This window comes from Actinokineospora alba (assembly GCF_004362515.1).
In the GTDB taxonomy this organism is placed as follows: Bacteria; Actinomycetota; Actinomycetes; order Mycobacteriales; family Pseudonocardiaceae; genus Actinokineospora; species Actinokineospora alba.
In genome coordinates, this window is sequence record NZ_SNXU01000001.1 from 5535300 (window position 1) to 5765985 (window position 230686).

Here is a 230686-nt window from a genome sequence, read left to right on the forward strand (position 1 = left end):
GCCGACTACGAAGACCTCTCCCCCGCCGTGCTGATCGAATCGCCGACCATCGGCACCACCGCGCGCAGCCCCCTGCGCGTGTACGGCACGGCGAACACCTTCGAAGCTGTCTTCCAACTCCAGCTCGTCGACCCCTCGGGCCGCTCACTCACCGACCGGCGGGTAATGGCCACCTCGGGCACCGGCACCCGCGGCGCCTTCGACGTCACCCTGCGCTTCACCGTGCCCCAGTCAGGCACCGGCAAGCTGATCGCCTGGTACTCCTCGCCCAAGGACGGCAGCCGCGTCGTCGTGGCCGAGATCCCCGTGAACCTCACCCGATGAGCGCGCACCGAGGCACACGCGAATGGCGAACAACGAGATCGTGGTCGCGGTGGACGGCTCACCGCCGAGCCGGTCCGCCCTGCGCTGGGGGTGGAATCCGCGGCCACAACCGGGGCGCCTGCGCCCGCGGCGGAGGTCGGCCCGCCGCCCGGTCGTGAGGGTGCCGGCGTGACTTAGGTCGACCCGGGACGGGAACAACTGCCCTGCCACCGCCGCGCGCATGGCGGCGACGCTGTTCGCATGACTCAGGTACTCATCGCTTACGCGAGCAAAATGGGCTCCACCAAGGAAATCGCCGACGCCATCGGCGTGGAACTGCTGCGGCTGGGGGTGTCGGCGGACGTGCGCGACGTGGCCAACGTGACCACGCTCGACGGGTACGACACCGTCGTGCTGGGCAGCGCGGTCTACGCGGGCCGGTGGCGCCCGGAGGCGTCCCGCTTCGTCAAGCGGCACGCCCCAGCTCTGGCCGCCCGCCGGGTGTGGCTCTTCGAGAGCGGCTGGGTCGGCAAGCGACCCGAGACGATCACTCCGTCGCCGTTCGCCGCGAAATGGGCGGGCCGCATCGGGGCCCCGCCGCCCACCGTGTTCGGCGGGCGCCTGGACCCGAAGCTGGCCACCGGCCCGATCGACCGGCTGCTGGCCAAGCGGATGCCGGGTGACGCCCGCGACTGGGACGAGATCCTCGCCTGGACCCGCACCCTCGCCGTGGCGCTGACCGCGGACCGCGAGGAACACCGATGAGCCGCCACCGGCCCGACCCCGAGACGATGTACGGCGCGCTGGCCCTGGCCACGCGCGCCCCGTCGGTGCACAACACCCAGCCGTGGCGCTGGCTCATCGGGCGGCAGTCGCTGCACCTGATGGCCGACTGGACCCGGCAGGTGCCCGTCACCGACCCCGACGGCCACGACCTGCTGCTCAGCTGCGGCGCCACCCTGCACCACGCCAGGGTCGCGTTCGCAGCGCTGGGCTGGGCGAGCCGGGTGCACCGGATCCCCAACCCGGCTGACACCGACCACCTGGCGGCCATCGAGCTGCACCCGGCCGACCCGTCCGATGAGGACGTCGCGCTGGCGGCGGCCATCATGGGCAGGCGCACGGACCGGCGGCGGTACTCGTCGTGGCCGGTGCCCCAGGGGCATGTGGACCTGCTGGTCGAGCACGCGGCCCGGCAGGGTGTCGTCGCCGTGCCCGTCACCGACCCGATCCGCAGGCACCGACTGGCCACCGCCATGCGGCTGGCGGCTGACCTGCAGGAGAACGATCCCGCCTACAGCACGGAGATGGCTCTCTGGAGCGGGTTCGGCTTCGGTGCCACCGAAGGTGTGCTGAGCGCGAGCGCGCCCGCGGGCCGACAGCGCCACGGCGACACCCCGATGCGCACCTTCGCCTGCGGCTCGCTCCCGCAGTCCACAGTGGAGCCTTCGGCCGTCGACGGCGGGGAACTGCTCGTCCTCACCACCCCCGACGACGACCCGGTGTCCCGGCTGCGCGCCGGTGAGGCGGCCAGTGCGATGCTGCTCGCCGCCACCGATCTCGGGTTGGCGACCTGCCCGCTGTCCCAGGCCGTCGAGGTGCCCGTCGCCCGGAGCGGCGTCCATGAGAACGTGCTCGACTCCGCTGGTGTGCCCCACCTCGTGCTGCGGGTCGGCTGGGCTCCGATCGCGGCCCCCGCGCTGCCCCGCAGCAAGCGGCGGCCCGCCGAGCAGGTCACCGCGTTCCTGCCCGGCGCCGCCCCCTGCGTGCGCCGCGGATAGATCACAGGCATAGACGTGACCGGCGGGCCCAAGGGCCCGCCGGTCACGAACAAGGCTCAGACAACGTCCGCGCCACCGGACCCGTGTCCGCGGTCGGCAGGCACCCTGCCCCAGCAGAAGTAGGCGATCGGGCCGACGAAGTTCACCGCGATCGCCGCGGCCCACAGGGGCTTGCGGCCACGCACCTGCTCCGGAGTGCGGCGGGCCAGGTCGGTCCATGCGGCGGCCGCGAGCGCGAACTCGACGAGGCTCGCCGCGACGAATCCCCGCCGCTGCCCCGGCTTGAGGTCACTCCACTTCTTGCGCGTCATGTCCTTCTCCTGTCTCACAGTCCGGTGCTGACCGCGTCGTCGATCTCGTAGCGCAGGTTGCTGCGCACCCCGACGACCCCGGACACGGCCCCGGTCAGGACGCGGGCGACCTCGGCGGTGCTGCGGTGCTCCAGCGTCCCGTAGAGGGTGGCGATGCCGTCGTGGACCTTGACGGTCACGGTTCCCGGGATCAGCCACATGCCTTTGGCCAGCACCTGGCGCTCGATGTCGGCGCGGACGTCCTCGTCGTCGCGTAGGAACGTGCCGAGGACGTCGCGGCGGGAGAGCACCCCGACGACACGGCCCATGGTGTCGACGACGAACACGCGGCGCAGCCGCTTCTCGGCCATGCGACGGGCGGCCACGGTCAGCGGTTCGTCCTCACCGACCGTTACCGCGGGCGAGGTCATGATGTCGGCCGCGGTGTTGCCCTTCGACTTGAGCCACTGGGCTTTGCGATCGCGCCGGGCGTACCAAGGGGGCGGGTCGTCGGTGCCCGCGTGGTACTCGTGCTTGGCCAGCGCGTCGGCCTCGGACACGACGCCGAGCGGGCGCAACTGTTCGTCGAGCACCGGCACGGCGCTGATCGCGTTGCGCGCGAGGGTCGAGATCACGTCCTTGACCGGTGTGCCGGGGTCGACCGCGACCACTTTCTTCGTCATCACGGCCGCCACTGTCAGTTCGGGCATGTCCGCCTCCCGTGTCGTTCGGTTTCTCCCCACCAGGCAACCCCGGATCCCGAGTGGACGGCAGAGCAGCAGTTCCCGCCGACGGCGGCCGAAGGTCCCGGTTCACCAGGGCCCTCACCGCGCCGTTGGTCCCCGCCCGCCAGGACTGAAGGGCGCGGCACAAACGGGAAGATGGGATGTGGTGGCGGTCACAGCCCGACGGTCATGGTGGACAGGTACCGAAACCACGCGAAAGGAACCGACGATGTTCCAGCACCGAGTCACCACCACCACCGCCACTCGGACCCCGGCTGTCGAACCGGCGGGCCGCGTCCACGACCGCTACGCCGACCTGCGCGACCGCCGCCTCGCCGTCGCACTGTCCACTGAGGACGACACCGAGGCCGACGGCCTGAATCCGCTCGACCGGATGACCTGCTGGACCCACCGCCGCTGGCTGCACGACTGCGTGTCCTCGCCGCTGCACGTGATCCCCGTGACCGGACACCGCTGGTGCCGCGACTGCTCCCGCCCGGTCGACATCGCCATCGACGCGCTGACCGGCGACGTCCGGCTGCGCTGCCCCAAGTGCGCGCGCACCCCCGACACCGCAGCCACCCGTCAGCTGGTGCGCGCCTGCCGGGCCAGTCTCGCCGCCGCCGCCGACACCGGCGACGACCCGTGGGCCGCCATCGACTCGCTGCGCCGCAAGCCGTCCCGCCGCTGACGCGCGGCGATCGTCCCGAGGTGACGGGACCTTCGCCCCTCTGCCCACGCACCCGTCGCGCGGACCCTGGAAGACGACCCCCAGGAGGCACACCATGACCGAAGCCAAGCAGTGGCGCGTCGACATCTTCATCGACGAGCACGAGGAGCGCACCCGCGCGAAGGCACGCCTGACCACCCGGGACAACACCGCTCTCGTCGGTATCGGGCTCGCCCGGCTCGCCCCGAGCGACACGAACGTCCCGGAGATCGGTGACGAGCTCGCCACCGCCCGCGCCCTGTCCGACCTCGCGCACAAGTTGCTCGAGGCGACCGTCGCCGACATCGAGGCGGTCACCCACCGCCCCGCCGACCTGACCCGCTGACCGCGGCTCGACCGAGGAGTTCGACATGCACGGATGGGATTACGGCAATTACGGCGGCACGGGCTGGCTGGGCACGCTGATGATGATCGTCGCCATGATCGTGTTCTGGGGCGGTCTGATCACCGTCGCCGTCCTGGTCATCCGCCACTTCGGCAAGCAGCGCACCGACTCCGGCGCCCGCGCGATCCTCGACGAGCGCTTCGCCCGCGGCGAGATCGACGCCGAGGAGTACCGCGCCCGCCGATCCACCCTCACCGGCTGACCGACGTTACGGCGGACTCAACCTCCGATACCCGATCGGATCGCGGCGCGGATACCCGTCGCGGTCCGCAACTGTGTCGGCCTCACCCGCTCCGCCGTCGCCGCCGAAATGGTGGCCGTCACCGGGCTTCGCGGAGAACGTCTTGGGCGCGCGCGACCAGCCTCACCCCGCCCCGTACCCCTTCTCGATACCGCGCGCCTCTGACACAGAGTCAACCGTCACGACCTTGAGCAAGTCGCTCACCGCCTTCCATTCGGCCCGAGGATCCCTGCCAGTCGTCAGCCTGAGACCGGGCGTCCTCTGGGCGGTTTTGGTTTTGCTTCGAAGGTGACGCCTCGTTGAAGGCGGGATATCGGATATCTTGATAGTGAATAGCTGATAGTAAGATGAATGCAGTGTACGGGGGAGAGAGAAGGGCGGGTACGGGTGTGGTGCTCGAAGCCGCGGACATCACCCGTCATCTCGGGCTCACTCGCGGGGTCGTCACCGCCATCAGGCTTTGTGGTCCACCATGCGCAAATATCCGACCGAACCTGTTCTTCGCCCTCGTCGCCGCTCCCTCACACCTCGTCCGTCAACTCGGCGACGACGGAGCCACAGACACTGTCGACGTCGAAGATGTAACAACAGCGATCTCCTCGCCGACGGTTCGTGGTGGTGATCAGACCAGCGCCAATCCGTCAGCCGTCGCACGGCAGGGGGCATTTCGGATGGGTCTACGCGACCGTCTCAGGGGAGTTCGCCACGCGTTCGGCCCGAGTCCGCAATTGGGCTCGGTACGTCTCCACCCAGGGGAGGATGACCTCGAGGTCGTTGGTGAGTCCGGCTACCAGGCGGCGCTCTGGGCGATCTGCGGTGGATCAGTCGGTGATCGGGTGCGGCACCGGATCGTGGCGGTGCTCGTGCCCGAACCCACGAACGCCTACGACGCGAACGTGATCTCCGTTCATGTCGACGGACGCGTTGTCGGTTACCTGCCAAGGGATATCGCGGCTCAGTACCTCCCCGCGTTGCACGGGTTGATGAAACTGGCCGGAGGTCATGTCGCGCTCGACGGCGTGATCGTCGGCGGCGGGTACTACGAGAATGGCCCAGGCCGACTAGGTGTCTGGCTTTCGCATGACGCTGAGACCTTCGGTGGTCGGTCCGGTCGCGCCGGACAGCCCTCGAACGCCCTAGAGCCTTCGATGCGCACCGGGTTCAGCGAGGCCTGGCGAACCGACGCTGAGGACGACTCATACGACCTCTCCTGGTACAGCAGCCTGCCTGTCGGCGATAGGCAAGCGGTCGCCGCCCTGCGGGTCTTGTTGGCGGCCGAGCGCGATCCGATCGACCGGCACTTCCAGTTCGCCGAACTCGAAGCCCGGTTGTACCGATGCCGCGAGCTCTACGACACGGCGCTCGACGAGTTCGATGACGCGTGCCGTCAGCATGACGCGGAGATGGAGACGATCTGCCAGTCGTTCATGGCGAAGTGGAACAAGGTTCCGCTGCTGGAGACGTATCGGCAGATGGCGATCCGGCAGCAGAAGAACAAGGACTGGGACACCTGCCTGTGGTGGGCTGAACGCGGACTTGAGCTGTATGGGAACGACGCGGCCCGCGAGGACGCTGTCGAGGACCTCCTCAAACGGCGCAACCAGGCCCTCGCCAAGATCGAGGCACGGCAAGCGCCGAAGTGAACGACCGGCGCTGAGCCATCGGGAAGTCAGGTGGAACGGGAGCCGAGCCGAGCGGCGAGCACGGCGAGACCGGGAAGCAGTGCGACACCCGCGACGATGGCCAAGTCCGTCAAGCCCACTGGCTCCGTTCCCAGCAGCGCACGCAGGGGCGCGAGGTACACGCCACCCAGCTGCAGGAGAATCGCTCCCGCGACGGCGATGTCGAGGAAACGGGGCCGCAGACCGGTTCCCCGTGTGCGCACGGCGAGGGCGACGCCGAGTTGGGCCAGGCCCAGGGTCAGGAAGATCAGGCTCTGCCACGGACGCCCGGTGGCCGAAGCCCACACGCCGACGCCCAGGGTCACCGCGGCGATGAGGGCGCCGGTCCAGGCGATGCGCCGCCAGAGGCCGTCGCCGAGGATGAACTGCTGGGGCGGGCGTGGGCGGGCCCGCATGATGGCCGGGTCGGCGGGTTCGGCGCCCATCGCGACGCCGGGGAGGCCGTGGGTGAGCATGTTGATCCACAGGATCTGTGCCGGGAGCAGCGGCAGGGCCAGACCGAACAGCGGTCCGAGCAGCATGACCACGACCTCGGCCACTCCCCCGGCCAGCGCGTAGCGCAGGAAGGTGCGGACGTTGGCGTAGATGCGCCGTCCTTCTTCGATCGCCGCCGCCACGGTTCCCAGGTTGTCGTCGGTCAGGACCAGGTCGGCGGCCTGCCTGGCGACCTCGGTGCCCTCGCCGCCCATCGCGGTGCCGATGTCGGCGCGGCGCAGGGCGGGGGCGTCGTTGACGCCGTCGCCGGTCATGGCGACGACCTCGCCGCGGGCCTGCAGCTCGGCGACGATGTCGAGCTTCTGTTCCGGGCGTGTCCGCGCGTAGACGCCGTCGGCGTCGATGCCGACCCGTGCGGCCAGCGCGTGCGCGGTGTGCGGGTGGTCGCCGGTGATCAGCAGGAGCCGCACACCCGCCCGGCGGAACGTGGCGACCACGTCGGCGGCGGACTCGCGCGGCGGGTCGATGATCGCGACCAGCCCGACCAGCACCAGACCCTCGGCGTCGGCGCTGGGCCGCGGACCCTCCGGGTATGCCCGCTCGGCCACGGCGAGCACCCGATACCCCTTTCGCGCGAGGGACATCGCCGTCTCGCGCGCGTGGGCCGGGACCTCGCACAGCAGACCGGGGATGTCCAGCAGGACTTCCGGCGCGCCCTTGCACACGACGAGCCACCCGTCAGGCGCGCGGTGCACCGTCGTCATCCGCTTGCTGTCGTGGTCGAACGGGATCTCGGCCACCCGCGGGTACCGCTCCCCCAGCGCGGCCGAGTCGACGCCGCCCTTGGCCGCGAGCACCACCAGTGCCGCCTCCGTCGGATCGCCCACAGCCCGCCAGATTCCGCCTTCCTCGTCCGGTTGCGCGATGTCCGCGTCGTTGCACAGCGCGCCGTCGCGCAGCAGCCGGGCCAAGCCCGTGCCCGGGCTGATCTCCCCCACCGGTTCGTAGCCCGCGCCGGTCACCCCGGCCTCGCCGCACTCCGGCGTCCAGAGCCGCTCCACCAGCATCCGGCCCTCGGTGAGGGTGCCGGTCTTGTCCGCGGCCAGCACGGTGACCGACCCGAGGGTCTCCACCGCGGGCAGGGACCGCACGACCCCGCCGCGCTTGGCCATCCGGTGCGCGCCGAGCGCCAGCGCGAGGGTCACCACGGCGGGAAGCGACTCGGGCACCGCGGCGACGGCCAGGCTGATGCCGACCAACGCCATGTCGGCCAGCGATTCCCCGCGCAGCAGACCGGACACCGCGACCACGGCGGACAACGCGATCGCCGCCAGCGCCAACACCCGACCGAGGCCGGACAGCCTGCGCTGCAAGGGAGTGGGGCGTGGACGCTGCTCGCCCAGCAGGGTGGCGATCCGGCCGAGGCTGCTCCGCGCACCGGTCTGGGTGACCTCGCAGAGACCGCGGCCCCGGGTGACGACGGTCCCGGCATAGACCAGGTCCACGTCGGCGACGCCCGCCCGCTTGTCCACCGGCACGGACTCCCCCGTCAGCGCCGCCTCGTCGACCTGCAGGTGGTGTCCGTCGCGCAGGACGGCGTCGGCGGCGACGATGTCGCCCGCTTCGAGCACGAGCACGTCCCCGGGAACGACCTCCGCCGCGTGCAGGACGACGCGGTGTCCATTTCGGACCAGTCGCGCGGTCGGCGCGGACAGGTCGCGCAGGGCGGCCAGCGAGCGCTCCGCACGGAGTTCCTGTGCCACACCGACTGCGGTGTTGAGCACGACCACGAGGGCGATGACCGTGGTGTCGGTGAGGTCGCCGAGCACCATGGCGAGCGCGGCGGCGCCCAGCAGCAGCAGGATCATCGGGTCGCGCAGCTGGGCGAGGACCCTGGTCCACGGCTTGGGCCGCGCCGCCTCTGGGATCGTGTTGGCGCCCACCTCGGCGCGAGCCGCCGCCACTTGCGCGTCGGTCAGCCCGGTGGCGAGCGAGTCGGTCGGGATCGCGGTCGTCATACCGTCCACGCTGCCTTGGACCGTCGCGGGAGCAGAAGGACCTAAGGTCCCGGACAGCGCCGGTAGAAGGGCATGTCCTAGCCGACGATCGCGGTGGCGGTCTCCAGGTAGATCAGGATGGACAGCAGGTCTTGTGCCACGGTCGCCAGCGGCCCGGACCCGTACACGGGGTCCAGTCTCATCGCCGAGAACAGCCACGGCAGGACCATCGCGACGACGGTCGCCACGCCGCAAGCCGCCAAGAGCGCGAGTGCGACGGCGGTGGCGACCTCCGCGTCACCCCAGATCCAGAATGTGACCGGGCCCGCGACCGCCGCGAGCAGGAGGCCGATCAGCCCGCCGGTGATCACCTCGCGCACCGCGATGCGGCCGACCGGGACACCGACGGACAGTCCGCGGACGACGAGCGTCTCGGTCTGGGTGCCGACGGCGTCGGCGAGGTAGACCACGGCGGGGACGAAGAACGCGAGCAGGACGTTGGCCCGCAAGGCTTCCTCGAAACTCCCGACCACTCCCGCCGCCAGCATGGCCCCGGCCAGGCCGACGAACAGCCACGGGAGCCGGTGCCACAGCCGTCTGGTGACCCGCTCCTCGCTGGCCGCCTTCGCCGCGGACGCCGTGCCGAGGAAACCACCCATCCGCGCGAGGTCCTCGTCGTGCTCGGCCAGCAGCACCGCGAGCAGCCGCTGCGGCGGGATGAGACCGAGGAACCGGCCTGCGTCGTCGACGACCGCCAGTCCAGGCTCGTCGCGGTGCACGGCTGCCCACGCGGCGCGTTCCTGGTGCGTGTGCGGCGCGACCACGGGCGGGTCGGTGTCCATCACCTCGCCCATGGTCGAGCCCGGTGGCGCGGCGAGCAGGCGTTCCACCGTGGCGAGGCCGACCAGGACACCGTCGCGGCAGACCGCGATCACCGCGGCGCTGTCGAACCGGTGTCCACGCAGGGCATCCAGCATCGCGCTGACGTCGTCGTCGGGCCGGGCGATCGGCACCGAGTTCGTCGCGTGCTCGATGGCGGTGCGCAGGATCGGTTCCGGTTCGGCGGTCATGTCCTCAGTGTCGCCCGAATCCCACGCGGCATTGGTCCTGTCATCGCGCGACCGAAGTCCCTGCTGCCCCGGACGCCGATGGATGAGTGTCGGACTCAAGGAAGTCCGAACCGGAGGCTGAACATGAATTTGACTTGGCGGGACGCGACCAGTTCGCTGCTGGTCGCGGCGATCCTCGTGCCCTACGCGTGGTTCGTCGGGGGCGGTGGGGCACTGCTGGTGCGCGACGCGCGCGGCGTGGCGGCGATCGGGCTGGTGTTCGGCGTCGCGGCCTGCGTCGTGGGCGCCCGGGTGAACGGTGAGCGGATGCACGCGCTGCCGCAGGCCTTGGCGCTCGCGGCGGCGGTCTTCGGTGTGCTGACCCTGGTCATCGACACGGCCTGGTCGCTGACGTTCTTCATCGCGGCGGCGGTCATGCTCTGGGCGTTCACCATCGTCCGGCACGCCCTCGCCTACGAGGGACGCCGGCACACCGACTGGCCGCGCACCCACGAGATCACCCGACCCGGCCACACCCTGGAGCGACCATGACCGAGACCGCGATCCCCAGCACGATCCCCACGCCCGCCGTGGTGCTCCGCGGCGAGTTCGGCGCGGGAGTCGGCGACTACGCCACCGGCAAACTCACCAAAGCCCTGTCGCATGCCCACCACCGTGTCCAGCTCGTCCGGGTGACGGTGACCAGGCTCCCGGATCCGGCAGTGGCCGAACCCGTGCGGGCCACCGCCGACATCGATCTCGACGGGCGGCATGTGCACGTCCGCGCCGACGCGACCGGAGCCCGTGAGGCGATCGACCGGCTCGCCCACCGGCTCGCGCACCGGCTGTCGAACCTCTGGCACAGGCCGAGTAAACACCGGAACACGGCACGGCCTTCGTCGACGCCAGGCAGGCAGGTGGTGTCGCACGTGACCTACTCGGCGCCGGGCGTTGGCATCGAGGACGCGATCGCCGAGATGGACAGCCTGGGCTACGACTTCCATCTCTTCACCGACGCGGCCGGACAGGACTGCCTGCTGCGCAAGACCACTTCCGGCTATCTCGTCGCCGCCGTCGACGGACGGACCCCGGCCACCCCGACCGGCGTATGGGAATGCGTGGGGTCGGCCCCTCGGCTGACCGTCGAGGAGGCGCAGGTGCGCTTCGACCTGTCAGGGCAGCGGTTGCTGTTCTACGCCGACGCCGACGACAACCGGGGCCGCGTGCTCTACCGCCGCGACGATGGCGACTACGGGCTCATCCACCCCGCGCCGTGACGTCCACACCTACCCAAGGAGTGTCATGCGAAACGACTCGGCGACCCCAGTCGACACCGCGACCACGGGCGTGACCATCCCGCCCCCGTCCTATCCCGTCCAGGTCGACGGCAAGCTCGACCAGCCGCTATCGCGCTGGCTGTGGCTGGTCAAATGGCTACTGCTGGTACCGCATTATGTGGTGCTTATCCCGCTGTGGCTCGGTTTCGTCGTCGCCACGGCCATCGCGTTCTTCGGCATCCTGATCACCGGCCGCTATCCCCCGGCGCTGTTCGCCTACACCGTGGGCGTCCTGCGCTGGTCCTGGCGGGTCCACTACTACGGCTACGCCGGACTGGGCACCGACCGCTATCCGCCGTTCACCCTCGCCGACGTGCCCGACTACCCGGCCCGCCTGCGCATCGCCTACCCCGAACACCTTTCCCGCGGCCTGGTCCTGGTGAAGTGGTGGCTGCTCGCGCTGCCGCACTACCTCATCGTCGCGCTCTTCGCGGGCGGCGGACTGTGGTTCGGCGCCTCCGACAACGACGCCGGATTCGACTGGGCAGCGGGTGGCCTCGTCGGTGTCCTGGTCGTGCTGGCCGGACTCATCCTGTTGTTCAGCGGTCGCTACCCACGCGAGCTGCACGAGTTCGTCGTCGGGTTGGACCGATGGGTGCTGCGGGTCGCCGCCTACGGCGCGCTGATGACCGACCGGTACCCGCCGTTCCGCATCGACCTGGGTGCCACCGAATCAACCGCACCGGTCGGCGACACACCACCGCCGGTCCGTCCCGTGTGGACTCCCGGACGCACCGTGGCGATGGTCGCGGGCGCCCTCTTTGCGCTCGTCGCGATCGGGCCGCTGACGGCAGGCGCCGGTGTGCTCTGGCTCAACACCACCCAGCGGGACGCCTCGGGCTACGTGGCCACCTCGACGGTCGACCTGCACACCCAGGGACACGCCATCACAGAGGAGGCGGTCGCCATCCGGGACGACTTGGACTGGCTGTCCGGGGCGGTCGGCGACGTCCGACTCGTCGTCACCGCGAGCGATCCCGCCACGCCGGTGTTCGTCGGCGTCGGGCCGGAGCCCGACGTGCGGCGGTACCTCGACGGTGTTGCCCGCGCCGAAGTCGGCCAGGCCGACTCCAACGAGCTGGTCACCGTGGACGTACCGGGTGGTCCGCCGCCGACACCACCGGGCGACCAGGAATTCTGGCTCGCTTCGAGCGAGGGCGCGGGCACGCGGAACCTGGACTGGCGGCTGCACGACGGCGTGTGGACGGTCGTCGCGATGAACGCCGACGGCTCCTCCCCCGTCTCGGTCGACGTCCGAGCGGCCGCACGACTGCCCGCGCTGCCGTGGATCGGCGGCGGCCTGCTCGCCCTGAGCGGCCTGATGCTCGCCGCGGGCGCGGCCCTGCTGGCCGGGTCGATCCGCCGAGCATCCTCCGACTGACCAACGCCCCTCGAAGGCAGGACCTTCGACCGCCGATTTCGTTGCGGGACAAACCGAAACTGAGCTCAGCACCCCCAAGGAGGTCACCATGTCCATCAAGGACTCCCTGCGCACCAGCGCGAAGAAGATCCCTGTCCAGCACAACCCGAACGACACCACGGCGGCGCCGACCACGGCGGGCCGCGTCATCGCCGCGACGCGAATCGTCATGGGCCTGGTGTTCGGCTGGGCGTTCATCGACAAGCTGTTCGGCCTGGGCTACGCCACCACGAAGGGCTGGATCGACGGCGGGTCACCCACCAAGGGCTTCCTCGGCGGGATCGACCACGGACCGCTCGCCTCGATGTTCAACGGCTGGGCCGGTCAGGCCTGGGCGGACTGGCTGTTCATGGCCGGTCTGCTGGGCATCGCCGTCGCCCTGCTCGCCGGTGTGGGCCTGCGGATCGCCGCGGGCGCGGGCGGACTGCTGCTGATGTCGATGTGGGTCGCGGAATGGCCGCTCGCCCGGCACACCGACACCGGCGAGCTGACCCGCTCCACCAACCCGGTCATCGACTCGCACCTGGTCTACACCCTCGTGCTCGTCGCGCTCGCCGTGCTCTACGCGGGCGACGTGTGGGGCCTCGGCAAGCGGTGGGCCCAGACGAACATCGTGCGCCGCAACCCCTGGCTGCGCTGAGCGGCCACCGCCCAAGGCTCCGATGTGGACACCCACATCGGAGCCTTGGGTCATAAGACCACCAAGGAGACAAACGATGAAGCACCGCAAGATTCAGAACGTGATGACGACCGACGTCGCCACGGTCACCGCGGACACACCGTTCAAGGAGATCGTGTCCCTGCTGGACAGCAGGCACATCAGCGCCGTGCCGGTCGTCGACCCGGCCGGGAAGGTGCTGGGCGTGGTGTCCCATGCCGACCTGCTGGCCAGGCAGATCACCCAGGACCCGGACGAGCGCAGGTCGCTGCTGACGTGGCTCATGCCGCACGACCACGCCGAGGGCGACACCGCCGGCGAGCTGATGACCGCGCCTGCGCACACCATCACCGCCGACGACACCGTCATCCACGCCGCGAAGGAGTTGCGCCGACACGGCGTCAAACGGCTGCCGGTCGTCGACGAGGCAGGCGTGCTGGTCGGCATTGTCAGCCGAGTGGACCTGCTCAGCGTCTTCCTCCGCGACGACGACGAGATCGCGGACGAGATCGCGCACGAGGTGTTCGAACGCAACCTCGGCGTGATCCCCGGCCCGGGCACCGTGAGCATCGACGTCCAGGAGGGCGTCGTGACGTTGCGCGGGGAGATGGACCGCAAGAGCTCGATACCGGTCGCCGTGGCGCTGATCCGCCGGGTCGACGGCGTCGTGGATGTCAATCCACACGTGGCCTTCGCCTACGACGACACGCACATTCACATCCCGGAGCCCATGGCCGTGGACATCACCCACGAACCACGGGCCTGATCCCTACTCGTGCGATCGGCGCGTCCCGGCGACGGAGGCGCGCCGATCACACGACGCGCTCGCCACTCCGGGCACAGCCCTCGCCAGGACGGTCGCGACGTGCCGGTCGGTCTCGTCGTCGTACTCGTCATCGATGGTGACGACCCCGTCGGCCACCCGCACAGTCCAGCGGTCGGAGCCGCCGTAGATCTCGAGGCGGTGGCGGACATCCTTGGCGACGGCCTCGTCGTCGCGGGCGATGGTGCGCAGCAGGTCGCGGCGGGTCACGATGCCGACGACGCGTGAGCCGTCCACGATCGGCATGCTGCGGTGCCCGGCGCCGAGCAGCCCGGCGGCCACGTCGGCGACGTCGCTGCCAGGGCTCATCGAGGCGGCCGGGGTGCTCATCACCTCGCCCACCGTGTGCGCGACGCCGTGACCGGTTCCGTGGGTTTCGGGATGGATCAGCGACCGGGGGTCGCGCGGGATCCGGTCGCGCACCAGGTCAGCCTCGGTGACGACGCCGACCAACCGGTCGTCCTCGTCGACGACCGGCGCGGCGGTGAATCCGTGGGAGGCGAGCAGTGAAGCCGCCTCCTTGACCGTGGTCGAGGAGGCGACCGTGAGGACCGGGCTGCTCATGATGTCCTTGGCACGCATCGCGCGTCCTTCCGTGAATCCGAGGGGTCAGTGGCCTGCCGGGCCGAGCAGCGTCGACGCCAGTGCTCTGGCGGCCTGGCGTTCCGCGACGCTGCGGCGCGCGGGCGGGATGACCGGAGCCGGGCGGTCCGCCGGCGGGACGAGTCCTTCCGCGGCGCTCAGCCCGAGCATGTCGAGCAGCGACGCGAGGTCGGCGGCGTCGGTGGCCTGCCCGGCGAGCACGCGGGCGGCTCGGTGGCGCTTGATCGCTTCCCCATGATGTTCGCTCATCGCACAAGCCAAGCGCGAACACCCTGCCGTTCGACAGGGCGACTGGGCACGAGCGGGCAGGGACCTTCGTCCCTCCGTGCCTTTCAGCCCGCCGACACGGGACTTCACGCCCTGTGCGGGTCGACAAAGCCGTCCCAAGATTGGGTGAGACAACCGAGAGGCGGCAGGGCGATGACCACCGACAACACGTGGGCGGACAGGGAGTTCCCTGACACGGACACCCTGCGTGCGGCCCTGGAACTCGCCTGCCGCGCACCTTCTGTGCACAACTCGCAGCCGTGGTCCTGGAGGCTCGGCGAGTCCACGGTCCACCTGTTCGCCGACTGGACCAGGCACCTGCCCGCCACCGACCCGGACGGCCGCGATCTGCTGGTCAGCTGCGGCGCGGTGCTGCACCACGCGCGGGTGGCCTTCGCGGCGTTCGGGTGGCACGCGACCGTGCACCGGCTGCCCGACCCAGCCGACCCCGACCACCTGGCCGCCATCGAGTTCGCGCGCGCCGACGCGAGCCCATCGGACCTGATGCTCGCGGCGGCGATCCTGCGCCGCCGGTCCGACCGACGCGCCTACAGCGCGTCGCCGATCCCACCTGAGCAGTTGGTGGCGCTTACCAAAGCGGCGGGCGGGTGCGGGACGGTCCTCACCACCGCGTCGAGCCCCGCCGTGCGGGCCCCGCTGGTCGAGGCGATCACCCGGGCCAACGCGGCACAGAGCCGAAATCCCGGCTACGCCCACGAGATCTTCCTCTGGAGTGGCACCCACACAAGGTCCCCGGACGGAGTCCCCGCCGCCAACTCCGTGACCGCGGCGGGCTACGGCGACCTGGCGCTGCGCCAGTTCGCCACACCGTCGATCGAGGTGGCGGACCGGCCTTCAGGCGCTGGCGTCCTTCTGGTGGTGGGCACCTCCTCCGACGACACCCTGTCGCGGCTGCTCGCGGGCGAGGCGACCAGCGCGGTCCTGCTCGCCGCGACCGCCGCCCGGCTGTCGAGCTGCCCGCTGAGCCAGCCACTGGAGGTCGAGGAGACCCGCGACCTGGTACGCGACGAGGTCATCGGCGGCGCGATGGTGCCGCAGATGGTCCTGCGAGTCGGCAGGCCGCGGCCACGGGACCGGGCGCTGCCTGCCACCGGACGCCGAACGCTGGACGACGTGCTGGCGGCCCTGCCCGCCCGGATCTGACGCCGAGCCTCAAGTCACCCTGGTTTGTGTTGTGCGGCCACGCGAAGAATGTCGGTGACCGTGAGGATGCCCGCGAGTCGACCCCTGTCGGTCACTATCGCCGCGTCGACCCGCTGATTGGCCATGAGAGCAGCCGCGTGCCCCAGGGCCGCACTGATATCGACACTCGGGTAGCGCGCCGCGGCGACGATCTCGGCCACGACAGGGTGCACGCCAACTCCGGTGGACCACAGGTGCCAGAGGATCTCGGACTCGTCGACCACGCCGAGGCATTCGCCCTCCGCCACCACCGGCAGGTGGCGCACCTTCGCACGCACCATCAGCCGCAGCGCCACCTCCAGTGGGGCCTGCGGAACGATGCCGACGACATCGGTGCTCATGACCGAGCGCACGGATTCCTCGAACGGGTCGATGGTTCCCATGCCCGTGACGCTAGGAGCGGTGAGATCGAGTCGACAGAGACCTCGGACCCCGCCACGCTGGGTCCTGCACGGGGACTTTGGTCCCGAGTGATCGGGTCCCCCGCCCCCGGCACCCGCGCCGCGCCGGTCGTAGTGTCGGTGGCGCAGGACCTGAGGAGGCCAGTGATGACGATTCGGATCTTTTTGGTGGACGACCACGAGATCGTCCGCAGAGGGATCGCCGACCTGTTCGAGGACGAGCCGGACCTCGAGGTCGTCGGCCATGCCGCGTCGGTCGCCGAGGCGCTGACCCGCGTCCCTACCAGCGGCGCCGATGTCGCGGTGCTCGACGTGCGGCTGCCCGACGGCAACGGGGTCGAGCTGTGCCGGGAGCTGCGCTCACGGCTGCCCGAACTGCACTGTCTGATGCTGACCTCCTACGCCGACGACGAGGCCCTGTTCGACGCCATCCTCGCCGGCGCGTCCGGCTTCGTCCTCAAGCAGGTGCTGGGCTCGGACCTGATGGCCGCGGTGCGCACGGTGGGCTCGGGCGGGTCGCTGCTCGACCCGAGGACGACGACCGCCCTGCTCGACCGCATCCGCCGCGAACGCGCCCAGGAAGACCCGCTGGCCGGGCTGACCGAGCAGGAGCGCACGGTCTTCGACCTGATCGGCGAGGGCCTGACCAACCGGCAGATCGGCGAGCGCATGTTCCTCGCCGAGAAGACGGTCAAGAACTACGTCTCGCATCTGCTGGCCAAGCTGCAGATCCAGCGCCGAACCCAGGCCGCCGTCATGGCCACCGAACTCCGTAACAAGGACAAATAGCGTTAGCTCAGTGGGACGCGCCAGACCAAGTGGGTTCCGCCGCCCTCCGGTGTGGTCAGTTCGACCGCACCGTGGACGCGGGCGGCGCGGCGGCTGATGTTGTCCAGGCCGCTGCGCTTCACGCCCTCGGGGATCCCGGTGCCGTTATCGGTGACCTGAATGGACAGTTCGTCACCCGCGTCGATCACGACGGTGATCTCGGTGGCGCCCGAGTGGCGGACGGCGTTGCTCAGCGCCTCGCGCAGCGCCGCCTCCGCGTGCTCGGAGAGGCTCGGCGGGACCAACGTGTCCACCGCTCCGGAGATACGCACCGTCGGCGACACCGCCGATTCCGCGCTGGTCTCGGCCACGATGTCCAGCAGCCGCCTGCGCAGGCTGCCGGCGGCCTCGACCCGGCTCTCGGTGTGCAGGTCGAAGATCGACGTACGGATCTCGCGCACGGTCTGGTCGAGTTGCTCCACGGCGCGGTGCACGCGGGAGCGGACGTCCTCGTCGGTGATCCGGCGGACGGTGCCTTGCAGGCTCATCCCGGTGGCGTAGAGCCGCTGGATCACGTGGTCGTGCAGGTCCTGGCCGATCCGGTCGCGGTCGGCCAGGACGTCGAGCAACCGCTGGTTGCGCTGCTTGTCGGCGAACTCCAGTGCGACCGCGGCCTGTCCGGCGAACGAGGCCAGCAGCGGCGCTTGGTCGGCGGCGAACTGCGCGCCACTCTTGAGCCGCCCGGCAAGCAGGATGCCGCTGATCCCTGACGCATTGCGCAGCGGCACGGCCACCGCCGGGCCGAGCTTGCTCGAAATCGACCCGATGCCGTCGCCCAACTGCTGGGAGACGTCGGGCACCATGGCCGGCTCACCGGTGGCGAACACCTCGCTCACCACCGTGCTCATTCCCGACATCTCCGCGCCGAGCACAGTCTCCGTGTCGTCGCCGCTGACGGCACTGATCCGCAGCACCGAGTGGCTCGCGTCGTCGGCCAACAGGATCAGCACGACGTCGGCGTCGGCGAGTTCGACCACCCGCTCCGCGATCAGGGTCAGCGAGTCCTCCTGCGAGGCCCCCGCGAGCAAGGCGGCGTTGATCTCGCTGGTCGCGGCCAGCCACCGCTCGCGCATCCGCGACCGCTCGAACAGCCGCGCGTTCTCGATGGCGACGCCCGCCGCGCTCGCCAAGGCCTTGATCACCGTCTCGTCGTCGGAGGTGAACTCCGCGCCGCCGCGCTTCTCGGTGAGGTACAGGTTGCCGAAGGCTTCGCCGCGCACCTGGACCGGTGTACCGAGGAAGCTGTGCATCGGCGGGTGGTTGGGCGGGAAACCGACGGAGGCGGGGTGTTTGCTCAGGTCGGCGAGCCGGATCGGGACCGGGTGCTCGATGAGCAGGCCGAGCAGCCCGCGTCCCTCGGGCAGGTGCCCCATGTGCGCCCGCACGTCCGGGTGAATGCCCTCGTAGACGAACTCCGAGAGCCCCTCCTGGTCGCCCAGGACGCCCAGCGCCCCGTACTCGGCGTCGACCAGTTCGACGGCGACCTGCACGATCCGCAGCAGCGTGGAATCCAACTCGAGCCCGGCGCCGACCGCCACGACCGCGTCGAGCAGGCTCTCCAGCCGGTCGCTCGTCCGCCGCACCTCAGTCAGCCGCTCTTGGAGTTCACCGAGAAGCTCGTCAAGGCGCAACCCTGACAAGGAGACCGTCTCGCGGCCTTCCGGCTTGGGCATCGACACTCCGCTTCGTGGTCAATCCCGACATGACCACGATGCCACTGTCCAGGAAAACCGCAACGGGCGCGCCACGCGTGTCGGTCAAGCCTGTCCCGGTCCGGCGAGTCCGGCCGCCAACGGCTCTGAGTGGACCTGGCCGACCCGGATCACCACGACGGGCACCGAACTGTGCCGGAGGCAGTAGTCGATCACTGCCCGTGACCGTACCCGATCACGCGTTCCGAGGACGAGCACGGCGGCTCCGGCCGCGGCCGCGACCAGCGTGGGGCCCACCGCTCCCTCCGGGCTGTGGCACTCGACCGCCATATCGGCGCCGCGCCCGCGGGTGGCCGCCCGCAGCAGGGACTGGGACTGCGCCCGCAGGCTGCGCCGAGAAGCCCAGAAGAAATCGTGCACCGTGCCGAGGGACCACACATTGACCGCGTGGACCGCGCAGCCACGGCCCCGCGCCTCCGCGAACGCCCAGCTCAGCGCCGCCTGGCCCGCGTCGGATCCGTCGACGCCGACGACAATGGGAGTCATCGGTCAGACCTGCTCCGCCGGAACGCGCGGCCGCAGCGTCACGCCGCGCACGCCCGCCACCGTACGGGCCAGTGCCTGCACGACCCGGCGTTCCGCGTTGTCGTCGAACGGGCCGCTGATCGTGACGAGCCCGTCGGTGACCTCGGCGGTCCAGCGGGGCTGGTTGCCGCTGTAGTCGGCGAGCAGCGCGCGCAGCTGAGCGGCGATGACGTCGTCCGTACGGACCAGGATGCGCAGCAGGTCGCGGCGGGCGACGACACCGATGAGGATGTTGTTGTCGACCACCGGAACGCACCGCAGCCTGCCCGCGAGCATCCGCTCCGCGAGGTCGGCCACCTTGCTGTCCGGGTCCACCACCTCGACCGGGCTGCTCATGACCGCGCCCGCCGTTGTCGCGCCCAGTGCCGAGCCGCGCAGAGCGTCGGACTCGCCGACGATGCCGACCACCTGGGAGTCGTCGTCGACCACCGGCAGGGCCGAGAACCCGCGCTCGGTGAGCTGAGTGATCACCTCACGCAGCGGAGTGTCCGGCCGCACCGCGAGCACCGGGCGGGTCATCACGTCTCGCACCTTCATGACTTCGTTCCTTCCGGGTCGGGCCGCACGACAGCGACCGGGCATTCGGCGTGGTGCAGCAGCGCCTGGCTCGTCGAGCCGAGCCCCATGCCCAGCAGCGCGCCATGGCCTCGGGTGCCGACGACGATGAGCTGCGCGCCCTCGGCCTTGTCGAGTAGGGCGCGCACGGGCCGGTCGCGCAGCACGACCCGCTCCACGGCGACGTCGGGGTACTTCTCCTGCCAACCGGCCAGGCGCTCGTCGAGCAGCATGGTCTCGTCGACCTCGACCGCGTCCCAGTCGATCGTGCTGGGCAATGCGGTCCATGCGCCGGTGAAGGCGATGTCGAGCCAGGTGTGCACCGCGACCAGACTGGTGCGGCGGACGGAGGCCTCGTCGAAGGCGAACCTGATCGCGGCCTCGGAGGCGGGCGACCCGTCGACGCCGACGACCACCGGGCCGGTGCCGGGGGCGGCCTGCCCTGGGAATGCCCCGCGCACGACGATCACCGGGCAGTGCCCGTGGGCGGACAGGGCGATCGCGACGGAGCCGACCAGCAGGCTTTGGAACCCGCCGAGGCCGCGGCTGCCCAGGACCATCGCGTGGGCGCCCGCGGACTCCTCGATGAGCACCTCGGCCGCGAAGCCCATGCGCTGGTCGGTGACGAGTTCGACGGTGGGGGCCACGGCCCGCGCGGTGGCGGCGGCCTCGGCGAGGAGGTGCTGCCCGTTGTCGTTGAGCACGTCGATCCACATCGCCTGATCCGACATCGTGGCCGGGTGGCGGATCGGGGGCAGGACGCAGACGTGCACGAGGCGCAGCGGCAGCTTCCGCCGCAGCGCCTCGGCGGCGGCCCATTCGGTGGCGCGCAGCGCGGAGTCCGAGCCGTCGACGCCGACGACGATGGGCGGGCGGAGGTGCTGGGTGGTCATGGCGTGCCTTTCGTGCGGTGTCGGATGACGTCGGCCAGTGGACGGCGCGGGGTCGGCAGCACCTCGCCGGAGGGCAGGCCGACGCGCAGGATGGCTTGGGGGTAGCCGGGCAGGTCCATGGCCTCGATGAGGCCCGCGCGGACTTCGTGCAGGTGCAGCGGTTGGGTGAGTACGGACGCGGCGAGACCGGCGGCGGTGGCGGCCAGCCACATCTCCTGCAGCGCCATGCCCGCGTGCAGGTGGTCGCTGCGCCCGTCCCCGACCGTGAGCACGATCAGCTGCGTCTCCGCGGCGATGCGCTCGGCGAGGACGTCCTCGTCGGGGATGCGGGTCGACGGCCCGACCAGCCCGGTCCACGGCAGGCTGCCATGCGGCAGGTTGGCCTCGGGGATTCCGTCCGATGTGGACTTTCCGGCCTCGGTGGTCCACGCCGCGAGTTCGCGGAGGTAGGCGCGGTCGTGCTGCAGCGTCGTGGCCGCGTAGACGAGCCGGTGGGCCAGCGCACGGACCTCGGTGGCGTCGCGCACGAGGTGGGCGTTGAGCCCTGGCGTGGTGTTCGCGTGAACAAGTGCGGAGACCTCGTCTTTCGTCGGCATCCCCGAGAATCGGCCGCGGCAGCTGCGTCGGCGCGCGATGGCCTGGAACAGCTCCAGCTCCCGAGCGGTGGGCGCGACCCGTTCGCCCGCGCGCACCCGTGCCACCTCGTCCGGCCGGTCCGGGTCGGCGAACTCCGCCACCGTGGCCGCCCAGCCGAGCCTGCGCACCGCGAGCCGCAGATTGGTCACGGCCGCCCCGCAGGAGATCATCCGATCCCGACCGGCCCGGTCGTGGCGCGGGAGGCTGAGGTCGAAGCGCTCGAACAGCGACGCCGTCCGGCCATGGGTCTCCAGGAACCACGGCTGGGTGTTGTGCACCGACGGCGCCCGGCTGACCGCGGCCGCCATCAGAGCGACTTCGCCGACGCTCCACTCGACGGAGGGGACTGTGATGGCCACGGTCGGTCAACTCCTCTGATCAGCTCTGGTGGGCGGATATGTCAACGACACCACCGCGCGGCGTCCGGCCACGAGGGACCAAAGGGCCCGGCGAGCGGACCTGAGGTCCTCACATACGCAAGTGGCGCAGCAGCGGGTCGTAGACCGGCACCGGCGCGAGCCGGATCCGGGCGTCGACGGCGACGCAGCCGTGTTCGGTGGCGATCAGCGGGTTGACGTCGAGTTCTGCGATCTCGGGGATCGCTTGGGCAAGCCAACCGACACGTGCGACCACATCGCGGACTTCGGCCTCATCGACGTGGGAGAAAAGTGCCCGCGAGCCGCGCAGGCCGTGCAGCATCTCATCGAGGTCGGCGTCCGAGACCGGGGTCAGTCGCGCCGTGCGGTCGGCGACGGTGTCGGTGCTGGTGCCGCCGAGACCGAAGACGACCAGCGGCCCGAACATCGGGTCGCCCTTGACACCGACGAGGAGTTCGACGCCATCGGTGTCGATCATCGGCTGCACGAACACCCCGCGCAGGGCGCCGCCGAAGCGCTCGGCGAATGTCGCGTAGGCCGCGCGAACGGCGTGCTCCCCCACCGCGCCCAGCACGATGCCGCCACCGGAACTCTTGTGCAGCAGGCCATCGGCGACCGCCTTGAGAGCCACCGGCCTGCCCACCCTGCTCGCGGCCGCGACCGCGGCGTCCGGAGAGTCGACCAGGACACCCGGCGCGGTGGGGACACCGACCGCGTCGAGGACGCGCAGGCAGCGCTCCGGGTCGAGCCAGCCACCATCGGGACTCGACGCCAGGAACTCCCGGACGATCCCGGTGGCCGCGGCGGTGTCGAGCCCCTCCGGCTCACGCGGATCGGCCTCAGGCCGGTCGAGCCACTCGCGTCGTTGGACGCACCGGTTCAGCGCGCCTGCCGCGGCGACCGCGTCGCCGTAGCAGGGCACGGTGCCCAGCCGGGTGACCGCCGCCGACTGTCCCAGGTGGACAGCGAGCAGCGGCGTGCCGGCGCGGGCGGCGGCCGGTCCGCACGCGGCGATCGCCTCGATCGGGTCGCCGAGCGCGGTCGGCGCCGCGATGGCGACCACGGCGTCGATCGACGGTTCGGCCAGCAGCGACTCCACACACCGCTGGAACACCTCGGCGGAGACGACAGCGCTGGTGTCGAGCGGATTGGCGAGCGAGGCCTGGGCAGGCAGGTGCGCGCGCAAGGCCTCGGCCACCCGTGCGGGCAGCGTCGGCAGCACCAGTCCCTGACGTCCCAGGGCATCGGCGGCGATCACACCCGCCCCGCCCGCGTTACTGATCACCGCGACGCGGCGGCCGGCGGGGAGCGGCTGATCGACCAATGCCGCCAGGGTCTCGGGCAGCTCCGAGAGCCGGTCAACCGCGATGACGCCCGCCTGCCGGTAGAGCGCGTCGGCCGTCACGGCGGGCGTTGCCAGCGCGGCGGTGTGCGAACTCGCCGCGCGCTGCGCCACGGGCGTCGCGGGCGGCCGTACCGCCAGGATCGGCTTGGTCCTCGACAGCCGCCTGCACAGCGACGAGAACTTGCGCGGGTTGCCGAAGGACTCCAGGTACAGCACCGCGGCCTTGGTCTCGGGTTCCCCGGACCACCACAGCAGCAGGTCGTTTCCGCTGACGTCGTACTTGTCCCCGGTCGAGACCAGGGTGGACACACCGAGGCCGACCTGGTCGAGCGCGGAGAACAGCGCGATCGCCACTCCCCCGGACTGCGTCACCACCCCGACCGAGCCCGCCTGGACCCGGTTGCGGGCGAAGGTGGCGTTGAGCCGCACCGCCGGATCGCCGTTGTAGACGCCGATGCAGTTCGGCCCCACCAGCCGCATCCCGAACTCCCGCGCGGTCGCGCGCAGCGTCGCCGAGTCATCGGCGCTGAGGCCCGCGGTGACAACGAGCAGCGCCCGCACCCCCAGTTCGCCGCACTCGCGTGCGGTGCCGGCGACGGCCCGCGCGGGCACGCACAGCACGGCAAGATCCGGAACCACCGGCACGTCCGAGACCCGCGGGTGGCTGGGCACCCCGGCCACCTCGCGAGCGTGCGGGTTCACCGCGTACAGCGATCCCGTGTATCCGCCCTCGACGATGTTGGCGAGCAAGGCGTGACCGATGGAGTCGGGCGCGCGGCCCGCCCCGATCACCGCGACGCAGTCCGGCCGCAGCACCGCGCTCAGACTGGCCCGGTCGGCGACCTGTTCACGCCGGTGCACCGCCAGGTCGTACTCCCGCGTCGGCGCGAGCGGGATCAGCACCTCGATCTCGTCGTCGGTCCGCTGCTGCGTGCGGGGCAGCCCGAGTTCGTCGATGAGCCGCAGCATCGGCGCGTTCTCGGTGAGGATCTCGGCTTTGAGGCGGGTCAGGCCGCGTCGGCGCGCCAGGGAGACCAGTTCCTCGATCAGCAGCGTGCCGATGCCGTGCACGTGCCGCTCGTGGGCGACCACCAGCGCGAACTCCGCTGTCGTCGAATCGGATAGCGTGGCGTAGCTGGCGACGCCCAGCAGGTCCGCGCCTGCGAAGGCGCCGATCCCGGCGTTGCCGGGGTTGTCACTGGTGACGCTGTCGACGTATTGGTCGGCGTTGACCGCGCACAGGGTGAAGAAGCGCCGGTAGCGGTCCTCCGGCGGCAAATGCCGGTGCAGTTCGCGCATCGCGTCGGCGTCGGCGGGCCCGATCTCACGGAGCACGACGATCGAGCCGTCGACAAGCAGTGACCGTGCGCCTATTTCGTCCACTGTGGACATCAGTGGTCCTCCGGCGATCGCAGCACGGCGACCGGGCACGGCGCGTGGTGGATGAGGGCCTGGCTGGTCGACCCCAGGGTCAGTCCGGTGAAGCCACCGCGGCCGCGGCTGCCGATCACGAGGAGCCGTGCGCCCTGGGCATAATCCATGAGCACTTTCGCCGCGCGGCCTCGCGGCGCCACCCTGGTCACCGACACGTCGGGGTGCTTCTCCTGCCAGCCCGCGAGTCGCTGCGCGAGCAGTTCCTCGGCGTCGACGGCGGCGGTGTCGAGGTACAGGGACGCGTAGCCCTTCTCGAACACGTCGACCAGCGGCGAGTCGTGCCAGGCGTGCACGGCGACGAGGTCCGCGCCGAGAGCGGAGGCTTCCTCGAAGGCGAACGCGATCGCGGCCTCACTCACCGGCGACCCATCCACCCCCACCACGACCGGGCCCTCGTTCGGCTCCCCTCGCACCACGATGACCGGGCACTCCGTGTGCGCGGCGATCCCGACGGCGACCGAGCCCAGCAGCAGCCCGCTGAACCCGCCGAGTCCACGGGAGCCCACCACCAGCAGCGACGACTTCTTGCTCAGTGACCGCAGGTACGCCACCGTGTCGCCGCCATGCGAGGTGACCGACACGGCCACCTCGGGCGCCGCGGACTCCGCGGCGGTGCGGGCCTCGTCGAGGATCACCGCGGAGGCGTTCTTCATCGAGGCGAGGAGGTCGTGTCCGGCGATCAGCGCCTCCGGGTACCCGCTGACCGGCCAGGTGTAGACGTTGACGATGTGCAGCGGCATCTTGTGGCGGGCGGCCTCGGCGGCGGCCCAGCGGGTCGCGGCGATCGCCGAGGCCGACCCGTCGACGCCGACCAGGATGGGGCGGGTGCGGTCGTGGATGGTCACTGCGTTCCTCCATGAAGTGTCATGCCGGTGGATGTGGGTGTGTCGTCGGAGACGAAGCGGGTGACCTCGCTGACCGGTCTGCGCGGCGCCGGGGAGCCGCGATACCCGTAGCCCAGGCGCAGCACCACATGTGGGCTGCCCGCCCGCAGCAGGGCCCGCAGCGCCGCTCGGACGGCGGGCACCTCGATCGGCTGCGACAAGAACGACGAGCACAGGCCGAGATCCGCGGCGGTGAGCAGCACCCGCTGCATCGCCTTGCCCGCTTGGACGTGGTCGATCGGGGTGTCGCCGGGCGTGGTCAGCACCGCCAGCAGCGGCTGCTGCTCGAACGGGCGCTCCCGCGCGGGATCCACGTCATCGGTGAACCGGCGCAAGGTGATCAGACCGGGTGTCCGCGTCGGCGGGCCCAGCGCCCGGGTCGGCACACCGTCGACACGGTTCGCGTTGTCGTGGACCCACTCGCGCAACTCGGCCCGGTAGGCGGGGTCTTCGCTCTGCAGCGTGTCGGCGCGGCGGATCAGCGCGGCCACGGCGTCGACCTCCGGTGGCAGCTCGACGAGCCGCAACCGCGCCCCTTCCCGCTCGGCGGCGCGCAGGAGCGTGGCCTTCACCGGAGGCGACACCGGCCGTTCGAGGAACGGCCTGCGGTTGGTGTGCCTGCGCGGGATCAGCTCCGCGAGCGTCCGCTCGCTGGGGATCACGACGCGGTTGCCCGCGATCCGCACCGAGGCGAGCAGATCGGGCCGGTTCGGGTCAGGCAGCAGGTGCACCACGGCGGCACGGCCGACCGCGTTGAGCGCCAGCTGGATGTTGAACACCGCGGCGCCGCAGGAGAGCCTGGCCTCACGCCCGTCCGGATCAGCCACGGGCAGCACGCGATCGCGGTCGAGGAGCACGTCGATGCGGTCACCGTGCACCTCAAAGCGCCAGGGCTGGGTGTTGTGCGGCGAGGGCGCCCGGATCGCGGCCGCCAGCGCGGCCCGCAGCGGGCCCTCGGCGTCGAGGATGGTCATGAGTTCGCTCCGTCCGGGTGTGGGCTGTGCCAGGTCCAGTCACGGACCGCGGGGAGGTCGTCGCCGGTGCGCCGGACACACTCGGCGTGTTCGGCGAGGCGGTCGAGGATGCGCTGCCGCAGGTGTCCGAGCCTGGCCGCGAGTCTCGGGACGCGTTCCAGGGCGGCGAGGGCGAGGTGGAACCGGTCAAGATCGTTGAGCACGCACATGTCGAACGGTGTGGTCGTCGAACCGCGGTCGCGGAAGCCGTGGACGTGGAGGTTGTCGTGGTTGGGCCGGTCGTAGGTGAGCTGGTGGATCAGCCACGGGTAGCCGTGGAAGGCGAAGATCACCGGCTGGTCGGCGGTGAAGATCTCGGTGAAGTCCTGGTCGGACAGCCCGTGCGGGTGGCGGCCGGGGGTGAACAGCCGCGTCAGGTCGACCACGTTGACCACGCGGACCCGCACATCGGGGGCCAGCTCGGCCAGCACGTGCACGGCAGCGAGGGTCTCCATCGTCGGCACATCGCCCGCGCAGGCCAGCACCACGTCGGCCTCGCCGTCGCCGTCGGTACTCGCCCACTCCCACACACCGAGGCCTTGCGCGCAGTGCGCGGCTGCCTTCTCGGCGGACAGGTACTGGGGTGCGGGCTGCTTGCCCGCCACGATCACGTTGACCTGGCCGTGGGTGCGCAGGCAGTGGTCGGCGACCCAGACGAGGGTGTTCGCGTCCGGCGGCAGGTAGACCCTGGTCACCTCGGGTCGCTTGGACAGGATGTGGTCGATGAAGCCGGGGTCCTGGTGGGAGGCGCCGTTGTGGTCTTGGCGCCACACGTGCGAGGTAAGCAGGTAGTTCAGGCTCGGCACCGGCCGCCGCCACGGCACGGAGCCTGCGGTGAGCAGCCACTTCGCGTGCTGGGCGACCATGGAGTCCACCACGTGCGCGAACGCCTCGTAGGTGGAGAACAGGCCGTGCCTGCCCGTGAGCAGGTAGCCCTCGAGCCAGCCCTGGCACAGGTGCTCGGAGAGCACCTCGACGACCCGGCCGGTCGGCGAGAGGTACTGGTCGTTGTCCTGAGTGGGCAGCTGCCACCGCCTGCTGGTGACGTCGAACGCGGCGTCGAGCCGGTTGGAGGCGTGCTCGTCGGGGGCGAACAGCAGCAGGTTCGCGTTGGACTCGTTGCGCAGCAGCGCTTCCCGCAGATAGTCGCCCAGCACGCTGGTCGCCTGCGCGGTCACCTCGCCGGGGGCGGTGACGGCCACGGAGTGCGCGGCCGGGTCGGGCAGCCGCAGGTCCCGCTGCACCTGGCCGTGGGCCCGCGGGTTCGCCGACATCCGCCGCTCTCCCCCGGGCCGCCACGCGGCCAGGCTCGGCGTCGGTCCGCCGTCCGTGCCGAACAGCTCTTCGGGCCGGTAACTGACGAGCCATTGCCGCAGCATGTCCAGCCGGGCGGGGTCTTCCCGGACGTTCGTGAGCGGAACCTGGTGCGAGCGCCAGGAACCTTCGACCGCGTGTCCGTCCACATGGGACGGGCCGGTCCAGCCTTTGGGGGTGCGGAGGACGATCATCGGCCTGCCCGCTCCGTGGGCGGTCCCCCGCCGGATGCGCTCGATGCGCGCCAGGCACTCGTCGAGCGCGGCGGCGTAGGCGCGGTGCACCTGTGCGGTGTCGGCGACCTCGATGGGGTCCCAACCCTGGCTCCGGAGATACGCGGCGAGCTGCTCAGAAGGAATCCGCGACAGCACGGTCGGGTTCGCGATCTTGTAGCCGTTGAGGTGCAGGATCGGCAGCACCGCGCCGTCGCGCCACGGGTGCAGGAACCTCGGCGCCTGCCAGCTCGCGGCGAGCGGCCCGGTCTCAGCCTCCCCGTCCCCGATGAGACACGCGACGATCAGCCCGGGGTTGTCGAACGCGGCCCCGGTGGCGTGCGCCAGCGAGTACCCCAGCTCACCGCCCTCATGAATAGACCCCGGCACCTGCGGCGACGCGTGGCTGGGCACACCGCCAGGAAAGGAGAACTGGCGGAACAGCGCCGCCATCCCCGCCTCGTCCTGCCCGACCTCGGGGTAGAGCTCGGAGTACGTCCCCTCCAACCACGCCGCCGCGTTCAGCGCCGCGGCGCCGTGGCCCGGCCCGGTCACGAGCATGACCTCGAGACCGTTGCGCATGATCACCCGGTTGAGGTGGGCGTAGGTGAGCGTGATCCCCGGGACCGTTCCCCAGTGCCCCACCAGCCGCGACTTGACGTGCTCGGCCCGCAGCGGCTCACGGAGCAGGGGGTTGTCCAGCAGGTAGATCTGCCCGACCGACAGGTAGTTCGCCGCCCGCCACCACGCGTCCACCCGGCCCAGCGCCATCTCGTCGGCGTCGCTCGGCGCGGTCATCGGGAACACGGTCATGGTGGACGTCTCCTCGTTTCGGGTTCGTCCAACCATGACCGGCCGGACCCGTCCAGGGCCGCAGCCCGGAGACCTCATTCGACAGGGACCAAAGTGGTCGCCGGCAGGACCTTCGACCCGCCCCGATCGAGCCGGTTGGGCTCTTCAAAGGCTCGGTGGGATGACGCAGCCTGGGATCGAGGTGAGAGAAATGACCATCCAGGACAGGATCGACACCTACATCCCAGCGCCCCGGACGCCACCCGGGCCACCAGACTTGAGCGTGCGCGTGCGGGCAGCCCTGAACGACGTCCCCGGCGTCGACACGAGCCTCGTCCGCGCCGCCGTCGACGGCGGCGACGTGCTGCTTGTCGGCCGAGTCCAGTGGAGCAGCGAAGCCGAGAAAGTCGTCCGCCGCGTCCACCAGGTCACCGGCATCGCACGGTTGCGCAACCGCATCGGCTTCCACTACGACGACGTCGACGACAGCCGCCTACGCGGTCTGAGCCTGTTCGGCTAGGCCCTCGCCTGCTCCTCAGCGGCATCGTGATCACCGCGATCTGCGGAGGTCAATCAGACCAGGACAGGAGAGTGCAACCTGCGCGCGTCACACGCGGTGCACCTCGCAGACCAGCAGCTCAACACGCTACTCGGCACTAGCGGGGTCACGACCGAGCGGTGAATCCCCGCGTACGCTCGGCGCCGACAGACCCGGTTCCCAGGAGCTGGCTGTCGACCCGCGCCCTGGTACATGACATGTCAGTCGGATGCCGCGCACTCATCGGTAACTGTCGGGTCACGCGAGACTCCGGTACCGTCCGATGAAGGTGCGCCGGGAAGTCTGGTCGGCTTCAGGTCAGGTCTGTCCCGACGACGATGGAGCCCACCGATGTCTGTCGAGCCCCAAGTTGTGCACACGGTGACCACCGTGGTCCGCGACCACCTCACGGACCACATTCTTCTGGAGATGGCCGGAGCCATACCTTTGCCTCGCGGCACCGTCGTCGTCCTTCCGACCGGTGGCGTGGCCCGGGTCGAGGCAGTCCACCTGGTCGTTCCCGCTGCTCCGGGCGAACCCGCCAAGCTCGTTGCGTACGTCCTTCCCTGCTAGCTGTGTCACGAACGCCTTGATCAACACCCGCGGTCGTCTGCCCAACATGCTCGGGGTCGACAGGTAAGACTCAGGCGAGGACGAAGTAGCGCAGCCACAGGTACGGCGCCGCCAGCAGGATGGACAGGGCGGCGACGATGATGCCGTAGCGGGTGAACTGCCAGAAGCTGATCGGTGTGCCGTTGCGGGCGGCGAGGCCGAGCATGACGACGTTGGCGCTCGCGCCGACGGCGGTGGCGTTGCCGCCGAGGTCGGCGCCGAGGGCCAGTGACCACCACAGTGATTCGGCCTGCGGGGTGCCGCCCTGGGCGGCGACGAGGTCGCTGACGATGGGCGACATGGTGGCCACGTAGGGGATGTTGTCGACGATGGCCGACAGGACCGCGGAGATGCCGAGCAGCGCCATGACCGCGAGCAGCGGCTGCCCGCCGACGGCGTCGGCGAGTGCCTGGGACACCTTGTCGATCACCCCGGTCTTCACCAGGGCGCCGACCATGATGAACAGGCCCATGAAGAAGACCAGGGTCTCCCACTCGACGTCGGCGATCGCCTCCTCGGTGGTGATCTTGGAGATCATGACGAGCACCCCGGCGCCGAGCAGGGCCACAACCGAGGGCTCGACGTGCAGCGCGCTGTGCAGCACGAACCCGACCATCACCAGGGCCAGCACGATCATGCTCTGCCACAGCAGCTTGCTGTCGCGGATGGCGTCGCGCTCGTTGAGGGCCATGACCTCGGCGACGCGCTTCTCGTCGTACTTGAAGGCGCTGCGGAACAGCCAGCGGCATACGAGGACGAAGACCGCCATCATGAAGATCGCGAACGGCGCCATGTGGATGAGGAAGTCGTTGAACGACAGGCCCGCGCGGCTGGCGATGATGATGTTGGGCGGGTCGCCGATCAGGGTCGCCGCGCCGCCGATGTTGGACGCGAGGACCTCGGCGATCAGGAACGGGATCGGGTTGAGGTTGAGCCGGTCGCACACCAGGAACGTCACCGGTGCGATCAGCAGCACTGTGGTCACGTTGTCCAGCGCGGCCGAGGCCACAGCGGTGATGATCACGAAGAGCACCATCACCGCGAAGGGCTTGCCCTTGGCGCGTTTGGCCGCGGCGATGGCCAGATACTCGAACAGCCCGGTCTGTTTGATCACCCCGACGATGATCATCATGCCGAGCAGGAGGAACACCACGTTCCAGTCGACACCCGCGTCGAGGGAGTGGAACGCCGTCTCGCCGTTGGTCAGGCCGAGCGCGAGCATCAGCGCCGCCCCGCCGAGGGCGGCAGCGACGCGGTGGATCCGCTCGGTGGCGATCAGGACGTAGGCGCCGACGAAGACGGTGATGGAGAGGATCTGGCTGACGCTCATTCGCTGGGCCCCGGGTTGGTCTTGAGGATGACGTCGAGCAGGTGCGACGCGGTGAGCACGCCGTGGATCGTGTCGCCGTCGGCGACGAGGAGCAGCGGGCTGTGCAGCCGGGCCATCATCGCCGCGCACTCCATGACGGTGGCGTCACCGGAGACCAGCGGCAGTTCGTAGCGCTTGTCCTTGGGCGGCAACACTTCCCTGACTGTCCGTCCGGCGAGCTTGCCGACGCAGGCCTCCGCGCCGCCACGCTCGTCGTACACCCGGGCCAGCGACGGGTCCTCCTGGACGTAGCCGGGGACGATGAACCGCAACACCTGCGACCCGGGCAGCACGGTCACCGGGTGGTTGTCCGCGTCGACGACGACCACACCGGGCCTGCGCTGCTCGGCGATCAGTCGGGCGGCGCTCAACGCGTCGTCGGTCAGCTGGACCAGTGGGTATTCCTCGGCAAGATCACGTGCGCGCATGTCGGCCACCTTCGACGTAGTCGGCTATGACCGTCGTCACAGCGGGGCTAGCATGGGGTTCTGCGGGACCCGCCAGCGAGCCAGGAGCGTCGCCCATGTCCGGACTGACAGGCACCATCCTGATCATCGCGGTGTTCCTGGTCGGCGTGTTCGCCGTGCGCATGGTCGGACGGCACTGAGCGGCGCTCACGGCTTTGACGGTTCGCGAGGCTCGACCTTCGCGGTCACTGTGGGACGCGCGCTCGGCGGGTTGTCCGCCGGTGCCGGTCGCAGCGTGTCCCCTCCGCCACGTCGGCCAAAGGGTCCAGCACGATCATGAGCGTGATCTGTCACGGCGAAACTCCAGTCGACGACGAACCCGCCCACCTCCGTTGAGATGGGCATGCCGACCAGGCTTCCCGGCGCTCCAGGGTAGACGATGCCGTAAGTCGGCTCCCGACGCAAAGATGCTCGGTCTCGATGTCGAAACGCCCCGCCCTGAGCACGCACACGACGGGCACAAGGGGCCGCGACCATCTCTGTCCTATCGACACGGTCGCGACCCGCAGGGCATCAGTGGCTTCCGGCGAGTTCGTCCGGGGAGTGCGGTGGATCCGGCTTTATCTGACACGGTCCCGTTCGCACTGTCACGCCGCAAGTGCGAGGCCGCCGAGAGTGGTCGGCTGGTTTATCGGGTGTGTCGAGGGTAAACCGAGATCGCGCAGGGCGGCGATGGCTTGGTCGAAGCTGGGGAGGTCGTCGGTGCCCCGGTCACGGCAGGTTCGCCACCTGTTCGATCGTGGCGATCCGGCCCGCCACGATCAGCACGTCGCCCTGGTTGACGACGGTGTCCGCGGTGGCGTGGGTGAAGCCCTCGCCGGGTCGTTTGACGCCGACCACGGTCACGCCGTATTTGGTGCGCAGGCGGCTCTCCCCGAGTGCCCTGCCGACCGCTTCCTCCGGGGCCTGGGTTTTGGCCATGGCGTAGTCGTCCTCGAACTCGATGTAGTCGAGCTTGCGGCCGGTGACCAGGTGCGCGACCCGTTTCCCCATCTCGTGTTCGGGGAGCACGACGTGGTGGGCGCCGATGCGTTCGAGGATGCGACCGTGTCGGCGGCTGATCGCCTTGGCCCAGATGTTCGGTACGGCGAAGTGCACCAGCAGCCCAGTGGTCAGAATGCTGGCCTGCAGGTCGGTGCCGATACCGACCACCGCGCGCTGGAACTGGTGCACGTCGAGCCTGCGCAGGACGTCGGCGTCGGTGGTGTCAGCCACGACGGTGTGGGTGAGCTGGTCGGCGTGGCGCCGGACGAGCCGGGGGTCGGAGTCGATGCCGAGCACGTCGCAGCCGCGTGCGGTGAGTTCCTTTGCCAGCGAGCTGCCGAAGCGGCCGAGCCCGATCACGACCACGCGTGAGGTGTGTTTATCCGACACTGGGTCGCTCCTGGGAGATGGTGGCCGCGGGTCGCGTTCGACGACCGGTGGGGCCGAGCACGGTCGGTGGCGCCGGTCGTCCCAGGCGGATGCGCGGAGGTTCGGCAGCCGGTCGCGGGTGTGCCAGGTTCGGAACGCCTAGCCATACCTGTGCGCCGATCAGAACCGTGTGGGAGGCCATGTGGGCTCCTGGTCTCGGGTAGACAGCTCCGCCATATCGCCGACCAGGCTTCCCGGCACACCAGAGACAAGACTAGTCCGCGACCACCCCTCTTGCCGCCCGCCTCCCGGATCGACGCCCACGCACTCGGTCACCGGGCGTCGGCAAACCGCTCGACGTCGGCACGTCCGATCACCAGGATCACGTCGCCGGCAGACGGCGTTGACATCCGCGGTCCGGCGAAAGGACGCCCGCGATCATCGTGGTGCCGCGGTTCAGCGTGCGGGCGAGGTGAGATCGTCGACGCGCTCAGTCGTCGTCGGTGGCCCGTTGGGTCGCGATGGTGTCATCAACCTCATCGGGGAAATAGAGTTCCGCCCACACGGTTTTGCGGTCCTGGCGCCAGTCGACGCCCCACCGGTCGGCCAGGGCGCCGACGGTGAGCAGGCCCGATCCGCGTTGCCATTCACCGTAACCCTCGGCGTCGTGATCTTCGGCCGTGATCAGCATCGTGGAGTCGTGTGAACCGATCAGGACCACGCGCAGCACGACGGGCGGGGTGCCGTGTTGGTGGGCGTTGACGATCAGTTCCTCGGCCACCACCATGACGCGCAGGCGGTCGGCTGGATCCCATTGGTCCAGGAGGCCGTCGAGCCAGTCGCGGACGAAGTCGGCGGCTCCCTGCTCCACGGTCAGCGGGACGACTGTCACGCGGACGTCGCTGTTCTCGGGTATCACCAGTGCCTCCACGACTCCTCGATGTCGGCATCGCGGCCGCACAGGGCCGGAGTTGTGGCAGGCGGGCCTTCCTCGTCGACACCGGGCGCGGGGTCCGTTGCGGTCCGGCATCGTCTCGCCCGCCTGCCACGGCAGCGTTTCTACCGGATCAACCGCGGTGTAACGGGGATCGTCAAGGAGTCGTCAAACAGTCGTCAAGAAAGTAGGCATGTCTAGGCCCACGATCTGCTCAACGCGGCGAGTTCGGGGGCACGCCGCGACGGGACCGCTCCCATGAGCCGCGCCTGATCATCGGTGGGGCCGGTGTCACGGATCGCGATGCCGACGGTCGTTCCACGGGCGAATTCCGCGAGGTGATGGCGAATCTCCGCCGCGCTGAACACCATGGCGAAGTCGACGACGACCGGTGCGCGAACGGCGATGGCCAAAGCGAGGATCGGACCGTCCGCCGACATCACCGCCCACTGGCACTCACCGAGCAGCGGCGTCACCGGGGCCCGTCCCAGCAGCCTGCGACCACCCCGGACACCACGGAGATCGGCGTCGTCGATGACCACGGTGAGCATGTGCCCCGCGGCTGCCGCGGTCACCGCCCGCCCTCTGGCCATGACGATCTTCGGACCGACCCGGGATGCGGTCCTCCCCCGAAACCACACCATCGCGCGATGTTATGGCGGCGCGCGTTGAGATCCTGCGTCCCGTTTCTTTACGGTCGTGTGACGACGTCGACATCCGCGGGCGGGCGAGCACCCGCCCCTCGGTCGAGGGCCCCCGCCACCGTGAGCGCGGTGGTGGTCGCGCCGATGGCGAAGTCGGTGAGGGTGGCCAGGGTGGAGTCGGTGCTGAATCCGTAATCGAGAAGCAGAGGGGCCAGCACGAGCCAGCCGCCCACCGCCGTTCCCGCGGTGGTGGCCACGGTCAGGGTCACGCGACCCAGGGCGCGCAGCAGGCCCAGCGCCACCGCGACCAGTCCGACCAGGCGGTCGTTCCACACGGCGTCGAAACCGGTCGGCGCGCCGTAGTCGCCATGGGTGGAGAGCACGATCAGCCAGCAGCCCAGTGCGATGGTGACCCCGGTGACCGCTCCCGGCAGCTGTGGACCGGGAATCTCGTCGGGGCCCCCGGTCACGACGCCTCCGCCAGCGACGTCAGGCACGGCAGCGGCTCGCTGCGGGCCAGGACGATCAGGCTCAGCGCGGTCTTGGTGTCCACGCCGCCGCGCAGGCGTTGGGCTCGGCTCAGCGTGGTGATCCCGATGGTCGGGCCGTCGGCGAGCATGCCGAGTTCGGCGCGCAGTGAGCGGGCGGGCAGCACTACCCCGATCGACAGCGCCAGCGGTGTCGTCGCGGACACCGTCACGCCGAGCACCGGTCCGTCCTCGCTCAACACCGACAGCACACAGGTCCCGTCGAGCAGGGTCACCGCGGACTGGCCGTTCAGGTGGGCGAGCAGGTCACGGCCCTGCCTCGTCCTGGTCAGGTCCTGGTCGTCGACGATGAGTCCGAAGACCGGCCACAGGTCGGTGCTGCCGTCGCGGTCGGCGCGCCGTGGCCGCAGCACCATGGCCTCGCGGGCGATCATCACCTGGTTCGCCATCGTCGTCGCAAGCATGTCCGCCATGGTCGTCGCGCCGTGTTGAGGTCCTCGGGGCGGCTTCTTTGCGGTCTGATGACGACCCGCGCCCATGGGCAAGACTGCGCTCCCGGTTTGGCAGCATGACCCGGGTGGCGGTGAGACTGTTGATAGTCGAGGACGACGACCGGGTCCGGGCGTCGATGCGCCTGGCCTTGGAGGACGAGGGCTACGCCGTCAGCGAGGCGCCCGGGGCCGAGGACGCGATCGCGTCCCTGGCCCGGCATGGGGCGCCCGATGTGATGATCGTCGACCTGATGCTCGGGGGAATGGACGGGTTCAGCTGCATCCGGCATGTGCGGCAGAGCAGCGACGTGCCGATCATCGTGGTCAGCGCCCGGGTCGACACCCACGACGTGGTCGCCGCGCTGGAAGCGGGCGCGGACGACTACGTCACCAAGCCGTTCCAGATCAAGGAGATCACCGCCCGGCTGCGCGCCCTGCGGCGCCGGGCTACCGCGGTCGGCGGCCCCGGTGGGCCACGCGAAATCGTCCTCGACAGCGACCCGGACAGACCGCTGGTGTTGTCGATCGCCGCGGGCACCGTCCGCCGCGGAGACCGTCCGCTGCACCTGACCCTGACCGAGTTCCGGCTGCTGTGCGAGCTGGCGACCGAACCGGGTCGGGTGCTGAGCAGGCAGGCCCTGCTCACCCGGGTATGGGACCGCGGGTTCTTCGGCGACGAACGCATCGTCGACGTGCATGTGCGCAGGCTGCGAACCAAGATCGAACGCGACCCGTCGGACCCGCGGATCGTGACCACCGTGCGCGGCCTGGGGTACCGGCTCGATGTGGCCTGACACCCCGGCGTTGCGACTCGGCCTGCGCGGCCGGGTGATGCTGACGTTCACCCTGGGCGCGGCGCTGGTCTCGGTGCTACTCGCCGTCTCCGTGTTCACCATCAGCCGCGGCTACCTGCTCGACCAGCGCGAACGCTCCGCCGACCGGCTCGCCTCCGCCGACGCCGACGTCGTGCGGGCCAGGCTGGCCGAGCCCGGCACCAGCCCCCAGGACGCGCTCGCGGCCGTCGACCCACCCACCGGGACGCGGCTGCTGCTGTTCTCCCGAGGCTCCTGGTACACCGCGAATGGGGTCACCGAGGACGACCTGCCCCCCGACGACCTGCGCGACAGCGTCGCCGACGGGGAGCGGGCGATCGCGCCGCTGACCGTGCGCGACGTCCCCTACTTCGTCGTGGGCATCCCCCTCGACGACGGGGCGTTCTACGAGTTCTCCCCCGTGATCGAGCTGCGCTCGACCATCCAGATCCTGGGCACCGTGCTCGTCATCTGCGCTATCGCGGCCACCATCGCCGCGGCCCTGGTGGGCAGGTGGGCGAGCAGACGCGTCCTGCAGCCCCTGCGCCCGATATCGCAGACCGCGGCCAGCATCGCGGCAGGCAACCTCGACACCCGACTGCCCGGAGCGGACGATCGCGACCTCGACGTCATCGTCTCCTCGTTCAACTCGATGGTCGACTCGCTGCAACAGCGCATCGAACGCGAACGCCGCTTCGTCGGCGACGTCACCCACGAGCTGCGCACCCCGCTGACCACCCTGGTGACCAGCGTCGAGGTCATGCGCAACCACGCAGGCGAGCTGCCCGACCGCCCCCGTCAGGCCCTCGACCTCATCGTCAGCGAACTCGACCACCTGCGCGGCATGCTCGACGACCTGCTCGCCCTGGCCAGGACCGAGGCCGGGCTGCACCACGACGAGGAAGAGCCCCTCGACCTGCACGACCTGCTCACCCACGTCCTCGCGGGCAGACCCGCGGTCGCGTTGCACGCCGAGCCCGGCGTCCGGATCCGCGGCCGCAAGCTCGCCCTGGTCCGCGCCTTCACCAACCTCATCGACAACGCCGACCGCCACGGCGGCGGCCTAACCCGGGTGAGCCTGACCGCGGACACCGACACGGTCACCGTCCACCTCGACGACCGCGGCCCGGGAGTGCCCACCGCTGACCGGGCGCAGATCTTCGAGCGCTTCGCCACCGGCCACACCGCTCGCGGCGCGGCGTCCGGGACCGGTCTGGGCCTCGCGCTGGTCGCCGAGACCATGGCCGTGCACCACGGCGCCGTCGAGTGCGCCGACGCTCCCGGCGGCGGCGCCCGGTTCACCGTGACCCTCCCCCTGGCCGGGTCGTCCGAGGACGACGAGCAGGCCTTGTGAAGGGCTACCAACAGCACTGCCCCGTCGCCCGAGCCGCCGAACTGCTCACCGAACGGTGGACCCTGCTGATCGTGCGCGAGTTGCTGCACGGCGCGCAAGGCATCGACGAGATCGCCCAAGGGCTGCCCACAGCGCCGACCGCTACCGTCACGACCAGACTGCGCACCCTCGTCTCGACCGGCCTCGTCACCCCCGACCACAGCACCGCCCGAACCCGCTTCACCCTGACCGCCGCCGGGCGCGAGCTGGAATCAGTGGTCGACTTCCTCGGCGAATGGTCCCTTACCCGACTGCCACCACCGCCGATCACCGACCTCGACCCAGGACTGCTGCTCTACGACATCGCCCGCGGCGTCGACCACCCGACGCTGCCCGCCCGCCCGGTCGCCGTCCGCGTCGAGTTCGCCGCGAGCCCACCACCGACCCAATGGTGGCTCACCTTCTCCCCCACCGGCGCCACCGCCACCGACCACGACCCCGGCGTTCCCGTCGTCGCCACGATCGAATGCACCCTCACCGCGTTGAGCAACGTGTGGCTCGGGTACCACACCTGGCTGGGCGCCATGACCGACAAGACCATCCGGCTCACCGGCGACCGCCCGACGGTCCGCACCATCGTCAACTGGATCGGCACCAACCGCTACACCCCCACGGCCACCGTCCACAGTGAACGGCACCGGGAACCGCGATGACCGACACCGACGGCGTTTCCACGCTCAGCACCTGGATCGAGGCCCGACCAGACGCCGTTTTCGGGCTGAGGCACCGGATCGACCACTGGCTCGACGACCGAGGTGTGCGCGCGGGCCGCCGTCACGACATCGTGCTCGCCGCCGACGAAGCCATCACCAACGCGATAGAGCACGGGTATCCGACCACGCACCGAGTCGCCATCGCTCTCCACCTCACCGCCGACACGATCACCTTCACCGTCACCAGCATCGGCACCTGGAAGTGGCCTGACGCCGACATCGGCCGCACCCACGGCTGGGGACTGCACCTCATCGACACCTGCGCCGACCACGTCGACATCCAACAGGTGCACGACGCGGTCGTCCTCACCGCCCGCTTCGCCCGAAACCCCGCGCCCCCAACGCCTTCTACGACAACGGAAGCAAGGCCCGTGGCCGACCTCGACCCCGGCCGGTGACACCCACCCCGCGACGTCAGCGCCGGACCGGCCACAAGGTGACATCGACAGCCCCGGCATCACCCCAGGCCAGCACGTCCAACACGGCCCACGCGCCGTCGCTGGTGCTCACACAGATCGCGTCACCAGCCTTCATCATGTACCCCGACACCCGCCCGGACGTCTGCACCCGAGTACTCGCCTCACACCCACGCGGCGACGCCTGATCGAGGCTGACCAGCACCACCTTCGACCGCCCGAACGTCTTCGCGCTCTTACCGAAGAACAGATCGTGGTTCAGGTCGCCCTTGTAGTAGAACTCGAACCCGGCCCCACCCTCCGCCGTCGCGGTCCTCGTGTCCACATCGACCGCGACCCCCGGGGACAAATCCAGGCGATAGTTCGAGGGATCCCCGTACACGACAGGCCGGGGGCTCGTCGTGGCCGCCGCTGATATCGCTTCCCCGCCTGCGCCCGGAGAAGTGGGGACAGCGCTGCTCGCCGCCGGCGGGTTCTCCCCGCTCGGAGATTCGGCGCCCGAGGACAACACCCCGGTCACGACCGCGGCGGCCACCGCTCCCACCGCGCCGATCACGGCCGCGACGATCGCGCCGTTCGAGGGCCCGCTTCTGCGATTACCACGGTTCACGTTGCCGGAGCTCACCTCAGGTCGACCGCGCCTTCCCTTGGGACAGTGGACAATCCGCACTCACCACGCCATGACACTGATCGTCTGACCGGTGAACCCCGTTACAAGCTGATCATTCGTCGCCCGTGCTCCAGGTGCCGGGATAGCTCGACTGGCGTTCGTGATCGCGGCGGATGATCTCGCCGCGGACGCGGGTGAGGTAGTCGACGGCGGCCGGGTCGAGTTCGTTGTCCCGCTCGTCGATTCCCTGCCGGCGGCCTTCCGCGGTCCAGTCGAGGTCGACGAGCACGCAGTCGTGCAGGACGACCGTGGAACTGGAGCGCACGGCGAAGCGGGTGCGGGACAGGTCGCAGCCGGCGAAGCGGGTGCCCGCGAGCGCGGCGTCTTCGAAGACGGCCGCAGCGAGAGGAACGTCGACGAAGTCGGTGCCGGCGAGCCGGGCGTGGGAGAAATCGGCGCGCAGGGCTGAGCCCCCGTGGAACCGCGCTTGCGTCAGCGTGGCCCGGGTGAACCGGGCGGCAGTCAGCTCCGCCCCGTCTCCAGCCGGGCGCCAGTGAAGTCGGACGCGGTCCGCGGAATGCTCACGGATAAAGGCCATCAGGACGTCGACCACCGCACCTTGGTCGGTGGGCGACTCACGCATCACGTGCTCCAACGCGTAGAGCCCGCCGAGGCGTTCGCCGAGCTTGTCACTGGTGAGCAGAGCTACGGCCTTGCCATAGCGGTCGGTGACCTGCCCCCGCTTGTTGGCCGTATACGTCCGCGTCGTCACCACGACCCCGATCGCCGCCAACGCCCCACCGACCGACGCCAACACCAACTGGCGCGTGCTGGTCAGCGCGTTGAACCGCTCCTTGCCCCGCAGCTCACCCAGTTCCGGGCCCGCGATCAGATCCGTGAACGGCCCCAACAACCCGTACAGGGCAGCGACCGCCACCCCCACCACATCGATGACCAACAACACCCGCCGCGCGGCGACCCAAACCCGTACATGATCGCCATTGTCCCGACACACGACCACTTCGGGAGCGCGAAGGGGGGAACCGCGGCGCGGGATTGACTGCCGTGACTCGGGCTGGAGATAGGGAACGGCTCCCAGGGCGACTGGGGTCCCGCCGGGGAGCCGTTCTCCCACAGTATCGCCGACCCGACCTTTGCGTCTCGCCCCGGGTGCCGCGAGGCGGTGCGCGGCGACTGTCGATCATGCGTAGCTGAGTAGCGACCTTCTGATCCGATAAACGAAGCCGACCTACGTTGCCTGGACCACTCCCGTTGTCGCGACACCGGAACCAGGTCGACCGGGCCTAAATCGGCGGTAGGCCGTGGGTGATCTCCAAGGCGGTGGTGATCAGTGATTGGGCGCGGGTGGTGATGGCGGCGAGCAGGCCGTGCGCGTGCGGGCCCGTGGTCTCCGCGACCTCGCGCAGCGTGCGCAGGTCGCTGTCGAGGCGGTGCAGCAGGGCTGAGAGCTCGGTGCTGGGGGTGCGCAGTGCGGTGGCGATCTCGTCGAGGCTGACGCCGTGGGATTCGAGTTGGCGGATGGTGTTCACGCGCTCGACCGCGGCGGGATCGTAGAGCCTGAAGTTGCCGGGGCTGCGTCCGGCGGGTTCGAGGAGTCCGAGGTTGGTGTAGTAGTCGATGGTGCGGGTGCTGACTCCGGCTTGGGTGGCGAGTTCGCCGATGCGCAGCAGTGTGTCGGCCACGGGCAGCCTCCTCGCGCGTCGCCTGGGGTGTGTCGGCCGTCCTCAACCATACAGTGCCGCGTGCTAGTGTCGGATTTGTGTGTATTGACGCCGATGGGTGTAGTACCCGGCCGGGGCGAGCCCGGCTGATCAGGTCCACCCGCGCCTCCGCCGTGTCCGATCCTGCCCGCTTTGGCGGGTGTTCGCGGTGTTGATCGCCGCCGGGTTCGTGGTCACCCTGGTGCTGACTGCGGCGACCGGGTATTTCGTGGCCCAGGAGTTCGCCTACATGGCGGTCGATCGGGGCAGGTTGCGGCAGTTGGCCGAGACCGGTGACAAGCCCGCGGAGCGGGCGTTGCAAGTGACGCAGAAGCTGTCGTTCATGCTCTCGGGCGCCCAGTTCGGGATCACGGTGACCGCGCTACTCGTCGGCTATGTCGCCGAGCCGTTGCTGGGTACGGGGTTGGCCGATCTGCTCGGGCTCACCGGTCTCAACCGGGCCGCCGCGTTATCGCTGTCGCTGACCGTGTCGCTGGTCTTCGCCACCGTGGTGCAGATGGTGTTGGGCGAGTTGTTGCCGAAGAACCTGGCCATCGCCAAACCGGTGCCGCTCGCCCGGGCGTTGAGCGGGTCGACGTTGGTGTACCTGAAGGTCGCGGGGCCGTTGATCCGGTTGTTCGACGCGGCGGCGAACCGGTTGCTGCGCGCGGTCGGGATCGAGCCGGTGGAGGAGCTGCCGCAGGGCGCGACCCCGGAGGACCTGGAGCGCATCTTCGGCCAGGCCGGAGCCCAAGGGCACTTGGACCCGGAGATGACCCAGCTGCTGGACCGCGGTCTGGACTTTCGTGGGCTGGTCGCCGAGCAGGCGATGACCCCGCGGGTCGCGGTGCGCACCATCCACGCCGACGAACCCGCGTCCCGGGTGGTGGAGTTGCTCGACACCGGGTTCTCCCGGTTCCCAGTGGTCCGCACCGACTTGGACGACCTGGTCGGGGTGGTCGGTTTGGCCGAGGTCCTGACTGTCGAGCCCGAACAGCGCCCGCACACCCCGGTCGGGCGGATCGCCACCCCGGCGGTGATGGTCCCGGCGACGTTGCCACTGCCCGCGGTGCTGGAGCGCTTGCGCGCTGAGCACCGGCAGCTGGCGTGCGTGGTCGACGAGTTCGGCGGGTTCGCCGGGGTAGTGACGTTGGAGGACCTGGCCGAGGAGTTGGTCGGGGAGATCCACGACGAGGACGACCCGATCCAGGCCGTCATCGAACGCCGCGGTGAGGGGGCCTGGCTGGTCCCCGGTCGTGCCCGGGTGGACGAGATCGCCGACGCGACCGGGATCGCCCTGCCCGAACACGAGGACTACGACACCGTCTCCGGGCTGGTGTTGCTGCACCTCGGGCGTGTCCCGCAGGTCGGTGATGAGATCGAGCTGCTCATAACGACTCCCACGCATGAGGATGAGCCCTCGCCGCCGAGGCTGGTGAACGTGCGGGTCATGACCATCGCCCGACATGTCCCCGCGACCGTGCTGGTTTGCGCCGCACCTGACGGCGCCCAGGAGGCTGGTCGATGAGCATCGGATGGTCTTTGATCGCCTCGTTGGTGTTGTTGGTGGGCAACGCGTTCTTTGTCGCCGCCGAGTTCGCGCTGATCTCGGCGAAACGCCACCGGCTCGAAGCGTTGGCCGCGCAGGGCAGCCGCGCCGCCCGCGCCGCCGTCGCCGGGACCCGGGAACTGTCCCTGATGCTCGCCGGTGCCCAACTCGGCATCACGCTGTGCACCTTGGGTTTGGGTGCGCTGGCCGAGCCTGCGGTCGCCGCCCTGCTCGACATCCCATTACTCGCGCTCGGCCTGCCTCCTGGCGCATCCCACGCGATCGCCTTCGGGATCAGCCTGGCCCTGGTGGTCTTCCTGCACATGGTCGTCGGGGAGATGGCCCCGAAGTCCTGGGCGATCTCACACCCGGAACGCTCGGCGCTGCTGCTGGCGCTGCCGTTCCGCGGGTTCGCCCACCTGGTGCGCTGGGTGCTGGCCGGGCTCAACGGGGTGACCAACGCGCTGCTGCGCGCGGTCAAGGTCACCCCGCAGGACGAACTCGCCCAAGCCCACCGCCCCGACGACCTGCGGATGCTGGTGCGCCAGTCCGGCGAGCACGGCCTCATCGCCGAAGGCCAGCAACGCCTGCTCACCCGCATGCTGGCCGTGCAGAACACCCGGGTGGAGCAGGTGATGGTGCCCCTTGACGAGACCGTCACCGTCGCCGAGGACATCACTGCCCGGGCGATCGAGCGCCAGAGTCTGTCGACCGGCCGGTCCCGCTTTCCGGTGACCGACCACAGTGGACGATTCCTCGGGCTGGTGCACATCCGGGAAGCCATGCGGGCGACCGCCACCGGCGACGATCCAAGCGCGAGGGCGTTGATGGGCGAGGCGGTCACGCTCTCAGCGGACATGCCGGTCGCCACGGCCGTCACCGCGATGCGCGAGCGCCGCGCTCAGCTTGCCCTCGTCGCCGCGGGCACCGGAGGTGCTGTGGTGGGCATCGCCACCATGGAAGACCTCCTGGAGGAACTCATCGGCGAGTTCGACGACGAGACCGACACCCCCAGCTGAGCCCCTGACCTCACCCCCGCACCGACCGGTGCGGGGTTTGTTCACCCATTTCAGGAGGAAATGCCGATGTTCAAACGGATGCTCAGTGCCTTCGGTGTCGGAGGACCATCCGTGGACACCGTTCTCGACTCACCCCACGCCGTGCCGGGGCAGGTGATCACCGGGCAGGTCCGCATCCAGGGCGGCAGCGCCGACGCCGAGATCGGCCAGGTCGTACTCACCCTGGTCACCGCCGTGAAAACCCCGCACGGACACAACCCGCACACCGAGTTCCACCGGCTCGTCGTCGACCAGAACGTCCGGGTCACCGCGGGCCAAGCACTGAACCTGCCGTTCCGGCTGCCGCTGTCCTTCGAGAGCCCGATCACCGCGGTCGGGAACAACCCGCTGCCCGGAGTCACCGTCGGCGTCCGCACCGACCTCGTCATCGCCGGGGCCCCGGACAAGGGCGACCTCGACCCCGTCCTCGTCCACCCCCTGCCCTCCCAAGACCGCGTCCTCGACGCGTTCGGCGAACTCGGCTTCCAGTTCCGCAAAGCCGACGTCGAAGCCGGACACCTGCACGGCGTCCGCCAGGAACTGCCGTTCTTCCAGGAAGTCGAGTTCTTCCCACCCGCCCAGTTCGCCCACACCGTCAACGAGGTCGAACTGACCTTCGTCGCCGACCCGACCCACCTGCACGTCATCCTCGAAGCCGACAAGCGCGCGGGCGGATTCCACGGCGGCGGCGACACCTTCGGCCGCTTCCACGTCTCCCACCAGGAAGCCGCGGACACCAACTGGGCCGACGCCATCGGCGGCTGGCTGCAGCAGATCACCGACCGGCGACCCGCCCACAACGCCTTCGACGGCCACAACCCTGCCTTCGGGCAACACGGCCAGCACGGCTATGGGCAGCAGCGGCGCGGCCCCGGCATGGGCGCGGCCATCGGCGGCGCCGCCGCGGGTCTCGTCGGCGGCATGATCATCGGTGACATGATCGGCGACGCCTTCGAAGGCGGAGACGACGGCGCCGGCGGGGAATAGCCGCGCGGCCAAACGAGAGCACCAACGCCTTCACGGCGACAAGAGCGTCAAACCTACGTGTGGGTTCGAGTTTCGCCGTCGAACCCACACGCGGGGCCCTCGATGAACAGCGCGAACCGCCGGTTTGACGCTCGATGGCTCCGAACGAGTGAAGGTTGGGCGCAGTCCCAGCCGTCGTTGCGGACCAGGTGCTGCTGCACCCGAGACCACAGGCAGCGTCGAAGGACTGTCTGGCGCATCTCGCCAAGTCATCCAAAGTCTCAAGCTGAGCTAAACAGACGCGCCAACACGATCCACAATCGGATGGGCAACTGGCCGTGCCATTCGCTATTCGGCCAGTCGATCTTTGGAGTCGACGCCTCGGACCAAAAGGAAACTCGTGCCCGGCTCGGGCTCGAACCGAGCTTCACACTCGGCGTTCTGCATGGCGACTATGGCGATCAGTTCTGCCCGGTTCACCAACACTGTCTTGGGGGAACGCATCGCCAATCCTGGGACCGCGTAGTCTCGTCCGAACAGGGTAAGAGGGTAGTCACCGTGGGAGATCGTAATACCCGCCGCGATCTCCGGAATTTTACTCAGGAAGCTGCCAAGGTGACCGGCGCGGACTGTCGCCGTCAACGCCTGGAAACGCAGCGGCGCCGGTCGACCGGCGAGCGCGTCGGCGATGGTAAGCAACTCCTCATACTCGCTGGGCGATGGTGGTCCCGCGATCGGGATAAGCGTGCCGAGATGACTCTGCAAGACAGTGAGTGCGTCAAGGAACCGGTGGAGCGCAACTAGGACTTCGGACGGTTCTCGATCGATGCTGAAGCTGGCACGCGTGCGACAGAACAGATGCATCGTTTCGCGATCGCTGCCTTCGACGTTGACGGCAGGATCAGTGAGAAGCGCGTCTGTTCACCCGGCTGGGGTGGGATCGGGCACCTCGGTCGATATCAGGGTGACTAACGCGCACGCGGTGGTGTTCTGGCGCGTCGCCACAAGGCGTGTCGATCGTCTCGGCGCGCGCGTCGATGACGGTGTCCGCTCAGGTGCGGCAATGCTGTGTTTCGCACCGCGCGAGCAGGTTCTGCCTGCGACCATCGACGTCGCTCAGGCGCGCTCCGCTCTTACATCTCGATTCGCCCGTGATCGGGACGTGAGTCCGCCGAGCGGACCGCTCTAGCTGCGTAGACCGAGCCCCTCGTCCGACCGCCGCTCGAAGGCGGGCCAGCGGCCGCTCGGGTGAGATGTGGGCGTGCACCGCAGCGACAAAATGCCTTTTGTGGATGACGCTCGCGCGAGTCACGTGGTCCTTTATGGACAACGGACGCTTCCGCAGGAGGCCCTTGCGTGGCGGCGTGAACACGTTGCGGTACGGGCAATATCCCGGAGTGGATCAAACCAATTCGTCTCTGCTACGCTGCAGTTGTGGCACACCGTGATGTTTTCCTCACGGGAGATTGCCCGGTTTTGCGTGTTAGGGACGCCCTCTCGGACACAGTCGTTAAACACACGGGGACGGGCCGTCACATAGACGGCCCTTTCTTTTTGCTCAAATCGCAGCTCAAGGCCCATCTCCGCGTAGATGTCCGGCAGACGCTCCGGTCGGGCCGTCTCGATCTTGGTTCCGACGTCTCCGAGCTTGTCCACCAACGCGCGAACCTCCGCCTCGCTGATCGTGGGTTCGGCGGGCGTGGCCGCCAACTCGGCCTGCGCGGCCTCTCGGTCCGCCTGAGCCTCGTTGATGGCCTCGACCAGCGCAGCCGGGTCCACACCAGCCGCAATGGCCGCCGTGTGCCGCTTCAGGCGCGTCTTAGCGTCTGCCAACCGCTGCTTGGCGCTCTCGTGCTTCCCCGTCTCCACCGTCGCGTCCTGGGAGCCGATCAGCTCCGCCACCGTGCCCTCGACGTTGTCCCGACTGAACCGAGTCCCCAACCATTTGTTGAGCGCGGGCACGACGTGATCCTCACGAAGATTGACCGTCTTCGGATGGTCGGCCAGCGCCGCCGATCCGGGTGTGAGAGTTCGAGCAATGCAGCGGTAGTAAACGCCGTTTCGAATTCCCTCTGCCTGCATCTTCCGCAGACACACGCCACACCTCATCAAACCGCGGAGCAAATACGGGCGCTTACCGCCTGTGCGCGTCCGCTCCAATTTCGCGATCCCCCTCATCCCGCCCGACCCCCGCGATCGACGGATCAACTGCGCCTGTGTGAAGACCTCGACCGAAACGATCTCCGGGTGCGCCTGCTCTCGGGACCGAACAATCCGCTCCGGAGCCGAGCGGCGGAAGCGGACTACGTGCCCCGCCGCCACGTCGTCCGGGTTCACCAACGTCTCATGCTTGACCCACCGGCCGAACACCGCATAGCCCGTATAGCGCGGGTTCTCCAAGATCGCGCGAATCGTGCTCCCTTGCCAACCGTCCGCCAGTCGATGCCGATTCTGATCCGGCCGCCGCGCCGATGGGCATGGAATCCCGTCCCGATTGAGCCCCGCCGCGATCGCCCGATCACCAGCTCCATCCAGATATTCGGAGAAGATCCGCCGAACCGCCTCGGCGGATGGCTCGTCAATCGCGAGCAGCCGCAGCCTGAATCCCTCCGCCGCCTTCCTCGGATTCGGATGCGGCCCGCCGTCAACGACCACGTAGCCGTACGGCGCGCGTCCGCCCTGGTGACGCCCCTCATTGATCACCTGCGCGTCCATGGCACCGCCGTGACGAGATGCGGTGGGCGCTGGGTGGCGGCCAAGTACTGCGAGATGGCGCCGTAGGACTGGCCGAACATCCCCACCCGGCCATTGGACTTCGGTAGCGACGCGGCCCATTCGACGGCGTCGTACCCGTCTTGTGCCTCGTAGACGAACGGGTGCCACACCCCCTCGGAACCATGGCGGCCGCGAGTGTCCTGGACGACGACGAGGTACCCGTGGGAGGCGAAGTAGTGCGCCTCGTTGAAAGCTTCGGCAAGGTCGTTCTGGGTCCGGCCGTACGGCGTCCTGCGCAGCAGCGTGGGGAGTGCATCCTCGCCGTGTGGTTGGTAGATGTCGGCGTAGAGCCGCTTGCCGTCCCGGGTCAGCATGACCGCGCCACGCTCGACGGTGACGGTGAAGGGTCCGCCTTGGTCTTCGAGAGGCACAGTCTTTCCCGTCTCTCAGGTGGTTGTTGCTGGAGGGGCTCGGGTCACGCCTGCGACGTGGCGCTCCAGAGGTAGCCGTCGCCAAGGCGTCCCACCGTGCGGTCGCGCAACTCGGCGGAGAAGGCCAGCACCCCGTCCAGCGGGCGGTGGTGAATGGCGACGCGCGAGATCAGCCCGGCGTCGTCCCGCTCGAGCACGGTCACGCCTTCGAGCGAGACTCCTGAGCGGGTCCTGGCGTGCCACTCCAGGAAGGTCAACCGACCGTCTTTCGCCTCGTGCACGAACTCGAGCTGCTCGTAGATCTGGCTGGCCTCGCCCATCAGGTATGCCACGTCGTCGCGTCCGGTCACCGGTCGACGCAGCGCGGATGCGTGGAGGGCGACGTCAGGTGCGAGGGTGGCGGCGAACGCGTCGCTCTGCTTTGCGGCGAACGCCCCGGTCCACCCGTCTTCGGTGACGGTGGCGTCGGCGCGCGCGGCGGCCACGGCGCGGAGGAAGGACACCAGCTCCGCGGCCACGGTGCCCGGTGCCTCGACGTGCGGCCAGTGGCCCGCGCCGGGAATGCTGTGCTGGACCGCGTCGCCGAATCGCGCCTCGATCAGCCCGAGGATGTCCTTGTTGACGAAGGGGTCTTCCCCGCCGGAGAGCACCATGGTGGGGATCCTCGGGGGCGCCTGACCAGCGGCCGGGGCGTCGCCGGTCGTCCAGGCGTCGAACCAGCCCTCCACGCGACCCTTCGGCACGTCGACCCCGATCCGGACCAGGCGCTTGATCGCGTCGTCGTCGAGGGCGGCCGACAACTGGCTGCGCAGGGCTCGCTGGATCTCGGTGCTGCCGGCGCAGCCACGCAGTGGCCCGGCCACCTCGTCCGGCAGTGCCAGTCCTTGCAGCGGGATGGGCGTCAGGAGCACCAAGCCGGCTACGGCGTCGCCGATGTCGCGCGCGGCGAGTTCGGCGACTTGTGCGCCCATGCTGTGGCCGACAAGCACGACCCCCTCGACGTCCTCGGCCGCCAGCGCGGCCGCGGTCACCTCGGTGACGCGGTCGGCGAACGTGTCGAGGGTCAGCTCCCCCGTGTGTCGGGCAATCTCCGGGGCGATCGTGCGGATCCCCTCACCTTGCAGGGCCTCAGCGACATCTCGCCAGACCGTGGGGTCGTCGAGGTATCCGTGGATCAGGACGACAAGGGGGTTGCGCGGCTGTTCAATGGACACGGGAGCCTCCTCAAGGTGACTCAACCGTACGCCGATTGCTTATGTCACACAAGAGCTGTGGGGAGGTTCCGAAAGATCACTCCCGGTCGACGTCGACGCCCGGATGAGGCCTTTACCGCGTACGCGCCTGCCTGCCCACCGCCTGCTCGGCGGCCTGACGGCGACGCTCCCGCGAGGCGCGGAGGTTGGCCACGTTCCCGCAAGTGCGCACGTCGTGCCAGACGCCGCTGTTGTTGCGGGAGCGGTCGTAGAACGCGCCGCGACAGCGCTCGTTCTTACAGGTCTTCAGGCGCGCCCAGACCCCGGCGTCCTGGGCTCGCCGCATCTCCAGTGCCACCGGCCCGAGTAGCATCCTCCACCCGCGGCCCTTGGGTTTGAAGTGCACGATGCCGTCCAGGCCGAAGCCTGCCTCCACGGCCACTTCAAGGTTCGCCAGGCCGGCCAGCGCGTCGCCGTCGCCACCGCCCGCCGAGCCTCCCGTGCCGAAGTCGCGAGAGCACAGGGATTCGAGCAGTCCGGCACGCGCCCGACGCAGCACGGCCAGGTCGCGCTCGGAAAGCGTGTCCAGATCGACCTCATCGAGGACGGGCGCGCCCCATTGGCTTGCCCAGGTGGCCAGTGCCGAACCAATCCACTCGGTTGCCAACGCCCGATCCGCGAGCAGGTCGGGCTTGCGCGGCCAATCGGCGGACGCCGTGTTGAGGAAGTCGTGCACGAGCGCGAGCCCATCGGGCGCGACGTCGAGGCCGTATCGCGATGTCGCTGTCCAAGTCATACGACCAGCGTACGGGGATGACACTAGCTATTCCAGTTCGCCTATGTTCATGTCGATGATGGCGCCTTCTCGAGCGGCGCCTCTTCGCGACTCTCGTCGAGCCGGGACTCGCGCAGTTTGAACTTCTGGATCTTCCCTGTCGCGGTCTTCGGCAGGGCGCCGAAAACAACGCGCCGAGGCGCCTTGAACCGGGCGATGCGCTGCTTGACATGCTCGACGAGCTCCGACTCCGTGGCGGACGCACCAGGTCGCAGTTCGACGTACGCGACGACCGCCTCGCCCCATTCCGGATCCGGCAGGCCGACGACAGCCGACTCGAGGACGGCTGGGTGCGCGTCCAGGACCTGCTCCACCTCGATCGAGGTGATGTTCTCGCCACCGGAGATGATGACGTCCTTCGCGCGGTCGCGGATCTCGACGTACCCGTCGGGGTGCAGCACCCCGAGATCGCCGGTCCGGAACCATCCTTCGTCGGTCGCGGCGGCGGTGGCGGCCGGGTCGTTGTAGTAGCCGAGCATCACGTTGTTGCCGCGCAGCTGGATCTCGCCGATGGTCGTCCCGTCAGCGGGCACGTCGCGGCCGGACGCGCGGACACGCAAGGGCCGGCTGACCACATTGGCCACGCCCTGGCGGGCCTTGAGGCGGGCCCGTTCCTCCTCGGGAAGGCGGTCCCACTCCGGACGCCAGTCGCACACGGCGGCCGGCCCATAGGTCTCGGTGAGTCCGTAGACGTGGACCACCTCGATGCCCAGGGCGCCCAGGGCGCGGAGGAGCGCCGGGGAGGGCGGCGCCCCTCCGGTGGCGACGGTCACCGGCTGCTCGAGCCGTGCGGCCCCGGGGAAGGCGGCCAGTCGAGTGAGCACGGTGGGGGCCGCGCACAGATGGGTGACCCCGCCGCGCAGTGCGTCCCAGATCGCGTCGGGGTCGGGGCGGTCCAAGACGACGTGACGCCCGCCGGCGGCCGTGACGGACCACGGGAGCGTCCATCCGTTGCAGTGGAACATAGGCAGTGTCCAGAGGAACCTCGACCGAGCGGTGAGTCCCAGGTGCGAGACCATCGCCAGCGCCTGCAGATAGGCGCCCCGGTGGGAGCACATGACGCCTTTGGGTCGCCCGGTGGTGCCGCTCGTGTAATTGAGCGCCATCATCGCCATCTCGTCGGCGACCTCCTGACGCAAGGGCGCCGCGGCGGCGACCAGCCGTTCGTACTCGGTGTCGGGATCACCGGACAACAACAGTCTGGGTGGCGAAGTCAGGCCGCGGATCGCCTCTTCGGCGACGACGCGCAGCGACTGGTCGACGATGAGCACACTGGTCCCGGCGTGCTCGAGGATGTAGCGCAGTTCCGAGGCGCTCAGCCGGGTGTTGAGTGCGTTGAGCACACCACCTGCCCACGGAACGGCGAAGTGCGCCTCGAGCGCGGCCACCGAGTTGGGGGCCAGCACCGAGACCCTGCCTCCCGGCTCGAGGCCCAAGTCGGCGAACAGGCCTGCGGCCTGACCGGCCCGCCTCGCGAGCTCGCGGTAGATCAGCGTGGTCCCCGATGCCTCGACCGCGATCCGGTCTCCGTGGACGCTTGCCGACCGGGCCAGGAAGTCGGCAGGCGCGAGGGGGGTCGCGGCAAATGGAAGTGTGTCACTCATGACATATACGTACATCATATGCCTACGTCAGTCCAGTGGCGATCCGAGATTCCCGCCAAATCTCGTCGACATAAGCAAAGAGCTTTTGATACTGTCGGGTGTCGATGAGTCGCGGCGGTTCATCACTTGCCCGGCTCTGGCCGTGCTCGTCCGCACCCCACTGGGCGCCCGCCCGCTAAGGAGCCAGTCATGCCGCACCTGCACTACTCGATCGAGGACTCGGTGGCGGAGTTCGTCGTGGACAACCCGCCGCAGAACCGCATCGGTGACCAGTTCTGCGAGGAGCTGGTCGCGGCCATCGATCAGGCACATGTCGACGGAGCCCGGGCCATCCTGCTTCGATCCACCGGCGAGAACTTCAGCTACGGCGGCGACATCACACCGTGGCCGGGCATGGAAATCGCTGAGCTCCGAGGGAAGTTCGAGGGGTACATCTCCGCGTTCAACAGGCTCGAGCGGGTCTCCATGCCGGTGGTCTCCGCCGTGCGCGGGCTGTGCTCGGGCGGCGGCTTCGAACTGGCCCTGCGCACAGACATCATCTTCGCGGGCGAATCGGCGCGCTTCGCGCACTCGGAGCAGACGATCGGAATCGTCACCCTGCTCGGTGGCGTGTACCGCTTGGCCGCACGAGCCGGGCGCGCCCGCGCGCTGGAGTGGGCGATGACCTCCGAGCAGGTGAGCGCCGCACGCATGGCGGAGGTAGGCGTGGTGAACCATGTGGTGCCCGACGGCGAGGTGGAGGCGCGAGCACGGGAGCTCGCCGTTCGACTCGCCGCGGGGCCGACTCGTGCCCATGCCGCGCACAAGGCGCTGCTGCGCGCCTGGGAGTCGCTCGGCGCGCTGGGAACCGACGACGCGATGTTCGACATCGCGATGCCGTTGTTCGAGACCGAGGACGTGCGCAAGGTCCTGCCTGCCGCGGTCGAGGCCTACGTGTCGGGCGCACCTCGCCCCAAGTTCGACTTTCAGGGCCGCTGAGACGAAGCCGCCGACGCCGGGCCCGTCGATCGACCGCACCGTCGAATGACGACCGCACAGTCGAAAGGACCCGGCGTCCCCGTGCGTGCCGAGCCCGGGACCGCCCATGCGCGATGAGCCGCGCTCGGGACGGGCGGCGGGTGGTCGATCATCGGGCGGTCGTGGCGATGACGTCGAAGCCACCACCGAAGAAGCTCGGCGTGACGCACTGGTCGTCCGGCCTGCTCGCCAGCCGGGCTCGGGGTAGGGAACGCACCGATGGCCCGCTTGTGGCGGGCCATCGGGGTGCAGCCATGGCGGCGCGCTCTGATCCGTTCGCGCGGCCGAGTTGCCCGGCCCTCACCCCAGTGAGGTGAAGTCCGGGCAGCCCTCTCGTTGAGCAGGAATGCCCTAGGCGAGCGGGAGCGGGGAAGATCGCGTACAGGTCGCGTTTGGTCGGTGGCGCGTACTAACGCGACACTAGGAATCCCACTCGGGAAACAGCGTGACGGCGGCACCCCACAAGGCCCCCGGGTTGATGCGGTCCGGGTGCCGGGCGAGCATCCCGTCGTAGAACGCGTTAGCATCCGATGCGATGTCCATCAGCTCACGTGCGTCCTCGAGGTAGCGCCGCGTCTGCTCGATCTGGATCGGGTCGTCCGACGCCTCGGGTGCCTTGTGTCCGGCGATCACGGCTCGCGGCGCGAGGTCCGCGGCGAACTCGAGCGCGGCGAGCCACGACGTGATGCCCGGTATACCCCCGGACTCCGTGAGGTAGGGATGCACGCCGTTGTACACAACGTCCCCAGCGACCAGGAGCCCGATGTCGGGCACGTGCAGCATCGTCGTGTCATCGGTGTCGGTGTGGCCCACTTCGAGGGGAAGCAGCCGGGTGCCCTCAAGCTCGAAACCCTCGGGCCCGACCACCTGGACGTCGAGTTCCCCCGTCGGGAGAAGACCCGGGAAGATCTTGTCCCAGAAGCCGGCCCGGAACTCCGGCGAACCCTGGCTCTTCATCATTCGCTGGGTGGCCTCGGTCGCGTACACGGTCGCCTCGGGGAACCGCTCGACGAGGGGAACCGCCCCCAGCCAGTGGTCGGCGTGCCCGTGCGTGATGTAGATGCCTTCAAGCTCGCGGCCGCTCGATCGCACCCATTCCAGCACGGCGTGAGCCTGCGCCGTCGTCATCGGCGGATCGACGAGAACCGCGCTCCGGCTGCCCTTGATCAGGGTGCTCGCGATCGGCGACCACATCCGCGTACTGCCGTCGGGCAGGGGGCCACGGCCCGACTGGGGGATCTGCGGCTCGACGTGGACCTCGTAGTGCGGCTCGTACTTCATCGTGCGTCTCCTCCTGCGGGTGGCATGGTCAGCTGGAGCCACGAGTTGGCCCCCTGGAAGGCTGATCTCGCCTGACGGAACGCATTCAGATCGTGTCCAAGATCGGGGATGAGGATCGAGCTGAGCGATGGGGCGTCAGGGAAGTAGGGGCGTTCCTGCTCGACGACGCGCGCGTCGGTGGAACACTCGGTTCCCAGGTCCACAGGGAAGGGGACTGACTGCAGAAGATGCCGTCCAGCGTCCCGTTCAGGAGAAGCACGGGCACGTCGATCTTGAGGCGGGTCCGCAGGACCAGCGGGAGGTTGTCGATCTCCTCGAGCGTGTACGTGCCCTTGGTCGCTTCGTCGCGCTCGATGATGCGCGAGTCGACATCCGTGCCCGGCGAATAGAAGAGACTTCGATGTGTGCCGGGTCGAGGTGTCTGGTAGCCGGGATCGAGCAGGGTCCCGGCGAACTGCGCATCGAGAACCGCGGGGTACGAGCTCGCGGCGATGTTGAGCGCGGCGTCGACATTCATCTTGTGACTGAAGCCGGTGAGGATCACGGCATCGACGTCCCGGAAGCGCGACGCCTCGATCATGCTGGTGATGCTGCCGCCCGAGTGACCCACCAGCGCGATCTCGGAGAACGCGACCCGGCGTCCGCCCGGCGCTGCGACGTCACCCGCGCGCAGAGCCTGCACGACGTTGTGGAGAGCGGTCGAGTTGGACGTGATGTCAACGAAAGTGCTCAGCGGGTGGCTGCTGCGACCGCTGCCGAGCCGGTCGATCGCCACCGTCGCGTACCCGGCGCGGATGGCGTGGTACTCCCACGAATAGGTATTGACGTCAGGGTCATCGGGGTCTGCGATGTTCCAGTAGCGGTGGTCGTAGGTGATCCCGTGGACAAGCACCTGAACGCCCCGCGGAACCCTTCCCGCCGGAAGGCACAGCTTCACCAGGAGGTACTGGCGGCTCACCTCCTGATCGAACGTCGGGCCGAGGTCGCTCCCAGGCGCGACCACAATGCCCGGCTGCAGGTCGACCGGGACACGGCTGGTCTCGCACACCCGGTCGTTGTCCGGAGCTGTGGAAGCCGCGACCACGGCGGGGTCGCTCGCCGGTCCAGCGTGCGCGGGCCCCCAGGCCGCCATGGGCGCCACGCAGAGAACCACCAGCGCACTCGACATCCACGTCAAACGGGACCGCCGCCCGTGCCCTCGCCTGTTCGTCATCGAACGCACCAGTCCATCACTTCTCGACGTCAAGGAAGACCGAACCGTACGCCTTTTGTATACGTCGCACAAGAGAGTCGAGGGGCTGCGCGAGAATTCCTGCCTGCAACCTTGACGACAGAGACAAACAGCGTACCGTTCAGTCCGGCGTGGTGCCGTTCACCAAGGTGGCCCCAGCGTCACCGAAGCCCGGCTTTCCACATCCGGGGCCGCAGCGTGCGCACCGCGATCGTCGTCGCATGACGGTCGCCGAGCACGCGTCATCAGGGAAATCGGACAGCACGACACCTCTGTGGTGTCGTGAAAGCACAGAGGAACGAGGGAAACGATGCGCTCGATCAAGCACCTCGCGGTTCATTCGATCACGCTCCTCGCGGCGTTCGTCGCGCTGAGCGGTGCACTCGCCGGGGCCGCTCAGGCCGAGCCGGGGACGCATAGCAAGCTCACGCCCGTCGGCGGCGGCAGCGGCGGCGGGGCAATCGGGATCTCGCCCACCGCACACGACGTCGTCGGCGCCGACACCTTCGACGGCCAGGGGACGGTCAACGTGCACGGCCTCGCGCCTGACACGGGCTACAAGATCCTGCGCTGGGTCGACCTCAACCCGGACGGTGTCTGCACGGGCACAACGGCTTTGTCACTTCCGGGCGACCCGACACTGACGACCTCGAACGGCGGTGCGGGCGCGCTGCACTTCCAGATCAGCCGCGGCGCGCCGTTCGTCGACGGAGTGCGCTACGACGTCATCGCGCGTGTCGTCGACCTCGCCGGCAACACCGTTCTCCAAAGCGATTGCCTCACTTCCAGGGTGAAGTAGCCGGGCACCGGCCGCTCGCCCATGCCGTGACGTGGGCGGAGCAGCTGGCGATCCGAGCCGGGGCTCGAGTGGCTCACTCGATTCTCAAGGGATCCGCAGCGACGGACGAGACGGTTTGCGCAGCGTTCGGCTTCGCCGCGCACCGCGTTGCGTCATCGGCTCGAACCGGGCACCAAAGAGGGCTTGCATGCCAAGATGGCCCCGCTACAGCACCTCGTCGACATGGACGGATCTCGCTCGGGGCATGACCGGCATGTGGCTCACCGCGTATGCGCCCGAGGCGGGTCGAGCGGCTGGTGTTGTGCTGCATCGCGGCCCCCTTACCGCCGCGGCATGGGCCGAGCGCGCCGCGACGGTGCACGCCCGCAGCACCAGGGCCGTCACCGCCGACTCCTTACGCCTGGATCGACGACGCCGGCAGCGGAGCCGGCCTCCGAGGGGCCTAGCCGGGACACCTGGCTTGCAGTCGCGCTCCCGGGTTCGACAGGAACAGGATCTTCAACTTCCTTGCCACGCCAGACAGCCAGCCGTATGCCTCCTCTCGAGACGAAGGACGGTCGGTGCCCACCTGGGCCCCTCGTGCCGGAGCGCCTTCTGGAGGAGCCAGCCGCCGGGTGTCCGCCATCGCGGCCTTCGGCCGACCTACCTTCGAATGGGAACCCCAACTGCGCACCCAACTGCGACTGTCGCTCGAACCCCGGCGCCCTACAACCCGTTCTACGGCAAGGCCGGGCGATCACCTGGATCGAGGAAATGGGCAGCGTTCCGGATCGCAGTGTTCCGGTGCACCTTCACCCGTGATCGCAGGTCGATCCAGGCCGACCGCCTGCACGTGCAGGTCGATGCATTTCTCAACGAATTTCAAAATGAGGGCGTCGAGGTGCCTCCGAACGCGAATGGCCGCACTTTGTGCAATCAGTGGGTAAATGAGCAGTGGACGCTGCTGTTCTGGAGCGCATCGGGTCGCTCACCGTTATCCGTCGCCAGAAGGGCGAGTCCACCGAGATCACCCTCACCCGTATCCAACGCAACCTTGCCCTGGCCACCGACCCGAACGTGTCGTTCACGCACGTCGACCTCGGCGACCTGGGCGGCTACACGGTCGCATCAACGGCCATTGCCGCACAGAGGCTGCACGCAGCCGTCCAAGACGCCCGGCACGCCAAGCGAATGTCGGACGAATGGGCCGATTGGCACGACGCCGTCGTGTCGCTGGCAGTGCCAGCTCAAGACGAGGTGAGCGGCCGGATGTTCATGTTCCTACCCATGGGCGACAAGACGCCGTCCCCGTTCGCGGGCCACCTCAATGCCCGTTCTTCACCAAGATCGACCGAGCCAACCTCGACCCTGAGCACCCGCTCAACGGCCTGCTCCTGGATGTTGCGGCCGAAACCGCGCTCGCCGCCGCCGAAGTTCTTCGGAAGACCGGGGACGACGATGCTGCGCGTCGCTGGGTCAGTGATCTGGTCTGTTGGGGACGATCCGCACTTGGACCGGCTCGTCCAGGCGGCGCCCGCTTCGAGGGCGATCCGTTGGAGGACAGACGATTGGTGCCGGTAGAGGCGACCTCCGAAACCGGCCGAGGATGGGCCTATCACCGACGCATACTGCTGGCCTGCCCAGGGCCAGAAGGTGCTAACGGCGGCCCGAGCCGCCCAGGTCGGTACTTGCCTGCGCCAGGTGACCACCTGCCAAGCAAGCGATACCAGCGATACCAGCAGAGCGAGCGCTGACACAACGAGAGCCATAGGCACAAGCTAGCAACCCTGATGTAGCCCGCTCCTCAACGTGGTGAGTCGTGCGAGAACCAATGCCAAGTCCGGCACACGAGGCAGAGGCGGCAAACTAAAACACCCCGCTTAGAGCTGGCCGCGCACTGGGGCCGAACGCCTACGACGCGTGCCCGGGGACAGCGCTCAGGTTGACGGGGTTCTGAGGCAGGATGGCGGCGTGATGCGCCGTCCCGAGTCCGCCAAAACCGCCAGCGCCGGGGTGACCCAGGTCCGCCAGGCCGTCGAACAGCACCTGGACTGGGTGTTCCGCGAGCAGCCGGTCGAGGACTACGGCATCGACGCTCACATTGAGGCCGTCGGCGACGGCAACGTGCTGGGAAGGCTCCTGGCCTTGCAGATCAAGAGTGGCTCGAGCTACTTTCGCTCGCCCACCGATGGGGGTTGGTGGTTCCGTGCGGACAGCGACCACTTCGCATACTGGTTGGAGTACTCGCTGCCCGTCGCCGTAGTGCTGGTCGATCTGACCTCCAGACTTTGCTATTGGCAGTTGGTCACGAGGTCTGCGATCGAACGGACCCAAGGACGCACCTGGAAGCTTTACGTGCCGCGCCACCACGTCCTCGACAGTTCCGCCGTGGAACCACTTCTGGCCGCAGCCGAAGCGGGTGCCCTGAGCAGGCTCGACCGTCAGCCCGTGACCGCCCCGGTGAAAGGACTAACTGCGAACGCTCTCGAAGTCCACGCCGCCCTCCCCGGCACCGGCGCCTACGCCGAAGCGCCGCCGCACTACCTCGTCCGTACACACGATCATCAGCTCGATGAGCAGGTCCGGGAAGCCCTCGGTCCGCACGCCCGCTCAGGCATAGCGGTGCTGGTTGGGCCATCCGCTTCAGGCAAGACACGGGCCTTGTACGAGGCCCTGCACCGGCGGGTCGACGGAATGAGCCTGGCCGCGGCTGGGTGGCGAATATGGCCAGCAGTGAACCCTCTGCCCCCACGGCGGTTTCTGGACGAGTTGCCGCACGTCGGACCCAAGACGGTGGTGTGGCTGAACGAGGCCCAGCGGTACATGGTGGATCCAGAGGCCGATACCCGCGCCGAGATCGCCAACGGCCTGCGTGAACTGCTCGGCGACCAGACCCGCGGCCCCGTCCTAGTCTGGGGAACGTTGTGGCGCGAGTACTGGAACCAGCTCACCAGAAAACCGGCCGACTTGGAACCAGACGATTTCGTCGTCGCCCGTCGCCTCTTAGACGGCGCCCACATCCGCGTTCCAGACCGCTTTACCCCTTCCGACCTCGCCGCCGCACGACAGTCAGATGACAAACGTCTCGCCGAGGCCGCCACCCATTCCACAGGCGTCGGCGTCACCCAGTACCTCGCAGGAGCCGTAGATCTTGTTGAACGCCTCGACACTGCCACCGCGGCCGAACGCGCCATAATTCACGCCGCAATGGACGCTCGCCGCCTCGGCCACGACGAGATCGTCTCCGAGATCTTCCTACGAAACGCCGCCCGCTGCTACCTCACCGAAACCGATAGGCCCCCTGCCGACAGTCCCACCTGGTTCGATACTGCAGTCGCGGATCTGCTCCGATCCGGCAAGGCGAGCGGTCCCATACTCCATCAGGAGACAGGCGGCTACCGGCTTGACGACGTCCTCGACCACAAGGGCAGGCTACTTCGCCGTTCCGAGTTCCCTCCCGCAAAATTCTGGTCGGCGGTCGCCGAGAGCAACGTCCCAGCCGACAGCCGCCTCCGTATGGCGGACAGCGCCGTGTCCCGACTCCGATTGGGTATCGGACTCCGCCTCTACGAAGTGGCGGGCGGCAAGGTAGCTGGCCGGAGAATCACTGCTCTCGCCGCACATTGTGCGCGCCAAAAGGCTTTCGAGGCCGCAGAAGAACTCGTTTTCCGCGCAACCAACGCTGGCGAGACGATGGCTTTGCGTATGTGGGCGACATCGTGGGGACGGGAAGCGCTCTCTGACCAGCGTCAGATCGACTTGCTGTGGCAGGCCGTGGAACTCGGCGATCCCAAGGCGCTGGCTCCCTTGGCCTCAAGGCTCGAGCAGGCTGGAGACAAAGTAGGCGCGGAATCGGTCGCGCGGCGTGCCCTGAACTTGGGTTCACATGAAGGGTTCTCCGCTATCGTTGAATGGCGGGACCTCGATTATCCCGACGAGGCTGAACAGTTGATTTCCGCGCTCCCTCCAGGTGCGAGATCGGCGGTGTTGGCGGACTTGGTGAGTTTCAGAGAGAGTGTGGGCGATTTCGACCAAGCTGAGCAGCTAGCCCTGGCTGCAATGGAAGCAGGAGATGCCGAGGGGCTTATTACGCTCTTGGAGCTACGCGTTTCCAGCCAGGAGAAACAGGCCGAGGTGCGGCGCTTGCTGAACAGGCTCCGTCCCGATTTAGTGCGCGACCCATTGCGGTTAGCGTTGATCCACGCCCACTTGGGCAATCACGGAAAGGTGCGGTCGCTAGTGAAAAGGCGGCTCAGTGCCGAACGGGAGTTGCCCCTATTGTTCGGAGACCAGGACTACGAGCTCGACCTTCCGGCCTACACCCCGCTACTCCTAGACACACTGCACGGAATGGGCGAAACCGCGCTGGTCACAGAACTGCAAGAGCTCTGGCACCGCCAGAGGTTCTCGCCTCCGCAAGAGGAGGAACAACCAGAAGACGAGCAAGGCCCGAACGACCTGGAAGACCGGGCGGGAGACGCTTATGCCACGTTGGTGGAGTTTCATGCGACGCGCGGAGAGCTCCAGATGGCGGAAGAGTTCGCTGGGAATGCCGAAGCCCTGGGTGCCGATCACGGCTTGGTGTTCCTCATCCGAACGCTTCACGAGCGGGGCGAGCAGGCGCGGGCCGAGCAACTGGGGTTGCGGCTGGTCAACAACACCTCGGTAGGGCTGTGGGGTTTGACGGATGCAACCAACCCGGGGAGCCTCCTCGCCGAGATCCGAGGGAATAGCGATGTGGTGGTCCTAGGGCTTGAGGCGGACGGCACCACGGCTGCCCCTTGGTGGCTGCAGACGGCGGTGCCCGATGGCTCGTGGGCCGCGGGGCAGGGGTAATCCGTTGGGCAAGCCAAGAGCTAGATGCGGCGCCGGTCAGGATCGCTGCCGCCAGTTGGCCACCACGGGCGGGGTTTCGCCGCAGCCTCCTGAGCAGAGCCTGGGAGACTGCGGGCCGAGTCCAAGCACAGGCGTGTAGTTAGTGCGTAACTCGGTCCTCGGACACAACATCAACCTTCTGACCTGCGGGTTTCTTCACATGGTTTGTGACAGTTCCCTGTTTCGCCTGGTCTGTCGCGTGGGGGCTTAAATCCCTCTGGGATATGCGCACTACCTTCCCGCACGTTTGACGATCTTGCACCAAACAGCTGATGCGCTGTGCTCCCTGGAACGGGTCTTCGTGTTCCAAGACGCGGACAACCAGCCAGCCCGAGGACACGATCTGGCTGCCCTCCGCGGCGGTGACCGTCGTGGTGCCGGGTGCGTTGTCAACTCCGCGCGAGTTGGGGATCGCTCGGCTTGCGCGGTGTTGATCGCGTCGGCCATCGCGGTCCGCTCCACTCCCGCCGCGATGCGGCCTGGCTCTGGGACTTCCTCGCGCCGTCCACTCGCGCTGGGCTGGCGGCGGACCCGCTCACCCCCCAGCTGACGCGGGCCGTCCTACCCATGGTCCTGACGGCCGCCCGTCGGCGCCGCCACGTACCGTGGCGAGTGTGAGCATCCCCCTGAGCCGGCGGTTCGCCGACGCCGTTCCCGAGATGGCGATCCCCTGGGCGGCCGACGACGCGCCGTCGCCCCGGCTGCTCGTGCTCAACGACCTGCTCGCCGTCGACCTGGGGCTGGACCCGGACTGGCTGCGGAGCCCGGACGGGGTGCGGTTCCTCGTCGGCCGCCACGTCCCGGAGGGGGCGACGCCGGTCGCTCAGGCCTACGCGGGCCACCAGTTCGGCAACTACTCGCCCCGGCTCGGCGACGGGCGCGCGCTGCTGCTCGGTGAACTGGTCCACGCCGACGGCCTGCCCCGCGACCTGCACCTCAAGGGGTCCGGCCGCACCCCGTTCTCCCGGGGCGGGGACGGGTTCGCGGCGGTCGGGCCGATGCTGCGCGAGTATGTCGTCAGCGAGGCCATGCACGCCCTGGGCATCCCCACGACGCGGTCGCTCGCCGTCGTGGCGACCGGACGGGAGATCCGCCGCGAGACGGTGCTGCCCGGCGCGGTGCTCGCCAGGGTCGCCGGCAGCCACCTGCGGGTCGGCAGCTTCCAGTACGCGCGGGCCACCGACGACGTCGACTTGCTGCGTCGTCTCGCGGACCACGCGATCGCCCGGCACCACCCGGCCGCCGCCGACGCCGAGAACCCGTACCTAGCGCTGTTCGACGCGGTCGTCGCTGCTCAGTCGTCGCTGGTGGCGCGGTGGATGCTGGTCGGGTTCGTGCACGGCGTGATGAACACCGACAACGTCACGATCTCCGGCGAGACCATCGACTATGGGCCGTGCGCGTTCATGGAGGCGTACGACCCGGCCACCGTGTACAGCTCGATCGACCACGGCGGTCGCTACGCGTACGGCAACCAGCCGGGCATCACCGGATGGAACCTCGCGCGGCTCGCCGAGTCCCTGCTGCCGCTTTTTGCCGACGATGAGGACCGGGCGATCGCGCTGGCCGTCGACGCGCTCGGCGCGTTCCCCGGCCTGTACGAGAACGCGGTCACCGCCGGCACGCACGCGAAACTCGGCCTGCCCCAGGGCATCGACGCCGGCACGCTGGTCGAGGACCTGCGCACGATCCTGCGCGACAACCACGTCGACCACACCTCGTTCCACCGCCGCCTCGCCACCGGCGCCGCCCGTGACCTGGTGCTCGACCTCGCCGCGATCGACGGCTGGCTCGCGCGGTGGCGGGCGCTGTCGCCGGACACCGACGCGATGCGGCTGGTCAACCCGGCGTACGTGCCGCGCAACCACCTCGTCGAACAGGCGCTCGCCGCCGCCGTCGACGGCGACAACACCCCGCTGACGCGGCTGCTGGACGCGGTGACCGACCCGTTCACCGAGAGCGGGGACCGGGCCGAACTCGCCGAGCCTGCGCCGGCGGGTTCGGGCGCATACCGGACGTTCTGCGGTACCTGAGCCGCCATCCGGGCCGATCTTCCTGCCGAGTCGGCCGACCTGATCGCCCTCCCCGTCGCGCCCGCTCCTCGGCAGGCTGTGCTGTGGTCGGGCGACACGAAGGGGTTCAGGCGATGGAGATACCGCAGGACGCGCCGCGCTTGGACGGTGGGGCGCCTGGCGACGTGACCCCGGAGGCTCGGGTACGCGTTGTACCCCAAGGGGATCCCGACGCGGCGGCGCTGGAGGTGATCAAGCGCGTGGTGGTTGAACTGTCCACTTGGTACGGAGGCGCAAGTGACCGCACTTGCCCTGCAGTCACACCTGGCGATGATCCAGGGCAAACGTGCGGATCACGGCGCCGGCGGCCCAACTCGTGGGACCTCGCGATGATCCGCTACGTGGTCGGGGTCGAGCCGCTGGCGTCGGCGTCCGACGATGAGGTGGTCGGAGCTGGCCGGGCCGGTGATCCAGCGCTATCTGAACGGGTGAGTTGCCAGGCGCCACCGCGCCCGCTGTCGGCCCCCCGGCGGGCGCCGACAGACAACTCAGCGCACTCGGTCGGCTCCCCGCCTCGAGAGCGGGCAGCCGACCGAGTGAGGGGCGGCTACCGGCCGACCCTCCAGGTCTGCCAGCCGTTGCCGAGCCAGGTTGAGGCGCCCAGGGCTTGGCCGTTGCTCGGGTAGAGATACATGTCCCCGGAGCCGGAGATCAGGACGGCGTCCGCCTTGCCGTCGGCGGTGACGCCACGAACACTCCACTCGACATCGCCATCTCGACTCCTCCCGCCATGGCGAAACCGAGACCGACGCACACCGAGCGAACGACGCCCCGCAGCCACCGACCACCCGAACAGCCCCAAGCCAGGACAGACAGAAAGTCGAGCCAAGGCTTGGAGAGCTCGGCAGACGATCATCGACAAGCTCGGCCAATTCGCCGTCGCGGCGAAGTCCCTGGCCCGCCGGGAGGAGACCGTCCCCGCACTCAGCGGCGCGGGTGTCGCCGATGACTGACCCTGGTTTCGGTGTCAGCTGTTGCCTGTGAGTCGCAGCAGTTGGGCGCAGCCTTCGGCGAGGTCGTGGGTGGTGGTGAGCACCGTGCCGTCGGGTCGGACAACCGCCGCCCCTGCCCGCTGGAGCCAGTGGTGGAGGTCGTCGCCGGGGTGGGTCTCGATGAGGACGGCGTCCGCGGCTTCGAGGGCGGCGCGTTGGGTCGCGGTCGGAGTGGTTGTGGTGATGACCGCGAAACTGTGGGCGGCCACGTCGTCGAGTCGGCGGCCGTCGGGGAGGCAGGCGTTCGGGCAGAGAGTGCCCGCCAGGGCGCCGCGCAGCACGAGGCTGGAGCGGCGCAGGGTGGGGGTTTCGCTGCTGAGGACGCGGGCTTTGAGCCCGGGCAGGAGACGCAGCCGGGGCAGCACCAGGCGACGGAGGAAGTTGGCTGCCTCTCCGCCTTCGGTCATGGCATGGCCGACGAGTTTCGCCAGACGGATCATGGTGCGGGCATGGGGTGCTCGTTCGGCCTGGTAGGTGTCCAGTGTGGACTCCGGCAGGGCCCGCCGGAGAACACCGGCGAGTTTCCACGCGAGGTTGGCCGCGTCGCGCAGGCCGGCGCCCATGCCTTGGCCGATGAACGGGGGCGTGAGGTGGGCGGCGTCGCCGAGGAGGAACACCCGGCGGTCGCGCCAGCGGTCGGCGATGCGCGCTCGGAAGGTGTACTCGGCGCAGCGCACCAGTTCCAGGTCGTCTACCGGGATGTCCTTGGTCCACGGCTGGATCAGCGGGTGCAGCTTGATCAGCTCGCGGTAGTCCTCGGCGACCTCGTCGGGCGCGAGCCGGAACTCCCAGCGGTGGCGTCTTTTCCCGATCCGCATGTAGGTGGCGGCACGATCGCGGTCGCACACCTGGTGCACACCCTCCCACTGCCCGAGTTCGGCGTCGGTGGCCACGTCCACGACCAGCCACCGCTGGGCCAGACCCAGATCACGCATGGCGGCGCCGATCGACGCCCGCACCAAGCTGTTGGCACCGTCGCACCCGAGCACGTACTGGGCGTGGACCGACTCCGACGCGCCCGACGCGCGATCGGTGAACTCGACCCGCACCGAGTCGCTGTCCTGGACGACGGCCGTGACCTCGACGTCGCCGCGGAAGGTGACCGACGGGCGCCGGGCAAGGTTTTCGCGCAGGAGACGTTCCAGTTCCGGTTGGTCGAACATGTTGGCCTCGGGGAACCCATGTCTGCCCACGGTCGAACTGCGCCGGAACTCGGCGAGCACCCGCAGGTCGGAGTCGAGCAGCCGCAACCCATGGCAGGGCCAGGAGATGGCGGCGAACTCCTCCCCCAGCCCCATCCGGGCCAGGATGCGGTAGATCTCGTCGTCGAGGTGGACCGCCCGCGGTTGGGGGTAGACCGACTCCCACCGCTCAAGAACCAGGCACTCCACGCCCTGTTGACCGAGGAGCGCGGCCGCCGTCAGCCCGGTCGGTCCGGCACCGACGATCACCACCGGAATCATCACAGCGCGCCTGACAGGACAGTGGCGTAGCAGGCGACCAGCACGCCGCACACGACTGCGGGCGCGACCTCGCGCGCGCCGTCACCGCGCCGAAGGTGGACCGTGAGGGCGCCGCCGAGCAGGAGCAGCAGCCCGCAGGCGGCGGCGATGCCCAGCAGGGGAACGACTGGGCCGAGCGCGACACCGACGGCTCCGGCGACCTCCAGCGCGCCGACGGCCCGGTAGGCCGCCACCGAGAACCCGGCCTTGGCGGCCAACACGCGCATCGGCGCCAATGCCAGCAGCTTGGCAAGCCCGAGGCCGCCGAATGTCACGGCGATGATCGCCGCGATGACGATCATGGCCGTACCCGCACTGTGGAGCGCAGGGCATAGCGGCTCAGCACCGACTCCGCGCCGTGCCGGTCGACTTCTCCCGCGACGGTAACCATGGCGGTGATGGAGCCGTCCTCGATCACCGTGTCCACCGAAGCACCATTGAGCGCCTCGGCGAGTGCTCGGCGGGTGGCGTCGGCGCGCAACGCCAACTTGTACGGCTTGCCGACGTCGGTGACCGGGAGTGCGTCCAGCACCCAGACCGCTTTCGGCGCTGCCGCCCGCTCGGTGACCTGGTCATTCGCCCACTGGCACAACTCGTCCTCGGTGACCGCGGCGCCAGGCCGAAGGGTTACGTAGGCGACCGGGACCTCCCCCGCGTGCTCGTCCGGCTTGCCGACGGCGCTCGCCGCGGTGACCGCGGGGTGCGACAGCATGGCGTCCTCGACCATCGCCGGGTCGATGTTATGGCCGCCGCGGATGATCAGGTCTTTCGCGCGGCCCGCGAGGTGGATGAAGCCGTCCTCGTCGACGCGAGCGAGGTCGCCGGTGTTGAGCCAGCCTTCGGTGAGCGTGCCGAGTCCGTCCAGGGTGTGCCCGTGGTCGTCGCGGCCGGTGACGTAGCCGGGGAAGACCGTGGGTCCGCTGATCACCAGGACGCCGACTTCTCCTGCGGGCAGGTCCTGCCAGGTCCCGTCCTCGTGGACCCGGACAGCTTTCACCTGCTGATACGGCAGGCGCTGTCCTACCGCGCCGGGTCGTGGGGCGTCGGGAAAGCTGCGGGCGGTGGCGCAGGTGGCTTCCGTCAGGCCGTAGCCCTCGACCAGTGTTACCCCGGTGTGTGCCTGGAAGCCGTCGCGCACCGCCTCGGGCAATGGGGAGGCGCCGACCATCGCGTAGCGCAGGCCGGTGATGTCGGCGTCGACCGGCAGGTGGGTCAAGACGGCGTACACCGTGGGGACGGCGCTCATGGCGGTGACGCTGTAGTGCTCGACGATCTTCCAGAAGGTGCCGATCAACCCTGGGTCGCGGTAGCCAAGCGGCCCGGCCCACAGCACCTGCTGTCCGTTGAACAGCGGGGACAGCAGGGTGACCACCAATGCGTTGACGTGGAACAACGGCAGGGCGGCGAAGAGCACCGAGTCGGCGTCGAGCAGGGGGTTGGCGGCCAGCATCCACGCGTCGGCGACTTCGTTGGTGTGGGTGTGGGCGGCCAGTTTCGGCGCGCCCGTCGTGCCGCCGGTGTGGAAGAGCCCGGCGAGATCGGTGCTCGTGGGTGGCTTCCCGGCGAACTCCGTCGGGTCCTCCCCCGCGGCCAAGTCGTCCAGGAAGCGCGCGCCGTCGGGTAGCTCCGGCGTGTCCTCGGCATCGGTGGGTCGCAGCACGAGGAGGGTGTCAACCGGAAGCCGCCGTGCGGTGTCCCAAGTGGAGGGCGCGAGTTCGGGGCCGGCGGTGATCAGGATTCGGGCGCCGGAGCGGGCGAGCAGTTCGGTGAGGTGCTGTGGTGACAGGCTTCCGTTGAGCGGGGCGGCGATGCCCGCGAGCTGTGCCGCGAGCGTCGCCGGGACCAGTTCGGCGCAGTTGGGCGACATCAAGGCCACCGCGTCACCGCGCCGGACGCCGAGCCGGTGCAGCAGGTTGGCGTAGCGGTGCACGTCGGCGAGCAGTTCGGCGTAGGTCCGGCGCACCGGTTCGCGCCAGCGGGCGGCTTCGGGCAGGACGGTGATCGCCGTCCGGTCGGGCCACAGAGCGGCGGCTCGGGTGAGCAGTGCGTAGGTGGTCTCGGGCAGGCCGCGGTCGGCCATCGGGACGGATTCGATCGACGTCAGGTCCGCCGGGTCGGCGCAGGCGGGCCACAGCAGGTCCTCAGTGGACACGGTCATCGTGTCCACCTCACGACGGTGCGCTGGCGGCCCAGGTCGATCGCGCCGTCGTCGGTGCCGACCGTGGCCTCGATGAGGTCGCCGTCCTGGAGGTACTTGGGGTTGCGTGCCTGGCCTTTGAAGAACAGTTTCCACTTCGTGGCCGCGGGCAGCAGAGACGCGATGACCTCCACGGGCTTGGGCGGCGCGCTGAGTGCCGTGCCGACCGGGGTGCCGGTGAGCAGGAGATCGCCGGGATCGAGCCGCTGGAACCGGGTCAGCCCGCGCAGCGCTTCGACTGGTTGGTACAGCATGTCGGCGGCGGTCATGTCCTGCCGCGGCTCGCCGTTGACCCACAGGCGGAGTCGAAGGTCGGCGAATCGCTTGAGCTCGTCGGCCTCCAGGAGGACCAGCGCGGGCCCGACCGGGGTGAAGGTCGGATAGGACTTCGCCTCGTAGAACTGGGTTTTCGGCAGCTGCAGGTCACGGGCGGAGATGTCGTTGGTGATCACGACACCGGCGACGTAGTCGGCGAGCGTCTCGGGCGTGATCTCCGTGCCCACCGGCATCGGCGCGCCGAACACCAGCCCGATCTCCACTTCGTAGTCCAGCAGCCGAACGTGCTTGGGCCGGATGACGTCGTCGGAGGGGCCGCTGATCGAACCGGACGTCTTGCGGAAGAACGTCAGCGGCACTGCTGCCGGGTTCATCCCGGCATCCTTGACGTGGGAGACGAAGTTGGTCATCTGTGCGACGACCCGGCACGGCGCGGTCACCGGCGACACGAGCGCCAGCGACTCGACGGGCACCGGTTCGCCGGCCGCCTGGTCGATCGCGGACCGGTCGGCGAGCAGCTCCGCGGTGGTCTCGGCGTCGCTGTCGATCCGGACCGCGCCCGCGGGCGTGCGTACCCACCAGGCGTCGGCGGTGCGGAGGATGGAGGTGCTCATGTGGTGGCCACTTTCATCAGACCGCGCAGGCGGTTCAGGTCGAATTCGTTGTCCTCGCGCAGTGCGGTGAACACGGCTTTGAGTTCGCGCAGCGATTCCCGGCCCGGCTTGACGCCCAGGAAGTCCTTTGTGGCCGGTGGTCCCCACTGGGCCAGGCCGGACGCGGTCATCGGCGCCCAGCCAGGCTCGAGGGTGTGGTCGAACAGGTCTCCATCGCTGAAGTGCTCGACCAGGAACCCGTCGGGATCGCGCCAGTAGTCGAAGATCTGGCTGCCCTGGATGTGCCTGCCGATCCCCCACGACCGCTGGTAGCCCAGGTCGAGCAGGTGCTCGCCGCCCGCGGCCAGCGCATCGAGGTCGCCTACCTGGTAGGCCGAGTGCACGTACCGGTCGCTGGGGCCCAGCGTGATCGCCAGCGTGTGATGGTCGGTGGGCATGCTGCCCTGGTCGCAGCGGATGAAGCTCATCACCGGCCCGCGATCGCGCTGGCCCGGGTAGTACAGGAAGTCGCTGACGATCATCCCCAGGTGCTCCAGGTACCAGTCCAGCGTCCGCCGGTACCGGGTCGTCTGCAGGACGACGTGTCCAAGTCGCCGGACCTTCGCGGGCACGCGCGGCGGCCGCTGCATGGCGTTGGTCCGGGCGGCACCACGGGCGACGTTCCAGGTGAGCGGCTCCTGCGACGGCAGCGCGGGCAGCAGGTCGGTGCCCGACACGACCCGGACCCGCAGCGCGCTCGGGTCCTCCAAGTCGACCCCCACACCACCGAGGGGTTCCGGCAGCGGGGCGGCCGTCGCGCCGGTGGCCTCAGCCAGCCGCAGCACGTCCTTCGGGTCGGCGGCCTGGAACGCCGGCCCGAGGAACCGCGACCGCGTACCACGACGGATCAGCACACAGGGCGCGCCCGGGTCGGTGCCGCGCAGGTGAAGCTCGTCGGCCGTGCGCAGCGAGGTGGTGAAGCCGAAGGCGTGCGCGAACACCTCGGCCCGCCGCAGGTCAGGCTTCTCGAACTCCAGCCAGGCCTGATCACGCACCTTGACGATCGGATTCGCCGCGCGGCCGGTGTGCTCGCCGCGCCGGGCGCCGTGCTCGCTGTGCAGGCCCGAATGCGGGTCTCGGCGATTCGCCATCGAACGCTCCCTTCGCGTTTCTGACGATATCATCAGTTACGAGCGGTTCGTCAGTCAAGCATTGTTGAGGATTTCCTCATTTCTGACGGAAGCCGTAGGCTGCACGCGGAGGAGGTGACGGGCATGGCTGAGACGGCCACGAATCGCTTGGACCGGCGCAAGGCGCGCACACGCGCCGCCCTGGTCAGCGCGGCACAGGCGTTCATCGCCGCGGGCAAGACCAACGCGCCGATCCTTGAGATCACCCAGGCCGCCGACGTCGGGATGGGATCGTTCTACAACCACTTCCAGAGCAAGGAAGAGCTGTTCCAGGCCGCGGTCGAGGACGCACTCGACGCGATCGGAGCCGTCCTCGACCGAATCACCGAGGACCTCCAGGACCCCGCCCACGTCTTCGCCCAGAGCTTCCGCATCACGGGTCGCCTGCACCGCCGCAACGTCGAGCTAAGCAAGGTGTTGCTCCACACCGGAACGGCTCTGGCCGACTCCGACAAGGGCATGGTCCCTCGCGCCCGTCGCGACATCCTCGCCGCCGCGAAAGCCGGCCGATTCACCATCCGCGACGCGGACCTGACCATGGTCACCGTCCTCGGCGCCGCCCTGTGTCTCGGCCAATACCTCCACGACCACCCAAACCGCGACGACGCCGAAGCCACCGACCGGGTCACCGAGGACCTGCTCCGCATGCTCGGCCTACCCGCTGAGGAAGCTCACAACATCTGCCGACGCCAGCTGCCCGACATAGACGAGTTGCTCAACGGCACCGCATAGCGCCCGTTCAAGCGGCAGCCGACACGGGCGGCCTATTGCGGGTCGGGTCATTGCTCGACGGGCACGGCACACCCCGCTCGTTCAGCTCCCGTGCGATGGACGCGGCGCTGCGCCCCAACACCGCGTTCGGCGAAGATCCACCGCACATGCGCGGCGGTAACCGCCGCTCCATGCAGATCACCAGGCGCGCTCGGGCGATCAAGGCAACGCGCTCCACATGGCGCACATCGCCAATGTCATCGACGCGCCGGAGAGGAGACCGTCACGACGGCGGCTGGCGTGACCTACTCTTCGTCGCACTCGTTCGGCGACCGGTTGCCGAGCGTCCTCCCGTGGTCCCTGATGTCATAGATGATCGTCGAGAGCGGCCCGTAGCGCGGTTGTTTTACGATGTTGCGCGCGCCGGAATAGTAGTCCGCGGCCGATTCGAAGTTGACATACAGCGTGCCGGCCGCGTTGACGATGCCCTCGGACATGGCATGCGTATAGATGAACCGGTCACTGGCGAATCCCTCACCCCGTGTGCGGACGGTGATGCGGCTCCAGCAGTCGCGGTCCCAGCTCTGCGAAAAGACGAAGAAATTCTCCGTCACGACCAAGCCCTGCACATTGCCGGGGATCCCCCAGGAGTTCTCGGGCCGGGAGGCCGGGTCGCCAGTGTTGGGGTCCATCGGCCAGGTGTAGAGCCTGCCGTGCTCCTGGTAGGTCTTATCCTTGGTATGGGTGCCAAAGTACAGAGTGTCGCCGGAAATCGTGACAAAGGCGCCCGAGTCGTCCGGCATCTTCCAGTAGCCCCGCAGCGGCAGGTGCTCCAAATTCTTGGTGGTTCCAATATCGGACAGCCGATAAATACGCAGGTGTGCTTCACCGTCACCATCGGTGTCAACGGTGTACAACCAGTGTCGCCAAGCCACTACCCCGCCGACATGGCCGCCGCCGATCCTGACGTTCTTGAAGTAGGTGCCGTCGGCGCCGTGCACCGCAAGTCGGCTGTTCGAGGGGTTCGACGGTTCGTAGTGGGTAACGAAAAACCGGGCGGCGCCGCCATCTCCGTCCCAGTATGCGATTCCCTGCGGCACGTGGGTGGATAGAAGCTGCAGTTCGAAGTTCATGCTCGGATCGGTCAGGTCGGTGAACCGGCCGACGAATCCCTCCGCCGCCGATGCCGACTGGGTCAACCCCATCGCCAACGTCAGTGCAGCCGCTGACGCCACCGCCGCCGTGATCGTTCGCTTGAACCGCATGTCTCCGCCCCCAGCTCCCTGCCACGCCTATCGCGACCCCGACGGATCATGAGCAGGCAGCCCGGCAACGTCGGTGAGTATTCACTAAATGAGGTCTGCCCGGTGGGCGCTTCCCAGAACGAGATCGCGTTCGTCTGGTCGGAGCCGTCGGCTCGGGGTAAGCGACCTCGGCCATCTGGGTCTCAGTCGCCAGGTGCGCGGCGAACTCGTTTGGCGCGAATCGCGGCCTCCCCCGGCGACGAAGCCGATCAAAGTCCCGTGTAGACACGCCGAAGGCCTGCCCGCCCGCGGAGGAGTCCGCGGGCGGGCAGGCGTTCTTCGCGGCTACTGCATCCAGGAGCGGGCGCCGACACCTCCGTCGGCGCCGGTCCAGAACAGGTCGAGGTGATCGTCGAACCGCGACGCCGCACTCACCGCCTGGGCGTCCGCGCCGGGCACCACGAGGTAGGGCTCGCTCCACTCCCGCCCGCCCCATGACCTGGCGACGACACCGCCGTCCGGCGCCGCCCAGAACAGGTCGATGTGCTCGCGGTGGCGCGACGCGGCGGTGACGGAGTTCGACGCCGATCCGGGTCCGGCCATCGGGTAGGGGACGCCCCAGCCGGTCGCGGCCGACCAGGAGCGGGCGCCGACGCCCCCGTCCGCGCCTGCCCAGAACAAGTCGAGGTGACCGTCGAACCGCGACGCCGCGCACACCGCGGTGGCGTGGGCGTCGTTCCCCGGCACGACCAGGTAGGGCTCGCTCCACTGCCCCGCCCACGACCTGGCGACGACACCGCCGTCCGGCGCCGCCCAGAACAGGTCGAGGTGCTCGCGGTGCCGCGACGCGGCGGTCACCGAGCCCGCGGTCGAACCCGCCGGGGCCATCGAGTAGGGCTCACCCCACCCGGCGCCCGACGACCACGAGCGGGCGCCGATGCCGCCGTCTCCGGTGGTATAGAACAGATCGAGGTGATCGTCGAACCGCGACGCCGCGCACACCGCGCGGGCGTACGCGCCGGGCACGACGAGATAGGGCGCGCTCCACTGCCCGGCCCAGGCGATACCGTAAATACCGCCGTCCGGCGCCGCCCAGAACAGGTCGAGGTGCCCGCGGTGCCGCGACACGGCCGCCACCGATCCCGCGACCGAGCCCTCCTCGACCATCGCGTACGGCGCACCCCAGCCCGGTCCCCGCACGTCGAAGTAGAGGGCGTACTCGCCGACGTCGCCGCCGTCGTCGGTTCCGGTGAGAACGATCTCGTGGGTCCAGGTGATCGACCTGTGATCGTCGTTGCGGCGCAGGGTGCGGCGTCGTTCGCCCGAGGCCACCAACTCGTCGCGGGTGAGTTGGACGGCCTTGGGGGTGTACGGATCGGCGTCGAGGCCGAGGACGTCGGTGGCGAGGTCGACCAGCGCTTCGGCGAGCAGGTCGACGAGCGGCTTGGCCAGCACGCCACCCCCTCCCCCGGCGGCGGCCAGCGCCGCGGCGGCGACGACGGAGACCGCCTCGGCAGCGGCGTCCTTGTACTTCTGGATGTCGCCGCTGTCCCATTCCACCAGCGACCCGGCGAGCGCGAGGTCGATGGCCGGTCCGGAGTAGAGCAGGGTTTGCGCGGTGGCGATCCGCTCGCCGTCCGGGCCCAGCGACCAGTAGTCGGGTCCGTCGGGGAACTTGTGCGAGCTGTGGTGCCGCCCGTCTGCGGTGACCAGGTCGACGGTGCCGAAGACTTCGTCGACGGATTCCTGCTTCTGTCTGCATTCCATGCCCACCCACCAGATCTGCACGTCGTTCATGTGGTCCTCCACTCCGACAGTCATGCGGGGATTCCCGCCGCGTCCGATCGTCTGGTGGTCAGGGCAAGGCGTCACGAGTAGTGGAGTACTCGCTTTCGGGGCAAGCGGGGTGCCAAAGGCAGTAGGTGGGCACCCCGGGTTGTCCGTAGCATCCGGGCGGTGGGGCAGCACTGGCCGCTGACCGGGCGGATTGCGGAACTCGGATCCATCGACGCGGCGCTTCGTCGCGCCGACGGTCCGCGCGGGCTGGTGCTGGCGGGCGCGGCCGGAGTCGGCAAGACCCGCTTGGCGCAGGAAGCGCTCACCCTCGCCCGGAACCGCGGCACGGCCACGCGATGGGCCGCGGCCACCGCCTCCACCCGAGCCCTCCCGCTTGGCGCCTTCTCCGCCCTGCTCGGCCGGGTCGAGGGTGATCAGCGGCAGCTGCTGGCGCAGGCGACCGCCGCGCTGGTCGCCGACAAGCCGGGTGGGGTGTTGGTCGGTGTGGACGACGCGCACCTGCTCGACGCGCTCTCCGCGCAGTTCGTGCACCAGCTGGTGTTGCGGCGGGCGGCCACGGTGGTGATCACGGTGCGGTCGGGTGAGCCCGCGCCCGACGCGGTGACCGCGCTGTGGAAGGACGGCCACCTCGACCGCCACGAAGTGCGGCCGCTGTCGGAGGCCGACACCGTCGCACTGCTCGAAGCGGTGCTGCGCGGCCAGGTCGCGGACACCACGGCCGGTCAGCTGTGGCGGCTGACCGCGGGCAACGCCCTGTATCTGCGCCTGCTCGTCGAGCAGGCGCTCGACAATCGAACCCTGCGTCGCGTCGGCGGGGTGTGGCAGCTGGCGGCGAGTCCGGAGCTGTCGCCGGGCTTGGCCGAGTTGGTCGTCGCGCGGATGGGAGCGCTGCCCGCGCCGGTCCGCGACGTCGTCGACGTGCTGGCCCTGGCCGAACCGCTGGGCGTTTCCCTGCTCACCCGGCTGACCGGCGCCGAGGCCGTGGAGGACGCCGAGTCGCGGGGCCTGCTGACCGTGCGCGCCGAAGGCCGTCGACTGCAGGCCGGGTTGGCGCATCCGCTCTACGGCGAGACCCGCCGGGCCCACGTCGGGCTGCTTCGGGCCAGGCGGCTGCGCGGTCGCATCGCCACGGCCCTGGCCGAAACCGGGTCCCGGCGCGGCGACGACGCCCTGCGCCGCGCCGTGCTCGCCGTCGACTCCGACCTGCCGCCCGACGCCCAACTGCTCGCCGACGCGGCGGGGACGGCGGTCCGGCTGATGGACATCACCCTCGCCGAACGCCTTGCGCGGCAAGCAATCGATGCCGACGACGGGCCTGCCTTCGGCGCCCGCTGGTCGCTCGCCAACGCGTTGGCCTGGCAGGGCCGCGGCGAGGAGACCGAAACCGAATGGGCCCGGCTCGCCGACCTCGCCGACAACGACATCGTGCGCGCCATGGTGGCGATGCCGCGGGCGGGCAACCTCTTCTGGATCCTGCGCCGCCCCCAGGACGCCGAAGCGATCCTCGACACCGCCGCCGCCCACGTGGACGACGACGCGCGGCTGGTGATCACCGCGATCCAGTCCGCGTTCCACGCCTTCCTCGCCCGTCCGCGGCGCGCCGTGGACGACGCCACCCGCGCGCTGGCCGTGCGGGCACTGCCCGACCAAGCGGTCGTCCTCGCCACCTGGGGTCTCGCCGCGGGATTAGGCATGCTCGGCCGCGCCGACGAGCTTCCCGCCAGCACCGAGCGCGCCTACACCGCGGCCACCCGCTGCGTCGAGGGATCGCTGCTGAGCCTCGGGCTCGCCGTCCTGGAGCTCGGTGCTCTCCGGCTCGCCGGATACCTCGACGAGATGCGCCGAGTCGGGACCGACCGGCGGGAAGCGGGGACGAACGCCACCTCGGTCGCCCACGGGATGTTCCTCGAAGGCTTCGAACTCCTTGCCCGAGGCCAACTCCGCAGGTCGATCCGGCGCCTGCGCGAGGCCCGGAGCAGATACCTCGCAGGCGATGCGGGCGGCTGGGCGTTCCTCACGCTCGTGCAGCTCACCCAAGCCCTCGCCATGGCGGGCGACCCACCCGGCGCCCGTGCGGCGCTCGCCGACCTGCGCGCCGAGCTACATCCGTCCTATGTGTTCATGGACCCCGAAGTCGCGCTGGCCCAGGCCTGGGTCGCCGCCGCGGAGGGTGCGACGACCGAGGCGGCCGATCTCGCCCGACAGGCCGCCGACCTCGCCGCGCGGCGCTGCCAGCCCGGCTACGAGGTGCTCGCGCTGCACACCGCGGTGCGCTTCGGCGACCGCACGGCTGCCGCCCGACTCGCGCACCTCGCCGAGACAGTCGACGGACCGCGTGCGCCCGCCGCCGCGGCCCACGCCGCGGCCCTGGCCGACGACGACGGTGTGGCGCTGCTCGCGGCAGCACAGCGGTGGGAGCACCTGGGCGACCTGCTCGCCGCCGCCGATGCCGCGGCCCAAGCCGCCGACGCCCACACCCGGAACAACCGCCGCGGCTCCGCGACCTCCGCGGCCGCGGAGGCACACCGGCTTGCCGAAGCCTGCGAGGGCGCACGAACTCCGGCGTTGCGCTGCGCCGCCCGACCGCTGCCGCTGACCCGGCGCGAACGAGAGATCGTCACCCTCGCCGCCGACGGCCTGTCCAACCGGGAGATCGCCGACCGGCTCGTGGTCTCCGTCCGGACCGTCGAAGGCCACCTGTACCGGGCGAGTGCCAAGCTGGGCACCACCAACCGCGGCGACTTCGCCGAGTTGCTCGAGGCACACTGACCGAATAATCGGCCCTCAGGCGGAATGGTCACGACCTCGTTGGGGTGAACGTCAGGGCACTAGATCATTCGGCGCCGTACCCGCCACACCACCACACCGATCAGGACCGCCGCGACGGCGGTGAACAGGGTCGCCTCGATGAGCTGGAACGTCCAGAACCGGTCGGCCGGGTGGTAGACCCCGAACTGCTGGATGCCCCGCGCGTGCAGGAACTGGTTGAGGTTGGTGCCTGCCCGGTTGGCGGCGTCCTCCAGCTCGTAGAACTCGGTCGCGCTCAGCCTGCGCCCGGTGGCGTCCGCGTAGCCGTGTTCGATCACCCAGTCATCGAAGCCGGGCCGGTGCCCAGCCTGGTCCTTCGAGCCGCCGACGGGGACCGGCTCCGTGGTGGTGAGCGGGGTGGCGTACGCGGGACGGGCCAACAGCGCCACCAGCATCCGGGCGGCGAGGAACGCCCCGAACGCGACGCCGAACGCGGGCAGGCTGCGCCGCAGGATCGCCCCCGCGGCGGTGGCGACGCCGAACGCGAACAGCGCGTACGCCACCGGAACAAGTCCCTCCACGTCGAAGGCGTCGTACTGGAACCGCCCTTCCCACGCGTCGAATGGCTGACGGAACCAGGTGAGCACCGCGGTGAACATCCCGGTGAGCGCGACGGTGACACCGGCCAGTGCCGCGAGCTTGGCCGCCAGCCAGCGCATCCGCGGCACGGCCTGCGTCCAGGCGAGCTGCCAGGTGCCGTCCTCCAGTTCGCGCGCGAGCAGCGGCGCACCGAGGAACGCACCGATGACGACGGGGATCAGATAGAAGCCCGCCAGGAGGTTCTCGACGTACCCGTACTCCTCGTCGAGCCTGCGGAAGGAGGCCGCGCAGGCCTCGTTGACACCGGCCTCTCCCGCACACCGGGCGGGACCGCCGGGGAACAGGTCGTGGGCCTGCGTCCCGAGCACGAGCAGGGCAATGCCGAACATGCCGACAAGCAAACCCAGGACGCAGACCTCGGTCCGGTGCTGGCGCCAGATCAACCACGCCATGCCGCCACCCCCGACGTGACCGCGGCGCTCGGCTCGACCGGCCGGCGCAGGTACGCGAGCACCAGGTCCTCCAGCGCGACCGGCTGGGCCTGCCAGCCAGGCGCGGCCGGGATCGCGCCGTCGCGTACCAGCAGGGTCGTGTGCCGGTCGCTGTGGACGGCCTCCACGACGGCGCCTGCCCGGTCGAGGTCGGTGGCCGTGCGCGGGCCGACGAGCAGCCGGTGCTCGGCGAGGAGGATCTCGATGTCACCGGTGAGCGTGACCCGGCCCTGGTTGAGCACGATCAGGTGGTCGCAGACGCGCTCCAGCTCGTGCACGACGTGGGAGGAGAACAGGACGGTCACCCCGCCTTCGGCCACCGCACCCATGAGGACCTGCAGGAACTCGCGCCGGGCCAGCGGGTCGAGGCTGGCCACCGGCTCGTCGAGGACGAGCAGGTCCGGGCGCTTCGCCAGGGCCAGAGCCAACGCGACCTGGGCCTGCTGCCCGCCGGAGAGCGTGCCTGCCCTGCGGTCGAGCGGGATGCCCAGCTTCGCCAGCCTGCGCTCGGCCAGCCCCTGGTCGAACCGCAGGTTGCAGGCCCGGCCGAAGCGGAGCATCTCGGCGACGGTGAAGCGCTTGTACAGCGGGTGGTCCTGGGCCAGGAACCCGACCCGGGACAGAGTTTTCGGGGTGCTGGCGGTGACGTCGTGGCCGAGGACCTCCACCGTGCCGGTGCTCGGTGCCAGCAACCCGACGACCAGGCGCAGCAGCGTGGTCTTGCCCGCGCCGTTCGGCCCGACCAGGGCGATCACGCCGCCCGCAGGCAGGGCCAGGGTGCAGTCGCGCAGCGCCCAGCTTCTCCGGTACCGCTTGCCCACCCCGTCGGTGCGCAGCGCGAACTCGGTCGCTGTCACGCCACGTCCTCATTCCTGGTCTGCTGGTGGACGGAAGTGAAAAGCGCGTTGACCGCCTGCTCATCGAGGCCTGCCGCGTAGGCGCGGCGCAACCAGGTCACCAGGCCGCGACTCAGCGACGTGTACGTCGATGCCGACATCGCGGCCGACTGCTGTTCATTGACGAACGTGCCCTGGCCTGCCCGGCCGGTGACCAGGTTCTCCTGCTCCATCTGCCGATACGCCTTGGCGACGGTGTTCGGATTGATCGCCAGGTCCTCGACCGCCTCGCGGATGAGCGGGAGACGGTCACCGGGTTGGAGAAAGCCCAGCAGCACCGCCTGGCGGACCTGCTGGACGAGTTGCAGGTACGGCGGCACACCGGAGTGGGTGTCGAGCCGGAAGACGAACACGGCAGCCCCTTTACTGGTTTACTAGTACCCTAGTAAAGCAGCAGTCACCCGCCCGCCACCAGCACCATCTGGCTTCGAGGACAGGCCCTAGCGCCGTACGAGCACGGTGCGCGCGCTCCCGCCATCCCCCACGTAGTCATAGACCAGTTGGGCGCCGGACAGAGTGACCGTGACGCGGCCCTTGTCCGGGCAGTTCCCGTACACGTCGAACTCCTCGGTCTCCGCGAACACGAGCTTGTCCGCGCTCACCTCGACGAGGTCCAGGTTTCCCGAGCACGCCAGCTTGCCGGTCCCGGGAAGAGCGTTGAACTCGCCGTCCCGGTACTCGCTGAAGCCCTCGTTGCTCGGCGGCGGGACGGTCATGTGGTTCGACCGGCGCCGGGGCCCGGCGCGGCGCAAGGAAACCGGGCGGTCGCTGGCCCGCAGGCTGCACACACGAATCGGGCTGTGGCTGATGGTCAGCCTGCTTATGTTCGTAGTGACGGGAATCGTCCGGTCACCGCACTTCGGGTCGCGCGTCGTCTCCGTCCTTGATGGACCGACGGTGTCGACCGCGCCGATCAAGGGATCGGGCGGGTTGATCGGGGTGGACCGGGCCGTGGCGTGCGCTTCCCGCGCGGGGCTGGGCGGCCCACTGCGGATCACCATGGCTACGTCGCACGGCCGTCCCTACACCGTGGCCGAGCGAACCGTCCGCTGGCCGATTCGCGCTGATGAGGTCACCGTCGATCCGTACACCGGCCGGATCGCCGACCGAGTGCGGTTCGCTGACACTCCCCTGGTCAGCAAGGTGCTCAAGCTTGGTGTGCTCGCGCACAGCGGCCGGTTGTTCGGCCCGGTCAACCAGGCAGTGGAGCTGTTGCGGATGCTCGGCACCGTGCCCCTGATCGGCTTCGGATACCGGATGTGGTGGCAACGCGGCCCGCGCCGCGGGCCTCCGGCGCGGCGGGCGATCCTGCGCACGATCCCGTGGCCAGGTCGGCTGGTGGTGCTGGGCTCCGTGAGTGCGGTGCGCCGGCTGCTGCCCGCGTTCGGGATCAGTCTGGCGTTGTTCGTGGTCGTGGAGGCGGCGGTCAACTGGGCGAAGGAGGCACCCGCATGATCGTCGACTTGCGTCGCCTACCGATCATCAGTGACGACAGCGGGCTGCCGGCGTCTCGAGGCACAGCTTGACGGCGCACGCCTGGCGGACGGCGTCGGTCGCGGTGTCACGGACGCCTTCGCGCAGCTTGGCGTCCGTCGCGGAGACGACGGAGTAGTAGAAGCCGGAGAAGACGGCGAGGAAGCCCGCCACCCGCACGTGCTGCCACGTCATCGCCAGCGGCACGTCGCCCAATTCGAACTCGCGGATGACCCGCGGCCGCGCCGTCGTCCACGCCTCGACCGTTGCCGCGTCGACGACGAGCACGCCGAGCAGCAGGAAGAACGCGAAGACCGCGCTCGCGACGACCGAGGCGACGACGAGCTTGGACAGCGCGGCGACCAGCCGCAGCTGCAGGCGCTCGGACCGGTCGAGCACCACGGTCAGCGGCTTCCCGGCGTCCGGCACGGTGAGCCGGGAGCCGATCGAGGTGCCCGCGATGGCCGACTCGATCTCGGCGCGCGACTCGAACCGGGCCAGGGCGTCGAGGTCGAGCTGGAAGCGGCTGCCGAGGAAGTAGCCCGCCACGACAAGGAACAGCAGCAGCGCGGTGACGTAGGCGGGCGTCCCGATGCTGCCGACCGACTGCCAGACCTCGGCGGTCAGGAAGAAGAAGGTCACGACGCCGAGCATCACCGGCAGAGTGCGCGCGACGGCCACCCCGACGACGCTCGCCGCCTGGGAGAACTCGCGCAGCAGAAAGCGGGTCAGCGAGGCGAGCCCGCTACGCACGACCGCCCACGCGACAAGCAGCACCACGATCTGCACGACGACGAACCCGACGTACGTCACCATGAGCGCGACGCCCGCGCCCACGCTCAGGTTCAGCTCCGACCGGTCCTTCACCCAGTCGCTCAGCAGCACGGCCAGTGGCGGCAGCACGACGAAACCGACCACCTCGAGCACCCCGACGCGGGGAGGCAGCGCGAACGGGGCCCGCCGCCGCGACAGGTTGCCCGCCGCCCACAGGAGCAGCACCGCCGCGACGGACACCGCCAGCCCCACGGCCGTCGCCCAGTCCGGCTCCGTGAAGGCGTCCACGACCCACGGTCCGAACCACCCGACGGCGAGTGGGCCGGTCATGCGCTGGGCGACCCGCGCGTTGCGGCCGGGGGTGTCGAGCATCAGCGGGATCCCACGGCGGTGAAACCACTCGTCGATCGCCCGCTCGTCAGTCAGCTTCTGGGGCATGGGGACCGAGCCTAGGGCTCGCTCCCCCGCTCATCAGAGCCGCACCAAGGCAGCTGTCACACCCAGCCCTCCCGCCGCGGTTCGAGCGGCCACGTTGGTACAGGTCGCCCGCGACCGGGCCGGGCGGCGCCAATCCACAGCCGGTAACACCACCGCGCGTAACGCGACGCTCAGGTACCGGGTAGTCGCGTCGAAGGTCGACAGAGTCACCACGGCGCTGACGGCGGTGTCGGAGTCCAACGGCCGGATCGCGTACCAACTGCGGAGCCCGCTGACGCGGCCGTAGCAGGCTCCAGGAGCCGCCGGATCGCTCAGTAGTAGCGGCTCATGAGCGTCGTGGCCCAGGCAGGCTGGAAGACCGGATGACGTGGGGCGAATTCGGCCAGGTACGGCTTGACATCCAGGACCGGCGACCCGGCGAGCGCGTCCAGGTCCGCGACGTGCAAGTCCAAGCCGTCCACCGCGAGCAGTCGGCAGCGGGACACGCCGAGGCGGTTGGGGCGGTACGGGCCCCGGTGGGCGAACACGCCCACCGGGGCCGCGGTCGGGTTCCCTCGCGGGGGCCGGGGTTCGCCGGGCACCCTCTCCGGGTCGATCCGGTCGAAGTGGAGCACGACCTCCAAGTGGGAGAAGGCTTCCAGCCCGAGCACCGCCGACTCGCCGAAGGACGCGCCATCCAGCCGGATCACGGCTCGGACGTCGTGCCAGTCGTCTTCGATCATCTCGTGGCGGCCGCCGACGACGCGGCCGACCGGTCGCAAGGTCACGGATTTCGATGTCATGGTGGGCTCCGGGTTCAGAACGCGTAGGGACCGAAGCGGCCCCACGCGACGACAGCGGTCAGCGCGAACAGCACGGCGTTGACGGCGATGGCTGAGGGTTCTCCGCGGCGGGCGTGCGTGATGACGGCGCCGATCATGGTGAGGACCAGGCCGGTGGCGGCCAGCGGCGTGAGGACCGGCGCGATGCCCAGCGCGGCGGGCAGGATCAGGCCAAGGGCGGCCCCTAGTTCGACCACGCCGATCAGGCGGACCTGAGTGCGGCTGAAGTCGGCCACCCAGGGCATCGTGCCGCGCAGTGTGTCCTTGGACTGGAAGGCTTTCAGGGCTCCGGCCAGACCGAAGACCACGGCCAGGGTGGACTGCAGGACCCAGAGGAAGACGTTCACGTCGGTTGCTCTTTCCGTTGGCGGGTTCAGTAGCGGCCGAGAGTGCCGCGGCGTCGGGCGAGGTGTTCGAGCCTGCTGAACGCGAAGATGCCGGCGGCCGTGATGAGCAGCGGCTGGACCAGCAGCCATCCCAGCCCCCATCCGGTCGGCAGCGTCCCAAGCGAATGCCCGCCGAGCAGGATGTCCCGCATGGCCTCGATGCCCGGTGCGATGGGCACCAGCAGCCTGCTCAGCGCGGCGATCGGGTCCGGCATGGCGGTCAGCGGGACCAGCGTGCCGCCCACGATGCCGTAGGCCGCCACCGAGACCTGCGTGATGATCTCGATGCGTTTGAACACCAGGGTCAGTCCACACAGGATCATGGCCAGCCCGCAGGTGCCTATCACGATGGCCGCCAGCGGCACGATCACCTGCGCGTCGAAAGGAACCGCTCCGTCCTGGACGGTGATGGCGACGACGCCGGTGGCCAGGACCGCCAGCGCGGTGGGCAGCGCTGCGATCACGGCGGCGACCTGGCGGCCGAGGATGAGCGCGGCCGAGGGCAGCGGGGTCAGGTAGGTCTGTTCCAGCACCCCCGACTGGATGTCGCCCAGGTAGCTCCAGAACACGCGGTTGACTTGTTCGTGGATGAAGGTCAGCGCCACCATGCCGAGCAGCACTGGGAGCAGCAGCTCAGCCCGAAGCTGCCCGCGTCCCATGAACAGCACGATGAGGAGGTAGAACACGGGGAACGTGGCCAGCTGGACAAGGCTCTCACGCCATCCGGCGACGAGATTGAGCAGTCCTTTGTGGACCTCTGCGGCGAATCCGCGGGCGAACGTCATGACGGCTCCCGCAGGGCTCGGCGGTGGTTGCGGACGAACAACAGGCCGCTGATGACAGCGAGGGCGACGGTGTGGGCGATCAGCCACGGCAGGGCGCCGCCGCTCCAGACCTCAGCCAAGGTCCGCCCCTCGAACAGCGCCTGGGTGGTCGCCTCGACGCCCAGAGTGGTGGGGAGGAATCTGGCGAGCACGCCCAACCAGTCCGGATAGAACGCCAGCGGCAGGAAAGAACCGTTGAGCAGCAACACCAACGCGGTGAACAGGGACTGCAGCGCGCCGATCATCGGGGAGACCAGGGCAATCGCGGCCAGCAGGAACGTGAAGGCCAGAGCGTTGATCCCCAACAGCAGAGCGGGAACCAGCGCCGCCGACTTCACCGGGACCGCGATCCCGGCCACGAGCATCGGCACGACAGCGGCAACGGCGGCGACCGCCAAGCCGAACACCGAAGCGGTGATCAGCCTGCCCAGCATCGGCACCCACGGCGGAGCGGACGTCATCTGCGCCTGCGCGAAGGTGCCCGCGCGTTTCTCCTCGATGAGGTCGGACACCATGACGAGGGCGGCGTACTGCAGGAACCAGTAGCCGCCGATCGCGACCAGGGTCTGCGGCAGCAGGTCCTGGCGCAGTTCGCCCTGCCCCAGGACGAACTGCAGGCCGAGGTACATCGTGGTGCTGATCAGCAGCGTGATGACGTGCCCGACGGGGTGGGCGAGTTGGATCCGCAGGCCTTTGCCGATCTCCGCGCCGAGGACGTCAAGCATGGGAGACCTCGTTCACCAGCGCGAGGAACACGTCCTCGAGGTCGGGCTGGACTTGGTTCAGCGACTCCAGTACGGCCCCTTGGACACGCAGCCGCTCGACGACGTCGTAGACCTCGCGCGGGTCGGCCACCCGCACGCTGATCGTGGTGACGCCGTCGCGGGTGACGGCGTCGAACCCGGGCGGCGGCGCGCCCTCGACGCGGATCTCGTACTTGTCGCGCTCCCGGAAGCGCGCCAGCAGGTCGCGGGTGGGCAGGTCGGCCACGAGCCGCCCCTGACGCATCACGGCCACCCGGTCGCAGAGCTCCTGGGCCACGTCGAGCTGGTGGGTGGTGAGCAGGATGGTCGTCCCGCGGTCGCGGGCCAGGTCGGCGATCCAGCCCTTGACGGTGCGGGTGGCTTCGACGTCCAGGCCGAGCGTCGGCTCGTCCAGCAGCACGATCGGCGGATCGGCGATCAGGGCGGCGGCGATCGCGACCTTCTGCTGCATCCCCCGCGAGAAGCCGCCGACCTTGTCCCGGCGCCGCTCCCACAGCCCCAGATCGGTCAGCAGCTCTTCGGCCCGGTCGCGGACCCGGGCCTTGCGTAAGCCCTTGAGTCGGCCGAAGTACATCAGGTTCTGCCAGGCCGACAGGCTCCAGTAGACGTTGCGCGAGCCTTCCAGCACGGCGCCGAATTGCGCCATCGCGGCCGAGCGCTGCCGGACGACGTCGTAGCCGCCCAGCCGGACCTCGCCCGAGGTGGGAGTCAGTAACCCGGCGAGCACCTTGATAGTCGTCGTCTTGCCCGCGCCGTTGGGCCCCAGGAAGCCGAAGACCGACCCCGCCGGGATGTGCATGGACACGTCGTCGACCGCTTTGACCTGGTCGTACACCTTCGTCAACGCATCGATCTCGATCACGTCAGCTCCTCGATTCCGGGACGGTCAGTGCTCGTCGAGGACGTCGACATCGTCCACGGCGGCTTCGCCTGCGAGCGCGAACACCGCGGCGGCGGCGGCGTTGCCCGGGACGGCTTGGCGGGCCACCCGGAGGTCGTCGGCCGAGTCCCAGCGCCAGATGCCGACCCACGTGTGGTCGTCGAGCCTGCCGAGGCGGGCCTCGGTCAGACCGGGGAAGTCCGTCCTGATCGAGGCGACCAGGGCGGAGTGCCGGTCTCGGAGTCGGTCCGCGTTGGCGGGATCGACCTGGAAGCGGGTGAGGGTGATGACCGACATGGCTAGAACCAATCTCTAGAAGTCATTTCTAGTTACGCTTTCTAGGGATAGACTCCTGCCATGGCCGATGTCAAGCGAATGAGCAAACGGACCCAGAAGGCCCAGGAGACGCGGCGGCGGATCCTGGAGGCGGCGTTCGAGCTGTTCGTGCGCGACGGGTACGGCGCGACGAACCTGCAGGACGTCGCCGAGCGGGCAGGCGTCGCGTTCCAGACGATCTACTTCGTCTTCGGCAACAAACGCACCCTGCTCAAGGAGCTCGTCGACGTCACCATCGCGGGCGACGACGAGCCGATGTCCACAATGGACCGGCCCTGGTACACCGGGGCACTGGCCGCGGCCACGGCCCAGGACATGCTGCGCGCCTACATCACCGGCACGACGTCAGTCCTGGAGCGCGTCGCGCCGATCGGCAAGGTGCTGGAGGGGGCGGTGGCGAGCGACCCCGAAGTCGCCGCCCTCTGGCCATACGACATCGACCCGCGCTACATCGTCCAAGAGGCCACAGCCAAGGCGCTGGTCGACAAGCCGGGCGCACGGGCGGACATATCGGCGCAGGAAGCCGCGGACTTGCTGTACGGCCTGCTCAGCCCCCAGCTGTACCTGCTCCTCGTGGGCGAACGCGGCTGGACACGCGAGCGCTGGGAGCGATGGACGGGCGAGACGCTGCACGCTCAACTGTGCGCCGATTGAACCAACCCGCGCTGTCCCCGCGAAGTCGGGCTCCGCGGGGACAGCGCCGGCACTCAGGCGCCCATGTGTTCGCGCAGGGACCTGGGGCGCATGTCGGTCCAGACGCGGTCGACGTGGGCGCTGCACTCGTCCTTGCTGCCGGTGGTGCCTTCCGCCCGCCAGCCTGAGGGGATCTCGCGGTGGGCGGGCCACAGGGAGTACTGCTCCTCGTCGTTGATGAGGACCAGGTAGGTGATGTCGTCTCTCACTCTGGGGTTCCTTTCTTCGAGGGGTAGTGCCGAAGGGTTCGGTTCGCGGTGACGAACACCGTCACGCCCGCCATGCCCGCCGCGCACAGCAGGACGGCGTGGTCGGCGGTGACCGCCTCGACGAGGAGGCCGCCGAGCGCCGGGCCGAGCGCGCCGGCGGCGCCGACGACCACGTTCATGACGCCGCTCAACCTGCCCCGCAGGGGATCCGGGGTGAGGAGGAGTTGGTGGGTGGTGATGGTGGTGTTCGCGGTGGGCGCCAGCAGGGCCATGCCTGCGAACAGCAGTCCCATGAGGTAGCCGTTGTCGACCACGAGCGCGATCGGGGCCAGTGCGGTCAGCGCCCAGAAGACACCGACGATCGACAGGTACGGGCTCAGGGTGCGGTGCAGGTAGGGCGCGAGCAGCGAGCCCGCGACACCACCGACACCGAGCATCGCCGCCATGATCCCGATCTGAGCCGCGGGGATGTCCCGCCGGTCGGCCAGCACGATGACGATCAGGTAGTACGCGCTGAAGAACAGGTTGAGGCTCAAGGCGCACGCGGCGGTCACCCGGATCTCCGGGTGCCGCCACACCCACCGCAGGCCCTCGGCGATCTCGCGCCGCAGGTCGGGGGGCGCGCCCGTCGCCGCGGCGCGTCTCGGGAGGCGGACGAACGCGAGTGCGACGAACGCGATGACGTGGGTGACGAGGTCGAGGAGGAACGGGACCCAGCGGGCGACGGCGAACAGGACGCCGCCCAGCGCGGTGCCCGCCAGCTGCCCGACCGAGGACCGGGCGCTGTTCATCGCGATCGCGGTGGCGAGTTGGGAATCGGGAACCAGCGACGGCAGGCTGGCGTCCTCGGCGGGTTCGAACAGCGCGCGGCACGTTCCCAGGACGGCGGCGACCGCGACGAGATGCGGGATCGTCGCCACCTCCCACAGCACGACGGCGACCAGACTGGCGAGCGCGGCGGCTTGGACCGCCTCACAGACGAGCATGACGAGCTTGCGGTTCCACCGGTCGACCAGCGCTCCCGCGGGCAGTCCCGCCACGAGTTGCGCGACGGCGTCGGCGGCCAAGACCAGCCCGGAAGCCGCCGCGGACCCGGTGAGGGCGAGGACCAGCAGCGGGAAGGCGATCATGGACGCGCTGAAGCCGACTTCGGCGCAGGCCTGACCGGCCCAGAGCAGGGTGTAGTCGCGGTTGCGGGACAAGGGAACGGGTGGGGCCGACTTGGTCACGACACCACCACATGACAATCCGCGGCGCCGGGCCCAGTGCGGCTGTGCGCACTGCTTGTGCCGGACCCGGGGAAGACAGGCCTCACAAGGCCCGCCTGCAGTCGGCCGCGATCTCGCGCAGGGCGGTGGCGAAGTCGGCGGCGACCCGCTCGACGGTGCCGCGGTCGTGCCGGTCCGGCCGGAAGTAGAAGGCGAACGTCAGCGTCCCGTCGGCCGCTTCGCCGACCACGTCGAGCAGATGTCCCCCACTGTCGCCCGGATCGTGGTCCTGCCCGATGGCCGGGAGGGTGGCGTGGAACAGACTGCTCTCCTCATCTTGCGCGCGAGACTCGAACTGGCCGAGGTAGTTGAAGGACACCGCCGGAGCGGGCCCGTCAGCAGCCAAACCACCGAGGTAGCGCAAAGCGCCATAGCCGAAGCCGTTGCCCGGAATCGCGCGCAGTTGCTTGCGGACGGCGCGAATCACCGTCCGCCAGTCACCACGCGGAACGGTCAGGGCGACCGGGAACATCGTGGTGAACCAGCCGACGGTCCGGGAGAGGTCGACACCGTCGACGACGTCCTCGCGGCCGTGTCCCTCCAGGTGCACGGCGACCTCCTCACGCCCCGTCCACCTGGACAGCGACCAGGCGAGAGCGGCGAGCAACACGTCGTTGATCCGGGTGCGGTACGCGGTCGGAGCACCGCGCAGCAGGGCGTCGGTGTCCTCGGGGTCGAGGTGGACCGACACCGCCGCGGTCGGGCTGCCCGCGACCGGCTCCGGGTGGTCGACCGGCACGCCGCCCTGGCTGGACGCCGCGGTCCAGTACGGGAGCTCACCATCGAGCCCGCCCTCCGCGACGAGCGCGGTGAGCCTGGTGGACCACTCTTGGAACGAGGTGGTCTTGCCACCCAGATCGATCGGCTTGCCGTGCAGGGCCTGCTGATAGGCGGTGTCGAGGTCGTCGAGGAGGATGCGCCAGGAGACGCCGTCCACGACGAGGTGGTGGGCCACCATCAGCAGGCGCGGCCGGGATCCGTCGGCGAAGTGGAACAGGACCGCCCGCAGCAGCGGGCCTTCGCCGAGGTCGAATCCGGCGTGCACGAGGTCGGCTGCCCGTTCCAGCTTCTCCTCGTCCACAGTGGACAGGTGGTGCTCGGCGAACACGGCCGCGGGCCCGGGTTCGGCGTTGTGCTGGCGCCAGGCGCCGTCATCGTGGTGGAAGCGCAGCCGCAGGGCGTCATGGTGGATGAGGAGCGCGTCGAACGCGGCGCGCAGTGCGGGGATATCCGGTTCCGCGGTCAGCTCGGCGAAGTGGGTCTGGTTGAAGTGGTGGGGATTGCGGCTGTGGGTGTCGAAGAACCAGTGCTGGATCGGGGTGAGGGGCACGGGGCCGGTCACCGGGGTGTGGTCGGCGCGCTCCAGGACCGTGACCGCGGGGGCGAGTTCGGCGATCGTCTGGTGCAGGAACAGATCCTTGGTGGCCAGCCGCATTCCGCGCTGTCGGGCGCGCGCCACGACTTGGATGCTCAGGATCGAGTCGCCACCGAGGGTGAAGAAGTTGTCGGAGATCCCGACGTGGTCGACGCCGAGCACGTCGGCCCAGATCCGGGCGAGTGCGGCCTCGGTCGGGTTCGTGGGGGCGACGTGGGCCTCGGTGTGGATCTCCGGTTCGGGCAGGGCGCGGCGATCGACCTTTCCGTTGGGGGACAACGGGAGTGTGTCGAGAAACACGAATGCCGTCGGCACGAGGTAGTCGGGCTGGGTCGCGCTGAGGAACTCGCGCAGGCCTGCCGCGGTCGGCGGGTTCGCGGCGGCGATGTAGCCGACAAGCCGCTTGTGGCCCGCCGCGTCGGTGTGCGCGGCCGCCACCGCGTCGGTCACGTCCGGGTGGCTGCGCAGGGCCGACTCGACCTCGCCGAGTTCGATGCGGAAGCCGCGGACTTTTACCTGGTCGTCGGCGCGGCCGACGAACTCCAGGTCGCCGTCGCGGGTCCAGCGGACTAGGTCGCCGGTGCGGTAGAACCGCTCCCCCGGTTCGCCGAACGGGTTGGCAAGGAACCGCTGGGCGGTCAGGCCGGGCCGGTGCGGGTAGCCGCGGGCAAGTCCGACGCCCGCGACGTACAGCTCCCCCGCGACGCCGATGGGCACCGGTCGCAGCTCGCCGTCCAGGACATGCGCCTGGGTGTTCCGGATCGGCGCGCCGATCGGCGGGGTGCGACCCGGGATCAGTGGCGCGCTCCACGTCGCGACGACGGTGGACTCGGTGGGACCGTAGGCGTTGACCATGCGGCGGCCCGGCGCCCAGCGAGCCACCAGTTCGGCTGAGCAGGTGTCGCCGCCGACGATCAGGGTGCGCAGGTCGGGCAGGTCCGTGTGGGGGACGGTCGCGAGGGCGACCGGCGGGATGAGGGTGTGGGTGATGCGGTGGGCGCGCAAGACGTCGGCCAGGTCCTCGCCCAGCAGTGGGCCGGGTGGCGGGATCACCAGCGCGGCGCCTGCGGGCAGCGCCATGCACAGCTCGAGCATCGACGCGTCGAAACTGGGTGAGGAGAACGCGAGCACGCGGTCGCCTTCGCGGACGTCGAAGTGCTCGATCTCGGCGGCGGAGAAGCTTGCCAGGCCGGCGTGGGTGACGGCGACGCCCTTCGGGCGGCCGGTGGAGCCGGAGGTGTAGATGACGTACGCGGGGTGTTCGACCGGGAAGCGCGAATCGCGGTCGCGGCGGTGGTGGTTGTCCGCGGCGAGGTGTTGGTGGTCGGCGGGATGGTGAATGGGGTGGTAATGATCGGCAGCGCTGGTGGGGCCCGCAGGGCCGGCAAAGCCGGCAGGTCCGGCGGGGCCCGCAGGGCCGGCAAAGCCGGCAGGTCCGGCGGGGCCCGCAGGGCCGGCAAAGCCGGCAGGTCCGGCGGGGCCCGCAGGGCCGGCAAAGCCGGCGGGATCGGCAGAGCCAGCGGGGCCGCCGGGATCGGGATCGGCTGCTGCGGCGGCGGCGGCGGAATGGTGGTTGGCGAGGGGGCCGCCGCCGCAATGGTGGTTGTGCGAGTCGTGGGTGAGGGTGGTGTCGGTCAGGGGGCTGTCGATGATCAGGGTGGGCCGGGCGTCGTCGAGCATCGCTGTGATGCGGTCGGGTGGGTAGGTCGGGTCGATCGGGAGGAAGGCCGCGCCGGTCTTGGTGACGGCGAGTTCGGCGATGACCAGGTCGGGTGAGCGGCCCAGGATGATCGCGACCACGGTTTCCGGGCGGGCGCCACGGGCGGCCAGCACACCGGCCAGGTGGTTCGTTCGTGATTCCAGGCCAGCGTAGTCGATCACCACTTGGTCCGCGATGATCGCAGGGGCGTGTGGGGTGCGTATGGCTTGAGCGCGCACCAGGTCGGCCAGCGTGGTGGCCGGAACTGGGTGGGCGGTGTCGTTCCAGGTGTGCATCAGCGCTTGTTCGGCCTTGGTGACCACCGGGAGCATGCCGACCGGCGTGCGGGGATCGGCCGCCGCGGCGGCGAGGATGAGTCCCAGGGCGTCGGCGAAGCGGGTCGCGGTGTCGGGCTCGAACAGGTCGGTGTTGTAGGCGAGGGTGGCGTGCAGTGCGCCGTCGTCGGTCTCGTGGAACTCGAAGGTGACGTCGTAGCTCGCGGTCACCGACTCCGTGGCCACGTCCTCGGCGGTGAGGCCGTGGAGACCGACGGTCTCTCCGACAGCGTTCTGCAGAACCACCATGGCCTGGAACAGCGGGGTGCGACTGGTGTCCCGGTCCGGGGCCACGGCGTCGACGACGCGGTCGAACGGGACGTCCTGGTGGGTGAACGCGTCGAGGACGGTCGCGCGGACCCGACGGACAAAGTCCGCGAACGGTTCCCGCGAGTCCACTGTGGACCGAAGGACCAGGGTGTTCACGAAGAAGCCGACCAGCAGGCGCAGGTCCGGGTGTTCGCGGCCCGCGGCCACGGTGCCGACGGCGATGTCGTCCTGGCCGGTGAAGCGGTGCAACAGCACCTGGCAGGCGGCGACCAGGGACATGAACAGCGTGCCGTCCTGCCCGCGGGCCAGCGCGCGCAGCGAGTCTGCGACCTCGGCGGGGATGGCGAACTCGAGTTGCGCGCCGCTGGTCGTGTGGACCGGGGGACGCGGGTGGTCGGTCGGCAGGTCCAAGGCGGGCAGGTCGGCGAGGACGTCGCACCAGTGGGCCTGCTGGGTCGCCATGAGCCCGGTGCGGCCGCGCTGCCAGGCGGCGAAGTCGCGGTAGCGCACCGGGAGCGCGGGCAGGTCGGGCGCGGTACCGGTGACCTCGGCGCGGTACAGCTCGGCGAGGTCGGTCAGCAGGACGTTCGCCGACCAGCCGTCGGTGACGATGTGGTGCATGGTCATCGCGAGGAGGTGCTCGTCCTCGGCAATACGCACCACGGTGGTGCGCAGCAGTGGTCCTTCGCTGAGATCGAAGGGGCGCACGGGCCCGAGCGCGTCGACTACCGGTACCCGGACTTCGGTGGGCGGGTGCACGGTCTGCACGCCGGTGCCGTCCTTCTCGTGGAACGTCGTGCGCAGGGCCTCGTGGCGGGCGACCAGGGCGGTGACGGCGGCCGAGAGCGCGTCGATGTCGAGCCGCCCGCGCAGCCGCAGGGCGAGCGGGGTCACGTACTCGATGCTGTCGGGGTCGAACTGCTGGAGGAACCAGAGGCGGGCCTGGGCGAACGACAGCGGGGCGTCGCCGTTGTCGGGCAGTCTGGGGATGGGCTCGGTCGTGGCGCCGCCGAGGGCCGCGGCGAGGGCCTCGACCGTTGGGTGGGTGAACAACAGGCGGGGTGACACCTCCACGCCGAGCACCGCTCGCAGCCGGGAGACGACGCGGATGCTGAGGATGGAATCGCCGCCCAGGAGGAAGAAGTTGTCCGTGGCGCCGACCTCGGGGACGCCGAGCACCTCGGACCACACGGCCGCGACGGCACGCTCCTCGGGGGTGCGCGACGGCACGTGCCCGGCCGCGGGTGTCCACTCGGGACAGGGCAGCGCGCGGCGGTCGAGTTTGCCGTTCGGGGTGAGCGGGAAGGCGTCGAGCGTCACGAACGCGGCGGGGATCAGGTGCTCGGGCAGCGTGCGCGCGAGGGCGGCACGCGGGTCGTCGGTGTCGCCGACCAGGTAGGCCACGAGTCGTGGAGGGTCTTCCTCGCGGACGATGGCCGCGGCGGCGCTCACGCCGGGGAGTGCGGCCAGGGCGGCCTCGACTTCGCCCAGCTCGATGCGGAAGCCGCGCAGTTTGACCTGGTTGTCGGTGCGGCCGATGAACTCAAGCTCGCCTTGGGTGGTCCAGCGGACGAGGTCGCCGGTGCGGTACATGCGGTCGCCGGGCACGCCGGACGGGTCGGCCAGGAAGCGCTGGGCGGTGAGCCCGGGCCTGCGCAGGTAGCCGCGGGCCAAGCCGGCACCGGCGAGATACAGCTCGCCGCGCACGCCGGGTGGGACCGGGCGCAGGTCACGGTCGAGCACGTGGGCGCGGGTGTTCGGCAGGGGGCGGCCGATGGCGGGTGGGAGGTCCACGACGGGCGCGGCAGGCGACAGGGGTTGGGTCCAGGTGGCGACGACGGTCGACTCCGTGGGGCCGTAGGCGTTGATCATCCGGCGGCCGGGCGACCAGCGGCGGACCAGGTCGGCGGGGCACGTGTCGCCGCCGACGATGAGGGTGTGCAGGTCGGGGTAGGGGCCGTCGGGGACGGTGGCGAGGGCCACCGGGGGGATGAGGGCGTGCGTGATCGCGTGATGGGTGAGGACTTTGGCGAGGTCGTCTCCCAGGAGGGGGCCGGGTGGCGGGATGACCAGGGTGGCGCCGCTGGTGAGGGCCACGGCCCACTCCAGCACCGACGCGTCGAAGCTGGGTGAGGAGAAGGCCAGGACCCGGTCGCCGGGGTGCACGTCGAAATGGGCTTGTTCGGCGGTGGCGAAGTTCGCCAAGCCGGTGTGGGTGACCAGGACGCCCTTGGGGGTTCCGGTCGAGCCGGAGGTGTAGATCAGGTAGGCGGGTGACGCCGCGGAGAGGGCGACATCGGGGTCGGTCGAGGGAAACGCGGATGTGTCGGGCAGGGCGTCGAGGACCAGGACTGGGCACGCGTCATCGAGCATGAAGGTGATGCGGTCGGGTGGATACGCCGGGTCGACCGGGAGGTAAGCGGCGCCTGCCTTGAGGACGGCCAACTGTGCGATGACGAGGTCCGCGGAGCGGGGTATGCGCAGGGCGACGACGCTTTCCGGGGCGGCACCCTCGGAGATGAGCTGGTGGGACAGGCGGTTGGCGGCGGCGTTCACGTCGGCGTAGGTGAGGACGGTGTCGCCGTCTTCGATGGCGACCGCGTCGGGAGTGCGTCTGACGGCCGCGGTGAAGAGGTCGACGAATGCCGTGGGAGTGACCGGGCTTGCTGTGTCGTTCCAGGCCGCGAGGAGCCCCGATTCCTCTGTGGACACCCACGGGAGGTCGGCGATCCGGCGGTCGGGTGTGGCGGCGATCGCCTCGATCAACGCGGTGAGTCGCCGCGTGAGGGTGCGGGCGGTGGCGCCGTCGAACAGGCGGGGGTCGTAGCCGAGTTCCACGCGCAGTTCGGTGCCGTCGAGGTGGGCGGAGACGCTCAGCGGCAGGTTGGTGGTCTCCACGGCATCGACCGTCTCGACGGTGGGAGCACCCTCGGTCTCCGCGCCCTCCGGGAAGTTCTCGAACGCCACAACGCTGTCGAACAGCGGCTCGCCCGCGGGCACCGCGCTCCAGGACTGGACCTGGGCCAGCGACACGAAATCGAACCGGCGTGACTCGGCCCGCTCGGCTTGGAGCCCGCGCAGCCACGACAGGACGGTGTCCGTGCCGTCGACCCGGACGCGGACGGGCACGGTGTTGATGAACATCCCGACCATGAACTCCACGCCGGGCAGGTCGTCGGGCCGCCCGGACACGGTGGTGCCGAACAGGACGTCGTCCTCGCCGCTGTGCCGGGACAGCAGCAGCGCCCAAGCGCCCTGCACGACGGTGTTCACGGTGAGCCCGTGGGCGCGGGCCATCCGCTCGACCGGCCCGGCAGGCAGGCCGACCCGGAGGTGCTCGGTGGACTCGGCACGGTGGGCGTCGACGGGTCGGCGGTCGAACGGCAGCGGTGTGCGGCTGTCCACCTCGGAGAGAACCGCGCGCCAGTGTTGTTCGGCGGCGGCGGTGTCCTGGTCGGCCAACCACGCCAGGTAGTCGCGGAACGGGCGGCGCGCGGGACTCCCCTGGCCCGCGTACTCGGCGAGGACATCGGCGAAGAGCTGCGCGGTGCTCCACCCGTCCAGCAGGAGGTGGTGCGACGTCCACAGCAGGTCGACGGTGTCACCGGACACCGGGCCGATGACCACCCGCGTGAGCGGTCCGGCGGCCACGTCGATGCCCGCCGTTTCGTCCTCAGCCGTCACCGGTCGGTACTCGATGGACAGGCGCGGCTCGCGGCGGACGACCTGCAGTGGTTCGGGGACGCCCTGCCAGACGACGTCGGTGCGCAGGATCGGCGTCCGCTCGGCGACCCGCAGCCAGGCCGCGCCCAGGGCGTGCGGGTCCCGGACGCCGCGCAGCCGGAGCCGGGTCCGGTTGACGTAGGCGGATCCGCCGTCCACCAGGCTGTGGAACAGCATCCCGGCCTGCAGCGGAGTGAGCGGGTAGACGTCCTCGGCCGCGCCCAGAGCGTCCACTTGGGACTGGTCGAGTCGGGCGAGCGGAAAGTCGGACGGGGTGCGACCCCCGGCGCCAGGGTCGGCGCAGTGCGCCACGATCTCCCGCAGCGCGGCCGACATCGCCTCGGCCAGGCCGCGCACGGTGGTCTCGTCGCCCACGAACTCCCAGTCCAGCCGCAGCCTGCCCGCCGAGACCGCGGCGGTGAGGTCGAGCAGATGGCTGCGTCGGCTGTCCGAGGCGATGTCCTGACCCAGGTCGGGTGCCTTGGCGCGCAGCAGACCGGTGCCGGAGTCATCGTCCCAGCGGCCCAGGTAGTTGAAGATCACCTGCGGTTCGGGGACGGTGTCCAAGCCGCTGTCGGGGCGCAGGTAGCGCAGCGCCTCGAAGCTCAGGCCGCGGCGCGGGACGGCGCGCAGGGCCTCCTTGACCGACTTCAGCACGGTGCCCCAGTCACGGTCCGGAAGGTCGAGCGCGACCGGGAACTGGCTGGTGAACCAGCCGACCGTGCCGCCGACGTCGAGTCCGTCGAGCACGTCCTCGCGACCGTGTCCTTCCAGGGTCACCAGCGCCCGGTCGTGGCCGGTCCAGTCCGTCAGGGCGCGGCCGAGGGCGGCGAGGAGCACGTCGTTGATCTGGGTGCGGTAGACGTCGGGCACCTGGTGGAGGAGGGCATCGGTGGTGTCCTCGTCGAGGGTCACCGAGATCGTGCGGGCGGCACCCACGGAGTTCTCGGCGCTGTCGATCGGCAGCGGCGGGACGGCCGGGATCGACTGCCAGTAGGGAAGATCGTCGTCGAAACCTCCGCCGGCGACGTGCTTGGCGAGGCGCCGTGCCCACTGTCCGAAGGGGACAGCGGAGTCGAGCGGGTCGCCCGCGTAGGCGCGTTCGAGGTCGGTCAGCAGGATGCGCCAGGACACCGCGTCCACGACCAGGTGGTGCACCGCGAGGAACAGACGTGGTTCGGCGCCGGTGAACAAGACCGCGCGCAGCATCGCACCATCGGTGATCCGCAGCCCTGCCTGAGCGGCGAGGGCTTCCTCGTCCGGATCGCCCTCCGCGACGCGAAGCAGGTCACCCACCGGAGCGGGCTCCTGCTGCCACCCGTTGTCTGTCAGGTCGAACCGGGTGCGCAGGGCGTCGTGGTGCGCGACGACCGTGTCGAGCGCGCGGCGCAGCCGGTCGGCGTCGACGTCCGGGTCGAGCGAGACCGTCATCGACATGGCGAAGTGGTCGCGGTGCTCCTGGGCGCGGGTGCTGAAGAACCAGTGCTGGATCGGGGTCAGCGGCGCCGGTCCGGCTGCCTCGAACTCCGTCGTGGCAACGGAATGGTCGACGCCGACGGCCAGGTCGGCGATGTTCTGGCGGAGGAAGATGTCCTTCGAGGTCAGCCGCAGACCGGCGCGGCGGGCCTGGGACACGACCTGCATGCTCAGGATCGAGTCCCCACCCAGGGCGAAGAAGTTGTCCCGCGCGCCGACCCGCGCCACGCCCAGCACGTCGGCCCAGATCGCCGCCAACTCGGCTTCGACCCCTGGCCGCGGCGGCACGAACCCGGTCGGGTCGGGCAGTTCGGGTGCGGGCAGCGTGCGGTGGTCGAGCTTGCCGTTGGCGGTCGTCGGGAGCCGGTCCAGGCCGACGATGGCGGACGGGACCAGGTACTCGGGCAGGCTGCGGCGCAGGAACGCGGCAAGGTCGTCGGCGGTGTCGGCCACGACATAGCCGACAAGCCGCTGGTGTCCCCCGGCCGCGCGCGCGACCACGGCGGCCTCGCGGACGTCCGGGTGGCGCAGCAGGGCAGCGGTCACCTCGCCCGGCTCGACCCGGAAGCCGCGGATCTTGACCTGGTCGTCGGCGCGGCCCAGGTACTCCAGGGTGCCGTCGGCGAGCCAGCGGGCCCGGTCGCCGGTCCGGTACATCCGACCGTCGGCGAACGGGTCCGCGATGAACCGCTCGGCGGTGAGGCCGGGCCTGCCGAGGTAGCCGCGGGCGACCTGCGGACCGGCGAGGTGCAGTTCGCCGGGCACGCCGATCGGCGCGGGCCGTAAGTCGTCGTCCAGCACGTACACACGCACGGTCGACAGGGGCTTGCCGATCACCGGCCGCTCCCCCGCGACCCGGCTCCACGTCGCGTCCACGGTGACTTCGGTGGGGCCGTAGAGGTTGACCGCGGCCAGGTCCGCGTCAGCGAGCGCTCGCCACAGCTCCGGGTCGATCGCCTCGCCGCCGAGCGTGAGCGTGCGCAGGCCGGTGAGCCCGGCGTCGAGGAGCCTGCGGGCGTGCGCCGGGGTCACGTCGAGGACGTCGAGGTGCCGGTCGGCGTAGGTGACGAGGGCGTGCGGGTCGAGGCGGGTGTCGTCCTCGATGACGTGCAGTTCGTGGCCGGCGGCGAGGAACAGCAGGCCTTCGACGGCGGTGTCGAAGGAGAACACCGAGGTCTGCCCGTAGCGCAGCCGCTCCCCCGCCATCAGCTCGACGCGCTGGTGAGCGAACAGCGCGGCCAGGTTGCCGTGGTCGACTACGACGCCCTTGGGCGCGCCGGTGGAGCCCGACGTGTGGATGACGTAGGCCGGGTGGCGCGGGTGGATCACGACGCCCGGGTCGGTGTCCGGGTGTCCGTCGGTGTCCGGGATCGCGTCCAGCACCGTGATCGGGTCGGCGTCGGCAAGCAGGAAATCGATCCGCTCCCGGGGCAGTGTCGGGTCGACCGGCAGGTAGGCGGCTCCCGTTTTGAGGACGGCCATGATCGCCACTACGAGATCGGCCGAGCGCGGCAGGGTGAGCGCGATCAGGCGTTCGGGCGCCGCGCCGCGCTCGATCAGCAGGTGTGCCAGGCGATTCGCGGCGGCGTCGAGGTCGCCGAACGTGCGGGTGTCCGCACCGCAGACCACCGCGGTCGTGTCGGGCGTGGCCGCTGCCTGAGCGGCGAAGACGTGGTGCAGCGCGACCTCGTCGACGGACCGGCCGCCGCCCTGCCACCGTGCGAGCTGGGCCCGTTCATCGGCCAGGGGCAACTCTCCGATCGGCCGGTGCGGGTCGGCGGCGATCTCGGTCAGCAGGGCGGTCAGGTGGCCGACCATCCGCTCGATCGTGGTGGCGTCGAACAGGTCAGGGTTGTATTCGACCGCGCCGCGCAGCCCGTCGCCGGATTCCTGGAACTCGATGGTGAGGTCGCAGGTCGAGGTGATCACCGGGACCTGCACCTCGGTCACGACCAGGCCCGCGAGGTCCGGGATCTCGTCGGGGGTGTTCTGCAGCAGCATCATCACGTCGAACAGCGGCGAGCGGCTGGGGTCGCGCTCGGGGGCCACCGCGTCGACCACCCGCTCGAACGGGACGTCCTGGTTGGCGAACGCGTCGAGGACGGTCGCGCGGACGTCGGCGAGCAGGTCGGTGAAACTCCGCCGGGTGTCCACTGTGGAGCGCAGGACGAGGGTGTTGACGAAGAAGCCGACGATCCGCGCCAGCTCCGCGCGTTCCCGGCCGGACGCCGCGGTGCCGACCGCGAGGTCGCTCTGCCCGCTGTAGCGGGCGAACAGGACCTGGCTGGCGGCGAGCAGGGTCATGAACAGCGTGCCCTCGCCCTGCCTGAGCGCGGCGGCGGTTTCGCGGCTGAGCGTGAACTCGTGCGAGGCGCCCGCTGTCGAGCGGACCGCGGGCCGTGGCCGGTCGGTCGGCAGGCGCAGCGGCTCGACACCGGCGAGTGCGCCACGCCAGTAGTCGAGCTGCTTGTCGGTCGGCTGCTCGCGCTGCCACGCCGCGAAGTCGCTGTACCGCAACGGAAGCGGTGGCAGGTCGGCGTCCACACCAGACAGCGCGGCCTGGTAGAGGTCGGCCAAGTCCTCGGTCAGCACGGCCGTGGACCAGCCGTCGGTGATGATGTGGTGCAGGGTCAGGACGAGGACATGCTCCTCGGCGCCGAGGCGGATCAGGGTCGTGCGCAGCAACGGACCGCGGCGCAGGTCGAATGGGCGGGTGCTCTCCTCGGTCAGCACGCGGTCGGGGTCGTCGGTCTCGATCACCGTCAGCGAGGCCGGATACGGCTCGCCGACACGTGTCCCGGTGTCGTCGAAGGTGGTCCGCAGTGACTCGTGGCGGGCGATCACGCCGGTCAGCGCCGTGGTCAGCGCGGCGACGTCGAGCGGCCCGGACAGGCGCAGCGCGGTCGGGCTGACGTACTCGGTGTCGCCCGGCTCGAACTGGTCGAGGAACCACAGCCGGTCCTGCGCGAACGAGCGCGGCGCGGGCCCGTCGTGGCGGGGGATGACGCTGGTGTCCCCACCGGGGATGGCCCGGGCGAGCGCGGCGACCGTCGGATGGTCGAAGATCGCGCGCGGTGAGAGCTGGACGCCGAACGCTGCCCGCAGTCGGGACACCACGCGGATGCTGAGGATGGAGTCGCCGCCCAGGGCGAAGAAGTCGTCCTCCACCCCGACCCGCGGCACGCCGAGGACGTCCGCCCAGGCCGCGGCCACGATCCGCTCGGCCTCGGTGCGCGGGGCGACGTAGGTCGACGTAGCGGTGAAGTCGGGGGCAGGCAACGCGCGTCGGTCGAGTTTCCCGCTGGAGGTCAGGGGAAGCGCGTCCAGGGTGACGAACGCGGCGGGAACCAGGTAGTCGGGCAGCACCCGGGCCAAGTCGGCGCGCAGGTCGCCGGGCTCGCCGACGACGTAGGCGACGAGCCGGTGGCAGGCGGTGTCGGCGTGCGCGACCACGGCGGCGTCGCGGACACCCGGCTGCTCGCGCAGGACGGCGGCGACCTCGCCGGGCTCGATCCGGAAGCCGCGGACCTTGACCTGGTCGTCGACGCGGCCGAGGTAGTCGAGCCTCCCGTCGGCGGTCCACCGCACCCGGTCCCCGGTGCGGTACATCCGGCCGCCGTCGAACGGGTTGGCGATGAACCGCTCGGCGGTCAGGCCGGGCCGGTCGAGGTAGCCGCGGGCGAGCTGCGGGCCCGCGAGGTACAGCTCGCCGGGCACGCACGGCGGCCGCGGGTCCAGGTTCGCGTCGAGGACATAGGCGCGCAGGTTGCGCAGCGGCCTGCCGATGAGGGGACGTTCGGCGTCGCTCGTGCGGCAGACGGTGGCGTCGACGGAGCACTCGGTGGGGCCGTAGTAGTTGACCGCTTCGAGCCCGGGACGTGCGGCGATCTCGCGCCACAGCCACTCCGGGGTCGCCTCGCCGCCGAGCATGAGCAGCCGCAGCGGGGCGTCGAGCAGCCCGGCCGGGACCAGTTGGGCGGCGTAGGTGGGGGTCAGGTCCACGACGGTGATGGCGCGTTCGGTGAGGTAGGTGACGAGCGCGTCGGGGTCGAGCCGCAGGTCCTCGCCGATGACGTGCAGTTCGTGGCCCGCGGCGAGGAACAGCAGGCCCTCGATCGCGGTGTCGAAGGAGAACGTGGCGGTGAGCGCGAACCGGTCCCGGGCACTGCCGGGCAGGTCGATGGCGTGGTCGTGGAACAGGTTGGCCAGGCCGCCGTGATGCACGACGACGCCCTTGGGCCTGCCGGTCGAGCCGGAGGTGTAGATGACGTACGCGGCCTGCTCCGGCCGCACGGTGACACCGGGAGCGGTGTCGGGATATGCCGACGTGTCGCCGATGCGGTCGAGCACGGTGACCGGGTCGGCGTCGTGCAGCAGGAACTCGATCCGCTCGGCGGGCAGGGTCGGATCGACCGGCAGGAACGCCGCTCCTGCCTTGCCCACGGCGAGGATCGCCACGACGGTGTCCGCCGACCGCGGCAGGGTGATGGCGACGATGCGCTCCGGACCCGCGCCCTCGGCGATGAGCCGGTGCGCCAGCCGGTTGGCGGCCGCGTCGAGTTCGGCGTAGGTCAGCGTGGTGTCACCGCACACCACCGCCACAGCGTCCGGGGTGCGAGCGGCCTGGCGCTCGAACACCTCGGGGAACAGCGTGGACGGCAGCTCGCACGCGGTGTCGTTGAAGTCGACCACCACCTGCCTGCGGTCCGCAGCGGTCAGCCAGGGCAGGTCCGCGAGCGGCCGCGCGGGATCCTCGCCGATGCCGGTGATCAGCGACAGCAGCCAACCCGCGACCCGCCCGGCGGTGGTCTCGTCCAGGAGGGCGGGGTCGTAGGCGAGGTCGAGGTGGACACGGTCGTCCACGTGCGCGGACAGGGTGAGCGGCAGGTTGGTGGTGTCGACCGCGTGGACTTCGGCGACGCGGATGCCGTCGTCGCTGGAGGCGTCCTCGAACGGGTAGTTCTCGAACACCACCACGCTGTCAAACAGCGCGGCGACCGCGCTGTGAGCTTGGATCCGGTTCAGGGCAAGGAAATCGAACCGCCGGGACTCGCTCTGGGCTGCCTGCAGATCGCGCAGCCACTCCCCCGCCGGACGGCTCGGGTCGACCCGCACCCGGGTGGGGACGGTGTTGATGAACATGCCGACCATCGACTCCACACCCGCGAGTTCGGCCGGGCGACCGGAGACGGTGCTGCCGAACACGACGTCGTCCGTGCCCGCCCAGCGCGACAGCAGCAACGCCCACGCGCCCTGGACCACGGTGTTCACCGTGAGACCGGCCCGCTGGGCGGCGGCGCGGAGGCGGTCGGACGCGGCGCGGTCGAGGCCGCGGCGGACCGACGCGCTGGACTCGGTGCGGTGCGCCTGAGTGGGCGCCCGGTCGTACGGCACGGCGACGGGGGTGTCGAACCCGTCGAGGACGCCCGCCCAGTGCGCGTCGGCGGCGGCCGTGTCCTGCTCGGCCAGCCAGCGCAGGTAGTCGCGGAACGGCCTGCGCGCGGGTGCGGCGGCGGGCCTGCCGTGGGTGATGGCGCGGTAGTGGGCGCAGACCTCGGCGAACACCTGGCCGGTGCTCCAGCCGTCGAGCAGCACGTGGTGCGACGACCACACGAGGACGGCCCGGTCGTCGGTCCAGCGGGCGACGGCGACCCGCAGCAGCGGCGCGGTCCCGAGGTCGAATCCCCGCCCCCGGTCGGCAGCGAGCAGGTCGTCCAGGGCGGCCTCGCGGTCCACTTCGGACAATGCGCGCCAGTCATGGTGATCCGCGGCGATCTCGACGCGGCGGTGGACGACCTGGACTGGTTCGTCCACGCCTTCCCACACCACGCTGGTGCGCAGGATCGGGGTCCGGTCGACGACCCGCTGGAACGCCTCGGTGAGCGCGGCCGGGTCGGCGACGCCGTCGAGCACGATGCGGACCTGGTCGACGTAGCTGCCGCCGTCCGGGTCGACCAGGCTGTGGAACACCATGCCCGCCTGCAGCGGCGTGAGCGGGTAGATGTCCTCGACACCCGTGCCGGTGCCCGCGATGGCGTCCACTTGGGACTGGGTGAGCCTGGCCAGCGGGAAGTCCGAAGGGGTCCGCCCGCCCGCACCCCTCTGCGCGCAGTGGGCGACGATCTCCGCGAGGGCGCCCGCCATGGACTCGGCGAGGCTCCGCACGGTGGACTCGTCGTGCAGCGCGGGTGAGTACTGCCAGGTCAGGGCGAGTTCGCCCGCCTCGACCAGGCCGGATACGTCGAGCTGGAAGTCCCTGGTGGACGCCGGGTCGATCTCGGCGCCGGATTCGCTGTGGCGGGCGCCGATCAGGCCGGAGTGCTCGGCGGTGTCGAACTGGCCGTGGTAGTTGAAGCAGACCGCGGGCAGGGCGGTGCCGTCGAGGCCGGTTCCGGGGCGCAGGTAGCGCAGTGCCTCGTAGCTCATTCCCTTGTGCGGCACCGCCCGCAGCTGCTCCTTGACCGCTTTCAGGGTGGCGCCCCAGTCGCGGTCGGGCAGGTAGAGCGCCACGGGGAACTGGGTGGTGAACCAGCCGACTGTGCGGGACAGGTCCACGCCGTCGAGGATCTCCTCCCGGCCGTGGCCCTCCAGGGTGACGTCCACCCGGTCGCGGCCGGTCCAGTCGGCGAGTGCGCGGCCGAGGGCGCTGAGCAGCACGTCGTTGACCTGGGTGCGGTAGCGGTCGGGCACCCGGTGCAGGAGCGCGGCGGTGGTGTCGGGGTCCAGCCGGACGGTGACCGAGCGGGTGTCGCCCGCCAGGTTGGCGCCGTCGTGGTCGACGGGCAGCGGTTCCGGGGCAGGCACCGCGGCCCAGTGGGCGAGGTCGACGTCGAAGGCGCCGGTGGCGACGTGCTCGGCGAGCCGGTGGGACCACTCGGCGAACCGCGTGCCCACCGGGGCGAGCCGCACGTCCGCGCCCTGCACGCATTGCTGGTAGGCGGTGGTCAGGTCGTCGAGGAGGATGCGCCAGGAGACGCCGTCCATCACGAGGTGGTGCACGGTCAGGAAGAGTCGCGGCCGGTCCAGTCCCTCGATCAGGAGCGCCCGCACCAGTCTGCCCGCGCTGGGGTCGAGGGTCGCGCGGGCGGCGTCGGCGAGCGCCGGAATCTCGGCGGCGTCGGACACCTGGTGCCGGTGCAGGGTCACGTCGGTGTCGGCGGTGTCGGCGGATTCCTGGTGTCCCAGGCGGAATCGGCCGCGCAGGGCGTCGTGGTGTTCGACCACGGCGCCCAACGCTCGTTCGAGGGCGGCGTGGTCGGTGTCGGGGGCGAGGTCGACCAGCACGGACATGGTGAAGTACGAGGTGTCTTCGTGGGTGTCGAAGAACCAGCGCTGGATCGGAGTGAGCGGTGCCGGGCCGGTGCGTGCCGGGGCAGGTGTGGCGACGGTCGCGCGGGAGGTGACCAGGGCGAGTTCGGCGACGGTCTGGTGGGTGAACACGTCCCGTGAGGTGATCCGCAGACCCGCCTGCCGGGCCTTGGACACCAGTTGGATGCTGAGGATGGAGTCGCCGCCCAGGGCGAAGAAGTTGTCCGTGACCCCGACCCGGTCCGCGCCGAGCACGTCCGCCCAGAGGTCGGCGAGCAGCGCCTCGCTGTCGGTGCGCGGCGCGACATAGGTCCCCTCGACCTCCGCGCGCACGCTCGGCGCGGGCAGAGCGCGCCGGTCGAGCTTGCCGCCGGCGGTGACAGGCAGCGCGTCCAGCGGGACGAACGCGGCGGGCACCAGGTAGTCGGGCAGCGTGGCCTTCAGGGTGGCCCGCAGGGCGGCGGGGTCGATCGGGTCGGCCGAGACCACGTAGGCGACGAGCCTGCGGTGGCCGTCGTCCTCGCGGGCCACGACCGCGGCCTCGCGGATTCCGGGGCAGCCGAGCAGCGCGGCCTCGGCTTCGCCCGGCTCGATGCGGAAGCCGCGGATCTTCACCTGCTCGTCGGTGCGGCCCAGGTATTCCACCGTCCCCTCGGCCGTCCACCGGGCGAGGTCGCCGGTGCGGTACATCCGCCCACCGTCGAAGGGGTCGGCGATGAAACGCTCCGCGGTGAGGCCCGGCCGGTCGAGGTAGCCGCGGGCCACCTGCGCGCCGGCGAGGAACAGTTCACCGGGAACGCCGACGGGGACCGGGCGCAGGTCGTCGTCGAGGAGGTGGGCCCGCAGGTTGCGCAGCGGCCTGCCGATCACCGGGCGGTCGCCGGTCACCGGAGCCGATAGAGCGTCGACGGTGACCTCGGTGGGACCGTAGAAGTTGTACGCGGCGGTGTCGGCGGCGGCGAGGTCGCGCCACAGGTCCTCCGGGAGCGCCTCACCGCCGAGCATGAGGACGCTGGGCCGGTGCGCGCCGGTGAGCAGCCCGGCCGGGATGAGTTGGCGCAGGTAGGACGGGGTGAGGTCGAGGAAGTCGACGCGCCTGCCGATGACGTAGTCGACCAGCGCCTCCGGGTCGAGCCGGACCTCGTCGGGCAGCAGGTGCAGCTCGTGGCCGTCGGCCATGAGCACCGGGCCCTCCCACGAGGTGTCGAAGGAGAACACCGCCGACAGCGCGACCCGCAGCCTGCGCTCGCCCGCGAAGTCCGCGCGGTGGCTGTGCAGCAGGTTGACCAGGTTGCGGTGCTCGACCGTGACGCCCTTCGGGCGACCGGTGGAGCCCGACGTGTAGATCACGTACGCGGCGTTGTCCGGCCGCAGACCGGTTTCCGGGTCGGTGTCGGGTAAGCCCGCTGTCTCAAGTGGATGGTCGACGACGATGGCCGCGCCGGAGTCGGCGATGAGCTGGGCCCGCCGCTCGGCGGGCAGCGCCGGGTCGATCGCGAGGTAGACGGCGCCCGACTTGAGCACCGCCAGCTGCGCGACGACCGCCTCCACCGAGCGCGGCAGGGCCACCGCGACGACCCGCTCGGGTGCGGCGCCGTCGGCGATCAGCCGGTGCGCCAGCCGGTTGGCGCGGGCGTTCAGCTCGGCGTAGGTGAGGGACTCCTCGCCGCACACCAGCGCGGTCATCCCCGGGGTGCGGCGGGCCTGGGCCTCGAACAGCGCCGGGTAGGTCGTCGGGGGAACTTCGAGTGCGGTGTCGTTCCAGGTGTCGAGGGCGGCCTTCTCGCCGTCGGTCAGCCACGGAAGCTCCGCCAGCGGCCGGTCCGGGGCGGCGGCGATGGCGTCGAGCAGGACGAGCAGATGCCCGGCCATGCGCTCGACCGTGGCCGCGTCGAACAGGTCGGAGCTGTACTCCAGCACGCAGTCGAGGTGGTCGGCGCGCTCGGCGAACTCGACGCTGAGGTCGAAGTTGGCCGCCCAGCGGCGCAGGTCCACCTCCGCTACGGCGAGGCCGGGGAACGCGGGCAGGCCGCGCTGGGCGTTCTGCAGCAGGACGAGCACGTCGAACAGCGGGTTGCGGCTGGGGTCACGCGGGGCGCCGACGGCTTCGACGAGCCGGTCGAAGGGCACCTCGTCGTGGCTGAACGCCTCCGTCGCGGTGCTGTCGACCTCGGCGAGGAACTCGGTGAACGTCCGCGTCTGGTCCACTGTGGAGCGGAGCACGACGGTGTTGACGAAGAACCCGACGACCCGGTTCAGCTCGGCCAGGGACCGGCCCGCGGTGACCGTGCCGGTCGAGATGTCGCGTTGGCCGCTGTAGCGGGCCATCAGCACCTGACAGGCGGCCATCAGGGTGGTGAACAGCGTGGTGTCGTTGGCGCGCGCCAGGCCCGCGAGCTTGGTGGAGACGACCTTGGGCACCTGGAAGTGGTGCGCGGCGCCTGCGACGGACCGTACGGCGGGCCGCGGCCGGTCGGTGGGCAGGTCCAGTGGGGCGGCGCCGTCGAGGCGGGTGCGCCAGTAGTCGAGGTGCTCGGCCATCGCCGGGCCGGTGAGCCTGCCCCGCTGCCACACCGCGAAGTCCGCGTATCGTAGCGAAGGTCCGGATATCGCTTGCCCCGCATAGGCTTTCGCCAGGTCCTCGATGAGCACGCCCAGCGACCAGCCGTCGACGACGATGTGGTGGGAGGCGAGCAGCAGGACGTGTTCGCGCTCGTCGACTCTGACGAGCACCGCCCGCAGCAGGGGGCCTTGGCGCAGGTCGAACGGTCGGGCGAACTCGGTGCGCAGCAGGGCATCGAGTTCGCCGCGGTCGTCCCGGGCGCAGTCCACGAGCGGGACGCCGAGGGTGGCCTCCGGGTGCACGAGCTGCACCGGCCTGCCATCGACCTCGGCGAAGGTGGTCCGCAGCGACTCGTGCCGGCGCGGCAGGGTGCGCAGCGCGTCGATCAGGGCGGGCACGTCGAGGTCGCCGGTCAGCCGCAGGGCGGTTCCGCTGTTGTAGTCGTTCCCGCCGGGGCGGAACTCGCTGAGGAACCACAGCCGCTGCTGGGCCGACGACAGCGGGAACGGACCGGCGCCGGGTGCGGCGGGGATGGTGTCGGGGGCGGGGGCGGCGCGGCCTGCGAGTCTGCGGGCGAGTTCGGCGCGCAGGTGCTCGGGCAGCGCCTCGGCTCTGCTCTGCTTCGATGACGTCATTGTCAGGGGTCCTCTCGGGCTTATTCGGTGGCGTCGTCGAGCCGGGCGAGTTCTTCGAGTTCGCGCAGCACCTGGTCCTCGACCAGGGTCGCGAGCGCCCGCACGGTGCGGGCGGTGAGGACGTCGCGGGGCTTGAGGGCCACACCGAAGGCGGCGTTGGCGCGGGCGGTCACGTGCAGGCTGAGGATGGAGTCGCCGCCGAGGTCGAAGAAGCTGTCCTCGACCCCGACCCGGTCCAGGTCCAGCACCTCGGCCCAGATCTCGGCGAGCGCCTTCTCCGTCCCCGTCTCGGGCCCGGTGTCGGCGCTCACGGCGGTGAAGTCCGGGTCGGGCAGGGCGCGCCGGTCGAGCTTGCCGGACGTCGTGAGCGGCAGCCGCTCCAGCGCGACGACGGCGGAGGGCACCAGGTGTTCGGGCAGCACGCCCGCGACAGCGGCCCGGATGGCGGCGGGGTCGGCGGTCGCGGGGACGACGTAGGCGACGAGCCTGCCGTCGCGGGCGATCACCGCGGCCTCGTCGACCTCGGGCAGCGCGGACAGCGCCGACTCGACCTCGCCGGGCTCGATCCGGAAGCCGCGGATCTTGACCTGGTGGTCGGTGCGCCCCAGGTATTCCACCGCGCCGTCGCGGGTCCAGCGGACCAGGTCGCCCGTGCGGTACAGGCGCCCCGGCTCGAAGGGGTTCGCGATGAACCGCTCGGCGGTGAGGCCGGGCCGGTTCAGGTAACCCCTGGCGAGTTGGACACCCGCGAGGTGCAGCTCACCGGGCGCGCCCACCGGGACCGGGCGGAGTTCGTCGTCGAGCACGTGCAAGCGCGTGTTCCACACCGGCCTGCCGATGGGGACGGTCGGCTGACCGGGCTCGCAGTGCCAGTGGGTGACGTCGACGGACGCTTCGGTGGGCCCGTAGAGGTTGTGCAGTTCCGCCTCGCAGGCGGCGTGGAAGTCCTCGGCCAGGTCTTGCGGCAGCGCCTCCCCGCTGCACAGGACTCGGCGCAGGCTGATGCAGCCGGCGAGGTCGGCGTGGCGCAGGAACGCGCGCAGCATGGACGGGACAAAGTGGACGGTCGTCACTGACTCCGACCGAATCAGCTCGGCGAGGTAAGCCGGGTCGCGGTGCCCGTCCGGCCGGGCGACCACCAGGGTGGCGCCGACCATGAGGGGCCAGAAGAACTCCCAGACCGACACGTCGAAACTCATCGGCGTCTTCTGCAGCACCCGGTCGCCCGGCCCGAGTCGGAAGCGGTCCTGGGTCCACAGCAGCCGGTTCACGATGCCCTCGTGCGGCACCACAACACCTTTGGGCTTGCCGGTGGAGCCCGAGGTGTAGATGACGTACGCGCCGTTCGCCGGGTCGAGCTCGGGTGCGGTGGCGGGCTGGTCGGTCCCCGGAAGGTCCGTGGAATCGAGCAGCAGGACCGCGCCCGCGTCGGCCACCATGAAGTCGATCCGCTGCCGGGGCAGGTTCGGGTCGATCGGGAGGTAGGCAGCGCCGGATTTGAGCACGGCGAGCAGGGCGACGATCAGCTCGGCCGACCTGGGCAGGGCGACCGCGACGACCCGCTCCGGCCCGGCTCCCTGATCCCGCAGCCAGTTCGCGAGCCGGTCGGCGCGCGCGTGCAGTTCGGCGTAGGTCCAGCGAACGTCCTCGAACACCAAGGCTTCGCCGTCCGGGGTCTTGGCCGCCTGGTCGGAGAGCAGGGCGGTCAGGGTGGTCGCGGGGACGTCGACATCCGTCCGGTTCCACCCGTCCACCTGTTCGGGGGTGCTGAGGGCGGGCACCGCCGAGACGGGCCGGTCGGGGTCGGCGGTGAGTTCCCGCAGCAGGTGGACCAGGTGCTCGGCCAGCGCCTGGGCGGTGTCCGCGTCGAACAACCCGGGCTCGTAGCCGACCAGCAGCGACAGGCGCTCGGTCGGATAGACGGTGACGCTGAGCGGGAACGTGGTGCTCTCCACCGCGGCCAGCTCGCGCACGGGTGGGCCGCCCATCGGGTAGTTCTCGAAGATCACCGCGCTGTCGAACAGGTCGACGCCGCCGGGGACCTGGCTCCAGCCGTGCAGCTTGGTCAGCGGCGTGTGCTGGGCGGCGCGGGCCCCGGCCTGGCCGCGCTGGAGCTCCCGCAGCCAGTCGGCGACCGCCGCCGCACCGTCCACTGTGGCCACCACGGGCAGCGTGTTGACGAACATGCCGATGATCGACTCGACGTCCCGCAGGTCGGCGGGCCTGCCGGAGACCGTCGCGCCGAAGCAGACCTGGCGCTGACCGCTGTACTGGGCGAGCAACAGCGCCCACGCGCCCTGCACGACTGTGCCCGGCGTCAGCCCTTGCGCCTTGGCGAAGTCGTACAGCGCCGTGGTCTCCTGAACGGACAGGGCGACGTCGGTGCGGGCCGAGGTGGTGGGCTGGGCGACCGACGAGCGGGGGCGGTCGAAGGGCAGCGGGGTCGGCGCGGTGACCTCGGCGAGCACCGGCCGCCAGTGCTCCTCGCCGTCGTCCTGGCCCGCGATCCAGCGCGGATACTCGGCGAAGTCGGGCCGCTCGGGCAGCGGGGCGCCCGCGTGGGCGGCGGCCACGTCGGCGAGGACGCCGAACACGGACCAGCCGTCGAGCAGGACGTGGTGGAAGGTCCACAGCACCTGGACCTCGGTCGGCGAGAGCCGGGCGATGGTCAGGCGCATCAGCGGCGCACGGTCGAGATCGAACCCGGTCCTCTGGTCGGCGGCGAGCAGGGTGGCGAGGTTCGCGGCCCGGTCCTGCCCCGTCCAGTCCAGGATCGTGATGGGCACGGGCACGTGGTCGTGGACGACCAGCACAGGCTCCTCCTGCCAGAGCACTGACGAGCGCAGGATCGGCGTGCGGTCCACCACGTGCTGCCAGGCCGCGGCGAGGGCGGCCGGGTCGGGCACGTCGTCGAGGACGAAGGACGTCTGCTGGAAGTAGGCGCCGGTCCCGGACTGGGACAGGCCGTGGAACACCATGCCCGCCTGCATCGGGGTCAGCGGGAGGAGGTCGGCGACCCCGGGGACCGCCAGCCGGTCCACCGCGGCCTGGTCGAGAGCGACGAGCGGGAAGTCCGACGGGGTGCGGCCGTGGGCGTTCGCGCAGTGGCCGGTCAGGTCGCGCAGGGCGGCCAGCATCGTGTCGGCGAGGGTGGCGATGGTGTCCGCGCGGTGCAGGTTTTCGCTGAAGTACCAGGTGAAGGCGAGCCGGTCGCCCTCGATCCGGCCGACGACGTCGAGGACATGGGCGCGGGCCGCGTCCGGGTGCGCGTCGAGGTCGAGGCCGGTGGGGCCGTCGAACCGGCCGAGATAGTTGAAGCTCACGTCGGCGGCGCAGGCCAGGTCCTGGGCGCCCGCGAGATGACGGAGGGCGCCGTAGCCGATCCCGCGCCGGGGCACCGACCGCACCGTCTCCTTGACCGCTTTCAGCGCATTCCCCCAGTCCGGGCGCACCGGCAGCGCGACCGGGTAGACAGTGGTGAACCAGCCGACCGTGCGAGAGACATCGACGCCCGCGAACAGGTCTTCCCGGCCGTGGCCCTCGACGTCGACGAGCAGGCGGTCGCGGCCGGTCCACTTGCCGAGCGTCGAGGCGAGCGCGGTCAGCAGAACCTCGTCGACCCGGGTCCGGTAGGCGTCGGGCACGGTCCGGACCAAAGCGCGGGTCTCGTCCTCGGTGAGCGAGACGGTCACTTCCCGTTGTGTGGCAACGGTATTGCTGCCGTCCGTGGCACAGGGCACGCGGCCGTCGACTTGGACGGTGTGCGCCCAGTGCGCGCGCTCGTGATCGAAGCCGCCCTCGGCGGTGTGGGTGGCGAGCCGCCGCGCCCAGTCGCGGAAAGACGTGGTGCGGCCGGGCAGGCGCACGTCCAGTCCGAGGCGAGCCCGGGCGTGGGCGGTGCGCAGGTCCTCGGCGAGGACGCGCCAGGACAGGCCGTCGACCACCAGGTGGTGCGCGGCGAGCCGGACCGTGGTCTCCCCGATGGTTGTGGCGGTGAACAGCGGCCCGTGGCCGAACACCGCGCCGTCCGCGCCGACCGGGGCGTTGACCTGCTCGGTGGTGTCGGCGAACCGCATCCGCAGCGCGTCGTGGTGTTCGGTGATGGCGGCGACCGCGGCGCGCAGCGCCGCTTCGTCCACCGGTTCGCCGAGGTCCACGACGCACGACTGGTGGAACCGCTGCGGGTGCACGGTGTGCGTGTCGAGGAACCAGCGTTGGATCGGCGTGAGCGGAGCGGAGCCGGACACGGCGGCGTTGTCCGGGCGGTCCGCGAGGTCGACCGCGACGGCGTGCGGGGCGAGGGCGGCGACGGTCTGGTGGGTGAACACGTCGCGGGAAGTCACCACGACACCGGCGGCGCGGGCGGCGGCGACGACTTGGATGCTGAGGATGGAATCGCCGCCCAGGGCGAAGAAGTTGTCCCGCACGCCGACCCTGGCCGCGCCCAGGACCTTGGCGTACACCTGCGCGAGGGTCGCCTCCACGGGCGTCCGGGGTGCGAGATAGCGGGCCGGTGTGGGCCGGGCTACGCGCGGTGTCCTACCGGTGTCGGACAGGTCCACCAGTGTCTCCAGTGGACTGTCCGGCTGGTCGGCGATCGCGCGCAGCACGCGGTCGACCTCGGCGGCGATGCCCTCGATCGTGGCCAGGTCGAACAGCGCGGTGTCGTACTCGGCGGTCATGGTGAGGGCGTCGCCGCGCGGCCAGAACTCGACGGTGAGGTCGAATCGGGACGCGGGCCGGGGCAGGTCCTGCTCGGCGACCAGCAGTCCGCCCGCTTCCGTGGCGCGCAACAGCGGCTGCTGCAGGGCGACGACGGCCTGCACGAGCGGGGTGCGGCTCGCGTCGCGCTCGGGGGCGAGATGGTCCACCACCCGGTCGAAGGGCGCGTCGTCGTGGGCGAAGGCGTCCAGTGCGGTCTCGCGGACCTGGCCCAGGAACTCGCTGAACGGCGCCGACGGGTCCACAGTGGACCGAAGGACCAGGGTGTTGACGAAGAAGCCCGCCACGGTATCCAGTTCGGTGCGCGGCCTGCCCGCGCGCGCCGCGCCCACGGCGACGTCCCGGGTCCCGGCCCGCGCGGCGAGCACCAGCTGCACTGCGGCGGTGAGGGTCATGAACAGTGTCGCGTCGTGTGCGGCGCCGAGGACGGATAGGCGGCGCACGAGGTCGGCGGGCAGCTCGCGGCGCAGGACACCGCCCGAGCCGACGCGCACCGCGGGCCGCGGCCGGTCGGTGGGCAGGTCGAGCGGGACCAGGCCGTCGAGCCGCTCGCGCCAGTACGCCAGGGATTCGGTGTGGTCCGCGCGGTCGGCGGCCCAGGCGGCGAAGTCGCCATAGGTCACGGATTGGCCGGCAAGGACGGCGGGAGCGCCGCCGGTGGCCTCGCGGTAGCAGGCGAGCAGTTCGTCGATCAGCAGTGCCATCGACCAGCCGTCGGTGACGAGGTGGTGCTGGGCGAGCAGGAGGACGTGCTCGCGCGGGCCGAGGGCGAACAGGGTGGCGCGGGTGGTGGGACCGGTCCGCAGGTCGAAGGGCTCGGCCAGGTCGCGGGCGAGGTCGGCGTGGAGGTCGGTGGTGCGGACTTCCCGTAATGGCAGGGCGGGGGCGGGGGCGACGAGCTGGCATGGTTGACCGGCGATGGTGTCGATCGTGGTGCGCAGTGCGCCGTGGCGGGCGGCGAGTCGGTCGAGGGCGGTCCGCAGGGCGTGACGGTCGAGGTCGCCGGTGAGGCGGAGCGCGGCGCCGGTGTTGTTGGCGAGCCCGCCTGCGGTGATCTCGGCGAGCCATAATCGCCGCTGGGCGGGCGAGAGCGGGAGCGGCCGGTCCGACGGTGCGGGCGAGATGGGCGCGCAGTGGGCGGACGTGGCCGGGAGCAGGGCGGCGAGCGCGGCGACCGTGCGGGCGTCGAACACCGCTCGACCGGACAACTCCGCGCCGAACTCGGCGATGATTCTCGATCTCAGCCGGGACGCCAGGATGGAGTCGCCGCCCAGGGCGAAGAAGTCGTCCTCGACGCCCACCTCGGTGGCCCCGAGCACGTCGGCCCACAGACCCGCGAGCACCCGTTCCCGCTCGTCCCGCGGCGCGACATACCCCGTCGCGGCCGAGCCCACGACCGGCGCGGGCAGCGCGGCGCGGTCGAGCTTCCCGTTGGGGCTCAACGGGAACGCGTCCAGCACGACGATCGCCGCGGGCACCAGGTAGTCAGGCAGCCGGGCGGCGAGCACCGCCCGCAGGTCCGCCGGGTCGGGCCGGTCGTCGCCCGCGGGGACGACGTAGGCGACGAGCCGCTTGAGCCCGGAGTCGGTGCGCGGCACCACGACCGCCTGCCCCACCCGCGGGTCCTCGGCGAGCACGGCCTCGATCTCCCCCGGCTCGACCCGGAAGCCGCGGATCTTCACCTGGTGGTCGGCGCGCCCGACGAACTCCAAGTCGCCGCCTGCCCGCCGCCGAACGACGTCACCGGTCCGGTACCTCCGCTGTCCATCCGGGGCGGCCAGGAACCGCTGCGCGGTCAGGCCCGGCCGGTCGAGGTATCCCCTGGCCAGCCCCACGCCGGCGACATACAGCTCGCCGTGCTCGGCCGGGCGCAGGTCGTCGTCGAGCACCAGCACCTCGGTGCCCGGGATCGCGCGGCCGATGGGCGGAGCGCCCTCCCCCGGGGTCAGCGGGTCGCTCCAGGTGGAGACGACCGTGGACTCGGTGGGGCCGTAGGCGTTGACCATGCGGCGGCCCGGCGCCCAGCGGCGCACCAGGCCGGCCGTGCAGGCGTCGCCGCCCACGACCAGGGTCCGCAGGTGGGGCAGCTCCACGTCGGGCAGCGTGGCGAGCACGACCGGGGGGATCAGCGCGTGACTCACTGCGCGCGCCGCCAGCACGTCGGCGAGTTGCTCGCCCACCAGCGGCCCCGGGGGCGGCACCACCAGCGCGGCCCCACCGGCGAAGGCCATGCACAGCTCCAGGACCGAGGCGTCGAAGCTGGGTGAGGAGAACAGCAGCACCCGGTCGCCAGGGCGCACGTCGAACCGGTCGACCTCGGCGGTGGCGAAGGTGGCGAGCCCGCGATGGGTGACCACGACGCCCTTCGGCCTGCCGGTGGAGCCGGACGTGTAGATCACGTAAGCGGGCTGGTCCGGGTGCGGGCGCACCGGCACGGCGGCGGTATCGCCCGCGTCGGCCACCCACGCGGGGTCGTCGACCACGAGCAGCGGCCGCGCGTCGTCGACCATGGCCCGGATCCGGTCGGCCGGGTAGTCCGGGTCGATCGGCAGGTAGGCCGCACCCGCCTTGAGCACAGCGAGCTGCGCGACGACCATGTCGACCGACCTGGGCAGGGCGAGCGCGACCAACCGCTCCGGCCCGGCGCCGAGCGTGATCAGCTTGTGCGCCAGCCGGTCCGACCAGCTGTCGAGGGCGCGGTAGGTGACTGTGCGGTCCTCGGCCGAGAGCGCGGGTTCTTCGGCGTGGGCCCGGGCACTGTGGGCGAACAGGTCCAGCAGGGTGGTGTGCGCTGACATGGCTGGTCGAACCTTTCGCGGGCATGGCCGTTCCACCGAACGGCTCGGGAGGACCTCAGGCCGGGACGAGGGCGCGCTTGCGCGCGAGCCTGCCGCCGACCTGCAGCCAGGCGGGACTGCCCGAGCCGTCGGTCAGGATGCGGCCGACCTGGTCGGTCTCGCCGGTGTCGCAGTCGCGCATGGTGAACCGCAGGTCCGCGCCGAAGGTCAAGTCGGCGAAGGGCTCTTCGTCCACGGTCAGCCGGAGGCTTTCCGGTCCCCTGTGGACGATCGAGTAGACGGTGCCGCCGTTGTCGTAGTCGCCCTCGCAGCCCGGCGGGACCGGTGTCGGGTCACCGGTCTCGGGCATCGGGTCGTGGTCCTTCACCGGGACGCCGTACGCGGGCAGTTCGGCGGCCAGCGCCCGCCACAGCGCGAAACCCGAGCCCGCGTTGGCGGTCATCGCGACGACGGTGCCGGTGGACGGGTTCATCCGCAGGTGGCAGGACGTGCCGTCGCCGGTGCCGTCGTGGCCGATCGACGTGCTCGGGGCGGAGCCATAGGAGGCCAGGCCGAGACCCCACCCGTCAGCCATGCCGAACGGCTCGGCGCCGGGAACGGGGGTCTGCATGTCCTTGATGGACCCGGGATCGAGCAGCGCGCCGGGCTCGTGGCCGGTCAGGGCGCGGCCGATCAGGACCAGGTCCGCGGCACTGGCCGCGATCGCGCCCGCGGGCGCCTCGACGGCGCCGAGGGACTGCGCCACGGGGCGCACCACGCCCCGCGCCCGGTCGACGGTGTGCCCGCTGACGATCCCGCCCGTCCGGCGCGGCCCGACCACCAGGCGCGGGGTGATCCCCAGCGGGGTCAGCACGATCGCGGCGGCGGCTTCGGCCCAGCTCATGCCGGTGACGTCCTCGATGGCATGGCCGATCAGGAGGTATCCGAGGTTGGAATAGGAGAACGCGACGCCCGGCTCCGCGAGCGGGGCGAGGTCGGCGCCCTCCTCCGCTAACAGCCTGCGCAGGCTGGGCGCGGTCGCCCCGGCGCTGTCCGACGGCAGCCCGGAGGTGTGGCTGAGCAGATGGCGCAGGGTCAGCGCGTCGCCGAGGTCGGCGGGCAGGGTGTCGAGTCCGCCGACCTGCGCGGCCAGCGGCTCGTCGAGCTCGAGATCGCCGTCGACGGCCAGCGCCATGACGGTGGCGGCGGTGACGACCTTGGTGATGGAGCCCGTGGGCACCGCGGCGGCCGTGGTCATCGGTTCGGGTTCGCCGTGCCTGACGACGCCTGCTTCCCAGACCCAGGTGCGGTCCTCATGGTGGATCGCCAGTTGCACACCAGGCACGGCGTGCTCGCGGGTCAGCTCGGCCAGAAGGGCGTGAACCCTGGATCTGTGCATAGGTCCTCACAATCAGCGCCCGGTGGGCACGGTTGATTTCCGCCAGGACTCATAGCCCTCGCGGGGACTGTTTGAACGTGAGCGAGAAGCGGCGGCCGTCGTGAAACGTCCATCGACAGGAGCGACCTGTCAGCGCCTTCTCCAAATACCCGGCTGTAGCCGAAGCCAAACCATCGTGGCCTTTTCGGACTGAAGGCTACTACCGCCGAACGGTGGAACCCATCCAGCCGCCAGAACCCTGGCACGTCCGGAAAGAATCTTCTTGCGACTTCGTTCGAAAGTGTGCACAAAGCCGCAAGAACCGCAGGTCCAGGTGGAGATCGATCACAGGCAACGAGCTAATTCGAAACGCGATACTGTGATGCGTATCACACGTCAGCACATTCGTTTCCAACAGGCCCGGCATCGCCATTAGCAAAGCATCGCCGCAGGTCAAATCCATCCACAATGGACTACTCCGTCGAACGATGATCACCTACCCGAAAGTAGCTCACATAATCGAGTCAACCGTCGAGTGGAGCGTTTGTACGAATCCCTGCCCGCGAACGGAAGAATAAGATGACGATAATCCGCCGGCTCGGTCAGAACCGGTGATTCATAGGGCAACCATTTCGACCACGGACGTTCACACGAAAAGCGTAGTTCCCGCGCTTAAACGGGCGAAAGTTCCAGCACGTGCCGCGCGGACCTTCAGGTTCCGACCTCGGCCAGCGCACGCATCGCGTCGTGCTCCACCCGCGAAAGATCGCGGAGGAGTTCACCTGCTTGCTTGAGGTCGGTGCTGTCGCCGGTGTCGCCCGCGCCGGCGATCAGCTTGGCGACCTCGGTCCACATGGTGGCGGCCTCGCCATACATCGTGTGACCGGTGCGCAGTCGGCTGTCGTCGATCAGGTGAACGCATTCGCCGAGGAAATCGCGGTAGAGATTGCGGAACAGGGCCCCGCCGGTCCCTGCCTTCTCCATGAGGAGGGCGGCCAGTGGCAGGTCCCGCTGGGGGTTGTCGGTGCGTTCGAGCCACTTCTCCACCCGCCCGGCGGCCTTCTCGATTCCCCGGTATCCGAGATTCGCGATGGGCGGGTTGAGGAAGTCGACGGCGCAGGCATGGATCGCCCCGACGACAAGGTCCCGCGATGGAGCCAGTTCACTGGAGGCGGTGATCGTGAAGGAGCGGTTCCTCGCTGTCATCGGTCCACGCTCAGCCCTGGCTTTGGCGAGACTGGACAGACTGGTCGTCACCGCTCCACCCTGCTGGTCGGTGTCCACCAGGTACGCGCGGTCGTCGTCGTACCCGTACATGGCCACGACATGCCCGCCGAAATGCACCTTCGACCCGAAGTAGTCCAGGTGGTAGCTGTCGAGCTGCAACCCCACCGGTTTCCCCGCGTCGAGCTGGGCTCGGACGTCCTGCCACGCCTTGCGCGGGGACGCGGTCTCCCGCACCGCCAATCCCAACCCCAGTCGGCCGTCGAGGTTTCTGGTGAGTTGGAAGGGTTTGACCCGACCGCCAAGGAAGGGGAAATCCATCCCCTTCCCGTCCCAGTAGACAAAGGCCAGGCCGGAGCCGAGGCCGAACAGCATGGGCTCGGAGAGATCCAGTCCCTCATGCCGCAGCAGGACACCCAGCGCGGTGGTCTCGCAGTGCCGCATCCCCCGGGTGGAAGCACTTTCGATGATCACGTCGACCTCTCTTTGTCCTGTCGCCTTCCGCCTGGCAACACGAGCCTCTCAGGTCTCGTCGTCATCGCAGTCGCCGACGCCGGGACTCATTGAACCTTTCCGGCCGGGCGGGCGTGGTCATGGTTAGACCTGTCCTGTTCCGAGGTGGAGGTTCCCCATGCGTGCCTTGGCCGTTGTCTTCTCAGTCGTGCTGGCGCTTTTAGTCTCGGCCGCTCCGGCTGGGGCGGCCCGTGATCGCACCTCGCCCACGACCCCGACCAACCTGCGGGTCACGGCGTTGACGGACACGAGCGTGTCCCTGGCCTGGGACGCGGCGTCGACCAAGCAGTCGAACTGGTGGTACTGCGTGCAGCACAACTTCACCGGCTGCGTCCGCGTCGACCCGCCGAGCACGACGCACACCCGGCCGCTGCAGATTCCCGGCAAGACCTACACGTTCAGCGTCTACGCCGTGGACGTGAACGGGAACCGGTCGGGCAACAGCAACGCCGTCACGGTGTCCACGCCCGCGGACACCACGCCACCCAGCCCGGCCCCGGTCCTGAGCCTGGTCGCGGTCTACCCGACCCGGATCTCCCTGAGCTGGACCTCGTCGAAGGACAACGTCGGCCAGGTCTTCTACACCCTGACGAAGGACGGGGTCGCGATGAACCCCGGCGCCATCAACTACCGGCAGACCACCCTGCTCGACGTGGCCCCGGCGACGAGCCACACCTTCCAAGTCATCGCCACGGACACCTCCGGGAACGCGGTGCACAGCAACGTCTTGAGCGTGACGACGCCCCCGGCCACGGACACGGTGGCACCGACCGCGCCTGCGAACCTCACGTTGAACCCGAACAGCAGCTCCCCGGAGATCTGGCTGGACTGGACGACGTCGACCGACGACGCCGACCCGCCGGGCCTGATCCTGTACGACGTCTACCAGAACGGGGTGTTCGCCGAGCACGGCAGCATCGGCGCTGGTGAGACGATCGTGTACTGCGATTTCACCGGCCCCACGGAGGTCGTGGTGCGGGCAGTCGACACGTCCGGCAACGTGTCGGGTCCGAGCAACGCCATCACGTTCGACTGCTGAGGCGTGCCGCCGGGGGTGCGGGTGCCGCACCCCCGGCAGCGCGGATTCAGCGCGGTCCGTACATCCACGGGTTCTTGAGGTCGAAGAACTTCGGCGTGTCCGCCATCAGCGCCTGCATCTCGTCCATCTGCGCCTTCAGCTCCGGGGGCGCTTCCTTCTGTTCTCCCTTGCGCGCCTCGGCCTCGTTGGTGAAGAACATCTCCATCGCGTACCGGCCGTCCGGGAGGTTCGCGCCGATGGTGCCGAGCACGTCCGGGCGGAACTCGGCCCACTTGTCCGAGTTCTCCTTCGACAGCTCGTAGCCCCGTTTCGGGTCGGTCGCCCGCCCTTCCATGATCTGCACGAACTTGGCCTTCGTCGGGTCGCCGGGCAGGTCCTCCGTGACCTGGTCGCTGTCAAGGAACTCCGCGCCCTGGGGGAACAACTTCGAGGTCTCCTCCCACCAGGCGCCCTGCTCCGGCCGGTCGCTGTTCTGCCGGGCGTGCTCCGGCGTGTCGAACCGGACGAAGCACACGCAGGTGCCGTCGTCGGTCACGCCGCAGGTCGACCCCAGCCACCCCTCCGCTTGGGGAGCGAGGTCCCGCATCCACTTGTCCAACTGCTCGTGCATCCGGTTCGCATCGGACACCTTGCCCTGCACTACCTGCACAAACATGACGAGCCTCCCGATCTGCGCGGCCATCGGCCGTCGGTGGCCGGGCCTCCGCAGCCACCGACATTACGACCGCCGCGAGCCCACCGCCCGCCGATCATCAGACGTTCGACAGTCGGCGGCGCGCGCCACGTGGGGAGCGTTTCCGGGCCATGTCGTAGGACGCCTGCCCAGTTCACGTCGATGACGATCGGCTGACCGAGCCGTGGAATCGCCTCAACCCAAAGGTCGCTGACGCCACCCGGAGGGCATATAACTTCAGTGTGTACGAGTTGGAGTTGCGTCATCTCCGGATCATCATCGCCGTGGCTGATGCGGGCAGTCTGTCCAAGGCGGCGGTCGGGCTGGGCATCTCGCAGCCTGCCCTGACGGCCCAGATGCAGCGCCTGGAGGGCCGCGTCGGTGGGTTGTTGTTCGCGCGATCGGGCACCGGTGTCGCACCGACCGACCTCGGGTCCTACGTGTTGTCCGCGGCGCGCAGTGTGCTGGCCGATGTCGACGAGATGATGGCCGGGATCAGGCGGCTCACCCAGGCGGTCGCAGTGGCGGGGGCCATCCGGGTCGGCGGTCCGCCCGGGCTTGTCGTGCCGCTGTTCGTCGACTCCGTCGCCAAGCAGGTCGGAAGTGCCGAATCGACCATCGACATCGACACCCGCCCGACCGAGCTGATCCGCAAGGTGCTCGACGGCAAGCTCGACTTCATCGTCCTGGAGGAGATGCCCGGCTTCCGCACACCCCTTCCGCCGCCGCTGCGCAGCAGCTTGGTGCTCAGCGCGCCGATGTTCGTCGCGATCTCGGAGAACCACCGGCTTGCCGACGCGGTCGACATCGACTTGCGCGATCTCGCCGAGGAGAGCTGGGTGCTGCCCCCGGTCAGCGAGATCGCCGAGCAGTTGGCTCTGCAGCGGGCCTGCAGCCAGGCGGGGTTCTCCGCGACGATCAAGTATCAGGTGTCGGACTCGGTCACGACGAGGGAGTTGGTCCACCAAGGTGCGGTCACCCTCGCCAAGCCGATGGCCCGCGAAGGCAGCGGCGTGGTCATCCGCAACCTGAAAGGCACTCCCATCACCCAGGAGATCCTGCTGGTCTGGCACGAGGACAGTCCGCTCGTCGCCCTCGCCGAGCGTGCGCCCGCGTCCCTGCTGGCGGCCTACGCCCAACTCGTCGACACCAATCCGCTGTTCGCGAGATGGTGGGCCGAGCACCAGGCGCCCCCGCCCGCGGCGGATTCCGCACCCTAGAAATGCGTCCCCGGCGGACTCAGCCGCGGACGTGACTCGACCGTGTCTCGGGGCCGGGCGCGCCCGCGCCCGCCTGTCCTGAACACCGCGACGCCGCGGGAGCCGGACGGCTGGGACTCCAGCAGCACTCCAGACCCCGAAGACCCGGTCTCGTCACCCGCGGCTGATCACTCGGCGTCGACGACCCTCGCGGGCGGCGAGGCCTGAGGCTTGCGGTTCTCGACCTTGATTCCGCACTTGCCGACCAGCGCCACCCCGGCTCCGATCGTCGTCGCCACCGGCGCGGCCAGGGCGGCCACCATGCCGACGGCCAACGGCACGTCCAGGACCACGTCGTCATCACTGTCGCGGACGACCACCCGGCGGTTGATGCCCTCGTGGAACAGCCCCCGCACGGCGTCGACAACGGAATCGACGGCGGCGCGGGCCGCCTCGGGCTTGGCCTCGTTCATGAACCCTCCTTGTACTGCGGAACAGATCCCCTGACAGCTCCATGCTGCCCGTTCCGCGACGGCGCACCATCAGGGTTTCCCCCGGCATCCCCCTGATTCGCCCCGGCCGCCGGTCGGGGTGGCGGTCATGCCGGGCCGGTACTTCACCGCGGGCGCGCGCCCGGTGCTGCGGTACTCCCGGAATACCGGATCACCACCCAGGACCTGCCGTCCGAACAGATCCTTTCCGGTGTCGCCGACGGTGCGGCCGACCTGGCGCTGATCATGAGCTACCACGGGTCACGGCCACGGCAGTCGGATGAGCTGACCCGCGCGCCGGTCATCGAACGCGAGCCCGCGTTCGTCGCGCTCCGCGCGACAATGTGAACGTCCCCGACGCGGGCGCGGCCGTCGTCAGCCCGATCACGGTCAGCGGTGTCGGCGGCACGGCGCCTTCCACGCTCAAGGTCAGGCAGAGAATCCATTTCCTCACAGAGACAAGCGATACCGCCCGCGAGGTGTTCCCAGTGGGCGAACTGCCCTGGATCGCTGGAGATATCACCACCCGGTATATGGCCGGCCGCGGTCCAGAAGCACGTCATTTTCGCGCGTCGACAGATCGGACATGCCCCAGAGGGCATATAACTTGAGTGTGTACGAGTTGGAGTTGCGTCACCTCCGGATCATCATCGCCGTGGCTGATGCGGGCAGCCTGTCCAAGGCAGCGGTCGGCCTGGCATCTCGCAGCCTGCCCTGACCGCCCAGATGCAGCGCCTGGAGAGCCGCGTCGGTGGGATGTTATTCGCCCGATCGGGCACCGGTGTCACCCCGACCGACCTCGGGTCATACGTGTTGTCCACCGCGCGCAGTGTGCTGGCCGATGTCGACGAGATGATGGCGGGGATCAGGCGGCTCACCCAGGCGGTCGCGGTGAAAGGGGCCATCCGGGTCGGTGGTCCGCCTGGGCTTGTCGTGCCGCTGTTCGTCGACTCCGTCGCCAAGCATGTCGGGAGTGCCGAATCGACCATCGACATCGACACCCATCCGACCGAACTGATCCGCAAGGTGCTCGACGGCAAGCTGGACTTCATCGTTCTGGAGGAGATGCCGGGCTTCCGCACGCCCCTTCCGCCGCCGCTGCGCAGCAGCTTGGTGTTGAGCGCGCCGATGTTCGTCGCGGTCTCGGCGAACCACCGGCTTGCCGACTCGGTCGACATCGACTTGCGCGACCTCGCCGAGGAGAGCTGGGTGTTGCCTCCGGTGAGTGAGATCGCCGAGCAGTTGGCGCTGCAGCGGGCCTGCACTCAAGCGGGGTTCTCCGCGACGATCAAGTATCAGGTGTCGGACTCGGTCACGACGAGAGCCCTGGTCCACCAGGGCGCGGTCACCCTCGCCAAGCCGATGGCCCGCGAAGGCAGCGGCGTGGTCATCCGCAACCTCAAAGGCACTCCCATCACCCAGGAGATCCTGCTGGTCTGGCACCAGGACAGCCCGCTCGTCGGCGTCGCCGAACGTGCTCCCGCGTCCCTGCTGGCGGCCTACGCCCAACTCGTCGACACCAATCCGCTGTTCGCCCGGTGGTGGGCCGAGCACCAGGCAACCCCGCCCACGGCGGACACCGGGCGAGACTCGGCACCCTGACACCGGGTCCGCCCATAAGCCCTGCAGCGGCGCCACCGGCCACCGTGCGCGCTCAATCGTTGTCCGTACTCCGTGGGGTGGCGATGGTGTCGTCGGCTTCGTCGGGGTAGTGGAGCTCCGCCCAGACCGTTTTGCGGTCGTGGCGCCAGTCGACGCCCCACCGGTCGGCCAGGGCGCCGACGGTGAGCAGGCCTGCTCCCCGTTGCCATTCGCCGTAGTTCCGGGCGTCCTGGTCTTCGGCCGTGATCAGCATCGAAGAGTCGTGTGGACCGACCAGCACCACCCGCAACACCACGGGCGGGGTGCCGTGCTGGTGGGCGTTGACGATCAGTTCCTCGGCCACCACCATGGCGCGCAGGCGGTCCGCGGGGTCCCATTGGTCCAGCAGGCCGTCGAGCCAGTCGACACGATCGTCCTCACCGCCCGCTTCGCCCGAAACGCACCCACCCCAAGCGAAGCGGGCCACCGCGTGAGGTGATCGCGGGGTCGCCGAACCGCTGAGCCGTCCGGCTCGCGGGGGTCGGCGACCGTCTACTTGGGAGCAGTCAGGCCGACCCATATCTGCTTCACGGCCGGGTCCAGCCATCGACGAACCGCCTGCGGGTGAGCGACCGCTGGACCTTGCCGCTGGTCGTCTTCGGGATGCTGCGGCGCGGCACCATGTGGATCGCGACCGGTGGCACGCCGGTGCGGGCGCTGACAGCGGAAAGGATCGACGCCCGCAGGGTGTCGTGCTGCTCGGCGTCAAGCTCGGTCTCGACCACCAGGTGCAGTTCCTCGGAGTCACCGTCCTCGGCCAGGTACCCGACCGCGACGACACCGCCGAGGCGGACACCGGGCACCGTCTCAGCGGCCTGCTCGAAGTCCGACGGGAAGTAGTTCGCGCCGCGGATGATGACGAGGTCCTTGGCGCGGCCGGTGATCCGCAGACTGCCGTCGCGCAGGTAGCCGACGTCGCCGGTCTTCCACCAGCCCGCTCCGTCGAGCGCCTCGGCGGTCGCCTGCGGGAGGTCGAAATAGCCCACGGTGCGCGACGGCCCGCGGAACTGGATGTGGCCGATCCGATCCTCCCCCAGCTCGGTGCCCTGGTCGTCGACGATCCGGAGGTCCGTGCCCACCACCGGGGCACCGCAGTCGACCACCCGCAAGGCGTGGGGGCTGTCCGCCTCGACGTCGACCACCCGCGCGTCGGCCACTGCGGCCTGGCGGTCGATCGTGTCGTACCTCATCGGATCGGCGGGCGGCGTCATGGTGATGCCCAGCACCGCCTCCGCCATTCCGTAGCAGGGCACGACGACGTTCGGCCGCAGACCCCACTGGGTGAAGCGATCCGTGAAGCGCTGGATCGTGGTGGGGTTGACCGGCTCGGCCCCGCAGAAGACCACCCGCCACGACGACAGGTCGACTCCCGCCAGGTGCTCGTCCTTCACCCGGTCGGCCAGGTAGCCGTAGGCGAAGTTCGGCGCCGCGGCGGTCGTGCCGCGGAAGTGGCTCATCAGGTGCAGCCACTCCGCGGGCGCGCGCAGGAACCGCGTCGGTGGCATGACCACGCCGCCGCCGCCCGTGTAGAGCGGCAGCAGGAGGCCAGCGACGAGGCCCATGTCGTGGTAGAGCGGCAGCCAGCTCACGCCGATGTCCTCGGCCGACCAGCCGGTGGCCAGGGTGAGCTGTTCCAAGTGGGCGATCAGGTTGCCATGCGAGACCATGACGCCCTTGGGCGTGCCGGTCGACCCGGAGGTGAGCTGGATGAACGCCAGCTCGTCGGGCTCGGGCAGGTGGACGGGGTGGGGCGCGACCTGCGCGGCGGCGGCGCGCGCGACCATGGCGTCGCCGTCGATCAGGACGGTGTCGGCGAGGTCGCCGGTCGCCTCGATCATGGCCGCCGTCGTGACGACCGCGGCCGGCCGCAGGTAGCCGACGAGTTCTTTCAGCTGGCCGTCGAAGCCCGCGGCGGCGCCGAAGGTGGTCGGCAGCGCCACGGAGGCCGGGGCGGCGCCGCACACCTGGGCGCCGAAGAAGGCCGCCACGAACGGCCACCCCGCGGGCAGGCAGATCAGGATCCGGTCACCAGGACCGACACCGTGCTCGGCGAGGATCGCCGCGGCGCGGCCCGCGAGGTCGAATACGGCGTCATAGCGCCGCGATTCGGCCCGGGTGGGTTCGGGCACCATGGTCAGCTCCATGGTCGACCCGCTCTCGGCGCGCGCGACCAGTGCGTGCACGATGCTCTGGTGACGCGGGTGTAATGCGGTCATCGAATGCGCTCCTCGAATATGTCGCTGGACCCGTTGACGAACCACGGCCGCACAGTCACGTCGTCCGCGACGACGCGGGCCGGATGCAGGCCGTGCCGCGCGGCGAGTTCCTGGGCGGCGTGGACGCCTGCTACGGAAAGGCCGCCGTACGAGGGACTCGGGGTCCGCGGCTCGAAGCCGAGAAGAATCGTCTCGGCCATGCAGGAGTAGACGATCCCGGGCGGAAGGGTGATGCCCGGGAACCGCGGCGCCTGCCCGTCGGGAAGCTGGATCCGGCCACCGGACACCAGCGTCACGTTCGACAGGTTCGCCACCGCGGGGTGCACGTCGCCCGGCACCGCGAGGTCGCAGACGAGGACGTCCCGGTCGCCCGCGAGGTGGTTCGGCAGGATCACCGGATCGGCCGAGTTGGTCGCGCTGACAACGGTCGGGCAGTCCCGCAGGGCCGCCATTTCCTCGGCGATGGAGACCTCGGTCAGCTGCGACAGCCGCTCGGCGACGCGGGCCAGCCTGCGGCCGGACCCCGGCCTGCCGACCAGCACCAGCGCCTCGCAGTGCGGCGCGATGAGTTCGGCCATGACGGCGCCGATGTTGCCGAGGCCGCCGACGAGCCCGACTCTGCGCTCCCCCGGGCCGGCCTGGGCCAGCTGCCCGCGGACGAGGTCGTAGGCGCAGGCCGCTGTCAGCGAGTTGCCCGAGGTGACCCTGACTTCGTTCTCCACCACGTCGCGACCGGCGCCGGTGACGATCGAGGTGTAGCCGCCGAGGCCGATGACGTCGGCACCGAGCCAGAACCCGAGGTCGACCGCGTCGAGCACGGTGCGGCGCAGCCAGGCGCCGTGGCCCGCGCGCTGCCCCGCCACCGCTTGGGCCGCGGTGAACGGCACGGCCACCAGGTTGACCTCGACGGCGCGGCCGGTCTTGGAGACGATCCGCCGCTGGACGACCTCGAACGGACCCAGTTCGCCGCAGATCCGGTCGACAGCCGCTTCGCACTGGTCCTCGGACCAGCTCGCCAACTCCGGTGCCAGGGCGCGCAGGGAGGTCGCGGTGTCGAGGTTCGCGAGGAACACCACCCGGGGCACGTCCTCGTTGCGGCCGTCGCCGGGCCGCCGGTTCCCGCGCGGGTCCGGGACGTGCTGGCGCGGCCGCCAGGTGCCGGTGGGCGGCACGGTGAGGTGGTCGAGCAGCGTCGCGTAGTCGCCCTTGGCCAGCAAGCTCGCGGCGTCGTCGAACGCGGCGACGATCTGGTCGATGTCGGCGGACTCCAGCAGCGCCGAGGGCTGCACGCGCAGGGTTTTCGTCGCCGACAGGGTCGGGATGACGCGGACGCGGTGCCTGTGCAGCATCCTGCCCGCGATCAGGAAGCCCAGCGTCTCGGCGTCGAACACCTGCTTCAACAGCGCGGACCCAGGCTTGGGCAGCGTGAACTCGACACCGAGGAGCAGCCCGCGCCCGCGCACCTCCACGATGGCCTCGGGCCACCGCTGCGCGACCTCGGTGAGCCGCTCCCGCAGCTCAGTGCCGACGGCGGTGATCCGGTCCTGGTACCGCACGGCAAGGTCGAGACCGGCTAGGGCCACCCTGGCCGACAGGTCGTCGTCGGCGAAGGTCGAGGTGTGGTGGCGCCCGAACTCGGCGATGTAGCGGTTCTCGGCGACCAGCAGCGCCGAGATCTTGACCATGCCGCCGCCGAGGGATTTGGAGAGCAGGTAGTAGTCGGCGACCACACCGGAGGGCTCGGAGGCGAGGAACGTCCCTGTGCGGCCCATACCGCACTGGATCTCGTCGAACACCAGGGCCGCGTCGTGCCGGTCGGCGAGTTCGCGCAGCGCGGCGAGCGTCGCGGTGGGCACCTCGCGCACACCGGCCTCGCCCTGGATGGGCTCGACGAAGCACGCCGCGACCGGCGAGATGTGGCGGGCGGTCGACCGCGGCACGCCCGCGGCGTCGACGGTGACCGTGTCGAGGCGCACGCGCAGGGGGTCGAGCGCGGACACGACGGAGCGTGGAGTCCAGTCGTGCAGCCGGATCCGCTTGGGGCCGTGGACGTGCAGGTCCTTCGGCACGTTGGCGCCGTGGGTCAGCGCGCCCGCCGCGGAGGTCTTGCCGTGGAAGGAGTCCTTGAGCGAGACGAAGATCGGCTCGGCCTTGGCCAGCTCCGTCACGCACGCGATGGCCTCGGCCACCACGTCACCGCATGGCCGGCCCCGTGCGGGGCCGTCCGCGCAGGGCACGTCGTCGACACCGTCGCGCCGCAGCTTGCGCAGCGTCTGCTCGAATTCCTCCCGCAGCGCGCCGAGGCCGCGGCTGTGTTCGACCGACGCGTGCTTCACCGCGCCCTCGACGGCGTCGGCGCCGGTGCTGCCGAACGTGACCACGTAGCTCGCCCCGGTCGACGCGCCGACCATCGCCGAGAGCCGCTCGGCCAACTCCCCCGCCCACGGGCGGACACTTCCCTGCGCGTTGAACGGCAACCGCTCGTCGAGACTGCGCCGAGCGACGTCGACCAGCGTGGGGTGGTTGTGGCCGAACAGCGAGGCGCCCGCGCCGCCGACCAGATCCAGCACCCGCTCGCCGCTCGTCGTGCCGTCGGGATCGGTGGGGTGTTCCAGGGTCAGGTAGTCACCCTCGCCCGCCCGGTAGGTGACATCGAGGTTGAGGGCCCGGAAGAGTCGGGCGAGTTCGGGCCGGGTGTGCCGGGCGAAGCCGTTGGGAGCGCTCATTTCTCACGGTGTCCTTGTCCGACCGGAACCGTCAGCGCCGCGGTGACCGTGGCCACCACGTCCCGCAGGGTCCCCATCGATCCCGCTTGCTCGTCGCTGATGCTCACCCCGAACTCGTCCTCCAGCTCCACGATGAGGTCCACGGAGCGGACGGAGTCGAGTCCGTAGTCGACAAGCCGGCGGTCCGGGTCGAGTTCGGGCAGTTGCAGCCGCTGACGGAACAGCTTGTCAACGACATCGAAAATGTCGCGATCCATGGATTGCTTCCTCTCACCCGACTCCACGCACACTGCTTGGCCGCTATGGGCGCGACCGAACCCGACGGACCGCGTCATCGCCGTATCGCCACGGCGAGCGAGCGACGCGGCTCGGACCGGACCCACACCGGCACGGCCACACCTCGGTGGGACGCGACGAGCGTCCCGTCTACCTGGTCGAGCTCGATCCGCCAGAACAAGAACTGATCCGGCCCGCCAAGGCCGCCCCCGCCGCCGAGAGAGCAGAGAGCCTTGAAGGCCGCTTCCTTCGCCGAGAACAGGTCCCGCGCGCTGTACGCCCCGTCGGGCCGCAGCAGCGCGGCGCGCTCCCGGTCGCGCAGGACGAACCTGGCGACGCGCGGACTGATCACGGCGTCCTCGATGTCGACGCCCACCGCCTCGGCACCCGGGACGACCACCGCCACGGCAACGCTGTCCGTATGGGCGATGGCCCCGGCGAATCCCTGGGGAAACCTCGGCCTCCCATCGGGTTCACGTGGCACGACCAAGTCGGTGGACCCGGCCTCGGCCAGTGCCGCCGCGGCCGCGGCCCGCCCGGCCGCGGACTGCTCGGCGCGGCCGCGCGGTGTCCGCACCGGGTGCCACTTGACGTGCGCACCCTCCGCGACCGCGGCCGGGACCAGCTGCTCGAGCGACACGGCCGACCCCTATGCGGGCAGGGACGCGACGTGCCCGGCCAGGGAGCTGATCGACCGCAGGGCCTCGGGAGCGACATCGTCCTGCCACTCGAAGCCGAACTCGTCCTCCATGGCCACCAGCAGGCTCACCAGCGCGGTCGACGAGACCCCGCCCTGGCGCAGCGACACGGTGTCCGACAGGTCGGTGACGAAGCTGTCGGGGCCGAGCATGTCGACCAGGAGAGCGCGAATACGCGCCTTCGCCTCGACCACCGAATCGGACTCGGCCACTGGATCAGGCACCGGCTTCCGCTTCCGCGACGAACTTGCGGACGATCGCCTGGAAGCCCATCGCGTCGTCGAGGAAGGGCAGGTGACCCGCGCCGGGCATGATCTCGTAGCTGCCCTTGGGGAAGTGCTCGGCCAGTTCCCTGGCCCCCGTGTTGCTCAGCAGGATGTCGTCGTCGCCGATGACGACCAGGGTCGGGCACTGGATCTGCTTGAGCAGCTCGGGGCTGGTCTCGCCGGTCAGCGCCAGGTTGAGGCCGTTGGCGAGGTCTTCCTTGGTGGACAGCGCGAGGAAGCTCTCCCGCAGGCCCAGGAAGCCGGGTGTGCCGAGCTCCTCGTTCATGTCCGCGCCGAACACCTCGGGGTAGAGGTGGTTGTACAGGGCGGCCATCCCGTGGTTCTCCAGGGTGAGCAGCCACGCGCGCTGGATCTGGCGGTGCCTGCGCATGCCCTTGGGACCCAGCGCGGGCCCGGCGAGCACGATGCCGGAGACCCGGTCGGGGTAGGCCAGCGCGATGTCGCGGGCGAGGACGGTGGAGATCGAGGTGGAGACCAGGTAGGTCTTCTCCACCTCCAGGGCGTCGAGCAGGGCGATGGCGTCGGCGGCGTGCTGCGCCCAGGACGGGTAGGTCGCCGGGTGGGTGGACTGCCCGTGGCCCGCGAGGTCGTAGCTGATGACCCGGTGGTCATTGGCGAGGTCGTCGGTGAGGACACGCCACGTCGGGGTGGTCATGAAGAAGTTGTTGAGGGTGGTGACGACCGGGCCGTCGCCCGTCGACTCGTAGTAGAGCTCGACGCCGTCGCGGACGCGGACCTTGAGGGTGTCCTCGCGGTACTTCAGGTCGAGCCGTTCGAGCACGTCAGAAGCTGACATCAGCTTTCCTTTCCGGTTTCGGCGACCGCATGGCCCCGCAGGACACGGTCGAACGCGGCGACGATCTCAGCCGCCGAGGGTGCACGGGTGATCGCGTCGCAGGACAGGCCGCAGTACATGGCCATCTCCTCGACGCGTCCGGTGGTCGAGTCGGTCGGCACCGCGGCGCTGAACCGCGGCACCAGGAACAACTTGCCTTCGATGGTCGTTCGACCGATGAAGTTCTTGGCCTGCCCCGGGTTCTCGGTGACCGCGGTCGACAGCACCCGGTGCCGCCGGTTGGGCCAGCCGATCTCGTAGACACCGGTGATCACGGTGTCGGCCCCGGAGGCGCCGATCACCGCTTCCTTGAAGTACGGGTGGGCAGCCGACTCCCGCGCGACGACGAACGCCGTGCCGAGCAGCACTCCGTCGGCGCCCGCGGCCAGCGCGACGGCGGCGTCGTCGGGAGACCCGATCCCGCCCGCGGCGACAACGCATGCGTCGGGCAGTCGGTCGCGCAGCCGCGCCACGAGCTCGTCGCGCGGGTCGTGGCCGAGGAGGTGTCCGCCCGCCTCGATCCCCTGGGCGACCACGACGGCACCGCGCTCGGCGGCGCGCACGCCGTCCTCGACGGCGCCGACCTGGACCACCAGGCGCCTGCCCGAGGCGGCCACGCGGTCGAACACCGCGTCCTCGGGCAGGCCGAACAGCGAGACGTACACCGACTCCGGGGTCTCCCCCAGCAGCTGCTCGAGCTGCTCGGTGAGCTCGCGGGCGCCGACGACCTCGGGGATGAAGTTCACCCCGACCGGCTTGTCCGTGCCCGCGGCCAGCCGCTTCAGCATGGTGGTGAGGTGCTCGCCGACCAGCTTGTAGCCGCCGACGCAGCCCGCCGCACCCGCGTTCGACACCGCGGCCGCGAGTTCCGGGCCGGAGACCCCGCCCATTCCCGCCAGCAGCACTCCCACCTCGACGCCGAGCGCCTCGGCCGCGGTGGTGCGCATCAGCCCAGCGCCTCGACGGCGGCCAGCGCGGCGACGGCGCCGCCGAACCGGTCGGTCAGGGTGTGGATCCACCGCTCCAAGCCGAAAGCCAGGCAGCTGGTGTGCGCCGTCTCCTCGCCGACCTGGATCGAGCAGCGCTCGCCGAAGAAGTTCCGGTGGTAGTTGACCGAGCCGATCGCCAGGCCGTCGACCACGAACTCTTCCTTGACCGGGAACAGCTTCTGCATCTTCGCCTTGCCGCTGTTCTTGTCGAAGAACGGGTCGGTGGCGACCTCGATGTCGTACTCGATGCCCAGCTCGACCAGCAGCGCGATCACGGCGTCCTTGGCGCGCGCCAGGTGCGCCTTTGCCGCGTCCTCCGGCCCGACGCACACGATCTCGCGCATCGAGAAGCCCAGCAGCCGCCGCAGACCGCTGTAGTGGTCCTCGTTGCGGAAGCAGGTTCCGACGGTCGTGCGCAGGACACCCTCGGCGGGCAGCACCGAGCCCGCGAGGTCGACGTAGATCGAGTAGCAGGCCGCGGAGGGCAGCGCGAACGCGGTCGGTTCCATCACTTCCGGGACCACGTGCTGCAGTGGCCGCTCGGCGTCGGCCAGCGAGGCGCCCAGCCGTGCCGGGTCGAGCCGCACCGCGGCCAGGCCCAGGTGCGGGAAGTTGTCGTAGTAGTCGAACTTGTCCAGGTCCGAGCACCGGATCAGGTGCGGGTACCGGAACTCCTGCGCATTCCACCCGTCGGCGAGCCGCAGGAACACCGCCTCGATCGCGCGCAGCAGCCGCAGCTGGTCGCCGTCGAGAACGCTCAAACCGTTGTCGGTCGCCGTGGTCATCGCACCGCCTCCTGCGTGAAGAACCGGGCCTCGATCGCCTTCAAGGTCCGGAAGTCGTCCAAGTCGAGGTCCTCGGGGTCGATCGAATCGCCGGTGAGTTCCTCCAGCAGGAAGATGAACTCGACGAAGGCCAGCGAGTTGATGGCCCGGCTGTCGATCAGGTCCAGGTCGTCGGACACCGTGTCCATTGTGGAGTTGCGCTCCAGGATGAACTCCCGGACCGCCCGCAGCTGGTCGGTCATCGCTTGACCAGTTCCCGGCCGACGCCCACCTTGGACAGGAACTTCCTGGTGCGCTTGAGGACCTGCTCGTGCGCCGCCTGCCGCGCCGGGTGTTCGAGCGCGCGCCTGCGCAGCGCCAGCGCGTCCGGAATGCCCGCGTCGCGGTACGCCGCCGGGTTGTACAGGGTGCCGATGCTGTAGCTCAGGTAGCTCTCGAGGTACTCCGCGACCAGCGGCACCTCGTTCGGGTCGCGCTTGGCCACCTGCTCCAGCAGGTTCACGAAGATCATGCGGCCGAAGGCGACGTGCCTGCTCTCGTCCTGGTGGTGCACCCGGTTGATCTCGCGGGCGATGACCGGCAGGTCCATGTCCGTGGCCATGTGCGCGTTGTAGTGGTCGACGATCTCCTCGAAGATCAGGATGCGCGCGAACACGATCAGCTCGCGGGCCACCGCCGACAGGTGCTCGACCGAGTCCGCTCGCAGCGACGGCTGCGCCGGGTAGAGCTTGCCGCCGTAGCGCAGGCAGAACTGCGCGAAGAACCACATGTGCTCGTTCTCCTCACCGATGAAGTGGTGGAGGAACTCCGAGACACCGGCGTAAGTGCGGTCATGGATACGCATGACCACCTCGCTCAACAGCTCACGGATGCCGTGGATGTTGAGGCTGAAGAAGTTGATCGCCTCGTACCTGGTCAAGGCGAGCTGCTGCTCGCGGGTGAGCTCGTCCCACATGGGGGTGCCCGCCAGCGTGGTGAGGCTCTCACTCATCCATGGCTTGTCCGGCTCGATGGCCTCGGGCCAGTCGAACATCGTGTACGGGTTGTAGTAACCCGACTCGGCCATCAGCTCCAGCCGGTCCAGCGCCAGGGCGATCGGCTCGATCTCACGTACTGCCATCTCTACTCTTTCCCTACGGAGTGGCTCGACATTGCAGCGTCACCGCGTCGATCGGATATCCGCACGCACCTGGACCGGCACCGGCGAACCGCAGTCGTGGTAGCCGAAGGAGGCGTTGCCGGAGGCGGTGGAGGGGATCACCTTGTTGTAGGTCGATCCCTGGCACAGGTCCTGGAAGTCGCCGGTGTCCGACGACAGCCGGGCGGCCAGCTGGGCCTTGGCGATGTCGACGGTCTTCACCGAGCCGTCGTCATCGGTGACCTCGACGCAGGCGTGCGGCAGGTCGAGAGCCCCGCCCAGCACGCCGCAGAACCAGCCGCGCTTGGCCTCGGCCGCGTAGCCCGCAGCCCGGAACTGTTGCGCGAGAAGCAAACTGGCAGCGATGCAGCTGGTCGCGCCCAGCTTGTGCACCAGCTCCTGGTCGGCCTGCATGGCGATCGGGACCATCTGCCACCGGTAACCCGCGTCCAGGTAGTCCCGCACCAGGCTCCGCAGCCGCGGCGCGACCAGCGGCGTGCGGGCGCCGGTGGTGGTGACGGTGGCCGAGTACTCGCCGGAGGACGCCGCGCTGGGCTCGATGACCTGGTGCACCACGACGCGCCCGCCGAAGCGCTCCACGTCGGGCGCCTCCAGCCGCCACGGCGCCTCGCCGCGGCAGTCCACACAGTCCATCCGGACCCGGAAGTCCCAGGTCTTGTCGCGCAACAGGTCGTCCATCGACTTGGTGGCGAACCGGAACAGCATGCGGAAGGCGAGTTCGGGCTGGGTGTTCCCCTTGCCGGAGTACATGCCGAGGTTGTAGAGGTCGTTGACGTCGAAGTGACGGACCCCGGCACGGTCCTCGAACGGCAGGCCCGCGTCGACCAGGCGGTCGAGTTCGGTCTGGTCGCAGCGCAGCATCTCCCGCGCCGCAGTGTCCGGCTGGGTTTTGTGGGAGTACTCCGCGGGAACGAACTCGATGGACTCCGCCACCTTTTCCCAATGCGTGCTCGCGGATGCGGCTTGCAACGACACAGTCCATCTCCCTGAGCAGAACGAAAGCCGACGATCACGAATTCGGGCACCTGCGGCCACTGGTCCGGTTGATTACGAGACATTCCGCATCCCAGATGACACGGACCAACCGAACGATATCGACCGTACCAGCCGGACACGACGCGGCAACAGATTAGTTTCACATGGACACCCATGTGTTCCACATATGCAAATCGGAAAAACGATTCTGCACGAGTCCTAATGGAATGAATCCGTCCAGAGACCGTGTCCGGACAATGTTCGCCGACCGGACCGAAACCAGCCACGCGACAAACTCGGGGCGTTCAGTCCTCGTCGACGGCGCGCCCGCGGCCGTCGACCACATGGGGCACGCGATGGGACCCGATGCGCTCCCGGGCGGCCCATTTGGTCGCCTCCACCGTGCTCCGGGCCAGACCGATGGCGTCATGCAGGAGTTCGGTGTGCGAGTGGTCGCCGTCCACACTGTCCTGCTGAGTCCGCAACAGGGCGGCCGCGCAGGTCAGGGCGTCGCACGCGGCGCTGACCTCGGGAACGCGCCACCCGCGCGAGCCGCGTAGTTCCACGGCGAGATTTTCGAGCAGTTCGACGGCCGACGCGAAGTCCGCCGCCGCCTCGTGGGCAGTGCTCATGGGCCGGACCTCAACACCTTCCTGGCAGGAGCTGGGACGCCGCGCGGCGCGGCGTCCCAGCGTTCCGGTCACGTGGTCACGCGGTCTTGGCGACCTTGGTGACGAGGTGGTTGCCGAGCAGCAGGTAGTCGATCTCGGTGCCGAGGAAGCAGTTCACCGCGTCGGCCGGGGCACAGACGATCGGCTCCCCCGCGACGTTGAACGAGGTGTTGATCAGGCAGGGCACGCCGGTCAGCGAGGTGAACTGGCGCAGCAGGGCGGCCAGCCGCGGGGTCTCCTCGTCGGTGAGGGTCTGGATCCGCGAGGTGCCGTCGACGTGGACCGCGCCCTGGATCTTCTCGCGGTATTCCTCCTTCACCGGGAACACGAAGGTCATGTGGGGCGAGGACTTCTTCTTGCCCAGCTCGAAGACCTTCGCCGCGTCCGACTCCAGTACCAGCGGCGCGAACGGTCGGAACGGCTCCCGGTGCTTGACGCGCAGGTTGATGACGTCCTTGATGTCCGAGAAGCTCGGGTTCGCCAGGATGCTGCGGTGACCGAGCGCGCGGGGACCGTGCTCCATGCGGCCCTCGAAGTAGCCGACGATGACCTTCTCGGTCAGCAGCTTCGCCACCCGGTCGACGACCTCGTCGTCGGTCAGCTTGGTCCACTCGACCTTGCCGGTGAACTCCCGCAGGGTCGCCTCGATGGCTTCCTCGTCGTACTCGGGGCCGAGGTACGGGGTGACCGACTCGGGTGCCTTGACCTTGCCCTCGGCCGCGGGGTCGTTGACCCAGGCGTAGACGGCGGCGCCGATGGCGATGCCGGTGTCGCTCGCGCCGAAGCTGACCGACATGTCCTCGAAGCGCGACTCTTCGAGCAGCGGGGTGTTGTTCAGGCAGTTGAGCGCCACGCCGCCCTCGAACAGCAGGTGCGGCAGGTCGGTCTTCGACTCGAGCGCGCGCAACTGGTGGTTGGTGACGGCCAGCAGCATCTCCTGCGCGGCGGCGGACACCGTCGACTGGTATTCCAGGGTGTCCTGGAACGGGCCGAAGTGCTCCTCGAACAACGGCTCGAAGCTACGGGGGTTCTCCAGGTCGTGCTGCTGGCACAGGGTGTAGCGGCCGCTGTCTTCCAGCTTGACGATGTGCTCGAGGAACGGGTTGGGCGAGGGCGCCTTGCCGTAGCCCGCCATGCCCATGACCTTGTACTCGTCGTTGTTCGGCACGAAGCCCAGGAAGCGGGTGATCGCGGAGAACAGCATGCCGATCGAGTCGTGCGCGGTGACCATCTGGTCGTCGAACAGCTTGATCTTGCCGTCGCGGATCTCGCCGACCACCGACGAGAACAGCTCGGCCCGGCCGTCGCTGATGAGGAACGCCGCGTCCGTCATGCCCGCGAAGTACCAGCCGGTGGTCGCGTGGGCCAGGTGATGGGGGACGAAGACGACCTTCTCGCGGTCCGGGGTGAAGCCGGTGCGGGCGGCGAAGTCGGCGAGGATCGCCTCTTGGCCGAGGACGTGCACGAACAGCTGGCCGATCTTGTTCAGCCTGCCCAGCTTGTCCAGGGGGGCCAGTGGCTGCATCGCGAGGTCGAACAGGGCGGCGTTGAAGACGATCTCGTTGAAGCTCCACGGGATCGCGATCAGGTCGATGTCCTCGAACTTCACGCCCGCGTGGTCGAGCACCCACTTCACCGAGTTGATCGGGAAGTCGGAGGTCTTCTTCTCCCGGTTGAGGCGCTCTTCCTCCACCGCGGCGACGAGCTCACCGTCGATCAGCAGCGACGCTCCCGCGTCGTGGCCGAGACCGTAGTGCTTCTCCTTGCCGACCGCGTCATAGTGCTCGGCGAAGACCTCAGCGCTGCGGGAGAAACCGTTGCACCCCAAAACAATCATGACCAATGTTCCTTCTCTGTCGCACTGGGTCGCGGGCACCGGAGACGGCACGGAAAGCGCCGTGCGGCAAGGAGCGACGAATTCATCGCGAAGATATGACTTCAGCGCACGTCAAATGGAGCGGCACACTCGATTCTCATTCCAGACCAGGCTACCAGCACAAAACTCGCGCCAGCAACGTGAGAACCACACTATTGCTGATGCAGTCCTCACGGCCGGCCGAGTTCGTAACCGTACACCGAGGCTGAAACATATATTTATGGATACGCGAACAAAATCCCTTTCTGACCCAATCCGCAAGGGGCCGTCATGCCTTTGGACCGCATCCTCCGCAACCTGATCACCTGGCAGCGCGCCGACGGCCCGCCGACGCCGCTGCGCGAACTGTCCATTGAGGACGCTCGCGCGCGGTACCTGGCGAACGCGGTCCGGCCGCGCCGGGGCGGCGGCCCCGCCGACACGGTCACCACCGCCGACCATACGATCGACACGGCGGACGGTTCGTCGATCCGGGCGAGGGTGTACCGCCCGGACACCGAGCCGACCATGTCGATCACCTTCCTGCACGGCGGCGGCTGGGTCGTCGGCGACCTCGACAGCCACGACTGGGCCGTGCGCGCCCTGGCCGCGGCGCTGGGTGCGGTCGTGATCTCCGCGGACTACCGGCGTGCGCCGGAGTTTCCATACCCGGTCCCGCTCCACGACGCGATCGCCGCCGCACGGTGGACCGCCCGGGAGTTCCCGGGTCTCCCGCACGTCCTCGCGGGCGACAGCGCGGGCGCGCACCTGTCGGTCGGTGTGGCGCTCGACGCGCGCGACAACGGCGGCCCCCGATTCGCGGCGATGCTGCTGCTCTACCCGCCGACGGACCCGAGCCTGCGGCTGGCCGCGGCGTGCGAGTACCCCGAGGGGTACTTGCTGTCCGTCGACGACATGGCCCACCACTACGACCTCTACGTTCCCGACCCGGCCAGGCGCGGCGACCCCGCGGTCGACCTCCTGAACGCGGACCTGCGCGACCTGCCTCCCGCGGTGGTGGCCACGGCGGAGTTCGACCCGTTGCGTGACGAAGGAATCGCCTTCGCCGAGCGGTTGGCCGCCGCGGGCGTGCCCGCCAGGCAGGTGCCCGGCCCGGGACTGGTGCACGGCTACTTCCTGATGCAGGACCTCGTGCCCGCCGCGGCGAAGTGCGCCAATGGCGTACTCGACGAGCTGGCCGCGATGCTGGCCGCGCCGCGCGACGCCGTGGCCGCCGGGCGAGTCGACCCGGTCCCGGGCCACTGACCCGCGAACCCGGGGGGCGCTCCGGCTGGAACGCCCCCCGGTTCGGGTGGCCGTCACACGCCCGCAGGTTCCCGGCGCCGCGCCTGAAGCGCTTCCACCACCCAGGGTTCGTAGTCGGCGTAGACGGCTGTCAGCTCGTCGGCCAGGAGCATTCTGCGCATCGTCGCCCGCTGGATCTTGCCGCTCGTGGTCCGGCGCACCACCGCCCGCCGCAGCAGGCCGATGCCGTCGACCGGGACGCCGAACTCGCCGACGACCGTCGCGCGGATCTGCTCCGCGAGGACGCGCAGGCGGTCGGCGGTCGGCCGCCCGCTGATCTCATGGGTGACGATCAGGGCGTCCGTCGCGGCGTCGGCCTCGCCGAGCGGCACGCTGAACACGGCGCCGACCGAGCCGAGTTCGGGGTGGCGCGCCCGCAGTGTCCGCTCGATGTCCTGGGGAGAGAACTTGCGCCCGGCCACGGTCACCAGTTCGACGCAGCGGCCGGTCACGTAGACCTCGCCGTCGTGCACGGTGCCGAGGTCGCCGGTGCGCAGGTAGCCGTCCGTCGTCCAGGCGAACGCGTTGGCCGTGTTGTCGTTCCAGTACCCGGTGGCGAGGCTGCCGCCGCGCAGGCAGATCTCGCCGATCGACCCGGGCGGCAGTGGCTCGGCGGTCGTCGGGTCGATGATCACGACGTCGAAGGTGTGCGGTGTCCCGCAGCTGACCATCCCGACCCCACCGTCGGCACCGTCGGCGGCGACGAAGCGCTGCTGCTCGAGCAGCTCGGAGTCCACTGTGGTCACCTTGGGCGGGCGGAACGCGTCGCCCGAGACGTAGACCGTGGCTTCGGCCATGCCGTAGCACGTGGTCAGCACGTCCTCGCGCAGCCCGGCGGGCGCGAAGCGCTCGATGAATCCGTCGAGCGTGGCGGGCCGCACAGGTTCCGCGCCGATCGCCGAGAACCGCCACCTGGACAGGTCCAGTTCGGCGAGCTGGTCATCGGTGATCCGGTCGCGAACCAGGTCGTAGGCGAAGCTGGGTCCCGCGGACGAGTGGATGCCGTACTTGTCGATCAGCCGCAGCCACTGGTGCGGGCGCTTGAGGAACGACGCGGGGCGCATCAGCACGCAGCAGGTGCCGACAAGCAGGGCGGGAACGAGCTGACCGAGCAAACCCATGTCGTGGTAGAGCGGCAGCCACCCACCCAGCCGCGTCTCGCGGGTCAGCCTGCACATGACGCGCTGGTTTTCCACGTTGTGCAGGAGGTTGCCGTGGCTGAGCATCGCGCCCTTCGGCGCGCCGGTGGTGCCCGAGGTGTACTGCAGCATCGCGAGCGCCGACCGGTCGAGTTCCTGCGGCTGCCACGCGCCCGGGTCCGGCAGGTCGACGCCGTCGGTCGCGACCACCGGTGTCGTGAGGCCCTCGGCATCGGCCCAGTCCGCGACGGCCGCGAGGTTCTCGGAGTCGGTGAGGATGGCGCACACGCCCGCGTTCTCCGCGATGCCCTGCACCCGCGACCGCTCCTCGCGATAGCGGCCGGGCAGCGGGGCGGGCACGGCGGCCATTCCCGCGTAGAGGCAGCCGACCAAGGCTGCGACGAAATCGACCCCGGTCGGATAAAGCAGCAGGAGCCGCTCCCCCACCGGGTACCTCGCGCGCAGCCACGCGCCGACCTTCCTCGCCTCGGCGTCGAGTCGGGCATATGTCCACCGGGTGTCGTCGTCGGCGTCCACGTCGGGCACGACGATCACCGCCAGGTCGTCAGGTGCCGCGCGAACGTGATCTCGAATCACCGCGGCGACGCTTGAGGCGTTCTGTAAATCGACCATGGAGCTGGTTTCTCCTTCTGCCGCGCGCAGGGCTGGGCGACTCCGCGAGAAGCAACGGTCAGGCACTTCCGGGATCGCTCCATTGACAGATGGCGCGAACGGGTTGGGTACGCCATTGGATCCGCCCACCAGATCAGGGAGCGGCGGAGAGCAGGTCAATCCTCGCGTTCCAAAGCCGCGCAGGGGATATGCATTGGAGGCTAGCACGAACGTGCTTAACCATCCTCAAGCCGATCGACAAAGGTGCGAATCGCGCGGAGGCGCATTAGGAACGCATCGGTAACAATTACCGACGCAGCAGGCCGGGTGGAACGTGGACATAGACCACCCGCCGAACGCAAGCAGTTGATATCGAAGTCTCAACACGCGGGCAGAAGTTGCGAAACCGATCGCGCTCGCGATAGCGTGAGACATAGCCAATACTCGACATCTGAGAAATCCGTGGGGATGAGCCCATGGCGCATCCCCGCACCTGCGGGCCACCGTCCGTGCACCGTCCGGCAACTGGTCAAGGGATTCGCTGCCCGCACGCGCGGGCAGCGAATCCCTGAAACCACACCGTGCGGTGCACGATCGGGAAATCAGCGACCGGGAGGTCGACGCCAGGTCATGCCCGGCGGCAATGCGTATTCAGCGAATAGCAAGCTCAGATCCAATACGAAGCCCTGGCGATCCGCAGCGCGTCTATACGGTTGCGGGCGCCCAGCTTCGCCACCACCGACGAAAGGTAATTGCGGACCGTCCCCTCGGACAGGTGCAAGCGCGCCGCTATCTCGACCACGGCGTCGCCTCGGGCCACATATTCGAGTACGGACAGTTCCCTGAGCGTCAGTGGACAGTTCTCATTGCCGAGCGCGGCGACGGTGAGTTCCGCGTCGAAAACCCGTTCGCCCTGGTGCACCCGGTGGATCGCGTCGAAAAACCGGCGGGGCGGCGCGCTGCGTCGCACCATCCCGTTGACCCCACCGGTGAAGGCCTGGCGCACGACCGACCGGGTGAACGCGGTCGCCAGCAGCAAACTGCGACACCCGGGCAGTGCCGCGACCTTCTCGGCGACGGCCATGACGCCGTCGTCCGCGCCTTCAAAGCTGACTATCACGACGTCCGGCCGATGTAACTCGGCGAGTTCCAGGGCGTCGACACTGGTGTCGGACGACCCTACGACGTGGACCTCATCGCTTTGCTCGAGCAAGGCGGTCAGCGCGAAACGAGAAAGATGCACGTCGTCGGACACCATAACATTGATCCCCATCATTTTCTCCCCTGTTACGATCCCACTATTGCTCGGCACCACTCTGGGAACCGGATTCAACCGTCCGATTCCACCGAGCCCAGTCGTGCATTCATGGCCGATTTCGGCCAATCAGGCGCCGTGGCGAAACAGCAGGAAGTAGCCCCTGGTGCATAACGGTTACCACATACGATTCAACCGACTCCGACGTTCGAGTATTCCTCTCCCCTGGGCCTGATGGCGGACGGCAACCAGCCGGTCCATCAGGCGCGCTTCCCTGTGGTGACCCCTACCCCAGTCGCGTGAGCACTCTCGAAGTGGGAGGCCGATGGGCTGCCGAGAAAATGGACATTTCGGCGAAAACAGTCGCCGAAGTCAATACACCTCGGATACGCTCCGTGCGAACGCGCACGTGTCATCAACCCTCACCCCCACGAACTCCATCATGCCAAAAAGTGTGCACCACTACCACAACAACGTAGTGACAGATCACCACGACATAATGCGATGGACACGGTCTGTGCATTCGGCACCCGCGGGCGTGAGGAACAAAGCCTTCGACCGGCGGATCGACAACGGAACGCAGGTCGGCATCAGGGCCGACCTGCGTTCCAGCTCCGTTCGCATTCCGCGAACCTGCGGATAAAGGAAGCGGTCGCCGGCTGAGCCGGGGGGGACGGCTCAACCAGCGACCTGATAAGTCGGGGCGACCCATTGTCGCCTCGACACGATCTCAAGTGGCCGACGATTCCACAATGGACGCGGCGGGCCTGCGCTTATTCCGCGGCGGCCGCCTTGGCGGGTTCCGGGCGGACCGCGGGAATCACGAACAGGGCGATGACCGACGCGGCCACCAGGAGGATGGCGCCGAGGGTCATTCCCCACGCGTACCCGTCGGTCAGTGCCGCCGGGGTGGGGTCCGGGCCGGTGCGAACCTGGGCGGCGGTGCCCAGGGCCGCCAAGCCGAGCGAGGCCCCGATCTGCCTGCTGCTGCTCAGCAGCCCGGACGCGGCACCCGTCTCGGCGGGGTCGACGCCCACCGTGGCGGTGGACACCGTCGGGCCAAGGCAGAGGCCGAAGCCGATGGCGGTGACGATCGACGGACCGAACGCGTCGGTGAAGAACGAGCCGTTCGAGTCGATCATGCCGAACCAGAAGAACCCGATGGCGGTCACCAGACCGCCGACGACGATCAGCGTGCGCGCCGGGACCGTCAGGCCGAGCTTGATGGCGATGACCGAGCCGATGACCACGCCGATGGCCAGCGGCAGGAACTCGACGCCGGTCAGGGCCGGGCTGGTGTCCAGAACCCGTTGCAGGTAAAGCGAGACGAAGTAGAACGAGGAGGCCATCGTGGCCCCGAAGACCAGGTTGAAGATGTTGGCACCCGCCACCGAACGGTTCGACAGCATGCCAAGGCGGATCAGCGGGTCACGGCGGGTGGTCTTCTCGACGTAGACGAACGCGACGAGCATGGCGGCCGCGATCCCCAACGTGGTCAGCGTGGTCGACGAGCCCCAGCCATGCTGCTCGGTGCGCACGACGCCGAACACGAGCAGGCTCATGCCCGCGGTGGCCAGCGCGGCGCCCAGGATGTCCGGGCGGCCGTCGCGGGCGGTCGGCGGGGTGCTGTGCACGCGCAAGGCCATGAACAGGGCGATAGCGGCCATGGGCACGCTGATGAACATGACCCAGCGCCAACCCGCGTACTGCGTGAGCACACCGCCGATCAGCACGCCGAGCGCGCCACCGGCGGCGTTCATCGCGCTCCAGATGCCGAAGGCCTTCACCCGCTCCTTGCCCGCGGGGAAGGTCGCGCTCAGCAGGGCCAGCGCGGCGGGCGCCAGCGCGGCGGCGCCGACGCCCTGCGCGGCCCGCGCTGCGACCAGGTGCTCCGGCGCCTGCGCGAACCCGCCCACGAGTGAGGCGATGGCGAACAGCGCGAGACCGAAGACCAGGATCTGCTTGCGCCCGAAGAGGTCGGCGAGCTTGCCGCCCAGCAGCAGGAGTCCACCGAAGGTGAGGGCGTACGCGTGGATTACCCACGTCAGGCCCACCGCGCTGAAGCCCAGGCCGGTGGCGATCTCCGGGAGGCCGACGTTCACGACCGAGAGGTCGAGCGACACCATGAACTGCACGACCGCCACCACGGCCAGGATGAGTCCCGGCTTGACGGCCTGCTGGACGTTCGATGCTTCCTTTGTTGATTCCGTGTTCGTCAACGCAACCCAGTCCTCTGCGCAGTACTCCGGTCAACGGACTTTGCGAGCATGTTCCGAAACTATCACCACGCCCGACGGGCTGTCGAGCGGGCATGGGGGTTTTGCGGGCCACCAGGCGGAAATAGATGATGGGTTGGTGCCAAGTCCCAACGCGAAGGCCGGCCGCACCGGCAGACCGCCCGTCACCTCCCGCGCGGAGATCCTGACCGCCGCGCGCAAGCTGATCGACCGCCACGGCTGGGAGAAGGTGACCATCCGCGCACTGGCCGGTGAGCTCGGCATCGGGGGGACGACGCTGTACCGCCACGTCAAGGACAAGGAAGACCTGCTCCTGCTGTTGATGTCCGAGTACGCGGCCCAGCTGCCGCAACCGACGCTGCCCAGCGACCCCCGGGAACGGATCATCGCCGCGGCCATCACGATCCGCGACGCCCTGACGGCGTGGCCGTGGTCCGCGGATGTGCTGACAACGGACGGATTCATCGGCAGACTGGGCGATTCCGCGCTGTGGCTGGTCGAGGCCATCGTGGCGGGCGCCATCGACCACGGCTGCTCGCCGGAGCGGGCGGTCCACATCTTCCGCGACCTCTGGTATTACACCGTCGGCGAGGTTTTGGTCCGCGCTCACTCCTCACGCGGGCACGAAGACGTCAAACGGCCCGCGTTCGCCGACCCGGGACTGGTCGACCTCGACCCGTCCCGAACGCCGCACCTGGCCGACATCGGCGGCCGATGGGCGGTCCTCGCGGCGCAGGACACGTACTCCCAGGGCGTGCGCGCCTTCGTCGACGGACTGCTCGCGCAAGCCACCGCCGACGCCCCTGACAGCAAACGGCGCTGAACGGCACTGGACGGACCGGTGCCCGGCCCGCAACCCAGGCCGGACACCGTCCGCGCGTCGTTTCCCGATCAGTCCAGGTCGAGTTCGGGTGAGTGCAGGTCCAGCCAGGCGGCGACGTCGAGCACCCGCTCCAGTCCGCCGCGCACCGCGAGCGACATCCCGGCCGGGTCCGTCTCCGCGGTCTGCTTGGCCCACCCGCTGTCGATGATCGCGAACAGCGGCGCGCCCGGGTCGGCGAGCAGTTCCTTCACCTGCTCCTGCAGTCGCGCCGCGTAGCCGGGGTTCTGCGGCGACGGGTACGGGCTCTTGACCCGGTCGACCACCGATCGCGGCAACACGGGCGCGGCGGCGTGCCGCAGCAGGCTCTTCTCCCTGCCGTCAAAGGTCTTCATCGCCCACGGCGTGTTGTAGACGTACTCGACTAGCTCGTGGTTGCAGAACGGGACGCGCACCTCGAGCCCGACCGCCATGGACAGTCGGTCCTTGCGGTCGAGCAGCGACCGCACGAACCGGGTCAGGTGCAGGTGGCAAGTGATCCGCATGAGCCGGTCGAACTCGGACTCGCCGTCGAGCAGTTCGACCTCGGCGACCGCGGCGGAGTACTGGTCGGCGGTGTAGGTGCCCACGTCCAACCGTTCGCGCAGTCCCGGTTCGACGTGGTCGGTGCGGCCCGCGAGGCTCAGCGGCGGGATGACCGTCATCCACGGGAAGGTGCCGGACCGCAGCACCTGCTCGTGGAAGAACCACGGGTATCCGCCGAACACCTCATCGGCCGACTCACCCGACAGCGCCACCGTCGAGTGCTCGCGGATCGCTTTGAAGAGCAGGTACAGCGAGTTGTCGAGGTCGCCGAACCCGTTGGGGATGTCGCGGGCCGCAACCGCCGCGCGCCGCACCGCGGGGTCGGAGAGGTCGGCCGGGTCGAGCATCACGTTGTGGTGCTCGGAGTTCACGTGCTGCGCCACATCGCGGACGAACGGCGAGTCGGGCGTATCGCGCATCTCGTCGGGGACGAAGTTCTCCTCCTGGCCGATGAAGTCGACCGAGAACGACCGCACCCGCTCGCCTTTGACGGCCATCCGGTCGGCGGCGAGCGCGGTGATCGCGCTGGAGTCGAGCCCGCCGGAGAGCAGCACGCAACGGGGCACGTCGGAGATCATCTGCCGTTCGACGACGCCGGTGAGAAGCATACGCACGCGGGCGACGGTGTCCTCGCGGCTGTCGGTGTGCTCCTGCGCGCGCAGCCGCCAGTAGGTGCGTTCCCGCACCCCGCCGCGGTCCACGGTGATCAGGGTGCCGGGGAGCATCTCCCGCATCCCCTTGAACAGCGCCCAGCCCGGCGCCTTGGTCTGCGCGAACAGCTCCCGAAGGCCGTCGGTGTCGACTGCCTTGCGCACCCGCGGGTTGGCCAGGATCGCCTTCGGCTCGGAGCCGAACAGCACGCCGTCGGGGGTCGGGTAGTAGAACAGCGGCTTGACGCCCATGCGGTCGCGGACCAGGACCAGCTTCTGGTCGCGCCCGTCCCAGATCGCGAAGGCGTACATGCCGTCGAGGTGGTCGACGACGCTCTCGCCCCACTGCAGGTAGGCGCGCAGGACGACCTCGGTGTCGCTGTCGGTCCGGAACGTGTGCCCCTTGCCCTTGAGGCGCTCGCGCAGCTCCTGGAAGTTGTAGGCCTCACCGGAGTAGACCAGGACGACGTCGCCCGCCGGGGTGGTGACGGTCATCGGCTGCGCGCCGCCCGGCAGGTCGATGACCGAGAGCCGGCGGTGGCCGAGTCCGACGTGGGTGCGCAGGTAGGTGCCGCGCGCATCCGGGCCGCGACACGACATCGTCTCGGTCATCGCATCGAGCGCGTCGCCTTGGCGCGTCAGGTCGGCGTCGAACGCCACCCAGCCCGCGATCCCGCACATACGCACAACCCCATTCCCCGTAAATGGATTAACAATGCAGTCAAATGGCGCATTTACTGCCGTCGTCATACTATCCAGCGCCACCTCTGGGGGACAATATTCGTTCCACCCATGTCCGCGTGGGTTTCTCACATCGATAACGGCCCCATGCCGCCTACCTGGGCAAACAGGTTCAGTTCGTCCATTTTGCACGTTGTCGCGAAAGTCGCACCGTTTATCGGTAAAAACGCGAGCATATTTATCCGACGCGCGGTTGAATGCCGGTCACGAGAGCTGGCGCAGGCGCAGTTCCTGGTCCGCGGCGAGGTCGAGCAAGTCGGCGTCGTGGCTGATGAGCACGACGACCGCGCCGCCGGTGGCGACATCGCGCATCGTCCGCGTCATCGACCGCAGGTGGCGGCGGTCGACTCCGGAGCTGGGCTCGTCGAAGATGACGACCCGGCGCCCGCTCAGCCGGGCCGTGGCGACGACGAGGCGCTGCTGCTGTCCCCCTGACAGCGCCAGCGGGTGCCGGTCTCCGCAGTGGTCGAGGTCGAGGTCGGCGAGCACCCTCGCGGCGTGGTCGGCCTGTTCGGGGGTCATGCCGAGGCGCAGTTCGGCGTCCACGCTGTCGGTGAACAACTGCCGCTGCACGTCCTGCATGACGATCGCGGTCTCCCGCTGGCGTTGCGCGCGCGAGCGGGGACGGCCGTCGAGCAGCACTTGGCCGCGGTGGCGCTGCAGGCCCGCGAGAATCCGGGCCAGGGTGCTTTTGCCCGCGCCGTTGGGGCCGGTGACCGCGGTGATCCGGCCCGCGGGCAGGTGCGCCTCCTCGAGGTCGAGGACGCGGCGGCCGCGGAAGCCGCACTGAACGCCGCGCAGCACGAGGCCCGAGCCTGCCACCGCGGACACGTCGGTCGGTTCGGGGTCGGCGGTGTCGACGCTGGGGCCGTGCGCCGCCGCCGTCGCGACCGCGACCCGCACCGGGGCCGCAAGGCCGCGCAGGCCTTCCGCGCGCATCGTCTCGTCGGTCAGCTTCGCGATCTCCGGCCGAGTCCACTGCCTGGTGACCCGGCCACCGTGCAGGATGACGATCCGGTCGGCGAGGTCACGCAGATAGTGCAGGCGGTGTTCGGCGATGACCAGGGTCATCCCCAGGTCCCGCAGGTGCCGCAGGACCCTGGTGAAATCGTCGACAGCCCGCGCGGACAGGTTGGAAGTCGGTTCGTCGAAAAGCAGGATGGGCGGATCGTGCGTGATCGCCGCCGCGCACGCCACCCGCTGCTGCTGGCCGCCCGACAGCTCCCGCAGCCTGCCGGTGAGCTCGTCGAGCCCGAAGTCGGCGGACACCTCGGCCACCCGTTCGCGGATCCGCTCGGACGGGGCACCGAAGTTCTCCAGCGCGAACGCGAGTTCGGTGTCGACGGCGTCGGTGAAGAACTGGCGGCGGGGATGCTGCAGCACGGTCCCGGTCACCCGTCCGACCTGCGCGAGGTCGGTGATCGTCGCCCCGTCGACGCGGACCTCACCCTCCAGCTTTCCCTCGTGGAACAAGGGAATCAGGCCGTTCATCAGACGCAGCGCGGAGCTCTTGCCCGATCCGCTCGGCCCGCACAGGACCACGGTCTCACCGCGCCCGACGCGCAGGTCGAGCCCATCGAGCGCGGCGGCGTCACCGCCCTGGTAGGTCCACCGGACGCCCGACAACTCGATCACAGCGCGCCTTTCCACAGCATGGTGGCCGCGACCAGCACCGCGACCAAGGCCACGACAGCCAAGTCGACGCGGCCGAATCGCGGTGGGTGCATGGCCGTCGGGTGCCGCCGCGCACCCAGGCCGCGCAGCAGCGCCGACGCGGACAGGTCCTCGGCCGAGCGCAGGCTCGACGCGATCAGGGGCACCGTGAAGTGCTCGATCGCCCGGAGGGGATGGCGCAGCATCCCCCCGATGCCACCGAGTCCACGCAGCCGCATGGCGTCCCACACCGCCGCTGTCTCGGCGATGATGGTCGGCATGAACCGCAGGAGCACCGCGCCGGACACGGTGAACGCCGACGGCACCCGCGCCGCCCGCAACGCGGCGGTGAGCCTCGTCGGCGAGACGGTGCGGGCCAGGTGCGCGGCGATACCGCCGATGGCGATCAGGCGCAGCGCGAACCCGGCCGTGATGGCCACGATGCCCAGGATCGGCCAGGGAGCCACCAGCGGAAGCAGGTAGTTCGCCGCGGCGGCCACGAGGGCGGCCACCGGGATCACAACCGCCCGCCGCCACGCCCGCTCGGTCACCGCGAGCAGCACACCGACCACCAGCGCCGCGGGCACGAACCACAGCCCTCCGGGCGCCATGATGGTGATGCTCGCGGCCAGCAGCAGCGCGACCGCGGTGCGCGGGTCCATGGACCAGCGCCCGGGTGTCCCGGCCGCCGCGGGCAGCCCGACCTGGTGCGGCGCGGCCTGCTCCGTGTGCGGCCGGGCCACCGTCACGCGATTCCCGCTTTGCGGAAGTGCTTGTCCAGCAGCCGCAGGCCCAATGCGCCGCCGATCAATCCGAAGAAGAACGTCGACAGGTCGAACGCGGCCAGCACCACCGGCGACAGGAACGCGTCCAGCGCGTCGCGGTACTCCTGGCCCATCGACTGCATGTACTCGCCGGACAGGTAGTCCTCACGCGCGTAGAACATCGGCAGGAACAGCCCGGCGAACCACATGCTGAACACCGCGTAGGCGGCCACGCCGAGCTTGCGCGACCGGTACCGGCCCAGCCACAGCAGCGCTTCGGCGATCAGCGCCAGCACCACGCCGAGGACTATGGCGACCGCCGGGCTGCCGATCAGGAGCATGAACGCGTTGACGATGACCGTGAACACGGTCACCATGCCCGCGTGCTTCACCCTGGTGAGGAACAGCATGAACGGCACGCCGCCCGCGATGATGCTGACCACGATCGAGACAAGTGTCGCGAGTGGACCGATGAACTCGAGCGCGTTGAGCACACCCACCGTCACGAGGTAGAGCGCGGCGAAGATCCCGATGTTGATCAGGTCGCGGGGGCTCATCTTGACATCGAGGCGTGGCCGGGCGGTGGATTCAATGGTCACGGTGTGGCTGCTCTCGTCTGGTGTGTGGGAGCTCGGAGTGGGGAAGGATCAGGTCAGGGCGCCGACGGCCACGGCACCGCCGCCGCGCCTGCCGCCGCGGCGCGCGCGTGGGCCGTCACCAGGTCGATCACCTGGTCGCGGTGGTGGTCGAGATAGAAGTGCCCGCCCTCGAAGACGGTGACGTCGAACGAGCCGTCGGTGGCGTCGGCCCAGCCGTGGGCCTCCTGCTCGTCGATCTCGACGTCCCGGTCGCCGTAGAACACCGACACCGCGGCGTCCAGGCGCGCCCCGGGTGCCATCGTGTAGGTCTCGCTCAGGCGGTAGTCGTTCCTGATGATCGGCAGGAACGTCTTGATCAGCGCTTCGTTGTCCAGCACGTCGAGGTTCGTCGCCTCGGTGCGACGCAGTTCCTCGATCAGCTCGTCGTCGTCGCCGAGGTGCACGGTCCCCGGCCGGGCGAGTGCCGGGGCGGGATGCCCCGACACCACCAGGCGGGCGGGGGCGACTCCCATGACCGTCATGCGGCGCGCGATCTCGAACGCGGTGAGCGCGCCCATGCTGTGTCCGAACAGGACTGTCGGCAGCGGCCGCTCGAACGGCAGGTCACCGGCCAGCACCGCGGCCAGCTCCCGGATGGTCGACGGCGGCGGCTCGTGGAAGCGGTCCTCGCGGCCCGGGTACTGCACGGCCACGAACTCGAGGTCCCACGGCACCGCCGCGGCCCAGGGCTTGTAGTAGCTCGCGCTGCCGCCGCCGTGCGGGAACAACACCACTCGCGCCCGCGCGTAGGGGCGGGCCGCGAGCGGGCGAAACGCGCCCGCCCGTCCCTCCCACGCCGCAGAACCGCTGGTCATGGCGCTCACCCGCTCGCTGTGGCAGCCGTGGAGATGTTCCAGAAGTCCGCGTAGCGGCCGCCCTGCAGCAGCAGTTCGTCGTGGCTGCCTTCCTCCACGATCTTGCCGCCGTCGAGGAACACGACGCGGTCGGCACGGCGCACCGTGCGCATGCGGTGGGCGACGGTCACGACGGTGCGTCCCGCCATCAGCCGCTCGATTCCCTCGTGCACGGCCGCCTCGTTGACCGGGTCCAGCGACGAGGTCACCTCGTCGAGCAAGACGATCGGCGCGTCCTTGAGCAGGGCGCGGGCGATCGAGACGCGCTGGCGTTCGCCACCGGAGAGCCGGGCGCCGCCCTCGCCGACGTCGGCCGCCCACCCGTCGGGCAGCCGGTCGATCACCTCGTCGAGCCGGGCCGCGCTCGCCGCCGCCCGCACTTCGGCGTCCGTGGCGTCCGGACGGCCGAGCCGCACGTTCTGCTCGATGGTGCCGTCGAAGAGGTAGACGTCCTGGAACACGATGGCGATCCGCGACATCAGGTCTTCGGTGTCCATCGAGCGCACGTCCACCCCGCCGATGCGCACCGCGCCCGCGTCGACGTCGTAGAAGCGCGCCAGGAGCTGGAGCAGCGTGCTCTTGCCCGCGCCCGACGGGCCGACGACCGCCAGCCGCTGCCCCACCGGGACGGTCAGCGAGACGTCGTCGAAGACCAGGCGGTCGCCGTGCTTGAAGGTGACGGAGTCGAACTCGACCCCGTGGCTTTCCGGACGCACCGGCTCGGCCGGTTCCGGCAGCGGCGCGGTGCGCAGCACGGTGTCGAGGCGGTCCAGTTCGACTCGTGCGCCGCGCAGCTTGCCGCCGATGTCCGACAGCGATAGCAGCGGGTCGGCGCAGCGGGCGGCCAGCACCAGGATGCTCAGGAGTTCGGCGACACCGATGTCGCCGCCGAGCCCGAGGTACGTGCCCAGGACCATGATGAGGGTGAAGACGACCTGGACCGTGACGGTCAGGCTGACCGCGCCCGGCAGCACCGCGCCGACAGTGCGGCGGGAGGTGCGCTCCACGTCCTGGAGCGCGTTGTCCAGCAGCCCGAAGCGCTCACCGGTCCGACCGCCCGCGCGCAGCACCGGCTGCGCCTGGATGAACTCGATCACCCGGCCCGCGGCCTCGTTGTCCCGCTCGTGGCGCTCGGCGTCGACAGCGGCCGACGAGCGCGCGGTCCACTTCTGGATCACCGCGACGACCGGCGCCGCGGCCAGCGCGGCCAGCCCCAGCCGCCAGTCATAGGCGATCATCACGGCGACGATCGTCAGCGGGGTCACCAGGGCCGAGATGAACGGCGCCAACAGGTGCGCGGCGACCCCCAGGGCGGCGAGCAGTCCCTTGCTGGCCATCGTGGACACGTCGCCGACCCGGGTGGAGTCGTACCAGCCCAGGGGCAGGCGGGCCAGGTGGTCACCGAGCTTGTAGTACATGCCGCGCAGCATTGAGGTGCCGACTCGCATGCCCGACACGTCGCTGAGGTAGCGCAGCACCGCGTAGACCGCGACCGCTCCCCCGAAGCCGAGCAGGTAGGGCCAGGCTTCCGCGGGGTCGCTCCCGAACAGCTTGTGCAGCACGGGAACCAGCAGCGCGTAGAGCAGGCCCTCGACGATCGCGGTGACCGTCATCAAGGCGACCGTGCGGCGCATCGGTTTGGCGTACTCGTTTCCCAGTACGCGCAGCAGCAGACCGATCATCGGGTTTCCTCTCCTCGCACCGCGGCGGCGCTGGTGTCGACCTCGGCGATGGCCGTCTGCTGTGCCTGCCAGAACGCCGCGAACTTCCCGCCGCGGGCCAGCAGCTCGTCGGGCTTGCCGCGCTCGACGATGGCGCCGTCCTCGAGCATCACCACGGTGTCGGCGTGGGCGATGGTCTCGAGCCGGTGCGCGATGACCAGCACGGTCCGGTCGGTGCCCCGCGCGGTCAGCGCCTGGCGCACCGCGTGTTCGGTCTGCGGGTCGATGAAGGCGGTCGCCTCGTCGAGGACCAGGACGGGCGCGTCGGCGAGCAGCGCACGGGCGATCGAGATGCGCTGCGCCTCACCGCCGGACAGCTTGACGTCCTCACCGATGATCGAGTCGTAGCCGTGCGGCAGTTCGAGCGTCCGGTCGTGGATGTTGGCCAGCCTGGCGACCCGCACGATGTCGTCGTGTTCGGCTTTGGGCACCGCGAGGGCGATGTTCTCCGCGACCGAGGCCCGCAGCAGGCGGACGTCCTGGAAGACGAACGAGACCGTGCCGTAGAGCTCGCGGGCGCCGAGCTCGCGCAGGTCGACCCCGCCGAGCACGACGGAGCCGTGGGTCGGGTCGAAGAACCGCGGCAGCAGCTGGACCAGCGTGGACTTGCCGCTGCCCGACGGACCGACGAGCGCGGTGACCGTGCCCGGTTCCAGGGTCAGGTTGATTCCCCGCAGCACCTCCTGGTCGTCGTCGTAGCCGAACCGGACGTCCTTCAGCTCCACCCGGTGCCCCCGCGGAACTGCCGGGTTCTCCGGCTCCGGCAGCGGTTCGACGTCGAGCACCTCCTTGATGCGCCCGACCGCGCGGCCCGCGGCCTGCATGTCGTCGAAGCCGTGGCCGAGTGCCGCGATCGGCGCGGTCAGGCCGAGGCCGAGCAGCAGGAACGGCAGCAGGTCGGCCGGGGCCATATCGCCACCCGTGATCAGCGAGGTGCCACCGATCAGCACTATCAGCAGCACGAACGGCGGCGAGAGCCACAGCTGCATCGCGGCGGCGACCACGGACATGCCGCGGACCCACTTGGAGAAGATGTCGACGAAGTCGTCGGCGGCCCGCAGGAACTTCTGGTGGGCGCGCTCGGCCCCGCCGAACGCCTTCACCACGGAGATGCCCTGCACGAATTCGACGACGGAGCTGGCGATGCGGCCCATCGCCGCGTCGAAATCCTTCTGCTCCTGCGTGCGGGCGGGCAGCATGAAGAACGGGACCATCAGCATCGCGAGCAGCACGGGGATCAGCGTGATCAGCGTGAGCCGCCAGTCGATCGAGAGCAGGTAGATCAGCGACGCCAGCGGCACCACGAACGCCGCGACGAGCTCGCCGGGCGCGTGGGCGATGAACGGGTGGACGGCGGAGACGTCGTCACCCACGACTTTCGCCAGCTCGCCGCTGCGGCGGCGGGAGAACCAGCCGATCGGGACGCGGCCCAACTGGGCGGCCAGCATCCGGCGGAAGCCCAGCTGCACCGCGCCGTCGACGTAGTGGCCGAGCCCGAACGACGCGGAGGTGAACACCAGGCGGATCAGCAGGCCGACCACGCCGATGATCACGGCGGTCCAGATGTGGTCATGGTCCACCGGCCCCGAGGCCAGCAGGCCGCGCCCGATCTCGACCACCGCGAGCAGCGGCGCGAGGCCGGCGAGCGCGCCGATGACCTGCAGGGCGACGACGAGGGCGAACTTGCCCGCGAACGGGCGAAGCAGGGCACCCACCCGCACCCCCGGGGCCGGCGCGGAATCGACCTCCGGTGGCGGGGCGGCCTGCTCCCTTGCGTCGACGCGGTCGGTCACATTCATCGCTCTCCCACTCGATTTCGATACTCCGACGATCTTGAACCTATCGGCCCTGGACCCGGCGCGATACCACAATGCGTCGCGTTCCACCAGATCCGGTGTACGCGCGTGGACGTACGCGGGTACGCCACCGGACCTACAAGTCGGCGACGGTCAGCGGGTCGCCCGCGTCCGGGGTGGCCGCGTGGGGGTAGCCGATCGCCTCGGTCAGGTCCTTCCAGGCGTGCGCGACCGCCAGAGCGCGCCTGCCGCGCCGCAGCGGGTCCGCGCCCGCCTCGACCCGCCCGCGCAGGTCGTCCATCGCGGTCACCACACCGCCACTCCACAGCTCGTCCACCGCCGTCGCCCAGGTCGGCGACTCGGCCGGGCCGAGGTAGTCGGCGGTTCGGCCGCCGAAGTCGTCCGCCCATGACCCGTCCTGCGCCGCGACCGGGAGGAACCGGCCCATCTCGTCGGACCGCACGCGCAGCACCGGGCTCCAGATCACCGGTCCGTGGGTGTTGGCCAGCATCAGGTTGCCCGCGTCGGTGCCGATGGTGATCCGGTGCAGGAACAGGCTGGTGCTGTCGTCGCCTGCCTGCATCCGGTTCTCCACGCGCAGGGTCAGCGGCACCCCGCCGACCTGGCCGTGCGCGCAGGCCAGAGGCAGGCCCGCGCCCTGCGGCACCGGGGCCAGCGACCACGGCTTGAGCCCGTCGAAGACCTCGGCGAGGATGTCGATCAGGTCGTAGGAGACCTGGATCGCGCACATCGCGTCGACGAACACCGCTTTGCGCAGGGTCACCAGCTTCCGCGCGGCGGCGGTGAACCGGCGGACCGGTTCCAGATGTGGGTAGAAGGTGTTCACCAGGTACTGCGACCCGGTGCGCCGCGCCACCTTCAGGCAGTCCGCCAGCTCGGTCGGGTGCACCGGATGCTCTTGCAGCACATGGATTCCACGTTCGAGCAGGGCCTTGGCCAGGTCGGCGCCGGACCCGCCGCCCACCGCGGTCGACACGACGACGCAGGCGGCGTCGATGTCGTCCGGCAGGCTGTCGACCGAGGGATACAGCGGGACTCCGTAGTCCCGCGCGAGTGCCGTGGACCGGGCGCTGCCCCTGGCCACGATGCCCGCGAGTTCGTAGTCCTCGGCGCGGGCCAGGGCGGAGAGGTAGACCTGGCCGAAGCGCGTGCCGCACACGACGACGCGCATCGGCCGGGGTGGCTGGGTCATCATCGGCCCGTCGGCGCCGTCGAGATCGCGGCCACCGTGCCTGCCACGTTGGGCCGCCGCAGGCAGGTGTCGTGGTCACCGGGGACGTCCACGACAGTCAGGTCGCCCAGGCACACCTCACTCCAGAGACCCTCAGTGTCCTTTTCGGACTCGGTGGGGCGAAGCAAGGTGATGTCGTCGGCGTAGGGCGCGGGGTCGTAGCACGCCACCGCCTCAGCGGTGTGCGAGAGCACCGACCCGCTCTCCCCCGGCTGCCGGCTGACGCTTCCGGACAGGATGGTCAGCCGTGCCGTCGCGTCGGCCTCGCCGAGCGCCCTGGCCAGTTCCAGCGCGATCGGGCCGCCGAGGCCGTAGCCGATGACCTCCACCTCGCCGAACCCCGCGGCCAGCACCTCGCGCGCGTACCCACCGGCCAGCGTCTCGATGAGTATCGCCGCGGCGATACCGAGGTAGTGGTCGGCGTCGGGCGCGGTGAGACCCAGCAGCGGCCCGGTGCCGGTGAGGCCCTCGATCAGTTCCTCGTAGGCGGCAAGGGTTCCCGTGCCGTCGTGCACGAGCAGGCGAACCGGGCCGGTCCCCGCCATCGCGAGCGGGACGAGCGCCTCCCGACGCACCTCCGGGCCGGGCGCCGCCGCCGGTTCCGCCGCGGAGCCGGACTGCAGCCACTTGCCCAGCCCGGAGACCGTCGGCGTGTCCAGCAGGGCACGCAGCAACACGTCGAAGGCGATATGCGCCGCGGCGGGGATGCGCTCGCGCACCTGCCCGACGAACTGCGCGGCGAGCAGCGAGTTTCCGCCCACGTCGAAGAATCCCGTGGTGCGGCTCGGAACCGGCCCGCCGAGCACGTCCGCCCAGAGCCGCGCGAGGTCCTGCTCGACACCGGGGTGCGGCGGCTCGGCGGGTTCCCCGGTCGACACGGTCGGCGCCGCCATGGAGTCGAGCAGCCGCTTGCGGTCGACCTTTCCGTTCGCGGTGAGCGGCAGGCCCTCGACCACCTGCACCCGCGCGGGAACCATGTGACCGGGCAGGCGCCGCGCCACCCAGCCGACCAGTTCCAGCGGGTCGACCGGTTCGCCCGGCCGCGCGGGGATCACGAACGAGACCAGCGCCCGCTCGAACGCCTCCCGGCCCGCCGCCAGCACCACGCAGGTGCCCACATCCGGGTGCTCGCCGAGCACCGCCTCGATCTCGCCGAGTTCGATCCGGTGGCCGCGGATCTTGACCTGCTGGTCGGCGCGGCCGAGGAACTCGATCTCGCCGTTGGGCAGGTACCGGCCGAGGTCGCCGGTGCGGTAGAGCCGCTCCCCGGTGTCCGGGTGCGCGAAGAAGCGTTCGGCGCTGCGCGCGGCGTCGTTGAGGTACCCGTCGGCCAGCCCGGCGCCCGCGATGTAGAGGTCACCGGGGACCAGCTCCGGCCGGTCGCGCAGCGCGGAGTCGAGCACGTGGAAGCGCTGGTTCGCCAGCGGCAGGCCGTAGGGGATGCTGCGCCAGTGCGGCTCGACGGTCGTGATCCGGTGGTAGTTCGACCAGATCGCCGCCTCCGTGGCGCCGCCGAGACTGATCAGCTCGGCCCCCGGCGCATGCCGTCCGGCGTGGGCGGGCAGCGACAGCGGGATCCAGTCGCCGGACAGCAGGGCCAGCCGCAGCGTGGGCAGCGCGGTGGGCTCGACGTCGAGGTAGTGCATCAGCATCTGCAACTGCGCGGGCACCGAGTTCCACAGCGTCACACCGTGCTCGGCGACCACCGCCGCCCAGTGCGACGGGTCGCCGCGCCGGGTCGCGTCGGGCAGCACGAGCGTGGCGCCGAGGGCGGTCGGGCCGAACAGGTCGTAGACGGACAGGTCGAAGCTCAGCGCCGCCAGGCCCAGCACCCGGTCCGCCGCGCCGACGCCGAAGCGCACGTTGATGTCGTGCACGGTGTTCGCCGCGGCCTCGTGGCTGATCATCACGCCCTTGGGGGTGCCGGTCGAGCCCGAGGTGTGCATGACGTAGGCGAGTTCGCTCGGGGCCACCCGGGGCGGCTCGGGCAGGTCGGCGACCGGGATCGGCCGCACGTCGGTGACGTCGACCGCGTGGGTGCCCGGTGGCAGCGCGTCGGCTGCCGCGGTGTCTGTGGCTCCTTCGACGAGGACGAACTTCGCCCCCGCGGCGGTCAGGATGCCGTCGCGGCGCACCCGGGGCTGGGCCAGGTCGACCGGGACGTACACGCCGCCCGCGAGCAGCACGCCGAGGACGCCGACAGTCTGGGCGCGCGACTTGTCGATCAGGACTCCGACGAAGTCCCCCGGCGCGCACCCGGCGGCGCGCAGCCGCTGCGCCACCGCGGCTGCCTTGCCCAGCCACTCGCCGTAGGTCATCGACCCGGTCGCGTCGATCACCGCGACCCGGTCGGGGAATTCGCGGCCGTAGGCCATGAGCGGCTCGTGCAGCAGGCCGCCGGGGGTGGGCGCCTCGGTCGCGTTCGCCTCGGCCCGACGGGCCCGCTGCGACTCGGGCAGGGACTGCGGGTCGACGGCCGACCACGTCGCGTCCGAGGCGGCCAGTCCGTGCAGGAGCGCGACGAACGCGGCGAACATGTCGTCGACCAGGCCGTCGGGGAAGATCCCCTCGCGCACGTCCCAGTTCATGTCGAGGCCGCCGAGCTGGTCACCCACCTGGCAGTCGATCCACACCTGCGGGGTCTGGCTGATCCCGTTCACCGGGCGCGCCTTGCGACCCGCCGCCGAGGCCAGCTCGCCGCCGACGCCGATGCTGCCGGTGAACACCACGGGCAGCGCGGCGCCCGCGTCGCGGCCACGGCGCTTGGTGAGTTCGCGGAGCACCTCCACTCCGCTGAACAGCCGGTGGTCGAGGTCGTCGAAAACGCGTTCGCCGATGGCGCGGGCGCGGTCGGCGAAACTCGCCCTGCCCTCAAGGTCGACGGCGAGCAGGCTCAGCGAGGTGAAGTCGCCGAGCATCCGGTCGACCCGCGGGTGCAACGGCATGCGGTTGAGCACGGGCAAACCGAGGCAGAAGCGCTCGACCCCGCTCCACCGGCCGATCGTCTCGGCGAACGCCGCCAGCACCGCGTTCGCGGGGGTGATCCCGTGGCTTCCCGCGCGCGCCTTCAGCGCCCGCCACACCCGACTGTCCACTGTGGTGCTCAGCCTGCGGAACAGCGGGGGCGCCGTCGCTGGGTCGTGGTCGTCGCGGGTGGGCAGTGCGGGCGCGCCGGGCAGTTCGTCCAGGCGCCCCATCCAGTACTCGCGGTCGCGGGTGTACCGCTGGGTGTCGCGCAGCCGTTTCTCCGCCAGGACGTAGTCGCGGAACGTCGCGTCGAGCGCGGGCAGCTCGCAGTCGGGCCGCTGGTAGCGGCGGTCCAATTCGGACAGCAGCAGCCGAATGCTGATCCAGTCCATGGCCATGAAGTCCACCGAGACGTGCAGCACGCAGCGGTCGTCGGCGCGGGTCAGGCGCAGTTCGTACATCGGGCGCACGCCCGCGGGGTGCACCTTGTGGGAGATCTCGTCCCGCACGGCGCTGATCCCCCGCCGCACCGCCTCCGCCGACGCGCCGCGCAGGTCCGCGACCGGGACGCGGGTGTCGGCGAGTTCAGGCAGGACGCGCTGGGTGCCGTCCTCGCCGATGACCAGCCGCAGCGTGTCGTGCCTGAGCACCAGGCTGTCCCACGCGCGCTGCAACCGCTCGGGGTCCAGGTCGGCCGGGTACTCGAACTCCTCGTAGAGGTGGCAGGACACGCCGCCGTACGCGAACGCGCCGTTGCGGCCGAACAGGTACGCGGACTGGACATCGGTCAGCGGGAACGACTCCAGCCGCCCCTCGGGGTCGTCCCGCCACAGCGACTCCCCCGCGGCGGTTCGCACGCTCGGCGGGCCCTCGGGCAGCACGGTGAGCAGGTCGGCCTTGAACGTGCGCAACTTCGCCTTGCGCTCGTCGGTCATGGCGCCGCGGGGAGCGCGGAACCGCAGCCGCTCCTCCTCGCGCCACAGTTCGATCCCGGCCGCCCCGAGTTCCTCGATCAGCTCGGCCGCGGTCATAGCGAACCCTCCTCGAGGTCCTCGGCGCCGGACCCGTCGATCAACGCGCCCAGGCCCGCGACCGTCGGCGTGCGCATGACCTCGCGCATCGGCACGTCGACGCCGTGTTCGCCCCGCACCTCGGCGACGAAGCGGGTGGCGAGCAGGCTGTCGCCGCCGAGCCGGAAGAAGTTCTCGTCGCGGCCGACCGAGTCGAGCCCCAGCAGCTTCATCCACAGCTGGGCGACGAACTCCTCGGTCGTGCCGCGCGGCGGGTCGCCCACGTCACGCGGCCGGTCGACGGACTGTTCGAGCGCGGTGACGATCCGCCTGCGGTCGACTTTGCCGTTCGCGCTGAGCGGGAGCACCGGCAGGACCGCGAGGTGTGCTGGCACCATGTGCTCGGGCAGGCGGTCGGCGGCCCACCGGCGAAGGGCGTCCATGTCGACGCCGCGCGCCGACTCCGGCCGGTCCGCGGTGAGCAGGATCTCGCCGGTGCTCTCCGCGCGCAGCACCTGGATGTCGCCGAATCCGGCGTCAGCGAGGGCCTGGGTCCAGCGCTGCGGGCCGTGTAGCCAGCCCGTGGTGTGCGCGCCGTCGTCGAACCGGCCCGCTCGCGCCTCCAGCGGCAGCGCGGTGATCAGCGCCAGCGGCGTCGGGTGGGCGCGTTCGAGCAGGTAGAGCCTGCCGCCAGGGGCGAGCAGGACCGCCATCGTGGCCGCGGCCACGTCCGGGTCGGGCAGCCGGTGCAGCACGTTGTCGGCGACGACGGCGGCGAAGGCGTGGACGTGCTGCTCGGCGATCGCATCGGGGCCCTGCACCGACACCCGCGTGCGGTGCCCCTGCTCGGCCAGCGTCATCTCGGCCCTGGCCAGCGCGGGCGCCGAGGAGCCGAACAGGGTGTACTCGACGGCGTCGGAGGCTAGTTCGGTGAGCACTCGCGCGGCGCCGTCGCCGCCCGCCACCGCCCACTGCGCCACGGCGCCGGAGCGGCCGCGCAGGTCCGCGCCGATGGCCTTGCGGCAGTCGGCCGTCGCGGGCATCAGGTCGTTGAGCGCTTCCGGGGCCAGCACCGGGTCGTCGAGCAGGGCGGTGGCGTCGGCGCGGCCCGAGAGGATCCCGGTGAAGAGCGGCGCCGCCCACTCCAGGGCGGTCGCGACGGCCGCAAACCGGGTGCCGACGGCGGATTCGCGCACCTGCTTGATCCACGCCTGGTCCGTGACCTCGGCCCACCGGGGCCCCGGCTCGCAGCCCGCGCCCGTGCGGCGCACCACCGCACGCTGGGCGAGGTAGTCGAGCCAGATCTCCACGACAGGACGCTGTTGCGCGCAGATCGGCAGCGCGGCGGCCACCCCGTCGACCAGCGGCGCGACGACGTCGGCGAGCAGCGCCTCCACCAGCTGGTGCTCCAGTGGGTTCGCCTCGGCGTCCGCGGCGGGCGGCAGGAAATCGCCGCCCGCGGCGGCTGGGCGGTCGACGCCTTGCGGGCCGCGCTCCCCCGCCGTCGAACGCTCGGTCACGGCTGCGACGACCCCGCGGCCGCCCTCGGTGACCACCACCGCGACAGCCTGGGCCACCTCGGCGTCGGCCTGTAGGCACGCCTCGATCTCGCCGAGTTCCACCCGGAAGCCGTTGATCTTGACCTGGTGGTCGAGGCGGCCAAGGAACTCGAGGTTGCCGTCGGGCCAGTAGCGGCCGAGGTCGCCGGTGCGGTACCAGCGCTCGCCGTCGACGACCGGGAACCGCGCGGCGGTCAGCTCGGCGTCGCCTCGGTAGCCGAGCGCGACACCCGCGCCGCCGATCCACAACTCGCCGGGCACCCAGTCGGGGCAGTCGCGACCGCGGCCGTCCACGACGCGGAACTTCTGGTTCTTCAGCGGCTTGCCGTACGGGATCGACCGCCAGCCTTCCTCGACCGCGGCGACCTCGAACGAGTTCGACCAGATCGCGGCCTCGGTGGCACCGCCCGCGGCGACGAACCGGCACCGGCCGCCGGTCGCCTCGGCCAGCCGCGCGGGCAGGTCGAGCCCGATCCAGTCACCGGAGAGCAGTGCCACGCGCATCGACTCGGGCAGCGACTTGTCCTGCGCCGCGATCAGCACCATGTCGAGCAGCGCGGGAACGGTGTTCCAGATGGTCACCGAATGCCGGTGGCACAGCGCCAGCCATTCGGCGGCGTCGCGCCTACCGGTCTCGGAGACCAGCACGGCCGCGCCGCCCGCCGCGAGTGGGCCGAAGATGTCGTACACGGACAGGTCGAAGTCGAGGGCGGACACCGCCAGCACCCGGTCGTTCGCCTCGACCCCGAACCGCTCGTTGAGGTCCTCGACGGTGTTGACACTGGCGCGGTGGCTCAGCTCCACGCCCTTGGGCAGGCCGGTGGAGCCGGAGGTGAAGATCACGTACGCCAGATCGTCCGGCTCGGCGGGCACCGGAGCGCTCAGCGGCTCCTCGGTCAGCGCGGCCTCGATCGTGAGCACCTCGACGCCGGGGTCGGCCGAGTTCAGCTGCCCGGTGCCGTCGAGGATCACCTTGGCGCCGCCCAACTCCAGGATGCGCGCGCGCCGCTCGGCGGGCTGGTCCATGCCGATCGGGAGGTACGCCGCACCCGCGGCGAGCACACCGAGGACCGCCGCGATCTGCTGGTCGCCCTTCGGCGCGACCACAGCGACGGACGAGCCGCGGCCGACACCGCGCCGCGACAAGGCGCCCGCGACGGCCAGCGCCCGCCGAGCCAGTTCGTCGTGCGCCAGCGACTCGTCCTCACCCCACAGCAACGCGGGCAGGCCCGCCCGCGCGGCGGCGTGCTTGAAGAACGCGGTGTGCAGCAGGTTGTCGGTCAGCTCGCGGGTGTCGGAATTGACCTTGGCGCGCACCGCACGCTGCGCGGCGGGCAGTTGGAGTTCCGGCCAGGTGTCCCACCGGCCGACCAGCAGCGAACGCACGAGCGCCTCGTAGGCCGCGATCATCGTGTCGAGCACGCCCGCGGGGAAGAGTTCCTCGACCGCGTCCCACACCAGGCGCACGTTGTTGTCGCAGGTGCGGTAGATCTGCTGGTCGAGCCAGATCTGCGGGGTCTGCGAGATCATCCACGAGACATCGCCGAAGCGGTTGGCCCACTCGTCGGGGATCAGCGGGGCCGACAGGTCGTAGGAGAACACGACCGGTGCGGTGCGGGGCGCGTCGACGTCGGCGCGGGCCAGGTCGCGCAGCACGTCGACACCGGTGTAGGCGGCGTGCCCGATGTCGGTGTGCAACTGCCGCTGCAGGACCCGCGCGCAGTCGGCGAAGCTGTCGCCCGCCAGGTCGACCTCCACCAGCACCAGCCCGGAGAAGTCGCCGATCAGGCTGCCGATCTCCGGGTGCGCGGCGAGGTCGCGGTCGAACAGCGGCAGGCTGAGCAGGAAGTGCTCGTCCCCGCTCCACCGGGACAGGATCAGCGAGTACGCGGTGGCCAGCACCGCGGCCGGGGTCAGGCCCGCCTCGCCGCAGCGGCGCTCGAGCGCGACCCACTCCTCCGCGCTCAACTCCCAGTGCCTGCGGACGAATTTGTGCTTGGTGACGGTCTCCGGGTCGACCGCGAGCGGCAGCTTCGGACCGCCGGGCAGCGTCGGCACGCGCCGCTGCCAGTACGGGCGCGCCCGCTCGCGGTCGGACTCGCGGACCGCGGCCTGGTCGGCCTGGTACTGGCCGAAGGTGTAGGTGAGCTCGGGCAGGCCGTGGGGGTCGTCGTACAACGCGACCAGCTCGACCAGGATCACCCGGAAGCTGGCCAGGTCGGCGGCGACGAGGTCGATGTTGAGGTGCAGCCGGTCGACCCCGCCGGGCAGCCGCGACAGCGAGACGTCGATGACCTCGCCCTGGTCGACGTGCAGCCACCGGTGGGAAAGCTTGTCGCGCAACGCGAGCGCGGACGCCTCGGCGCGATCGGGGGTCTGGTCGCGCCAGTCGTTGACGGTCAGACCCGGCCACGGCGACTCGGGCAGGACGTGGTGCATCGCGTCCTCGCTGAACCGCGCCCGCAGCATTGGGTGGCGCTCGATGAGCGCCCGCACGGCGGCCTCCAGGCGCTGGGGCTCCAGCTCCGGCACGTCGAACTCGAGGTAGTTGTGGCAGCCGATCCCGCCGAGCGCCTGGTGGTCGGCGCGGCCGAACAAGTAGGCCTGCTGCACCGGAGTCAGCGGGAACGTGCTCAGCGGAGCGCTCGCGACGGCGGGTTCGGCGGGCTCGGGTTCGGGCGCTGCGGATTCGGTGGTGATCGCGAACTCGGCCCAAGCCGACAGCCGGGGGTCGGCGGACAGCCGCGCGAAGGTGACCTCGGAGCCCGCGCCGTTGAGCCGCTGGGTCAGCCGCATCAGGTCCATCGACTGCAGACCGAGTTCGAAGAGGTTGGTCTCGTCGTCCTCCGGGGTCAGCTCGATGCCGAGGACACCGGACACCGTCTCGCGCAGTGCGTCGAGATCAGTCGCGGCGCTCATGCCCGCCGATCCCGTTTCGTGGTTCTCCGGTGACATTTCCGAGCTCCCTTGCGCGCTGTCCATCGATGACCCTGCGGTGAACGTCTGTTGTGGACCCCTGAGGCTCCTCGAGGTCGTGCGGGGCGTGCCGCTTCGCCCCGCGCCCCAGGAGCTCGGCGGTCGCGTCGCCGAGCGCCGTGCCCGGCCGACCGAGGTCGTAGGCCAGGTCGAAGTGGTTGCGCGACGGGGCGACCAGCTCGGTGACGTCGCCACCGAGCGCACGCACGGCCTCGACGAACTCCCGCTGCTGTCTGCCGAATTCCTCGGTCTCGCTCTCCCCGCGCGCCACCACGAGCGGCGGCAGCGCCGGACCGAGGTGGTGCATCGGGCTGCACGCGCGCGCGGTGGCGGTGTCCAGTCCGAGTGGCGCGTTGACGTAGGTGCGCGACACCGGTTCGAGGTCGTACACCCCGCTGAGCAGGATCGCGCCCGACACCGCGTCCACGGCCCGCGTCCCGGTCCGCGCCCAGCCCGCCTCGTCGAGCAGCGCCATGGCGATCAGGTGCGCACCCGCCGAGCAGCCCGCCAGGTACACCGATCCGGGCTTGCCGGGCAGCTCATCGAGGTTGGCGCAGATCCAGCGGATGCCGTCCGCCGCCATGGCGATGATCTCGGGCAGGGTGTACGCCGGGGCCAGGCCGTACCCGAGCGCCGCGACCGACACCCCGGCGGGCACCAGGTCGGGCGCCATGAACGCCGACTCGCTCCGGCTGACCTCCTGCCAGTACCCGCCGTGGACGAACACCAGCAGCGGCCCACCCGGCTCCGTGGCGGGGAACAGGTCGAACAGCTCTTCCGGCCTCTGTCCATATCGGACACCGACCTCGACGTCGAGCCGCTCCCGCGCCGCGGCGCTCCGCCGCGCGTACTCGGTCATGTACGCGGTGACGTCGGGGACGCACGAGCTCGGCGAGTACTGGACGTCCAGGGTTTCCTGGTCGTACGAAAGGTAGATCGTCACGTGACCTTCCATCGGCCGGTCGTGGGCCGGGGGCCGGATCCGGCGGCTGCGATCCGGCCCCGGCGAACACACGCGGGGCTACTTGGCGTTGGCGCGCATGGCGGCGAAGAACTCGTTCTGGCTCGGCAGTTCCTGAACCAGCTTGTCCGCCTTGAGCCGAATGCGGTCGAACTCGACCTGCGCGGCGGTCGGGTCGGCCAGGTCCAGCGCCGGAGAGTGCTTGACCTCGATGCCGCCCGCGCCGAGCAGGATGCAGTTGTAGGAGTATGGCGGCAGACCGTGGTAGTACGGGTAGACCGACTCCGAGTCCGGCACCTTGTGCTTCCAGATCTCGATGCGCTCGGCGAGCGCGTCCGGGATCTTGCGGGTCTTGGTGTCCTTCCAGTACTGGTTGTCGGCCCGCTTCGCGCCGACGTAGTGCAGACACAGGAACTCGCGGACACCCTCCATCACGTGCTCGATCGAGCGGTTGAACGCGTCGCGGCGCACGTCGTCGTCGCGACCGCCCGGGAAGTACCGGACGATCTGCTCGATGGCGTGGTGGATGAAGAAGATGCCGGTCGACTCCAGGGGCTCGACGAAGCCCGCGGCCAGGCCGATCCCGACGACGTTCTTCACCCAGGAGCGCTCACTGCGGCCGATGCGCATCTTGATGTGGTTGGCCGGGATGTCCGCGGCCTCGGGGCCGACGAACTCGCGCAGGGTCTTCTCGGCGTCCTCGGCCGAGAGGTACTCGTCGGCGTAGACGTAGCCGGTGCCGATGCGGCTGATCAGCGGGATCGTCCAGATCCAGCCCGCGTCCTGGGCGGTCGCAGTGGTGCACGGGCGGATCGCCTTGCGCTCCATGTCCATCGGGACCTGCAGGGCGACCGCGCTGTTGTTGGGCAGGGTGTCCTGGAAGGACACGAACGGCTCGCCGAGGGCCTGCTTCAGCAGCAGCGCGCGGAAGCCGGTGCAGTCGATGTAGAGGTCGCCGGACAGCCGCCCGTTCTCGGCGGTGTCCACGTGCGAGACGAAGCCCTGCTCGTCGAGCGCGACATCGACGACGTTGTCGGTGATGTGCTTGACGCCGCGGTCGGTGCCGTACTTCGTCAAGAACTTCGCCAGCAGGTGGGCCTCGAAGTGGTACGCGTACGGGAACTGCGCGCCCTGGTACTCGGCGATGTTCGACCGCGCCGACTGGCCGCCGCCGACATTCTCGAACACGCCCTGGGCCAGCGGCGTGCCGTCCGCGTAGCGGGGTGAGCGCTCGGCGTCGCACAGCGCGGCCATGACGAAGCAGTCGCGGTCGAACCGGCTCGACTGCGGCATCCGCAGCCACCAGTCGCTCAACGGGAAGCCGTCGACCGACCCGAGCTGCTCGAACGGGTGGTAGAAGTGGTGACCGGGTTCGCGCCAGTCCTCGAACCGCACCCCGAGCTTGTAGGTGGCGTTGCAGGCGGGCATCCAGTCCGACTCCTCCAGCCGGAGGAACTCGAAGAAGTGCCGGATGTCGCTGAAGGTCGCCTCACCGACCCCGATGGAGCCGATGTGGGCCGACTCCACGACGGTGACGTCGATCCGGTCGCCGAAGGCGGCCTTGAGGTAGGCGGCGGTCATCCAGCCTGCCGTGCCGCCACCGACGATGACGACGCTCTTGGTCTTGCCCGGGTCGGTCAGGTTGGCGGCAGCGCCACTTTTCGTCATTGCTGCGTTTCTCCTTAAACAGGTGCTCGCTTGGTGTGTTTGGTGAGCGCTTGGTGTGTGGTGAGGCGAGTCAGGCCCAGCCGCCGTCGCCCCGCACCGGGTCCTCGCCATCGCCGCTCTCGTGCTGCGGGAAGACCTCGGGGAACAACGTTCGTCTGGTCGATCGCCACAGGTACGCGGCGCCCGATGAGCCTGCCGTGCCCTGCGCACCGCCAAGGAGCTTTTCCGCCAGCTCGGCGTGCAGCGCCCGCCACGCCCGCACCGAGTCGTCGAGGTTCGACAACGCGGTGTGCACCCGCTCGACGAGGAAACCGGGTTCCACCGCGTCGGCGCCCACCCGCGCCCGGTACTCGACGAAGGCGCCGCCCAGGGACTTCTCATCCAGCCGCGCCACCAGCCTGGCCCGCTCACCGTCGTTGAGCCCCGAGATGTTCAGGAAACGGGGATCCCTTGCGCCGCAGAGGAATTCGATCTCGCGGTACTGGGCGGACTGGAATCCGCTGGAGGTCCCGAGCGTCGCCCGGATCTCGTCGAAGGACTGCGGGGTCAGGGTCATCAGCACGGCGAAGTGCTCGGCGACGACCCGCATCAGGTGGGGCAGCCGGTCGAGCAGCGCGACCGCGACGAGCCCGTCGTCGCGGGTGAGCGCGTCGCGTGCCTGCTCGAGGTGGCGCAGCACCACGGCGAACCAGATCTCACAGGACTGGTGCGCCGCGAAGAACAGCGTGCGGTCCGGCGTGTCGTGCACGCAGGCCAGTTCGAGGAACTCGTCGAGGTGGAGGATTTCCCCGTAGGCCGGAAGATGGCCTGTGGGTACCGGCTTGGTCATCGCGTAAGTCCCTTCTCACCAGCCGTCGCGGCACGGATGGGCGCTCAGCTGCCCTGCGGCTGCGTCAGGCTCGAGCGCAGCGCGTTCTTGTCGACCTTTCCGACCGGTGTGCGCGGGAGATCGGGCATGATGATCAACTCGTCCGGCAGCTTGTACGACGCTAGGCCGCGTCCGCGGATGTGCTCCCGGATCGTCCGCAGCGTCGGCGGCGGGCCGGTGTCGGCGTCGACGGCGAGCACCACGAAGACGCAGAGGCGCTCGTCGCGCCGCTCGTCGGGGACGCCGACCACGGCGGTGTCGCGGATCTGGGAGTGGGTCAGCACGTGGCTCTCCACTTCCTCGGCGGAGACCTTCTCCCCGAGGTGGTGGATGATGTCCTTGAGCCTGCCCTCGATGACGAGGTTGCCGTCGTCGGTCAGCTTGGCCAGGTCACCCGAGCGGTAGAAGCCATCCGGGGTGAACGAACGGCGGTTGACCTCGGGCGCGGCGAAGTAGCCGCGGATCGTGTACGGGCCGCGGGTCAGCAGCTCCCCGGTCACACCCGTGGGGACGTCGTTGCCCTCGGCGTCGACGACGCGGATCTCGTCGTCGGGGCAGATCGGCCTGCCCTCACAGGTGTAGACCAGCTCGATCGGGTCGCTGAGGCGGGTGGAGGTGATCAGGCCCTCGCCGATGCCGTAGACGTTCATCAGCCGGCAGCCCAGGCTCGTGCGGACCCGCTGGACCGCTGTGGCGCTGAACTTCGAGCTGCCGACCTGGATCACCATCGCGGTCATGTCGACAGGCATGGTCTGGGCGGCTTCAGCCCACAGCAGCGCCAAAGCGGGCACCAGCGCGGTGTGGGTGACGCCCTCGTTCGTGATCAGCGGGAACACCAGCTCCGGGCTGGGATTGCCCGCGAGCACGGCCTTCCCGCCGACAACCAGCGCGCCGAGCGCACCAGGGCAGCCGAGCGCGGCGTTGTGCGGGACGGGGTTCGCGGCGAGGTAGACGCTGTCCTCGGTGAACTCGACCACCGCCGCGCAGGCGAACATGTTGTAGGCGTAGTCGTCGTGGGTCCTGGGGATCAGCTTCGGCACGCCGGTGGTCCCGCCCGACAGCAGCAGCAGCGCCACTTCGGCGGCGTCGACCGGCGGCAGGTCATTGAGTTCGGACTTGGCCAGGTCGGCGAGGGCGGTGAACTCGGCGGCGTCACCGACGATCACGACGTGCTTGAGCTGCGGCGCGTCGGCCTGGACCTCGCGGGCCAGCGCGCGAAAGTCAAAGCCCTGAAACCGGTCGGGGCCGACGTAGCCCACGGCGCCCGAGGCGATCGCGAGCTGGGTGATCTCGTCGCGGCGGTGGCCGGGCAGGGCCATCACGGGAATCGCGCCGAGCCGGAACAGACCGACCATCGTGGTGAGGAACTCGATGACATTGGGCAGGTGCAGCATGACCCGGTCGCCCGGGCCCACGCCGAGCCCGGCCAGGCCGGCGGCGATCCGGTCGGCCTCGTCGAGGAGCTGGGTGTAGGTGACCCGACGGGTCGCGTCGACCGCGGCGATCTTGTCAGGATGGCGTTGGGCGCTCTCGGCGACGAGCTGCCCGATGGCGACGCCCTTCCAGTAGCCCGCGCCGCGGTAGCGCTCGGCGAGATCGGGTGGCCACGGCACGAACCCGTCCAGCATGTGTCCTCCTCGGTTGCGACACCCCCAGACTCGGTCAGACCGCCCCGAGGCCGCACCGAGCCCCGACAGAGCTTTGAAAGTTTGCGGCGAGTGGCCCAGGGCCGTCGTGACCCTCGTTCGTGTGAACCGCGCACGCACACGTGACCGAGGCTGGGTACGGGCCATCACCAGTCGGGAGGACCCAGCCGTTCGGCTTCTCTGTTTCCCGCATTCCGGTGGGTCGGCGGTGACCTTCCGCGGCTGGGCGGCGGCGCTGCCCGAGGACATCGGACTCTTCGCGGTGCAGTACCCCGGCCACGGGGACCGGATCGCCGAAGACCCCGCGGGCGGTGTCGCCGAAATGGCTTCCGGTGTCGCGGCGGAACTCCGCACGCTCGGCCCGGCGGACTGGGCGCTGTTCGGCCACAGCTTTGGTTCCCTGGTCGCCTACGAGACGGCGCGGGTATTGCAGGACGATGGCAGGTCGGCGCGGGCGCTGTTCGTCTCGGGCGCGCGCGCACCCCGGCACGCGGGCGGCGGGACCACCCACCACGGCTCCGACGACGACCTCTGGTCGGCCGTGCGTGAACTCGGGGGGATCGAGCCGGAGCTCGCTGACGACCCCGACCTGCGTGAGCTGCTGCTGCCGGTGTTGCGGTCGGACATCGCCCTGCACGAGACCTACGCGCCCGATCCGGACGCGCTGCCGCTGACGGTCCCGGTCCGCGCCTACCACTTCACCGAGGACCCGTTGGTCGACGCCGAGGCGGTGGCGAGGTGGGCGTCGGTGGCCCGCGGCGAGTTCAGCACGCGGTCGTGGCCGGGCGGCCACTTCGCGTTCGCCGAGAATCCGACGGAGCTGATCGCCGACATCTCCGAGATGACCGTTCGCCTCGCTTCCCGCGCCGACAACGCCAAGCACGCCGAGCACGCCGAGCACGCCGAGCACGCCGAGCACGCCAACAACACCGCGGCGGCGCGATGAGCCTCGCCGGGAAGTCGGTCGTGGTCACCGGCGCGGCCACCGGCATCGGCCGGGGCATCGCCGAGTGCCTGCTGAAGTCGGGCGCCCTCGTCACCGTCGTCGGTCGCCGCGAGGAGCCGCTGCGCGAACTGGCGGACCGCTACGGCGACGCCGTCGCGGTCGCTGCGCGCGATGTCCGCGCCGCTGGTGCGGCCGAGCAGATCGTCGCGACGGCGACCGACCGCTTCGGTGTGCTCGACGCGGTGGTGAACAACGCGGGCATGGCCCGCTTCGGCAAGCTCGACGTGGCCGACCCCGAGGACCTCGACGCGATGTTCGCCGTCAACGTCCGCGCGCCCGCCGAGCTGATCAGGTGCGCGCTGCCCGAGCTTCGGGCCCGCAACGGCAGCGTCGTCAACATCTCCTCGGTCGGCGGTGTGCTGTCCATGCCGGGCCGGGCCTACTACGGCGCGACCAAGGCGGCCCTCAACAGCCTCACCCGCTCACTGGCGCGCGAACTCGCGCCGGACGTCCGGGTGAACGCGATCCTCCCCGGGCCGGTGGACACCCCGATGTGGACGGCGACCGGCCTCGACGGCGCGGGCATCGACCGGCTGCGGGTGGAGCTGGTCGCGTCGACGCCCATGGGCCGCTTCGGCGAGGAGGCGGAGATCGGCCGCTGGGTCGGGCTGCTGCTCGACCCGGAACTGTCGGGCTGGGTCACCGGCGCGCTGATCCCCATCGACGGTGGCCGCACCGCATGACGAATCCCAAGCAGCCCTGCACGCAATCAGCCCTACCGGATCAGAAGGTGGTACCAGCGTGAGTCCAGACATCCTGTCCGCCGCGGGATCGATCCCCTCGTCGTGCCTGCACGGCATCTTCCGGGCGGCCGAGGCGCGGGAGCGGCAGACCGGCGAGGAGGTCGTCAAGCTGCACGTCGGCGAGCCGTACTACACCCCGACCGAAGACGTGGCCGATGCGTTCGTCGCCGCGGTCCGGCGGGGCGATACCCGCTACATGGGCATCGAAGGTCTCGTCGACCTGCGCGAGGCCATCGTCGAGAAGCTGCGCGACGACAACGGCATCGACACCGCGGCCTCACGGGTCCTGGTCACGCCGGGGTCCTGCCAGGGGTTGTTCTCGCTGCTGAAGACGCTCGCCGAACCCGGCGCCGAGATCCTGCTGCCGGAACTGCACTGGCCGGTGCACCTGCAGCAGGCCCTGCTCGCGGGCTTTCGGCCGGTGCTTTACCCACTCGGCAAGGACTTCCGGCCCGACCCCGAGGTGATCGCCGCCGCCGCGACCCCGCGCACCAAGGTGCTGCTGATCAACTCCCCCGCCAACCCGACGGGCGTCGTGCTCGACGCCGACGAGATCGGCGCCCTGCTCGCGCTGGCTCGCGGCCGCGGTTGGCACGTCATCAGCGACGAGGCCTACGAGCACTTCTGCTACGAGCGCGAGCACCTGTCGGTGGCCTCCCTCGAACGCGACCTGCCCGTCGATGAGCGCATCGTGCACAGCGTGTTCACCTTCTCGAAGAGCTTCGCCATGACCGGCTACCGCCTCGGCTACGTCGCGCTGGCCGACGACCGGGCCGCCGACGTGATGAAGGTCGTGCAGGAGGCCAACATCATCGGCACCTCGACCCCGGTGCAGCACGCGGGCATCGCCGCGCTGAAGAGCCGGGCCGACGCCGCGGCGACCAACCGCAAGGCGGTGCAGCGCAACCGGGACGTCGCGCTGCCCGCGCTCGCCGAGGCCGGGTTGCTGCGGGAGCTGCCCGCCGGTGGGTGGTACGCGATGCTGGACGTGGGCAAGACCGGGCTGGACGCGGAGACCTTCGCGATGCGCCTGCTGGAGAGCAAAGGCGTCGCCGTGGTGCCCGGCAACGGTTTCGCGATGCGCCCGACGCTCGACGACCAGGGCCGGATCGTCTCCCACGACTACGCGCCCTGGGCCAGGAGCCTGATCCGGATCGCCTTCTGCGTCGACCCCACGCAGCTCGAGACCGGGGTTCGGCTGCTGCTCGATTTCGTGGACGAATGCGTCTGACCGGCGGCCCGAAGAGGAGATGCAGACCATGCCGGATCCGGTGACCGCCACGGCCCCGTACACCCACGTCGACCCGGCGCAGTTCCGGTCCCTCATGACCACGCATCCGGCCGCGGTGGCCATCGTGACCACCTCCGGGCCGGACGGCGAGCCGTGGGGAATGACCTGCTCGTCAGTGTGCAGCGTGTCGCTGAAGCCGCCGACCCTGCTGGCGTGCCTGCGCGCGGAGAGCCCGACCCTGGCGGCGCTGCTCGAACGGACCGTGTTCGCGGTGAACCTGCTGCACGACCGGGCCGAACGGGCGGCGACGCTGTTCGCCTCCGGCGACGCGGACCGGTTCGACAAGATCACCTGGGTCCGGGACCCGGATACCGGTGTGCCGCAACTGGTCGAGGACGCCCACACGGTCGCGGCCTGCCTGGTCAGCGGCACGCTGTCGGTCGGAGACCACGTGGTGGTCTTCGGCGACGTCGTCGGCGTGACCACGCACGCCGACGACGAGCCAAGCCCACTGCTGTACGGGATGCGCCGGTACTGGTCGCTTAATGGCCCGAACCCGCCCGGCGCGGACACCGACCGAAAGTAGCGACCGGCCGAGTCCGACAACCCCCGCGTCCCCCCGAAACCGTTGGAGCGAAACATGACCGCCGACCTGACCGACACCCGGGACGGCGCGCGCCTGCCGGGTCCGAAGTCCCGTGTCCCCGACTGCCCGCTGGGGCGGGCCGTCGAGACGATCGGACACTGGTGGACGCTCGAGATCGCGCACGAGGTCTTCGACGGCCACACCCGGTTCACGGCGATCCAGCGCAACCTCACCACCGCACCCGACGTGCTGCGGGAGCGGCTCGGCGATCTTGTGGCCAAGGGCCTGCTGGAGGTCGTGGACACCGGCGCCGACGACACCGAATACCGGCTGACCGACCTCGGCCGTGCGCTGCGCCCGGTGCTGCTGGTCATGGCCGCGTTCGGGAACCACCGGCTGGCCGAGCAGGACCGTGCTGTCGTCCTGGTCGACGCCGAGTCGGGGGCGCCGGTGAACCCGGTCGTGGTGGACCAGGTCACCGGCGCGCCGGTGGACGCACCCGGCTTCGTCTTCGCCCAGGGTCCGCTGGCGGGCGAGGTGATCAGGGCGCGGTACCCGCGGATCCCGCGACTGGGGTGACACCCCCGCGGGTCAGTCGTGGTGGCCCGAGTGCCCACCGCCGAACGGGGAGACGACGCCGTCGTAGCGCAGGCGCAGCATCATGCCCTGGTCGACGTGCGGGAGGTTGTGGCAGTGGTTCATCCAGATGCCGGGGTTGCCGGCCTTGAACGCGACCTCCCACACCTCGCCCGGGCGCACGTCGAAGGTGTCGACCCACAGCGGGCTGCCCGACGCCGGGACACCGTCCCTGGACAGGACCAGCACGGGGTGGCCGTGCAGGTGCCAGGGATGGGTCTCCAGGCTCCGGTTCACCACGGTGAACCGCACGGTGTCGCCCTCGGCGACGAGCTGGTCCGGGATCGACGGGTGCCCTAGGCCGTTGACGGTCTGCGCGTAGGACGGCGAGCCGTCGACCATGGCCAGCCCTCGGCCCAACACCAGGGTGAAGTTCCGGTTCGCGGTCTCGTGGCGCAGGGCGACCGGGGCGGGTGTGCCGTATGCCAGCAGGTCGAGTTCCGGCCACGCCCGGGTGTCGGGCCCGGCGGCGGTGTCGTCGCGCCTGCCGCCCCTGGGCGACACCCACACCGTGGCCTTGCCCTCGTCGAGGCTGAGCACCACCGGCTCGGCAGGCATGGTGAACACGACGTCGTAGCGGCCGCCCGCGACCAGCCGCAGTATCTGCTCGCTGATCTCACCCGGCCCGTTGAGGTCGCGGCCGTCGACGGCGACGAGCGTGAACGGGGTGCCCGAGAGCGCGAACCGGTGCGGGTCGGAGTCGGTGTTGATCAGCCGCAGCCGGACCTTCGTGCCCGGCGCGGCGACGTGCTCGCCGCCGCCGGAGATCACGGTGGCACCATCGTCGAAGGTGTGCACGGCCAGCGGAAGATCTAGCGCCCCTCGGTCGTCCTCTTCGCGGGGCTTCACGATCAGGGTGCCGTAGAGGCCCCGGCGCACGTTGACGTGCGACGAGTGATGGGTGTGGTACCAGTAGGTCCCCACTTGGTCGGCGCGGAACCGGTAGACGAATTCGCCGCCGGGCCTGACCGTGTCCTGGGTGAGCCCTTCCGCGCCGTCCTGGGAGCACGGCACGTCGTAGCCATGCCAGTGCAGGGTCACGCCGTCGTCGATGTCCTGGTTGCGCAGCCTGACCTCGATGACGTCGCCCTGGGTCGCCGTGATCGGCGGGCCGGGCAGGGTGCCGTCGAAGGTGAGCGCGTCGATCTCGCGGCCGGATTCCAGTTTCACCATGGCCTTGCGCGCGGTCACGAGCTGGGTCCGCACGACACCACCGGGCGCCGGGTCTTGCAGGCCGCGCAGGTCGGCGATCGAGATGGTCGGCACCGAGGCCGGGCCGGGCCCGCCGCCCTGGGTCGTGCTCGCGCCGGAGGTCAGCGCCAAGCCGATCCCGGTGCCTGCGGCGCCGACCGCGACGACGCCTCCCGCGACGCCGAGGAACCGGCGTCGGTTGAGCTCCGCCGCGGTGGGTGCCCGCTCCTCGCTCTCGGGCTTGTTCTCCTCCGGGTTCGTCAGCACGCGCGCGGTCAGCATCGTGGCCGCGACGAGCGCCGCGACGGCGATCAGCGCGGTCGGGAGAGTCAGGGGGTAGCCGATGACGAACGCCACCACGAACGAGACCAGTGCCGCGAACGCGGCGGCGAACAGTGCGACGACCCCCGCGGTGGTGTCACCGGATCGAGTGGTTTCCCGCGACCGGGCGACGGCCCGCAGCCGGGGCCCGGCGAGCACCGCGGCCGCTACCGCCGCGACACCGAGAATCGGCAGCCCGAACAGCACCTTCTCCTCGACGAACCACCAGCCGCGGCCGGCCAGCGGCACGATCGCGACCATTCTGACCGCGGTCACGACCAACGCGACCACCAGCAAGAGGAAGGCGGGCTTGGACCGCGTCGCCGCGGTACCCGCGGCGGCGAACCACGCGATCACGGTGAGCACCGCGATCGCGTGGTCCAGGATGAGCAGGGTGCCGGTCGTCATGACGGGACAGCAGCCGGTTCCGCCGCCTTCCAGGCGGCCTGCCGGAACGTCCGCATCAGCGTGACGGTGATGCCCAAGATGATCACCCCGTTCACCGCGTGCAGACCGAAAATGTAGTTGCCCACGTCGGATCCGCCGTCGGCTATCGACTTCGAGACCTCGCGGATCAGGGACTGGGCGAGCACCAGCACGGCGAGCAGACCCGACATTCCGATCACCTTGCCGGGGAAGCGGGCGATGGCCGCGCCGATGGCGAGCAGGACCGCGCTGAGCAGGATGCCGTTGCCGAGGCCGCGGTGGAGCGCGAAGGACTCCTCCTTGGGCGCGCTGTCGAACGCGCCGGTGGCCGCTAGGTAGAACTGGACGAGGATGGCCGCGAGAAGCACGGTGGCCAGGATGCTGACTGCCTTCTTCATGCCGCGATCTTCTCGATACCGGAGGGTGTTCCGCCTCCGGTGTGGAGATGGAGTGGCTACGCCACCGTGCGTACGGGCCGAGGCTGCCGCTACGCCCGTCGTCGTACCGGAACGCGCCTGCGAACGGGAGCCCGGGCAACCGGGGATACCCTACGATCATGGTATGGATCCGCGGATGATGTCGCGACAGATCTCCGCGTGGTTGTCGCGGCGGCCTGCCTGGTTCCTTGACGTCGTGCTGGCGCTGTTTGTCACCGCCGTCCAACTCCAGAGCGCCGGCTACGCGATGGGCGCCGAACCGGTGTCCCGCCCGGTCAGCGACCTCGCCAACACCGGTTACGTCCTGCTCGCCATCAGCGGGCTCTCGGTGGCCGCCCGCCGCCGCCTGCCGGTCACGGTGTTCGCGATCACGTCGTTGGCCAGCCTGGTCTACTTCGCCCTCGGCTACCCCGACCGACTGGCCTGCCTTGCGCTGTTCATCGCCATCTACACCCTTGCCGCCCACGGCGGACGCAGGTCGCTGCTGATCGCGGGCGTCGGCACCGGGGTGACCTCCCTCGGCTGGCTCATCGCCGCGGCGGACATCAATCCACCCGCCGCGATCGGCTGGGTGTTCTTCCGCATCGGCGCGGCCGTGATCAGCATGACGCTCGGGGTGTCGATCCACTCCCGCCGGGTCATCGCGGCCGACGCGCAGCGGCGGGCGGAACTCGCCGAGCGGTCCCGCGAGGAGGAGGCCAGGGCGCGGGTCAACGCCGAGCGGCTGCGGATCGCCCGCGAGGTCCACGACACCGTCGCCAGCGCGATCGCCATCATCAACGTGCAGGCCGGGGTGACCGCCCACGTTCTCGACAAGCGGCCCGAACAGGCCCGCGAGGCGCTGAGCACCATCGAGGAGACCAGTTCACGGGCGCTGCGGGAGATGCGCGCCATCCTCGGGGTGCTGCGCGACGGCGACGACCGCGAGCCCTACCCCGGCCTCGACCAGATCCACGAGCTGACCACCAAGGCCCGCGACGCCGGGCTCGAGATCGCCCTGCGGCAGACCGAGCCGGAGACACCGCTGCCCAGCGCGGTCGGCAGCGCCGCCTACCGCATCGTCCAGGAGTCGATCACCAACGTGATCCGCCACGTCGGCCCGACCAAGGTCACGGTCGCGCTCGAACCGGGGGTCGACGCACTGCGGATCCGGGTCACCGACGACGGCGGCCGCGGCCCGCGCGTCGCCTCGGCCGTGGACGCGCCCACCTCGGGCCGCGGCATCGTCGGGATGCGGGAACGCTGCAGGTTGCTCGGCGGCGAGCTGGACGCGAAGTCCCGTCCAGGCGGCGGTTTCGAGGTCACCGCCCGGCTTCCCTTGGCCCCGGTCGGGTCCCGCCTGTGAACTCGAGTTCGCCGATCAAGGTGGTGCTGGCCGACGACGAACGGCTGGTGCGGTCCGGGTTCAAGGTGCTGCTGGACCTCGAGGACGACATCACCGTGGTCGGGGAGGCCACCAACGGCGCGGAGGCCGTGGAGCTGGCTCGCGCCACCCGCCCGGACGTCGTGCTCATGGACATCCGCATGCCGCGCCTCGACGGCATCCGCGCCACGGGGGAGATCGCTGAGACGGCCGGGCTGGAACAGGTCAAGGTCCTGATCCTGACCACGTACGACACCGACGAGAACGTGTTCGAGGCGCTGCAGGCCGGGGCGAGCGGCTTCCTCCTGAAGGACGCGGGCCCCGCCGAGCTGCTGCACGCCATCCGGGTGATCGCCGCGGGCGACGCGCTGCTCGCTCCCCGGATCACCCGGCGGCTGATCAGCCAGTTCACCGTCCAGCGGCGCGCCGCGAAGTCCGGGGCGGACCGGCTCGCGGTGCTGACCGACCGGGAACGCGAGGTGCTCGCCCTGGTCGGGCAGGGCATGAGCAACCACGAGATCGGCGCCACGCTCTTCCTCAGTCCGGCGACCGCCCGAACGCACGTCAGCCGCATCATGGGCAAGCTCGGCGGGCGGGACCGGGCGCAGCTGGTCGCGATCGCCTACCAGACCGGACTGAGCCACTTCAACGACTAGCGGGCCCGCCCGTCGAGTCGGCGGGGCCATCCGGGAAAGGAACCCGGAAGAGTTTGTTTGGCCCACCCTCGGTGGCTGCGACGATCGGCCAATGACTCACCCGGCTCTCGGCGTTCGTGCCCTGGACCTGGCCGCCCCGGCCACCTTCGTCGAGAACGACGTCCACGAGTTCTGGCGCGCCGTGCGCGCGGACAGTCCCGTGTTCTGGCATGAGCCGATGGGCCGGAACCCGGGTTTCTGGGTGGTTTCCCGCCATCAGGACATCCAGTCCCTGCTGCACCACGAGGCGCTGAGTTCCGCGCGGGGCAACGTTCTCGACGTCGTGCTGCGCGGCGACGACTCCGCGGGCGGGAGCATGGTGGCGGTGACCGACCCGCCGCGGCACCGCCCGCTGCGCAACCTGATCTGGAGCGCGTTCACCCCCCGCGTTCTCGGGTCCGTGGTCGAGAAGGTCCGGGAGCGCACCGGCGCCTTGATCACCAAGGTCGTCGAGCTGGACACCTTCGACTTCGCCACCGAGGTCGCCGAGCAGGTGCCGATGACCACGATCTGCGACCTGCTGTCCATCCCTGCCGCCGACCGCGCCGATCTGTTGCGGTGGAACAAGATGGCGCTGTCGTCCGACCACGCGGACAGCGACGAGTTCGAGGCGCTGGGCGCCCGCAATGAGATCGTCCTCTACTTCATGGAGCTGGCCGCGCTGCGCCGGGCGAGCCCGGGCGACGACGTCATCAGCACCCTCGCGGCCGCGCGGGTCGAAGGCGAACTCCTGACCGAGGCCGAGCTCGCGGTCAACTGCTACAGCCTGATCCTCGGCGGCGACGAGACCTCCCGAGTGTCGGCGATCAGCGCCGTGCTCGCCCTGATGGAGAACCCGGACCAGTGGGACGCGCTGCGCGACGGGACCGTGTCCTTCGAGTCGGCCGTGGAAGAGGTGCTGCGCTGGTCGTCGCCCGCGATGCATCTGGCCCGAACAGCCAAGGCGGACTTCACCATCGATGGCCACGAGGTCCGCGAGGGCGACATCGTCACCCTGTGGACCATCTCGGGCAACAACGACGAGGCGGTCTTCGATGAGCCACGCCGGTTCACCCTGTCGCGCTCGCCCAACAAGCACCTCTCGTTCGGCCACGGGCCCCACTTCTGCCTGGGCGCCTACCTCGGGCGCGCGGAGCTGAGCGCGCTGCTGCGGGCCCTGGTCGCCAAGGTCGGCCGGATGGAGCCGCGCGGCGCGCCCCGGCCGATCTACTCGAACTTCCTCAACGGCTACAAGAGTTTGCCGGTCCGTTTCCAGGGTCGCTGATCCGACCGGCGCGAACCTGCCGGTCGACCGGACACAGCCTGGGCGGATGCACCATCCATTACCAAGGGGGGCCATGAAAAAGAATGTCTGTGTGATCGGCGCGGGACCGTCCGGCCTGGTCGCGATCAAGGAACTGTTGGACGAAGGCCATTCGGTGACCTGTTTCGAACAGGCCTGCGAGCCCGGCGGCGTGTTCCGCGAGAACATCGGCAGCGACGAGGCGGGGGCCTACGAGTCGACGATGCTGACCATCTCGAACTACATGATGACGTTCTCCAGCTCCCCGCCGCCTGCGCACGAGCCCCGCCAGTTCTGGTCGGCGGCAAGGTATCGGCGGTACCTGCTGGACTTCGCCGAGAGGTTCGACCTCGGCCGCACCATCCGGTACCAGACCGAAGTTCTGGGCATCGCGAAGAACAAGACGGGCGGCTACACCGTCGACGTCGCCTCCGCCGACGACCCGCGGGGCGTGGTCGCGCACCAGTTCGACGCGGTCGCCATTTCCACGGGCACGCACCGCGTCCCGAACTACGTCGACCTGCCCGGCCAGGAGGAGTTCGAGGGCGAGATCCTCCACTCGGCCCACTACCGCAACAACACCCCTTTCGAGGGCAGGAAGGTGCTCTGCGTCGGCATCGGCGAGACGGCGGCCGACGTCGTCGACGAGATCGCCCGCGTCGCGGCGAGCTGCACGCTGTCGGTGCGCCGCTTCCAGCCCGTTGTGGAGCGCTACCCCGGCGGCGGCCCGCACACCAACGACGCCTTCACCTCGCAGTTGCTGCGCTCGGTGCCGCTGGCGATCGCCAACCCGGTGATGCGGTTCGGCAACAAGCGCAACCGGACGAAGGCCGACAACCCCGTCAGCCGGGCGGTGGCCGAGTGGAACTCGAAGAATCCCGCCTTCTTCAACCACTTCCTGACCAAGAACGAAGGCTTCATCCACCGGATCGTCGACGGCAAGCTGACCGTGAACGCCTCGGGCATCGAACGACTGGGCAAGGACTACGTCCAGTTCAAGGACGGCACCCGCCGACCCATCGACACCATCATGCTGAACACCGGATACCGCGAGGACTTCAACATCCTCAAGGACATCGACGCGAGCGACGTGCGCACGATGTACAAGCACATGATCCACCCGGACCTCGGCGCGGGCGTGGTGTTCATCGGCTGGGCTCGGCCCGCCGCGGGCGGGGTGCCCGCCTGCTCGGAGATGCAGGCCCGCTACTTCGCCCTGCTGCTCAGCGGCAAGCGGGAGCTGCCGGACCGCTACCAGCTGAGGAAGCTGATCGACCGGCAGTCGTCCTTCGAGAACACCGTGTTCCACGGCAACCCGAACCTGCGCACCCTGGTGCACTACAACCACTACATGCTCGACTTCGCGAAAGTGCTCGGGTGCTCGCCATGGCGTGCCGCCGCCTTCAAGAACCCCCGCCTGGTCTACCGCCTGTTCGCGGGTTCCCAGATGCCCACCGTGTTCCGCCTGTTCGGCCCGCACGCCGACTTCGACGCCGCGCGGCGCTCGATCATGAGCGTGCCGGTGGCGTTCAAGCCGCGGATGGTGATCGGCGTACTGGCCGTCATCGCGGTGTCCCGGGCACTGATCGCCCTGCGCCTGATGAAGCCGGACCCCGTCTACGGCGGCTGATCGGCGCGGCCCGTGCCCCGCGCCCGGTGATCCGGGTGCGGGGCCCGGGCCTGTGACCAAGCGCCCGACGGCCTATCCCTGGCCCTGCTTGGCGTCCTGCATGACCCTGGCCAGGTCGGCCAGGCTTTCCGCCTCGAACAGCGACCGCATCGGCACGACCACCCCGTGCTCCTTGCGCATGCGGCCCGCCAGCTTCGCGGCCAGCACCGAGTGGCCCCCGAGGTCGAAGAAATTGTCCCGCGGGGTCGCCGACGCGATGTTCAGCGTGTCCATCACCATGGCGATGAGGAGCTGCTCGAAGGAACCGTCCGCGGGCGCCGCCGCCCCGCTCCTGACCGGCGTCGCCCGCTCGGTCAACGCCGAGCGGTCGATCTTGCCGTTGAGCAGGGTCGGGAACTCGTCCACCACGACGATCGACGGAACCATGTGCTCGGGCAAGGCCTGGCGGGCGTGCTCGCGCAGGTCTGCCACCAAGGCATCCGCGTCAGTCGTCTCGTGCCGGGCCGTGGGTTTGACGTAGGCGACGATGTACTCGGTCGAGGCGTCCTGCCCACCGACCACCGCCGCGACGAGTTCCACGGCGGGGTGGCTCTCCAGCCGCGTCTCGATCTCGCCGAGTTCGACCCGGAAACCGCGCACCTTGACCTGGTTGTCGACGCGGCCGGTGAAGTAGAGCTCGCCGTCGGCGTCGCGCCTTCCCTTGTCGCCCGACCGGTACATCCGGCTGCCCGGCGGCCCGAACGGGTTCGCGACGAAGCGGCTCGCGGTGAGGCTCGGCCGGTTGAGGTAGCCGCGGGCCAACCCGCTGCCCGCCAGATAGAACTCGCCTTCCTGGCCCTCGCCGCATTCGCCGAGCTTCTCGTCGAGAACGTGGACCGCCGCTCCGTCCCAGGGCGTCCCGATCGTGACCTCCTCCTGGACGCCCTCGATCGGGCCGCCGATGGAGGCGCCGACAGTCACCTCGGTCGGGCCGTAGCCGTTGAGCAGCCGCCTGCCCTTGGACCATTCCGCGGCCAGCGACCTGGTGCACACGTCGCCGGTGGAGGTGATCGTCCCGTCGACCAGGAGACCTTCGCTCTCGGTGATCCCGAGCGCCACCGGCGGAAGCACGGCGTGCTTGACGTCGTGGCGCAGCATCGTCTCGCGCAGCGCCTCCCCCGGCAGCAGCTCGTGCTGCTCGGCCATGGCGAGGGTGCCGCCCTGCAGCAGGGCCAGGGCGAAGTCCCAGAACCACGCGTCGAAGCTGAACGACGCCCACTGCAGCACCCGCTCACCGGCACCGATCCCGTAGCGCTTCGCCTGGGTCGAGACCAGGTCGGCGACACCGTCGTGGGTCAGCGCGACGCCCTTGGGCACGCCGGTCGAGCCGGAGGTGTAGATGACGTACATCAGGTGGTCGCGGGACAGCGGCGCGCGGCGTTCGGCGTCGGTGACATCGCCGTCCCGCTCCCCCGCCACGGCGGCGTCGAGCGCCGGGTCGTCCACCACCAGCTCGGGCACGTCGAGGTCGAGCGAGGTGACGAGATCCGTGCGCAGCAGCAGGATCGGCTTGGCGTCGACGACCATGTGGGTGAGCCGGTCGGCCGGGTAGGTCGGGTCCAGCGGCAGGTACGCCCCACCTGCCTTCAGCACGGCCAGAACCGCCACAATCAGCCGGGTCGAGCGGGGAACCGCGATCGCGACCAGCGCGTCCGGCCCGACGCCCGCGGCGATCAGCCGCCGGGCGAGCCGGTTCGCGCGCGCGTTGAGTTCCGTGTAGCTGACGGCGGTGTCACCGAAGACGACCGCCGTGGTGTCGCCGGACCTGGCGACTATGGACTCGAAAATTTCAGGCACCGTTCGCAAATCGCCCGCCTCCGACTGTGCATGCGTCATGATCATTTGGATTCCGACTGTGAAAGATCTCTTTCAGCCGCGGCCCGGCCGGCCGAGAAGTCCGCGACACTGGAACCGTCCGGTGGCAGCTACAAGGGTTCGACGACAAACCCCCGACCCCACACGTTGCGCACCCCGAGCCCGACGAGCTGCAGCCTGCGCCGCAGTCGCATGACGTGCAGGTCGAGCGCGTTGCTCGACGAGCTGGCACCGGACTGTTCGAGGATCTCCCGCAGCTCGTCGCGGTATACGAGCCTGCAGAAGCGGGAGATCAGCGGGGCCAACATCTCGCACTGGGTCAGGGACAAGGTGACCGACGCGTCCCTGAAGTAGAGGATGCCCGCGGGGTCGAGCACCGGCTTGGTGTTGAGCACCGCCCGCGCCGCGAGTTGGCGGACCCTGGCCTGCAGGTCCTGCGGCACGATGGGCGGGCGCACCCAGTCCTCGTTGGGACTCAGGTCCTCCGGCGGTGGCGCGCCGTGCTCGACGATGAGCAGGCACAGGTGACGCAACGCGGTGCATTCCTCGCGGAGATCGCTCTCCGCGGGCCAGCGGACGAATTTGACGCGGTTCTTGACATCCAGCTTCACAGGACCCCCCGGAACTCCGTGCGTTGTCGCTGTCAATTGCCTTGTGGCTGTTGAGAAGCGGGCATCTCATGGCGGTGTCGGGACGCCAGGTCCCGTGCACACAGGTGATCCGCCCAGTTCGCCCGCGCGGGCCGCTCGCCGACATCGTCAGTCCCTGACGGTGTCGCCCTTCCTCGCGGTGCGCGTCCTCGGCGCGGCGAGGGTGTCGTCCGGTGCCCGGTTCAGCGACCGGCGCACCAGGGGCCCGGTCAGTGCCGTGGTGATCACCGCGACCATGACCATGATCGTGTAGGCGAGTTGGTTGATCAGGTCGGCTTCGTAGCCGATGGTCAGCACCACGACCTCCGTCACCCCGCGGCAGTTCATCAGGACGCCGAAGCACCACGCCTCCCGGGCGGGCAGGCCGGCCAGCCGCACCGCGCCGCCCGCGCCGATCACCTTGGTCGCCACCGCGGCGACGAGGACCGCGGCGAGCACCAGCCAGGCTGTCGGGTCCGTGCCCAGGAGCCCGACCGACATCTTGAGTCCGACCCCGGCGAAGAAGAGGGGCAGCAGGATGATCAGCGTGAAGCCCTCCAGCTTGCGGCCGATCTCCTCCACGGCGGGTGAATCCCTCGGCACCGCGACGCCGAACAGGAACGCGCCCACCACCGCGTGCAGCTGGATGGTCTGGGTCAGCACGGAATAGCCGATCGCCCCCGCGACCAACACGATCGTCAGGAACGGGCTCGACCCGAGGCGTCGCACGAGCATCGCCAGCAGCGGCCGCACGCACAGCGCGGTCACGAGCACCAGCACGAACGCGAGCACCAGGATCTCGACGCCGTGCCCGCCGCTGCCCGACCCGGCCAGCAGGAAAGCCAGCCCGACCCAGAGCACGCCGTCACCGATGGCCGCGGCCGAGATCGAGAGCACGCCGATGCTGGACTTCTCCAGTTTCAGGTCGGTGAGGATGCGCGCCAGCACGGGCAGCGCCGTCACCGCCATGGCCAGTCCGACGAACAGCATCGCCTGCAGCGGGGTAGCCTTGTCGCCGGCGAGCAGGTCGCCGGTCACGTACACGATCCCCATGCCCGCCAGCAGGGGCAGGGCCATGCCGCCGAACACCGACCCCGCGACCATGCCCTTGCGGGCGATCCGGTCCGTGCGCAACTCGCAGCCCAGCAGGAAAACGAAGATGACCAGCCCCAGCTGCGCGGCCTTGTCGAGCTGTTCGACCACCGGCTGCTGGAACAGGAACGCGCTGCCTTGCGGCCAGGTCAGGCCCAGCAGCGAGGGACCGAGCAGAAGGCCGCCGACCATCTCGCCGAGCACCGGCGGCTGGCCGACCCGGCGGGCGAGCGCCGCCAGCAGCTGGCAGGTGACCAGGATGACGGCGACCGCGATGAGGAAGTGGGTGACCGCGTCGACGGCATGGGAGCCGAACACGCCCCACAGCGGCGTCGACGCCCCCAGGGCGGCGAGCCCCGCGATCACTCCGAGCACCGTGCGCGCGCGGCCGGACGGCGGCCTGTCCACCGTGCGGCCCGCGCCGGGTAACCGCGGCTGCTTGGCCTGCTCGACCAGCAGTTCGTTGCGCGCGCTCATGCCGGCGACCTGCCTGCCTGCCCGGCCATCGCGTCCCGCAGGCTCTTGGGCCGCTGGTCGGTCCAGGTCTGGTCGATGTAGTCGGCGATCTCCCGGGCCGATGCCGGGCCGTGCGCGACCCGCCAGCCCTGCGGGACAGTCAGGTCGGCGGGCCAGAGCGAGTACTGCTCCTCGTCGTTGACCAGTGCCAGACAGTCCCGGCTGTCGTCCTCGAACGGATTGGACATGCGCTTCTACCTTTTCCTGTTTGTTTGCTTAGGATCCGGAAAGCACGCGGACGGAATCGCCGACGCTGACCTATTCCCGCTCCCCCGCCACGGCCGCATTCATGTCGATCCTTTGCATATCCATCGACCGCGCAGCGGCGATCCGCGTCGACGATATCGACCGTACCAGCGCCACCCACCCGGACAACAGATTAGGTTCACATACCTGGCCATGCGTTTCACATATCGTGGACGGAGCAATAAATACCGTACCGCCGCCGCGACTCAGCGCGTCGCCGCGAACCGGAATGGAGAATTAATACCGTTATTCCCGCAGGGATTCGGGCACCGACGGCTCGTAATCGACATACCACGCGTTCAGGGCGCGCTCCAGGAACAATCTCCGCATCGCCGTGCGCTGGATCTTGCCCGCCGCGGTGCGCGGAATGCCGTTGCGCCGGTAGAAGGCCACGACCGAGGGGCGGACCCTGAACTCGTCGGCGACATCCGCCTTGATCCGGGACGACAGCTCACGGAGGCACTCGTCGCCGCGCCGACCGGTGATCTCGTGGGTGGCGACCAGCATCGGGTCGGTCCCGGTCTCGGCGTCCGAGACGGTGAACACCGCGCCGATCAGGGCGGTCTCGGTGTATCCCGACCGCATCCGCCCTTCGACCTCCTGGGGTGTGAACATCCGCCCCTCCAGTCGCAGCATCTCGTCCACCCGCCCGACGACGTACAGCTCGCCCTCGTGCAGGGTGCCGAGGTCGCCGCTGCGGATGAAGCCGGCGGGGGTGAAGGTGCTGGCGGTCGCGGCGCCGTCGCGCCAGTAGCCGCGGGCGGCGCTCGGACCGCGCAACCAGATCTCGCCCAGGGCACCGGGGGGCGACACCTCCCCTGTTCGCGGGTCGGCGACGCGGATCTCGAAATCGCTCGGCGTCCCCGAACTCAGCAGGTCGACACCCGACGCCGCGGGGACGAACCGGCCGTGTTCCAGTTCGTGGGGGTCGACCTTGGTGATCACGGCGGAGCGGAACGCGTCACCCGCCACGAAGGCTGTCGCCTCCGCCAAGCCGTAGCACGGGCTCAGCACGTCGGCCCGGAGCCCGGCCGGTGCGAACCGCTTGACGAAGGCGTCCACTGTGGACGCGTGGAGCGGCTCGGCGCCGATGGCGGCGAACCGCCACCGCGACAGGTCAAGGCAGGCCACCTCGTCGTCGGTGACCCGCCCGAGGCAGATCTCGAAGGCGAAGCCGGGCGCGGCGGTGGCGGTGAGGTCGAACTTGTCGATCATCCGCAGCCACTGGTACGGCCGCTTCAAGAACGCCGAGGGGCGCATCACCACGGCGGTGGCGCCGACCACGAGGGCAGGCAGCAACTGGCCCAGGAGGCCCATTGCGTGGTGGTGCGGCAGCCAGCCGCCCACCCGCCAACCGGGGGCCAGACCGGAGGCGGCGCACTGGTTCTCCACGTTGCGCAGGATGTTGTCGTGGGTGAGCGCCACTCCCTTGGGTGCCCCGGTGGCGCCCGAGGTGTAATTGATCATCGCGAGGGTCTCGCGGTCGGCCTCCACGGGTGTCCACGAGCTTGCGTCGGCGAGTTCGCCAGAGTTCGTGGCGAGCACGGGAATGTCTGCGTGCCCCTCCTCCTTGGCCCACTCGGTCACCGCGGCCAGGTTGTCGAGGTCGGTCAGGATCGCCGAAATCCCGGCGTTCGCCGCGATGGCGCGCAGGCGCGCTCGCTCCTGCCGATACCGGCCGGGCAGCGGTGCGGGCACCGCGACCGTCCCGGCGTACAGGCAGCCGACGAGGGCGGCGGCGAAGTCGAGTCCGGTCGGGTACAGGAGCAGGACGCGCTCACCCACGGGGACGCGGGCGCTCAGCCAGGCGGCGGACTTCCTCGCCTCGGTGTCCAACCGGGCGTAGGACCACTGGCGCGCACCGTCGGCCGCTTCCACATCGTCGACGAAGACCACCGCAGTGCGCTCCGGCGCCAAACGAATGTTTTCCCGAAGCACCGCGGCGACGCTCGCGGCGGAGCCCAATTCGACCACGAACCCTCGTCTCCCAGGCCTAGTCCATCAATCGAAAGATTGTCCCAGAATCACAAGAACAAGCTTTACGCCCTATGTGCGCAAATGCCGTGAATACGCGCGGACATAATCCCAGTGCCGCTTGATTCGATTCGACGCTAGCACGGGCAGGGGGCGGTGACCCGCCGGTCGACCACAGTGGTGAGGATCGCCCGGGCGGGTATTAGGAACTCATCAGTCGGGGGTTTCAGCCACAGATTTCGCTGGGACAAAAGGAGACACACGGAACATGACCCCATTTCACGTCGCGGTGGGGACACGCTCACGGCTGAGGAGGCGCGCGCCGACCCTGTGCCGGGCGCCGGCGGTCGACGGGCCGGTTGACGACGAGATCGTGGACCGGTTCGTCCTCCCGCTGCGCCGCGCATCTCGGCCGCGCTTCTGTTCGCCGGGAGTTTCGTGCCCCGCACCATGTTCGAGGAGGCGCGGCAGGTCACCATTCCGCTGCAGGTCCTGCTGCACTGGGACGACGAGGGAACGACCGGCAACTGGCCCTGTTCTCGATGCCTTGGACGCCAAGAGAAGACGCTGCAGGCCAACCTGGGCGGGCACACAGGCGTGCCGCGGTTCGAGGGGTTCTTCGCCCGGCACCTGAAGTGAGGCAGCCGGATATTTGTCGGAACGGCGGCGCACAGCTCGGCTCAGTGCCCGGTCGCAGGATCAGGCCCGGGTTCGCTGACGGGCGGCGAGACGCGCTGCGAGCCACAGCGGGAGTGCCGCGGCGATGCCGGTGAGCACGAGCAGGGTGACGGACAGCGTGCTCGCGTAGCCGAGTTCGCCGTATTCGAACGCCCGGCGGTAGATCAGCAGCGGTGCGGTAAGGGTGGCGTTTACCGGGCCGCCGTCGGTCACCAGCATCGCGGGCACGAACGCGTTCTGCACGACGACCACGATGTCGCGGACCGCGAGGACCAGCACGATGGGTGCCATGAGCGGCAGCGTCACCCGGGTCATCGCGAACCAGGCGGAACCGCCTTCGACCTCGATGGCCTCGTAGAGCCGGCTGGGGATCGCCGCCCGCGCGGCCAGGGCGACGATGAACGCCTCCCCCACCTGGAAGGCCATGACCAGCACCAAACCCGCGCGTGCGCCCCACGGCGTCGTGAGAAACCCCGGGTCCGGCACGCCGAGCGCGCCGAGAACCGCGGGCAGCGGGCCGTAAAGCGGGTTGAGTATCCACAACCACAGCAACGCCCACGCCGCGTCCGGGATCGCGGACGGCAGGTACGCGGCGGCCCGGCCGATAGCGGTCCGGGCACCCCGGGGCTTTGCCAGCAGCAGTGCCGCGCCGACCGCGAGGAACAGCCGCAGCGGCACGACAATCACAGCGATGACCGCACTGACGCCGACGGCGTCCCAGAACGCGCTGTCACCCGCCAGGCGGACAACGTTGTCGGCGCCGGTGAACTCCGGGGCCCGGAAACCGAAGTAGTCGGTGAAGGCGAGCCCCGCGGCCATGGCGAGAGGGACGAGGACGAGCAGAAGCGACCCGATGAGATAGGGGACGGCGAGAGGCCATCGTCGGAGGCCCGCGCCCACGCCCCGCACGCGGGACAAGACAGTCGGGACGGCTCCCGTGCCCGTCCCGACGACGCCCTCCACGTGCCGCTTCACCGGCACGCACCGGTGCTGCGTGGGCGGCGGGCGGGTGTGTCGTTGTCGTGATCCGCGCGCTTCGGGGAGAGGGAACGGGGTGACCCACCACCAGACCGACGCCCGGATGCGCGCAGGCCCCGGGCAAACAAGTCCCGCCCGAACCCGACGCCCAGCTCGACGCCGTGATCCACGCACCTCAGTGAAAAGAAGCCGGGCGACCCGCCACCAGCCCAACGCCCAGAGGCATGCAGCACCCCAGCGAACGAGTCCCGACCGAACCCAACTCCCAGCTCGATCCCGTGATCAACGCACTTTGGGGAGAGGGAACGGGGTGACCCACCACCAACCCGACGCCCGGATGCGCGCAGGCCCCCACCAAACAAGTCGCAGCCGGACTCCACACTCAGCTCAACGCCGTGATCAACGTACTTCGGCGCGAAGGAACGGGGTGACCCACCACCAGCCCAACGCTTGGAGGCGCGCATGCCCCGGGCAAACAAGTCGCAGCCGGACCCACCACTCAGCTCGGCGCCGTGAGCCGCGCGCTTCAGTGGAAAGCAGTTGGGCGACCCACCACCAGCCCAACGCTTGGAGGCGCCCAAGCCCCCACCAAACAAGTCGCAGCCGGACCCGACGTTCGGTTCGATGCCCTGGCGCGCGCCGCGAGGTGGGCCGCCAGCGGCTCGGCACCGTGGCAGGCGCGGCATGGCGTCAAGAGCGGCACGCCTCGGTGCGGTGGTGTGGGCTGAACCAGCTCCGGTCCAGTGCCTGCCGGTCATCGGCGTTCGCCTGTCGTGGCGTCGAAGTGGTGTTCGTCCTCCGGCCGCCACGCCACCGTGACTCGGTCCCCGACCGTCGGGGCGTCGGTCCACGGCAGGCGGGCGAGCAGGTCGGTGTTCGCGTCGTCGGGCAGCACTCGCACGAGGCACTCCTCCCCCGCGGGCTCCACCTCGACCACCGAACCCGCGCGGCCGCTTGCCTCGGCCGGACGCACCCGCACCCGCTCGGGGCGCAGCCCCATGACCGTTCCCTCGCCGATTGGCAGGAGGTTCATCGGCAGCGGGCCGAAGCCGCGGGCCACCGCCATCGTCGCGGGGCGCGCGTAGACCTCGGCGGGGGTGTCGCACTGCAGGACCCGGCCCGCGTCCATGACGGCGACCCGGTCGCCCATCGCCATGGCTTCCACCTGGTCGTGGGTGACGTGCACCATCGGCACGCCCAGTGACCGTTGCACCGTCCGGATCTCACCGCGCATTCGCAGCCGGAGCTCCGCGTCCACTGACGCCAGTGGTTCGTCGAGCAGGCACACCGCCGGCGTGCGGATCATGACCCGGGCGAGTGCCACCCGCTGCCGCTCCCCACCGCTGAGTTCGCCAGGCATCCGACCCAGGAGGTGGTCGACGGCGAGCGTCTCGGCCACTGAGCGGACTCGGGCCTCGACGGCGCGGCGGTTGGCGCCGCGGGCGCGTTCGCCGATGCCGATGTTCGCGGCGACGCTCAGGTGGGGGAACAGCGCGGCCTCTTGGAACACCATCGCGACATCCCGCCTGCCGGGTGGCACGGAGGTGACATCGCGGTCGCCGATCAGGACCTGCCCGGCGTCGAGCGGCTCCAGGCCCGCGACGGCGCGCAGGAGGGTCGACTTGCCCGACCCCGACGGCCCGACGATGACGAGAAGCTCACCGTCCTTCGCTTCGAGGTCGATGCCGTCGAGGGCGGTCACCCGCGCCCCGCGGGCGTGGAAAACCTTGTGGGCGCCGAGTATCCGCAGGCTCATCGGCGCCGCAGGAGGGGGTCGGCCTGCTTCTGGATCTCGGCGAGGACCTCGTCGAGCGGGACCCCGTCCTCGAAGGCCCGCTGCAGCTGGGTGCCGATCACGTCCTCCACCTCCGGCCACGACGGCGTCACCGGCGTGTGCCGCAGGTGCGCGATGGCGTCGAGGAACACCTGCGACGACGCGGGCGGCCGGGCGGGGCTGAGGAACGCGGGCGAGGTCGCGACCGAGCGCAGCGACGGCACCGTGCGCCCGCCCAGGGCGGTGACCGTCTGGCCCTGCTGACCCACGGCGTAGGCGATGAACTTCGCCGCCGCCTTGGTGTTCTTCGAACTGCTCGCGACGCAGTAGGCGTCGGAGTGCAGGACCGACGCGGGCGTGCCCATGACCGGCAGGGCGGCGACGTCGAAGTCGAGGCCGCGCTGCTCGCGCAGGGCGGGCACCTCGACCCGGGAGCTCATGAACATCGCCAGTTTCCCGGTCATGAACTGCTCTTCCAGCCCCTGCGACGCGAGCTGGTCCTTGCTCGGGGTCGCGCCGGTGGCGATGAGGTCCACGACGGCCTGCAGCGCCGCGCGGGCGCCGGGCTCGTGCAGGGTCGTGCGGGTCGGGGCCTTCCCGTCGTCGACGATGGCGCCCCCCTTGCTCCAGATGAACGGCGCCATGCGTGTGATCGAGGGATCGATGCCGACGCCCTTGACGCCGTCGGCCGTCAGCGCCTGCGCCGTCCGTACGAACTCGTCCCAGCTCCAGCCCGCCTTCGGCGCGGGGAGTCCCGCCTTCGCGAACAGCGCGCGGTTCCAGTAGACGACGAGCGAGGAGATGTTCTGCGGCATGCATTGCAGCGCGCCGTCATAGGTGAACGCGCTCAGCGGCTGCTCGTAGTAGTCCGCAGTGTCCAGCCCCTCCTGCTTGAGCAGTGGCCCGATGGGACGCACGGCTCCGCGCTGGACGAACGGCGCGTACTCGCGGTAGTTGATGAGGAAGACGTCCGGCGCGTCCCCCGACGCGAACGCGGTGGACAGCCGGGTGAGGTGGTCCTTGCGGCCCACCGTGACGAGCTCGATCTCACCGCCGCCCGCCGCCTGGTACGCCGTGGCGAGGCTCCGGTACACGGCGGCCTCCTCCGGATCGGCCTTGAGCTGCACGGTGATCCGCGCCGTCGCGCTCCCGGCCGCCGCGTCCTCGCCCGGCGCACTGGCGCACGCGCTCACGGCGGCCAACCCCAGCAGCACCGCGAGCAGTCGCCGGGCGCTCATGACCGCTCCACCGACGCGAAGAACGACCGCTGACCGATGGCGAACGCGAGCAGCGCGGGCGCCGTCACGATGACCGCACCGGCAAGGTAGATCGGGTACAGAGCAGCCTCCATCTCGCTGAGACGTCGCAGCCCCAGGGCCACCGGCCAGTTTCCCGGCGACGACACCAAGGTCAGCGGATCCATGAACGTCGACCAATAGTACAAAGTGGACAGTGCGGCGACGGCCACCGCCGCCGGGCGGCCCAGCGGCAGCGCGACCCGACGCCACACCGCGTACGGGCTCAGCCCCTCGAGTGTGGCCGCCTCGAGCAGCGACACCGGGATACGCGAGTAAGCGAGCGCGAACAGCAGCACATAGAACGGTGTCGTGCCCGCGAGCGCGAGCAGCGCCACCGTGAGCGGCGTGTCCGCGAGGCCGACGCCGCGCAGCAGCACGACCCGCGGCACCCAGAGCGCGGCCGCGGGCACGAGCAGCATGAACACCGACACGCCGATGAGCCCGCGCCGGAGCCTGCCGCGGGCGGTGACGATCGCGAGCCCGGCCATCGAGGTGACGACGACGGTGACCGGGACCGCGACGACGACGAGCAGCAGGGAGTTCAGCAGCAGCCAGGCAAGCGGCATGAACCGCGGCACGGCCAGGTAGTTCGACCACTCCGCGGGGTCGGGCCACAGGTCGAGCCCGTCCGGAGGCGGCTGCAGCGGCCGCTGCAGCGACCCCAGCACCATGACCACGAGCGGCGCCAGGAATACCAGGGACAGCGCGATCACCCCGACGGTCCACCAAGTGGTGGACCGCCGGGGTGACCGGTTCTCGCGGTGTGTTCTCAAACCTGCCTACTCAGGACCGACAGTCCTCAGGAGGCGTCGGCGAGCGAGGTCGTCCAGATGCTGCGACCGTAGGTCGCCGCGTAGAGCGTCTCGCTGCCCGCGGGCAGGTCGATGTCGTTGACCGGAACCAGCGGGAGGTTCGCCCCGACCTTGACCCACGTGCGGCCGAGGTTGGTCGTGCGGAACACGCCGACGTCGGTGGCGATGAAGAGCCAGGACTTCTTCGACGGGTGCCGGATGACGTCGTTGATCGGCGCCTGCGGGACACCCCGGCCGACGATGTCGTTCCAGGTCCGGCCGCCGTCGGTGGTCATGACGAGGTGCGGGTACGGGTTGCCGGAACGCCAGCCGGAGAAGCTGGCCCACGCCACCTTCGGGTCCTGCGGGTCGACGGTCACGCGGGTGACCCAGCGGCCCGGGAAGACCGGACTGGTGATCTTCTCCCAGGTCACCTGGTCGGGGGCGGCCATCGCGTTGCGGCTGACCCACATCAGGCCGCTGTCGGTGCCCGCGTAGACGAGGTTCGGGTCAGCCGTCGTCGTGCCGAGCGCCGTCACGGTGCCGAAACCGGGAGCGCGGGGCTCCGTGCCCTCGGTCAGGTCCGGGCTGATCCGCTCCCACACGCGCTGACCGGCGTCGGTGTTGATCCGGCTGACGTACTCGCTGCCGCCGAACATGACGCGCGGGTCGGCGCCGAACTCGAGCGGGGCCACCCAGTTCTTGCGTGCGCCCGGGATCGTCATGACGAACTGCGCGCCGTCGACGAAGCCGCGGCAGCCGCCGTTCTGGAAGCACCCGTAGTACTTGCGGTCGTTCGTCGGGTCGATGCGGTTCATCATCCCGTCGCCGCCGACGAAGTTGAACCAGTCGCCGTTGACCGTGTTGTCGCCCGCCCAGGACTTCAGCGAGCCGTTGTCCTGGGAGCCCGCGTTGAGCCGCTTGCCGTCCTGGACCGAGACGTCCATCGCGTAGAACTGGGTCACGGGCAGGCGCGGGGTCTTGGACCACAGACCGCGCGCGGCGCCGTTCTGGGTCGACCAGTAGAAGCCGCCGTCGTTGCCGAGGAACACCTTGCCCGGGGTGAACGGGTCCCACTCGAGGCCGTGCTGGTCGGCGTGCGGGGTCTGCGACGTCGTCCAGGTGAGGCCGCCGTCGAGGCTCTCGGCGAGGCTGACACCGGCGACGAACACGTGCCGCGGGTCGGTCGGGTCGACGTAGACGCGGCCGAACCACCAGGCGAACCCGCCGCTGATGCTCTGCAGGGTGCCGCCGGAGGTGGGGCCGACCGGGACCCAGGTGGCGCCCGCGTCGGTGCTGGTGAAGAAGCCGTTGAAGTTGCCGCCGGCGGTGCTGGAGATCAGGTACGCGCGGTTGGGGTCGCTGTCGCTGAAGTCGACGCCCATGCGGCCGACGTAGGTCGCGGTCACCGGCTGGCCCACGATGTCCACGCTCTGCGGCAGCGGCGCCTGGTGGACGTTGGTCCACGTGCGGCCGCCGTCGGTGGAGCGGTAGACGTAGGAGTGCTTGCCGTAGATGCGCGACTTCTCGTCACGGATCTTGTCCCACGTCGTGGCGAGCATGATGTCGGGGTTCGACTTGTTGACCGTCACGTCGATCGCGCCGGTGGAGGCGCTGGCCGGGACGATGACGCGGGTCCAGCTGGTCCCGCCGTTCTCGGTCATGAACAGGCCGCGGGTCGGCGCCGTGTCGTGCAGCGCGCCCATGACGGCGACGAACACGCGGTTGTCGTCACGCGGGTCGATGACGATCTGGCCGACCGTGTCGCCGTCCTTGAGGCCCATGTTGACCCAGGTGGCGCCGTCGTCGGTCGACTTGTAGACACCCTTGCCGTAGTACGACGAGCCGCCGCCGTGGTCGGGCTCGCCGGTGCCCGCCCAGACGGTTCCCTTGGAGTCGACCGCGACCGCGCCCATCGACTGGGGCAGCAGGTCGTCCCACGCGGTCGTGAAGGTCGCGCCGCCGTCGGCCGTGCGCCAGAGGCCGCCGGTGCCGGTGGCGATGTAGGCGACGTCCTTGGTGGTGGGGTCGGCCGCGATGTCCCGGATTCGGCCACCGATGTTGCTCGGCCCGAGCCCGGTCCACACCTGGTCGGTGCTCGGCGAGCCCATGGCCGCCTCGCCCATCTGCTTGGACTGCGCGATCGCCTCGTTGACGGCGGCGTCCGGGATGGAGCCGTCGGCGTTGGCGCGCTGCAGGTACATCCACTCCTCGGCGCCGACCGGGTCGGCCGTGGCGGAGTGGTCTTGCTCCGGGCTCTCGGACCTGGGGACCGAGACGGCACTGGCGCCCAACAGCGCCGTGAGGGCCGTCGCGGCCAAGATCGGGACGTGGAGCTTTCTGGGTAAGGCCACGCATGCCTCCAGGGGTCAAGTGGGGCGCCCTCGCGCCCACTCCGCCGCGCCGATCACCGCTCCCGCGGCTTCTGGCCGCGGAGGTGTATGGCGTGGCGGAGGTCACCGTACACCGAGAAGGTCGGATGATAGGCCCGCGATTTGCGAGTTTTGCCTAGAGTGGCCGGCATGGTGCGCGCGCGGGGACTGATGTGGACGGTGGCGATCGTCGCGGCCGGGTGTTCGGCCGGCCCCGGAGGCGACGCGGGCTGTCCCGCCCCGACCCCGGCTCCCCCGGCGGAGACCGCGCTCATGCCCGCCGGGCTGTCCTTCGAGCGGGTCGGCACGGTCACCCACGTCGTGAGCACGCAGGGGCACGTCACGGTGCGGGCGGTCACGACCAAGCCCATCGACGAGGTCACCGTGCTGATCCAGGACGCGGTGACCGCCGCGGGCTACCGGCCGGCGGGGATGGACAACGAGGGGTTCGAGGCGGAGGTCTTCTTCACCTCCGGCTCCTACGCGGCGGGACAGGCCCTGGTGCGACGCGGCGACTGCGAGGGTCAGTGGGACATCGACCTCGTCCTCATCGACCCCGACTCAACGCCCCCGCCGACGACGACGTAGTGGTCCACGGGCCCGAACTGGGTCCGAGGCTATGGTCAAGGTGAGAGCTGACACCGAGTGGAGGGAGCGGCCGATGACCGGCACCCAGGGTGATGACTCCGAGGTGGTGGACGCCGAGGTCGTCGAGGAGCCGGCCGCTCCCCCGGTCGTGCTGCCCGCGGACTACTCCGAGAGCGGGGTTCCCAGCTTCGACTACGTGCGCGACCGGATCGAGGCCCGGGTGCACACCTCCGGCGGCTCGGTCGAACTGGCGAACGCCGGGCCCGAGGCGAAGTCCCTCGACGAGCAGCAGGCCGAGCGCGAGGAAGCGGGCCGGGCGAAGCTGGCCGAGATCCGGCGCTCGATGGGCCTGGACTGAGCGGGGTCCCGACCCTCGATCTCTGACGGCGATGCCGTCAGGGTCCGGTGGTGTGCGAGATGCGCACGGGGCCGTTCTCGCGCATGCGCACCCATTCGGTGTGGAAGCGGCTGCCTGGCGCCACTTCCGCCCGTCGGTGCGGTTCGGTTCGCAGGTCGATCGGGCACGGCAGCACGGTCGCCGGTCGAGGTGTCGGTGTGGGGGCGGCGCGAATGTGGGCGGCCAAGGCCAGCGCCGCCGGTTTGGGCTGGTGGTCGACGGTGAACAGGCCCAGGTCGTACTCGCGTTCGGGGAAGTCCAGCAGCCCGCGGTCGATATCGTGCGACGACCACCAGGTGACGCCCCACAGCGCGGGATGGTCCGCGACACCGGTCAGGGTTCGTTCGACGAACTCGGCGGCGGCGTCAGCCGGGATGTCCGGCCGTGGCGCGCCGATCTCCTGCAGCCACACCCCGCGGCCCGGGGCCAGGCAGGCCGCCAGGTCGACCAGGTATTCCGCGAGCGACACCGTGGCCGGGCCCAGCGGGCCATCGATGCGTGAGGTGCCGTTGAACACCCACGAGTGCACCGTCGTCAGGTCGCCCAAGTCCACCGCGTCGGCCGGGTGGAACGGGTGGTCGGCGGCGTACCAGGCGTCGTCGTAGACCGAGTGCAGGCAGAGGACGTCGGGGGCGGCACCGCGGACGACGTCGAGCAGGTCGGCCGCCCACTGCCGCGACTCCGCCGGGGTGGTGGGGTTCGCGGGCCACAGGTTGTTGACCTCGTTGCCGAGGGTGATCGCGAAGACGTTCGGCCGCGTCGCCACCGCCTTGGCGACGTGCGCGGCGTAGGCGGCGATGCCGTCGCGGACACCCGCGTCGGTGAACACGCTGGCCTGGTGCCAGGTGAGCACCCAGGACGGCAGGAAGTCGAAGCTCGACAGGTGGCCCTGCAGCAGGTCGACCGCGACGCCGAGGCCGAACTCCGCGGCGACGTCGACGGTGGTGAGCAGGTCGTCGACCGCGCGCTCGCGGATCAGGCCGCGGTTGGGCTGGATCCACGGCCACACCGGGAACACCCGCACGTGGTCGAGGCCGAGCCCGGCCAGGTCGGCGAAGTCGCGGCGGACCGCGTCGGCGGAGAAGTCGAGCCAGCTGTAGAACCAGCCGGTGGAGGGAACGTAGTTCGCGCCGTAGCGGGGACGGTCCTTGGTCACCCGGCCTACGCTAAACCGATTTAGGTGCCGTTGCCAAGAGGGCCGTGCTCTCCCGCACGGTGAGGCTGGGCGTGTCGGTCTGGATGTCGCGCGGGGCGTTCGGGTCGGCCATGACGTCGAGCAGCGCCGACGCCGCGCGCATCCCGAAGGCGTAGGTGTCGCGCGAGAGCGCGGTGATCGCCGGGTGGGTGAGCCGGGTGAGCACCGAGTCGTCGAACGAGGCGATCGACAGCCCGCCCGGGACGGCCACCCCCATCTCCATCGCCACGCCGAGGCCCGCCACGGCCATCAGGTCGCTGTCGTAGATGATCGCGGTCGGCCGCTGCTTGTTGCTCAGAAGCGTGCGCGTGGTGCGCGCGCCCTCCGTGTCGCTGAAGTCGGTGTGCAGCGAGACCGCTTGGGCCAGGCCGAGTCTGCCCGCCGCGTCGCGCAGCGCCCGGGCGCGGCGCTGGGTGTGCCGGAACTCGGGTTTGCCCGCGACGTGCGCGATCCGGGTGTGGCCCAGCGCGGCGAGGTAGTCGACCAGCGTCATCATCGCCGCCCGGTCGTCGGCCCACACGCTGCACAGACTCCCCGTCTTGGCCGGTCCGCCGACCACGACCGCGGGCATCCCCAGTTCCTCCACGACGGCCAGCCGCGGATCCCTGGTCTGCAGATCGACCAGGACCAGCCCGTCGACCCGCTGCTCCGACGCCCACCGCCGGTAGATCTCGATCTCGGCGCCGACGTCCTCGACGATGAGCAGCTGCAGCGCGATCGAGTCGGCCGACAGGCGCGCCTGCAGCCCGGAGAGCAGCTGCCCGAAGAACGGCTCGACGCCCAGCGTCCTGGCGGGCCGCGCGATGACCAGCCCGACCGTGTCGGCCCGGGCCCCGCCCAGTGCCCTGGCGACGCTGTGCGGGCGCCAGTTCAGCTCGTCGGCGATCCGCAGGATGCGCGCGCGGGTCTCCTCGCTCACCCCGGGCCTTCCGTTGAGCGCGAAGGAAACCGCGCCCTTGGACACCCCCGCGCGGCTGGCGATGTCGGCGATGGTCGGACGGGTCATGGCGCCCCTGTTCCTCACGTTCGGCCCTTGACAGCCGATTCTATCCGGCGGGATAGTCCGGCACTAGACCGGTTTATCTCGGCGTCGCACGGAGATCATGGGAGAACGGTATGCGCGCAAGGCTGGGCGGGATCGCGGCGTTATCGGCCGCGGTGGTGATGCTGGCGGGCTGCGGCATCGGCGGTGACGACGGCGCGGCCGCCACCGGGGATACCGGCGGCGAGGTCAAGGGCGAGGTGAGCCTGCAGACCTGGGCGCTCAAGCCCAAGTTCACCGGGTACGTCGAAGGCGTGATCGACGCGTTCGAGAAGAAGTACCCGGGCACCACCGTGAAGTGGCTCGACCAGCCGGGTGACGGCTATTCCGCGAAGGTGCTCACCCAGGCCGCCGCGGGCGACCTGCCCGATGTGGTCAACCTCCCGCCCGACTTCGCCCTCCCGTTGGTGAAGCAGAACCTCCTGCTCGATGTGGCCAAGGCCGACGACAAGCTCAAGTCCGACTACGTCGCGGGCGGCGTGTCCGCCTACGAGTTCGCCGGGCACCAGGGCGCCTACGGCTATCCGTGGTACCTCAACACCGACGTCCACTACTGGAACTCCGAACTGCTCGCAGGCAACGGCCTCGACCCGAAGCGCCTTCCCTCCACTTTGGACGAGCTGATCGCCCAGGCCAGGGTGATGAAGGAGAAGTCCGGCGGCCAGATGTACCTGATGAGCCGCAAGCCCGGGCTCGGCGACCTGGTCAACGCGGGCGTCAAGCTGCTCTCCGACGACGGCACCCGCTTCACCTTCAACACCCCCGAGGCCGCCGCGGTGCTCGACAAGTACCGGGCCGCCTTCGCCGAAGGTCTGCTGCCGCGCGACGTGCTGACCGACAAGTACCTCGGCAACAGCGAGCTGTTCAAGAAGCAGCAGGTCGCCTGGACCACCGGCGGCGGCAACTCGATCAACGACTACAAGCGGGACAACCCGACGCTGGCCCCCAAGATCGTCGCCTCGCCCGCGTTCGGCACTCCCCCGCTGTACGTGCAGGGTTTGTCGGTGTCGCGCACGAGCAAGAACCTGCCCGCCGCGCTGGCCCTGGCCAGGTTCGTGACCAGCCCCGAGAACCAGGCCGCGTTCGCCGAACTGGTGCCCGGCATCTTCCCGAGCACCACCGCCTCGGCCGCCGACCCGCGATTCAGCCAGAGCGACGGGACCAACGCCGGTGACGCCAAGGTGATCGCGTTCCAGGCGCTGGCCAAGGCCAAGCTGCTGCAGCCGCCGCTGGTCACCGAGGCGATGGGCGACTACATCAAGCAGCAGTTCTCACTGGCGATCAGCGGTGAGATCCCGGCCAAGGAGGCACTCGACCGGTCCGTCAAGAAGTGCGACGAGCTGCTCAAGAGCTGACCCGGCGGCTGTGGCGGGCGGGCAGGTCCCGGCCCGTCCGCCCCAGCAAGGAGACCCTGATGAGAAACCAGCGCTGGTTCACGCCCTGGCTGCTCGTGCTTCCCGCGGTCGTGTGGCTGCTGGTGTTCAACCTCTGGCCGTCGGTCAACACCGTCGTCCTGTCTTTCACCAACGCCAAACCGCTCGGCGGCGGCAAGTTCGTCGGCACCGACAACTTCGTCCGCGCGCTCGACGACGACCAACTGGTCGACGCCTTGCTCAACAGCATCCTCTACATGCTGGTGTGTCTGCCGCTGCTGACGTTCCTGCCCCTGCTGCTCGCCGTGCTGGTGCAGAAGAAACTGCCCGGCATCACCTTCTTCCGGACGTCGTTCTACACCCCGGTCATCGCCTCGGCCGTAGTCGTGGCGCTGATCTGGACCTGGCTGTTGGAGGACCGCGGCCTGGTCAACGGCTTCGCCCAGCAGCTCGGGCTGGTCGACGGGCCGATCGGCTTCCTCAACGACCGCTGGCTGCTGATCTTCAGCGCCATCGGGCTGACCGTGTGGAAGGGCCTCGGCTACTACATGATCATCTACCTGTCCGCGCTCGGCAATGTCGGCCGCGAGCTGTACGAGGCCGCCGCGGTCGACGGGGCCGGGCCGGTGCGCCGCTTCTGGTCGATCACCGTGCCCGGGGTGCGCAACACGATGCTGCTGATCAGCGTGCTGATCACGGTCTCGGCGCTGCGGGTGTTCTCCGAGCTGTACATCCTCACCAACGGCACTGGCGGGCCGGGCGGGCGGGACATGTCGGTGGTCATGCTGATCCAGATGTACGGCCGCGGGTTCAACGGCCACCTGGGCTACGCCTCGGCGCTGAGCATCCTGCTGTTCTTCATCACCATCGGCCCGATGCTGCTCCTGTTGCGGCTCAACCGAAAGGGAGCCGACGCATGAGCCGTCAGGCGGTCGGCTTCAACGGCATGTCCCGTCGTGAGAAGGCCGTGCGCTACGTGCTGCTCGCGCTGGTCCTGCCGATCACCGTCGGCCCGTTCCTGTGGCAGCTCAGCACCTCGTTCAAGGGCGCCGGGGAGGACATCTACTCGACCACCCCGAGTTTCCTGCCCGAGCAGCCGACGTGGGGCAACTACGTCGAGGTGGCGAACACCATCCCCGTGTGGGACTACATCGGCAACTCGCTGATCGTGGCGCTGCTGACCATCGCGGGCAACGCGATCGGCGCGACGCTGGCGGGCTACGCGCTGGCCCGGCTGGCATTCCGCGGCGGCAAGCTCGTGCTCGGGCTCATCCTGGCCACGCTGGTGCTGCCGGGCGAGGTCACGATCATCTCCCAGTACGTCACCGTCCGGGAGATGGGCCTGGCCGACACGCTGGTCGGGGTGGCCCTGCCCGGTGCGATCGGCATGCTCAACGTGCTGCTCATGCGCGCTGCGTTCCAGGCCATCCCGAAGGAGATCGACGAGGCCGCGATCGTCGACGGCGCCAACGCGTGGCAGCGGCTGGTCCACATCGGACTCCCCAGTGTGCGCGGCATGCTGAGCGTCGTGGTGATCTTCGCGTTCATCGGCGCGTGGGACGACTTCCTGTGGCCCCTCATCGTGCTCACCGACCCGGACAACTACACCCTCACGGTGGGCCTGCAGTACCTGAACAGCGCGTTCACGGCGAACCCCCGGGTGGTCGCCGCGGGCACGATGATCGCGTTCATCCCGATCGTCATCGTTTTCGCTTCCCTGCAGAGGTTCTTCTTCCGTGGCGTCGAGGAGGGCGCCATCAAGGGTTAGCAGTGTCGCTCAACCTGATTCGGAGGTCCTTGTGAAATCGACGATTGCCCGGCTCTTAGCCTTGACTCTCGCCTTGCCCCTGGTCGCGGCGGTCCCCCTGCCCGCCGCGGCGGAGCAGGCGGCGGCGTCCAAGCGCACTGTCGTGTACTACCAGACGCAGTACCACAACAACACCTATGTCTCGCCGAAACCGTTGGTGGACAACAACACCGGCGTGACCGATGTGCTCGTGGCCGCGCTGCACCTCAACGGTGACGGCACCGTGCACCTCAACGACCACCCGCCTGGCGACCCCCGCTACACCCAGATGTGGACCGACCTGGCCGCGATGCAGGCCAGGGGCGTGCACGTGTCGATGATGGTCGGCGGCGCCGCGCAGGGCACGTTCCAGCGGCTCGACACCGAGTTCGACACCTACTACCCGCGGCTGAAGAACGTCATCACCACCTACGACCTCGACGGTGTCGACCTCGATGTCGAGGAGAACATGTCGCTGGCGGGCATCGAGCGGGTGATCGACGCGCTGACCGCCGACTTCGGCGACGGCTTCATCATCACCCTGGCCCCGGTCGCGTCGGCGCTGTCCGGCGGCGGCAACCTGTCGGGCTTCAACTACGAGTCGCTGCACCGCGACCGCGGCAGCAAGATCGACTGGTACAACGCCCAGTTCTACTGCGGCTGGGGATCGCTGTCGAACACCAGCGGCTACGACGCGATCATCAACCGGGGCGTGTTCCCCGCGGACAAGGTCGTCACCAGCTCGCTGACCCACTCGTCGCTGTGCGGGGGCTACGTCGAGGTCACCACGACGTTGAAGACCACGGTGAACGCGCTGGTCCAGAAGTACCCGACGTTCGGCGGCGTGGCGGGCTGGGAGTACTTCATCTCCAACCCCGGTGGGACGGCGCGGCCGTGGGAATGGGCGGGGCTGATCACGTCGTACATGACCGCGACCCCGAGCGCGAACCTCGCCTTGAACAAGCCCGCGACCGGATCGGCTTCGTGCAACAGCGCGGAGAGCCCGGCCAAGGCGGTCAACGGCAGCGTGTCGGGCGGCAACAGCGACAAGTTCTGCTCGCTGGCCTCGTCGAAGTGGCTGCGGGTCGACCTCGGGGCGAGCAAGTCGATCGGCAAATTCATCGTCCGACACGCGGGCGCGGGCGGTGAGTCGGCGAGCTACAACACGCGGGCGTTCCAGCTCCAGACCTCCGGTGACGGGTCGACGTGGACGACGCGGGTCACGGTCACCGGCAACACGGCGAACGCGACGACACACCAGATAACCCCGGTCACCGCGCGGTACGTTCGGCTGGTCGTCACCACACCGACCCAGGCCGGCGACCCGGCGGCCCGGATCTACGAGTTCGAGACCTACGCCTAGTTCGTGGGGGGCGGTGATCCGGCCGAGTCGACCGGATCACCGCCCGCTGACCTGTTCGCCCCAACCCGGGAGACCTGCCATGCACGACGATCATTCGCTGGTCGAGTCCCGCCTCAAGCGGGTGCTCGACGAGCGGATCCGCCCCGCCGTCTACCCCGAGTCCACACCGCTGACCGTGTCGGTCTGGACCGCCCCGGGCGAGCCGGTGCCAGTGGCCGAGGGGATCGCCGCGCCGCGCACGCCGATCGAGGTCGGGGCTCGGTGGGGAGCGCCGTGGGGCACGAGCTGGTTCACCGTCACCGGCACGGTCCCCGCCGAGTGGGCGGGCCGGACCGTCGAGGCGCTGCTCGACCTCGGCTTCGACGAGAACATGCCGGGTTTCCAGTGCGAAGGGCTCATCTACCGCCCGGACGGGACACCGGTCAAGGGCCTCAACCCGCGCAACCAGTGGGTGCGGATCGGGTCCCCCGCAGCCGGCGGCGAGGAGGTCGTCCTGCACGTCGAGGCCGCGTCGAACCCCGTGATCCTCGACTACCACCCGTTCCTGCCCACCGACCTCGGCGACCTCGAGACGGCGGGGACCGAGCCGCAGTACAAGCTCGCCCGGATGGACCTCGCCGTGTTCGACGAGACGGTGTGGCACCTGATCCAGGATCTCGAGGTCCTCGGCGAGCTGATGGCGGAACTCCCGGTGGAGGGCGCGCGCCGCTGGAACATCCTGCGCGCGGTGGAACGGGCCTTGGACGCGATCGATCTGCAGGACGTGAACGGCACCGCGGCCGCGGCCCGCGACCGGCTGACCGACGTGCTGGCGTCGCCCGCCGAGCCGTCCGCGCACCGCCTCAGCGCCGTTGGGCACGCGCACATCGATTCGGCGTGGCTGTGGCCGCTGCGGGAGACCGTCCGCAAGGTGGCGCGCACGACCGCCAACATGACCGCGCTGCTGCGCGACGAGTCCGACTTCATCTACACCATGTCCCAGGCCCAGCAGTACGCGTGGATCAAGGAGCACCGGCCCGAGGTCTACGCGCTGGTCCAGAAGGCGGTCGCGGAGGGCAGGTTCGTCCCGGCGGGCGGCATGTGGGTCGAGGCGGACACGAACATGCCGGGGTCGGAGGCGATGGCCCGCCAGTTCGTGCACGGGAAGCGGTTCTTCATCGAGGAGTTCGGGGTCGAGAACGACGAGGCCTGGCTGCCGGACACCTTCGGCTTCGCCGCGGGCCTGCCGCAGATCATCAAGGCCGCGGGCTCGAAATGGCTGCTCACGCAGAAGATCTCGTGGAGTCAGATCAACAAGTTCCCGCACCACACGTTCCTGTGGGAGGGCATCAACGGCACCCGGATCTTCACCCACTTCCCGCCCGTGGACACCTACAACTGCTCGATGCTGGGTCGCGAGATCGCCCACGCGGCACGCAACTTCAAGGACAAGGGTGTGGCCCGGCACTCGCTGGCGCCCACCGGGTGGGGCGACGGCGGCGGCGGGACCACGCGGGAGATGATCGCCAAGGCCTCCCGGATGCGTGATCTCGAGGGTTCGGCCATGGTCGAGTGGCGCACACCCGCGGAGTTCTTCGCCTTGGCCGAGGCCGAGTATCCGAACCCGCCGGTCTGGGTCGGTGAGCTGTACCTGGAGCTGCATCGCGCGACGCTGACGAGCCAGGCCAAGACCAAGCAGGGCAACCGGCGCAGCGAGCACCTGCTGTACGAGGCGGAGCTGTGGGCGGCCACGGCGGCGGTCCGCCACGACGCGCCGTACCCGCACGAGCAGCTGGACCGGATCTGGAAAACCGTGCTGCTGCACCAGTTCCACGACATCCTGCCCGGCTCGTCCATCGCCTGGGTGCACCGCGAGGCGGAGCAGACCTACGCCCGGGTCGCCGAGGAACTCAACGGCATCATCACCGCCGCCCAACGCGCCCTCGCCGGCCCGTCGGATGGCGGCGAGGTGGCGTTCAACGCCGCCCCGCACCAGCGCGGGCAGACCCCCGCGGGCGGCGCGGCGCTCATCGAGCCCGGCGCAGGTGGGTGCTCGGTGGGTCCGCGGCCCGAGGGTGGCTACCGGCTCGACAACGGCCTGCTGCGCGTGGACGTCGACGAGCGCGGCCTGATCGTCTCGGCTTACGACCTGGCCGCGCGGCGGGAGACCGTCGCCCCTGGGCAGGCCGCCAACCTGCTGCAGCTGCACAGCGACTTCCCGAACATGTGGGACGCCTGGGACGTCGACCAGTTCTACCGCAACACGGTCACCGACCTCACGGACGTCGATGTCGTGGCCGTGATCGATGAGGGTGCCGACACGGTGGCGGTGCGGGTCGTGCGGTCGTTCGGCTCCTCCACAGTCACCCAGCTCATCAGGCTCACGGCAGGCGTCAAGCGGCTCGACCTCGACACCGAGGTCGACTGGCGGGAGACGGAGAAGTTCCTCAAGGCGGCCTTCCCCCTCGACCTCCACGCCGACCGGTACGCCGCCGAGACCCAGTTCGGGCACCTGTACCGGCCCACGCACACCAACACGAGCTGGGAAGCGGCCAAGTTCGAGGCGTGCAACCACCGGTTCGTGCACTTCGAGGAACCGGGCTGGGGCGTGGCACTGGTCAACGACTCCACCTACGGTCACGACGTCACCCGCACGGTGCGACCCGACGCCGGGACGACCACCACCGTGCGCGCGTCGCTGCTGCGCGCGCCGCGGTTCCCCGACCCGCACACCGACCAGGGCGTGCACCGCTTCCGCCACGCGCTCATCCCCGGCGCGACCATCGGCGACGCGGTCCGGGAGGGCTACCGCGTCAACGTTCCCGAGCGGCGCGTGCCGGGCAGCGCCGACGTGGCGCCGCTGGTCACTGTGGACAATGAAGCGGTCGTCCTGAGCGCGGTCAAGCTCGCCGACGACGCGTCCGGCGACGTGGTAGTCCGCTGTTACGAGTCACTCGGCGGGCGGGCGGAGGTCCGCCTCGAGGCCGGCTTCGCCGTCGCGGGCGCCCACCGGTGCGACCTGCTCGAACGACCGCTCGACGGGCAGGCGTGCGAACTGGACGGCGACGTCGTCGAGTTGCGGCTGCGGCCGTTCGAGATCGTCACCCTGCGGCTGGCCCGTGCCTAGCGCGGGCGTCGACCACTACGTCAGGCGCCCAGGATCTCCCTGAGCGCGCGGCCCGCGGCGGCCACGTCGTCGAGGCTGGTGTAGTAGTGCACCGACAGCCGGACAGCGGTGTCGATACCGCGCTCGGCCATGAAGATCGGCGTGTGGTCGCCCCGGATCTTCCACCCGTTGATCCCCCGGGCGCCGAGTTCGTCGCGGATCTGCTCGGCGGGGATGCTCGCGTGCCGGAACGAGACGATGCCGGAGTGCCGGGTGCCCGGCTCGATCAGCTCGACGGGCAGTTCGGCCAGGGTGGAGCGCAGCGCCTGGAACACCTCGTGCTGGGCGAAGGCGTCGACCGAGTCGAAGTGGATGAGGGCGGCGTTGAATCCGAGCACCGCGGCTGTGGTGCGCTCGGCCAGTTCGAGCCCGCGGGCGCTGGTGTCCTCCACGACGTACTCGGTCGGCGAGACCACTCGGGCCACGTGCAGGTCGTGGGTGTCGGTGATGAGCGTGGCCCTCAGTTCGGGAGCCACATAGGCGAAGCCGGTGCCGCGCGGGCCGCGCAGGAACTTGCGGCCCGCGCCGCTGAGCAGGTGGCAGCCGATCTCGGCGACGTCGACGTTGACCTGGCCGATCGCCTGGCAGGCGTCGACGGCGTAGAACGCGCGGTAGGGCGCGAGGATCCGGCCGATCTCGGCGACCGGGTTGACGATGCCGCAGCCCGACGGGATGTAGGTGAGGGAGACGAACGCGACGTCGTCGCTGATGTTCGCCGCGATCCACTCCAGGTCCAGGTCACCGGTGCCGGTGGTCGGGATGGTCTCGATGACGCACCCGGTGCGGTCGCGCAGCGCCAGCAGCGAGATCAGGTTGCCCGCGTACTCATACGGCGTCACCCAGACCTTCTCGCCCGCCTTGAGGTCGAGCCTGCACACCACAGCGCACCACGCGCGGGTGGCGCTGTCGAAGAACGCGATGTCCTCGACCGGCGCGTTGACCAGCGCGGCGATCCGCTCGTAGACCTCCTGCTGGAGGATCTTGTCGTAGTGCAGCTCGGTCTCGTAGGCGCCGTGTTCGACCTCGCGGCGCACGCACTCGATCATGGCGGTGGCGACCGACTCGGGCATCAGGCCCGCGCCCGCGGTGTTCAGGTGGATCATCGAGAGCCTTTCCCGGGGCTGGGTGTGCCCCTAGGTGTCCGACGCCGAGGGTTTCGGCGGCTGTTCGGTGCTAGTAGTCCGCGCCGAAGACGACCCGGTCCGGGTCGGCAAGGTCGGCCAGCGCGGTGATCACGTTGAGCGGGCGTTCCGCGAGGCGGTGCAGCAGGTGCAGCCACCAGTTCTCGCCGTAGGTCAGGTAGACGCGGCAAGTGTGGCCCGCTTCGTGGTGCGCGCGCAGCAGTTCGGGGCGGACGCCGTGCAACATCTCGATCTCGGCGGCCCCCGCCAGCACCCCGGCCTTGGCGGCCCGGTTGAGCAGGGCCGCGTTCTGGGTGGCGAGCGCGACGCGGGCGCCCGCGTCGATGGCTTGCTGGGCCAGGTCGAGGTAGCGCGTGTGGAGGTCGGTGCCACGCCCCAGCGCGATGTCGGCGGGTTCGACGTAGACGCCCTTGACCAGTCGGATCTTCGCGCCGGTGGCCAGGATGGCGGGCAGGTCGTCGACGGTGCGGTGCAGGTAGGCCTGAACGGTGATGCCGACGTTGGTGTGGTGCTCGGCGAGTTTGGTGAACACGCCGAGGACGTCGTCGACGAACTCGGAGCGTTCCATGCTGATCACGACGTCGCTGCCGTGCGCGGCGGCGGCGGTGAGGACGCGGGCGGTGTTCTCCAACGCGAGTTCCGTGGAGAGCAGCAGCCCGACGGCGGACAGGTCGAAGCCGAGTTGCAGGGGCATCGTCGAGCGCCGCAGCAGGTCGAGGTAGCCGGTGACGACATCCTCGACCTCACCCGGGTCGTTGATCTCCTCGCCGACCGCCTCGACCGACACCTGGTAGTCCTTGGCCCGCAGGGTGGCGGCGCAGTCGAGCACCTCGTCGGCGTTCGCCGCGGCGACGTAGCGGCGGGCGGCGGGGGCGAGCAGGGTGCGCAGCAGCGAGTCGGGTTCGGCGAACGCCGTGCGGCAGGCGGGATCGGCCGCCAAGGTGCGCAACGCGCGGGCCCCGAGGACTGGTATGCCTGCTGGGTTTACTGTGGACTGAGACATCAAGCCGCCTTCCGATCGTCGATCACATCGAACCCGTCGATCACCTCGGACTCCCGCGCCTCCGCCTCGGCGGTGATCATCATCAGGGTGGCGAAGCTCGGGCCCGTCCCCGGTACGCCGCCCGCCTGCCGCCACTCCCGGTACTTCGCGGCGTAGCTGATCACCGTCTCCTTGCCCCGCCGCGACGCGGGGACGCTGAACACCCCGGCCCACATGCCGTCCCACCGCGCGTAGGCGGGGTCGCCGAGCAGCACCTCGTGCGCCCGGCGCAGGTTCCAGAACGGCACCCCGGTGTTGAGGTGGTGCACCAGGTGGAAGCGGTCGTTGTGCCTGCTCAGCAGGAATCGCTCCCAGAGCCTGCCGTGCCGGTTGCGGGTCAGCAGCACCCGCTTGGACTCGCCCTCGGGCAGCGGGTAGTGCTCGGCCAGTTCCGAGAGCCAGCCGATCGCGACGTTGACCGTGCACAGCGGGACGAACCAGAACAGCAGCAGCTCCGGCAGCGCGCCGAACCAGGCGCACAGGCCGATGATCAGCGCCCACTGGGCGAGCAGGATCAGCCGCTCGATCTTGAGCGGCACCGGGGTGGACACCTGGGGCACCGACGAGTCCGACCAGAACCGGTCACGGAACAGGTAGCCCAGGTAGGAGAAGGTGCGCAGGCCGATGGCGGAGAGGAACACCTCGCGCACCACGAACGCCCGACTCGACTTGCTCTCGTCGTAGAGCCCGCACTCGATGTGGAAGCGGTAGTCCGGGTCGTTCTCGGGGTCGCCCAGATTGCGGTGGTGCAGCCCGACATGGGTGTTGCGGTAGGGGCCCTGCAGGTGGAACACCAGGTATCCACTCAGGACAGTGCCACCGATCACGTTCAGGATCGGGTTGCGCGCGAACGTCTTGTGCGACGACTCGTGCAGCAGGTGAGCCAGGAACCGGTGCGTCGACCCGATCGCGAGCAGCGCCACCGGGTAGAACCAGTAGGACACTCCGACGCACAGAGTCACGGCCGCCGCGACCAGCGTGAACTCGAACAACACGGCGAGCAGCCCGTGGTAGTTGTCCAGCTTGCACAGCTTCTTCAATCCACGGCGGACGTTCGGCTCCAACCGGTCGAAGCTGAGTTGTAGCACGGAGTCCAGACCCTTAGGTCCCGTGGAGATCTCCCGTAACGGCATTCTCGGCTCCTTCCGATCGCGTGCGCCGCCGCGGCGGCCACGCGCTCATAAGTCTTCGGCGGGCGCGAACCCGAGGGCTCGGCCGTAGAGGTGCATCTCCGCCCGCAGACAGCGGGCGATGGTGTCGGCGCGGCGGAAGCCGTGTCCTTCGCCTTCGAAGGTCAGGTATTCGTGCTCGACTGCGCGGGCCGAGTCACTGCTTCCGGCGAGCCCGGCCAGCAGCCGTTCGGCCTGCGCGGGCGGGCACACCGTGTCGTCGAGCCCTTGGAACAGCACGAAAGGGGCGGTGATGCGGTCGACATGGTGCACCGGTGAGCGGTCGCGGTACACCGCGCGCCGGTCGGGCCACGGGCCCACAAGCCCGTCGAGGTAGCGGGACTCGAAATCGTGGGTGCCGCGGGTGCGCCAGCCCTCGAGGTCGAGCACCGGGTAGTAGATGGCGGCCGCGCGGTACAGGGTTGGCTCGGTGGTCAGCGACACCGCCGCGGTCCACCCGCCCGCGCTGCCGCCGCGGATGGCGATCCGGTTCGCCGCGGCGACCCCATCTGCGACGAGAGCACGGGCGACGGTCGCGCAGTCGGCGACGTCGACCACGCCCCAGGTGCCGCGCAGCCCCTCACGGTAGGCGCGGCCGAAGCCGGTGGACCCCCGGTACTGCACGTCGACCACGCCGATGCCGCGGCTGGTGAAGTAGGTGATCTCCTGGTTGCGGATCCGGTGGCTGCGGCTGGTCGGCCCGCCGTGCACGAACACCACATAGGGCGGCAGTTCCCCCGCGGGCGCGACGAAGTCGGGGTTCGTCGGCGGGTAGACGTGCGAATGCACGTCGGAGCCATCGGGCCCGCGGTCGGTCCGGTGCGTGGGGACCGCGGTGAACTCGTCGTGGGACCCGGTCGGCGGGCGCAGCACCTTGGTGGTGCCCTCGGCGAGATCGACCAGGACGACCGCCCGCCGGTGCCGCGGACCCGCCGCCACCACGGCGACTCGGGTGCCATCGGTGGCCGGGTAGGCCCACTCGGTGTACGGCGAGGCGATGTCGCGCAGCGACCCGTCCGCGCCCAGCACACCGAGATCGCGGCCGCTCGTGCCGTGAATGACCGCGACCGTGCCGTCGGCCAGGGGCAGCGACCACCGCAGTCCGATCCGCCACAGCGCTTCGCCGAACTCCTCGGGCCGCGAGCACAGTGAACGGCTCTCCGTGCCGGGTCCGATGTGGACGGTCTGCAGGTTCCACCAGCCGTCGGGATCACTGAGCGCGTAAAGGGTTCCGCCACCGGTGCCCCAGTCCACCTGGGTCACCGACTCGCGCTCGCCACCGAGCACCTGCCGGGGCTCGCCGAGCGTCCCGTCAGGCCTGATGTCGGCGACCATCAGCGCGGTGCCGTCCCACGGCATCGCCGGGTGGTCCCAGCCGAGCCAGGCGACCCGGTCGCCGCCGGGCTCCACCTTCGGCCCGGTCATGAAGTCGTGGGTCGCGGCGAGGACCCGCACGGCGTCGGGGTCCGCGGCCGCGGACCCGTCGAGCGGCAGCGCCACCAGGTGCCGGATGACCTTGGTGCTCTCCGGGTCGAACACCGTCTCCCGCAGGCACCACACCTCCGCGCCGCGAACGGCGAAGTCCGCGTAGCGCAGGGAGATCTCGTCGCTCTCGGGGCTCAGCGGCTCCGGTTCGGCGCCGGGCCGCCAGCGGTACACGCGCTGGTCGGCGTAGTGGGTGAACACGATCCCGTCGCCGGTCGGGCCCCAGGGCCTGCCGCCGTACTCGATCACCCGGCTGCGCACGTCCCAGCCGGGCAGCGCGTCGACGACGCCCGCGCCGGTGTGGCGCATGAGCGCGTTGCGCCCGCCGTCCTCCGGGCGGACCTCGGTCCACCACACCTCGTCGCCGACGAAGCCCACCCATTCCAGCAGCGCCTCCCCCGCCGCGACGCTGTCGGCGTCGACGGGAGAGGGCCACGTGCCGTACGGGGCCGTGCTGCGGACATGGTCCATCGGTCCGGTGTTCCTTTTCGGTGTCGGCAAAGCCGCCCGCCGGTGGTGCGGGCTGGATCAGGGGGCGCGGCGCGGTCAGTAGGCGATGCGCGGCACGCCAGGTTTCGAGCTGTCGAGCCGGTAGGACATGACCGACTCGTCGCCGGTGAGCCAGAAGTGCCCGTCGAGGTCGGTCCACTCGCACAGGCCCGCGAGCTGCGCGGCGTAGGCGATGGCACGCGGCGGCTCCAGGAAGCAGCCGAGCATCCGGGTCGCGCCCCGCGCGCCCAGGTCGGTGAGGACCCGTCGGCCGGGCAGGAGCCCGCCCAACCGCATGAGCTTGGTGTTCGCGCCGTCCGCGACCGCCACGGCGGCCTCGACGTCGGCGACGGTGTTGACACCCTCGTCCAGGATCACCGCGGTGCCGGGGAGCGCGGCGCGGACCTCGGCGAGCAGGTCACGGTCGTGGACCGGGTCCTCCAGCACGGCGGGGGCGATCTCGGCGACCAGCTCGCGCAGCCGCGCCCAGTCCGCCGGTCCCCAGCCGCGGTTGACGTCGAGGATGACCGGGCCGGGCACGCCGACCAGGCCGCGCAGCACCTCGTCGTCGTCCGGACCGCCGAGTTTGATCTTGACCGGCCGGACGCCCGCCGGGATGTCCTCGCCGATGGGGACGGTGTGCAGCAGCCGCACCTCCCCCGGCTCGGGCAGGTCGAGCAGCCGCCACACCGGCACGCCCGCGCGGCGGGCGGCCCGGTCGAGGAACGCCATCTCGACCAGCATCCTGGCCGGTCCGGACACCGACTCGCCCGCGTCGAGTAGCGCGGTGAAGAGCCGGTCGGGCCGCAGCGGCCCGCGCTCGGACACGGCGGCCGCCATCGCCGACGCCTCCTCGGCGATCACCCTGGCGTCCTGGCCGTAGCCGAAGTCGGCGGCGATCTCGCCGTCGCCGGTGTGCCCGTCGCCGGTGTCGCCCACGGTGAGCCGGATGATGTCGACCGTCTCGATGGTCATGTGCGAGATCTCGAAGGAGCGCGGCAGCCGCAGCGGCTCCACGGCGACCGTGATGGCGCCGTCGGCCAGGGAAGTGCTCGTCATGCCTGGTCCCTCCGTTGCGCGGTGACCGGTGGGGCCACGGTGAACTCGACCGAGGCCGCCAGCTCCGCGGCCAGGGCGCGCGCGGCGGCCGGGGTGTCGGCGCCGACGACGATCGCGCCGACCCGGTCCTCCCCGTCGCGGAATTCGTTGATCACGTCGCCCTCGCCGACGGCGAGTTCCGCGTAGACCACCGCGGGGTGGGCCCGGACCTCGTCCCAGCCGGTGATGCCGAGCACGCGGCCCGGCGGCGGGGCGAAGTAGCGGGACGCCGCCGCGCGTACCGGGGTGCGCGGGCCGGGGCCGGCGGTGCCGAGGGCGTCGTCGTAGACCAGGCCGTAGAGCTCGATCCCGGGAATGGCGTGTTCGAGCATGCGGTGGATCCAGCCGCCGCCGACGCGCACGTGCACCTCGCCGATGACCACGCCGCGCGTGGTCAGCCACAGCTCGACGTGGAAGAGCCCGAAGCGCAGCTCCAGCGCCTTCAACGCCTCGAGCACCTCCCGCTCCACGCGTGCGCTGTCGTCCTCGGGGAGGTCGGCGGGCAGGACGTGGCCGATCTCCACGAAGTGCGGCGGCGGCAGCTTCTCCTTGGCGGTGATGGCCAGCACGGTGGGCAGGCCGCCGAGGAACACGCCCTCGACACTGAACTCGGGGCCCTCGACGAACTCCTCGATCAGGAACTCCGCCGGGTTCGGCTGCGCGGCCACCGCGGCCGCCAGCTCGTCCATTGTGGACACCTTGCGGACGCCTTCGCTGCCCGACCCGTCGCGTGGCTTGACCACCCACGGCCCGGTGGTGCCGCGGGCGAACTCCTCGGCGTCGGCCAATGCCGTACACAGGCGCACCGCGGGCTGGGCGAAACCGGCCGCGGTGAGCGCGGCCCGGCACGCGTCCTTGGTCCGGATCCTCCGCACCGCGTGCGGGGAGTTGCCCGGCAGCCCAAGCACCTCGGCCGCCTCGGCGACCGCGACCTGGGCCATCTCCCGCACACCGAAGACGAGGGCGAACCCTCCTGCCTGTTCGCGGGCCCACCGCGCGACCGCGCCGGGGTCCACGTGGTCCACACAGGACGCTCCGTCCGCGGCCGCCGCGACCGACGGGGTGGCCGCCAGGGTGGCCTCCTGGTTGGTGACGTGCGTGCTGAGGCCGCGGTCGTTCGCCTGACGCAGCGCCGCGATCGCGACGTCCACGCTCAGCGACATGTCACCCGCCCCGCCGACCAGCAGCAGGCGACCCGCTTCGCTTTCAGTGGTCATGCTCGAGTTCTCCGTGCTCATGCGGGATCAGCCGGTATACGCGGTCTTTGAGTTCCTGCACGCGCTCGTAGTCGCGCTCCAGTCGCTCAGCCGATTCATGCCCCAGGTGCACCGCCAGGGTGCTGGTGTAGAGGTCGACCGTCGGTTTGATCCGCCCGCCCGGCTTGAGCTTGACCCGCAGGTGAAGCACCGATGGTAGGGAGTTGATCTCCGCGACGACGTCCTCATCGATGCTCTCGATGACTCCGTCAAGCTCGGTCGGGGTGATCACCATGCACCCGTGCAGCAACCGCTCGTAGGTGCGGTTCGCATAGCGCTCAAGGAATTCCGTCGGGCGCACGGCCGCCAGCGCGGTGAGGTCCGCCTGGTTCGCGCCGAGGCACGCGTCGTTGTACGCGGGCACGACACCGCCGGTCATCCGGGCGCCGACCTCGACAAGAGTGGGGCCCTGCGCGGTGAGGATCACCTCGGCATGCGTGGGACCGTGGTCGATCCCGAGCGCGTCGAGCGCCGCGGACGTATACGCGATCAGCTCCGCGACCTGCGGCGACGCCGGGTCCTGGATGTCGTCGCGGTCATAGATGTTGTGCACGCCCACGAGTCGCTTGCGGTACTTCCAGACCGCGCTCGTGTAGCGCCGACCACCCAGGGACACCATGTCCACTGAGTACTCGTCACCGGCCAGATAGGACTGGACGAGCACTTCGCGGTTGGCGTCCTCGAAAATGGTCGCCGAGCCCAGCACCTGTTCCGCGGCCTTGCGAACCTGTTGCGGCGAGGTGCAGATGGCGACGCCGTCGGTGGCCGCCGACGCGAGCGGCTTGACCACGACCGGGTAGTCCGCGCGGCGCTCGGCCCAGGCCACGATCTCCTCGGCGTCGTCGCTCTTGAACTGGTCGGCGCACCGAACGCCCGCCCGGCGCAGGGCCTCGATCATCTCGTACTTGTCGCGCCGGGCCTTGGATCCCGCGCTCGCGTTGCCGGGCAGGCCGAGCAGCTCGTTGAGCCGGTCGGTCCACTCGACACCGGGCTCCTGGCCGGTGACGACCGCCACCGGGGAGTACTTGGCGAGTTCGGCCGCGGCCTCCTCCGGTGTCGCGCGGGCGATGTTGGCCCGGTACGCGGTCAGATCCGGCAGCATCATCGAGGTCATCAGCTCGAGGCTGCTCTGCACGTGCACCACGTCCGCACCCGCCCGCGCGAACGCGGGGGGCAGGTGGTTGCCCGAGGTGTACCCGTCGACGATCACGGCGACGGGGCGCGGTTGTTCAGACATGTTCCTACCCAGGGGTTCGTTGGGCTGCGCGGGCAAAACGCGTCATTCGACCTTCGTCATGGTCAAGTGGATGCGCGTGTCGCCACCGGCGTTGTACGCCGAGTGGTGCAGCTTGGTGTTGAGGATGTGGATGCGGCCGTCGGTCGGCACGTGGTAGGTGTGCCCGGTCCGCAGCAGCAGCCTGCAGTCCTCATTGGTCGTGATGGCCATGTGCGCGACGCGGGAGGCGTCGGTGTGCATGTGGTAGATCTCCGACGGGTGCAGCGCGACCAGGCGCATGCGGCCGATCTGGAACGGCAGGCTCTGGTAGATCTCGTAGAAGTAGGTGTCCTTCAGCTCTTCGTTGAAGAAGGCGAAGTCGGCCTCCTCGAAGTTCTTCGCACCGGTCACCTGGTTGAACTGGCCGTTTCCCGCGTCGTGCCACGGGTCCTCGGCGTTCGCGCGGTGGGTCAGGCCGAGCTTGCGCAGCCGGTGGTCGGGGTTCGCCGGGTCGGTGACCGGCACCCGCTCGACGACCTGCTGGTAGGCCTTGAGGATTTCCTCGTGCTCGAACTGGAGACCGGGCACCAGTTCGACCATCTCGATGTTCACGGATTCGATAACGGACTGGGACAAGATCCACCCCTCGGGTTCGGTTGTGCTGTGCGGAGATCACAGGTGTGCGGGACGCCACCTGTGCAGTGACCAGTCGACGAGCGGCTTGCAGGCCGCCCCGACCAGGAGGAATCCGGCCGCGATCGCCAGCCACGCGGGCGTGCCGTAGGTGAGCGCGAGACCGAGGACGGCGGGGGCCAGCGCTTCGGCGACCCCACCGCCGAGGCCGAACACACCCGAGTACTGGCCCTGCGCGTGTGGTGCGGCCAAACCGAACGAGTACTCCATCGACGCGGCCGAGTGCCACAGCTCGCCGATCGTGTAGACCGCCATCGACGCGAGCAGCAGGGCGATCGCGATGCCCGCGGGCTGGTCGCCCGCGGCCGCCATGATCACCATGCCCACGGCTACGGCCAGCCCGGCCCACCGCATACGGCGACCCGCTGTCACGTGGTCGGACACATTACGGCTGACCACCACCTGGAGGGTGATGACCATGACGGTGTTGAGCGCGAGCGCCACCGACACCATCCACCTCGGCGCGGCGGTGTGGTCGACGATCCACAGTGGCATCAGGAAGGTCGGCACGGCGAAGTGCAGCGACATCATGGAGTTCAGCACGGTCGCGGTGAGATACGGGCGGTCGCGCAGCGCCTCCCACCGGCCGACGACCACCGGCGCGGCGACCGGGGCGAGCCGGGGCAGGCGGGTGAGCATGATCGCGCCGCCGACGAAGGCCAGCACGCGGCCGCCGATCAGCGCCAGGTAGGCGCTTTCGGTGTCGAGCTGGATCGCGATGCCCGCGGCCAGCGACCCGAGAGCCAGCGCGAGGTTGACCACCGAGCGCAGATACGCCCGGAACTTCGCCGGATTGTCCCCGCCGAAGCCGCGGATGAGCGGGGCCTTGCTCGACTTGTCGGCGGCGAACACCAGTCCGACCAGGATCGAGACGAGGATGTAGGGCCCCAGGGTGGTGACGAACATGTAGCAGGTCATGGCGGCCGCGCCCGCGACCATGACCACGATCTGCGTCTCGCGGGCGCCGAAGCGGTCGGCGATCCGGCCCGCGAGCACGCCCGCGACCAAGCCGACCATGGCCCCGATGAACAGCCCCAGTGCGACCTGCGCCATCGGCAGCCCGACGATGCGGGTGAAGTAGAGGGCGCTGCCCGCCATGAACATGCCGCTGCCGAGCGCGTTGACGAACGACGCCACCGCGAGCGCCCGCTGCGGCGGGGTCTCCGGCAGGAGCCTGGCCACCGGTCCGGGCTTGGCCGGAGCCTCGGTCAGCGCCATAGCTGGTCCTTGTAGTCCTCGTCGGGCCAGATCTCGCGCTGCCAGGCGCGCAGCTCGCGCATCGGCCCGCCGGACGGCGCGATGAGCAGCCGCTCGTCGAACCACACGCGCAGTTCGTCGAACCGGCGCAGCATCGCCTCCTCCGACTCCGCGGAGACCAGGACCTGGGCGATGCGGGCGTTGGTGCTGCCGACCCCGGCGGCGATCTGGCCGCCGAAGGCGAACTCGACGCGCACGTACTCGACCCCGGGCAGTTCCCGCATCGCCGCGGGCGACGGACAGCTGAACAGAGTGCCCGGCCTGCCCATCAGGTAGGTGCCGCCGATGGTCCCCGATCGGATCTGGATGTCGAGGTCGGGCTTGCGGCCCAGCGCGCCCAGCAACGCGGCCTCGCCGAGGTGGACGTTGAACTTGGCCTGGACTTCCTCGTGCACCAGGGCGCCGCCACGGCGGGCGGCGCACTCGCCGAAGGTCAGCGTGCCCAACTCGGCGTCGTAGAAGAACTCCATGTGGAACACGCCGTCGCGCAGCCCCAGCGCCTTCAGGGCGCGCCGGACGACGGGTTCGCCGAGTTCGTAGGCCCAGGATTCGGTGTCCGGGTCGAACCGGCGCAGCCAGAGCGGCAGCGCCTGGTCGACTGTGGACAGACAGGGCAGGCCGTAGCGCCCCAGCGCGCAGAACATGACCTCGCCGTCGTAGACGATGCCGTCGGCGACCCATTCCTCGCCGCCGTCGACGAACTCCTCCAAGGCGAACGTGCGCTGCGCGGTGCGCTCCGCGCGGTACTTGTCGCTGAGGTCGCGCAGCTGCTGAAGCGAGGTGACCACCGTGGTCATGGCCGTGGCCGCGCCCGCGATGGGTTTGAGGACCGCGCGCTCATAGGGCAGCGCATCGATCCCACTCACGTCATGGATGTCGTCGATGACGGTGGTTCGCGCAGCGGGGATGCCGACCTCGCGCACCCGCTGCTTCTGCAGGGTCTTGTCGCGGAAACGCACCGCGGTGACCGGGTCGATCGCCCGCGCCCCAAGGTGTTCGGCGAGCACCCCGGCGGTCACCATCGCCCACTCGTCGCTGGTCTGCACGGCGTCGAACCGGCGGTCGCCGAGTCCGGCGCGGTGCAGCGCGCTCAGCACGGACTCCGGGCTCGACACCTGGTCGACGCGCAGCACGGTCATCCCGTCGGGGACCAACTGCAGCCCGTAGTCGTGCGCGCCCGCGCCCCACGCCACCACGGCTTCGACGTCATGGCGTTCGCATGCCTCCAAGACGTACTTGTCCACGCCGAGTATCAACACCAGCGGTCTGGGTTCAGAGGTCATCTGGTCCATCGCATTCGGGTATGACCGGGCCGAGGCCCGAACAGCGGACAAGTGGTGGAACATCGAAACGAAGAGTGACAGTCACGCGACAAGGGTGTCTTCCTCAATGCTGCCTATAGGTTCAGCTACCCCCCGCACCCATGATTTCGTCACGAGCGCTGATTGAAGCCACCGCATGAACCGCATTGGCGGATAAGCTCGCGACTCGCGGAGCCGCTGTTTCCCGCGTCGAGGAATGTCACCGAAAGGCGATGACGAGATGACCGGTGTTTCCCACCAGCCCACAGCCGTGATCGTCGACGGTTACTCGACGGGTAACTTCCTGCCTGCCGCGTTCGCCAGGATCGGCGTGCGCGTGGTGCACGTGCGCAGCTCGGCGGAGCTCATGGCGTCCATGGTCGCGCCGGAGATGGCCGACTACGACGCCGAGTTCGTCTGCCCCGACGCCGAGGCGTTCGACCGCACCTGCGCCCAGTTGGCCGAGCTGAACCCGGTCGCGGTCCTCACCGGCCAGGAGCCGGGGGTCCCGCTCGCCGACGCGCTGAGCGAGCGGCTGGGGTTGGCCACCAACGGGTCGGCGCTGTCGCGGGCACGGCGCGACAAGTACACGATGATCGAGACGCTGCGCACGGCCGGCATCCACTGCGCCGACCAGATTCTCGCCAGGAGCGCCGCGGAGGCCGTCGCGTGGGCCGAGGAGCGCGGCGAGTACCCGGTCGTGGTCAAGCCGCTGAGCTCGGCGTCGTCGGACTGTGTCAGCGTGTGCCGCGACGCGGGCGAGGTGGCCGCGGGCGCGGCGGCGGTGCTCGCCGCGGTCGACATCTTCGACCGGCCCAACACCGAGGTCCTGGTGCAGTCGTTCCTCTCGGGCACCGAGTACATCGTGGACACCGTCGCGGTGGCGGGCAGGCGCTACGTGTGCGGCGTCTGGGCGTACGACAAGACCACCACGGCGGCGGGCAAGCGGACCTACGACCGCGACATCCTGCTCGACTCGGCCGAGTCGCCGGTGCCCGAGCTGGTCGCCTACCTCGACACGGTCCTCGCCGCGCTGGGCATCGTCCACGGGCCCGCGCACGCCGAGGTGATCATCACCCCCGACGGCCCGGCGCTGGTGGAGATCGGCGCCCGGCTCAACGGCAACATGAACCCGGGTTTCCACGACGCGTGCCTCGGCGCGAACCAGGCCGACCTGATCGCCTTGGCGTACGCGCGTCCCGACGAGTTCCTCGAGCGCTACGCCGACCGCGTCTACACCCGGCGTCAGCCCGCGATCGTGCACAGCACCACCACCGACCTCGACGGCATCGTCAGCGAGGTCGACCAGGCCGCCGTCGCCGCGATCAGTGAGCTGCCGAGCGTGCACCTGGTCGGGGTGAAGCTGGCCCCGGGCAACCGGATCCGGCCGACCGAGGACCTGCTCACCAGCCCGCTGCGGATCTTCATGACCGCACCGGACCCCGTCGAGCTCGACCTGGACTACAAGACGATCCAGACGCTCAAGGACCAGGTGTACCGAATCGGATAGCTCGAATTTGTCATCTGTCCGCAATTCACATGATCGTGACGCGCTGTCCTGTCCGGTTTTTGTGAAGATGCTTGACCTGGTCATTCGAACACAGAACACTCCGCGCCACCCCAAGCCGACCTTGTGCGCACAACGGAGTGATGGATGACTGAGGCGGAATCGAATCGCCGGACGTTTCTCAATCGGATGGGACTGTTCGGTGTGTTGGCGGGCGCCGCGGTCGCGTTGCCGGTCTCCGCGTACGCGGGTCCGTCCGGCACCACGACCCTGCCGAGCCTGGTTCTCGACCTCCTTCGCCCGGCGCTGAACACCGTGTCCCGGCAGACCTACAACGCGCTGACCGTGTTCGCCGTGCCCGGGCCGGACGAGTACTCGAAGCGGCAGGGCACACCACGCTCCGAGCCGGGTGCCATCGAGGCCCGCGCGACCGACTTCATGCTCCACGCGCTCGACAATTTCGTGCCGTTCCCCGACGAGTTGGCCCGGCCGATCGCGGGCACGCTGGCGGCGGGCCTCGGCGGGGTGCCGATCACTTTGTCCGGCGGGCTGCTCGGCCTCGATCTGTCCGCTGTGGACTCACTCGGCGGCGCGGTGGACGCGCTGCTGGACAACGACGAGGTGCTGCCGCTGTCGATGGTGATCGCCTTGTTGTTGAACTCCCTTGCCCTGCGGGTGAATCCGCTGTCGGCGACCGGCGTGCTGCAGTCGCCTTTCGCGAGGTTGAGCTATGCCGAGAAGGCCAAGGCGTTCAGCCTGCTCGAGGGTGGCGACTCCGGGCTGGTCGGCGCGGCCGACGGCGACGTGCCGGAGCCCCTGCGGGACTCGGTGTCCGGGCTCGGCAGGTTCCTCGGCGGCTCGCTGATCACCTTCAGCACCTTCAGCACCTACTCGGAGTGGGCGGTGTTCTCGCCGAGCACCCGCTCGCTCACCGGCGTCCCGGTCGGCTGGAAGATCAGTGATTACGACGCTGGCGTGCTCGACGGCTGGGACGACCTGCGCGGCTACTACCAGAACCGCAAGGCGGTGTCGGCCTGATGCGCGACGTCATCGTCATCGGCGCGGGCGGCTGCGGGCCGGTCGTCGCGAAAGAACTGGCCGCGCACGGGCTCGACGTGCTGCTGATCGAAGGCGGTCCGCGACACGCGAACCCGCGCAAGGAATGGAGCCTGCTGGAGAACGACGCGGCGCACATCCTCAACGGGTATCTCCGCGTCGGGCCGGAGGACCGGTCGAAGCCCGCCTGGTATCGCGAACTGCCGCAGAATTCCTTCCTCTGGCAGGTCTCCGGGGTCGGCGGCACGACCCAGCACTATTTCGGGAACTGTCCGCGGGCGTATCCCGGTGTGTTCCGCGGATACACCGGCGCCGACAAGGCGAATTACGACGTCGATTATCTGTTCCCCTTCGGTTACAGCGACTTGGTGCCGTACTACGAGTGGGTCGAAGCGACCCTGCCCGTGTCCACCGCGCCGATGGGAACCAAGGAGACCGTGTACTTCCGGGGCTGCGAGACCCTGGGTATCCCGGTGCAGACGACCAAGACCACGAAGGGCGCCTCCTACCGGCCGCAGGAGAACGCGATCCTGCCGCCGGGTGGCCACGCGGGTCTGACCACCGACCGGTCGAAGCTGGTCTTCCCGCTGTCGACCGGGTGCACGTTCTGCGGTCACTGCATCCAGGGCTGCATGCAGCCGATCAGTGTGCCGCGCAACCTGACCGCTCGACGGTCCACCGACAACAGCTACGTGCCGATGGCGCTCACCGCGAACGCGTGGTCGGCCCCCGGCAAGGCGGTCACGCTGGTCACCGACGCGATGGTCACGAAGATCCACACCGGTCAGGTGGACGGACGCCTGTCGGCCACCGGCGTCACCTGGCGAGACAACGAGACCGGGGAACAGCACCGTGAGGACGCCCGCGTGGTGGTCCTGTCCGGGGGCGCCGTGGAAAGCCCGCGGTTGTGGCTCAACAGCGGGCTGCCCAACCCCAACGACTGGGTCGGGCGCGGATTCACCGACCACTACCTCGACCTCGTGTGCGGTGTGTTCGACGACGAGGTCGGCAACTCCAAAGGCCCGCACTCCTCGGCGCGCTGCGACTTCCCGGGGTACGGCGCACTGCAGAACGTCGGCATCGGCCCGGCCATCCAGGCACTCGCCATGACGTTCAGCGACAGCGGTATCCGCGGTCAGTACACCAACGGGCGCGGGTCGACGGGCAGCTGGGACGGCCCCACCGGCAGGCTGGCCGCGAACGAACTCAAGGACACGCTGCTGCACGGCGTGGACCGGATCCTCAACGTCGTGACCCTCACCGACGACGATGTGATGCCCGACAACCGGATCACCCTGTCGGCGATGCCCGCCGATGAGAACGGTCCGGCGCCGAAGGTGCGGATGGACCAACGCGGCCGGTCGGCGCGCAGTGTGCGCAACCGGGAGTTCCTGGCCCGCAAGGCGGTGGACCTGCTGCGCGGGGCGGGGGCGAAGAAGGTGTACCGGATGGATCTGGCGCCGCTGATGATGCATGTCCACTCGACGATGCGCATGGGCGTCTCCGAGACTGACTCGGTGTTGGACGCGAACGCGGAGTCTCGGGCGGTGAAGCGGTTGTTTGTCGCGGACAACTCGGCGCTGCCGAACAGCATTGGGGGGCCGAATCCGACGCTGACCAGTCAGGCGTTGGCTACTCGGACGGCGGAGAAGATCTTCCAGGGTTACTTCGGTGGGGATCCTTGGGTGGCTTCTGGGGCGCCGGTGGTTTCGACGGATCAGCGGATTACTCGGCGGATGGGCGAGTTGGGGCTCTGACGCCGGCGGGTTTGGGTGCTGGGTGCCTGTTTGGGTGGTTCGCCTTGATTCGGGGACCCCGGAGAAGGACCTGCGCGGGTAAAGCGGGCAGGATAGGGAAACTGCCCCGCGCCGCGAAAGTTTAGGTCCTTCTCCCCCCGAATCAAGGCGAACCACCCAAACAGGCCGTTGTGTTGGGCCCGTTGCGTTTCGGGGTGGTTGGTGGCATGCAGGTCGCTTAGGCAGCCCGTTCTGTTTTGCCCCTTGCGATACCGCTGATCGGAGCGGCCTGTGCTCCTATTGAGGCTAAGCGACCTCGATGGTGACTCTGGGCGGTGCGGGGCGTCCCACCGGGCACGGGTCGGACTTGCAGGGGGCCGCGGGGCGGGGATCTTCGGTGTAGAGGCTGGTTTTGCCGGTTCCGGTGGCTTGGAAGACCAGTTTCCCGTCCTCGCGGGACTCGGCCAGTGTCAGCACAGCCGTGTCGGGGTGCTGGCCTACCTCGCGGGTGCGTTGCACGACCACAGTGTCGCCGACCTTCATTTTCACGGTGCCGGTCTTCCCGAGGTGCAGCACGATCTGTTCGCCTTGGGGCAGCTGGTATCCGTGAGTCTGCGGCTCAGCCGACGTCGTCGTGGGTTGGGTCGTGGTCCGGGCCGGGGTGGGCTCGCCGGGCTGGGTGGTGGCGCACGCGGTGAGCGTGAGCAGGCACAGCAGGGCGCCGGTCAGGCGGGTCCGAGGACGACCCATGGCCGCTTCCCCTCCTCCGTCAGCACCGCGGAGATCAGCACATCCCGCTCCCCCACCCGGAAAGGCACACCCTTGACCGCGTGGACGACCGTGGCGGGCTCTTCCCCATGCCAGCAGCGGAGTTCGACCTGATCGCCGTCGATGGCAGCGACGGCGTAGTTGACGCCGTCGGGGTCGGTGGCGACACCGCCCTGGGGGATCAGCAGGCCCTGGGGTGCGCCCACGTGCTTGGTGTAGTCGTCCATCACTTCCCCACCGTCATGTACGTCGTGTGCTCGCGCAGGTCGTTGAGCGGCATCGCGATGTGCTCACTGCCCCACGGGTTGCGCAGGTGCGCGGTCGGCGGGTTGGTGCTCCAGTCGACGCGGTCGAGGGAGTACACGTGGTTGTTGACCAGGTTGGTGCCGTTGGGGTCCTTGTAGGGCTGTTCCCCGAGGATGGTGACGGTGACCGGTTTGCCGTCGCGTTCCAGCTGGCGCAGTTGGTCGTCGGTGACGTTGGGGCTGTCGACCTTCTCGGGGCGCTCGCCGGTGAGCCGGGCCATGTCCTCCTCGGGGAACCCGCCGTTGAGGCCGGGGTAGCCGCGGTTCTCGTTCTGCCCGTGGCCGCTCTCGATGGACGGCTGCTGCGACAGTTCGGCGTTGGTCTGCGCGAGGGCCTTCTCGTAGAGCTGCACCCAGTTGGCCTGGTTGCCGTCATACGTCGACTGCCAGCCGGAGCCGTTGCGCTGCACCGGGGTGTCGGGGGTGACGACGACGGGCACCGGTGTGCCGTCGTTGCGGTACAGGGTCACCGTGTAGGTGCCGTTGGGGTTGAGCTGGATGTTGTCGGCGAGCTGCTGCCTGCCCTCCGGCGTGCTGGCCAGGGAGTACAGGGTGGCCTGCAGGTGGCAGTCGCCGAGGCCGCGCTGCTGCACGTCGTTGGGGTCGATGGTGTCGGCGGTGACCGGTTTGCCCGCGTCGGGCAGCGGCTGCCAGCTCAGGTTGGTGCCGTCGGGGCGCAGGTCGTCGCCGAGTTGCGGGATGTCGCCGTAGGGGTCCGGGTGCCAGTAGTCCTCGGGGAGCTGGTCGGCGAGCCCGTTGAGGGTGTCGAGGTCGACCTTGCCCGCGAGCTTGTTGTAGAACTCGCGCTGCGCGGCGGTGTCCTCGGGGCCGCCGCCGAAGGGCATCCAGTCGACGGCCATCGCGTTGTGCAGGTCGTCGGTGTCGAGGTGGTCGAGCAGGTAGTCGAGTTCGGCGGCGGTGAGGTCGTCGGCGGCCTGCAGCAGCAGCAACCGGCGGGCGAGGTCGCTGTCGGCGTTGTTGAACTTGTCGGCGAACTCGCGGGCGCGTTCGCTGTCGCCGGTCTTGTTCAGCGTCTCGTTCACTTCGCCGGAGAGGGCCTCGACGGCGGCGCGCTGGGTGGGGTCGGCGATCTTGGAGGCGTCCGGGCCGCGCGGCGGGCGAACGCCGAGAAGGGTTTCCTCCTGGGCTTTGAGGAGGTCGGTGAGCAGCTTCAACGCCTCTTCGCGCTGTCCGCGCACCCGGCCGAGCGCGCCCATGGCCTGCCCGCGCATCATGGCGACCTGGGTGACCTCGAAGAAGTCGAGGTCGTCGTTGTTGGGCCCGTTCATCTTGTCGACGGCGGCTTGGAACCGGTTGAGCTCGTCGGCGGTCTCGGTGGCCGGGTTCCGCAGTGCCTCAAGGGTTCCCGCCGCGCCCGTGGTGGCGTGGTGGCTGTCCTCGGCGATGGCCATGGTCTTGAGGACGGTGCCGCGCAGTTCGCTCAGGTAGGCGCGATACGCCTCGGCGGCGGGGCCTTCCCAGGGGACGCGTTCGAGTTGCTCGATGACGTTGGTGATGCCGTCGGCGCTGGCGGCGATCGCGCCGAACCCGTTCGCGGCCTGTTCGCCGCCCGCGGGGTCGGAGATCAGGACGAGGTCCCACGTCCAGGGGCCGGGGGTGGTCATGATCCGGTCCTCGCGGTGAGGCTGTGGGTGTTGGACTGCTCGGTCTTCTCCAGCAGGTCCGCGGACCGGCCGAGCGCGTCGATCACGTCGTTGGTGAGCGCGGACAGCTCGGCTATGGCTTCCTGCAGCCGCTCGGCCATCGTGTTCATCGTCGGCGTGGCGCCTTCGTGGCGGATCAGCGCGGACCCAGCTTTCACCTCGGCCTCGCCGGTCGTGGCGGGCGGCACGGCGGCCAACGCCTTGCGGGCATGGCCGGCGATCCGGCGCACCCCGTCGATGTCCATCTGGGCGACCACGCGCTACCCCCGGGTTGAAGACCTGTTTCGCTTTCCGACGCACGTCCGGGCCGTTTCGTTCCGGCCGCGCGCGGGCTGATCATAGGCAGCCGCGGCTACCCCAGCGCGGCGGACAGCTCCGCGGCGATTCCCTGCAGCGCGGGGACCACTTCGCCGTAGCGGGCCTCGCTGACCCGGGCGGCCGGGCCGGAGATGGAGATCGCGGTCATCGTCGGCGCGTTGGGAACGGCGACGGCGATGCAGCGCACCCCGAGTTCCTGTTCGCCGTCGTCGACGGCGTAGCCCTGCTCGCGCACCGCGGCGAGTTGTTCGATGAACGCGGCGGGCGTGGTGATCGTGTGCTCGGTGTGTGCGGGCATCCCCGTGCGGCGCAGCAGGTCGGTGACCTGACGCTCGGGCAGCTGGGCGAGCAGGACTTTGCCCACGGCGGTGGAGTGCGGCAGCACGCGCCTGCCGACCTCGGTGAACATCCGCATCGAGTGCTTCGACGGGATCTGCGCGACGTAGACGATCTCGTCGCCGTCGAGCATGGCCATGTTCGCGGTCTCGCCGATCTCGTCGACCAGCCGGGACAGGTGGGGCCGGGCCCAGACGCCGACCAGCTTGCCCGCGGTCTCGCCGAGCCGGATCAGCCGGGGCCCGAGCGCGTACTGCCGGGACTGCTCCTGGCGCACGTATCCGCGGTTGACCATGGTCCGCACCAGCCGGTAGATCGTCGGCATCGGCAGGCCCGAGAGCTTGGCCAGCTCGCTGAGCGGCACTTCGCGGCCCGCGTCCGCCATGTGTTCGAGCAGGTCAAAGGCACGTTCGAGCGACTGCACGCCGCCCGACGGCTTATCGGTGTCTGAGGATGCCACGGAAGCATCATTCCATGATGCGAAACTTCTGGCGATTTCGTATGGCGAAAGTTATTGTTCGAGATACGAAACGCCGACCCCGAAGGACTGACGTGACTGACATCCGGATCAACGGCGCCCCCGTGGAACGCGGCGACGAAATCCTGACCCCGGCGGCGCTTGAGTTCGTCGCCGAGCTGCAGCGGCGCTTCGGCGGCACCCGGGACGCGCTGGTGGCCGCGCGCGCCGCGCGCCGGTCCGAGGTCGCCCGCACCGGCAGGCTCGACTTCCTCGACACCACAAGGGACATCCGTGAGAGCGACTGGACCGTCGCGACGGCCCCCGCGGACCTGACCGACCGGCGGGTGGAGATCACCGGCCCGGCCGAGGCGAAGATGGCGATCAACGCGCTGAACTCCGGCGCCCGGGTCTGGCTCGCCGACCTGGAGGACGCGAGCACCCCGCACTGGGCCAATGTGGTCTCCGCCCAGGTCACCCTGGCCGACGCGGTGCGCGAGCAGCTGACGTACACCGCGCCGGACGGCACCGAGTACCGGCTGCGGGAGGACACCCGGCTCGCGACGATCGTGATGCGCCCGCGCGGCTGGCACCTGCCCGAGCGACACGTCGTGGTCGACGGGCGGCCGGCGGTGGCGGCGCTGGTCGACTTCGGTCTGTACTTCTTCCACAACGCGCGCGAGCTGATCGAGCGCGGCGGCGGCCCGTACTTCTACCTGCCGAAAATGGAGAGCCACCTCGAGGCCCGGCTGTGGAACGACGTCTTCAACCACGCCCAGGACGCGCTCGGCATCCCGCGCGGCAGCGTCCGCGCGACGGTGTTGATCGAGACGATCCCGGCGGCGTTCGAGATGGACGAGATCCTCTACGAGCTGCGCGAGCACGCCTCGGGCCTTAACGCGGGCCGTTGGGACTACCTGTTCAGCGTGATCAAGTACTTCCGGGACGTCGGCCCCGACTTCGTGCTGCCCGACCGCAACGGTGTCGGGATGGCGTCGCCGTTCATGCGCGCCTACACCGACCTGCTGGTCCGCACATGTCACCGGCGCGGCGCGTTCGCGATGGGCGGGATGTCGGCGTTCATCCCGTCGCGCCGCGACCCGGAGCTGACCCAGGTGGCGCTGGCCAAGGTCCGCGCGGACAAGGAACGTGAGGCCCACGGCGGGTTCGACGGGTCCTGGGTGGCCCACCCTGATCTGGTTCCGGTGTGCCGCGAGGTGTTCGACGGCGTCCTCGGCGAGCGGCCCAACCAGCTCGACCGCACCCGTGACGACGTGTCGGTGACCGCCGAACAGCTCCTGGACGTGGCGAGCACACCGGGCGAGCCCACGGCGGAAGGGTTGCGCGGCAACGTGGCCGTGGCGCTGCGCTACCTGGAGGCATGGTTGCGCGGCAGTGGCGCGGTGGCGATCTTCAACCTGATGGAGGACGCGGCGACCGCGGAGATCGCGCGTTCGCAGATCTGGCAGTGGTTGCGCAACGACGTCAAACTCGCCGACTCCGGCGAACTGGTGACCGCGGAGCTGGTGCGGCGGATCGAGGACGAGGAACTGGAGACTCTGCGCGAAGCCCTTGGGGCGGAACAGTTCGAGGCGGGTCGGTTCGGCGACGCGCGGGCCCTGTTCGAGCGGGTCGCGCTGTCCGACGACTTCGTCGACTTCCTGACCCTGCCCGCCTACGACCTGATCGACTGACCATGGACGAGCTGCTGAGCGAACTGGACACCCTGCTTGCCCCGGTCGACGCGGACCTGCTCCGGCGGTATCCCGGCGACAGCCACACCCGACAGCCGGTGCACACCGTGTACGTGCCCGCCGACCGGTTCCACGCCGACCTGTGCCCCGAGTGGGGCGCGGAGGCGACGCGGGCGCTGGCCGAGCACCCCCTCGATCTCGACGACGAGGTGCGCGCCCGCGTTGTCGACAAGCTGGATCGCGAGCCGATCGAGGACCTGCGCGTCGACTTCGAGGACGGCTACGGCAACCGCCCCGACTCCGAGGAGGACGCCGCGACCCGCGCGGCCGCGGAGGTGATGGCGCGGGGTCACCTGCCGCCGTTCGTCGGGATCCGGTTCAAGAGCCTGGAGGCCGCGACCCGGCGGCGCGGTGTGCGCACCCTCGACCTGTTCCTGGGCACCATGCTGGACGCCGGTCCCCTGCCCGAGGGCTTTGTGGTGACCCTGCCGAAGGTCACCGCGGTCGAGCAGGTCGCGGCCATGACCGTCGTGTGCGAACGGCTCGAAGTGGCCCATGGGCTGCCACCAGGGCGGTTGCGCTTCGAGATCCAGGTGGAGACACCGCAGGCGATCCTCGGGCCGGACGGCACGGCGGCGGTCGCCCGGATGATCGACGCGGCAGGCGGGCGCTGCACGGGCTTGCACTACGGCACCTACGACTACAGCGCGGCCCTGGGCATCTCCGCCGCCTACCAGAGCATGGAACACCCCGCGGCCGACCACGCCAAAGCGGTCATGCAGCTCGCCGCCGCGGGCACCGGGGTCCGACTCTCCGACGGGTCCACCAACGTCCTGCCGGTCGGCGAGAGCACCCCGGACGCGTGGCGGCTGCACGCCCGGCTGGTGCGCCGGTCGTTGGAGCGCGGCTTCTACCAAGGCTGGGACCTACATCCCGCGCAATTGGTGACCCGGTACGCCGCCACCTACGGCTTCTTCCGCGAGGGCCTTCCCGCCGCCGCCGAGCGGCTGCGGGACTACGTGGAACAGACCGGTGGCGGGGTGCTCGACGAGCCCGCCACCGCCCAGGCGCTCGCCGCGTTCGTCGTGCGCGGCCTGAACTGCGGCGCCACCGACGACACCGAGGTCGCCGAGCTCACCGGGCTCGACCGCGCGACCCTCGACAGCTTCGCCTGCCGCCGAGTCGGCTGATCCCAAGCATGCAGGGGCCTTGATTCTCGACGCCCTGACTCGTACTGTCGTTTTCACACAGCAAAACATTTATTCCACAATACGAAATCCCGGAGGTCGCAGTGGGTCACTCGCTCCGCTTCGAGGTGAACTGCTCGATCCTGTTCACCGACCTGCCCCTGTTGGAGCGACCGCGGGCGGCCAAGGACGCCGGCTTCGACGCCGTCGAGTTCTGGTGGCCGTTCGCCGAGGCCGTCCCCGCCGACCGCGAGGTCGACGCGTTCGTCGCCGCCCTGGAAGACGCCGACGTGCAGTTGGTCGGGCTGAACTTCTTCGCGGGCGACATGCCCGGCGGCGACCGGGGCCTGGTGTCCTGGGTCGGCCGCGAGCAGGAGTTCCGCGACAACGTCGCCCTGGTCACCGAGATCGGCGTCCGCACCGGCTGCCGGGCGTTCAACGCCCTGTACGGCAACCGGATCGCCGAGGTCGACCCCGCCGCCCAAGACGACTTGGGCGCGGAGAACCTGGCGCACGCCGCCGAGTCCGCCGCCCGCATCGGCGGCACGGTTCTCATCGAGGCGGTCAGCGGCCCGCAGCCCTACCCGCTGCGCACCGCGGCCGACGCCTTCGCGGTGATCGACCGGGTCGGCGCACCGAACGTGCGGTTCCTGGCCGACCTGTTCCACCTGTCTGTCAATGGAGATGACCTGGACAAGGTCATCGACGAGTACGCCGACCGCACCGCGCACGTCCAGATCGCCGACGCCCCCGGCAGGCACGAACCGGGCTCCGGCGACCTCGCCATCGACGCCGCCCTGGCGCGGCTGGAGCGGGCGGGCTACCGCGGGTGGGTCGGCCTGGAATACGTCCCGAGCACCACGACCGTCGAGAGCTTCGCGTGGCTGCCACGCGAGCGCCGGTCAAGCAAGTAGAGGAGAACGAACATGACCACGATCGGATTCATCGGACTCGGGATCATGGGTGGCCCGATGGCCGCCAACCTGGTGAAAGCCGGGTACGACGTCGTCGGGTGCAACCTGACCCAGCCGCCGGTCGACCGGCTCGTCGCCGCCGGTGGGCGCGCGGCGAGCGGCATCGCCGAGGCCACCCGCGACGCCGACATCGTGATCACGATGGTCCCCGACTCCCCCGACGTCGAGGACGCGGTCCTCGGTGACGACGGTGTGCTGGCCAACGCCAAGCCCGGGCTGCTGCTCATCGACTGCAGCTCGATCCGCCCGGCCACCAGCCGCGCGGTCGCCGAAGCCGCTGTCGCGCAAGGGGTCCGCGTGTTGGACGCCCCGGTCAGCGGCGGCGAGCAGGGCGCGATCGACGCCACCCTGTCGATCATGGTGGGTGGCGAGGCCTCCGACTTCGAGACCGCGAAGCCCATCCTCGACGCGGTCGGCAAGACCGTCGTCCACGTCGGACCGCACGGCGCCGGGCAGACGGTGAAGGCGGCCAACCAGCTCATCGTCGCCGGGACCATCGAACTCGTCGCCGAGGCGATCGTGTTCCTCGAGGCGCACGGCGTCGACATGGACGCCGCGATCAAGGTCCTCGCCGGCGGGCTCGCGGGCAACGCGATCCTCGACCGCAAGGCCGCGAACATGCTCAAGCGCGACTTCACCCCCGGTTTCCGCCTTTCCCTGCACCACAAGGATCTCGGCATCGTGCAGGCCGCGGCCCGCGACGCCGGTGTGGCGATCCCGCTGGGCGCGGTCGTCTCGCAGCTTGTCGCGTCGATGGTGGCGCGTGGTGATGGCTCCCTGGACCACTCCGGGTTGCTCAAGCTCGTCCAAGAACTGTCCGGCCGCTGAGTAGGGAAGACACATGCCACGCATGACCGCCGCGCGCGCCGCGGTCGAGATCCTCAAGCGCGAGGGCGTCACGCACGCCTTCGGGCTGCCCGGCGCCGCCATCAACCCGTTCTACGCCGCGCTGCGTGCCAGTGGCGGTATCGACCATGTCCTGGCCCGCCATGTCGAGGGCGCCTCGCACATGGCCGAGGGCTACACCCGGGCCAAGCCCGGCAACATCGGCGTCTGCGTCGGGACTTCAGGCCCCGCGGGGACCGACATGATCACCGGCCTGTACTCCGCGGCCGCCGACTCCATCCCGATCCTGTGCATCACCGGGCAGGCCCCGGTGGCCCGGCTGCACAAGGAGGACTTCCAAGCCGTCGACATCACCTCGATCGCCAAGCCGGTCACCAAGATGGCGATGACCGTGCTGGAGGCCGCGCAGGTGCCGGGCGCGTTCCAGCAGGCGTTCCACGTGATGCGTTCGGGTCGCCCCGGCCCGGTGCTGCTGGACCTGCCGATCGACGTGCAGCTCACCGAGATCGAGTTCGACCCCGACACCTACGAGCCGCTGCCGGTCTACAAGCCTGCCGCCACGCGCGCGCAAATCGAGAAGGCGCTCGACCTGCTCGCCGAGGCTCAGCGCCCGCTGATCGTCGCGGGCGGCGGGATCATCAACGCCGACGCCGCCGACCTGCTCGTCGAGTTCGCCGAGCTGACCGGTGTCCCCGTTGTGCCGACGCTCATGGGCTGGGGCGCGATCGCCGACGACCACCCGCTGATGGCCGGGATGGTCGGCCTGCAGACCGCGCACCGCTACGGCAACGCCACCATGCTCGAGTCGGATTTCGTGTTGGGCATCGGCAACCGGTGGGCCAACCGGCACACCGGTGGCCTCGACACCTATCGGCAGGGCCGCAAGTTCGTCCACGTCGACATCGAGCCCACCCAGATCGGGCGCGTGTTCGCCCCCGACTACGGGATCGCGTCCGACGCGAAGGCAGCGCTGGAGCTGTTCGTCGAGATCGCCCGCGAGCGCACCCTCCCGGACCGCAGCGAGTGGGCCGAGTCGTGCCAGGCGCGGAAGCGGACGCTGCAGCGGCGCACGGACTTCGACAACACCCCGATCAAGCCGCAACGGGTGTACCAGGAGATGAACCGCGCGTTCGGCCCCGACACCCGCTACGTCACCACGATCGGGCTCTCGCAGATCGCGGCGGCCCAGTTCCTGCACGTGTACCGGCCGCGGCACTGGATCAACTGCGGCCAGGCGGGCCCCCTGGGTTGGACGCTGCCGGCGGCGATCGGCGCTTCGGTCGCGGACCCGGACACCCCGGTGGTCGCCCTGTCGGGTGACTACGACTTCCAGTTCATGATCGAGGAGCTGGCGGTCGGCGCGCAGTTCGCCATCCCGTACATCCACGTGGTCGTGAACAACGCCTACCTGGGGCTGATCCGGCAGGCGCAGCGCGGGTTCGACATGGACTTCTGCGTGCAGCTGTCCTTCGAGAACATCAACTCCCCGGAGCTGGGCGCCTACGGCGTCGACCACCTCAAGGTCGCCGAGGGCCTGGGCTGCAAGGCGATCCGGGTGACCGACCCGGACGACCTGCTCTCGGCGTTCGAGAAGGCCAAGTCGATGATGGCCGAGTTCCGGGTGCCCGTGGTCGTGGAGGTCATCCTGGAGCGGGTCACGAACATCTCGATGGGCACGGAGATCGACAACGTGGTCGAGTTCGAGGAACTCGCCACCCGACCGGAGCACGCGCCGACCGCCGT

The 230686-nt window shown here is 70.1% G+C and carries 182 protein-coding genes and 1 pseudogene (2 of these 183 only partly in view); 63 read left to right on the plus strand and 120 right to left on the minus strand.

The features are described 5' to 3' along the window. The 3 genes from C8E96_RS25415 to C8E96_RS25425 form a co-directional block, all read left to right on the plus strand. Window positions 1-324, plus strand: the end of a protein-coding gene (locus tag C8E96_RS25415; RefSeq protein ID WP_091369143.1) for a GerMN domain-containing protein. It extends 591 nt beyond the left edge of the window; 324 of the gene's 915 nt are visible here — the last part of the coding sequence; its start codon lies off the left edge, out of view; its stop codon occupies window positions 322-324. 240 nt (window positions 325-564) lie between these two features. After that, complete coding sequence (locus C8E96_RS25420) at window positions 565-1068, plus strand: flavodoxin domain-containing protein (RefSeq protein ID WP_091369146.1); 504 nt, start codon at window positions 565-567, stop codon at window positions 1066-1068. Further along, window positions 1065-2084, plus strand: coding sequence for an Acg family FMN-binding oxidoreductase (locus tag C8E96_RS25425; RefSeq protein WP_091369149.1), 1020 nt, complete (start codon window positions 1065-1067; stop codon window positions 2082-2084). Before C8E96_RS25420 ends, C8E96_RS25425 begins: the two co-directional genes overlap by 4 nt. 56 nt (window positions 2085-2140) lie before the next feature. Here C8E96_RS25425 and C8E96_RS25430 read toward each other — a convergent pair whose 3' ends face one another. After that, window positions 2141-2395 carry a PLD nuclease N-terminal domain-containing protein gene (locus C8E96_RS25430; RefSeq protein ID WP_091369153.1) on the minus strand — a complete coding sequence of 85 codons (255 nt, stop codon included), beginning with the start codon at window positions 2393-2395 and terminating at the stop codon, window positions 2141-2143. 14 nt (window positions 2396-2409) lie between these two features. Further along, window positions 2410-3084, minus strand: coding sequence for a CBS domain-containing protein (locus C8E96_RS25435; RefSeq protein WP_091369156.1), 675 nt, complete (start codon window positions 3082-3084; stop codon window positions 2410-2412). A gap of 244 nt (window positions 3085-3328) precedes the next feature. Here C8E96_RS25435 and C8E96_RS25440 point away from each other — a divergent pair, with 244 nt between their 5' ends. From C8E96_RS25440 to C8E96_RS25455, 4 genes are all read left to right on the plus strand, one after another. After that, entirely contained in the window at window positions 3329-3790 is a 462-nt protein-coding gene (locus C8E96_RS25440) for a hypothetical protein (RefSeq protein WP_228769610.1), read from the plus strand. Between the two features lie 94 nt (window positions 3791-3884). Then, on the plus strand, window positions 3885-4154 hold the full coding sequence (locus C8E96_RS25445; RefSeq protein WP_091369160.1) for a DUF1876 domain-containing protein: 270 nt from the start codon (window positions 3885-3887) through the stop codon (window positions 4152-4154). 25 nt (window positions 4155-4179) lie between these two features. Further along, window positions 4180-4416: an SHOCT domain-containing protein gene (locus C8E96_RS25450; RefSeq protein WP_091369165.1), complete on the plus strand. Its 237-nt coding sequence runs from the start codon at window positions 4180-4182 to the stop codon at window positions 4414-4416. Between the two features lie 875 nt (window positions 4417-5291). Next, entirely contained in the window at window positions 5292-6098 is an 807-nt protein-coding gene (locus C8E96_RS25455; RefSeq protein WP_091369170.1) for an HIRAN domain-containing protein, read from the plus strand. Between the two features lie 26 nt (window positions 6099-6124). On the opposite strand, the gene C8E96_RS25460 is transcribed toward C8E96_RS25455, so the two are convergent. Further along, window positions 6125-8590 carry a cation-translocating P-type ATPase gene (locus C8E96_RS25460; RefSeq protein WP_091369174.1) on the minus strand — a complete coding sequence of 822 codons (2466 nt, stop codon included), beginning with the start codon at window positions 8588-8590 and terminating at the stop codon, window positions 6125-6127. 77 nt (window positions 8591-8667) lie between these two features. Then, window positions 8668-9639 (minus strand): magnesium transporter, encoded by a 972-nt coding sequence (locus C8E96_RS25465; protein ID WP_091369179.1) that lies wholly within the window; start codon window positions 9637-9639, stop codon window positions 8668-8670. Between the two features lie 123 nt (window positions 9640-9762). Here C8E96_RS25465 and C8E96_RS25470 point away from each other — a divergent pair, with 123 nt between their 5' ends. The 5 genes from C8E96_RS25470 (at window position 9763) to C8E96_RS25490 (ending at window position 13799) form a co-directional block, all read left to right on the plus strand. After that, on the plus strand, window positions 9763-10170 hold the full coding sequence (locus tag C8E96_RS25470; protein ID WP_133794774.1) for a hypothetical protein: 408 nt from the start codon (window positions 9763-9765) through the stop codon (window positions 10168-10170). Further along, window positions 10167-10895 (plus strand): sigma 54 modulation/S30EA ribosomal C-terminal domain-containing protein, encoded by a 729-nt coding sequence (locus tag C8E96_RS25475; RefSeq protein ID WP_091369187.1) that lies wholly within the window; start codon window positions 10167-10169, stop codon window positions 10893-10895. Before C8E96_RS25470 ends, C8E96_RS25475 begins: the two co-directional genes overlap by 4 nt. A gap of 25 nt (window positions 10896-10920) precedes the next feature. Then, complete coding sequence (locus tag C8E96_RS25480; protein WP_091369191.1) at window positions 10921-12336, plus strand: DUF4389 domain-containing protein; 1416 nt, start codon at window positions 10921-10923, stop codon at window positions 12334-12336. 88 nt (window positions 12337-12424) lie between these two features. Further along, a complete protein-coding gene (locus C8E96_RS25485) occupies window positions 12425-13015 on the plus strand; it encodes a hypothetical protein (protein ID WP_091369194.1) in 591 nt (196 codons plus the stop codon). A 76-nt stretch (window positions 13016-13091) separates the two neighbouring features. Then, the gene (locus C8E96_RS25490; RefSeq protein ID WP_166658117.1) at window positions 13092-13799 is read left to right on the plus strand and encodes a CBS domain-containing protein; all 708 of its coding nucleotides are present in this window, start codon (window positions 13092-13094) and stop codon (window positions 13797-13799) included. A gap of 3 nt (window positions 13800-13802) precedes the next feature. Here the strand turns inward: C8E96_RS25490 and C8E96_RS25495 are convergent, their stop codons facing one another. After that, window positions 13803-14438 (minus strand): CBS domain-containing protein, encoded by a 636-nt coding sequence (locus C8E96_RS25495; protein ID WP_091369201.1) that lies wholly within the window; start codon window positions 14436-14438, stop codon window positions 13803-13805. A gap of 27 nt (window positions 14439-14465) precedes the next feature. Further along, complete coding sequence (locus C8E96_RS25500; protein ID WP_091369204.1) at window positions 14466-14708, minus strand: hypothetical protein; 243 nt, start codon at window positions 14706-14708, stop codon at window positions 14466-14468. 171 nt (window positions 14709-14879) lie between these two features. On the opposite strand from C8E96_RS25500, the gene C8E96_RS25505 reads away from it, so the two are divergent. Beyond that, window positions 14880-15890, plus strand: a complete 1011-nt coding sequence (locus tag C8E96_RS25505; RefSeq protein WP_091369208.1) for an Acg family FMN-binding oxidoreductase — start codon at window positions 14880-14882, stop codon at window positions 15888-15890. Between the two features lie 14 nt (window positions 15891-15904). On the opposite strand, the gene C8E96_RS33545 is transcribed toward C8E96_RS25505, so the two are convergent. Then, entirely contained in the window at window positions 15905-16312 is a 408-nt protein-coding gene (locus tag C8E96_RS33545; RefSeq protein WP_166658118.1) for a CBS domain-containing protein, read from the minus strand. A 165-nt stretch (window positions 16313-16477) separates the two neighbouring features. On the opposite strand from C8E96_RS33545, the gene C8E96_RS25515 reads away from it, so the two are divergent. After that, window positions 16478-17119: a response regulator gene (locus C8E96_RS25515; RefSeq protein ID WP_091369216.1), complete on the plus strand. Its 642-nt coding sequence runs from the start codon at window positions 16478-16480 to the stop codon at window positions 17117-17119. A gap of 2 nt (window positions 17120-17121) precedes the next feature. Here C8E96_RS25515 and C8E96_RS25520 read toward each other — a convergent pair whose 3' ends face one another. The 9 genes from C8E96_RS25520 to C8E96_RS25560 all read right to left on the minus strand — a co-directional run bounded on the left by C8E96_RS25520 (window position 17122) and on the right by C8E96_RS25560 (window position 28871). Continuing rightward, complete coding sequence (locus C8E96_RS25520) at window positions 17122-18831, minus strand: sensor histidine kinase (RefSeq protein WP_091370128.1); 1710 nt, start codon at window positions 18829-18831, stop codon at window positions 17122-17124. A gap of 84 nt (window positions 18832-18915) precedes the next feature. Further along, a complete protein-coding gene (locus tag C8E96_RS25525) occupies window positions 18916-19356 on the minus strand; it encodes a universal stress protein (RefSeq protein WP_091369219.1) in 441 nt (146 codons plus the stop codon). Between the two features lie 3 nt (window positions 19357-19359). Beyond that, on the minus strand, window positions 19360-19932 hold the full coding sequence (locus C8E96_RS25530; RefSeq protein WP_091369223.1) for a CBS domain-containing protein: 573 nt from the start codon (window positions 19930-19932) through the stop codon (window positions 19360-19362). Beyond that, entirely contained in the window at window positions 19929-20843 is a 915-nt protein-coding gene (locus C8E96_RS25535; protein WP_091369226.1) for a universal stress protein, read from the minus strand. Before C8E96_RS25535 ends, C8E96_RS25530 begins: the two co-directional genes overlap by 4 nt. Then, window positions 20840-21838 carry an Acg family FMN-binding oxidoreductase gene (locus C8E96_RS25540; RefSeq protein ID WP_228769611.1) on the minus strand — a complete coding sequence of 333 codons (999 nt, stop codon included), beginning with the start codon at window positions 21836-21838 and terminating at the stop codon, window positions 20840-20842. The genes C8E96_RS25535 and C8E96_RS25540 overlap by 4 nt, the downstream gene beginning before the upstream one ends. A 109-nt stretch (window positions 21839-21947) precedes the next feature. Next, window positions 21948-24593, minus strand: coding sequence for a bifunctional acetate--CoA ligase family protein/GNAT family N-acetyltransferase (locus tag C8E96_RS25545; protein ID WP_091369228.1), 2646 nt, complete (start codon window positions 24591-24593; stop codon window positions 21948-21950). Beyond that, the gene (locus C8E96_RS25550; protein ID WP_228769612.1) at window positions 24593-25480 is read right to left on the minus strand and encodes a universal stress protein; all 888 of its coding nucleotides are present in this window, start codon (window positions 25478-25480) and stop codon (window positions 24593-24595) included. Before C8E96_RS25550 ends, C8E96_RS25545 begins: the two co-directional genes overlap by 1 nt. Next, complete coding sequence (locus C8E96_RS25555; RefSeq protein ID WP_091369231.1) at window positions 25477-26493, minus strand: Acg family FMN-binding oxidoreductase; 1017 nt, start codon at window positions 26491-26493, stop codon at window positions 25477-25479. The genes C8E96_RS25550 and C8E96_RS25555 overlap by 4 nt, the downstream gene beginning before the upstream one ends. Further along, window positions 26490-28871 carry a phosphoketolase family protein gene (locus C8E96_RS25560; RefSeq protein ID WP_091369235.1) on the minus strand — a complete coding sequence of 794 codons (2382 nt, stop codon included), beginning with the start codon at window positions 28869-28871 and terminating at the stop codon, window positions 26490-26492. The genes C8E96_RS25555 and C8E96_RS25560 overlap by 4 nt, the downstream gene beginning before the upstream one ends. Before the next feature lie 190 nt (window positions 28872-29061). Here C8E96_RS25560 and C8E96_RS33550 point away from each other — a divergent pair, with 190 nt between their 5' ends. Together C8E96_RS33550 and C8E96_RS25570 are read left to right on the plus strand one after the other, a co-directional pair. After that, window positions 29062-29370 (plus strand): BON domain-containing protein, encoded by a 309-nt coding sequence (locus C8E96_RS33550; RefSeq protein WP_166658119.1) that lies wholly within the window; start codon window positions 29062-29064, stop codon window positions 29368-29370. 369 nt (window positions 29371-29739) lie between these two features. Then, window positions 29740-29961 carry a hypothetical protein gene (locus C8E96_RS25570; RefSeq protein ID WP_091369244.1) on the plus strand — a complete coding sequence of 74 codons (222 nt, stop codon included), beginning with the start codon at window positions 29740-29742 and terminating at the stop codon, window positions 29959-29961. Between the two features lie 70 nt (window positions 29962-30031). On the opposite strand, the gene C8E96_RS25575 is transcribed toward C8E96_RS25570, so the two are convergent. The 7 genes from C8E96_RS25575 to C8E96_RS25605 all read right to left on the minus strand — a co-directional run bounded on the left by C8E96_RS25575 (window position 30032) and on the right by C8E96_RS25605 (window position 35719). Beyond that, window positions 30032-31330, minus strand: a complete 1299-nt coding sequence (locus C8E96_RS25575) for an ArsB/NhaD family transporter (protein ID WP_091369248.1) — start codon at window positions 31328-31330, stop codon at window positions 30032-30034. Continuing rightward, window positions 31327-31797 (minus strand): CBS domain-containing protein, encoded by a 471-nt coding sequence (locus tag C8E96_RS25580; protein WP_091370135.1) that lies wholly within the window; start codon window positions 31795-31797, stop codon window positions 31327-31329. Before C8E96_RS25580 ends, C8E96_RS25575 begins: the two co-directional genes overlap by 4 nt. Window positions 31798-32547: 750 nt before the next feature. Beyond that, window positions 32548-33210, minus strand: a complete 663-nt coding sequence (locus C8E96_RS25585) for a potassium channel family protein (protein WP_228769613.1) — start codon at window positions 33208-33210, stop codon at window positions 32548-32550. A 469-nt stretch (window positions 33211-33679) separates the two neighbouring features. Beyond that, on the minus strand, window positions 33680-34120 hold the full coding sequence (locus C8E96_RS25590) for an ATP-binding protein (protein WP_091369256.1): 441 nt from the start codon (window positions 34118-34120) through the stop codon (window positions 33680-33682). A 200-nt stretch (window positions 34121-34320) separates the two neighbouring features. Then, window positions 34321-34698 carry a hypothetical protein gene (locus C8E96_RS25595; RefSeq protein ID WP_091574764.1) on the minus strand — a complete coding sequence of 126 codons (378 nt, stop codon included), beginning with the start codon at window positions 34696-34698 and terminating at the stop codon, window positions 34321-34323. A 116-nt stretch (window positions 34699-34814) separates the two neighbouring features. Next, entirely contained in the window at window positions 34815-35237 is a 423-nt protein-coding gene (locus tag C8E96_RS25600) for an SPW repeat domain-containing protein (protein ID WP_091369264.1), read from the minus strand. Then, window positions 35234-35719, minus strand: a complete 486-nt coding sequence (locus C8E96_RS25605; protein ID WP_133794776.1) for a hypothetical protein — start codon at window positions 35717-35719, stop codon at window positions 35234-35236. The genes C8E96_RS25600 and C8E96_RS25605 overlap by 4 nt, the downstream gene beginning before the upstream one ends. Window positions 35720-35823: 104 nt before the next feature. Between C8E96_RS25605 and C8E96_RS25610 the strand changes: the two genes are divergently transcribed. The 4 genes from C8E96_RS25610 to C8E96_RS25625 are packed head-to-tail and all read left to right on the plus strand — an operon-like array spanning window position 35824 to window position 39062. Beyond that, entirely contained in the window at window positions 35824-36540 is a 717-nt protein-coding gene (locus C8E96_RS25610; protein ID WP_166658120.1) for a response regulator transcription factor, read from the plus strand. Continuing rightward, window positions 36530-37912 (plus strand): sensor histidine kinase, encoded by a 1383-nt coding sequence (locus C8E96_RS25615; RefSeq protein ID WP_091369276.1) that lies wholly within the window; start codon window positions 36530-36532, stop codon window positions 37910-37912. The genes C8E96_RS25610 and C8E96_RS25615 overlap by 11 nt, the downstream gene beginning before the upstream one ends. Further along, window positions 37909-38604 (plus strand): winged helix-turn-helix transcriptional regulator, encoded by a 696-nt coding sequence (locus C8E96_RS25620; RefSeq protein ID WP_091369279.1) that lies wholly within the window; start codon window positions 37909-37911, stop codon window positions 38602-38604. The genes C8E96_RS25615 and C8E96_RS25620 overlap by 4 nt, the downstream gene beginning before the upstream one ends. Next, complete coding sequence (locus C8E96_RS25625) at window positions 38601-39062, plus strand: ATP-binding protein (protein WP_091369283.1); 462 nt, start codon at window positions 38601-38603, stop codon at window positions 39060-39062. The genes C8E96_RS25620 and C8E96_RS25625 overlap by 4 nt, the downstream gene beginning before the upstream one ends. A 16-nt stretch (window positions 39063-39078) precedes the next feature. Here C8E96_RS25625 and C8E96_RS25630 read toward each other — a convergent pair whose 3' ends face one another. From C8E96_RS25630 to C8E96_RS25640, 3 genes are all read right to left on the minus strand, one after another. Next, complete coding sequence (locus tag C8E96_RS25630) at window positions 39079-39405, minus strand: hypothetical protein (RefSeq protein WP_133794778.1); 327 nt, start codon at window positions 39403-39405, stop codon at window positions 39079-39081. A 397-nt stretch (window positions 39406-39802) separates the two neighbouring features. Further along, the gene (locus C8E96_RS25635; protein ID WP_133794779.1) at window positions 39803-40627 is read right to left on the minus strand and encodes a pentapeptide repeat-containing protein; all 825 of its coding nucleotides are present in this window, start codon (window positions 40625-40627) and stop codon (window positions 39803-39805) included. A 367-nt stretch (window positions 40628-40994) separates the two neighbouring features. Then, complete coding sequence (locus C8E96_RS25640) at window positions 40995-41393, minus strand: MerR family transcriptional regulator (RefSeq protein ID WP_091369301.1); 399 nt, start codon at window positions 41391-41393, stop codon at window positions 40995-40997. Window positions 41394-41571: 178 nt separating this feature from the next. Here C8E96_RS25640 and C8E96_RS25645 point away from each other — a divergent pair, with 178 nt between their 5' ends. The 3 genes from C8E96_RS25645 to C8E96_RS25655 all read left to right on the plus strand — a co-directional run bounded on the left by C8E96_RS25645 (window position 41572) and on the right by C8E96_RS25655 (window position 45005). Then, a complete protein-coding gene (locus C8E96_RS25645) occupies window positions 41572-42939 on the plus strand; it encodes a hemolysin family protein (RefSeq protein WP_228769614.1) in 1368 nt (455 codons plus the stop codon). Continuing rightward, on the plus strand, window positions 42936-43979 hold the full coding sequence (locus C8E96_RS25650; protein ID WP_091369305.1) for a hemolysin family protein: 1044 nt from the start codon (window positions 42936-42938) through the stop codon (window positions 43977-43979). Before C8E96_RS25645 ends, C8E96_RS25650 begins: the two co-directional genes overlap by 4 nt. A gap of 66 nt (window positions 43980-44045) precedes the next feature. Next, window positions 44046-45005 (plus strand): sporulation protein, encoded by a 960-nt coding sequence (locus C8E96_RS25655; protein ID WP_091370139.1) that lies wholly within the window; start codon window positions 44046-44048, stop codon window positions 45003-45005. Window positions 45006-45332: 327 nt separating this feature from the next. On the opposite strand, the gene C8E96_RS25660 is transcribed toward C8E96_RS25655, so the two are convergent. From C8E96_RS25660 to C8E96_RS25685, 6 genes are all read right to left on the minus strand, one after another. Beyond that, a complete protein-coding gene (locus tag C8E96_RS25660; RefSeq protein WP_133794781.1) occupies window positions 45333-45683 on the minus strand; it encodes a hypothetical protein in 351 nt (116 codons plus the stop codon). A gap of 621 nt (window positions 45684-46304) precedes the next feature. After that, complete coding sequence (locus tag C8E96_RS25665; RefSeq protein WP_091369311.1) at window positions 46305-47699, minus strand: recombinase family protein; 1395 nt, start codon at window positions 47697-47699, stop codon at window positions 46305-46307. Next, window positions 47684-48130 carry a CocE/NonD family hydrolase gene (locus C8E96_RS25670; protein WP_228769615.1) on the minus strand — a complete coding sequence of 149 codons (447 nt, stop codon included), beginning with the start codon at window positions 48128-48130 and terminating at the stop codon, window positions 47684-47686. Before C8E96_RS25670 ends, C8E96_RS25665 begins: the two co-directional genes overlap by 16 nt. A gap of 44 nt (window positions 48131-48174) precedes the next feature. After that, complete coding sequence (locus tag C8E96_RS25675) at window positions 48175-49344, minus strand: alpha/beta fold hydrolase (protein ID WP_133794783.1); 1170 nt, start codon at window positions 49342-49344, stop codon at window positions 48175-48177. 112 nt (window positions 49345-49456) lie between these two features. Beyond that, entirely contained in the window at window positions 49457-50119 is a 663-nt protein-coding gene (locus C8E96_RS25680) for a CGNR zinc finger domain-containing protein (RefSeq protein ID WP_091369319.1), read from the minus strand. Between the two features lie 47 nt (window positions 50120-50166). After that, complete coding sequence (locus C8E96_RS25685) at window positions 50167-51762, minus strand: AMP-binding protein (protein ID WP_091369323.1); 1596 nt, start codon at window positions 51760-51762, stop codon at window positions 50167-50169. 189 nt (window positions 51763-51951) lie between these two features. Here C8E96_RS25685 and C8E96_RS25690 point away from each other — a divergent pair, with 189 nt between their 5' ends. Then, window positions 51952-52740 carry an enoyl-CoA hydratase/isomerase family protein gene (locus C8E96_RS25690; protein WP_091369331.1) on the plus strand — a complete coding sequence of 263 codons (789 nt, stop codon included), beginning with the start codon at window positions 51952-51954 and terminating at the stop codon, window positions 52738-52740. 459 nt (window positions 52741-53199) lie between these two features. Here the strand turns inward: C8E96_RS25690 and C8E96_RS25695 are convergent, their stop codons facing one another. Together C8E96_RS25695 and C8E96_RS25700 are read right to left on the minus strand one after the other, a co-directional pair. Further along, window positions 53200-54060: an MBL fold metallo-hydrolase gene (locus tag C8E96_RS25695; RefSeq protein ID WP_091369334.1), complete on the minus strand. Its 861-nt coding sequence runs from the start codon at window positions 54058-54060 to the stop codon at window positions 53200-53202. 85 nt (window positions 54061-54145) lie between these two features. Beyond that, a complete protein-coding gene (locus tag C8E96_RS25700) occupies window positions 54146-55018 on the minus strand; it encodes an alpha/beta hydrolase (protein WP_228769616.1) in 873 nt (290 codons plus the stop codon). A 583-nt stretch (window positions 55019-55601) separates the two neighbouring features. On the opposite strand from C8E96_RS25700, the gene C8E96_RS25705 reads away from it, so the two are divergent. The 5 genes and pseudogenes from C8E96_RS25705 to C8E96_RS25725 all read left to right on the plus strand — a co-directional run bounded on the left by C8E96_RS25705 (window position 55602) and on the right by C8E96_RS25725 (window position 62977). Beyond that, the gene (locus tag C8E96_RS25705; RefSeq protein WP_091369339.1) at window positions 55602-56090 is read left to right on the plus strand and encodes a hypothetical protein; all 489 of its coding nucleotides are present in this window, start codon (window positions 55602-55604) and stop codon (window positions 56088-56090) included. Window positions 56091-56742: 652 nt separating this feature from the next. Then, window positions 56743-56967 (plus strand): annotated as a pseudogene (locus C8E96_RS34670) (hypothetical protein); the annotation flags it as partial. 56 nt (window positions 56968-57023) lie between these two features. After that, the gene (locus C8E96_RS34230; RefSeq protein ID WP_091369343.1) at window positions 57024-57650 is read left to right on the plus strand and encodes a hypothetical protein; all 627 of its coding nucleotides are present in this window, start codon (window positions 57024-57026) and stop codon (window positions 57648-57650) included. 393 nt (window positions 57651-58043) lie between these two features. Further along, on the plus strand, window positions 58044-60905 hold the full coding sequence (locus tag C8E96_RS25720; RefSeq protein WP_133794785.1) for a DUF4365 domain-containing protein: 2862 nt from the start codon (window positions 58044-58046) through the stop codon (window positions 60903-60905). Between the two features lie 653 nt (window positions 60906-61558). Further along, on the plus strand, window positions 61559-62977 hold the full coding sequence (locus C8E96_RS25725; RefSeq protein WP_228769617.1) for a protein adenylyltransferase SelO: 1419 nt from the start codon (window positions 61559-61561) through the stop codon (window positions 62975-62977). Window positions 62978-63983: 1006 nt separating this feature from the next. Here C8E96_RS25725 and mhpA read toward each other — a convergent pair. From mhpA to C8E96_RS25755, 5 genes are read right to left on the minus strand one after another with little or no spacing between them, the layout of a single operon-like run. Continuing rightward, window positions 63984-65471, minus strand: coding sequence for a bifunctional 3-(3-hydroxy-phenyl)propionate/3-hydroxycinnamic acid hydroxylase MhpA (gene mhpA, locus C8E96_RS25735; protein WP_091369351.1), 1488 nt, complete (start codon window positions 65469-65471; stop codon window positions 63984-63986). Beyond that, complete coding sequence (locus tag C8E96_RS25740) at window positions 65471-65812, minus strand: DoxX family protein (protein WP_091369353.1); 342 nt, start codon at window positions 65810-65812, stop codon at window positions 65471-65473. The genes mhpA and C8E96_RS25740 overlap by 1 nt, the downstream gene beginning before the upstream one ends. Beyond that, on the minus strand, window positions 65809-67668 hold the full coding sequence (locus tag C8E96_RS25745; protein WP_091370145.1) for an acyl-CoA synthetase: 1860 nt from the start codon (window positions 67666-67668) through the stop codon (window positions 65809-65811). Before C8E96_RS25745 ends, C8E96_RS25740 begins: the two co-directional genes overlap by 4 nt. Further along, on the minus strand, window positions 67665-68597 hold the full coding sequence (locus C8E96_RS25750; protein ID WP_091369356.1) for a fumarylacetoacetate hydrolase family protein: 933 nt from the start codon (window positions 68595-68597) through the stop codon (window positions 67665-67667). Before C8E96_RS25750 ends, C8E96_RS25745 begins: the two co-directional genes overlap by 4 nt. Continuing rightward, entirely contained in the window at window positions 68594-69727 is a 1134-nt protein-coding gene (locus C8E96_RS25755; protein ID WP_091369360.1) for a VOC family protein, read from the minus strand. Before C8E96_RS25755 ends, C8E96_RS25750 begins: the two co-directional genes overlap by 4 nt. Before the next feature lie 123 nt (window positions 69728-69850). Here C8E96_RS25755 and C8E96_RS25760 point away from each other — a divergent pair, with 123 nt between their 5' ends. After that, window positions 69851-70498, plus strand: coding sequence for a TetR/AcrR family transcriptional regulator (locus tag C8E96_RS25760; protein WP_091369363.1), 648 nt, complete (start codon window positions 69851-69853; stop codon window positions 70496-70498). Window positions 70499-70782: 284 nt separating this feature from the next. Here C8E96_RS25760 and C8E96_RS25765 read toward each other — a convergent pair whose 3' ends face one another. Both C8E96_RS25765 and C8E96_RS25770 read right to left on the minus strand, forming a co-directional pair. Continuing rightward, on the minus strand, window positions 70783-71742 hold the full coding sequence (locus C8E96_RS25765) for a hypothetical protein (RefSeq protein WP_091369366.1): 960 nt from the start codon (window positions 71740-71742) through the stop codon (window positions 70783-70785). A gap of 324 nt (window positions 71743-72066) precedes the next feature. Continuing rightward, complete coding sequence (locus tag C8E96_RS25770; RefSeq protein ID WP_091369368.1) at window positions 72067-73518, minus strand: hypothetical protein; 1452 nt, start codon at window positions 73516-73518, stop codon at window positions 72067-72069. 159 nt (window positions 73519-73677) lie between these two features. Between C8E96_RS25770 and C8E96_RS25775 the strand changes: the two genes are divergently transcribed. Continuing rightward, window positions 73678-76287: a LuxR C-terminal-related transcriptional regulator gene (locus C8E96_RS25775; protein WP_091369372.1), complete on the plus strand. Its 2610-nt coding sequence runs from the start codon at window positions 73678-73680 to the stop codon at window positions 76285-76287. Between the two features lie 59 nt (window positions 76288-76346). Here the strand turns inward: C8E96_RS25775 and C8E96_RS25780 are convergent, their stop codons facing one another. The 4 genes from C8E96_RS25780 to C8E96_RS25795 all read right to left on the minus strand — a co-directional run bounded on the left by C8E96_RS25780 (window position 76347) and on the right by C8E96_RS25795 (window position 78969). Beyond that, window positions 76347-77318 (minus strand): ABC transporter permease subunit, encoded by a 972-nt coding sequence (locus tag C8E96_RS25780; protein ID WP_091369375.1) that lies wholly within the window; start codon window positions 77316-77318, stop codon window positions 76347-76349. After that, window positions 77306-78214 (minus strand): ABC transporter ATP-binding protein, encoded by a 909-nt coding sequence (locus C8E96_RS25785; protein ID WP_091369379.1) that lies wholly within the window; start codon window positions 78212-78214, stop codon window positions 77306-77308. The genes C8E96_RS25780 and C8E96_RS25785 overlap by 13 nt, the downstream gene beginning before the upstream one ends. After that, entirely contained in the window at window positions 78211-78606 is a 396-nt protein-coding gene (locus C8E96_RS25790) for a GntR family transcriptional regulator (protein ID WP_091369383.1), read from the minus strand. The genes C8E96_RS25785 and C8E96_RS25790 overlap by 4 nt, the downstream gene beginning before the upstream one ends. 87 nt (window positions 78607-78693) lie before the next feature. Beyond that, a complete protein-coding gene (locus C8E96_RS25795; RefSeq protein WP_091369387.1) occupies window positions 78694-78969 on the minus strand; it encodes a hypothetical protein in 276 nt (91 codons plus the stop codon). Here C8E96_RS25795 and C8E96_RS25800 point away from each other — a divergent pair. After that, the gene (locus tag C8E96_RS25800) at window positions 78968-79708 is read left to right on the plus strand and encodes a PepSY domain-containing protein (RefSeq protein ID WP_133794787.1); all 741 of its coding nucleotides are present in this window, start codon (window positions 78968-78970) and stop codon (window positions 79706-79708) included. The genes C8E96_RS25795 and C8E96_RS25800 overlap by 2 nt on opposite strands. 27 nt (window positions 79709-79735) lie before the next feature. On the opposite strand, the gene C8E96_RS25805 is transcribed toward C8E96_RS25800, so the two are convergent. From C8E96_RS25805 to C8E96_RS25835, 7 genes are all read right to left on the minus strand, one after another. Next, the gene (locus tag C8E96_RS25805) at window positions 79736-80938 is read right to left on the minus strand and encodes a hypothetical protein (RefSeq protein WP_091369393.1); all 1203 of its coding nucleotides are present in this window, start codon (window positions 80936-80938) and stop codon (window positions 79736-79738) included. Window positions 80939-81249: 311 nt separating this feature from the next. Next, entirely contained in the window at window positions 81250-81720 is a 471-nt protein-coding gene (locus C8E96_RS25810) for an SAM-dependent methyltransferase (protein ID WP_091369396.1), read from the minus strand. 14 nt (window positions 81721-81734) lie between these two features. Next, on the minus strand, window positions 81735-82106 hold the full coding sequence (locus tag C8E96_RS25815; RefSeq protein ID WP_091369399.1) for a DoxX family protein: 372 nt from the start codon (window positions 82104-82106) through the stop codon (window positions 81735-81737). 26 nt (window positions 82107-82132) lie between these two features. After that, window positions 82133-82930 (minus strand): ABC transporter permease, encoded by a 798-nt coding sequence (locus tag C8E96_RS25820; RefSeq protein ID WP_091369402.1) that lies wholly within the window; start codon window positions 82928-82930, stop codon window positions 82133-82135. After that, window positions 82927-83694 carry an ABC transporter permease gene (locus C8E96_RS25825; RefSeq protein WP_091369405.1) on the minus strand — a complete coding sequence of 256 codons (768 nt, stop codon included), beginning with the start codon at window positions 83692-83694 and terminating at the stop codon, window positions 82927-82929. The genes C8E96_RS25820 and C8E96_RS25825 overlap by 4 nt, the downstream gene beginning before the upstream one ends. Further along, window positions 83687-84595, minus strand: a complete 909-nt coding sequence (locus tag C8E96_RS25830; protein WP_091369407.1) for an ABC transporter ATP-binding protein — start codon at window positions 84593-84595, stop codon at window positions 83687-83689. Before C8E96_RS25830 ends, C8E96_RS25825 begins: the two co-directional genes overlap by 8 nt. Window positions 84596-84619: 24 nt before the next feature. After that, window positions 84620-84910, minus strand: a complete 291-nt coding sequence (locus C8E96_RS25835; RefSeq protein WP_091369410.1) for an antibiotic biosynthesis monooxygenase — start codon at window positions 84908-84910, stop codon at window positions 84620-84622. 60 nt (window positions 84911-84970) lie between these two features. Here C8E96_RS25835 and C8E96_RS25840 point away from each other — a divergent pair, with 60 nt between their 5' ends. Continuing rightward, window positions 84971-85603: a TetR/AcrR family transcriptional regulator gene (locus tag C8E96_RS25840; RefSeq protein WP_091369413.1), complete on the plus strand. Its 633-nt coding sequence runs from the start codon at window positions 84971-84973 to the stop codon at window positions 85601-85603. A 53-nt stretch (window positions 85604-85656) separates the two neighbouring features. On the opposite strand, the gene C8E96_RS25845 is transcribed toward C8E96_RS25840, so the two are convergent. The 6 genes from C8E96_RS25845 to C8E96_RS25870 all read right to left on the minus strand — a co-directional run bounded on the left by C8E96_RS25845 (window position 85657) and on the right by C8E96_RS25870 (window position 117078). Next, window positions 85657-85851, minus strand: coding sequence for an MbtH family protein (locus C8E96_RS25845; RefSeq protein ID WP_091369415.1), 195 nt, complete (start codon window positions 85849-85851; stop codon window positions 85657-85659). Beyond that, window positions 85848-87080 (minus strand): MFS transporter, encoded by a 1233-nt coding sequence (locus C8E96_RS25850; protein WP_091369418.1) that lies wholly within the window; start codon window positions 87078-87080, stop codon window positions 85848-85850. Before C8E96_RS25850 ends, C8E96_RS25845 begins: the two co-directional genes overlap by 4 nt. 82 nt (window positions 87081-87162) lie before the next feature. Continuing rightward, entirely contained in the window at window positions 87163-106503 is a 19341-nt protein-coding gene (locus C8E96_RS25855; RefSeq protein WP_091369422.1) for a non-ribosomal peptide synthetase, read from the minus strand. A 20-nt stretch (window positions 106504-106523) separates the two neighbouring features. Beyond that, window positions 106524-114023, minus strand: coding sequence for a non-ribosomal peptide synthetase (locus C8E96_RS25860; RefSeq protein WP_091369425.1), 7500 nt, complete (start codon window positions 114021-114023; stop codon window positions 106524-106526). A 55-nt stretch (window positions 114024-114078) separates the two neighbouring features. Continuing rightward, window positions 114079-115401 carry a serine hydrolase domain-containing protein gene (locus tag C8E96_RS25865; protein WP_091369429.1) on the minus strand — a complete coding sequence of 441 codons (1323 nt, stop codon included), beginning with the start codon at window positions 115399-115401 and terminating at the stop codon, window positions 114079-114081. 690 nt (window positions 115402-116091) lie between these two features. Then, on the minus strand, window positions 116092-117078 hold the full coding sequence (locus C8E96_RS25870) for a BtrH N-terminal domain-containing protein (protein WP_228769618.1): 987 nt from the start codon (window positions 117076-117078) through the stop codon (window positions 116092-116094). A 157-nt stretch (window positions 117079-117235) separates the two neighbouring features. Here C8E96_RS25870 and C8E96_RS25875 point away from each other — a divergent pair, with 157 nt between their 5' ends. Then, entirely contained in the window at window positions 117236-118156 is a 921-nt protein-coding gene (locus C8E96_RS25875; protein WP_091369435.1) for a fibronectin type III domain-containing protein, read from the plus strand. A gap of 46 nt (window positions 118157-118202) precedes the next feature. Here C8E96_RS25875 and C8E96_RS25880 read toward each other — a convergent pair whose 3' ends face one another. Next, window positions 118203-118811: a hypothetical protein gene (locus tag C8E96_RS25880; protein WP_133794789.1), complete on the minus strand. Its 609-nt coding sequence runs from the start codon at window positions 118809-118811 to the stop codon at window positions 118203-118205. Window positions 118812-119071: 260 nt separating this feature from the next. Here C8E96_RS25880 and C8E96_RS25885 point away from each other — a divergent pair, with 260 nt between their 5' ends. Then, a complete protein-coding gene (locus C8E96_RS25885) occupies window positions 119072-120049 on the plus strand; it encodes a LysR family transcriptional regulator (RefSeq protein WP_091369441.1) in 978 nt (325 codons plus the stop codon). A gap of 167 nt (window positions 120050-120216) precedes the next feature. Here the strand turns inward: C8E96_RS25885 and C8E96_RS25890 are convergent, their stop codons facing one another. Further along, on the minus strand, window positions 120217-120501 hold the full coding sequence (locus C8E96_RS25890) for a DUF4342 domain-containing protein (RefSeq protein ID WP_091369446.1): 285 nt from the start codon (window positions 120499-120501) through the stop codon (window positions 120217-120219). 717 nt (window positions 120502-121218) lie between these two features. On the opposite strand from C8E96_RS25890, the gene C8E96_RS25895 reads away from it, so the two are divergent. Then, window positions 121219-122121 carry a LysR family transcriptional regulator gene (locus C8E96_RS25895; RefSeq protein WP_267463821.1) on the plus strand — a complete coding sequence of 301 codons (903 nt, stop codon included), beginning with the start codon at window positions 121219-121221 and terminating at the stop codon, window positions 122119-122121. 52 nt (window positions 122122-122173) lie between these two features. On the opposite strand, the gene C8E96_RS25900 is transcribed toward C8E96_RS25895, so the two are convergent. The 14 genes from C8E96_RS25900 to C8E96_RS25965 form a co-directional block, all read right to left on the minus strand. After that, window positions 122174-122587, minus strand: coding sequence for an ATP-binding protein (locus tag C8E96_RS25900; protein WP_091369449.1), 414 nt, complete (start codon window positions 122585-122587; stop codon window positions 122174-122176). A 100-nt stretch (window positions 122588-122687) separates the two neighbouring features. After that, window positions 122688-124376: a fatty acyl-AMP ligase gene (locus C8E96_RS25905; protein ID WP_091369452.1), complete on the minus strand. Its 1689-nt coding sequence runs from the start codon at window positions 124374-124376 to the stop codon at window positions 122688-122690. Continuing rightward, window positions 124373-127102: an aminotransferase class III-fold pyridoxal phosphate-dependent enzyme gene (locus tag C8E96_RS25910; RefSeq protein WP_091369454.1), complete on the minus strand. Its 2730-nt coding sequence runs from the start codon at window positions 127100-127102 to the stop codon at window positions 124373-124375. Before C8E96_RS25910 ends, C8E96_RS25905 begins: the two co-directional genes overlap by 4 nt. Then, window positions 127099-127359, minus strand: a complete 261-nt coding sequence (locus C8E96_RS25915; RefSeq protein ID WP_091369457.1) for an acyl carrier protein — start codon at window positions 127357-127359, stop codon at window positions 127099-127101. Before C8E96_RS25915 ends, C8E96_RS25910 begins: the two co-directional genes overlap by 4 nt. A 74-nt stretch (window positions 127360-127433) precedes the next feature. Next, the gene (locus C8E96_RS25920) at window positions 127434-128018 is read right to left on the minus strand and encodes a 4'-phosphopantetheinyl transferase superfamily protein (protein WP_091369460.1); all 585 of its coding nucleotides are present in this window, start codon (window positions 128016-128018) and stop codon (window positions 127434-127436) included. 9 nt (window positions 128019-128027) lie between these two features. Further along, window positions 128028-128300 carry a phosphopantetheine-binding protein gene (locus tag C8E96_RS25925; RefSeq protein ID WP_133794791.1) on the minus strand — a complete coding sequence of 91 codons (273 nt, stop codon included), beginning with the start codon at window positions 128298-128300 and terminating at the stop codon, window positions 128028-128030. Further along, the gene (locus tag C8E96_RS25930) at window positions 128293-129159 is read right to left on the minus strand and encodes an alpha/beta fold hydrolase (RefSeq protein ID WP_091369466.1); all 867 of its coding nucleotides are present in this window, start codon (window positions 129157-129159) and stop codon (window positions 128293-128295) included. Before C8E96_RS25930 ends, C8E96_RS25925 begins: the two co-directional genes overlap by 8 nt. Continuing rightward, a complete protein-coding gene (locus C8E96_RS25935; protein ID WP_091369470.1) occupies window positions 129159-130145 on the minus strand; it encodes an NAD(P)H-dependent flavin oxidoreductase in 987 nt (328 codons plus the stop codon). Before C8E96_RS25935 ends, C8E96_RS25930 begins: the two co-directional genes overlap by 1 nt. Further along, the gene (locus C8E96_RS25940; protein WP_091369474.1) at window positions 130145-130972 is read right to left on the minus strand and encodes an aminoacyl--tRNA ligase-related protein; all 828 of its coding nucleotides are present in this window, start codon (window positions 130970-130972) and stop codon (window positions 130145-130147) included. The genes C8E96_RS25935 and C8E96_RS25940 overlap by 1 nt, the downstream gene beginning before the upstream one ends. Continuing rightward, window positions 130969-131214: an acetyl xylan esterase gene (locus C8E96_RS25945; protein WP_091369477.1), complete on the minus strand. Its 246-nt coding sequence runs from the start codon at window positions 131212-131214 to the stop codon at window positions 130969-130971. The genes C8E96_RS25940 and C8E96_RS25945 overlap by 4 nt, the downstream gene beginning before the upstream one ends. After that, on the minus strand, window positions 131211-132092 hold the full coding sequence (locus C8E96_RS25950) for a diiron oxygenase (protein WP_091369482.1): 882 nt from the start codon (window positions 132090-132092) through the stop codon (window positions 131211-131213). Before C8E96_RS25950 ends, C8E96_RS25945 begins: the two co-directional genes overlap by 4 nt. Window positions 132093-132131: 39 nt before the next feature. Then, window positions 132132-133106 (minus strand): hypothetical protein, encoded by a 975-nt coding sequence (locus tag C8E96_RS25955; protein ID WP_091369485.1) that lies wholly within the window; start codon window positions 133104-133106, stop codon window positions 132132-132134. Between the two features lie 305 nt (window positions 133107-133411). Beyond that, window positions 133412-133738, minus strand: a complete 327-nt coding sequence (locus C8E96_RS25960) for a hypothetical protein (RefSeq protein WP_091369487.1) — start codon at window positions 133736-133738, stop codon at window positions 133412-133414. Window positions 133739-133814: 76 nt separating this feature from the next. Beyond that, window positions 133815-135614, minus strand: coding sequence for a carbamoyltransferase family protein (locus C8E96_RS25965; RefSeq protein ID WP_091369490.1), 1800 nt, complete (start codon window positions 135612-135614; stop codon window positions 133815-133817). Between the two features lie 309 nt (window positions 135615-135923). On the opposite strand from C8E96_RS25965, the gene C8E96_RS25970 reads away from it, so the two are divergent. Then, window positions 135924-136898 carry an alpha/beta hydrolase gene (locus tag C8E96_RS25970; protein WP_091369494.1) on the plus strand — a complete coding sequence of 325 codons (975 nt, stop codon included), beginning with the start codon at window positions 135924-135926 and terminating at the stop codon, window positions 136896-136898. A gap of 53 nt (window positions 136899-136951) precedes the next feature. Here the strand turns inward: C8E96_RS25970 and C8E96_RS25975 are convergent, their stop codons facing one another. From C8E96_RS25975 to C8E96_RS25985, 3 genes are all read right to left on the minus strand, one after another. Beyond that, a complete protein-coding gene (locus tag C8E96_RS25975; RefSeq protein ID WP_091369498.1) occupies window positions 136952-138709 on the minus strand; it encodes a fatty acyl-AMP ligase in 1758 nt (585 codons plus the stop codon). Between the two features lie 646 nt (window positions 138710-139355). Beyond that, window positions 139356-139946: a response regulator transcription factor gene (locus C8E96_RS25980; protein ID WP_166658123.1), complete on the minus strand. Its 591-nt coding sequence runs from the start codon at window positions 139944-139946 to the stop codon at window positions 139356-139358. Between the two features lie 770 nt (window positions 139947-140716). Further along, window positions 140717-142162, minus strand: coding sequence for an MFS transporter (locus C8E96_RS25985; RefSeq protein WP_228769620.1), 1446 nt, complete (start codon window positions 142160-142162; stop codon window positions 140717-140719). A 136-nt stretch (window positions 142163-142298) separates the two neighbouring features. On the opposite strand from C8E96_RS25985, the gene C8E96_RS25990 reads away from it, so the two are divergent. Then, window positions 142299-143003 carry a TetR/AcrR family transcriptional regulator gene (locus C8E96_RS25990; RefSeq protein ID WP_228769621.1) on the plus strand — a complete coding sequence of 235 codons (705 nt, stop codon included), beginning with the start codon at window positions 142299-142301 and terminating at the stop codon, window positions 143001-143003. A 68-nt stretch (window positions 143004-143071) separates the two neighbouring features. Here the strand turns inward: C8E96_RS25990 and asnB are convergent, their stop codons facing one another. From asnB to C8E96_RS26060, 14 genes are all read right to left on the minus strand, one after another. After that, window positions 143072-144916 carry an asparagine synthase (glutamine-hydrolyzing) gene (asnB, locus tag C8E96_RS25995; RefSeq protein WP_091369504.1) on the minus strand — a complete coding sequence of 615 codons (1845 nt, stop codon included), beginning with the start codon at window positions 144914-144916 and terminating at the stop codon, window positions 143072-143074. Between the two features lie 264 nt (window positions 144917-145180). Then, entirely contained in the window at window positions 145181-146611 is a 1431-nt protein-coding gene (locus tag C8E96_RS26000) for an ABC transporter ATP-binding protein (protein WP_091369509.1), read from the minus strand. Further along, entirely contained in the window at window positions 146608-147378 is a 771-nt protein-coding gene (locus tag C8E96_RS26005) for an energy-coupling factor transporter transmembrane component T family protein (protein ID WP_228769622.1), read from the minus strand. The genes C8E96_RS26000 and C8E96_RS26005 overlap by 4 nt, the downstream gene beginning before the upstream one ends. Then, window positions 147375-147992, minus strand: a complete 618-nt coding sequence (locus tag C8E96_RS26010) for an MptD family putative ECF transporter S component (RefSeq protein WP_228769623.1) — start codon at window positions 147990-147992, stop codon at window positions 147375-147377. Before C8E96_RS26010 ends, C8E96_RS26005 begins: the two co-directional genes overlap by 4 nt. A 53-nt stretch (window positions 147993-148045) precedes the next feature. Further along, complete coding sequence (locus C8E96_RS26015; protein ID WP_176926706.1) at window positions 148046-148846, minus strand: thioesterase II family protein; 801 nt, start codon at window positions 148844-148846, stop codon at window positions 148046-148048. Between the two features lie 5 nt (window positions 148847-148851). Next, the gene (locus tag C8E96_RS26020) at window positions 148852-150567 is read right to left on the minus strand and encodes an ABC transporter ATP-binding protein (RefSeq protein WP_091369514.1); all 1716 of its coding nucleotides are present in this window, start codon (window positions 150565-150567) and stop codon (window positions 148852-148854) included. After that, complete coding sequence (locus C8E96_RS26025) at window positions 150564-152405, minus strand: ABC transporter ATP-binding protein (RefSeq protein ID WP_091369518.1); 1842 nt, start codon at window positions 152403-152405, stop codon at window positions 150564-150566. The genes C8E96_RS26020 and C8E96_RS26025 overlap by 4 nt, the downstream gene beginning before the upstream one ends. A 133-nt stretch (window positions 152406-152538) precedes the next feature. Beyond that, the gene (locus tag C8E96_RS26030; RefSeq protein WP_166658124.1) at window positions 152539-153615 is read right to left on the minus strand and encodes a Gfo/Idh/MocA family oxidoreductase; all 1077 of its coding nucleotides are present in this window, start codon (window positions 153613-153615) and stop codon (window positions 152539-152541) included. Further along, complete coding sequence (locus C8E96_RS26035; protein WP_091369524.1) at window positions 153615-157652, minus strand: non-ribosomal peptide synthetase; 4038 nt, start codon at window positions 157650-157652, stop codon at window positions 153615-153617. Before C8E96_RS26035 ends, C8E96_RS26030 begins: the two co-directional genes overlap by 1 nt. Beyond that, window positions 157649-162109: a non-ribosomal peptide synthetase gene (locus C8E96_RS26040; protein ID WP_228769624.1), complete on the minus strand. Its 4461-nt coding sequence runs from the start codon at window positions 162107-162109 to the stop codon at window positions 157649-157651. The genes C8E96_RS26035 and C8E96_RS26040 overlap by 4 nt, the downstream gene beginning before the upstream one ends. Next, window positions 162093-163109, minus strand: coding sequence for an alpha/beta hydrolase (locus C8E96_RS26045; RefSeq protein ID WP_228769625.1), 1017 nt, complete (start codon window positions 163107-163109; stop codon window positions 162093-162095). The genes C8E96_RS26040 and C8E96_RS26045 overlap by 17 nt, the downstream gene beginning before the upstream one ends. Window positions 163110-163187: 78 nt before the next feature. Beyond that, entirely contained in the window at window positions 163188-164795 is a 1608-nt protein-coding gene (locus tag C8E96_RS26050; protein ID WP_091369530.1) for a tryptophan halogenase family protein, read from the minus strand. A gap of 70 nt (window positions 164796-164865) precedes the next feature. Beyond that, window positions 164866-165624, minus strand: a complete 759-nt coding sequence (locus tag C8E96_RS26055) for a tryptophan 2,3-dioxygenase family protein (RefSeq protein WP_091369532.1) — start codon at window positions 165622-165624, stop codon at window positions 164866-164868. Window positions 165625-165668: 44 nt separating this feature from the next. Next, complete coding sequence (locus tag C8E96_RS26060) at window positions 165669-167291, minus strand: (2,3-dihydroxybenzoyl)adenylate synthase (RefSeq protein ID WP_091369534.1); 1623 nt, start codon at window positions 167289-167291, stop codon at window positions 165669-165671. On the opposite strand from C8E96_RS26060, the gene C8E96_RS26065 reads away from it, so the two are divergent. From C8E96_RS26065 to C8E96_RS26085, 5 genes are read left to right on the plus strand one after another with little or no spacing between them, the layout of a single operon-like run. Next, window positions 167290-168255, plus strand: a complete 966-nt coding sequence (locus C8E96_RS26065; RefSeq protein WP_091369536.1) for a thioesterase II family protein — start codon at window positions 167290-167292, stop codon at window positions 168253-168255. The two genes, C8E96_RS26060 and C8E96_RS26065, sit on opposite strands and share 2 nt — an antisense overlap. Beyond that, window positions 168252-168998, plus strand: a complete 747-nt coding sequence (locus tag C8E96_RS26070; protein WP_091369537.1) for an SDR family NAD(P)-dependent oxidoreductase — start codon at window positions 168252-168254, stop codon at window positions 168996-168998. Before C8E96_RS26065 ends, C8E96_RS26070 begins: the two co-directional genes overlap by 4 nt. Before the next feature lie 58 nt (window positions 168999-169056). Beyond that, window positions 169057-170289, plus strand: coding sequence for a pyridoxal phosphate-dependent aminotransferase (locus tag C8E96_RS26075; protein WP_091369539.1), 1233 nt, complete (start codon window positions 169057-169059; stop codon window positions 170287-170289). A 28-nt stretch (window positions 170290-170317) separates the two neighbouring features. After that, window positions 170318-170875, plus strand: a complete 558-nt coding sequence (locus tag C8E96_RS26080; RefSeq protein WP_091370155.1) for a flavin reductase family protein — start codon at window positions 170318-170320, stop codon at window positions 170873-170875. A 54-nt stretch (window positions 170876-170929) separates the two neighbouring features. Continuing rightward, a complete protein-coding gene (locus tag C8E96_RS26085; protein WP_091369541.1) occupies window positions 170930-171454 on the plus strand; it encodes a winged helix-turn-helix transcriptional regulator in 525 nt (174 codons plus the stop codon). Between the two features lie 12 nt (window positions 171455-171466). Here C8E96_RS26085 and C8E96_RS26090 read toward each other — a convergent pair whose 3' ends face one another. Both C8E96_RS26090 and C8E96_RS26095 read right to left on the minus strand, forming a co-directional pair. Then, entirely contained in the window at window positions 171467-173431 is a 1965-nt protein-coding gene (locus C8E96_RS26090; protein ID WP_091369543.1) for a multicopper oxidase family protein, read from the minus strand. Beyond that, the gene (locus C8E96_RS26095) at window positions 173428-173847 is read right to left on the minus strand and encodes a DUF6220 domain-containing protein (RefSeq protein WP_091369546.1); all 420 of its coding nucleotides are present in this window, start codon (window positions 173845-173847) and stop codon (window positions 173428-173430) included. Before C8E96_RS26095 ends, C8E96_RS26090 begins: the two co-directional genes overlap by 4 nt. A 163-nt stretch (window positions 173848-174010) precedes the next feature. Between C8E96_RS26095 and C8E96_RS26100 the strand changes: the two genes are divergently transcribed. The 4 genes from C8E96_RS26100 (at window position 174011) to C8E96_RS26115 (ending at window position 178856) form a co-directional block, all read left to right on the plus strand. Continuing rightward, on the plus strand, window positions 174011-175231 hold the full coding sequence (locus C8E96_RS26100) for a sensor histidine kinase (protein ID WP_228769626.1): 1221 nt from the start codon (window positions 174011-174013) through the stop codon (window positions 175229-175231). After that, window positions 175228-175905, plus strand: coding sequence for a response regulator transcription factor (locus tag C8E96_RS26105; protein ID WP_091369548.1), 678 nt, complete (start codon window positions 175228-175230; stop codon window positions 175903-175905). Before C8E96_RS26100 ends, C8E96_RS26105 begins: the two co-directional genes overlap by 4 nt. 91 nt (window positions 175906-175996) lie before the next feature. Beyond that, window positions 175997-177208, plus strand: a complete 1212-nt coding sequence (locus C8E96_RS26110) for a cytochrome P450 (RefSeq protein ID WP_091369551.1) — start codon at window positions 175997-175999, stop codon at window positions 177206-177208. 73 nt (window positions 177209-177281) lie between these two features. Next, window positions 177282-178856 (plus strand): flavin-containing monooxygenase, encoded by a 1575-nt coding sequence (locus C8E96_RS26115; protein WP_166658126.1) that lies wholly within the window; start codon window positions 177282-177284, stop codon window positions 178854-178856. 72 nt (window positions 178857-178928) lie between these two features. Here C8E96_RS26115 and C8E96_RS26120 read toward each other — a convergent pair whose 3' ends face one another. From C8E96_RS26120 to C8E96_RS26140, 5 genes are all read right to left on the minus strand, one after another. After that, on the minus strand, window positions 178929-180692 hold the full coding sequence (locus C8E96_RS26120) for a non-ribosomal peptide synthetase (RefSeq protein WP_228769627.1): 1764 nt from the start codon (window positions 180690-180692) through the stop codon (window positions 178929-178931). Between the two features lie 128 nt (window positions 180693-180820). Next, window positions 180821-181321, minus strand: coding sequence for a winged helix-turn-helix domain-containing protein (locus C8E96_RS26125; protein WP_091369555.1), 501 nt, complete (start codon window positions 181319-181321; stop codon window positions 180821-180823). 147 nt (window positions 181322-181468) lie between these two features. Continuing rightward, a complete protein-coding gene (locus C8E96_RS26130) occupies window positions 181469-182908 on the minus strand; it encodes a cation:proton antiporter (RefSeq protein ID WP_091369557.1) in 1440 nt (479 codons plus the stop codon). Then, window positions 182905-183135: an MbtH family protein gene (locus C8E96_RS26135; RefSeq protein WP_091369559.1), complete on the minus strand. Its 231-nt coding sequence runs from the start codon at window positions 183133-183135 to the stop codon at window positions 182905-182907. Before C8E96_RS26135 ends, C8E96_RS26130 begins: the two co-directional genes overlap by 4 nt. A gap of 304 nt (window positions 183136-183439) precedes the next feature. Continuing rightward, the gene (locus tag C8E96_RS26140; RefSeq protein ID WP_091369562.1) at window positions 183440-185167 is read right to left on the minus strand and encodes a fatty acyl-AMP ligase; all 1728 of its coding nucleotides are present in this window, start codon (window positions 185165-185167) and stop codon (window positions 183440-183442) included. A 438-nt stretch (window positions 185168-185605) separates the two neighbouring features. On the opposite strand from C8E96_RS26140, the gene C8E96_RS26145 reads away from it, so the two are divergent. After that, window positions 185606-185806, plus strand: coding sequence for a hypothetical protein (locus C8E96_RS26145; RefSeq protein ID WP_324187066.1), 201 nt, complete (start codon window positions 185606-185608; stop codon window positions 185804-185806). 60 nt (window positions 185807-185866) lie between these two features. Here the strand turns inward: C8E96_RS26145 and C8E96_RS26150 are convergent, their stop codons facing one another. The 5 genes from C8E96_RS26150 to C8E96_RS26170 form a co-directional block, all read right to left on the minus strand. Beyond that, window positions 185867-186820 (minus strand): carbohydrate ABC transporter permease, encoded by a 954-nt coding sequence (locus C8E96_RS26150; protein ID WP_228769628.1) that lies wholly within the window; start codon window positions 186818-186820, stop codon window positions 185867-185869. 757 nt (window positions 186821-187577) lie between these two features. Beyond that, entirely contained in the window at window positions 187578-188579 is a 1002-nt protein-coding gene (locus C8E96_RS26155; RefSeq protein WP_091369564.1) for an ABC transporter ATP-binding protein, read from the minus strand. Further along, window positions 188576-189835, minus strand: a complete 1260-nt coding sequence (locus tag C8E96_RS26160; protein WP_091369565.1) for an ABC transporter substrate-binding protein — start codon at window positions 189833-189835, stop codon at window positions 188576-188578. The genes C8E96_RS26155 and C8E96_RS26160 overlap by 4 nt, the downstream gene beginning before the upstream one ends. Further along, window positions 189832-190608: a carbohydrate ABC transporter permease gene (locus C8E96_RS26165; RefSeq protein ID WP_228772085.1), complete on the minus strand. Its 777-nt coding sequence runs from the start codon at window positions 190606-190608 to the stop codon at window positions 189832-189834. The genes C8E96_RS26160 and C8E96_RS26165 overlap by 4 nt, the downstream gene beginning before the upstream one ends. 86 nt (window positions 190609-190694) lie before the next feature. Beyond that, complete coding sequence (locus C8E96_RS26170; protein WP_091369568.1) at window positions 190695-193040, minus strand: WD40/YVTN/BNR-like repeat-containing protein; 2346 nt, start codon at window positions 193038-193040, stop codon at window positions 190695-190697. Window positions 193041-193208: 168 nt separating this feature from the next. On the opposite strand from C8E96_RS26170, the gene C8E96_RS26175 reads away from it, so the two are divergent. Both C8E96_RS26175 and C8E96_RS26180 read left to right on the plus strand, forming a co-directional pair. Beyond that, the gene (locus C8E96_RS26175) at window positions 193209-193646 is read left to right on the plus strand and encodes a hypothetical protein (protein ID WP_091370164.1); all 438 of its coding nucleotides are present in this window, start codon (window positions 193209-193211) and stop codon (window positions 193644-193646) included. A 73-nt stretch (window positions 193647-193719) separates the two neighbouring features. Continuing rightward, a complete protein-coding gene (locus tag C8E96_RS26180) occupies window positions 193720-194004 on the plus strand; it encodes a hypothetical protein (protein WP_091369570.1) in 285 nt (94 codons plus the stop codon). Window positions 194005-194041: 37 nt separating this feature from the next. On the opposite strand, the gene C8E96_RS26185 is transcribed toward C8E96_RS26180, so the two are convergent. Together C8E96_RS26185 and C8E96_RS26190 are read right to left on the minus strand one after the other, a co-directional pair. Continuing rightward, window positions 194042-195199 (minus strand): glycoside hydrolase 5 family protein, encoded by a 1158-nt coding sequence (locus tag C8E96_RS26185; protein ID WP_091369572.1) that lies wholly within the window; start codon window positions 195197-195199, stop codon window positions 194042-194044. A 10-nt stretch (window positions 195200-195209) separates the two neighbouring features. Continuing rightward, a complete protein-coding gene (locus C8E96_RS26190) occupies window positions 195210-196244 on the minus strand; it encodes a LacI family DNA-binding transcriptional regulator (RefSeq protein ID WP_091369574.1) in 1035 nt (344 codons plus the stop codon). 110 nt (window positions 196245-196354) lie between these two features. Between C8E96_RS26190 and C8E96_RS26195 the strand changes: the two genes are divergently transcribed. The 5 genes from C8E96_RS26195 to C8E96_RS26215 all read left to right on the plus strand — a co-directional run bounded on the left by C8E96_RS26195 (window position 196355) and on the right by C8E96_RS26215 (window position 203908). Then, on the plus strand, window positions 196355-197635 hold the full coding sequence (locus tag C8E96_RS26195) for an ABC transporter substrate-binding protein (protein ID WP_091369576.1): 1281 nt from the start codon (window positions 196355-196357) through the stop codon (window positions 197633-197635). A gap of 59 nt (window positions 197636-197694) precedes the next feature. Beyond that, window positions 197695-198573 carry a carbohydrate ABC transporter permease gene (locus C8E96_RS26200; protein WP_091369579.1) on the plus strand — a complete coding sequence of 293 codons (879 nt, stop codon included), beginning with the start codon at window positions 197695-197697 and terminating at the stop codon, window positions 198571-198573. Next, window positions 198570-199421, plus strand: coding sequence for a carbohydrate ABC transporter permease (locus C8E96_RS26205; protein ID WP_228769630.1), 852 nt, complete (start codon window positions 198570-198572; stop codon window positions 199419-199421). The genes C8E96_RS26200 and C8E96_RS26205 overlap by 4 nt, the downstream gene beginning before the upstream one ends. Window positions 199422-199452: 31 nt before the next feature. Next, window positions 199453-200802, plus strand: coding sequence for a discoidin domain-containing protein (locus C8E96_RS26210; RefSeq protein ID WP_091369581.1), 1350 nt, complete (start codon window positions 199453-199455; stop codon window positions 200800-200802). 79 nt (window positions 200803-200881) lie between these two features. Continuing rightward, complete coding sequence (locus tag C8E96_RS26215; RefSeq protein ID WP_091369583.1) at window positions 200882-203908, plus strand: alpha-mannosidase; 3027 nt, start codon at window positions 200882-200884, stop codon at window positions 203906-203908. Window positions 203909-203928: 20 nt separating this feature from the next. Here C8E96_RS26215 and C8E96_RS26220 read toward each other — a convergent pair whose 3' ends face one another. The 10 genes from C8E96_RS26220 to C8E96_RS26265 form a co-directional block, all read right to left on the minus strand. Then, window positions 203929-205050, minus strand: coding sequence for an aminotransferase class V-fold PLP-dependent enzyme (locus tag C8E96_RS26220; protein WP_091369584.1), 1122 nt, complete (start codon window positions 205048-205050; stop codon window positions 203929-203931). Window positions 205051-205120: 70 nt separating this feature from the next. Continuing rightward, window positions 205121-206092 carry a proline dehydrogenase family protein gene (locus C8E96_RS26225; RefSeq protein WP_133794793.1) on the minus strand — a complete coding sequence of 324 codons (972 nt, stop codon included), beginning with the start codon at window positions 206090-206092 and terminating at the stop codon, window positions 205121-205123. Beyond that, a complete protein-coding gene (locus tag C8E96_RS26230; protein ID WP_228769631.1) occupies window positions 206092-207264 on the minus strand; it encodes a fatty acid desaturase family protein in 1173 nt (390 codons plus the stop codon). Before C8E96_RS26230 ends, C8E96_RS26225 begins: the two co-directional genes overlap by 1 nt. Before the next feature lie 45 nt (window positions 207265-207309). Continuing rightward, window positions 207310-209256, minus strand: coding sequence for a S9 family peptidase (locus C8E96_RS26235; RefSeq protein ID WP_091369588.1), 1947 nt, complete (start codon window positions 209254-209256; stop codon window positions 207310-207312). Between the two features lie 75 nt (window positions 209257-209331). Then, window positions 209332-210333: an enolase C-terminal domain-like protein gene (locus tag C8E96_RS26240; RefSeq protein ID WP_091369590.1), complete on the minus strand. Its 1002-nt coding sequence runs from the start codon at window positions 210331-210333 to the stop codon at window positions 209332-209334. After that, complete coding sequence (locus C8E96_RS26245; RefSeq protein ID WP_091369592.1) at window positions 210330-211589, minus strand: ATP-grasp domain-containing protein; 1260 nt, start codon at window positions 211587-211589, stop codon at window positions 210330-210332. The genes C8E96_RS26240 and C8E96_RS26245 overlap by 4 nt, the downstream gene beginning before the upstream one ends. Then, window positions 211579-212865 (minus strand): ATP-grasp domain-containing protein, encoded by a 1287-nt coding sequence (locus C8E96_RS26250; RefSeq protein ID WP_091369594.1) that lies wholly within the window; start codon window positions 212863-212865, stop codon window positions 211579-211581. The genes C8E96_RS26245 and C8E96_RS26250 overlap by 11 nt, the downstream gene beginning before the upstream one ends. A gap of 42 nt (window positions 212866-212907) precedes the next feature. After that, the gene (locus tag C8E96_RS26255) at window positions 212908-213480 is read right to left on the minus strand and encodes an aspartyl/asparaginyl beta-hydroxylase domain-containing protein (protein WP_133794795.1); all 573 of its coding nucleotides are present in this window, start codon (window positions 213478-213480) and stop codon (window positions 212908-212910) included. Window positions 213481-213516: 36 nt separating this feature from the next. Continuing rightward, entirely contained in the window at window positions 213517-214755 is a 1239-nt protein-coding gene (locus C8E96_RS26260) for an MFS transporter (RefSeq protein ID WP_091369599.1), read from the minus strand. Further along, window positions 214746-216077 (minus strand): ATP-grasp domain-containing protein, encoded by a 1332-nt coding sequence (locus C8E96_RS26265; protein WP_133794797.1) that lies wholly within the window; start codon window positions 216075-216077, stop codon window positions 214746-214748. Before C8E96_RS26265 ends, C8E96_RS26260 begins: the two co-directional genes overlap by 10 nt. 259 nt (window positions 216078-216336) lie before the next feature. Between C8E96_RS26265 and C8E96_RS26270 the strand changes: the two genes are divergently transcribed. From C8E96_RS26270 to C8E96_RS26280, 3 genes are all read left to right on the plus strand, one after another. Next, window positions 216337-217605, plus strand: a complete 1269-nt coding sequence (locus C8E96_RS26270; RefSeq protein ID WP_091370170.1) for an ATP-grasp domain-containing protein — start codon at window positions 216337-216339, stop codon at window positions 217603-217605. A gap of 144 nt (window positions 217606-217749) precedes the next feature. Then, a complete protein-coding gene (locus C8E96_RS26275) occupies window positions 217750-218640 on the plus strand; it encodes a hypothetical protein (protein ID WP_091369604.1) in 891 nt (296 codons plus the stop codon). Then, a complete protein-coding gene (locus C8E96_RS26280) occupies window positions 218640-220415 on the plus strand; it encodes a GMC family oxidoreductase N-terminal domain-containing protein (RefSeq protein ID WP_091369606.1) in 1776 nt (591 codons plus the stop codon). The genes C8E96_RS26275 and C8E96_RS26280 overlap by 1 nt, the downstream gene beginning before the upstream one ends. Before the next feature lie 285 nt (window positions 220416-220700). Here the strand turns inward: C8E96_RS26280 and C8E96_RS26285 are convergent, their stop codons facing one another. From C8E96_RS26285 to C8E96_RS26305, 5 genes are all read right to left on the minus strand, one after another. Next, on the minus strand, window positions 220701-221144 hold the full coding sequence (locus C8E96_RS26285; RefSeq protein WP_091369607.1) for a hypothetical protein: 444 nt from the start codon (window positions 221142-221144) through the stop codon (window positions 220701-220703). Continuing rightward, a complete protein-coding gene (locus C8E96_RS26290) occupies window positions 221120-221389 on the minus strand; it encodes a hypothetical protein (RefSeq protein WP_091369609.1) in 270 nt (89 codons plus the stop codon). The genes C8E96_RS26285 and C8E96_RS26290 overlap by 25 nt, the downstream gene beginning before the upstream one ends. After that, window positions 221389-223092: a C2 family cysteine protease gene (locus tag C8E96_RS26295; protein WP_091369612.1), complete on the minus strand. Its 1704-nt coding sequence runs from the start codon at window positions 223090-223092 to the stop codon at window positions 221389-221391. The genes C8E96_RS26290 and C8E96_RS26295 overlap by 1 nt, the downstream gene beginning before the upstream one ends. After that, window positions 223089-223388 (minus strand): hypothetical protein, encoded by a 300-nt coding sequence (locus C8E96_RS26300; RefSeq protein WP_091369615.1) that lies wholly within the window; start codon window positions 223386-223388, stop codon window positions 223089-223091. The genes C8E96_RS26295 and C8E96_RS26300 overlap by 4 nt, the downstream gene beginning before the upstream one ends. Window positions 223389-223483: 95 nt before the next feature. Then, entirely contained in the window at window positions 223484-224245 is a 762-nt protein-coding gene (locus C8E96_RS26305; protein WP_267463818.1) for an IclR family transcriptional regulator, read from the minus strand. A gap of 101 nt (window positions 224246-224346) precedes the next feature. Between C8E96_RS26305 and aceB the strand changes: the two genes are divergently transcribed. The 5 genes from aceB to gcl all read left to right on the plus strand — a co-directional run. After that, window positions 224347-225936 carry a malate synthase A gene (gene aceB, locus C8E96_RS26310; protein ID WP_091370173.1) on the plus strand — a complete coding sequence of 530 codons (1590 nt, stop codon included), beginning with the start codon at window positions 224347-224349 and terminating at the stop codon, window positions 225934-225936. A 2-nt stretch (window positions 225937-225938) separates the two neighbouring features. Next, window positions 225939-227126, plus strand: a complete 1188-nt coding sequence (locus tag C8E96_RS26315; protein WP_091369617.1) for a DUF6986 family protein — start codon at window positions 225939-225941, stop codon at window positions 227124-227126. Window positions 227127-227227: 101 nt separating this feature from the next. Further along, window positions 227228-228037: a hydroxypyruvate isomerase family protein gene (locus tag C8E96_RS26320; RefSeq protein WP_091369619.1), complete on the plus strand. Its 810-nt coding sequence runs from the start codon at window positions 227228-227230 to the stop codon at window positions 228035-228037. A 12-nt stretch (window positions 228038-228049) separates the two neighbouring features. Beyond that, window positions 228050-228925: a 2-hydroxy-3-oxopropionate reductase gene (locus C8E96_RS26325; protein ID WP_091369621.1), complete on the plus strand. Its 876-nt coding sequence runs from the start codon at window positions 228050-228052 to the stop codon at window positions 228923-228925. Between the two features lie 13 nt (window positions 228926-228938). Continuing rightward, window positions 228939-230686, plus strand: the 5' portion of a protein-coding gene (gene gcl / locus C8E96_RS26330; RefSeq protein WP_091369623.1) for a glyoxylate carboligase. 16 nt of this gene lie beyond the right edge of the window; the window shows 1748 of its 1764 coding nt (coding positions 1-1748); it begins with the start codon at window positions 228939-228941; its stop codon lies off the right edge, out of view.

What these genes read in the sequence shown, in the direction of transcription:
- C8E96_RS25420 (WP_091369146.1), top strand. Translation starts at nt 565, where the DNA reads ATGACTCAGGTACTCATCGCTTACGCGAGCAAAATGGGCTCCACCAAG.
- C8E96_RS25425 (WP_091369149.1), top strand. Translation starts at nt 1,065, where the DNA reads ATGAGCCGCCACCGGCCCGACCCCGAGACGATGTACGGCGCGCTGGCC.
- C8E96_RS25430 (WP_091369153.1), bottom strand. Translation starts at nt 2,395, where the DNA reads ATGACGCGCAAGAAGTGGAGTGACCTCAAGCCGGGGCAGCGGCGGGGA.
- C8E96_RS25435 (WP_091369156.1), bottom strand. Translation starts at nt 3,084, where the DNA reads ATGCCCGAACTGACAGTGGCGGCCGTGATGACGAAGAAAGTGGTCGCG.
- C8E96_RS25440 (WP_228769610.1), top strand. Translation starts at nt 3,329, where the DNA reads ATGTTCCAGCACCGAGTCACCACCACCACCGCCACTCGGACCCCGGCT.
- C8E96_RS25445 (WP_091369160.1), top strand. Translation starts at nt 3,885, where the DNA reads ATGACCGAAGCCAAGCAGTGGCGCGTCGACATCTTCATCGACGAGCAC.
- C8E96_RS25450 (WP_091369165.1), top strand. Translation starts at nt 4,180, where the DNA reads ATGCACGGATGGGATTACGGCAATTACGGCGGCACGGGCTGGCTGGGC.
- C8E96_RS25460 (WP_091369174.1), bottom strand. Translation starts at nt 8,590, where the DNA reads ATGACGACCGCGATCCCGACCGACTCGCTCGCCACCGGGCTGACCGAC.
- C8E96_RS25465 (WP_091369179.1), bottom strand. Translation starts at nt 9,639, where the DNA reads ATGACCGCCGAACCGGAACCGATCCTGCGCACCGCCATCGAGCACGCG.
- C8E96_RS25470 (WP_133794774.1), top strand. Translation starts at nt 9,763, where the DNA reads ATGAATTTGACTTGGCGGGACGCGACCAGTTCGCTGCTGGTCGCGGCG.
- C8E96_RS25475 (WP_091369187.1), top strand. Translation starts at nt 10,167, where the DNA reads ATGACCGAGACCGCGATCCCCAGCACGATCCCCACGCCCGCCGTGGTG.
- C8E96_RS25480 (WP_091369191.1), top strand. Translation starts at nt 10,921, where the DNA reads ATGCGAAACGACTCGGCGACCCCAGTCGACACCGCGACCACGGGCGTG.
- C8E96_RS25485 (WP_091369194.1), top strand. Translation starts at nt 12,425, where the DNA reads ATGTCCATCAAGGACTCCCTGCGCACCAGCGCGAAGAAGATCCCTGTC.
- C8E96_RS25490 (WP_166658117.1), top strand. Translation starts at nt 13,092, where the DNA reads ATGAAGCACCGCAAGATTCAGAACGTGATGACGACCGACGTCGCCACG.
- C8E96_RS25495 (WP_091369201.1), bottom strand. Translation starts at nt 14,438, where the DNA reads ATGCGTGCCAAGGACATCATGAGCAGCCCGGTCCTCACGGTCGCCTCC.
- C8E96_RS25500 (WP_091369204.1), bottom strand. Translation starts at nt 14,708, where the DNA reads ATGAGCGAACATCATGGGGAAGCGATCAAGCGCCACCGAGCCGCCCGC.
- C8E96_RS25505 (WP_091369208.1), top strand. Translation starts at nt 14,880, where the DNA reads ATGACCACCGACAACACGTGGGCGGACAGGGAGTTCCCTGACACGGAC.
- C8E96_RS33545 (WP_166658118.1), bottom strand. Translation starts at nt 16,312, where the DNA reads ATGGGAACCATCGACCCGTTCGAGGAATCCGTGCGCTCGGTCATGAGC.
- C8E96_RS25515 (WP_091369216.1), top strand. Translation starts at nt 16,478, where the DNA reads ATGACGATTCGGATCTTTTTGGTGGACGACCACGAGATCGTCCGCAGA.
- C8E96_RS25520 (WP_091370128.1), bottom strand. Translation starts at nt 18,831, where the DNA reads ATGCCCAAGCCGGAAGGCCGCGAGACGGTCTCCTTGTCAGGGTTGCGC.
- C8E96_RS25525 (WP_091369219.1), bottom strand. Translation starts at nt 19,356, where the DNA reads ATGACTCCCATTGTCGTCGGCGTCGACGGATCCGACGCGGGCCAGGCG.
- C8E96_RS25530 (WP_091369223.1), bottom strand. Translation starts at nt 19,932, where the DNA reads ATGAAGGTGCGAGACGTGATGACCCGCCCGGTGCTCGCGGTGCGGCCG.
- C8E96_RS25535 (WP_091369226.1), bottom strand. Translation starts at nt 20,843, where the DNA reads ATGACCACCCAGCACCTCCGCCCGCCCATCGTCGTCGGCGTCGACGGC.
- C8E96_RS25545 (WP_091369228.1), bottom strand. Translation starts at nt 24,593, where the DNA reads ATGTCCACAGTGGACGAAATAGGCGCACGGTCACTGCTTGTCGACGGC.
- C8E96_RS25555 (WP_091369231.1), bottom strand. Translation starts at nt 26,493, where the DNA reads ATGACCATCCTCGACGCCGAGGGCCCGCTGCGGGCCGCGCTGGCGGCC.
- C8E96_RS25560 (WP_091369235.1), bottom strand. Translation starts at nt 28,871, where the DNA reads ATGACCGTGTTCCCGATGACCGCGCCGAGCGACGCCGACGAGATGGCG.
- C8E96_RS33550 (WP_166658119.1), top strand. Translation starts at nt 29,062, where the DNA reads ATGACCATCCAGGACAGGATCGACACCTACATCCCAGCGCCCCGGACG.
- C8E96_RS25570 (WP_091369244.1), top strand. Translation starts at nt 29,740, where the DNA reads ATGTCTGTCGAGCCCCAAGTTGTGCACACGGTGACCACCGTGGTCCGC.
- C8E96_RS25575 (WP_091369248.1), bottom strand. Translation starts at nt 31,330, where the DNA reads ATGAGCGTCAGCCAGATCCTCTCCATCACCGTCTTCGTCGGCGCCTAC.
- C8E96_RS25580 (WP_091370135.1), bottom strand. Translation starts at nt 31,797, where the DNA reads ATGCGCGCACGTGATCTTGCCGAGGAATACCCACTGGTCCAGCTGACC.
- C8E96_RS25605 (WP_133794776.1), bottom strand. Translation starts at nt 35,719, where the DNA reads ATGCTTGCGACGACGATGGCGAACCAGGTGATGATCGCCCGCGAGGCC.
- C8E96_RS25610 (WP_166658120.1), top strand. Translation starts at nt 35,824, where the DNA reads ATGACCCGGGTGGCGGTGAGACTGTTGATAGTCGAGGACGACGACCGG.
- C8E96_RS25615 (WP_091369276.1), top strand. Translation starts at nt 36,530, where the DNA reads ATGTGGCCTGACACCCCGGCGTTGCGACTCGGCCTGCGCGGCCGGGTG.
- C8E96_RS25625 (WP_091369283.1), top strand. Translation starts at nt 38,601, where the DNA reads ATGACCGACACCGACGGCGTTTCCACGCTCAGCACCTGGATCGAGGCC.
- C8E96_RS25650 (WP_091369305.1), top strand. Translation starts at nt 42,936, where the DNA reads ATGAGCATCGGATGGTCTTTGATCGCCTCGTTGGTGTTGTTGGTGGGC.
- C8E96_RS25655 (WP_091370139.1), top strand. Translation starts at nt 44,046, where the DNA reads ATGTTCAAACGGATGCTCAGTGCCTTCGGTGTCGGAGGACCATCCGTG.
- C8E96_RS25665 (WP_091369311.1), bottom strand. Translation starts at nt 47,699, where the DNA reads ATGGACGCGCAGGTGATCAATGAGGGGCGTCACCAGGGCGGACGCGCG.
- C8E96_RS25680 (WP_091369319.1), bottom strand. Translation starts at nt 50,119, where the DNA reads ATGACTTGGACAGCGACATCGCGATACGGCCTCGACGTCGCGCCCGAT.
- C8E96_RS25685 (WP_091369323.1), bottom strand. Translation starts at nt 51,762, where the DNA reads ATGAGTGACACACTTCCATTTGCCGCGACCCCCCTCGCGCCTGCCGAC.
- C8E96_RS25690 (WP_091369331.1), top strand. Translation starts at nt 51,952, where the DNA reads ATGCCGCACCTGCACTACTCGATCGAGGACTCGGTGGCGGAGTTCGTC.
- C8E96_RS25695 (WP_091369334.1), bottom strand. Translation starts at nt 54,060, where the DNA reads ATGAAGTACGAGCCGCACTACGAGGTCCACGTCGAGCCGCAGATCCCC.
- C8E96_RS25705 (WP_091369339.1), top strand. Translation starts at nt 55,602, where the DNA reads ATGCGCTCGATCAAGCACCTCGCGGTTCATTCGATCACGCTCCTCGCG.
- C8E96_RS25720 (WP_133794785.1), top strand. Translation starts at nt 58,044, where the DNA reads ATGCGCCGTCCCGAGTCCGCCAAAACCGCCAGCGCCGGGGTGACCCAG.
- mhpA (WP_091369351.1), bottom strand. Translation starts at nt 65,471, where the DNA reads ATGATTCCGGTGGTGATCGTCGGTGCCGGACCGACCGGGCTGACGGCG.
- C8E96_RS25740 (WP_091369353.1), bottom strand. Translation starts at nt 65,812, where the DNA reads ATGATCGTCATCGCGGCGATCATCGCCGTGACATTCGGCGGCCTCGGG.
- C8E96_RS25745 (WP_091370145.1), bottom strand. Translation starts at nt 67,668, where the DNA reads ATGACCGTGTCCACTGAGGACCTGCTGTGGCCCGCCTGCGCCGACCCG.
- C8E96_RS25750 (WP_091369356.1), bottom strand. Translation starts at nt 68,597, where the DNA reads ATGAGCACCTCCATCCTCCGCACCGCCGACGCCTGGTGGGTACGCACG.
- C8E96_RS25755 (WP_091369360.1), bottom strand. Translation starts at nt 69,727, where the DNA reads ATGGCGAATCGCCGAGACCCGCATTCGGGCCTGCACAGCGAGCACGGC.
- C8E96_RS25760 (WP_091369363.1), top strand. Translation starts at nt 69,851, where the DNA reads ATGGCTGAGACGGCCACGAATCGCTTGGACCGGCGCAAGGCGCGCACA.
- C8E96_RS25765 (WP_091369366.1), bottom strand. Translation starts at nt 71,742, where the DNA reads ATGCGGTTCAAGCGAACGATCACGGCGGCGGTGGCGTCAGCGGCTGCA.
- C8E96_RS25770 (WP_091369368.1), bottom strand. Translation starts at nt 73,518, where the DNA reads ATGAACGACGTGCAGATCTGGTGGGTGGGCATGGAATGCAGACAGAAG.
- C8E96_RS25780 (WP_091369375.1), bottom strand. Translation starts at nt 77,318, where the DNA reads ATGGCGTGGTTGATCTGGCGCCAGCACCGGACCGAGGTCTGCGTCCTG.
- C8E96_RS25800 (WP_133794787.1), top strand. Translation starts at nt 78,968, where the DNA reads ATGTGGTTCGACCGGCGCCGGGGCCCGGCGCGGCGCAAGGAAACCGGG.
- C8E96_RS25795 (WP_091369387.1), bottom strand. Translation starts at nt 78,969, where the DNA reads ATGACCGTCCCGCCGCCGAGCAACGAGGGCTTCAGCGAGTACCGGGAC.
- C8E96_RS25805 (WP_091369393.1), bottom strand. Translation starts at nt 80,938, where the DNA reads ATGCCCCAGAAGCTGACTGACGAGCGGGCGATCGACGAGTGGTTTCAC.
- C8E96_RS25810 (WP_091369396.1), bottom strand. Translation starts at nt 81,720, where the DNA reads ATGACATCGAAATCCGTGACCTTGCGACCGGTCGGCCGCGTCGTCGGC.
- C8E96_RS25820 (WP_091369402.1), bottom strand. Translation starts at nt 82,930, where the DNA reads ATGACGTTCGCCCGCGGATTCGCCGCAGAGGTCCACAAAGGACTGCTC.
- C8E96_RS25825 (WP_091369405.1), bottom strand. Translation starts at nt 83,694, where the DNA reads ATGCTTGACGTCCTCGGCGCGGAGATCGGCAAAGGCCTGCGGATCCAA.
- C8E96_RS25835 (WP_091369410.1), bottom strand. Translation starts at nt 84,910, where the DNA reads ATGTCGGTCATCACCCTCACCCGCTTCCAGGTCGATCCCGCCAACGCG.
- C8E96_RS25840 (WP_091369413.1), top strand. Translation starts at nt 84,971, where the DNA reads ATGGCCGATGTCAAGCGAATGAGCAAACGGACCCAGAAGGCCCAGGAG.
- C8E96_RS25855 (WP_091369422.1), bottom strand. Translation starts at nt 106,503, where the DNA reads ATGACGTCATCGAAGCAGAGCAGAGCCGAGGCGCTGCCCGAGCACCTG.
- C8E96_RS25860 (WP_091369425.1), bottom strand. Translation starts at nt 114,023, where the DNA reads ATGTCAGCGCACACCACCCTGCTGGACCTGTTCGCCCACAGTGCCCGG.
- C8E96_RS25865 (WP_091369429.1), bottom strand. Translation starts at nt 115,401, where the DNA reads ATGCACAGATCCAGGGTTCACGCCCTTCTGGCCGAGCTGACCCGCGAG.
- C8E96_RS25875 (WP_091369435.1), top strand. Translation starts at nt 117,236, where the DNA reads ATGCGTGCCTTGGCCGTTGTCTTCTCAGTCGTGCTGGCGCTTTTAGTC.
- C8E96_RS25880 (WP_133794789.1), bottom strand. Translation starts at nt 118,811, where the DNA reads ATGTTTGTGCAGGTAGTGCAGGGCAAGGTGTCCGATGCGAACCGGATG.
- C8E96_RS25890 (WP_091369446.1), bottom strand. Translation starts at nt 120,501, where the DNA reads ATGAACGAGGCCAAGCCCGAGGCGGCCCGCGCCGCCGTCGATTCCGTT.
- C8E96_RS25905 (WP_091369452.1), bottom strand. Translation starts at nt 124,376, where the DNA reads ATGACCGCATTACACCCGCGTCACCAGAGCATCGTGCACGCACTGGTC.
- C8E96_RS25910 (WP_091369454.1), bottom strand. Translation starts at nt 127,102, where the DNA reads ATGAGCGCTCCCAACGGCTTCGCCCGGCACACCCGGCCCGAACTCGCC.
- C8E96_RS25915 (WP_091369457.1), bottom strand. Translation starts at nt 127,359, where the DNA reads ATGGATCGCGACATTTTCGATGTCGTTGACAAGCTGTTCCGTCAGCGG.
- C8E96_RS25930 (WP_091369466.1), bottom strand. Translation starts at nt 129,159, where the DNA reads ATGTCAGCTTCTGACGTGCTCGAACGGCTCGACCTGAAGTACCGCGAG.
- C8E96_RS25935 (WP_091369470.1), bottom strand. Translation starts at nt 130,145, where the DNA reads ATGCGCACCACCGCGGCCGAGGCGCTCGGCGTCGAGGTGGGAGTGCTG.
- C8E96_RS25940 (WP_091369474.1), bottom strand. Translation starts at nt 130,972, where the DNA reads ATGACCACGGCGACCGACAACGGTTTGAGCGTTCTCGACGGCGACCAG.
- C8E96_RS25945 (WP_091369477.1), bottom strand. Translation starts at nt 131,214, where the DNA reads ATGACCGACCAGCTGCGGGCGGTCCGGGAGTTCATCCTGGAGCGCAAC.
- C8E96_RS25950 (WP_091369482.1), bottom strand. Translation starts at nt 132,092, where the DNA reads ATGGCAGTACGTGAGATCGAGCCGATCGCCCTGGCGCTGGACCGGCTG.
- C8E96_RS25960 (WP_091369487.1), bottom strand. Translation starts at nt 133,738, where the DNA reads ATGAGCACTGCCCACGAGGCGGCGGCGGACTTCGCGTCGGCCGTCGAA.
- C8E96_RS25965 (WP_091369490.1), bottom strand. Translation starts at nt 135,614, where the DNA reads ATGATTGTTTTGGGGTGCAACGGTTTCTCCCGCAGCGCTGAGGTCTTC.
- C8E96_RS25970 (WP_091369494.1), top strand. Translation starts at nt 135,924, where the DNA reads ATGCCTTTGGACCGCATCCTCCGCAACCTGATCACCTGGCAGCGCGCC.
- C8E96_RS25975 (WP_091369498.1), bottom strand. Translation starts at nt 138,709, where the DNA reads ATGGTCGATTTACAGAACGCCTCAAGCGTCGCCGCGGTGATTCGAGAT.
- C8E96_RS25980 (WP_166658123.1), bottom strand. Translation starts at nt 139,946, where the DNA reads ATGGTGTCCGACGACGTGCATCTTTCTCGTTTCGCGCTGACCGCCTTG.
- asnB (WP_091369504.1), bottom strand. Translation starts at nt 144,916, where the DNA reads ATGTGCGGGATCGCGGGCTGGGTGGCGTTCGACGCCGACCTGACGCGC.
- C8E96_RS26015 (WP_176926706.1), bottom strand. Translation starts at nt 148,846, where the DNA reads ATGACCAGCGGTTCTGCGGCGTGGGAGGGACGGGCGGGCGCGTTTCGC.
- C8E96_RS26020 (WP_091369514.1), bottom strand. Translation starts at nt 150,567, where the DNA reads ATGATCGGTCTGCTGCTGCGCGTACTGGGAAACGAGTACGCCAAACCG.
- C8E96_RS26025 (WP_091369518.1), bottom strand. Translation starts at nt 152,405, where the DNA reads ATGAATGTGACCGACCGCGTCGACGCAAGGGAGCAGGCCGCCCCGCCA.
- C8E96_RS26030 (WP_166658124.1), bottom strand. Translation starts at nt 153,615, where the DNA reads ATGACCCAGCCACCCCGGCCGATGCGCGTCGTCGTGTGCGGCACGCGC.
- C8E96_RS26035 (WP_091369524.1), bottom strand. Translation starts at nt 157,652, where the DNA reads ATGACCGCGGCCGAGCTGATCGAGGAACTCGGGGCGGCCGGGATCGAA.
- C8E96_RS26040 (WP_228769624.1), bottom strand. Translation starts at nt 162,109, where the DNA reads ATGAGCGCCGCGACTGATCTCGACGCACTGCGCGAGACGGTGTCCGGT.
- C8E96_RS26050 (WP_091369530.1), bottom strand. Translation starts at nt 164,795, where the DNA reads ATGACGAAAAGTGGCGCTGCCGCCAACCTGACCGACCCGGGCAAGACC.
- C8E96_RS26055 (WP_091369532.1), bottom strand. Translation starts at nt 165,624, where the DNA reads ATGACCAAGCCGGTACCCACAGGCCATCTTCCGGCCTACGGGGAAATC.
- C8E96_RS26065 (WP_091369536.1), top strand. Translation starts at nt 167,290, where the DNA reads ATGTGTCCTCCTCGGTTGCGACACCCCCAGACTCGGTCAGACCGCCCC.
- C8E96_RS26060 (WP_091369534.1), bottom strand. Translation starts at nt 167,291, where the DNA reads ATGCTGGACGGGTTCGTGCCGTGGCCACCCGATCTCGCCGAGCGCTAC.
- C8E96_RS26070 (WP_091369537.1), top strand. Translation starts at nt 168,252, where the DNA reads ATGAGCCTCGCCGGGAAGTCGGTCGTGGTCACCGGCGCGGCCACCGGC.
- C8E96_RS26080 (WP_091370155.1), top strand. Translation starts at nt 170,318, where the DNA reads ATGCCGGATCCGGTGACCGCCACGGCCCCGTACACCCACGTCGACCCG.
- C8E96_RS26085 (WP_091369541.1), top strand. Translation starts at nt 170,930, where the DNA reads ATGACCGCCGACCTGACCGACACCCGGGACGGCGCGCGCCTGCCGGGT.
- C8E96_RS26090 (WP_091369543.1), bottom strand. Translation starts at nt 173,431, where the DNA reads ATGACGACCGGCACCCTGCTCATCCTGGACCACGCGATCGCGGTGCTC.
- C8E96_RS26095 (WP_091369546.1), bottom strand. Translation starts at nt 173,847, where the DNA reads ATGAAGAAGGCAGTCAGCATCCTGGCCACCGTGCTTCTCGCGGCCATC.
- C8E96_RS26100 (WP_228769626.1), top strand. Translation starts at nt 174,011, where the DNA reads ATGGATCCGCGGATGATGTCGCGACAGATCTCCGCGTGGTTGTCGCGG.
- C8E96_RS26110 (WP_091369551.1), top strand. Translation starts at nt 175,997, where the DNA reads ATGACTCACCCGGCTCTCGGCGTTCGTGCCCTGGACCTGGCCGCCCCG.
- C8E96_RS26115 (WP_166658126.1), top strand. Translation starts at nt 177,282, where the DNA reads ATGAAAAAGAATGTCTGTGTGATCGGCGCGGGACCGTCCGGCCTGGTC.
- C8E96_RS26130 (WP_091369557.1), bottom strand. Translation starts at nt 182,908, where the DNA reads ATGAGCGCGCGCAACGAACTGCTGGTCGAGCAGGCCAAGCAGCCGCGG.
- C8E96_RS26135 (WP_091369559.1), bottom strand. Translation starts at nt 183,135, where the DNA reads ATGTCCAATCCGTTCGAGGACGACAGCCGGGACTGTCTGGCACTGGTC.
- C8E96_RS26155 (WP_091369564.1), bottom strand. Translation starts at nt 188,579, where the DNA reads ATGAGCCTGCGGATACTCGGCGCCCACAAGGTTTTCCACGCCCGCGGG.
- C8E96_RS26160 (WP_091369565.1), bottom strand. Translation starts at nt 189,835, where the DNA reads ATGAGCGCCCGGCGACTGCTCGCGGTGCTGCTGGGGTTGGCCGCCGTG.
- C8E96_RS26175 (WP_091370164.1), top strand. Translation starts at nt 193,209, where the DNA reads ATGGTGCGCGCGCGGGGACTGATGTGGACGGTGGCGATCGTCGCGGCC.
- C8E96_RS26180 (WP_091369570.1), top strand. Translation starts at nt 193,720, where the DNA reads ATGACCGGCACCCAGGGTGATGACTCCGAGGTGGTGGACGCCGAGGTC.
- C8E96_RS26190 (WP_091369574.1), bottom strand. Translation starts at nt 196,244, where the DNA reads ATGACCCGTCCGACCATCGCCGACATCGCCAGCCGCGCGGGGGTGTCC.
- C8E96_RS26195 (WP_091369576.1), top strand. Translation starts at nt 196,355, where the DNA reads ATGCGCGCAAGGCTGGGCGGGATCGCGGCGTTATCGGCCGCGGTGGTG.
- C8E96_RS26200 (WP_091369579.1), top strand. Translation starts at nt 197,695, where the DNA reads ATGAGAAACCAGCGCTGGTTCACGCCCTGGCTGCTCGTGCTTCCCGCG.
- C8E96_RS26205 (WP_228769630.1), top strand. Translation starts at nt 198,570, where the DNA reads ATGAGCCGTCAGGCGGTCGGCTTCAACGGCATGTCCCGTCGTGAGAAG.
- C8E96_RS26215 (WP_091369583.1), top strand. Translation starts at nt 200,882, where the DNA reads ATGCACGACGATCATTCGCTGGTCGAGTCCCGCCTCAAGCGGGTGCTC.
- C8E96_RS26220 (WP_091369584.1), bottom strand. Translation starts at nt 205,050, where the DNA reads ATGATCCACCTGAACACCGCGGGCGCGGGCCTGATGCCCGAGTCGGTC.
- C8E96_RS26225 (WP_133794793.1), bottom strand. Translation starts at nt 206,092, where the DNA reads ATGTCTCAGTCCACAGTAAACCCAGCAGGCATACCAGTCCTCGGGGCC.
- C8E96_RS26230 (WP_228769631.1), bottom strand. Translation starts at nt 207,264, where the DNA reads ATGCCGTTACGGGAGATCTCCACGGGACCTAAGGGTCTGGACTCCGTG.
- C8E96_RS26235 (WP_091369588.1), bottom strand. Translation starts at nt 209,256, where the DNA reads ATGGACCATGTCCGCAGCACGGCCCCGTACGGCACGTGGCCCTCTCCC.
- C8E96_RS26240 (WP_091369590.1), bottom strand. Translation starts at nt 210,333, where the DNA reads ATGACGAGCACTTCCCTGGCCGACGGCGCCATCACGGTCGCCGTGGAG.
- C8E96_RS26245 (WP_091369592.1), bottom strand. Translation starts at nt 211,589, where the DNA reads ATGACCACTGAAAGCGAAGCGGGTCGCCTGCTGCTGGTCGGCGGGGCG.
- C8E96_RS26250 (WP_091369594.1), bottom strand. Translation starts at nt 212,865, where the DNA reads ATGTCTGAACAACCGCGCCCCGTCGCCGTGATCGTCGACGGGTACACC.
- C8E96_RS26260 (WP_091369599.1), bottom strand. Translation starts at nt 214,755, where the DNA reads ATGGCGCTGACCGAGGCTCCGGCCAAGCCCGGACCGGTGGCCAGGCTC.
- C8E96_RS26265 (WP_133794797.1), bottom strand. Translation starts at nt 216,077, where the DNA reads ATGACCTCTGAACCCAGACCGCTGGTGTTGATACTCGGCGTGGACAAG.
- C8E96_RS26270 (WP_091370170.1), top strand. Translation starts at nt 216,337, where the DNA reads ATGACCGGTGTTTCCCACCAGCCCACAGCCGTGATCGTCGACGGTTAC.
- C8E96_RS26275 (WP_091369604.1), top strand. Translation starts at nt 217,750, where the DNA reads ATGACTGAGGCGGAATCGAATCGCCGGACGTTTCTCAATCGGATGGGA.
- C8E96_RS26280 (WP_091369606.1), top strand. Translation starts at nt 218,640, where the DNA reads ATGCGCGACGTCATCGTCATCGGCGCGGGCGGCTGCGGGCCGGTCGTC.
- C8E96_RS26285 (WP_091369607.1), bottom strand. Translation starts at nt 221,144, where the DNA reads ATGGGTCGTCCTCGGACCCGCCTGACCGGCGCCCTGCTGTGCCTGCTC.
- C8E96_RS26290 (WP_091369609.1), bottom strand. Translation starts at nt 221,389, where the DNA reads ATGGACGACTACACCAAGCACGTGGGCGCACCCCAGGGCCTGCTGATC.
- C8E96_RS26295 (WP_091369612.1), bottom strand. Translation starts at nt 223,092, where the DNA reads ATGACCACCCCCGGCCCCTGGACGTGGGACCTCGTCCTGATCTCCGAC.
- C8E96_RS26315 (WP_091369617.1), top strand. Translation starts at nt 225,939, where the DNA reads ATGGACGAGCTGCTGAGCGAACTGGACACCCTGCTTGCCCCGGTCGAC.
- C8E96_RS26325 (WP_091369621.1), top strand. Translation starts at nt 228,050, where the DNA reads ATGACCACGATCGGATTCATCGGACTCGGGATCATGGGTGGCCCGATG.